Genomic DNA, 230,686 nt, shown 5'->3' with positions numbered 1-230,686 from the left:
CGGCGTCGACGTGGAACAGGATGCCCTTGGAACGGAGCAGTTCGCCGATCGCCGCGATGTCGTTGACGGTGCCGATTTCGTTGTTCACGTGCATGACCGAAACCAGGATGGTGTCGTCGCGCAGTTCGGCTTCGATCATCTCCGGGGTCACCAGGCCATCGGTACGAGGCTCGATGTAGGTCACTTCGAAGCCTTCACGCTCCAGTTGGCGCATGGTGTCCAGGACAGCCTTGTGCTCAATCTTGGTGGTGATCAGGTGCTTGCCCTTGGTGGCATAGAAATGTGCCGCACCCTTGATTGCCAGGTTGTCGGATTCGGTGGCACCGGAGGTCCAGACGATTTCACGCGGGTCGGCGTTGACCAGGTCAGCGACCTGACGACGAGCGTTTTCAACGGACTCTTCAGCTTTCCAGCCGAACACGTGGGAACGGGACGCCGGGTTACCGAAGTTTCCGTCGACCAGCAGGCATTCACTCATTTTTTGCGCAACACGCGGATCAACCGGGGTGGTCGCAGAGTAATCAAGGTAAATCGGCAATTTCATGGACTATCTCCTAAATCAGGCTGGCTGGCGTGCCGCTAGCTCTTTGGCTGTCATTCGACGGCGGACGCTTCAATCTTGTCCAGGCGTGGCGCCTTGCTGTTGCAACGGCGCTGGTCCTGACGCTGGGCTACTTCTTGCACCTCACGGCGAGTCACAAGGTCAGCCAAGCTGATACCGCTCAGAAATTCGTGAATTTGCAGGCTCAGATCACACCACAAGTGGTGGGTCAGACAGGTGTCGCCTTGATGGCAATCACCCTGGCCCTGGCATTTGGTTGCATCGACCGATTCGTTCACCGCATCGATCACCTGGGCGACCTGGATGCCCTGCATGTCGCGGGACAATTGGTAGCCACCACCCGGACCGCGCACGCTGGACACCAGATTGCTGCGGCGCAGCTTGGCGAAAAGCTGTTCGAGGTAGGACAGGGAGATGCCTTGGCGCTCGGAGATATCAGCCAGGGACACGGGCCCGTGCTGCGCGTGCAACGCCAGATCAAGCATGGCGGTCACGGCATATCGGCCTTTTGTAGTCAGTCGCATGGACAATTACCACGGAGTTCGGAATGAGGCGAGTATGCAATTCCCGAGTATTTAAGTCAACTATAAGACCTAGTACTTTAGTCAGGTTTACCCGCAAAAGAGCGGCAGCATCATAGCAAAGGCCGGCCATATACAGCCAGCAGTACCGCGTTATCGTTCATCGCGAGCAAGCTCGCTCCCACACTGGACCGCGTCAGCCTGTACAACTTGATCACCTGTGGGAGCGAGCTTGCTCGCGATGAGCTCGACTCGGTTTAGCTGGCCTGACTCTGATCCTTGTCCTTCACACAGGCGAAATCTTCTTCGCGCAGCTCAGGCAGATCTTTCGCACAGTAATTGCTGCCCAGATCCTTCAACGCCCCGCACATCCCCTCCAGACGACCATCGACCGCCTGCAGGTGATCGAGCAGCTGACCAATGGCACGCGCCACCGGGTCAGGCATGTCTTCGCTGAGGCCGTAGGCATCAAAACCGATCTTCTCGGCCATGGCCTTGCGCTTGGCGTCCTGCTCGACATCGGACTTGACGATGATCCGCCCCGGAATGCCCACCACAGTGGCACCCGGCGGCACTTCCTTGGTCACGACAGCGTTGGAACCCACCTTGGCACCGGCACCAACCGTGAACGGGCCGAGCACCTTCGCGCCCGCCCCGACCACGACGCCATCACCCAGCGTCGGGTGACGCTTGCCCTTGTTCCAGCTGGTGCCGCCCAGGGTCACGCCCTGATAAATAGTGACGTCATCGCCGATCTCGGCGGTTTCACCGATGACGATGCCCATGCCATGGTCAATGAAAAAACGACGACCGACCTTGGCCCCCGGATGGATCTCGATCCCGGTCAACCAGCGGCCGAAGTTCGACACCAGCCGCGCCAGCCATTTCAGGTCCGCGCGCCACAGCATCGCCGACAAACGGTGGATCCAGATGGCGTGCATGCCCGGATAGCAAGTCAGGACTTCAAAAGCGTTACGCGCCGCCGGGTCTCGGTGGAATACGCTCTGGATATCTTCACGCAAACGCTCGAACATCATTAATCCTTCCGCTTAAGGAGCTCACCACGGGCCGCTTTTTGGGTTTCCGTGAGGATGCCACGCAAAATATTCATTTCCGCCCGGCTGACCGAGCTGCGTCCGTACAACCGGCGCAGGCGCGCCATCAAGTGCCGTGGCTTTTCCGGATCGAGGAATTCGATGGCCACCAGGGTCTGCTCCAGGTGCTCATAGAATCGCTCCAGTTCGTCCATGGTCGCCAGCTCAGCGCTTTTGACCGAGGCCACTTCTTCCTTCTCGACCTTGCTCGGCTGACCTTGGGCCGCCAGCCAGGACATGCGCACTTCATAACCCAACACCTGCACCGCCGCCCCAAGGTTCAGCGAACTGAACTCAGGGTCTGATGGAATGTGCACGTGATAATGACATCGCTGCAGCTCTTCGTTGGTCAGGCCGGAATCTTCACGACCGAACACCAGAGCGATTTCCGCACCCTGCCCCGCTTCCTCGACCACCTTCGTTCCGCATTCGCGGGGATCGAGCAGCGGCCAGGGAATGCGCCGGTCGCGAGCACTGGTACCAAGCACCAGGTTGCAGCCGACCAAGGCATCTTCCAAGGTGGCGACGACTTGCGCGTTTTCAAGGATGTCCCCGGCACCGGAGGCACGGGCATCGGCCTCGTGATGCGGGAACACACGAGGCTCGACCAGCACCAGCCGCGACAGCCCCATGTTCTTCATGGCACGCGCAGCCCCGCCGATATTGCCCGGATGGCTGGTATTGACCAGGACGACACGAATGTTTTGCAGCAAGGGAGGCGCTCTCGAACACAATAATCGGGAGCCGAATCTTACAGCTGAACCTACCGTTAAGCCATGAAAGCGAACGTCGTCCTTCTCCTGTAGAAACTTTCTGATAGAATGCCCGGCTTTCTTTAACAACCTTAGGTGACACATCCATGCAGCCCATGCTGAATATCGCGCTGCGCGCCGCCCGCAGCGCCAGTGAATTGATCTTCCGCTCCATCGAGCGCCTGGATACCATCAAGGTCGACGAAAAAGACGCCAAGGATTACGTATCCGAGGTGGATCGCGCCGCCGAACAGAAAATCATCGACGCCCTGCGCAAGGCGTACCCGAATCACTCGATCCTGGGTGAAGAGACCGGCATGCACGCCGGCACCGGCATCGAAGGCGAAGAGTACCTGTGGATCATCGATCCGCTGGACGGCACCACCAACTTCCTGCGCGGCATTCCTCACTTCGCTGTCAGCATCGCCTGCAAATACCGCGGTCGTCTTGAGCATGCTGTTGTTCTGGACCCGGTTCGCCAGGAAGAATTCACCGCCAGCCGTGGTCGCGGCGCTCAACTGAACGGTCGTCGCCTGCGCGTCAGCGGTCGCACCAGCCTCGACGGCGCCCTGCTGGGTACCGGTTTCCCGTTCCGTGACGACCAGATGGACAACCTCGACAACTACCTGGGCATGTTCCGCGCCCTGGTTGGCCAGACCGCCGGCATCCGCCGCGCCGGCTCTGCAAGCCTGGACCTGGCCTACGTGGCCGCCGGCCGCTTCGACGCCTTCTGGGAGTCGGGCCTGTCCGAGTGGGACATGGCAGCAGGCGCCCTGCTGATCCAGGAAGCTGGCGGCCTGGTGAGCGACTTCACCGGCGGTCACGACTTCCTTGAAAAAGGCCACGTCGTTGCTGGTAACACCAAGTGCTTCAAGGCAGTCCTGACGGCCATCCAGCCGCACCTGCCAGCCTCGCTGAAGCGCTAAGCTTCCAGCGACAGAAAAAGCACCCTTCGGGGTGCTTTTTTTATGCCTGGAATTTGCCCCCCCCTCAAACACCGCAAATCCAAATGTGGGAGCGGGCTTGCTCGCGAAGAGGCCGTGTCAGTCAATTGAGATGGCGACTGACACACCGCCTTCGCGAGCAAGCCCGCTCCCACAAGGGATTGCGGTGGCGCATAGATCGCGGGCACAAAAAAAGCACCCCGCAGGGTGCTTCTTTTTTAATCCCGCGTCAGCAGATCAGTGAGCCGTCTGATTCTCCGACAAGATCAACTTGCCCTCTTTATCCACAGGGATCTGGTTCCCCGGATCACGATCCATGCGCACCTTGCCTTCCTTGCCGTCCAGCGAATAACGCACGTCGTAACCTACAACCTTGTCACTGATGTCGTTAACCGTGTTACAGCGGGTCTGGGTGGTGGTGTAGGTGTCACGCTCCTGCATGCCTTCCTGCACCTTGTTACCGGCGTAACCGCCACCGACAGCACCTGCGACCGTGGCGATCTTCTTACCGCTGCCGCCACCGATCTGGTTACCCAGCAAACCACCTGCCAATGCACCGACCACCGTACCGGCGATCTGATGTTGATCTTTCACCGGCGCCTGCCGGGTGACCGCTACATCCTTGCACACTTCACGTGGAGTCTTGATTTGTGTCTTGACCGGCTCAACGGCGAGTACTTGTGCGAACTCCGGGCCGCTTTTAACCAGGCTGTAGGTGGCCACAGCACCCCCGGCAGTCACACCGACAGCACCCAGTACAGCACCAACCAGCATCGACTTGTTCACATGAACCTCCTGGACCATCACATGCGGGATAAACCCGCGCTTCTCCCTGCCTTGGAGCACAAAAAAAGGCGCGAGTTCAACTCGCGCCTTTTTCGGACTACATCGCTGAAAGAAGCTTCCTTCAAGGACGGTCGTCGACTTCCTTCTCGGTATTGGCCGGAGGAATCAGGTCTTCCGTGCTCAGGTTCAGCCAGATCAGCACCACGTTCGCGATGTAGATCGACGAGTAAGTACCCGCCAGAACACCGATGAACAGGGCGATGGAGAAGCCGAACAGGTTGTCGCCACCGAAGAACAGCAGGGCCGCGATCGCCAGCAAGGTGGAAATCGAAGTCGCCATGGTCCGCAGCAGGGTTTGCGTGGTCGAGATGTTGATGTTCTCGATCAGGCTGGCCTTGCGCAGTACCCGGAAGTTCTCACGAACCCGGTCGAATACCACGATGGTGTCGTTGAGCGAGTAACCGATGATCGCCAGCACCGCCGCCAGCACCGTCAGGTCGAAGGTGATCTGGAAGAACGACAGGATACCGATGGTCACGATCACGTCGTGGATCAGGGACACGATCGCACCGACCGCAAACTTCCACTGAAAGCGGAACGCCAGGTAGATCAGGATGCCGCCCAGCGCCATCAGCATGCCGAGGCCGCCCTGGTCGCGCAGCTCTTCACCCACCTGTGGGCCGACGAACTCGACGCGCTTGACCGTCGCCGGGTTCTCGCCGCCCACCTTCTGCAAGGCTTCGGCCACCTGGTGACCCAGTTGCGGGTCTTCGCCTGGCATGCGCACCAGCAGGTCGGTGGTTGCACCGAAGTTCTGCACGATGGCTTCGTGATAACCCGCGGTCACCAGCTGCTCACGCACCTGGGTGACGTCGGCCGGACGCTCGTAGGTCAGCTCGATGAGCGTACCGCCGGTGAAGTCCAGGCCCCAGTTCATGCCCTTGGTGGCGACGCTGAACAAGGCCAGCACCGTAAGGAACAATGTGACGCCGAACGCAAAGTTGCGAACGCCCATGAAGTTGATTGTACGTAACATGGCAGCCCCTTAAATCCACAACTTCTTGAAGTCACGACCGCCGAAGATCAGGTTGACCATCGCGCGGGTCACCATGATGGCCGTGAACATCGAGGTAAAGATCCCGAGGGACATGGTCACTGCGAAGCCCTTGACCGGGCCGGTGCCCATGGCAAAGAGGATGCCGCCGACCAACAGTGTTGTCAGGTTGGCGTCGAGAATCGCGGTGAATGCCCGGCCGAAGCCTTCGTTGATTGCACGCTGCACGGTCATGCCGGCGGCGATCTCTTCACGGATCCGCGAGAAGATCAGCACGTTGGCGTCGACCGCCATACCCATGGTCAACACGATACCGGCGATACCCGGCAGGGTCAGCGTTGCACCCAGCAGAGACATCAAGGCCAGCAGCATCACCATGTTCACCGTCAGCGCGACAGTGGCGATGATGCCGAAGAAGCGGTAGATGGCGATGATGAACAGCGAGACGAACAGCATGCCCCACAGCGATGCATCGATACCCTTGGTGATGTTGTCGGCACCCAGGCTTGGACCGATGGTGCGTTCTTCAGCGAAGTACATCGGAGCGGCCAGACCACCGGCACGCAGCAGCAGCGCCAGTTCGGACGACTCGCCCTGGCCGTTCAGGCCAGTGATGCGGAACTGAGCACCCAGCGGCGACTGAATGGTCGCCAGGCTGATGATCTTCTTCTCTTCCTTGAAGGTCTGAACCGGCACGTCTTTCTCGACGCCGTTGACCACCTGCTTGGTGTAAGTGGTGACCGGACGCTGCTCGATGAAGATCACCGCCATGCTGCGACCGACGTTCGAACGGGTCGCACGGCTCATCAGCTCGCCGCCGTGGCCATCCAGACGGATATTCACTTCTGGCCTGCCGTGCTCGTCGAAGCCAGCCTTGGCGTCGGTTACCTGGTCACCGGTGATGATCAGGCCACGCTCGATCAGCGCAGGAGGACGGTTGCCCTCACGGAACTCGAAGGATTCGGAATTGGCTTTCGAAGCACCCGGCTCAGCCGCCAGACGGAACTCGAGGTTGGCCGTCTTGCCGAGGATACGCTTGGCTTCGGCAGTGTCCTGCACGCCCGGCAGCTCAACCACGATGCGGTTGGCGCCCTGACGCTGGACGATCGGTTCGGCAACACCCAGCTCGTTGACGCGGTTACGTACCGTGGTCAAGTTCTGCTTGATGGAGTATTCACGGATTTCCGCCAGCTTGGCCGGGGTCATCGCCAGACGCAGCACCGGTTGACCGTTGAGGTCGGCCGGAACAATGTCGAAATCGTTGAAGTTCTTGCGGATCAGCGTACGGGCCTGTTCGCGGGCTGCTTCATCAGTGAAGCCCAGCTGAATGGCACCGCCCAGTTGCGGCAGACTGCGATAGCGCAGCTTCTCTTTACGCAGCAGGCTCTTGACGTCGCCTTCGTAGACTTTCAGGCGCGCGTCGAGGGCTTTGTCCATGTCCACTTCCAGCAGGAAGTGCACACCACCGGACAAGTCCAGACCCAGCTTCATCGGGTGCGCAGCGAGGTTGCGCAGCCATTGCGGGGTGGTTTGTGCCAGGTTCAGCGCGACGACGTAGTCATCACCCAATGCCTTGCGCACGACGTCCTTGGCCGGCAGCTGGTCTTCAGCCTTGGTCAGGCGAATCAGACCGCCCTTGCCGCCCTCTGCCAGCGTGGCAGCCTTGACGTTGATCCCGGATTCCTTGAGCGCAGCGCTCACGCGATCCAGATCAGCCTGATTGACTTGCAGTGCAGTGCTTGCACCGCTGACCTGAATGGCCGGGTCATCAGGATAAAGATTGGGAGCGGAATAAATCAGACCGACCGCCAGCACCGCCAGGATCAGAATGTATTTCCACAGAGGATATTTGTTCAGCATCACGCCGCCCGTTTATGACGCGGGGCGCCTTGCGCGCCCCGTCGATTGAAAATGAAGTTGAAACTTAGATCGCTTTGAGCGTGCCTTTTGGCAGCGTGGCGGCGATGGCGCCTTTCTGGAACTTCATTTCGACGGTGTCGGAAACTTCCAGAACGACGAAATCGTCGGCCACTTTAGTGATCTTGCCGGCGATGCCGCCGGTGGTCACAACTTCGTCGCCTTTCTGCAGGCTGCTCAGCAGGTTTTTCTGCTCTTTGGCGCGTTTGGCCTGTGGACGCCAGATCATCAGGTAGAAGATGACCAGGAAGCCGACCAGGAAAATCCACTCGAAACCGCCGCCCATAGGGGCTGCCGCAGGTGCAGCAGCGTCTGCCATGGCATTAGAGATAAAAAAGCTCATTTAGCACTCCAGTTGCAAATGTTGAATCTTGGGGTCAGTAAACTCAGTCCAAAGGCGGAACAGGCAACCCGCGTTTGGCGTAGAAGGCATCGACAAAGGCGGCCAATGTACCCTGTTGAATAGCCTCGCGCAAACCAGCCATAAGCACTTGATAATGGCGCAAGTTATGGATGGTATTGAGCATGCTTCCCAGCATTTCGCCGCACTTGTCCAGGTGATGCAGATAAGCGCGGGAGAAGTTCTGGCAGGTATAGCAATCGCAGGTCGGATCGAGCGGCGAATCATCATGGCGATGGAACGCGTTACGGATCTTCAGCACGCCGGTATCAATGAACAGATGCCCATTGCGGGCATTACGGGTTGGCATCACGCAATCGAACATGTCCACACCGCGGCGCACACCCTCAACCAAGTCTTCCGGTTTGCCAACGCCCATAAGGTAACGAGGTTTGTCAGCCGGCATCATGCCCGGCAGGTAATCCAGCACCTTGATCATCTCGTGCTTGGGCTCGCCCACCGACAGACCGCCGATGGCCAGGCCGTCGAAGCCGATCTTGTCCAGGCCTTCCAGGGAGCGCATGCGCAGGTCCTGGTGCATGCCGCCCTGAACGATACCGAACAGCGCCGCCGTGTTGTCGCCATGGGCTTCTTTCGAACGCTTGGCCCAACGCAGGGACAATTCCATGGAAATTCGGGCAACGTCTTCGTCGGCCGGGTACGGCGTGCATTCGTCGAAAATCATCACGATGTCGGAGCCCAGATCACGCTGGACCTGCATCGACTCTTCCGGCCCCATGAACACCTTGGCGCCGTCGACCGGAGAAGCGAAGGTCACGCCCTCCTCCTTGATCTTGCGCATGGCGCCCAGGCTGAACACCTGGAAACCGCCGGAGTCGGTCAGAATCGGGCCTTTCCACTGCATGAAATCGTGCAGGTCGCCGTGCTTCTTGATCACTTCCGTGCCCGGGCGCAGCCACAGGTGGAAAGTGTTGCCCAGAATGATTTCAGCGCCAGTCGCCTCGATATCCCGTGGCAGCATGCCCTTGACCGTGCCGTAGGTGCCCACCGGCATGAAGGCCGGGGTCTCGACGGTACCGCGCGGGAAGGTCAAACGACCGCGACGAGCCTTGCCATCAGTGGCCAGCAGCTCGAAAGACATACGACAGGTGCGACTCATACAGTTTCCTCTGGGCCCGATTCTTTAGGGGCAGTCGGCGCAGGATTACGCGTGATGAACATCGCATCACCGTAGCTGAAAAAGCGGTAACCGTTGTCGACCGCGGCCTTGTAGGCAGCCATGGTCTCGGGATAACCGGCGAACGCCGAAACCAGCATCAACAGCGTGGATTCAGGCAAATGGAAGTTGGTGACCAGGGCATCGACCACATGAAACGGCCGGCCCGGGTAGATGAAAATGTCGGTGTCGCCGCTGAACGGCTTGAGCACGCCATCGCGAGCGGCGCTTTCCAGGGAACGCACGCTGGTGGTCCCCACGGCCACCACACGACCACCGCGAGCGCGACAGGCGGCAACGGCATCGACCACGTCCTGGCCGACTTCCAGCCATTCTGTGTGCATGTGGTGGTCTTCGAGCTTCTCCACCCGCACCGGCTGGAAAGTGCCGGCGCCAACGTGCAAGGTCACGAAGGCAGTCTCGACGCCCTTGGCGGCAATCGCCTCCATCAGCACCTGATCGAAATGCAGCCCCGCCGTCGGCGCCGCCACCGCGCCCAAACGCTCGGCGTAGACGGTCTGGTAACGCTCGCGGTCGGCGCCCTCATCCGGGCGGTCTATATAAGGAGGCAGCGGCATGTGCCCGACGCGGTCGAGCAGCGGCAACACCTCCTCAGCGAACCCCAGCTCGAACAACGCATCGTGCCGCGCCAGCATCTCGGCCTCGCCACCGCCATCGATCAGGATCTTCGACCCAGGCTTGGGCGACTTGCTGGAGCGCACATGGGCCAGCACGCGATGACTGTCGAGCACCCGCTCCACCAGGATTTCCAGCTTGCCGCCGGAAGCCTTCTGGCCAAACAGCCGCGCCGGAATCACCCGGGTATTGTTGAACACCATCAAGTCGCCGGGGCGCAAATGCTCCAGCAAATCAGTGAATTGACGGTGTGCCAGGGCGCCGCTGACCCCATCCAGGGTCAACAGGCGACTATTGCGCCGCTCGGCCAGCGGATGGCGGGCGATCAGCGAATCAGGGAGCTCGAAGGTAAAGTCAGCAACGCGCATGATGGGGTTCGTCTAGCAGGGCCGGGAAGTCTAGCGGAATTATCAAAAATTCTCCATGTACCTGATTGACCAGCGGTTATCTCATCTCTATACTTCGCCGCCATTGAGCCCTGATGGCGGAATTGGTAGACGCGGCGGATTCAAAATCCGTTTTCGAAAGGAGTGGGAGTTCGAGTCTCCCTCGGGGCACCAAAATTAAGAAAGGTCTTGCTTTGCAAGGCCTTTTTTTTCGTCTGTAGAAAAGCACCTGACACCCCACCGACAAACGCCCTGACAACGCGCTGACCTGTAGGAGCTGCCGAAGGCTGCGATCTTTTGATCTTGCTTCTCTTCTGCCCTTCTCGCCGGAAGAACATTTCACAAGGATTCCCCCCATGGAATTGCACCTGGAAACCGTCGCCCTCTTCTCCCTCAAGCTGGCTTATGAATCGGAAGATTCAAGCCCGATTTTGCGTGACGATCTAGTGATGGGGGATTACCAGCGGGATGTGTTTGAGTTGCTAGTGCGGCGGGGGGATGTTGAGGGGATTCAGGTGAAGGTGGATGAGTGTGTGGGCTTGGCGCTGGAGGCCATTGGGGGTGTGGATAAGCCGTTGGGGCGGGAATTGCAGCGGTTGGTGGCTGGTTTTGCCAGTGTTCAGACGATGGAGCAGCTTGATTCCCCTCTCGTTGCGCTCAAGGATTATCTGAAAGACATTCAGTGAATGGTGGTGGCGGCCAAAAAAGCGGGAACGCTGATTAGTCGAATCGACGCTACCTCCAGATCCAATAATCAATCCATCCCATTTTCCGCATTTTCCGGTCGTGCGTCACTGCGCGATCAACGATCAACTTAGGAATTGCTCCCATCCGGCAGGACAACGGCTGCGGTAGACAGATAGCCACCGATCCCGTAGCGTTCCTGCGGGTATGAGCGGTGTTCATTCTGTTATTGCGAGCAGTGCCCGCCTCGTCGCCTAAAATAGCAGGATCTCTTTGACTCAATTCAGCCAGCATACTTATCGGCTCAACATAACGGCTTTTATGGGGCCTGAATGAAACTGAAAGATTTGAAGGATCGCGTTCTTGAGTCGCCAGGCTGGAAGACTGTATTCGCTTTCGTGCTTCCTCTCTTGGCGGGGGTACTATCAGGGGTTTTTGTTACTGAGATCACTCAAAACTCCATAATTGTTTGGGCGCTCTTTTACAAAGCGAACAGCTTCTATGGCCTCTTATTCTTTGGGCTGTGCACATATTTTTACAATAGGGCGATATATCTACACGAGCGCGAAATCTCACGCTTTCTTGATACAGACTACTGTGTCGCCTACGTACGAAGTAAGTGCTTACCAGAGGCGGCGGACCGCTACAAAGAACTCATCCGCTCCGGCAATGTAGGCCAACTGGAGCAGGCGATGGAAGAATTAAAAAAGGTGCTTAAATGAAAGTCTTGGTCAGCCCGGATTTCAGCCAGAAACTGGCAACACTGAGCAAGGATGCTATAGGCAAACTTTCCAACTTCATCTCTGAAGCTGAAAATACCGACATGACAACCTTTGTCTCGAGCGACAATTATAATATTGCTATTCTTGATGAAGACATCTACAGCGCAAAGCTTGACACTGACGCTGGCAGAATATTTTTCACCGTAGGCACCGACTCGGAAGGTGATTTTCTATTGCTCCTAGATGTAGCCTCCATTTCCCAGCCAGCTAAAGCAGCTACTTTTTTTGCAAGCAACAACCCTCGCACGAATAGCGCATTCAACCCCAAGCTAAACTCGGCCATTAACCCAAACTTAAATTCCGCAATCAATCCCAGACTTAATTCCGCGATCAACCCAAAGCTGAATTCAGCCATCAGCCCGAGACTAAACCCAGCAATTAATCCAAAACTAAACTCAGCATTGAATTATAAGTTGAACTCCGCCATCAACCCAAAGTTAAACTCAGCAATAAATCCAAGACTAAATTCATCACTCAATCCACGAATCAACAAAAGTTACGGAGGCCCATACTTGTACGACACTGGGCTCAAGCAGCTTGCTTACCTAGTAAGAGTGAATGATAAAATAGATATTTTATTTGAGGCCGGCGGCGACTTCCGCGGCCTGCTTGTTAGTGCGAGAGACAATATCAAAATTGAATTCGACATAGAAAACTCATGGACCGGATTTTATGTAAAAGCCAATGAAAAGGTCTGGCTCCGCTTCTCGCTGAACAATGAGTGGCAAGGTTTGCTTGTCTAGTTAGATAATCAGCTGACCGGCCTTCAGATTCGTACAATGCCAGTCTGCGTGGCTGACTTTTGACTTCACTTTTCATGCGCCTAGAGCTGACTAGGCTTGAAAAGAGCACAACGAGGATGCCTAAGGAGTCGCTCAGCTCGGAGCTTGTTTTCGATATAGAAATTACCGCTTCTACTTCTGGGGCAGGACCGAACGCCTGATTCTGGTCGTTATCTGCCTGTCGCGACAGGCAGACAACGATCGACGCTGTGTAAAAACGACTCGTTGAGCAACGTTGGCTGGAAGGGAATGGACTCGCTGAACAAAATGGGACACCAAATGTGGACGGCTACATTTTTTGGATCAATCAATAATAAATATTTCCCATTTTTCGACCAACTTTTCTACCATTGGATAACATGACATTGAATATAGCCAGGCAACAGATTTTTCGATCAGTGATCTATAAAACATTTAGAGATGCGATGCAAAATAAATATAGTATTTTGCAAGCGCATCTATGCAGAATCATTCCCCTCCTAAAATAAAAAATTGCCACACTTTAGACCAATTATGATACGCCATCCAAGCTACTGAGCGACAACGCCTGCTGAATTACGCTCGTTCGAGCCTTTGATGCTTTGGTTACTGGAATTTCGAGGGCCAGAGGAGCCATGAGGGCAAACCTCTCCGAATCGAAAAGTGATGACTCTGCAATTTTCGCCTTCGCAAGAAGGCAAGCATATGTACTGTAACCATTTGGATGCCCCGTCAACATTATGTCTACTGTTCTCAACGGCAATGCGTTAAGCATTTTCAGGGGTACTTCAACCTCACCCAACTGATAGGCCACAGACGCGAAATTTGTCTTATATATGTATTGCTTTGGCACCATATCAATTGCAGTTTGATAACAAATCAGCGCCTCCTGCCTAAATCCTAGAGCACCGTTAATTAACCCACCAAGGTTGAATATTTCAGCATTTTCAACTCCCAAGCTCCTTAAACGCTCAAAGTCCGTGAGAGCCACTTCAAAAGAGCCAGCTTGGCGCAGCGACAGCAACACTTCCTTCGCAGTACGATATCCGAAGTGACGCACTCTCGACTCCGCCTTTCGACCATGATCAGACGCAGCAAATCGTGCAAACTCAATAGCATTACTTGGTTTGAGATTTTCTTCTATATCGGCAGCACAAAATACACCAGCAACGACCCCTAATTCTAGAAACTCAGAAGAAATTTGACTTACCAAATCACTTACCAAATTTTCAATATAGGCGTCTTCCCCTCCCGCAATACCAACAGAGCTTCGATCAAGGACCTCAATTGTTTTCGCTGCGTTGAACTTAATTCGCGCCTCACTATACAACCTCGCTAGAGCAATATTTAGTGCGGCAGTACCATATTTCTTCAAATAAGCACCATCACGAGAAAACCTTACAACCACCGCAAATGGCCTACCCCCACCTCCAGCATTATGTTGAATAAACTCACGCAAGGATTCAATGTTATTCTTCTGCAACACATCACTGGATGGATAATACTTGGATGAACTAGGTAGTAGATGCCCAATACTTCCGGCTGGGATGGCCTCCAAGTGAGAACCCGCTTCAATATTCACCGTTGCTTCGTTGCCAGAAGAGATAAACGCGAATGAAAGCTCAGGCTGCGAGTTAAAAACGGTAACTCTCGCACTTTCAACTCGCGGGTAAAACCCAAGAGTACGGGTTGTGCGACCATCATTAACATAAAACTTAGATTTTCCCGTGAAGGCAGGCGGAAAGACTTTAAACTCCTGCCCCATCCCAACCCCTACATTAGAACCTATGTCGATCGCTACGACTTTTGTATTCAGATCTAACTCTATCACCCTACCACAATTAGAAAGTATATTATCGTAGAATATTACCTGATTTCTTCCCGCAGCTTTTGCTCGATATAGTGCAGTATCCGCTGCTTCAAGCAAACTTGAGACTGGATCTATAGCTGCAGTGGAGCCGTCCACACCTGGAGCGTATAAAGCAACCCCTATACTCGTTGTTATGGTTCTATCTTGTATAGGGGGAGGAGAGAGCGCGGAGAGGTCTTCATTGCTGCTCAGCCATATCCACTCTTTCTCTGAAGGAAGAACCTCCTCAGATATCTGATTTTTAAATTCGTTTGCCCATTCTTCAACTTTTTCACGTAACGCAAAAGATTCAATTAAAATCAAAAACTCCTCACCTGATGGATGCCCAACAAATATGGATACATCCCCTCGTGATTCTTTACAAATTTTACTTGCAGCATCATCCAACCGCCGCCCAAAAATCTTTAGAACTTGATCTCCATATAGATGCCCCCACGTATCGTTTACCTGCTTAAAAAAGTCAATATCTAAGGCAAGCACCGCCAACGACTTTGGGGACTCGAGATCTTGCGTTTCGGCATCCTCTGATTGATCCCCATCAAAATGCTTTATCGAATCCAATAATTTCGTCTTAAAGGAATCCTTCGCAAGGAGGAATGTTAATGGGTTATGGGATACTCGATACGCATTAAAAGAACTTTCCTTTATTTTTTCTATCTTAGGACGGCACTCATTCTTTTTTGCGCTTCGGGGAACCTTAGCAAAAACCAACGAAACCACTATCTTTAAGTCTTCAAAAAACAGCCTAGCCGTTAGACTTTTTGACGCATGATACGTAACATTAGATAGAGAGGCTCCTACCAACTCAACTAAAACACCAGGATCCAACTCCTCCGCCCCATCAAGTTCAAACCATTTCGAGTCAAAAAAATAATGAATTAAAACCTCGACACCCTCACGACCAAACTCTTCTTTTAAGGCCGCCTCTAAGTAGTTCAGCTTCTCCAACTTCAATTCCAACCACCTCTTGATCGTGATATGTAGCGCCAAAAATTATATCGCTTCGATTTCAAAGCATGCTATTCAATTACGATTTCTTGCTTACAATCAGATGCGGCCCAGTATTTTTTTCCACCTTATTCCTAAAGCGCTCACAGGCGATAAGTAGAACAACATCATGACACTAGCAGTTTTCATGAAGCAAAAAAAACACACCTAAATTCAAGCCGTTATAAATCATTCCAACACCAAGAGAAACAATAATAACTACAAGCTAATACCTTAATATCTCTCCGCCCGACCTCAAACTCACCAACTCCACTCAATTTAATGACCACAAAATTATCGATTACAAATGTTTTACACATCCAATGCACGCGGCCAATTCCCGCATCTACATTCTGGCTTCACGACAAATACGTTAAACCTTTCGAAAGGACTACTCTTTACCTTCGGGCGAGTTGCTTTCAGCCGCTCGCTTTGATTTGGAATCGAATATTCCTTTAATTTTATCCAGTGAAGCGTGAACCGCACTCATAGATTCAATCATATAATTAAAATCGTTATTCATATTATCTTTATGCCCAGGCCACATCACATCCTCCTTGATCGCCTCAAGTACACGATTGAGTTTTTCCGACACTTCGCCCACCTCAGGCGCCATCTCTTTTACAGCATAATAAGACAACATATATCGATCATATACCGACTTAACCCTTAAACAAGCCAACGATGCATCTACATAGTGCCTGTATTGCTTAAGAAACCAAGCCGCCAGAAACTCACATACCAAAAACACAATGGAACTAGCAAACATACCGATATACATTACGCTTACTTCAGGCTCACCATACTTAGCCCACATCTGCCACCCAACAATAGCAGCAACATAAAACAATATACCACCAAACAAAAACAACAAGCCTCGATCAAGTAGATTTGACCCCTTTTCCTCAGTGAGGGAAATATGCTTGTCAAGGCTTTCAACCACACCACAGACATACACTTCAAATGCGGTGCCTAGTACCCGTTCACGCTCAGCAACCTTATAATCTCCAGATGCTTCCTGCATTTGCATAGGAGCTTTCGAAAACTCTAAACCCTCACTCTTCGAAGCTTTCAATTCTATGCCGCCCGGATACCGCACACCATCTGCAATGAGATTCACAATTGAACTGGTCGCAGCCTTACCGAATTTACTACCAACACCTCTTGACTCTCCTCTGGCTTTTCGATCAATTGCAACAAAAGAAGAGCCAGAGATATTTTCAACAATTTTTGTAATCGTACCAAAAAATACAAATCCGAGCGTCGAAACCCCAACCGTCCCTAGAAGATTATTATTTAGTACAGATAGAAGATCTGGCGATGTAAAGGATAAAACCCCATATAACCCAAACAAAAATACTACATAGCCGCCTAACAGCATACAACCTTCATAGAATCCAGGAACGCTCAATAGGTATCTCGATCCGCTTCGCCTATCTGGAACATTATTATCGCTATTGTTTTTCCCATCATTTAAAGAACCGTCAGTGAAAGCCTCACCACTTTCCTTTACACCCATACCTTCCTCGAAGTAATTATAAAAAGCATCTAATTTAAATTAAATACTTAGGAATTCGGATGGGACGCACAAGAGATCCCACGACATAACAGCGATCACTATTTCATAGACTCGCCACCTAATGGCTCAATGCTATCCTCCTTTAACAACTGTGTCTCGGAGAAAAGTGAGGTGGAAAACGGGGACAGAGCACTTTCTTCCTCTCTGAGAGTTCCGAATCGAAGCCTTCGAAGGTTGCAGGGAAATGGTCCACACGCTACCCTCCCCACCGTCGCTGCCAATTCAGCGACCGGGTGTGGAAACCCGTGTAATTCAAGGCGCAACAGCGCCCCCATCACGTCTGCCGGCGCTTTTTTTATGCCTGCGGCGTGAGTTATGGCGGCTGTGCGTGGGACGTCTTCGGGCGTGCCGGTTTCCTTGATTCCCGGTTTTCCACCCTGCGCACAGCTGTCACCCATTCGTGTGGAAACGAACGTGACGGCTCCTCATATCAAGGAGTTGGATAATGCGCAGTATCAATCCGTTTGAAATTTGGCTTTCCCCTCTACGCAATTCCCAATCGCGTAACGCCCTCCCCCATAGCCTCTCCACCCTCGGAGGTGGCCAATGACTGAACAACCTGAGCTCAAAACCATCGGCCTGACGCCCGCCATCTACTGTGCGGATCAAGCGCTGTTTCATGTCACTCGCGGGGTTCCTCTCGGCGATGCGTTGTCCATGGCCTCCGATTTTCTGTTCCTGGCCAAGACGCTCACTGAAGATGCTGCTTATGCCAGAGACACCGACCGTCACGCTTGGGCTGCGCATTATCTGACTTCGATGAGTAAGGCGTTGGTGGATGATGCGGTGAAGGTGCTGACGCGGGATCGGGATAATGAGCTGGCGTCTAAGCGGACGGGGGCTAAGGCTGAGGGGTAGTGGGCGAGGCGCCAGGATAGTTTTTGGTTTCAAAAGTCAGGCGTGACGCTGTGAGAGCGAGCTTGGTTGCGGTGGCCGGGGTATTCAGCGGGAAATGTGGATGCCTTGCGTTTTTCGCGAGCAGGCTCGCTCCTACAGGGTTTGGTGTGCATCTTCGGGATTGATAGTGGTTGGGCTGGCGCTATCGTCAGCAGGCTGGCTCCCACAGGGGGTTTGTGTGGTGGCTGGGATTTGGGGTTGGCCTCGAGGTTTTCGGGGCTTTTTCGTATTTGGGTCAGAGTGAAAGGCTTTCGGTTTGTAGCGGAATGGATCGGCGGATCTGCTCCGTAGAATGCCCATGGTTCTGATGCTTCTTCTCGCCTGTAATGCTTGCTATACATCAGCCATCGACAAGCCCTTCGGGCATTAGGCCGGTGTGTGAACGCCCCTTGCGGCACTCATCTAGACTTAATGGATAGTCGTAGGCAGAACCGAGCACGTCGCTTTGGTGCAGGTCGATCAACAGCAGCGTGGCAAGCTGCCCTTTATGCCCAGTAGAGGTGCGGCGAAGACCGTGCCGGGCACAACAAGATACCCGCTCAGGGTGCCCTGGCCAACGGCCTGAAAATGCCACGATACCGTGACGTGGTGTGAGTGCCGCAGCCGACACTTTCGGACGACCGACGACCATCTGGTTTGTCCGTGACCGTGAGGATTGCTGAATGCCTGATGAGATGTTGCACCTGCCTGTGGTCAACAGTCTGCTGGAGCGCCACAAGGGCTCTGCGGGTGCGCTGTTGCCCATTCTTCATGATATTCAGGAACGCATCGGTTACGTCCCCGATGTCGCCGTCCCCGAGATTGCCCATGCCCTCAATCTGAGCCAGGCCGAGGTTCGTGGGGTGATCAGTTTTTACCATGACTTCCGTACCGCGCCGCCGGCCAAACATATCCTGCGGCTGTGCCGGGCTGAGTCGTGCAAGAGTCGTGGCGCCGAGGAGCTTGCCGCACAGTTGCGTGAGCGTCTGCAACTGGACGATCACGGCAGTAGCGCCGACGGCAGCATCAGTTTGCGGCCGGTTTATTGCCTGGGTGCCTGCGCCTGTTCGCCTGCCCTGGAGCTGGATGGACGGGTACATGCACGGCTGAGCGCTGAGCGTCTGGATGCCTTGCTCGACGCTTGCCGGGAGGACGTTTGATGCCGACTCTCTATCTGCCCTGTGATTCTATTGCCCTTGCCGTGGGTGCCGATGAGGTATCCGTGGCCCTGATCACTCAGGCCAAGGCACTTAATCTGCCGCTGGAGCTACAGCGCACCAGTTCCCGAGGTCTCTACTGGCTGGAACCGCTGCTGGAAGTGGACAGCCCGCAAGGCCGTATCGGCTTCGGCCCGCTGACTGCTGCCGATGTGCCGTCGGTGCTCGATGCCCTGCAAGGCGAGCCATCCGCGCATCCACTGGCCTTGGGCCTGGTGGAAGAACTGCCTTATCTCAAGACTCAACAACGCCTGTTGTTCGCCCGTGCTGGTATTACCCGGCCGCTGTCACTGGAGGATTACCGCGCCCATGGCGGTTTCGAGGGCTTGACCCAGGCCATCGCCCTTGGCGGCGAGCAGACCGCGACGGCGGTGTTCGATTCAGGCCTGCGTGGCCGTGGCGGCGCGGCCTTCCCCGCCGGGATCAAGTGGCGCACGGTACGCGCTACCGAAGCGGCGCAGAAGTACATCGTGTGCAACGCCGACGAAGGCGATTCCGGCACTTTCGCCGACCGCATGTTGATGGAAGGCGACCCCTTCCTGCTGATCGAAGGCATGGCCATCGCCGGCATTACCGTCGGTGCCACTTACGGCTACATCTATGTTCGCTCGGAATATCCCGATGCTGTGGCCACGCTGCGTGCGGCGTTGAACATCGCCCGAGACGCCGGTTACCTCGGCGCCAATGTCGGCGGCAGCGGCCAAGCCTTCGATATGGAAGTGCGAGTCGGTGCCGGCGCGTACATCTGCGGTGAAGAAACCGCGTTGCTGGACTCCCTCGAAGGCAAGCGCGGGATCGTTCGCGCCAAGCCGCCAATTCCTGCCTTGAAGGGTCTGTTTGGCCTGCCGACGCTGGTGCACAACGTGCTGACTTTGGCTTCAGTGCCGTTGATTCTGGCCAAGGGTGCGCAGTTCTATCGTGATTACGGCATGGGCCGCTCCCTGGGCACCATGCCCTTCCAGTTGGCGGGCAATATTCGTCATGGCGGTCTGGTGGAACGGGCCTTTGGCCTGACCCTGCGGGAGCTGGTGGAAGACTACGGTGGTGGTACCGCCAGTGGCCGGCCGCTGAAGGCTGCGCAGGTGGGCGGCCCCCTTGGCGCCTGGGTGCCACCTTCGCAATTCGATACACCGCTGGATTACGAGGCCTTCACCGCCATCGGCGCGATGCTCGGTCACGGTGGTGTGGTGGTGGCTGACGACAGCCTGGACATGGCCCACATGGCGCGTTTCGCCATGCAGTTTTGCGCCGAGGAATCCTGTGGCAAATGCACGCCCTGCCGCATCGGTTCGACCCGTGGCGTTGAGGTGATCGACCGCCTGCTCGCCGCGCCAGACGCGAGCGGTCGCGATGAGCAGGTGATCATCCTCAAGGACCTGTGCGACACCCTGCAATACGGTTCGCTGTGCGCATTGGGCGGCATGGTTTCCTTCCCGGTCGCCAGCGCCCTCAAGCACTTCCCCGCCGACTTCGGCTTGCAGCCCTCGGAGGCCGAGCAATGATCACTCTCTTCGACCCGAAAACCGATATCGATCTGGGTACGCCAGCCCGCGACAGCCAGGTGCAAGTCACCCTGAACATCGATGGCCGCAGCATCAGCGTGCCCGAAGGCACCTCGGTGATGCGCGCCGCCGCGCTGCTGGGCACCACCATTCCCAAACTCTGTGCCACCGACAGCCTGGAAGCCTTTGGCTCCTGCCGCATGTGCCTGGTGGAGATCGACGGCATGCGCGGCTACCCCGCGTCCTGCACCACGCCGGTCACTGAAGGCATGACCGTGCATACCCAGACGCCAAAGCTCGCGACCCTGCGGCGCAATGTCATGGAGTTGTACATCTCCGATCACCCGCTGGACTGCCTGACCTGCTCGGCCAACGGCAACTGCGAACTGCAAACCGTCGCCGGCCAGGTTGGCCTGCGGGAAGTGCGTTATGGCTATGAAGGCGAGAACCATCTGGAGGACGTGAAAGACACCTCCAACCCCTACTTCGATTACGACCCGAGCAAGTGCATCGTCTGTAACCGTTGCGTGCGTGCCTGCGAAGAAACCCAGGGCACCTTTGCCCTGACCATTACCGGGCGTGGTTTTGAATCCCGCGTGGCTGCCGCCGGTGGCGAGAACTTCCTCGACTCGGAATGCGTGTCCTGCGGCGCCTGCGTGCAGGCCTGCCCTACCGCGACGCTGATGGAAAAAAGCGTGGTCGAACTGGGCCAGCCGGAACGTAGCGTGATCACTACCTGCGCCTATTGCGGCGTGGGCTGCTCGTTCCGCGCCGAGATGAAAGGCGACCAGTTGGTGCGTATGGTTCCGGACAAGAACGGCCAGGCCAACCATGGCCACTCTTGCGTCAAAGGGCGCTTTGCCTGGGGCTACGCCACCCACCCGGATCGCATCACCAAGCCGATGATCCGCAAAAACATCAGCGACCCTTGGCAGGAAGTGAGCTGGGATGAAGCGGTGACTTACGCCGCCAGCGAATTCCGCCGTCTGCAGCAAAAATATGGCCGCGATTCCATTGGTGGCATCACCTCCAGCCGTTGCACCAACGAAGAAACCTATCTGGTGCAGAAACTGGTGCGCGCCGCCTTCGGCAACAATAACGTCGACACCTGTGCGCGGGTCTGCCACTCGCCGACCGGCTATGGCCTGAAACAAACCCTGGGCGAGTCCGCCGGCACCCAGAGTTTCGACTCGGTGATGCAGGCCGATGTGATCCTGGTGATGGGCGCCAACCCCAGCGACGCCCACCCGGTGTTCGCTTCCCAGCTCAAGCGCCGCCTGCGTGAAGGCGCGCGGCTGATCGTCATCGATCCGCGACGCATCGATCTGGTGGACACGGTGCACGCCCGCGCCGAATATCACTTGGCGCTGCGCCCCGGCACCAACGTCGCCATGCTCAATGCCTTGGCCCACGTGATCATCACTGAAGGCCTGCAAAACCAGGCCTTTATCGACGCCCGTTGCGAGGGTAGCGATTTCGCGATCTGGAGTGAGTTTGTCAGCCGCGCGGAAAACTCGCCGGAAGCCCTTGGCCCGATCTGCGGTGTACCCGCTGCCGACATTCGTGCCGCTGCGCGCCTGTATGCCACCGGTGGCAACGCGGCGATCTACTACGGCCTGGGCGTTACCGAGCACAGCCAGGGCAGTACCTCGGTGATGGGCATTGCCAACCTGGCCATGGCCACGGGCAACATCGGCCGCGAAGGCGTGGGCGTGAACCCGCTGCGGGGGCAGAACAACGTGCAGGGCTCCTGCGACATGGGCTCCTTCCCCCACGAACTACCTGGCTACCGGCACATCTCCAACGAGGTGGTGCGGGCGCAGTTCGAACAGGCCTGGAACGTCACCCTGCAACCCGACCCGGGCCTGCGCATCCCCAACATGTTCGAGTCGGCCCTGGCCGGCAGTTTCAAGGGCCTGTATTGCCAGGGCGAAGACATCGCCCAGAGCGATCCGAATACCCAGCACGTCACCGCCGCTTTGTCGGCCATGGAGTGCGTGGTGGTGCAGGACATTTTCCTCAACGAAACCGCCAAGTTCGCCCATGTGTTCCTGCCGGGCAGTTCGTTCCTGGAAAAAGACGGCACCTTTACCAACGCCGAGCGACGTATCTCGCGAGTACGCAAAGTCATGGACCCGCTGGGCGGCAAGGCCGACTGGGAAGGCACGGTGGCCCTGGCCAATGCCTTGGGCTACCCGATGAACTACACGCACCCGTCGCAAATCATGGATGAGATCGCCAGCCTGACGCCGACGTTCACCAACGTCAGCTACGCCGCGCTGGATAGCCACGGCAGCCTGCAATGGCCGTGCAACGCCGAGGCACCGGACGGCACGCCGACCATGCACATCGAGGAGTTCGTGCGCGGCAAGGGGCGCTTCATGCTCACCGGTTACGTGCCCACCGAGGAAAAGGTCAACAGTCGCTATCCGCTGCTGCTGACCACCGGGCGCATCCTCAGCCAATACAACGTCGGTGCTCAAACCCGGCGTACCGACAACGTCGCCTGGCATGACGAAGACCGCCTGGAAATCCACCCGACCGACGCTGAAAGCCGTGGCATCAACGAAGGTGACTGGGTCGGTATCGGCAGCCGCGCCGGGCAAACCGTGCTGCGTGCGCGGATCACCGAACGGGTCGCCCCGGGCGTGGTGTACACCACCTTCCACTTCCCGGAATCGGGGGCCAACGTGATCACCACCGACAACTCGGACTGGGCCACCAACTGTCCGGAGTACAAGGTCACCGCCGTGGAAGTCAGCCGCGTTTATCACCCTTCTGAGTGGCAAAAACGCTTCCAGGAATTCAGCGATGAACAGCATCGTCTGCTCAAGGACCGGGGCCGTGGCGCCAAAGCGGAGGTACGCCGATGAGCACGAACAACCTGATCAAGATGGCCAACCAGATCGCCCAGTACTTTGCCAGCCAGCCCGACCAGCAACAGGCGGTGCTGAGCGTGCGCAATCATATGCAGATGTACTGGGCGCCCAGCATGCGCAAGGAGTTGCTGGCCTGGCAGACGGAGCATCAAGGGGCGGACTTGCACCCGCTGGTGCAGGCGGCGGTGACCGGGGCGGGTTGGGAGGCTTAGCCTGCTGGCTGCAAAAAACTGTGGGAGCGAGCTTGCTCGCGATGAGGGCTTAACATTCAGCATTTTTGCTGGCTGATACACCGCTATCGCGAGCAAGCTCGCTCCCACAGGGGTTTTGTGTTGGGGTTTGGCTTTGGGTTGAGCAGGCTACACCCTATTCCTCCTTCCTCGCCGCCGTCACCGTCACTTCAATGGCCCGGACACTGATCGCCGCGAATGTCGCGGTCATCAGCACGCCGTTGAAACCCAACAGGATCGCCAGCACCCGCGACACACCCAGTTTGGGCACCAGCTCTCCATAGCCGATGGTCAGGCCGGTCACGAAAGCGAAGTAGACACCGTCTAAAGGGCCCCAGCCTTCCAGGTGGGCGATGATGAGGCCGAACGCAATGATCACCAAAAGCAGTATCGAGAAGATCGGCCAGACCACTTTTAAATAGAACCAGACGGCTTTGTAGAACTCGTGGCGAACGTTTGATGCACGGGCGAGGTTCATGGCATGGGCTTCCTGGGGGTTGACTGGCCGACATTTGAATGCCCGGCGCTAATACCCCGTTCAGCTTGGCACAGGCGCTGAAAACTGCGACTAACGGGGCGTTATCTCTGACGAGGACTATGACAAAGATGACGCCAACCGGGCTATCCAGAAACCGCCTGCTGCTGGACTCGTTGTAGGAGCGAGCCTGCTCGCGATGGTCGTTAACGATAACGCGTGTTTACAGGATAAACGCGGCGCCCTTGAGTCCATCGCGAGCAAGCTCGCTCCTACAGTGTTCGGGTCAGTTCGCTTCAGTTTCCCGAATCAGCTTCTTGTTGATCTTGCCGACGCTGGTCTTGGGGATTTCGGCGATGAATTTGAACTGCTTGGGAATCGCCCATTTGTTGATGCGGCCGCCATCGACGAAGGCTTGCAAATGCACCTCCAGAATCTTGCGGTCGAGGTATTGCCCTGGTTCGCAAACGACCATGGCCATCGGGCGTTCGCCCCATTGTTCGTCGGCAATGCCCACCACGGCGACGGACATCACGCCCGGGTGTTCGCTGATCAGGCTTTCCAGTTCCAGGGAGCTGATCCACTCTCCGCCGGTCTTGATCACGTCCTTGATGCGGTCCTTGATTTCCACGCCGCCCAGCTTGTCGATCGAGGCCATGTCGCCGGTGTGCAGCCAGCCGTTGTGCCACAGCTCCGCGCCTTTGTCCGGGGCTTTCAGATAGCCCTGGGTCAGCCACGGCGCGCGCACCACGATCTCGCCCAGGGACTCGCCGTCATGGGGCACATCTTTGCCGTCGGCGTCGATGATCTTCAGGTCGACCAATGGCACCGGGGTGCCGGTCTTGATGCGGATCGGCAGTTGCGCTTCGCCGGACAGCTGGAGGTCTTCATCACGCAGGTACGTCAGGCACAGCAACGGGCAGGTCTCGGACATGCCATAGCCTGCGTGCACCACCATGCCTTTGGCATTGGCTTCGCTGGCCACGCCGAGGGTCAGCGCGCTGCCGCCCAGGAGCATTTTCCAGCCGTCGAAACGGGTCGCCTTGCCTTCCTCACAGTTGAGGATCATCTGCAGGATGGTCGGCACGCAGTGGGAGAAGGTCACCTTCTCTTCACGGTACAGCTTGACCAGGCTGTTGGGTTCGTAGCGGCCCGGGTAGACCTGCTTGATGCCCATCAGGGTCGCGACATACGGCACGCCCCAGGCATGCACATGGAACATCGGCGTGATGGGCATGTACACGTCGTCGGAGCGCAGCAGCGGCTGGCCCTGATAGACGCCCAGGGTGCCGACGGCGTTCAGGGTGTGCAGCACCAACTGGCGGTGGCTGAAGTACACGCCTTTCGGGTCGCCGGTGGTGCCGGTGGTGTAGAACAGCGTGGCGACCGAGTTCTCGTCGAAATCGGGGAAGTCGTACTGGTCCGAGGCCTGGGACAGCAGGTGCTCGTACTCGCCCAGCACCGGCAGCGAGGTCGTGGTCGCCTCGTCATCGGTGAGTTGCAGGTAGCCTTTTACGGTTTCCAGCCGACCGTGGATCTGCTCGACCAGGGGCAGGAAATCATCATGCACCAGCACCAGGTCATCCTCGGCGTGGTTCATGGTGAACAGCACCTGCTCCGGCGACAGGCGAATGTTCACCGTGTGCAGCACCGCGCCGATCATCGGCACGGCGAAGAAGCATTCCAGGTAGCGGTGGCTGTCCCAATCGAGCAGGGCCACGGTGTCACCGGCCTTGACCCCGGCCGCCGTCAGCGCATTGGCCAGGCGGCGAATACGCTTGTTGAGGGTCTCGTAGCTGTAGCGCAGCTTGTCGGCGTAGACGATTTCCCGGCCCGGCTCGTAGCGCACGCCGGACAGCAGCAATTGCTTGATCAGCAAGGGGTAGGCATAGGCGCCGTCGGCGGGCGGAATTATTTTTGTCGCCATCATGTTTAAGGTTCCTTGTCCTTTCGATCAGAACTGATCGGCTTGCAGCTCGTAGAGGCAGTCGCTGCCGGCCTTGGCCGATGCGCTCAACGAGTGGATACGCGGCAGCAACCGGGCGAAGTAGAAACGCGCGGTGGCCAGTTTGCTGGTGTAGAAATCGTCCTCGCCATCGCCGCTCATGACGGCCTTGGCCATGCGCGCCCACATGTAGGCGTAAGCGGTGTAGCCGAACACATGCAGGTACTCGACCGAAGCCGCGCCGATTTCGTTCGGGTTGTTTTGTGCCCGGTCCAGCAGCCACGCGGTCAGGTCGTCGAGAGTGTCGACGGCGGCGTTCAGCGGTTGGATGAACTCGGCAAGGTCAGCGCCAACGTTGGCGGTGAAGTTGCGGATTTCCGAAGCGAACAAGCGGTAGAGCGCCCCGCCGCTGCCGACGATCTTGCGCCCGGCCAGGTCCAGGGACTGGATGCCGTTGGTGCCTTCGTAGATCTGGGTGATGCGCACATCACGCACCAGTTGCTCCTGACCCCACTCACGGATGTAGCCGTGGCCGCCGAAGATCTGCTGGCCATGGAGGGTGGTTTCCAGGCCCATGTCGGTGAGGAAGGCCTTGGCTACCGGGGTCAGCAGCGATACCAGATCCTGCGCGCGCTGGCGTGTCGGTGCGTCTTCGCTGTACTTGGCGATGTCCAGTTGCAGGGCCACGTAGCTGGAGAACGCACGGCCGCCTTCGTTCAAGGCTTTCATGGTCAACAGCATGCGGCGCACGTCCGGGTGCACGATGATCGGGTCGGCGGCCTTGTCCTTGAATTGCGCACCGGTTGGCGCACGGCTTTGCAGACGGTCACGGGCGTATTCGACGGCGTTCTGGTACGAGCGCTCGCCTTGGGCCAAGCCCTGGATGCCCACGCCCAGACGCTCGTAGTTCATCATGGTGAACATCGCCGCCAGGCCTTTGTTCGGTGCGTCGACGATCCAGCCGGTGGCGCCATCGAAGTTCATCACGCAGGTGGCGGACGCCTTGATGCCCATCTTGTGTTCGATGGAGCCGCAGGACAGCGCGTTGTTTTCACCCAGCGAACCGTCGGCGTTGACCAGCACTTTCGGCACCAGGAACAGCGAGATGCCTTTCGGGCCGGCCGGTGCATCGGGCAGCCGCGCCAGTACCAGATGGATGATGTTTTCCGTCAGGTCGTGCTCGCCACCGGTGATGAAAATCTTGCTGCCGCTGACCTTGTAGCTGCCATCGGCCTGGGGTTCGGCCTTGGTGCGGATCAGGCCCAGGTCGGTGCCGGAATGGGCTTCGGTCAGGCACATCGAACCGGTCCAGGTGCCGGCGTACATGTTCGGCAAGTAAGCCGCTTTCAGTTCTTCGCTGGCGTGGGCCTTGATCGACAGGCAGGCACCGGCGGTCAGCATCGGGTACAGGCCGAACGACAGGCTGGCCGAGTTGACCATCTCTTCGACCTGGGCCGAAATCGCCTTGGGCATGCCCATGCCGCCGTACTGCGGATCACCGCCGACACCCACCCAACCGCCCTCGGCGAAGGCTTGATAGGCCTGGGCAAAACCGTCCGGGGCGGTGACCGCGCCGTCGTTCCAGGTGCAGCCCTGTTCGTCGCTGGCGCGGTTCAGTGGCGCGATCACTTCGCCGCTGATCTTGCCGGCCTCTTCGAGGATGGCGGCGGCTGTCTCTTCATCGATCACGTCGGCCAGGCCGGGCAATTGTGCCCAGAGCCGGGACACCTGGAAAACCTCGTTGAGTACGAAGCGCATGTCGCGCAGGGGAGCTTTGTAATCAGACATCTTGGCTTACTCGGAAGTGGTCACGGCATGGGGCATGCCGGGACGTTCAGTGGATTCGGTGTTTTCGGTTGCCGCGACAGAACCGGGCTTGGGTGCCCGTTCGCGCAGCAGGAAGTACGACAGAGCGGGAATCAGGATCAGCGCGCCGAGCATGTTCCACAGGAACATGAAGGTCAGCAGGATGCCCATGTCGGCCTGGAACTTGATCGGCGACCAGACCCAGCACACCACACCGGCGGCGAGGGTGATGCCCACCAGCCCGACCACTCTGCCTGTGAAGGACACGGCGTTGCGATAGGCCTGGGACAGCGGCAAGCCCTGGCGCTGGAAGTGCAACTGCACACTGAGCAGGTACAAGGCATAGTCGACGCCGATGCCCACCCCGAGGGCGATCACCGGCAAGGTTGCGACTTTTACGCCGATACCCATGGCCACCATCAAGGCTTCGCAAAGGATCGAGGTCAGCACCAGCGGCAACAGGGCCACCAGTGTGGCGCGCCAGCTGCGGAAGGTGATCAGGCAGAACAGCGTCACCGCCGCATACACGTACAGCAGCATGGTGCGGTTGGCTTCGCGCACCACGATGTTGGTCGCGGCCTCGATCCCGGCGGTACCGGCGGCGAGCAGGAACTGCCGATCCTCGCTGCTGTTTTCCTTGGCGAACTTGTCGGCAATCGCCACCACGGCATCGAGGGTTTCAGCCTTGTGATCCTTGAGGAAGGTGATCACCGGCATCAGCGAGCAGTCGGTATTGAACAGCTCCGGCGAGTTGACCGAGGCTTGCTGGGCGGCGTAGTTGAGCACGTCCTGGTTGCGCTGGATGCTGTTGAGCTTGGGGTTGCCCTCATAAGTACCGGCAGTGATCTGCCGTACCGCGTTGACCAAGGACGCGGTCGCCTGCACGCCCGGATACTGTTGCAGCTCCCAGGCCAGGCGGTCGGCGAGCACCAGGGTCTTGTAGTTCAGGCAGCCTTCCGGCGCGGTCTTGATCATCACCGCGAACAGGTCGCTGGACAGCGCGTAGTGGCTGGTGATGTAGGCGTTGTCGCGGTTGTAGCGCGAGTCGGCGCGCAGCTCCGGCGCCCCGCTTTCCAGGTCGCCGATCTTCAGGTTCAGGCTGACCATGAAACCGCCGATGCCCATCAACACTGCGACCAATACGGCACCGGTGGCCCACTTGCGCGTGGTGAAGCGGTCGAGCAGGTCCCACAGTTTGCCGAAGCCTTTGTGGTGTTCGGCGCGATTGTCGATTTTCAGCGCACGCTCGGCGGCTTTCGCGCCCACACCGACATAGGACAGCGCCACCGGCATCAGCAACAGCGAGGTGAAGATCAGCACGGCGACGCCGATGCTGGCGGTGATCGCCAGGTCCTGGATCACCGGAATATCGATCAGCATCAACACGGCGAAGCCCACGGCGTCGGCCAACAGCGCGGTGACACCGGCGATGAACAGACGGCGGAAGGTGTAACGCGCAGCGATCAGTTTGTGGGTGCCGCGGGCGATGTCCTGCATGATGCCGTTCATCTTCTGCGCCGCGTGGGACACACCGATGGCGAAGATCAGGAACGGCACCAGCACCGAGTACGGATCGATGGCGTAGCCGAGCCAGGCGACGATACCCAGTTGCCAGACCACCGCGACCAGCGAGCAGCCGACCACCAGCAGGGTGCTGCGCACGCAACGGGTGTAGGCGTAGATGATGATCAGCGACGTGACGACGGCCAGGCCGAAGAACATCATCACCTGGATCAGGCCGTCGATCAGGTCGCCCATGAGTTTGGCGAAGCCGATCACCCGCACTTTGTAATGGCCGGTGCCTTCGACCCCGGATTTACGCGCAGCGCTGTCACCGGCGTATTCGATCTTGTCGCGCAACTGCTCTTCGAGCATCTGCGAGAAGGCGTGGTAGTTGATGCGTTGACCGCCGGCGGCGGCTTTGTCCATCAGCGGCACGATCAGCATGCTCGACTTGAAATCACTGGCTACCAGGCTGCCCACCACACCGGCGCGGGAGATGTTCTGGCGCAACTGTTCGATTTGCTCAGGCTGCCCCGAATAGGTGTCGGGCATCACCGGGCCACCCTGGAAACCGTCCTCGGTGACTTCGGTCCAGCGCACGGCCGGGCTCCACAGCGACTTCATCCACGCGCGGTCGACGCCTTCGGTGAGGAACAGCTGGTCGTTGACCTGCTTGAGCACGTCGAGGTATTCGGGGTCGAAAATATCGCCCTGGGTGTTCTCGACCACCACGCGCACCGAGTTGCCCAGACCGCGCAGCGACTGACGGTTTTCCAGGAAGTTCTGGATGTACGGCTGGCTCTGGGGAATCATTTTTTCGAAGCTTGGGCGCAACTCCAGGCGAGTCACGGCCATGAAGCCCAGCACCACGGTGGCGAGCGCCATCAGCAGCATGAACAGCGGGCGGTAGTTGAACACCAGCCGCTCAAGGAGGTTGCCGGAGCGGTGGTCGAAATCCCGCAGTTCGCGGATCACCGGCATGGCGTCTTGTTTGATATTGCCCATGTCTGGGTTCTCGCTCTTAGGGTTCGAGGGCTGGATCGGCGGACAGCGTCCGGGCACCACGGCTGCCTGCCAGCACCAAGGCGCCATCGGCGGACTGGGTGGCGCCGGCGACCGGGGTCGGTGCCGGTTGCTGCTTCAGATGCAACTGGGCGCCCGTCCCTTGGCTGACCAGCATCTGCCCGCCCTGGGTGAACAAGCGATAATTGCCACGGGCATCGATCAGGCCTGCGGTGATGCTGACGTGCAGGCCCGTGTCCAGTGCGGTCCAGCTCTGGCCGCCGTCGGTGCTGCGCAGCACGTTGCCGCGCAGGCCATAGATCAGCACTTCGCCAGGCTTGCCGAGCACGCCGAAGAAGCTGCCTTGATAAGGCGTCGGTACCGCGTTGAAGCGTTGGGCGCTGTCGTCCCATTTGAGCAGCAGGCCTTGCTCGCCCGCGATGTACACACTGTCGCCGGTAGAGGCGATGGCGTTGAGATGGAAACCCTGGGGGTTGTCGGTGCGGTCCTGGAATGGCGTCCAGGTCAGGCCACCGTCGTCGGTGCGCAGAATCAGGTTGAATACCCCGACCACATAGCCGGTTTTGTCGTTGGCGAACCAGACGCCGAGCAGCGGTTTGTCCGCACCCTGATCGGCTAGTCGTTGGCCTTCCATGGCCAACTGGGGCCATTGCTCATTGCCCGGTTCGGCGCTGGCCAGCTCCGTGTAATGCTTGACCAGCAAGGCGCCGATCTGACGACCGTCGAGTTGCTTCTGCCAAGTCGCGCCGGCGTCGCTGCTGTGCAGCACCACGCCGTCATTACCCACCGCCCAGCCTTGGGTGGTGGTCGGAAAATTCACCGCAGTGAGGTCGGCACTGGCCGGTACGGCGGCCTGTTGCCAGTGGTTTCCCGAATCATCGGAAAACAGAATATGGCCACGCTGGCCGACGGCAATCACGCGCGCGCCGGCGCGGGTCATGCCGGACAACGGGCTGTTGATCGCCAAGGCACTGACCCTGGCGGGCAGGTCCAGAACATCGACATAATCGGCCGCATGGGCGATGCCCTGCGACAGGCCGAGCACAACGCCAAACGCCAGCTGCAGAATATTATTTTTATACGAACACATACTGCGTCCTCTTCGGAAAACCGCGCCGGGACACACATCCGTGTGCCTGACGTTCAAACCTTGCGCCGTGCAGGTCATGTGGGAGCGAGCTGTGGCGAGGGGGCTTGCCCCCGTTTGAGTGCGCAGCACTCACAAGATCTTCGATACATCGGAAATTTTGGAGCTGCTTCGCAGCCCAACGGGGGCAAGCCCCCTCGCCACAGCTCGCTCCCACAGTGGATCGTGCGAGCGTCTGCTTGCGGTTGGCTTAGCGAATACCGGCGCCGGCCAGGGATTCCGAAGACCACTGGGCCTTGGAGAGCGGCTCGATGTACTTGATGCCGCCGTAAGGGCCGACTACGCCGTTGATGTTGTAGGAACCACCGACCAGGTCGTAGATCATGAACGGCGTGGAGTCCGGAACCTGCTTGTCATAGCTCTGGCTCAGGAAGGCGAAGGAACCGCGATAGAGCTGACCACGGGCGTCATATTGATCCGAGGCCAAAGCGGTCCAGCTGTCTTCGTCGAGGTAGAAGCGGCGCTTCTGGTAGATGTGACGAGCACCGGCCTTGAGATTGCCTTCGACGACCCATACACGGTGTTTTTCCCAGCGTACGAAGTCAGGTGACAGGTGATTGGCGGTGGTCAGCGACTTCGGATCCTGCACGTAGGTCAGCTTGTAGGTGTTGTAGGGCACGATCATTTCCTGCTTGCCCACCAGCTTCCAGTCGTAGCGATCCAGCGCACCGTTGAAGACGAACACGTCATCGTAGGTGCCCGCACCGGCGGTACCCGGGTTTGGCGTGTCGTAAGCCAGGCTCGGAGCCAGTTTCACTCTACGCTGCCCCGGCAAGTACTGCCAGGCGCGACGAGGTTGCTGCAACGGGTTGGCGGCATCCTTGAGCATGATCGCCTCACCGGCGCGGCGCGCAGGGCCGGTGTATGCCAGCTTCATCTGGTAGTACACGTCGGCGCTGCTGATCGGCTGCGAGAGGTTTTCATAGATCGGGTAGGAGATGTTCGCTTGCCCGGTGGTCGCCAGGCTAGGAACGCCCGCGGAGTCAACGTTCCAGGAGTCGTACTTGGAACTGATGCTGACGCCTTGGTAGCGCAACAGGAAGTTCCACATCGCTTCGTTGCCCGACTGCGGAATCGGGAATGGAATACCCGGCAGCACGTTGTCGATGGCCAGGCCACCTTCCAGGGACTTGGCGCCGCTGGCGTTCTTCACGCCGTTATCCAGGATCGCTTGAGGCAGCGAAACGGTGCGGTGCGTCGGGAACACGTCGACACGGAACGTCGGGAAACGCTTGGCCAGTTCTACCGTGGTCGCCGTGAGCATGCCCTTGTACTGATCGACGTTCTTGCCGTCGATCACCAGTACCGGCTTTTCACTGGCAAACGGGTCCGGGCGCATGCTGTCGCCGGCCTTGAAGCTGGCCGGCGGGGTGGTCAGGCCACCGTTGTAGGCAGGAATGGAACCATCAGCGTTCCCGGCTTTTTCAGCCCCTACCTGTGTCAGGCTGGTGCCCAGCTTGGCAGCTTCCTGGGTTGAAACAGCAGCCTGTGCCTGAGCGGCGAAGACCATGGCCAGCGAAGCGGCCAACACGGTTTTTACAAATTTCATCTTGTTATTCTCCTGCTTGCATTGAGCAAATCAGTGGTGAATCAGAATGTTGTTTTCATCGTCAGGTACACGGCGCCACGGTCCTCAGTCGTGGCACCACCTCCAGAGAAGGACGAGTAGCCACCGGCGTAACAGGCGTAGTTTTCGTTGCCGCTAAAGGCGTTCGGGGTGGAGCCGTCACCGCCCTTGGAGCCGGTGCTCACACCGCTGACGTTGCACTTGTCGGTTTCGCCAAAGGAGTCCACGTACTTCAGGTCGACAAAGTATTTGTTGTAGACAATGGCACCCACGCCCACGGCATAGTTGCCGGTGTCCTTGGCACCGCCACCGGAGACCGGTGACACACCGTCGAGACCGACGTTGACGGACATCGGTGCGTTGAGATCGACACCCGGGAAGACCTGGTACCAGGTCGGTGTGAAGTTGACCGCCAGACCCCAGTTGTCACGGGTCGGCGCGTCGATGCCGCGATAGCTGTCCTTACCCTTGTAGAGCGCTTCGTTCTTGCTATCGAGCTTGAGCAGGTTGCTGTAGTACAGCTCGGCAAGCACAGTCGCCTGATCGAACACCGGGGTTTTCGGCAGGGTCATCAGACCGTTGAGCGTCCAGTGCAGTGTGTCGCCTGTGGCGCTCATGCTGTCGCCACGGCTCGGGGTGTCATAGACCACACCGGTGGCGTCCGTACGTGCAGGCAGCAGGCCAAGCCCTTGCCCCAGGCCCAGCGGGCTGCGGGTACTGACGATCGCCGGGATACTGGCCAGCGGCATGTTGTGACGAACGTTCAGGTCCGAACCCACGCTCACGCCACCCACGTCCTTGGACAAGCTCAAGCCAAGGATCTTGATGTTGTCGGCATAGGCCAGTTGATAGGTGGCGGTGTCCAGCGAATTGAGGGTGTTGATCACCGCAGGCACTTGCCCCGCCGGACGGGTGCCGTTCGGGTTGGCCGAGGTAATGCCCCTGGCGTCCAGGTAGGCTTGGGGCAGGATTTCCGAGGTTTCGCGGTAGTAAACGCCGAGGGTGCCATCCAGCCAGGCCGGCGACCATTTGGCCATGACACCCCAGTCACCGCTGTCATGCGGAGTCAGGTCTTTGCCACGACGCACATTGGTCAAGGCGTTGCACGGCGCCAGGCCACAACCTAGCGGGCTGCCCGGTACCACGGCATTGGTGTTGCCCAACAGGAACGATTGCGCGCCGAAGCCGACCAGGTCGGAACCACCGTAATAGGTGCCCGCTTCCGGCAGACGCGCGGCATCCCAATTCAGGAAATACTGGGCACCCACGGTCAGCTCGGGATTGACGGTGAACGACATCGACAACTGGTTACGCGGAACGAACAGTTCCTTGGCCTCGGTACCCGGCGACGCGGCAAGCTTGGCCAGGTCGAGGCCGGACTGGCCATAGCTGACCGAGTGCACCGGGTTGAGAATGGTCTCGCCCCAGAACACGTTGTGCTGACCGGCCTTGGCGCTGAACATCGACTCCTCGCCCACTTCGGTGCTGTAGAACACGAAGGCATCGAGGATTTCGCCCGAAAGACCGCTGTAGTAGCGCTGGGCATAATTGCTCAGGTGCGAGCTGCCGTTGCCGACGTTGTCACGGGTGACCCCGGCCAGGCGCGGGTCATTGGCGATCAGGCCCGAGGTCGATCCATTGCCGTTGACGAACGGGTTGGAGTTGGAGCCGGTGTTGTCATAGGCCTTGTCGTACCAGCTGGCGGCGCTGACGCGAAAGCCCATGGCGTTCTTGTAGACCACGTCCATTTCGGTCAACAGATCGATACGGTTGGTGATGTTGGTCCCGGCCTTGCGGAAGTTGTAGTCGCCGTCGTTATTGTTCGGCGTTCCCAACATGCGTTTGTCGGCGCTTTCGGTGCGCACGCCATAGTTGTACTTGATGGTGTTATCCACGCGGACGTTCCAGTCCGGATTCCCCGTCTCGATCTCGACCGCATGGGCCGCAGGTACCGTTGCCGCAAGAATGGCTGAGGCCAGCAAGGTGTAGCGTGGAGCGGTGAAGCCGTGACTCTTATTGTTGTGCATTGCGTTGTCTCCGCTTTTTTGTCTTTGTTTTAAGCGCAGCCGCCCTCGCGCAAACATTGATGGGTTTGCGTTTAAGGAATAAGGGCAAATGCCGGTTGGCGTACTGCCAGTCCAGCTCCTTGTACTAGCGATCCAGCTCCAGGATGAGTGCTTCAGCTTGCTGCCAGTGGCCAAATCCTGCGGCCGGATTGAGGTGGCCGACATCGCCCAGATTGAGCAATTCGGCGCCCCAGCCTTCTGCCATGCGGGTGACCGCAGGAAGGCTGGCCAAGTGATCGTTGGTGCTGCCGGCCACGATGCTGCGAAATGGCAGCGGGCCTTGCGGCAGAGGATTCCAGCCCTGGCTACGCAGGGTTTCGGAAGACGGATAGTTTGACGGCCAGACCGCATCGAGGTCCGGTGGCGCGGCCAGCAAAGCGCCCTTGATCGGACGGCTGTAGTGCGCAGCCCAGTGCGCGACCATCAGCACACCGGCGCTGTGGGCCACCAGAATCACGGGGCCGTCGATTTGTTCGAGTTCGTGTTGAATCGCCCGCACACGGGCCATGCAATCGAGTTTGTCGGTCTCCAGCGGCGCAACACTGCGCACGTTGCTCAGCCTGGCGGCAAGCAATGTTTGCCAATGTTCGGCCACGTGCTCGCGCAGACCCGGAACGATCAGAATGGTGGCGGCAGTTTGCAGTTTGTCCACGGTCAACACCTTCGCTTTCTCGATAACTCGACTGGCTGTTTTCGCCAGGGGCTTTTTGTAGTGTCGACATTAAAGAGCGCCCACCCGAAGCGCTTTACATTGGACGTCATGCACTTTTCTTTTGATGACAAATTGTCCGACAGCAGGACAGTGCGACCACTGGTCGAAAATCCCCGCAGGTTGGCGCAAGGTCACTGTAATCAACGGATGAGCGCTGATGGCTCCATGCAGCGTAGAAGATTGGTGACCGTATGGCATGAAATCCATCAACGACATGACAACTGTTCAACTGTTGATACGCTGGATATAGTCGCCACGCTCACGCCAACCGCCATCGGCACAGGGAAGACTTTCGCATGACCAAGCTTGTTCGCGCCGCTGTCTTGACCAACTACCTGGAGGTCACCCAGTACTTGGGTTTCAACCCGCGCGACGTGCTGGCCGGTGTCGGCTTGAGCAGGGCCCAACTGCAAGCCCCTGAACACCGCATCCATATCGATGCCGCCGTCCGTTTGCTGGAAGACTCGGCCGCCGCCAGCGGCTGCCAGACCTTCGGCCTGAGCATGGCCGAATCGCGCCAGCTCTCGGACTTCGGCGTGGTCAGCCTGCTGCTCAGCCACCAGCGCACGCTGCGCGATGCCTTGCAGGTCGTCGTGGATTACCGGCACCTGATGAACGACTCGCTGGCCATCTTCATTGAGGAGGCCGGCAAGATGGTGATCATTCGCGAAGAGGTGGTCACCGAAACGCCGATGCCCAGCCGCCAGGCCACGGAGCTGGCCATCGGTGTAATGTTCCGGCTGTGCTCGGCCCTGCTGGGCTCACACTGGCATCCCTACAGCGTCAACTTCATGCACCAGCCACCGGACAACCTGCACCTGCATCGCCGGCTGTTCGGCTGCAACCTGGAGTTCGGCAGCGAGTTCAACGGCATCGTCTGCCCTGACATCAGCCTCGACATGACCAACCCCAACGCTGACCCGGCCATGGCCCGCTATGCCCAGGGCTACCTCGACTCGCTGCAGAACCACGAAGGCGCCTCGATGCTGTTCGAGGTGCGCAAGGCCATCTACCTGCTGTTGCCCATGGGGCGCGCCACCATTGAGCAGGTGGCCCAGAGCCAGGGCATGAACGTGCGCACCCTGCAACGCCGCCTCAAGGACGACGGCTGCGCCTTCAACGACGTGATCAACGACGTGCGCCGCGACCTGGTGCTGCGTTATCTGGACAACCCCAACTACTCCCTCAGCCGCATTGCCGACATGCTCGGCTACTCGATGGCGAGCTCGTTTACCCGCTGGTTCATCAGCCAGTTCGGCATGCCGCCGGCGACGTGGCGTGCGCAGAAACAGGCTGGGGCGAAACCGTCCTGACAGCAGGGCAAAAAAAACGGCGACTGCTGGTACAGTCGCCGAAAGCGCGAGATTGGAACTGCAATCCCTGTGGGAGCGGGCTTGCTCGCGAAGGCGTCGTGTCAGCCAACATCAATTTCGACTGATACACCGCCTTCGCGAGCAAGCCCGCTCCCACAGGTTTCCGGCCAGGCCAATGATTAGAAGCCCCAGCGCAGCAACAACAGCACCAGCACGACCAGGAACACCGTCTCCCCCACCATCAGCAGAATCGGCTTGATCCCGACCGCTGCCAGCTCGCGCAAGCGGGTCTTCATGCCCAGGGCACTGATGGAAATCACCAGGCACCAGCGCGACAGTTCGTTGACCGATCCCTGCACCGCAGGCGCTATCCATCCGGTGCTGTTGATGCAGGCCAGAATCAGAAAACCGACGGCGAACCACGGCAACAGCGGCGGGCGCTTGCCGGTCGGATCGGCGCCTTGCATGCGGGTGATCATCGCTGCAGTGACGATCACCGGCAGCAGCATCGCAACGCGCATCAGCTTGACCACCGTGGCCGTGTCGCCGGTCTCGGTCGACATGCTGTAGCCGGCACCGACCACCTGGGCCACGTCGTGGATCGTGGCGCCGAGGAACACACCCGCCACCTGCGGCGACAACTGCAGCCAGTTGGCGATCATCGGATAGACAATCATCGCCAGAGTCGACAACGCCGAAACGCCGATGACGGTGAACAGGGTCGCCCGCTCTTTCTGCGGATGGTTCGGCAGCGCCGCTGCCAGCGCCAAGGCCGCCGAAGCGCCACAGATGGCCGTCGCGCCGCCGGTGAGCATGCCGAACAGGCGCTGGAAGCCCAGGGCCTTGGCGGCGATCACAGACACGCTGATGGTCACCACCACCAGGATCACCACCAGTGCAATCGGCTTCCAGCCCAGCGCGGCCATTTGCTCCAGGGTGATGCGCATGCCCAGCAGCGCCACGCCGATGCGCAGCACGGTGCGGGCGGTGAACTCGATACCGGCCTTGCAGGGACCGTCATCGGCGAGAAAATTCAGGGCCATGCCCAACAGCAAGGCAAACAGCATGACCGGCGCACCGTAGTGCTCGGACAAGAACGACGCGGCGGCCGCGACAATCAGACTGACGATTAACCCAGGTGCCAGTTCGCGCGTGCGAGTGTGGATACGGGTAAGAGCAATGGCGCTCATGGCGCGGACTCCTCGGATGCGATGACGATAAACGCCTGGCCGTCGATGATCTCGACCGGGTAGTTGGTGACTTTGACCTGCCGGGAGTTGAGCAGGTAGCCGCTGTGCAAATCGAAGCGCAAACCATGGGCGAGGCATTGAATCACCCGGCCTTCAAGACGCCCCCCGCATAGGGAAGAGCCCTGGTGCGGGCAGCTGTCGTCAATGGCAAACAACTGCCCGTCGACGTTGAACAGCGCCAGGCTTTTGTCTTCGAACTCGAACAGCGCCCGGCCTCCAGCCTGCGGGTGTTTGCCGGCTGGCACGGGAATGCGCCGGGTCATGCTGGCTGCCGCTCGCGATCACTTTCCCTGAGGGCTTCGGTCATGGCCGCGAGCAGCGCCTGAGCAGGTTGTGCGCCGATCACCGTCATGCGGTTGTCGAACTTGAAGCTCGGCACGCCACTGGTCGCGTCGGGGGATCCTTCAAACGGCGTGGCATCGCCCTTCAGGCAATCGAGCACCCCGTCCGGAGCGACGCCGCAGGAGCGGGCAATGGCAAGCAAGGTCTCACGGCAACCGAGGTTTTCACGTCTCAGGAAATAAGCGGCGAACAGTCGCTCGAGCAACATTTCACGCTGACTGGCATTGCCCAGTGCGCTGGCACGCTCGAACAAACGATGGGCGTCCGCGGTGTTGGGCATCGTCTCGATACGGCTGAGGTCGATGGCCAGTCCAACCGCCCCGGCAGCCTGCTGTACCTGATTCTGGCGCATGGTCATTGCGTCGGCATTGCCCAGGCGCTTGCGGTAGAAATCGGCGAAAGGTTCACCTTCTACCGGTATCTGGGGCAGCAACTGCACGCCATGCCACACCGTGGTGATCTGCACATCCGGGTGACGACTGCGAAACTGCACCTGCGCATGCTCCAGTTGGCGTTTGCCGATCAGGCACCAGGGGCAGATAAAATCGAAAAACACATCAATACGTAAACGACGACTCACAACTTCACCTCTATCCCGGCTGCACTGACAGGCTCAGGCACGCTCTGACCCTCAAGCCGGGCGATATCTTTTTGGTAATGACACTTGGCATAGAAAAACACCGCTGCCGCCGCGAGGCTGACCAGTGGCACTAATTGGAAAGCGGCATGCAGCCCGATGAGGTCGGACACACGGCCAGTCAGGAACGGCCCGGGTGCCAGCCCCAGCAGGTTATTGGCCAGGGTCAGCGTGGCGAACGCCGTACCGTGGACGGAGTAATGGGTCAGGTTGGCAACCATCGCACCGGCGGGGCCGGTGGTGCCGGTGGCAATCGCCATGCCCAGACAGACCAGCGCCAGTTGCACAGGCCCTGCCGACAATGCGAACGCTGCCGACAGCAACAGGCAACTGCCCAGGCAAAAACCAATGGCCAGGCTGACCTTGCGCTCCGGCGAGTTCCGACACAGGCGATCGCTGAGCATGCCGCACAGGATCATCCCCGCACCGCTGCACAACACGATGATTGCCGCCATGCCACCGGCCTTGTCGGTAGGCATGTCGTAGTAGCGGTTGAGGTAGCTGGGAATCCACACCATCACCGTACCGCCGACGAACAACTGCAAGCCGCTGGCGATGTAGGTCGACACCACCGAACGGCTGGACCACAGCGTGCGCAGCGGACGCTTGACCGCGGCAGCCGTCTTGTTCGCAATCTGCGCGGCACGTCGTGGCGCTATGCGCGCTTCCTTGACGATGAGCGGATAGAGCATCGCCAGCACCAGGCCAAACAGCGACATGCCGGCGAACGACCAGCGCCAGCCCAGCTTGGCGGCAATCGCACCGCCCAAAGCCATGCCCAACACCGAACCGAACATGCCGCCGGCCATGAAGGCACTGGCCAGGGTGGCCCGCATGTGTTTGGGGAACACCGAAATCACCACCGCGATGCCCACGCTGCCGTAGGCGGCTTCGCCGACGCCGACCATGAACCGCGCAATGAACATCTGCTGGTAGTCCTGAGCCAGCGCGCAACCCAGGGTCGCCACGCTCCACAGGAAAGCCATCAGCGCCAGGCTCTTGACCCGACCGAAGCGGTCGGCCATCAACGACAGGGGAAATGTCAGCAGGCCGACCATCAGGGCAACGATGCCGCTAAGCAGACCCAGTTGTCCGTCGCTCAACGCCCACTCAGTCTTGAGCAGGGGGAATACCGCGTTCAGTACCTGACGCGACATGTAATCGGAAATCAACAGACCGAACGTCAGGGCAAAGACGATCCAGGCATATTGGCGCGCAACGCCGACTCCGCAGGAGTCGTCATCGTCAGCGGCTATTGGGTGAAAGGCCATGCAGCCTCCTCAAGAGCTTTGTTTTATTTTTCTTATCAAGCGTGTAACGGTCAGGCGGACGAGAGGTCACGGCCTCTCGCCCCGACCCTAGGTCAACCGCGTTGCGGTACACCTTTCTGCCCAACCTTGCGGTTGGGGGCCATGCCGTTGGCCAACAGGGTTTCTTCGATGGTTTCGTACTGCACGCCGATGCGGTAGATCTCGCGGGCTTCTTTGCCGGTGGCGATTTCACGACCCAGTTCATGGGCAATGCGCACGGTTTGCTGGATCTGTGCAACCGAGCCGAAACGATCGCCCTTGTGATCAATGATAGTGTCTTCATTGCCCACGCGCGGGTGCATGCCCATGGCCATCGACATGGTGTTGAACGGCATGACGTTCTTGAGCAGCGATTCGGAGGTCAGGGTGCAACCGTCCGGCGCGCGGTGGATGAAGTTGAAAAAGTTGAACGGGTTCGGGCCGTCGAAACCGCCGCCGATGCCGATCCAGGTCAGGTTCAGCGGGCCCTTGTAGATGCCCCTGCGCACTAGGCGCTCGAGGGTTTCCATGGCGTGCATGCCGGTCAACTGGAAGTGTGGCTGGATGCCGTTCTCCATAAGGCGCTTGAGGTGCTCGGCCACCCAGGCCGGACCTGCCGGTACGGTCATTTCGCTGTAGGCGGCGTGGATCAACGGGTTGTCCAGGGAGGTGCCCTTCAGGTACTCCGGATACAACAGTTCCATGATGTTCATTTGCGTGGTGTTGATCGCGACCGTGACCTGATCCGGTTTCGGCGTCAGCTCGGCCAGCATGTGGCGAGTGTCGTCGGACAGCCACTTGGCCGCTTCGCCATCGCTTTCCGGAGCGAAGGAAATCGAGCCGCCGACCTGGATGATCATGTCTGGCACGGCTTCACGCACACCGGCGATCAGCTCGTTGAACTTCGACAGGCGCTTGGAGCCCTTGCCGTCCAGTTCGCGCACATGCAGGTGCAGCACGGTGGCGCCGGCTTCATAGCATTCGACCGCTTTCTGGACTTGCTCATCCATGGTCAACGGGATGTCTTCCGGGAAGTCTTCCGGCATCCACTCCGGGCCGTACGGGGCCACGGTAATGACTACCTTTTCCATGTTTTCCGGGTGCAGGGAATCGTCGAAGAATTGCATGGTTAACTCCAGTTCTTATGCCAGTTCTTATGATTGTTCCGCCCACCCGGGGTCGTGCCGGGCAGACGTGTTTACGAGTGCGAATGCTGCGAGTGCGGATGCAGGTGGCGTTCGATCAGAACGTCTTGTCGCCGATAATCCCGGCACGCTCCATCTTGCGATGGCACGGCGGGTAGTCCATGACGGCGTAATGCTGGGTACTGCGGTTGTCCCAGATGGCGATGCTGTTGGGCTTCCAGCGCCAGCGCACCTGATACTCAGGGATGTACGCCTGGCTGATCAGGTAACGCAGCAACTCGCCGGCGCCGGGGTTGGCGTCCTGGCCGAAGCGCACCCGCTCAGGGGTGTGGTAGTTGCTGAAGTGGGTGGTGAAAGCGTTGACGAACAGCACCTTCTCGCCGGTTTCCGGATGGGTGCGCACCACCGGGTGTTCGGCGTCCGGGTACATCGCCTTGAGCGCCAGGCGTTTTTCAATCGGCATGGCGGCACCGAAGCTCGCTTCGATGCTGTGGCGGGCACGCAGGTCGGCGATCTTGACCTTTACGTCTTCCGGCAAATTCGCATAGGCCTGGACCATGTTGGCCCACATGGTGTCGCCGCCCACTGGCGGGCATTCCACGCAACGCAGCACGCAGCCCATCGGCGGTGCTTCGCGCCAGGTGGCGTCGGTGTGCCAGGCGTTTTCATAGCGGTCCATCGGCTGGTCAGGATTCTTGTAGATCTGCACCAGCCCCGGATGCTCCGGATCACTGCCGGCCACCGGATGATCCTCCAGCTCGCCGAAGCGCCGGGCGAAGGCCACGTGCTCGGCGCGGGTGATGTCCTGATCACGCAGGAACACCACGCGGTGCTTGAGCAACTGGGCACGAATCTCGGCAAACAGACCATCGTCATGCACTGCGTCGGCCAGGTTGACGCCGATCAGTTCGGCGCCAATGCTGCAGGTCAATTGTTCGACTTTCATGGCTGGCCGCTCCTTAAACGACGAAAATCGATGAGCCGGTAGTCTTGCGCGATTCAAGGTCGCGATGGGCCTGCACGGCGTCCTGCAGGGCGTAGTGCTGGTTGATCTCGATCTTGATCCGGCCGCTGCCGACATGGTCGAACAACTCACCCGCCAGGGCGGCTTTTTCCGCAGGGTCGCTGATGTAGTTGGCCAGGGCAGGACGGGTCAGGTACAGCGAACCTTTCATCGCCAGCATCACCGGGTCGAACGCCGGGATCGGGCCGGACGCGGTACCCACGCAGACCATCAGGCCACGGGGTTTCAACGAATCCAGCGAACCCATGAAGGTGTTCTTGCCAACGCTGTCGAACACCACGTTGACGCCCACGCCATCGGTCAGTTCGCGAACGCGAGCGGCGACGTCTTCATGGCTGTAATTGATCGTATGGTCGCAACCGTGAGCCCGGGCGATTTCCGCTTTTTGCTCGGTCGAAACCGTGCCGATCACGTTCAGGCCCAGCAACTTGGCCCACTGCGAAACGATCAGACCGACACCGCCAGCGGCGGCATGCAACAGAATGCTGTCGCCCGGTTTGAAGTCGTAGATGCGGCGCATCAGGTACGAGGACGTCAGGCCACGCATGGTCATCGCGGCAGCGGTCTCGAAGCTGATGGTTTCCGGCAGCTTGATCAGCGGCGCGGCCGGGATCAGGCGCTCGGTGCTGTAGGCGCCGAGGGTGTTGAGGAAACCGGTGTAGGTGACGCGATCACCGACCTCGACGTCGGTGACCCCTTCACCAACGGCCTGGACTACGCCAGAGGCCTCGACGCCCATGCCGTTGGGCATCGGAATCGGGTAGGTACCGTTACGGAAATAGGTGTCGGCATAGTTCAGGCCAACCGCCACATGACGAAGGCGAACCTGGCCGGGACCGGGTTCGCCGACTTCGACGTCCTCATAACGTAGAACTTCGGGACCACCGGTTTCGTAGAAGCGTACGGCTTTGGCCATTTTTCTTATTCTCCAATCTGCATATGGGCGTGTTGCATCGAATTGCGCTGATTGGACTGTAGGACGAGGCCCTTTGAGACGCTTCTCATCAGACGACAATGGCTTTTCATTTGGTGACAGGCAGAAACGGGATCGTTCTAGCCGGTCCGGTCGTCACCTGCGCTATCATCGCCCGCCTCGATGCCCCAAGAGCCTTGACCCCGGATGTCCGAAGCACTGCCACTGTCCAACGATCACCCAGCCCTGCCGCCGGTCCTGGCCGGCCCGCTGTTGCGGCGTCTTGAGCCCATGCGGCTGGTGCTGTGGCTGGTGGGTTCCCGGGCGCTGGCGCTGACCTTGCGCTTGCAGGGCGTCGGCGATATCCGACTCGATGCCGGGCAATGCACGGTGATTGCGGTGGGGGCTCATGCCTTTGTGCACTTGATCGATGTGAAACTCGATTGCGCCCTGCCCCGGGATGAATCGATCGACTATGACCTGCTGATCGATGGCACAGAAAAAGGCATCGCCGACTGGGCACCGCACCTGCTGTATGGCGATGCCCATTGCCCGAACTTCGTCCTGCGCGCACGGGTCGACCAGTTGCTGCACGGTTCTTGCCGCAAACCTCATCACCCGGCGACAGACGGCTTGCTGTGCGTCGACCGGTTGCTGGCCCAGGAACACGAGGCAAAGGACCGCCCGGCACTGCTGATGATGACTGGCGATCAGGTCTACGCCGACGATGTCGCGGGGCCGATGTTGCGGGCGATTCACGCCTTGATCGCGCGTCTGGGGCTGTTCGGGGAGCACCTCGAAGGCGCGGTGGTCAGCGACAGCGCCAGGCTCTACGAGCATCCGGCCAGTTACTACCACCGCGCGGATCTGCTGCCGGCACTGCAAAGCAATGAAACCCTGCGCGAGCGATTTTTCGGTGGCGCGCGCAAGCCGATTTTCACCAGCAGCAGCGCCGACAATCACCTGGTGACCTTCGCCGAAGTCATGGCCATGTACTTGTTGGTCTGGTCGCCAGTGCCCTGGACCCTGATCGCGCCCCAGGCACCGACGCTGACGCCGCAAAGGCTCAAGCGCTACGCCCTTGAGCAGACGCGCATCGATGCCTTCAAGGCAGGCCTTGGCAACGTCGCGCGGGCACTGGCGCATCTGCCGACGCTGATGATTTTCGACGACCACGACATCACCGATGACTGGAACCTTTCCGCGCAATGGGAAGAAACGGCCTACGGCCATCCGTTCTCCCGGCGCATCATCGGCAACGCGCTGCTGGCGTACATGTTGTGCCAGGGCTGGGGCAACAACCCGGATGCGTTCACTACCCTGCTGGAAAAGTCCGGAGCCTTGAGCGACAGTGCACGCGACCTTCACCTCGACAGCACGGTTCAGGATGACTTGATCAGTGATCTGCTGAAGTTTCAGCACTGGCATTACGTGCTGCCGACCACCCCGGCCATGGTGGTGATCGACACCCGCACCCGGCGCTGGCGCAGCGAGATGAACCTCAAGCAGCCTTCCGGTTTGCTCGACTGGGAAGCCCTGAGCGAACTGCAACAGGAACTGCTGGACCACCCGAGTGCAATCATCGTTTCACCGGCACCGATCTTCGGCGTCAAACTGATTGAAACCGTGCAGCGGGTATTCAGCTGGTGCGGTTATCCACTGCTGGTGGACGCGGAAAACTGGATGGCCCATCGCGGCGCGGCACAGGTGATCCTGAACATTTTCCGCCACTCGCGCACCCCGGGTAACTATGTAGTGCTGTCGGGCGATGTGCACTATTCCTTCGTCTACGAAGTGCTGATCCGCCACCGCAAGGCCGGACCGCGCATCTGGCAGATCACCAGCAGCGGCATCAAAAATGAATTCCCGCCCAGCCTGCTCGAGTGGTTCGACCGCCTCAACCGCTGGCTGTACTCGCCACGCTCACCGTTGAACTGGCTGACCAAGCGTCGACGCATGCGCATCGTGCCCCACGTGCCCGAACACGCCGAAGCGGGTGAGCGGCTATGGAACTCGGCGGGGATCGGCCAGGTGTATTTCAATGACCTGGGACAGCCGCAGACCATCTATCAGCACAATTCGAACGGCTCACCGAAGACCCGGATGATTGCGCCGGCAAGCGATGATTGAGGCAGAGAAGACACCACAAAAAACTGTGGAAGCGACGGTGCGGCGATCTGACCTGCTCCGGGCGGCGTACCGACGAATGCTGTCTGTCAGACTCTACAATTGTGACTGTCATACCGCCTTCGCGAGCAGGCTCGCACACACTGGATTTCTGGCGTATACACTTCTTGTGCTATTTCCAGATCCTGTGGGCCTGCTCGCGAAGAGGCCAGTTAAATATTGGGGGAATCCATTCTGTAACCCGCCCCCGGCGTACCTTCATGGAGTGCCACCTGAATTTTCGAATACAAGGCATTCGCCTCAGCAGTGGTGATTGATCGCGAACAATCACGCAGTACAACACGTAGTAGCACATTCTCCTGCCCCGGCAGCAATCCGAGGCGATCAATGGCCTGCAGAGGCAGTTCTGTGAACGCCCAGCGCCCTTTGATCTGCATTTCCTCGATCCAATCTGAACAATCGCCAGCTGCCTGCAACATCCTTTCAGTCAACACCTCCTCGCTCAGCCCCGGCGTTACCGCTAACGAAATATCTCGAGTAATCGAAGGCAACCGAGAGACGGCGCTCCACAGATTCAGATCATGCATCTGTGCCTGTACTCGTTCGTTCTGATCACGTAGCAAACGAATATCCGGGATGCCTTTGCGCAGCATGGTCAAGCGATCCAATCCCATTCCCAGCGCCAGTCCTCCATGACGCAAAGGATCGATCTTCAGTCGCTCCAATAATGATTTGGCAATTCGACCGCACTCCAGAACCTCGACAGGGACGCCGTCATTCAACAGGTTTACTTCGATCCCGCCCTCAGTGTAGTGATGCGGACTATCACTGTAGATCCAAGGCATATCTGGCACGGCAGATTTAAGGATATCGCCGACCAAGCAAAGTAAATGCTCATGCGTCGACAAATCAGGATCACCGAGCACCCAGATATCCATCTGATGGGGTTCCGCACAATGCCAACGATCCCGGCTGTCGCGACGAAAAGTGATACCAGGCGCGGCCAATAATATTGACTGCCCCGGTTGCCGTAGCTGGGCAGCTCGCTGAAGCGCTGCTGGAATTTGACTGGTGGTTTGCGTTCGCAGCAACGAACACTCATCGACCCAGCGGGTGTGTGCACTTCCGAGGGTGATTTCTGCTGGGTCATAACCGAGCAATCCGTAGTTTTCTTCAGCGGAGACAATTCTCGGCCCCGTCTGCACTTGCGCTTGTGGCCAGCCTTTATCCGTTAATCCTTGAAGGACCTCCTTGAGTAATAATCGAATGGCGTGATCGGGTGCAGCGGGTTCTGTTAGATCAGCCAGTAACAAGGCTTGGTGTACGGACGTATCCGTCAGATATTTCTTTGATTCCTGCACTAAACAACCCCCTTACTAACAATTGAATGTAGCCCCCCGTAAAAAGAGTCCCGTAGACCAACCTAACGATTTCAGATCGTCCTTCACAACCAAATTCGGTGAAAAACTAAATTTTCAGAAGAGGACTACAGCCACTACTTACACAAATAACCAAGAGCCTCTCACAAAACACTTCAAAAGCATCATTAGTTCTAAAAAAACCTCAAGCAACCTATTTAATACATCAAAAAAAAACCTGTGTTAATTATTTCGCCCCCTCAGGACCACCAGGGAGCACAAAACCAACAAAATGAAAAAGGACGATCAAATGAAAAAGAAAAATGTCGTTAAAGAAAAGCTCACCCGCATAACTTCCGGCCCGGAAAATTTTGGCTGGGCGCCGTTAGCTTGGGCTCATACTGAAGAGTAAATGATGAAAATGGGCGTCAAGATCACTCTTGCCGCCCACCGACAAAAAAGGAGGTACCAATGTTATCCAGAACGATGATAACAACGCTCTTTGGTCAAGAAGAGCCTTCCATAATTGCGGACTTTGAGGAGTTCCTCCAAGAGTGCTCTAATTTAGGATTCAAGACACTCAACATTTCTGACATCGACAGACTCCCCAAAAACAGCATCATCTTTTCATTCACTAATGATGCAGCGAAAAAGACATTTGAAATTGCGAAAAATACCAAACACAAAAAAAGCATCTTTTGTGCAACACAAGTATTCGAGCCTACTTTAAAAGCAGCACTTTATAGTTTGAATCTGTTATTGATAAGCGACTTTCAACAAGCGCTAAGCACACAAAGACGTGTACTGAACATGCTCAATTCACACAACTCATTTTTCTTGACCGGAAATGACGCTGACGCGCAAATAACGATAGCCCCTCACGCTCAGCCTTATGCTTTGATTACCGAGGATATAGAAAACGATTTCATTCAGTCCGTGGCGGAGTTTTTTGAAGTCCATTATGCTCACATGAAGCCACAAGAGCCGAGTCCGTTTTCCTTTCACGGAACATTAAAAATATCCGGAACACTTACAGTTCTTAGAAGACCCAACCCAGCTTTACCAGAAGGCTTAAATACTTCTTTAAAATGGTTGAATGATCGCATATCTGAAGAAGGCGCACTATTGACCATTGAAGAAAACACAATCACCTCACTGAAAATAAATGGCAATGAACACATAAAACTATTGGATCTTGCAGCAGGACCTAGAGGCCTCAAGCTGACTGAGTTTGCTATTGGAGTAAACGAAACAATCGCAAATAGCATTGACTACAAAATCAACTCTCAATTAAACGAAGGAATTAATGGCGTTCATATAGCAATTGGGGACGGTTCCTCTGGCTATCACATAGATTTCCTGAGCCCAGCAGTAAAGGTAAGCCCAACTCACAACTGAGCCAACCTAATCGCTCTCACTACAACCACCCACATCACAGCGATGTCTAAAAACTGACACTATAAAAGGGCTTACAGAAATGATAAGCAGTGACGCACGGCAAGTTACCGATGGACCTCAAGGCGCACAGGCCGGCAGATTCTGGTGTACCTGCAGGCTTGCCCGCGATAAGACCAGCACATCCAGCATCAATGCTGACTGAAGCACCGCTTTCGCGAGCAGGTTCACACCCACAATTGATCGGTGTCTCTCATGAACCTCACCCGAACCTTGATCATCGGCAACTCCGGCTCGGGCAAGAGCTGGCTGGCGCAGCGGCTGGCCGAGCAACTGCGTGTGCCCTGGACCGATCTCGACCGGATTCACTGGCTGTCCGACGAACACAGCATCCCCCGCCCCCGAAATGAAGCGCTGGGAATGGCGCGGATCGCTGCCGATGAAGAGCGCTGGGTGATCGAAGGGGGTTACGGCTGGATCGTCAGTGAAATCCTCCACCGGGCCACGGCGTTGATCTGGCTGTGTATCGATGACGTCGATTGCGTTGCCAACATTCGCCGGCGGGAAGCCAACGATGACGAACGATTCATTGCAATGCTGGAGTGGGCTAGCAACTATCGCACCCGTGACGACTCAAGTGGATTTGCGGCGCATCAGCGGATGTTCGATGACTTTGGTGCCTCGAAGATCCGCCTGACCAATCGGGTTGAAATCACCGACTTCGCTTCAGAAGCAGGAATATTACCCATCGGTTAAAGCACAAAACCTGTGGGAGCGAGCTTGCTCGCGATGACGGCAACACATTCGACATCAATGGTGACTGACCCATCGCTATCGCGAGCAAGCTCGCTCCCACAGGTATTGCGGTGCCCAGGGAGCGTATTTCAAGCCACCTTCACCACACCACTCACCCCCCTGACAATCATCTCCACCTCCCGCTCATCAAGGGTCAGCGGCGGCAGCAGGCGAATGGTTTTCCCCCGCGTGACATTGATCAGCAAGCCTTGATCCCGGGCGGCGATCAGGCTCAGGTCGCGGATCGGTTGCTTGAGTTCGATGCCGATCATCAGGCCCTGGCCGCGTATTTGCGAGACGTTCGGGTTGCCCGCCAGTTCTGTGCGCAATCTTTCGAGCAGGCGCGCCCCCTGACGCCGGGCGTTTTCCAGCAGCCCTTGTTCTTCAACGATATCCAGCACGGTGCATCCGACTCGGCAGGCCAGCGGATTACCGCCGAACGTGCTGCCGTGGCTGCCCGGCGTGAAGAGTTCGGCCGCCTTGCCACGGGCCAGGCAAGCGCCGATGGGCACGCCGTTGCCCAGGCCTTTGGCCAGGGTCATGACGTCCGGGACGATGCCTTCGTGCTGGAACGCGAACCACTGGCCGGTGCGGCCGATGCCGGTCTGGATCTCATCGAGCATCATCAGCCATGAGCGCCGGTTGCACAGTTCCCGCACGGCCTTGAGATAACCCGGCGGCGCCAGTTGCACGCCGCTTTCGCCCTGGATCGGCTCCATCAGGATCGCCACGATCCGCGAGCCAAAGGCCTGTTGCACCTTGTCCAGCGCGCCGAGGTCGCCGAACGGCACTTTGACGAAATCCCCCGGCAGCTTGTTGAAACCCAGGCGCACCGCCGGGCCATCGCTGGCAGACAAGGTGCCTAGGGTGCGGCCATGGAACGCATTCTCCATGACCACCACCAGCGGCTGCTCGATGCCCTTGTGCCAGCCATGCAGCCGGGCGATTTTCAGTGCGGTTTCGTTGGCTTCGGCCCCGGAGTTGTTGAAAAACGCCCGGTCCATGCCCGCCAGCTGCGTCAGTTTCTGCGCCAGCCGTTGCTGCCAGTCGATGCTGTAGAGGTTGGAGGTGTGCAGCAGCAACCCGGCCTGCTCGGTAATGGCGGCAACGATTTTCGGATGGGAGTGGCCGACGTTGGTCACCGCCACACCGGCGACCGCATCCAGGTATTCGCGACCGGCCTGATCCCACAGGCGAGTGCCCAGGCCCTTGTTGAAACTCAAGGCCAGGGGTTGGTAAGTGCTCATCAGGCAGGCGGCGGTCATGACATCAAGCTCCAGCAAGGGTCGGTGTTTTTGCAGTATGGTTAGCCACCAGAGCTGGATAAACACCGTAAAACTTCAATCATTTAAAAGCAGAGCTTGATAATGGATTTATTCCAGGCAATGACCGTCTACGTGAAAGTGGTGGAGACCGGCAGCATGACCGCCGCCGCCTTGCAGTGTGAAATGTCCACGACCATGGTTGGCAATCACCTCAAGGCCCTGGAGCAACGGCTGGGTGTGCGCCTGCTCAACCGCACGACGCGGCGCCAGCGGCTGACCGAGTTCGGCGCCGCGTATTACCAGCGCTGCCTGGAGGTGCTGGGGTTGGTGGCCGATTCCGAGCGACTGGCCGAGCAGGCTCTGGACGAACCGAGCGGCACCTTGCGCATCACCGCGCCCCTGACCTTCGGGACCGAGCGCCTGGCCCCGGCATTGAGTGAGTTCAGCCGGCAAAACCCGCGGGTGAAACTCGACGTGGTGCTGACCAACCGACGCCCGGATCTGCTGGAAAACGGCCTCGATGTAGCGTTTCGCCTCGGGGCGCTGGAGCCCTCCAACCTGATCGCCCGCCCGCTGATCGACTACACCCTGACCATGTGTGCGTCACCGGACTACCTGGCCCGTCGCGGCACTCCGCAAACACCTGAAGACTTGCGCCATCACGACTGCCTGTCCTTTGCCTATCCGGCCGGAGATGACTGGCAATCGGTGCAAAAGGAATGGCGCCTGGCCGGTCCCGATGGCGAAGTCAGCGTGGGGGTCGGCGGGCCGATGCTGATCAACAGTTCCGCCGGACTGCATCAAGCGGCGCGCACCGGCATGGGCATCGTGATGATGCCCGACGCCTTGGTCGAGCAGGACCTCAAGGACGGAAAGCTGTTGGCCTTGATGCCCGATTACTGTCCGCCCAGCCGGCCGATGCACCTGGTCTATGCCCAGGATCGCCACCGTTTGCCGAAGTTGCGCCGTTTCGTCGAATTCGCCATGCAGCTGTGGGGCAAGCACTGATCCGCTGACCGACGATTCAGTGCCAGGGTCGTCGATTCCCCATTCACTACATCCCCGCCTTTACCAGCACCGGCTGTTCCTGATAACGAGCCGGGTACAGCTGTTTCAACTGCGCGACCTTCGGCAAATCGTTGATCACGATGTATGGATAGGTCGGATGCTCGGTCAGGAAATCCTGATGCTCCTCCTCCGCCGGGTAGAAACCGTTGAAGGTTTCAAGCTTGGTCACGATCGGCTTGTCGAAGACTTGCGCGGCGTCGAGCTGGGTGATGTAGGCCTGTGCGACCCGCTGCTGCTCAGCGTTTTTGGTAAAGATCGCCGAGCGGTACTGGGTGCCGCTGTCCGGGCCCTGGCGGTTGAGTTCGGTCGGGTTGTGCGCCACTGAAAAGTAGATCTGCAGCAAGGTGCCGTAACTGACCTGGGCTGGATCGAACGTGACTTCGACCGACTCCGCATGGCCGGTATTGCCGTTGCTGACGCGCTCGTATTGCGCGGTATTGGCCGCCCCGCCCGCGTAGCCGGAGACGGCGTTCTTCACGCCTTTGACATGCTGGAACACACCTTGAACACCCCAGAAGCAGCCACCGGCGAACACCGCAGTTTCGCTGCGGGCCTGGGTGCTTTCATCAAGGGCCGGCGGTGGAAGGATGACCGCCTTTTCGGCACCGCCGAAAGAGAAGGCCGAGCATTGGCTGATGATGCCGGCAGCCGCCAGCCCCAGCAGGGTACGGCGCCAGGTAAAGAGTGTTTTCATGGGGCGAACTCCTGAAGCGTTGAACAGTTATCAGCCGAAAGTGAAGGCGTAAGCCGACGCACCCGGATCAAGAAACTCGATACTGAAGGTCCGGTCGGTCACGCCGCCGCTCTGGCGTACCAGTTGATACAAACGCTGGTCCGTCACGGTGCCGCTGCCATCGGGTGCCACGTCCATGCCATGGGCATCGCCGGGGGCCTTGCCGTCGATCAGCACCTTGAAGCGCACCGGTTTTCCATCGGCGCCGGGGCCGAGCACCAAATGCAAATCACGGGCGTGGAAGCGATAGACGATGCGGCTGGCCGGGGCGCTGGCGGTGGCCCGCTCCGGGCCGACATGCCACTGGCCGCCCAGGCTCCAGTCGTTAAGGGCCAGTTGCGCCGGCGGGTTGTAGGCCGCGACCTTGTCCGGCACCAGCGCGGTTTCCGGCACGAAATGCTCAGCGCGCTGGTAGCCGACATAGGTTTCCGGCGACTGCACGGCGTCCTTGTCCGGGGCCATTTGCACGCCATCGGCCTTGGCACTGATCAGCCCGTCGGCGACCTTGGCCGCCCCCGCCTCGCGCAGCAATTGCTGGATGACCCGCTCCGATTCGGCGTACGCGCCTTCGCCGAAATGGTGATAACGAATGCGTCCCTGGGCGTCGGCAAAGTAATGCGCCGGCCAGTACTCGTTGTTGAAGGCGCGCCAGATCTTGAACTCGTTATCGATGGCCACCGGGTAGTTGATACCCAGGTCTTTCATGGCCTTGGTGACGTTGCTGACGTCGCGTTCGAAGGCAAACTCCGGCGCATGCACGCCGATCACCACCAGGCCTTGATCGCGATACTTCTCGGCCCAGGCTTTCACATAGGGCAGCGAGCGCAGGCAGTTGATGCAGGAGTAGGTCCAGAAATCCACCAGCACGACCTTGCCTTTCAAGGCCTGGGCATCGAGGGGTGGCGAGTTGAGCCATTGCACGGCGCCCTCCAGTGACGGCAGGTTGCCTTCGACCGGCAAGGAGCCCGGGGTTTTGTCAGTCACTTGCACCGCGCCGGCGGAGGTCGAGTTTTGCGCCATCATCGCCCCGCTGTTACGCGGTAACTTGCCGGACAGTTTCTCTACCAGCGCTTGCTCGATACCACTGGTCGACGCCGTGGAAAACCGCGCCAGAATCCCCGTATCCAGACCCAGGGCAATCGCTGCCACACCGGCCAGCATCGCCGCGCCAAGGCCGCGACGCAGCCATTCGCCCGCGCCAATCGAACGCTTCATCGCGGTGAAGACTTTGCCGCCCAGCAACAAAGCCAGCGCGAGGGAAGTGGCGGCACCGGCGGCGTACGCCAGCAGCAAAAAGGTGGTTTGAATGCTGGCGCCTTGCAGCGCCGCACCGGTCAGCAGCAGGCCCAGGATCGGCCCGGCGCACGGCGCCCACAGCAGGCCGGTGGCCACGCCGATCAGGAGCGAAGCACCAGGACGTGGCCGTGCATCGGCGCCCGCCGCCTCCGACAAACGACTGCCCGCCGCCACCAGTGGCCGGGTCAGACGCTCGGCCAGTTGCGGCAGCAACAGCGTCAGACCGAACAACGCCACGAACACCAGCGCCAGCCAACGCCCGTACTGATTGAGTTGCACCACCCAGCCACCGCCCACCGCCGCCAACGTGGCGACCAGCGCGAAGGTCAGCGCCATGCCCACCAGCAGCGGCAACCCGCTTTTGACGAAGGGTTGCCCGGTGCGGGCGAAGACAAACGGCAATACCGGCAGAATGCACGGGCTGACAATCGTCAGCACACCACCGAGATAAGCGAGGAACAGCAGCCACATGGCGATTACCTGCAAAAAGTGAGTGGAAGGGGATCACACCGTCATGGGCACGAATTTCATCGCCAGGCCGTTCATGCAGTAACGCAGACCGGTGGGTTTCGGGCCGTCGTCGAAGACATGCCCCAGATGCCCGCCACAGCGCCGGCAATGAACCTCTTCACGGACCATGCCGAACGCACGGTCCTGGCGGGTCGCCACGGCCTTGTCCAGCGGTGCCCAGAAACTTGGCCAACCGGTGCGGCTGTCGAATTTGGTCGCCGAGGAAAACAGCGGCAGCTCGCAACCGGCACAGACGAACGTGCCATCGCGGTGCTCGTTGTTCAGCGGGCTGCTGTAGGCTCGTTCGGTGCCCTCTTCGCGCAGGATGTCGTACTGCTCGTCACTGAGGATCGCGTGCCATTCGCTGTCGCTGTGGGTCACTTCGAATACCTCCGCTGCGCTGGCTTCACTGATCAAGGCCGAGCCTGTGGAAAACTTCGGCAACAGGCCGATCGCCAGGGCTGCCACCCCCAGCCCGCCGCTCGCTACAAGAAATTGCCGTCGTGAAAACATGTTCGTCTCCAAAAATCCAGGGGTGTTTCATAGAACACAGCCTAGGCTTTGGGTGATCGCCAAATCCTCACGGGAAGTTAAACAATTCGTGATAACTCGGGCGCCGAAAAACCCGCACAATGCATATGCCACAGCTGTAGGAGCGAGCTTGCTCGCGAAGAACCTGAGGGCGCCACGGGGTGTCAGGTGTCCCGCGTCATCGTTGGCCTCCATCGCGAGCAGGGCTCGCTCCTACAGTAGTGGCATTACGCACAATGCGCCGAAGGATTGAGCTGTATGGAACAGACCAAACGCGTCCTGGTGGTCGAGGACGATATGCATATCGCCGACCTGATCTGCCTGCATCTTCGCGACGAGCAGTTCGAGGTGGTGCACAGCGCCGATGGCAATGAAGGCATGCGCCTGCTGCAGCAAGGCAACTGGGATGCACTGGTCCTCGACCTGATGCTGCCCGGTGTCGACGGCCTGGAAATCTGCCGCCGCGCCCGCGCCATGGCCCGCTACACGCCGATCATCATCACCAGCGCGCGCTCCAGCGAAGTGCACCGGATTCTCGGCCTCGAACTGGGTGCCGACGACTATCTGGCCAAGCCCTTTTCCATGCTTGAACTGGTGGCCCGGGTCAAGGCGTTGCTGCGCCGGGTCGATGCCATGGCGCGCAACCTGAAGATGGACGCCGGCAGTCTGCTCACCGACGGCCTGGCCATCGACCCGATCACCCGCGAAGTGTCCCTCGATGGACGACGCCTGGACCTCACGCCCCGGGAGTTCGACTTGCTGTATTTCTTCGCCCGCCAGCCCGGCAAGGTGTTTTCGCGCATGGACCTGCTCAATGCCGTGTGGGGCTACAGCCACGAAGGCTACGAGCACACGGTCAACACCCACATCAACCGCCTGCGCGCCAAGATCGAGACCGACCCGGCGCAACCGGTGCGCATCCTCACGGTCTGGGGGCGCGGCTACAAATTTGCCACCGGGGAGGAACCACGGCCATGAGGCTGACCCTGACGCAACGCCTGTCCCTGGTGTTCGCCGTGCTGCTGCTGGTGTGCTGCGGCACGTCGGCGTGGATGCAGGTGCGCTCCAACCAGATGCATGAGCAGGAAGTGGTGCAAGGCTTGTCCCGGGACCTGGCGCAGCACATCGCCAGTGACACGGTGCTGATGGACACACAGGGCCTGATGCCCAATGCCGTGCGTGACCTGTTCAGCAAGCTGATGCAGGTCAACCCGAGCGTCGAGGTGTACCTGCTGGACACCGAGGGCAAGATTGTCGGCAGCGCCGCGCCCGAAGGCCGGATCCGTCGTGAGCGGATCGACCTGGCGCCGATCGAGCGCCTGTTGCGGGGCGATGCCCTGCCGATTCTCGGCGACGACCCGCGCAGCGTCGATGCGCGCAAGGTGTTCAGTGCTGCGCCGCTGAAGGTCGACGGCAAGCCGGCCGGTTATCTCTATGTGGTGTTGCTCGGCGAGGATCACGACCGCCTGGCCGAACGCGGTGCGACCAGTGCAGCGCTCAACACCGCGCTGTTGTCCATCGGGCTGGTGGCGTTGCTGTGCCTGATTGCCGGTCTCACCGCATTTGCCCTGATCACCCGGCCGTTGCGCCGCTTGACCGAAACCGTCAGCCAGTTCGACATCGATGGGGTGCCGGTCACACCGGCCCTGCCCGTCGCGGTGGAGAAAGCCGCGAGCCACGATGAAATCGCCGTACTCGATGCGGCGTTCAGACAGATGCAGACACGCTTGGGCGAGCAATGGCGCTCGTTGACCCGCCAGGATCAGGAGCGCCGCGAACTGGTGGCGAACATCTCCCACGACTTGCGCACGCCGCTGGCCTCGTTGCACGGTTATCTGGAAACCCTGTCGCTCAAGGACGCCACGCTGTCCCCTGCCGACCGTCGTCGTTATCTGGGCATCGCGCTGGACCAGAGCCGCAAGGTGGGTGGTCTGGCGCAGTCGCTGCTGGAACTGGTGCGGCTGGAACATGGCTTCGTACAGCCGGTGCTGGAACGCTTTTCCCTGACTGACCTGGCCCAGGACATCTTCCAGAAATTCGAACTCACCGCCGAAGCGCGTCAAGTCGAGTTGAAGGCCACTTTTGCCGCCAACGTCTCGGCGGCCTGCGCCGACCTTGGGCTAATCGAGCGTGTGCTGACCAACCTGTTCGACAACGCCCTGCGCCATACCCCGGCCGGTGGCGAGGTCGAACTGGGCCTGCGCCCGCAAGGCTCATTCATCGAAGTCACGGTCAGCGATACCGGCCCCGGCATCGCCCCGGAACTGCGCGAAGGGTTGTTCCTGCGGCCGTTCAATATCGGCGGCGCACGCCGTGATGGCGGGTTGGGGTTGCGGATCGTGCATCGCATCCTGCAATTGCACGGGCGCGAGATTCAGTTGATCGATGTGCCGGGGCGGGGTGCGACGTTCCGGTTTTCGCTGCCGATCGATGAGGAAACGGCGACTGCGTTGGCGGTGCGGTCGATGAACCTGAATACCCCGCGGCAGGCCTGAAAAGTTGTGGTGCCTGACAGGGCCCCATCGCGGGCAAGCCCGCTCCCACAGGGTGAGTGGGTGTACGCAAGATCTGCGAACAACCCAAACCACTGTGGGAGCGAGCTTGCTCGCGATGGTCTCAAGGGCACCGCGTACACCCGGAATGAACGCGTTATCGTTAACGTCCATCGCGAGCAGGCTCGCTCCTACAGGGGAGCAAAAACATGACCGGCCGCCTGTTGATCCGTGACAACGCCGCCCCGGTCCAATAGATTAGTCGGCCTGAAAAAGCCCCCGGGCTTTTTCGCCCCTATTCAAGTTCAAAGAAGTAGTGAAATTTCAATGTCCGATTCCAATACCGCTGAAACCGTTATCACCTTGTCGTCCAAAGCGGAATACGAAAACTCCATCAATCTTTCACAACACGTGCCTCAGGCCAAGACCATCAGCGAGATGGTGCTGGACGCGTTCCAGTCCACCCGCGAAAGCGACCAGATCCGCGAACTGCGCGCCGCGATCCGCCAGGCCCACGACAGCTTCGATGACGATAAAGCCTACGAACTGATGGGCCAGCTCAAGCAGCTCAAGGACGCCGAGGCCGCCGATATCGCCGCCCTCGAAGACCTGAGCGGCAAATTCCCGATCAGCCGCATCCTGTCCAGCTTCAAGGACGATCCGGCGTTCCAGGAAATCGTCTACGGCCTGGCCCTGAAGGTGCTGAACCAGACCCACCAGGCCATCAGCAACCCGAGCGGCGGCAAGAGCAAAGCCGCCAAGGCGAAGAAAGAAGTCGAAGTGTTCACCATCAGCAAGAACGGCATCAGCGTCACCCTGCCGATGCGCACCCCGCGCTCGCGCCTGAGCGTCGACCGTGAAGCCCTCGAATTCCTCGGCTTCACCTTCGTTGGCGAAGGCGAAGAGGCGGAACTGGAAAGCGAGACGTTCCTGGACAACAGCGGCGCCGAGCAAGCGGTCAACCGCAAGAACATCATCACCGCCCTGCAGCAGCAGACCGCGTTCGACGGGTACAGCATCGCCGCGCAGTAAGGCGCCCCTCGCCACAAGGTCCTCAGGGACTGCCCCATGAGCCCCGCCATCAGTGCGGGGCTTTTTATTGCCCGTGATTCGGGCAAAACCGCGATTACTCTTCCAGTATCGACGCAGAACACCACTTCCCTTCACCCATGAGCACCACGGGTCCGCCTGCGGGGAGCGTCAACTCACTTTCCAGCCCAGACCTCAGTGGTGCAACTGCCGAGGTCATCATGAACACGCCCCCCTTGTATCGCCAACTGGCCAACCACTACCTGGACGCTATCCGCAGCGGCACCCTGAAAACCGGTGAACGCCTGCCCTCGATTCGGTTGATGATGGAAAAACACGCCGTCAGCCTGTCGACCGCCGTGCAGGTGTGCCGGGAGCTGGAAGACTATGGCGTGCTGGAAGCCCGGCCACGCTCCGGCAACTACATTCGCCAGCCCGACACTGTGCCCAGGCCCATCCCGACGACCTCGGCGCCAGCGCTGGATACCCGCGCGTATGTCGGCATTCATGAACAGGTCTGCGCGGTGCTCAAGGCCAGTCAGCGCGCGACGATCAAGGTCAATTTCGCCAGCGCCTACTGCGCGCCGCAGCTTTACCCACTGAAGACCTTGCAAGACAACATGATCAAGGCGCTGCGCTACGACGCCTGCCTGCTCGGCACCGCGGGCGGCGCCTGCGGCAACAGCGCATTGCGCAACATCCTGGCCCGGCGGGCACTGGCCAGCAAGACCCACCTGGCCCCCGAGCGGATCGTGATCACCAACGGCGCCACCGAGGCGATCAATCTGGCCTTGCGTGCGGTCACCCGCCCCGGCGACACCGTGGCCGTGGAGTCGCCGACCTTCTACGGTCTGCTGCAAATTCTCGAAAGCCTGAACCTGCGCGTACTGGAAGTCCCGGCCTCGGCCCATACCGGGCTCAATCTGCAGGCCCTGCAACGGCTGCTGCAAGGCCCCGAACGGGTCAAGGCGCTGATCGTCATCCCCAACCTGCAAAACCCGTTGGGCAGCATCATGCCCGACGCCAACAAGGCACGGCTGGTGAAACTGTGCGCCGAGCACGACACCGTGCTGATCGAGGACGACACCTACGGCGACCTTGTGGACACTGAGCAGCCGCTGTCCACGCTCAAACATTGGGATAGCACCGACAACGTGATCTATTGCGCCTCGCTGAACAAAACCCTGGCACCGGGCATGCGCCTTGGCTGGATCAGCGCCGGCAAATGGCACGACCGCGTGGAGATGCTCAAGCATACGCAGTCGCGCGGGTGCGAGGCGTTATCGCAACTGGCGGCCAGTGCGTTCATGAAGACCCCGTCCTACGAACGTTACCTGCGGCGGTTGAGGAAAACCCTGACCGCACAACGCGAGCAGATGAGCGCAGCGATCACCCGCTATTTTCCCATCGGCACCAGCGTGACCCACCCGCAAGGCGGCACGCTGTTATGGGTGGAACTGCCTCGCCGGCATTCATCGATGACGTTTTTTCACGACGCGTTGAAGGCCGGCATCCAGATTTCACCTGGGGATATCTTTTCCAATGCCCGGCGTTTCGATCACTTTGTGCGCATTGGCTGTGGCGCGCCATATTCGCCGCGGATTGATGAGGCTTTGGCGACGTTGGGACAAATCCTGAAAAACCAAGGTTGAACACGAACCTGTGGGAGCGGGCTTGCTCGCGAAAGCGGTGTGTCAGGCACATCGTTGCTGGCTGTGCTGCCGCCTTCGCGAGCAAGCCCGCTCCCACAAGGGACTTTCGGTGGGCACAACATCGGTGAACGACAGCGACCAAATGTGGGAGCGGGCTTGCTCGCGAAAGCGGTGTGTCAGGCACATCGTTGCTGGCTGTGCTGCCGTCTTCGCGAGCAAGCCCGCTCCCACAAGGGACTTTCGGTGGGCACAACATCGGTGAACGACAGCGACCAAATGTGGGAGCGGGCTAGCTCGCGAAAGCGGTGTATCAGGCACATCGTTGCTGGATGTGCCGCCGTCTTCGCGAGCAAGCCCGCTCCCACAAGGGACTTTCGGTGGGCACAACATCGGTGAACGACAGCGACCAAATGTGGGAGCGGGCTTGCTCGCGAAAGCGGTGTGTCAGGCACATCGTTGCTGGCTGTGCTGCCGCCTTCGCGAGCAAGCCCGCTCCCACAAGGGACTTTCGGTGGGCACAACATCGGTGAACGACAGCGACCACATGTGGGAGCGGGCTTGCTCGCGAAAGCGGTGTATCAGGCACATCGTTGCTGGCTGTGCTGCCGCCTTCGCGAGCAAGCCCGCTCCCACAAGGGACTTTCGGTGGGCACAACATCGGTGAACGACAGCGACCACATGTGGGAGCGGGCTTGCTCGCGAAAGCGGTGTGTCAGGCACATCGTCGCTGGCTGTGCTGCCGTCTTCGCGAGCAAGCCCGCTCCCACAAGGGACTTTCGGTGGGCACAACATCGGTGAACGACAGCGACCACATGTGGGAGCGGGCTTGCTCGCGAAAGCGGTGTGTCAGGCACATCGTTGCTGGCTGTGCTGCCGTCTTCGCGAGCAAGCCCGCTCCCACAAGGGACTTTCGGTGGGCACAACATCGGTGAACGACAGCGACCAAATGTGGGAGCGGGCTAGCTCGCGAAAGCGGTGTATCAGGCACATCGTTGCTGGATGTGCCGCCGTCTTCGCGAGCAAGCTCGCTCCCACAGGGTTGTAGGTGATCTTCAGAGCGGATTCAGGTGCAGGCAAATGATATGCGGGTCATCATTCCAGTGCGGAAAACGCTCGGCAATCAGCGGGTCGTGGCCGGGGATGACATGGTCTTCGCTGTCGGCCAGACGGTCGATCTCAGTGAAGGCTTCAAGGGTTTGCGCCAGGTCATCGAGAATCGGAAACGGACTGCGCTCACGAATGTTGATCCACAAATGCGCGGCATCCGAGGCCAGCACGATCCAGCCGCGCTCAGTGTTCACCCGCACGACCTGACTGCCGGGCGTATGCCCGCCTACCGGATGCAGGGTCACGCCCGGAACGACCTCGACAACACCGTTGTGCAAACGCATCCGCCCTTCGAACAGCGGCGGCAACGCCGACATCACGTCCTCGACTTCGTAGGTTTTGTTCACCGTGCGATGGACCATTTTCGGCCCGGTGCAGAAACGCAACTCCGCGTCCTGCAAATGCACGGTCGCCTTGGGGAACAACCCGAGGTTGCCGGCATGATCCCAATGCAAATGGGTAAGGATCAGGTGCTCGACCCGGGCCGGATCGATATCCAGTTGCCGCAGGGATTCTTCCGGCAGGCGGTACATCTGACGATTGCGCCTGTGCGCCGTGGACGGTTGGAAACAGGTGTCGACCACGATCACCTGTTGTTCATTGCGGATGACCCAGAAGTAGTAGTCCAGCGGCATCGGCGCATTCGGATCACCGCAGCAGGCGTCGTAGAGAAAATTCTCCCTGGCGGTGCGCTGGGCGTTTGCACCGACACGGATGGCGAACACTTCGTACACAGGCGTGGACATAAGCACCTCCGGGTTCAGGCGACCGCCGTGGTTTTGAGGGTCGGACGAAAGTCGAAATCGATCTGGTCGCTGATACCCAGGTCATGGGCCAATTTATGCAGGCCACTGTAGTCACGCATGATGGTCGCATTCCTGTTGCTCTCGCGGGTGTCGGCAATGATCAGCGCCGCCTCCTCGACCCCGAGCTGCGTCAGAATCGCCTCCCACATGGAGTAGTCCTGAGCGATAAAAGCACTCAGCGCCACTGACAAGTTGCGTGCGAAAAATTCCCGTTGAGTGGGCTGCATGTTGGCGTACATGACCTTCGCCACTTCGGCCAGCACCTTGCTGTGGGCGTACTCGTCGCGGTTGTGCAGTTCGGCCACCCGGCGGTTCTGCGGCTGGATGGTCTGGTCGTCCGCCAGCAAGTCCAGATAGGCGTTGACGCTGATCTCGGCCACCACCGCAAACGTGATCGCCGCCAGATCCCGCTGCCATTGCTCGGGCAGTGCTTCACGCTGGGCTTTCAGGCGCAGGTAAGTGACGGAGGGTGGCAAGTCCAGATCCTGATCCAGCGCCCGGTCCAGTTTGGTCCGTTCGATGGCGCGCAGGTGCATCAGCGTGTGGTAGTGCTCGTCGATCAGGGTTTGTTGCATGGCCTCGCGAAAATGCCAGTCATCCTTGCCCAGGTACTGATTGGCGATGACACTGAGTGCCGGGTTGACCACGTGTTCTTCGGCGGTGACGGTGCGCAGGTTGTAGCCGATCCAGCCCCAGGTCACCACGCTGCTTTTGAGCTCGTCGCTCAAGGCCTGGAATTTCGGATGATGGAAGAACGGCACCATGCACTCCGGGTAGTCCGGCCGCGCGGGATCAAAAACTTCTTCCGCCTGGCCCCTGTCCGGCGAACACACTGTGGCGCGCTTGGTCCAGGCCTGGTTGAGCCGCACGATCAGTTGATGATCGACCTGGGCGATCTCGATTGCTGTTTGCATGACGCGATACCTGTAAGGCGCGTACCCGCCAGGGGGTACGCCAAAAGAATGTAGGGCGACGGAAAAATCAGGCCAGCCAATAGCGGGTCAGGTTGCGCGCCGGGTCAGTGTAACGACTGCGGGCGTGAATCATCCGCCAGTTGTCCCAAATCAGCAGGCATCCGTCGGGAATCAACACCGGAACGTTGTGCTCGACGAAGTACGCTTCGCCGAGCACGGCAAACCTGGCCAGCGGCGAGGTGTTGTTGGTCACCAGTGATTGCTGCAACGCTTCCTTGGACGGGTTCACGTCGCCGTAGTGAAACTGGTTGTAGCTGAAGCGGAAAATATCCCCGTCTTCCGTAGGCGTGAGGATGTATTCCTTGACCCGCCGCTGTCCCGGTTCACCCGGTTTGGCGGTGGCGACAAATTCTACCGGTGTGTCATCCAGCCACTCACGCAGTTGCGGTTCGCTGCGCTCCAGGGACTTGAGAAATTCATAACCGTCCACCAACCCGGTGTGCCCGCCTCCGCACCTGGCCTGTTTATGGCAATGCAACGCCAGATAGCGTGGCGGCGGCCCGTACACAGGCGCTTCAGTGTGCGGGCCGATGCCGTTCATGCTCTGGGAATATGGCAAGTCTTCGTAACCCGGCTTGCGGGTAATGGCAAAGGCCGTCTGGCCGTTGAACTGCGGAATGATCCGACCGAACTCGCACAAGGTGCCTACGACATCATCGGCAAATTCGTCCGGGATCAGCACCGTCCAGCCCAACGTCGACAGTTCTTCGTGACGATGGCCGAGCGAAATGCAAGGTTGAGACGCAACAATCCCTTGGTCTGACATGGTGAGATTCCTGGCGGGTTATCCGGCGTTGACGGTTGAGGTGTAAGCGGCGATGAAGTCGCGGCAGGCGTCACCCGGTCGATAATGCTGCTCATCGATGCTCTGCACCGGGGTGATTTCGGCGGCGGTGCCGGTGAGAAAACACTCATCGAAGTTGCCAAGCTCTGTAGGCAAAATCGTGCGTTCGACCACCTGGTAGTCCAGCGCTTTGGCCAGTTCGATCACGGTCTGGCGGGTGATGCCGTTGAGGAAACAATCCGGCAGCGGCGTATGCAACGTCCGGCCTTTGACGAAGAACACATTGGCGCTGGTGGCCTCGGCAACGTGGCCGCGCCAGTCGAGCATCAGCGCGTCGTGGTAACCCGTGTTCTCGGCGTCGTGCTTGCTCAGCGTGGCTATCTGGTAATGCCCGGAGGCCTTGGCCTCGAACGGGCTGCTGCTCGGTGGCGGGCGGCGCCAGCTCGCGGTCTTCAAGCGGATACCAGCCATGCGCGCCGCTGGGTCGAAATAGCTCGGCCACTGCCAGCACGCGATGGCCACATGCACACGGTTGAAACGTGCCGAGGTGGAGATCATCTCGCTGCCACGCCAGGCCACCGGGCGCAGGTAGCCGTCGACAACCTTGTTGCGTTGCAGCAGTTCATGGCTCGCCGCTTCCAGTTCAGCCATCTCATAGGGGATGGCAAAGTCCATCCATTGCGCCGAGCGATACAAGCGCTCGCTGTGTTCGCGCAGCTTGAAAATCCTGCCGTTGTAGACCCGCTCGCCTTCATACACGGTGCTCGCGTAATGCAGGCCATGGGTCAGCACATGCAACTGCGCCCGGGACCACTCGACGAACTCGCCGTCGAGCCAGATAACGCCCTCGCGCTGATCAAACGGGATACTGCTCATATCCATATCTCCCCATTGTTCATGAATTTTCCTACGCCGTTTCCAGCAACACGGGTATCAATTCCGGCACGGCGGTGAACTCGGTCTGAAAGAAGAACGCACGCTCGCCGAAGGCCGGTTGCAAGTCGTCGAACCAGGTCACTTGCGGATCGAAGCGCGCGTAGAACGTGCGCAACACCCATTGCGGATTGCGTGCCTGGAGGAACTGCAAGACGAAGACCTTTTCCCCGGCGACGGTCTCGATGCCATTGATCAACACCTTGCCGTAGAAGGTGCTCATGGATGGCCCGCGCACCGTTCGCGCCAGCCCCGATACCGTGCGGTACGCCGCCTGGAAGATCTCGAAGGCCCGGGCCAGCGGCATCGCGAAGTAGTGGCTGGGCCCGGTGTCACGCTCGACGAACATGTAATAAGGCACCGCCCCGAGCCGCACCCCTTCGGTCCACAGCGCCGCCCAGTCAGCGGGGTTTTCGTTGACGTGGCGGATCACCGGCGCCTGCATGCGCACCGTCGCGCCCGTCGAGCGAATACGCTCGATGGCCTGGCGGGCGATGGTCTGGCGGATCTCCACCGGGTGGTTGTAGTGGCCCATGATCGACAGGTTTTTCCCCGCCGCGACGATGCGCTGGAACAGCTCCAGCAGTTCAGGTGCATCTTTGTCGCTGACAAAACGCTGCGGCCAGTACGCCACGGACTTGGTGCCGATGCGGATATTCTTCAGGTGTGGCAAATCCAGCAGCGGCTTGATGTAACCGGCCAGGGAGCGGGTGTTCATGATCATCGGGTCGCCGCCGGTAAACAGCACGTCGGTCACTTCGGTGTGCACCCTCAGGTAACTGACCAGCTCCTGGGACTCACGGGCGTTGAACTTGAGTTCTTCCTCGCCGATGAACTGCGCCCAGCGGAAACAGAAGGTGCAGTACGCGTGACAGGTCTGACCGGCACCGGGGAAAAACAGCACGGTCTCGCGGTATTTGTGCTGGATGCCCGGCAGGACCTTGCCGTTGAGGGTGACTCCGTTGTGGGTCAACTGCCCGGCCGGATGCGGGTTCATGCGCCGCCAGATCGCCTCGATCCGACGCTTGATCGCCGCGCTGTCGTCCTGCTCGATCAGTTGTTTGAGCGAGGCATATTCCTCCGCCAGCAACATGTCCTTGTGGGGAAAAGTCATGCGGAAAACCGGATCGTCGGGGATGTTGCTCCAGTCGATCAGCGTGCCCAGCACGTATTCGTTGGTGCGAAACGGCATGACCCTGGCCACCACGGTCATGGCCTCCTGCAACGCCGGCGTCAGCTTGTGCCAGTACGGTGTGTCGCGGATGGTGCGTGAGTTATAGGGTTTGTAGCGTTCGTGCTCCGACAGTCCTTGCATGGCCGCGCTCCTGGTGATTGCCCTGTTGTTACGCGATGGCCGGCGCTTTGCGCTCTATGTCCATCCACGCCCGAACGCTGTCGCGATCCCACTGGCGACGCACATATGCCGCGAGCCGTGCCGGCACCGGATCGCCGTTGGCAACCAGGCGGTTGAGCATGATTGCCAGGTCGGTGTCGGCAATGCTCCAGTCACCGAACAGATGCTCGGCGCCCTCTTCCAGCAAATGCCCGGCGACGAAGAACAAGCGCTCGACGGCGGCTTGGGCCTCGTCGGACAGCACGGTGTTTTTCTTGCCGAAGTACACCAGGTCAAACGGGCGCTCCTTGCGCACCACCAACAAGTCACTGCGCAACCAGGCCTGCAATTGACGGGCACGGGCGCGCTGGCGGATGTCCTGCGGATAGAGTTTTTTATGCCCCGGGGAGAGTTCATCGAGGTATTCGGCAATCGCCGATGATTCCGACAAGGCAAAATCGTCGTGAACCAGCGTTGGAATCTTGCAGGTCAGCGAAAGTTTGCGATAAGTCGCCAGATAGTTTTCGCGTGCTTTTAGATCGACAGTAACAAGTTCAAATGAAAGTTTCTTTTCCTTGAGCGCCACAAAAGCCGACATCGCAAAAGCGCTGATATGATCGGCGCCGACATACAGTTTTAACTTCCTGTTATCCATAGAACACTCCATTCACTGACTGCAGGGATTAACGTGCATTGGAAGTGATCGTAGTTAGTTGGATGAAGGCTGAATAGATACAGAATTTGCCTGATTCAATCGATACAGAAAGTTGTTTTTCACCGACAGATACGCAGCCAAAATCCCGGCAATAGCGCTGCAAAAGGCGATACCGGCGGCAGGTCTGAAAAACAAAAAAGGGAGCCAACGATAGTTGGCTCCCTTGGCTGATGCGCTGGGAAATTACGGCTGGGTGGTGATCAGTCCATGGCTGTCGGCAAAGTTCGAAAGCAGTGCCATTTGTGGCATGTTGCTCATGTTCAGCATCGCCAGAGGCTCGTGTTTACTGGTGTTGACGAAGCCGTGTCTGGTCCACGCCGGTACCAGTAGCACATCGCCGTTGCTGACGTTGACCCCGTCGGCATCGCCGAGGGTCAACACGCCGCTGCCGCACTGGATGACAAACAGATGCCACCAGGAATGGGCATGACCGTTGAGCGTCACACCGGGGTTCAGCCATTGCATGGCGATCGCCATGCCAGGCGTAACTTCACAGCCTTCAATGCTCTTGTCGTGAGCCAACGCGACAATATCAACGTCGCTGGCTTCAAGGGCCTCACGCATACTCGCTAGTTCGGTGCCTTTCCATACCTTGGGACTTGGCGCTCGATGGTGCAGGCTTTGACGAAAGTCCTTATATGAAAAAAATGCACCTTGAAAGTTATCCATTCGCACATCCTTTCTTATTATCCCCCATACTTTAGCGCCGAACCTTAAATTAAGGATTCAGCGCTGTAAAGTCGGAAAACAACTTACACAACCGATGGGCGCAAGGCGGCAATCATGTCCACTTCTATCGCGGCATTCTTGGGTAACTGATAAACACCGACTGTGGTGCGCGTATGTTTGCCGGCATCGCCCAGTACATGGCTGAACACATCCGAGGCGCCGTTGGCCACTTCGCTCAAATCGACAAAGTCCGCCGTGGACCTCACATACACCGTTACCCGGATCAGTGACTTGATCTTGTCCAGCGAACCAATGGCATCGACGATCAACGCCAGCCCACGCATCGCACTGATGCTGGCGGCTGCCTGCGCATCAGCCATGGTGAGGTCCAGCCCGACGCGGCCGGGGTAATGGATCTTGCCGTTCATGCGTGGCACCAGGCCGCTGATGTACAGCTCATCGTGATGACGGATCAACGGCGCGTAATGCCCGCCTGCGGTGTTTTCGCCGTAAATGTCATAACCAAACTCTTTGGCCAGGGCGATGAAGCGTTCATCGCAGGTCATGTGCTGGATCATTGATCGAACCCTCTTGATCAGTAATGCAAAAAACGGGTGCTTGCTGGCTCAACACACGGCGCGAGTGACCGGTGCCAGGCAAGTCACCTCGATGCGTGACTCAATCACCTCGGCCAGACGCAACAGGTCGTTGCTCAGTTGCCCGTAGTGTTCGTTGAACAACACGATGTGGCCGATGAATGAGAAGTTGTCCTTGACCTGCGCGCTGACCGAGTCACCGATGCGCTTGGCGTACTGGCCTTCCACCAGTTCAATGCGCAGCGAACGGGCCACGGTGGCGATGTCGGGCGTCGCCCGCAGGATGCCGCCGGCCGGCGCCCTGAGCAGGCGAATGCCGCAGTAGCCGCGGGCCACTGGCTCATGCTGTTCGGTCTTGCCTTCCACCGCCCAGCGCACCCAGCGTTCCCACGGATCGAAATTGACGAAGGCGCGTTTGGCCAGGTCCCAGATGTGCATGCCGCCGGGGCGCATGTTGGTTTCCACGGCCGAGGTCAGGTTGTCGCTGCGCAGGAACACTTCGTTGTGCCAGGCACCGTTGTCCTGGGAGACCAGCGCCGACATGTGCCGGCCAGCCGCCATCAGCCGCGCCTGCACGTCCACCGACAACGGCGCAGGCACCACTTGCTGGATCTCGGCGCGGTAGGCGCCTTCGGTGGTGGTTTTTTCCGTCACCCAGGTGCTGCCGGCCACACAGTCCCAGCTGTATTCACGGGCGTTCTGCACCAGCGCTTCAAGGACGATGCCGCCTTCGCGGTAAGGCTTCAGGGCCAGCCAGGCGTCATCGCATTCCGAAGGGTGATGGATGACGCGACAGCCCCGGCTCGCACCTTCGCAGGCCGGTTTGATGAAGGCCTTGCCGCCCAGTTCGACGACGCGCTGGCGCAGTTCCGACAGGTTTTCGACCCGCGTGGAAAACACCGGCCGGTATTCTCCGGGGGAGGTGCTGGCCGCCGCTTCGAGCCGACGGAAGATCTGCTTGTCCAGGCCCGCCCCCGCTTCTTCCAGGGTAATGCCCGGCAGGCCGAAGTGAGTGGCCAACGCTGCACCGAGCAGCACGCCGCGATCGGAGAACGGAAGTACGCCGATCAGCTTCCAGCTGTCGGCATTCAGGCACCCCACCACCAGTTCAAGGGATGCCGCCACATCTTCTTCCGCCAGCGAAGTGCTGCAGACGTGATCGGCCACCTGGTCGTCATGGGGTTGAATTTGCTCGACCAGCAGGATGAGCCTGGCGTTGTAGAGCGACTTGCACAGCTCGCGCAGTTTCTGGATGTCGTGAACCCGATTGCCGTTGTAACCGACCACTACTACACAGGAAGTCGTATTCATAATGCCCCTGACCTGCAAAGTGAAAACCGCAACGGCGATGACTCAGTCATGCAACGACGCATTGGATTTACGGTTGAGCCAGTACCAGGCCAGGATCCCTGCGGCACCGATGGCGGCCAGCACCAGCGCGTTGTACGGCGCCGGCACCACACGCATGATCAACACGGTCAGCCCGGCCCCGACGCCCAGGGACACTTCCTTGACGAACATGTTGTTCTGTTTGACGGAGAAGTAATCGAGGTAGCTGAAGGCGCATTCGGCAATGGACAGCAGCGCCACCCAGACCAGCGCCCCGGCGAGGGTTTCGACGTGGAACGCGGCAGGCGAAGACAGCACCGCAAAACCGCCGACGATGATCCCGATCACCGCCACGACCTTGTAGCGCCCGGTGCGCTCGATCAGCTTCATCACCGGCACTTGGGCGAAGACCACCACGGCGCTGTTGAGGATCAGCATCAAGCCGTACCAGGCCGGCAACTCGCCGGTCTTGAGCAGGATTGCCTGTGGCAGGATCGAGAACACCCCGAACAGCTTGATGCCCATGATGATCCCGGCGATCACCCAGGGCAGTTTATTGCCCCAGTTGCTGCCGACCTGAGTGGCCGGGCGGGCTACCACCGGCTCGGTGGTGAAGGTCGCGCCGAGGGCGATCGGCAGGCACAGCAACACGAACGCCGCCGCGCCGAGGAAAAACATCGTCGGCGTGAGAAGCGGCGACAGCAGGATCAAACCGGCCACCAGGCTGCCCATGTTCATGGCTACGCGGTTGTAGGCCGCGCCTTCCTTGGTCTGGGCCGCTTCGCTCTTGATCAGGTAACCGGCAATGGCAATGCCGTAGGCAAACAACGCGGCAGCAAACATCACCATGCCTTGATTGCTGGTCAACGCCAGCAGTACCAGGCCAAGGCCGGCACACAGCAGCGTGACGCTCAGGGAACGACGGCCAAGTACCAGTAAAGTCAGGGGCAACAGCAGCAACAAGGCGCGATATCCAAGGGCCAGGATGCTGTTGGTGGCCGTGTCGAGCCAGACGTTGGCCTTGCCCAGTACCGCGAACAGCGAGACGGCGGTGATGATCCGGATCGTGAATAACCGCAGGTTAATGACCGGTTTTGCCACCGCGACCGTTGTTTCGACACTCATGCAGCACCTCAGGAACCGGGTGAACGCCCGCCGACAAAGGCTGACATTCAGAAAAGTCTGTAAGGGCATGGTAGAGAGAGAGGCTTGTCCTGATCAGGGCAAGTTCGTATAGAATCCAACGAACTTTACTGCCGGAGAGACCAGTAAAATGCAGGTTCAACGTGCAGTCATTGCCGCCATTGAATTCCAGCCCGGTGCGCCGCTGGTGCAGCAGATCGTCGATCAGCTGACGCATGCCATCAGCACCGGGGGCCTGCCCCACGGCGCCAAGCTGCCGCCGATTCGCGAACTCTCCGACTTGATGAACGTGGGCAAGTCCACGGTGGTCGATGCACTGGACCGCATGCGGGCCAAAGGGCTGGTGGTGTCGCGCCAGGGCTCCGGGCATTACGTGCATCGCTCCGAAGCGGCGCTGAAAAGCGGCACCGGCCCGGACCTGCAACCCCAGGACACCCTCAGCGTGATTCGTCGCGCCTTGCTGCTGGACAACGGCGCGCTGCGCCCCGGCTGCGGTTTTCTGCCGACCTCGTGGCTACCCGCCGAAGAATTGCAGAAAGCCGTGCGCAGTACCCTGCGAGCAACGTCGTTGCGCATGGGTGAGTACGGCGTGGCCGGCGGTTACTTGCCGTTGCGCCAGGCCCTGCGGGTGAAACTGGCGACCTTCGGCATCGAAGCGCCGGTGGACCAGATCATCACCACCGCCAACACCATGCAGGCCATCGACCTGCTGATGCGCCTGCTGGTCAAACCCGGCGACACCGTACTGCTCGACGACCCCTGCTACTTCAACATGCACGCCAATCTGGCGCTGCACGGGGCCAAGGTCATCACCATCGCACGGGATTGCGACGGCATGGACCTCGACGCCTTCGAGCAACTGCTGATCGCCCACAAACCCGTGCTGTACATGACCAACAGCACGCTGCATAACCCCACCGGCCACTCGTTCACCCCGGCCCAGGTTTACCGCTTGCTGGAACTGAGCCACCGCCATGGCTTCCACATTGTCGAAGACGACCTGTACTGCGACATCCAGCAACGCCGCACCCCGCGCCTGGCCGCCAGCGGGCTGGACAACGTGAGTTATGTCTCCGGCTTCTCCAAGACCCTGACCGCCAACAGCCGGGTCAGCTACACCGTGCTCTCGCCACAATTGGCGGCGCGGATGGTCGCGTTGAAAATGGCCTGCGGCGGGGTTACATCGGAACTGGCGGAGCAGATCACCTGCACCATGCTCAGCGACGGCAGCTATGCCAAGCATGCGCGGCGCACGGTGGATCGGCTGTATGAATCGAACAGTCGTGTGGCCAGTTGGTTGGCGGAGGCTGGGTGTTCGCTTTCCTCGCTACCCGGAGAAGGGGTGTTTATATGGGCGCGGTTGCCGGACGGCCTGCATGCCGAAAACCTGGCTCGCCAGGGGCTGGAGAACAATATGGTATTGGCGCCGGGCACCTTGCTGAGCAAAGGGCCGGATGCCAGCCAGTTCCTGCGCTTCAATGTGGCGCACAGCGATAGCTTGCAAGTGCGCGAGCGGTTTTTCCGGTTGCTTGAAAAATAAAGCAAGTAACCGACGACCACCGACCTTGTGGGAGCGAGCTTCCTCGCGATGAGGCCGTCACATTCAAAATTGATGTTGCCTGACACGCCGCCATCGCGAGCAAGCTCGCTCCCACAGGGGTCCGCGTCGTACTCGATATCAGCGATGACGTTAGTCCAATGTGGGAGCAGGCTTGCTCGCGAAGAGGCCGTCACATCCAGCATCAATATTGCCTGACACACCGCCTTCGCGAGCAAGCCCGCTCCCACAGGGGTCAGCGTCGTGCTCGATATCAGCGATGACGCTAGTCCAATGTGGGAGCGGGCTTGCTCGCGAAGAGGCCGTCACATCCAGCATCAATATTGCCTGACACACCGCCTTCGCGAGCAAGCCCGCTCCCACAGGGGGCCAGCGTCGTACTTAAAACTGGTGGCAGCACGGCCCACCAGAATTGCCCCAACAAAAAGCCCCGCTCTTCTCTCGAAGGCGGGGCTTTTCGTTACAGCATCTAAACCTTAAGGCGCGTACGTCAGCAACAACTCCGCCGGCACTTTGAAGTCCAGGGACATCATCACGCTCAACGCGGTAATGGTGAAGATCGAGAACACGAACAGCTTGCGTGCCCAGACCGTGTCATCCACTGCCTTGTAGCCGGTCCAGGCCATGTACAGCCAGTACATGCCCATGGCCGCGGCGACGGCGAGGTAGCTCATGCCGGCGTAGCCGCTGAAGGTCAACATCAAGGTCGCCACGAGGAACGCCAGGATGTAGAGCAGGATGTGCTTCTTGGCCACCTGGATGCCGCGCTTCACCGGCAGCACCGGAATCGATGCGGCCAGGTAATCGTTGAAGCGGAAGATCGCGATGGCGTAGGAATGCGGCATCTGCCACAAGCTGAACATCACCAGCAGGGTCAGCGCGGCCATGTCGAAGGTGTTGCTGACTGCGACGTAGCCAATCACCGGCGGCATGGCGCCCGACAGACTGCCCACCAGCGTGCCGTGAACCGACTTGCGCTTGAGGTACAGGCTGTAGAAGCCGACGTAGATCACGAAGCCGATGACTGCGAACAGTGCGGCCAACGGGTTGGCCACCTTGTACAACAGCGCAACGCCGGCGACACCCAGGACGGTCGCGTAGATCAGGGCCAGTTTCAGGGAGATCAAGCCCTGGACCAGCACCCGGTTCTTGGTGCGTTCCATCTTCAGGTCGATGTCGCGGTCGATGCAGTTGTTGAACACGCAACCGGAGGCAACCACCAGGGACGTGCCGATCATGGCGGCCAGGAAGATGGCCAGATCGACATGCCCTTTGGAGGCCAGGAAAAATCCGCCTGCCACAGAAAGCACGTTACCGAAAATGATCCCCGGTTTGGTGATTTGGATAAAGTGCTTGAGGGACATGCGGACTTACCTCACTTCGCCATCATGAACGTGTGGATGCTGAACATGATCCACAGCGACAGGCCAACCAGCAGGACAATCACGATCGCGGCGAAGACAAACGCAATCACGTTGTTTCGCTGCGCGGCCGAACGGTCCAGGTGCAGGAAGTACACCAGGTGCACCAGCACCTGGACGATCGCGAACGCCAGGACGATCAACAGGGTGATCGACTTCGGCAGTGTCGGGTACATCACCAGACCGAATGGAATGGCGGTCAGGATCACCGACAGGATGAAGCCGATGACGTACGACTTGTAGCTGCCGTGACCGGCGTCGTCGTGGCCATGGTGGGAATGAGCTGGGTTAGCCATTTACATAGTCCCCATCAGATAAACAACGGTGAATACGCAGATCCAGACGACGTCCAGGAAGTGCCAGAACAGGCTCAGGCAGCTCAGGCGAGTCTTGTTGGTCGAGGTCAGGCCATGCTTGTTGACCTGATACATCATGATCGCCATCCAGATCAGACCGCTGGTCACGTGCAGACCGTGGGTACCGACCAGGGTGAAGAACCCGGACAGGAAGCCGGAACGGCTAGGGCCGTAGCCTTCGGAGATCAAGATGTGGAACTCGTTGATCTCCATGCCGATGAAGCCCAGGCCGAACAGGAAGGTCATGGCCAACCAGCCCAGGACCTGCTTCTTGTTGCCCCGGTAGAACGCCAGCATGGCGAAGCCGTAGGTGATCGAACTGAACAACAGCAGAGCGGTTTCGCCCAGCACGTATGGCAGTTCGAAGATGTCGTGGCCCGACGGACCACCCGCTACGTTGTTAACCAGTACCGCGTACACAGCGAAGATCGACGCAAACAGAATGCAGTCGGTCATCAGGTAGAGCCAGAAACCGTATACGGTCATCTCGCCCGAGTCGTGGTGGTCATCGTGCCCATGGTCACCATGGGCGTGTCCAACATTGGTCACTAAATTCGACATGGTTTAAGCCTGTTCCAACGAGGTTTCAACACGGGTGGCGGTGGCCGGGATTTTCCCTGCCGCTACCAGGCGCTTGTGCTGCTCGGCTTCGATGCGCTCGATCACGTCGACCGGCACCATATAGCCTTGATCATCACGGGCCGCGTGGATCACGAAGTAGATCACGGTGCCGGCCAGGCTAGCGATTGCCAGCCACCAGATGTGCCAGATCATCGCGAAACCGAACACCGTCAACAGCGCGCCCATGACCACACCGGTGGCGGTGTTGTTAGGCATGTGGATCGGCTGGTACTTGGCCGGAGCCTTGTACGCGGTGCCGTTTTCCTTGGCTTCGGTGAACGGGTCGATGCAGTCGGCTTTCGGCAGCACGGCAAAGTTGTAGAACGGTGGTGGCGACGAGGTCGACCATTCCAGGGTGTGGGCATTCCACGGGTCGCCGTGTTCGCACATGTTTTCCGGCTTGTTGCGGTCACGCACGCTGACGTACAGCTGGATCAGCTGGCAAGCGATACCCACGGCGATCATCACCGCACCGAACATGGCGACGTACAGGTACGGCACCCACTCAGGGTTGGTGGTGGCGTTCAGACGACGGGTCATGCCCATGAAGCCCAGCGCGTAGAGCGGCATGAACGCGACGAAGAAGCCCGAGATCCAGAACCAGAACGCTGCCTTGCCCCAGCCTTCGTGCAGCTTGAAGCCGAACGCTTTAGGGAAGTAGAACGCGAAACCTGCGATGTAACCGAATACCGCACCGCCGATGATCACGTTATGGAAGTGCGCGATCACGAACAGGCTGTTGTGCAGAACGAAGTCAGCACCCGGGATGGCCAGCAGTACGCCGGTCATGCCGCCGATGGCGAAGGTCACCATGAAGCCCAGGGTCCACAGAACCTGGCTGGTGAAACGCAGACGGCCCTGGTAGATGGTGAATAGCCAGTTGAACAGCTTCACACCCGTCGGGATGGAAATCAGCATCGTCGCCAGACCGAAGAAGGCGTTGACGCTGGCACCCGAACCCATGGTGAAGAAGTGGTGCAGCCAAACCATGAAGCCCAGGATCGAGATCGCGCCCGATGCGTAGACCATCGAGTGGTGGCCGAACAGTTTCTTGCCGGTGAAGGTCGAGATGACTTCGGAGAAGATACCGAACGCTGGCAGGATCAGGATGTACACCTCAGGGTGACCCCATGCCCAGAACAGGTTCACGTACATCATCGGATTGCCACCAAGTTCATTGGTGAAAATGTGGAAATCCATGTAACGGTCAAGCGTCAGCAGTGCCAGGGTAGCGGTCAGGATCGGGAACGAGGCCACGATCAGGACGTTGGCCCAGGTGCAGGTCCAGGTGAAGATCGGCATGTCCATCAGCTTCATGCCAGGGGTACGCATTTTCAGCACGGTGGCCAGGAAGTTGACCCCCGTCAGCGTCGTACCCAGGCCGGATAGCTGTAGCGCCCAGATGTAGTAATCCATCCCCACGCCAGGGCTGTATTGCAGGCCCGACAGCGGCGGATAGGCAACCCAGCCGGTCTTGGCGAATTCGCCGACGCCCAGGGACAGGTTGATCAGCACCACGCCGGAAACCAGCAGCCAGAAGCTCAGGGAGTTCAGGAACGGGTAGGCAACGTCACGCGCGCCGATCTGCAGCGGCACTGCAAGGTTCATCAGGCCGGTGAAGAATGGCATCGCCATGAAGATGATCATGATCACACCGTGGGCGGTGAAGATCTGGTCATAGTGTTCAGGTGGCAGGTAGCCAGGCGAACCCTCGGTGGCCATGGCCAGCTGGGTACGCATCATGATGGCGTCGGCAAAGCCGCGCAGCAGCATGACCATGGCGACGATGATGTACATCACGCCGATTTTCTTGTGGTCGACCGACGTCAGCCACTCGGTCCACAGGTAGGTCCACTTCTTGAAGTAGGTGATTGCAGCGAACAGCGCCAGACCACCGAGCGCGATCATGGCGATGGTCACCATTACGATCGGCTCGTGGAACGGGACTGCTTCCCAACTTAATTTACCAAACATCGTTTACTCCTCTGCCCCGGCAGCTGAATGCGAGTTCATGTCCATTCCTTGCGTAGCGGCCACTTCTTTCTCTTCTTTCTCGTGCTTCACTTTCGGACCCGGTTTCATGCCTTCGTACTTGTCGACGATGGTCTGGAACAGGTTCGGCGTCACCGAGGAGTAGAGCTCGACTGGGTTGTTCTGGCTTTGCTTGGCAAGGGCTGCGTATTCAGCTTGTTCAAGCTGCTTAGGCGCCTTTTTGACTTCACTTACCCAGGCGTCGAAATCTTCCTGGGAAGTTGCGATCGCTTTGAATTTCATACCGGTGAAACCCGCGCCGCTGTAGTTGGCGGAGATACCGTCCATCTCGGCGTTCTCGTTGGCGATCAGGTGCAGCTTGGTCTGCATGCCCGCCATCGCGTAGATCTGGCCGCCCAGCGCAGGGATGAAGAACGAGTTCATCACGGCGTCGGAAGTGATCTTGAAGTTGATCGGGGTGTGCGCCGGGAACACGATCTTGTTGACCGTGGCGATGCCTTGTTCCGGGTAGATGAACAGCCACTTCCAGTCCAGCGCGACCACTTCGATGGTCACAGGCTTGACGTCGGATTCCAGCGGCTTGTACGGGTCAAGGGCGTGGGTCGACTTGTAGGTGACGTAACCCAGGGCAATGATGATCAGCACTGGAACAGCCCACACCGCGATCTCGATCTTGGTGGAGTGGTTCCATTTCGGGGTGTAGGTAGCGTTGGTGTTGGACGCGCGGTATTTCCAGGCGAACAGGAAGGTCATGATGATGACCGGAACCACGACCAACAGCATCAGCAGCGTTGCGGTGATGATCAGGTTTCGCTCATCCAGACCAACCTGGCCCTTGGGATTGAGCAAGGTCATGTTGCAGCCTGACAGCAGCAACGTGCCGATCAGCGGCAATAAGCCTAGTAGTCTGGGGTACCTGTTTTTACTCATCTCACGACCTCTAAAGCAGCTTGCGCAATGCAGTTGGGTTTTGATCGCCAACACTTCACCCTGCCAAGGGTTGGCATTTTTCTTGGATTGAATAAGGGCATGCCCGTCGTGCGTCAGACGCTGTACGACAAATCCCGGGCCTGCGGTGAGTTCTTATTCGAATACGTGGTCAAAGGCCTTGTTACAGACCAATTCCATTTGGTGCGGGTAGTTGGAGGCTCCGACACCTGGGAATCGCATGAAGCCACCAGACCTCTCGACACCCTGTTTCTGCTCACCCCTGGTTAAGATTTGAGCAGTGCCGGGAATTCAGTGCGGGCGATTGTAGATATGTAACGTTCTATAAACCATGTCTCATCCCGAAATAATTTTTATCCGAACCGGCAACAATCATTAACCGTTTTCGCAAAAGTGGCGCATCTTATCGAAATTAATTCTCAACAAAAACACCAAAATAAGTAGGTCTTCCACCCACGGTTCAGACAGTATCGTGTCCCTCTTCTCGGCCCTTGACCTTGCCCAAGGCCCGATATGACGGGGTCTCTGGCCATTCGCCAGAGCCTGTTAAAACTGCCTGTTCGTGCCCGCAATGGAAAAAACCGGAAGCCTGCAAAACAAGCCAATTTCGTTACGTTTCCATGCACCAATCCGGCCTTCTCGAACGCCCTGCGGCACTCGCTCTGTGACAACATGTCGCACACTTGTCGCACCCTTGATTGCCACCCGTCACAGTCTTTTTACCCAGCCTCTGAAATGTGCTCTGCAAGACAAAAAAAGCCCCGGCCCTCTCTTCGAGGACCGGGGCTTTTTTGTCCGACAATGGGAGGCGGCAGTTGACCTCAGCGCAGCGCTTTGCGGTTACGCGAGGTGAGCAACGGCACCAGCACCACAATCAGCACGAAGGCAACCAGCGCCCACTGTGCCAGCGACAGACCAAGGATCGGCGGGTATGGCGTGGAGCAGAAACCATCGACCTGGAAACCCAGCGGGAAGATCTTCGCCAGCGGCAAGTCATCGACAATCGGTTGCAGCACATCGATGCCGCAGCTGACCGCCGGATAGAACTGCGTATAGACGTGATGCCCGGCAACGCCTGCACCTGCCACTGCACAGATCACCACCAGGGTTTCAAACACCGTGATGCTGCGACGGCCGCGCATGGCCGCGCCGATGAAGGCAAAGATCGCGATCAGCAGCAACGCGTAACGTTGCAGGATGCACAGCGGGCAAGGGGCCTCGCCCAGAACAATTTGCATGTACAGCGCGCCGCCGATCAGCGCCAGGCAAATGATGCCCAAAAACACCAGGTAGCGCCGTTCACGCCCCAACTGCATGGATTCATCGCTCATTGCGTTTCCCTTCAATATTTCGATTGCCCGTCAGTCTACACGCTGGCCCGGACCTTTGAGAGTCTGGCGCATGTGAGGGGGATTCGGGGGGAATAGACGATAAGGCGGTTAAGAAGGGATTAACTTTCTGACTTTTTTCAGTTCAGGACCGAGGTGTGGCATTCGCGAGCAAGCCCGCTCCCACATTGGATCTGTGAACGACACGGACCAATGTGGGAGCGGCGGTGCGGCGATCCGACTTGCTCGCGAAGCAGGCGACTCGGTCCCCCGAGCCGCCGCAACCCCTTACTCCAGCGCCGCCGCCGGCCCGAAGAACTCATAACGGCTTTGCTTCTCCGGTACACCCAATGCCTTGAGGTGGCGTTTGATCGCGACCATGAAGCCTTTTGGCCCCAGGAAGTAGGCATCCAGATCGCGCTCTTGCGGCAGCCATTGATGCAACTGCTGCTGGCTCAACAACCCCATCTTGTGCGCCGCCGGGCTCACGCCGTCGTCCTCGGAATAGCAGTAAAAGCGTTTGAGTTGCGGATGACGCTCAGCCAGGCCATCGATCCAGTCGCGGAAGGCATGGACGCTGCCGTTGCGCGCGCAGTGGATGAAATGCACCGGCCGCTGGGTTTCCAGCGCTGCTTCGAGCATTGCCAGGGTCGGGGTGATGCCCACGCCACCGCTGATCAGTACCAGTGGCTTGTCGCTGGCGGTCAGGACGAACTCGCCCGATGGCGGGAACAACTGGATGCTGGCGCCGACATGCAACTGGTCGTGCAGGAAGTTGGAAGCGCGGCCACCGGCCTCGCGTTTGACGCTGATGCGGTACTGGCCTTTGTTTGCCAGCGCCGACAACGAGTAGTTACGACGGATCTCTTCACCGTCGAGGATCAGTTTCATGCCGATGTACTGGCCGGGTTCTGCCAGCAGGATCGGGCCTTTGTCCGCGGGTTCGAAGTAGAACGAAGTGATCTCGGCGCTCTCCTCGACCTTGTCTGCCACGATGAATTCCCGCGCCCCGCGCCAACCGCCCGGTGCCTGTTCCTTCTGGTCGTAGATGCTGGTTTCGGCACCGATCAGGATGTCCGCCAGTTGACCGTAGGCCGCGCCCCAGGCCGCGATCACTTCAGGAGTGGCGATCTCTTCGCCCAATACTTCGGCGATGGCCCGCAGCAGGCAGCTGCCGACAATCGGATAGTGTTCCGGCAAGATCTGCAGGGCCACGTGCTTGTTGATGATCTTGGCCACCAGGTCGCCCAACTGGTCGAGTTGGTCGATATGGCGCGCATACATCAATACGCCGTTGGCCAGGGCACGCGGCTGATCACCGCTGGCCTGGTGGGCCTGGTTGAACAGCGGGCGGACTTCCGGGTATTCGGAGAGCATCATGCGGTAGAAGTGCGTGATCAGCGCCTCACCACCGCTTTCGAGCAGCGGCACGGTGGATTTGACGATGGCACGGTCTTGAGCGCTCAGCATAAGGTGACTCCTGGTCTTCTTGGGTTGCTAACGGACTACCCTATGCTTATCAGCTTTCGTTCCAACTATTTAATCGTTATAAATCAATAACTTAATAACTAAATAGTCATTTAGACACTGCCTGATTTATAGTCATACCGACTACACGGAGTCACTATGACTGCAAAACCCCTGCTCACTGCTCTGCTGCCCCTGGTCGCCGACCTGTCCCGCGAACTGCCCGAGGGCGAACGTTATCGACGCCTGCTGGAAGCCATGCGCGCCCTGCTCCCGTGCGACGCCGCCGCCCTGCTGCGTCTTGATGGTGAATGGTTGGTGCCGCTGGCCGTCGACGGCTTGAGTACCGACACCCTCGGCCGGCGCTTCAAGGTCAGCGAGCACCCGCGTTTCGAAGCGCTGCTCAGCGGCCCCGGCCCGACCCGGTTCGCTGCCGACAGCGACTTGCCTGACCCCTATGACGGCTTGGTCGATGGCCTGGATGATCATCTGGAAGTCCACGACTGCATGGGTTGCCCGTTGTTCATCGACGAGCGCCCATGGGGCCTGCTGACCCTCGATGCCCTCGACCCGGAGCGCTTCGAACCGATCGAACTGGATGCCCTGCAAGCCTTCGCCAGCCTCGCGGCCGCTACGGTCAACGCCGCCGAGCGCATCGAGCGGTTGAACAACCGGGTCGAAGATGAGCATCAGCGCGCCGAGGTCTACCGCCAGGCCAGCGGCCAGCAGAATCGCGAGATGATTGGCCAGAGCAAGGCCCACAAGCGCCTGGTCGAAGAAATAAGCCTGGTGGGCGGCAGCGACCTGACCGTGTTGATCACCGGCGAAACCGGGGTCGGCAAGGAGTTGGTGGCCCAAGCCATCCATGCCGCCTCGCCCCGCGCCGACAAACCGATCATCAGCCTCAACTGCGCCGCGCTGCCCGACACCCTGGTGGAAAGCGAGTTGTTCGGCCATGTTCGCGGCGCCTTCACCGGGGCGATGAACGACCGCCGTGGCAAGTTTGAACTGGCCAATGGCGGCACGCTGTTCCTAGATGAAGTCGGCGAGTTGTCGCTGACCGTGCAGGCCAAGTTGCTGCGGGTGCTGCAAAGCGGTCAACTGCAGCGACTGGGTTCGGACCAGGAGCATCAGGTCGACGTGCGCCTGATCGCGGCGACCAACCGCGACCTCGCCGAAGAAGTACGCAGCGGCCGTTACCGCGCCGACTTCTACCATCGCCTCAGCGTGTATCCGCTGCTGGTGCCGGCCCTGCGCGATCGCGGGCGCGATGTGCTGCTGCTCAGCGGTTACTTCCTGGAGCAGAACCGCTCGCGCATGGGACTCAACAGCCTGCGCCTGAACAGCGACGCCCAGGCCGCGTTATTGGCCTACGACTGGCCCGGCAATGTGCGCGAGCTTGAACATTTGATCGGCCGCAGCGCCTTGAAAGCCCTGGGCAATTGCAAGGAGCGGCCAAAGATTCTCAGCTTGAGCGCAGCCGACCTCGACTTGCCCAGCGCCAGCGTTGAAACCGCTGCCGAGCAACCCGCCATCGCCGCTGTGGCGTTGGTAGCAGGTGATTTGCGCGAGGCGACCGAAAACTATCAGCGCCAGTTGATCGGTGCCTGCCTGGAGCGGCACAACAACAACTGGGCAAGCGCGGCCCGTGAGCTAGGCTTGGATCGGGCGAATCTGGGGCGGATGGCCAAAAGGCTCGGTATGAAGTGATGACCCCATCGCGAGCAAGCTCGCTCCCACAGGATGAGTGAACGACGACGATCTAATGTGGGGGCGAGCTTGCTCGCGATGGCGTCTTACTGTTCACCGCAATTGTTAAAGCCTGCCCCAAACAAGTCGATAACCCGGCATCGAAGTCATTGGCGATCCCTGGATTGCCCGTCACCTTTTTCCAGAGAAGGTTTATATGTCCTCCACCAAAGCCCGCGCAGACTCACTTTCGCTTCTGCTGTTTACCTTGCGCAGCGGCAAGCTGATGGCGATCAACCTGCTCAAGGTCAGTGAAATCATTCCCTGCCCGCCGCTGACCAGGCTGCCGGAGTCACATCCCCACGTCAAAGGCATCGCCACCCTGCGCGGTGCCTCGCTGTCGGTGATCGACCTCAGCCGAGCCATTGGCGAGCGTCCGCTGGAAGACCCGAACGGCGGCTGCCTGATCGTCACCGACGTCAGCCGCTCCAAGCAGGGCCTGCACGTACAGGCCGTGAGCAAGATCGTCCATTGCCTGACCACCGACATCCGCCCGCCGCCCTTCGGCTCCGGTGGTTCGCGTGCCTACATCACTGGCGTGACGTCGGTCGATGGCACCCTGGTACAAGTGCTGGACATCGAAAAAGTCATCCATGGCATCGCCCCGGCACATATCGAAATGGCGCCGACCGAACTGAGCATGGAAGACGCCGAACTGCTCGGCAACGCGCGCATCCTGGTGGTCGATGACAGTCAGGTCGCCTTGCAGCAATCGGTGCACACCCTGCGTAACCTCGGCCTGCAGTGCCATACGGCCCGCAGCGCCAAGGAAGCCATCGACTGCCTGCTGGACCTGCAAGGCACCGCGCAGCAGATCAACCTGATCGTCTCGGACATCGAGATGTCGGAGATGGACGGTTACGCCTTCACCCGCACCTTGCGGGAAACCCCGGATTTCGCGCATCTTTATGTGCTGCTGCACACCTCGCTGGACAGTGCGATGAACGCCGAGAAAGCACGACTGGCGGGGGCGAACGCTGTGCTGACCAAGTTTTCTTCGCCGGAATTGACCCAGTGTCTGATCACCGCGGCCAAGGCTGTCGCCGAACAGGGTTATTGAGTGTTGACCGAAGAATTCTGCTGGCTGATGCGGCGTGACCTCTCTGTCGTCGTGCCGCCCCCTGATTGGCCAACCGGCCTGCAACTGAGCGAATACCGCCCCGAACTGGGCGCCGCCGTGCACCGGTTGATGGAGTTCGGTTATCTCGACGGCGGTGGTCGCGTAGCCGCGCTGGACATGTGGCAACGGCAGTTCGAAACCGATCCGGAATATGACCCGGCCCTGTGCTTCATTGCCCTGGATGCCGAGGAAGTGGTCGGCGTTTGCCAGTGCTGGACCAGTGCCTATATCAAGAACCTGGTGGTGCACCCGCGGTTTCAGGGTCGGGGGTTGGGGCGTGCGCTGTTGTTGCAGGCGTTCAAGATGTTCCAGCAGCGGCATGAAGGTTTCGTGGACCTGAAGGTACGTGAAGACAACCTTCGGGCGCGGCGCTTGTATGAAAGCGTCGGGATGCGCGCGGTTCGCCGGGAGCCGGTTCCGCTCTGACACACCGCCATCGCGAGCAGGCTCGATCCCACAGTTGATGTGTATACACCGTCCAATGTGGGAGTGGGCTTGCTCGCGAAGAGGCCAGCAAAGTCTCCATCTAGCTTTCAGGCATACTCCTGCCTTGGCCACTCAGCCCAAGGAAGCCTGAACCATGAAAGCTGCGCCCCTGATTCTATTCTGCCTCACCGCCCTCACCTCCCAGGCCCACGCCTCCAGCCCCGACGCCTGGGCCACCTACGACAAAGCCGTACTCACCAGTTGCACCAAGGCCAGCGGCCTGAAGGACAGCAAACCGGTCGGCAACGCCGCGCAGTTCGATGACCGGGTCGGCTACACCGCGCTCCTGCTTCAGGGCCAGTACCCGCAAAAGCACATGAAAGGCGCACAAGGCACCGAGTTGTGCCTGTACAACAAAAAGAGCAAAACCGCATACGTCACCGAATGGGACTCCATCCGCCCGGCCGGCAAGGCACACTGAGTGGCGCATAATTTGCTTCGACAGCGGCCTTTGCGGCGGCATTCTGTCGCCGTTTCATGCCCTGTGACGCGAACGAACGCTCGATGAATACAACGTTTTCCTGTGTAGGCTGCGGCAAATGCTGTAACGACCACCATGTGCCCCTGACTCTGGGCGAAGCCCGGATGTGGGCAGCCGATGGCGGTCAGGTGATCGTGCTGGTGGAAGCGTTTCTGGGCAATGGCCTGGGTCTGCCGGTGCACCAACGGGAACACGCCGAACGCCGTTCGGCGGCAGTGCGCAGCGGTGAATCCGAGGCGTACGTGGCCATCACCTTCGCCGCCTACAATGTCGGCCCCTGCCGAAATCTTGACGAAGACAACCTCTGTCGCATCTACGAACGCCGGCCGCTGGTGTGCCGTATCTATCCGATGGAAATCAATCCGCACATACCTCTGAACGCCGCCATGAAGGAATGTCCGCCTGAGTCGTGGGAAAAAGGACCGGAGCTGATTGTCGGTGGTGAGCTGGTCGACCGGGGATTGTCGGAACTGATCCAGCGCTCCCGTCAGGCGGATCGTGATGACATTCTGATGAAGGATGCAATTTGTGCGTTGCTGGGGATTCGCACGACGGCCCTGAAGGGCGACGGGTTTACTGCTTATCTGCCGGATATGGCGGAATTTGCCGCGATCATCGACGACCTGGCCGGGCAAACGTTGCCGCAGTGGAGCAGCGAATGGCGGTTTCATGTGTCGGGGGATGATATTGCCGGGCAAGTGCTGGCCGTAGGTGCGCAAGTGACGGCGGATGCGCTGACGAATTACTCGTTTATTTCGTTGCGGGCGACTTGATTCGGGATTTGCAGTGTTTGTACCGGCCCCTTCGCGAGCAAGCCCGCTCCCACTGGAGGAATGCATTCCAAATGTGGGAGCGGGCTTGCTCGCGAAGACGGCAGATCAGTCACTGCAGACTTAAGAACTCAGCGCTTACCCATCGACCGGCGAGTCCCTGGCGGTGCCATGCCCGGCGTCTTGGTGTGGCCGTTCTTGGCGCCGTTCTTGTACCACGGCTGGTTGGAACCCTTGGCGGCCGCCAGCTCACCCGGCTTGAACGGGAATTTGAAGGCCGGGATCCCGGCTTTGGATTCGCTGTCGGCGCTGGAGTCGACGCTGTCTGGCAGCTCTGCCTGCACGTCGTTCAGGGCGTCGGCGACCGGCGGTTGTTTCGGGGAAGTCATGAAAGCTCCGGGTGGTGCATGAAATGTCGGGCCCGGTGAGCGGGCCGCATGCCACAGTATAAGAAGTGCGGCAGTATAACTGGATGGAGCACGACAAGCTGCAAGCTTGCATAGACCGCCTGACGACTCGCACAAATCCCGCGAAGAATGTTAGCGTGCTCATCATTCTTCACCGCCCGACGAGCCCGCCCGCCCATGAAAAAGACCGTCCTTGCATTCAGCCGCGTCACTCCACCAATGATCGAACGCCTGCAACAGGATTTCGACGTCATCGTGCCGAATCCGAAAAACGGCGACATCAACGCCCAATTCAACGAAGCCCTGCCCCACGCCCACGGCTTGATCGGCGTCGGTCGCAAACTCGGCCGCGCTCAATTGGAAAACGCCACCACGCTGGAAGTGGTATCCAGTGTCTCGGTGGGCTACGACAACTATGACCTGGCCTACTTCAACGAACGCGGGATCATGCTGACCAACACGCCGGATGTGCTCACCGAAAGCACCGCCGACCTGGCGTTTGCCCTGTTGATGAGCAGCGCGCGCCGCGTCGCCGAACTGGATGCCTGGACCAAGGCCGGGCAATGGCAGGCCACTGTCGGTGCGCAGCTGTTCGGTTGCGATGTGCATGGCAAGACCCTGGGCATTGTCGGCATGGGCAACATCGGTGCGGCCATCGCCCGACGCGGTCGCCTGGGGTTCAACATGCCGGTCATCTACAGCGGCAACAGCCGCAAGACCGAACTGGAACAGGAGCTCGGCGCGCAGTTCCGCAGCCTTGATCAACTGCTGGCCGAGGCCGATTTCGTGTGCCTGGTGGTGCCGCTCAGCGAGAAAACCAAACACTTGATCAGCCATCGCGAACTGGCGCTGATGAAACCAGGCGCCATCCTGGTGAACATTGCCCGCGGCCCGGTGGTGGATGAGCCGGCACTGATCGAAGCGCTGCAAAACAACCGCATTCGTGGTGCCGGGCTGGACGTATACGAAAAAGAACCGCTGGCCGAGTCCCCACTGTTCCAGTTGAAAAATGCCGTGACCTTGCCGCACATTGGCTCGGCCACCCATGAGACCCGCGATGCCATGGCCAACCGTGCCCTGGCCAACCTGCGCAGTGCGCTGTTGGGGGAACGCCCACAGGACCTGGTCAACCCGCAAGTCTGGAAGGGTTGAAAAAAGGGCAGGCGTTAAAAGCGCCTGCCCTTAAATACAAAAAATAAAAACAATATCACTCTAAACCTGTAAAAAAACTGTCTGAATACACACCCTGCAATTCAGTCAACAAACAAACAACAAAACCACCCACTAGACTCTCCTTACTTTTCCAGGCACAACGGAAACAATAAAGGAGATCACCACCTTGAATCAACTTACGACAAATAAAGTCATACGCTTCAGCAAAGCCACACTAATGTTATTCATAAGCATTTTTGGATTGCTGGTGATGTATAGCAACTTTACAGACTACGCAACCAACTACGAAAACATCAGTAACATCCTGAGCATGGAGAGCACGGGTGACGACGAGAAGTACAGATACAGGGCCATTACCTCGCACATACTCCATCACCGCATCTACTGGCTCATCATTACACTCGAGGTTATCTACACGCTCTTTTTCATGATCGGAACCTGTTATCTTTATAAAAACCTGAATAGCAGCGCAGAAGAATTCCATGAAGCCAAGAAGCCCGCGATTATTGGACTGCTCATTGCGCTCTTGCTTTACTATGTCGGCTTTCAAGTTATCGGCGTGGAATGGTTCAACATGGACCAGTCACAAGCCTGGAATTACAAAGACTGGACCCGGCATATTGTCGATTTCATACTACCGCTGCTGATTTATATTGCGATCAAAGTCGAGCACTGAGGACTTCAGCGCTCGATGAACGTCATCTCAAGCGAGCTTGCTACTCCCCTGTACCAAGCGTGGTTTGGGCTTGCGAAACACCAGTACGTTACCCGACATCACCAATACCAGCCCCAACAGCGCCGGCATCGTCCACTGATACCCCTCGGCGAACGCCGACACGTTGAGTGCCACCACTGGAAACAGCACTGTGCAGTACGCAGCCCGCTCTGGCCCCATGCGGCCGACCAGGGTCAGGTAGGCGGTGAAACCGATCACCGATCCCGGAATCACCAGGTACAACAGTGACCCGATGTAACGCGTGCTCATCTCCATGTCGAAGGGAATGCCTTTGACCAGGCACCACACGGTTAGCATCGCTGCCCCGTAAGCCATGCCCCAGGCATTGGTGGTCAGCGGTTTGAGACCGGCCTTCTGTTGCAGGCTCGAAAGCATGTTGCCCGCCGAGAAACACAAGGTGCCGCACAGGGCCAGACCAAGGCCGAGCAAGGTTTCCGGGCTGGCGGTATGCCCGGCCAGCTCCGGCCAGAACAGCAGCCCCAGCCCAAGCAGGCCCAACGCACCGCCCATCAGCACATTGCGGGCAATTCTCTGACCGAAGAACACCCGCGCGTTAAGGGCATTCCACAGAGTGGCGGTGGAAAACACCACGGCCACCAGACCGCTGGGGATCCACTGGCTCGCGGTGAGGAAGCACATGAAGTTGACGCAGAACAGGCACAAGCCTTGAGCCAGGCAGATCAGATGCCCGCGACGGTTCATCACTTGCAGGCGTCGGCTGAGCAGCAGGATCACGAACAGCACCAGTGCGGCGAGGCCGAAGCGATACACGATCGACACGGGAATGGCCACCACGCCCAGTTGCCATTTCAAGGCAATCCAGGTGGTACCCCAGATCAGCACGGTCAGCAGGTACAAAGAAAGGTTCATGACTAAGGCTCCTCGCTAGGTGCCCAGTGTCCGGCGCCACACCTGGGCGCACTTGCATAAACTTGCGCTTTTGTCTGGCGACAGGCTGGCAGGCGCACGTCTACGGAGTAGGATGCGAGGCGTTGGATGCAGGTGTTAGAGAGCAACGATCATGGCGGCACTGGATACCCTACAAGTCTTTCAAGCCCTCAACCGCTCGCCGAATGCTCGCCTTGAGCACAGCGCCGAGCTCGGTGACGGCTTGTCTGCAGCCTTGTGGAGCAATCACCATGACGCTCAGGAATACGAAGCGCCCAGCCACCACACGTTGTCCTGTTACCTTGCCGGCGGCACCGGCACCTTTCGCCGCGACCAGCCCGGCAACAAGGGTGGTCCGGACAAATTGTGCATCCTCCCCGCCGATCACCAGTCAGGCTGGGTGATCAATGGCGATATTCGCCTGGCACACCTGTATTTCAGCCCCGAACAATTTGCCCTTGGCTGCGTCACCCTGCTCGATCGCGAGCCCCGGGAAATGCAGCTGCGCGAGCAGACCTTTCTCGATGATCCGCAGCAGGCGCTGCGCTTTCGGCAGTTGGTCGCCTTGAACTGGGGCGAGCCGGGCGAGCGCCTGCTCACCAGCAGCCTGGCGCACGAACTGCTCAGCCATGCCCTGCTCAGCCAGGTCAACGTGCGTCAGGGCTTGCGCCTTAAAGGCGGGCTGGCCGCGCACCAGCGCCGGCATCTGGTGGAGTTCATCGACAGCCATCTGGACGAGGCCATCAGCCTCGGTCAATTGGCGGCGTTGTGCGCGTTGTCCGAATACCACTTCGCGCGGATGTTCCGCGAAAGCTTCGGCTTGCCACCCCATCAGTATGTGCTGGCGCGGCGCCTTGAACGGGCGCGGGAGTTGCTGCGCACGACCTCGCAACCATTGGGGGAGATTGCACTGGCTTGCGGTTTTGCCAGCGCCAGCCATTTCACCAACCGGTTTCGCCAGTCACTTGGCGGGACGCCCGGTGAATATCGACAGGCGTTTTTGCGCTAGGCCCGATTTTTTATCGCCTGTACTGCCACCTTCGCGAGCAAGCCCGCTCCCACAAGGTTTGGTGGTGCTTACCTGTTTTGTGGCTACCCTATTCCCCTGTGGGAGCGAGCTTGCTCGCGATGAACGATGACACGGTCTATCGTCAGAACTCCAAGGTGCTCGACAACGTCACCTGCCGCGAATCCCCCATCGACACAAAGAACCGACTCGCCGCCGAGGTGTAGTAGGTGCGATCGAACAGGTTCTTCACGTTGAGCTGGAACTTGACCTTCTGCCCTTCGACCCTGGTGTCGTAGGTGGCGAACGCATCGGCCACGGTGTAGCTCGGCAGGTCGAAATCGTTCACCGCGTTGCCCGCGCGCTCACCCACATAACGCGCCCCGGCGCCGACCCGCAGTTGATCACCGCCAATGACGCTGCCGAAGTCATAGACGGCCGACAACGAGCCGCTGTTCTTCGCCACGTTCTGCAACTGATTGCCTTTGTAATCCGGGTCTTCGGTGACTTCGGCATCGGTATAGGCGTAGCTACCGATCATGCTCCAGCGATCGGTGAGCCGACCGCTCAGGTCCACCTCCAGGCCACGGGAACGCACTTCACCGGCGGCACTGTAAATCGTGGTCGGACCTTCGGCGTTGGCCACCAGCACATTGCGCTTCTTGATGTCGAACAGTGCGATGTTGCCAGTAACGCGGCCCGGCAGATCAAGCTTGGCACCCAGCTCCCAGGACTTGGCTTCTTCCGGCGCGATACCGCCGTCAAGCACGGTACTGCTGCCGCTCAATGGCGCGATGGTCGAGTTGGGTTTGAACGACTCGGTGTAGCTGCCGTAGAACGACAAGGCATCGGTGTATTTGTACACAAGGCCCGCGCGCGGTACCCATTTCTGCCCGTTGCTGTCGGTGTTGGCGTGGAACGGTACGCCTTTGCCGGCGTACTGGTCGTACGCCTGGAAACGCGCGCCGGCCACCAGAATCCACTGGTCGGTGAGGTGGATGGAGTCCTGGAGGAAGACCGAATCGCTGCGCAGTTCATCGGTTTGTGCGCTGTCGGGCGCACTGACGGTGGTGCCCGGCACTTCACGACCATAGACAGGGTTCACGTAACTGAATGTGGTCAGGCTTTTCTGGCGGATCAGGTCTTCGCGGTAGATCTTGCGGTACTCATCGTCGATACCGAACAGCAGGTCATGCTGCATGCCGAGCACATTCACGTTGCCTTCGAGGCTGGCGGTGGTGAACCGGTCGGTGCTGATCGCATTCTGGGTGCCGTCCATGTTGCGGGTCAGGGTGCCCTTTTTGGTGTCGATGGCGGTCACGCGCACCTGGCTGGCATCGTAGGTTTCGCGGTTCCAGCTGTAGCCGAAATGGGCTTTCCAGTTGTCGTTGAGTTCGTGATCGGCCTCGAAGTGATAGAGGTCCGAGCGCCCTTCCATGTTGTTGAACGGTTCGTCGAGACGCTCGTTGCGCGAGATGTCCAGCGGATGGTTGGTCCGTGGATCGATCAGCGTGCCGCGGTCGAACGGTGTGAGGAATTCGCGGTGCTCATAGGAGAACAGCAGCTTGGTGCTTTCGCCGTACCAGGCCAGCGACGGCGCGATCAGGCTCTCGCGATGCACACCGAAGTTACGCCAGTAATCTTCGTCTTCGTAGTCCAGCACCATGCGGTAGGCCAGTCCGGAATCGCCGAGGGCCCCGGTGCTGTCGAGGCTGCCACCGCTGCCGTTCTTGCCGTCGTCATAGCTCGAACCGCGCGCGGTCAGCGCATTGTACCGCTCAAGCTCGGGCTTCTTGCTGACCATATTGACCACGCCACCCGGATCCTGGATGCCATAGAGCAACGAGGCCGGGCCCTTGAGCACTTCGACCCGGTCCACGCTGGCGTTGAGGCCACGCCCCTGCACGATCGGCATGCCGTCGCGCATGATCGAGCCGTTACGGTTGTCGCCAAAGCCACGGACCATCACCGAGTCCTGGGTGCTGCCCAGGGTGTTGGCCTGGGTGATGCCGCTGACATTGGCCAGCGCGTCATCGAGATTGCGCGGCACCTGGTCGCGGATGACCTGGGCCGGAACGACGTTGATCGTCTGCGGGATCTCCTGTACGGGGGCCGAGGAGCGCATCACTGACGTGATGGGTGGCGGTTGATAGCTCATGGAGTCATCCATCACCGAGGTGATGGTGGTCGCACCCAGGTTCAACGCCCCTTCAGTCGGCCGTGGTTCCAGTGCAATGGTGTGGCCGTCGGTGCGACGGAACGTCAAGCCCGAACCAGTCAGCAGACGTTGCAGAGCCTGTTCGGCGCTCATCTGGCCATTGATGGCCGGCGCATTGAGACCGTACGGCGCCTCATCGGTGTAGACGATGCTGATGCCGGTCACTCGGCTGAAATCGCTCAGGGCCTGGGGCAACGGTTTGGCGGCCAGCGCGAAATTGAATTGCCCACGCGGCTGACTGCTGCCTGCCTCTGCGGCCAGCGCTACGCTCAGCGGCAACAAGGCCAATGCCGAAAAGCTCAACGCAGACACACCCAACCATTGTTTGACCGAACCCGATTTTGCCCTGGACTTCATGACTCATGACCTGTGTAGAACCGCAACGGATGCGAATGACTCGCAGTTTCAGTCACTACACGGATGGCAATCGGGTTTACCTCAGCAAAAACTTTAAAATATTTTTACTTGAGTGGTTGGGTGTCTGATCTGCCGTCTTCGCGAGCAAGCTCGCTCCCACAGGTATTGAGTCGGCCACAATATTGGGGCAACACATAACCCCGTGGGAGCGAGCTTGCTCGCGATGAGGCCGGTCGCCTCAACGCAAAATAATCAGATGCCCCAAAACCTGATGCTGCTCAAACCCCAACACCCCCTGCAACGAACTCAACACCGCCTGCGGGTTCCTGCTCGGAAAGCTGCCACTGACCCGACGCCTCGCCAGTTCATCATTGAGCAACACGATCCGTCCGGGGTAATAGCGCGCCAAATCCTGTACCACATCGGCTAACGTCGCCTTGTAGTAATTGAGCCAGCCCTGGCGCCATGCCAACTGCGCTTCGCTGTCCACCGAGTGGAGTGTTTGCGCCGAGCCTTCGCCATAGGCCACTTGCTGGCCGGCGGTGAGCACTTGCTGATCGGCTTTCTGGTGCGCCGTCACGCCAACCCGTCCCGACAGCACCGTGACCTGTGCACCGTGGGGCTGCAACCGGACTTCGAACTGCGTGCCCAGGACCCGCGTCTGGCCTTTCTCGGCGTCCACCACAAACGGCTCGCCGGTGTGGGTAACGCTGAAAAAGCCGGCGCCGCGACGCAATTGCACATGCCGCTCACCGCGACTGAAATCCACGGCGATGGCGCTGTCGGCATCCAGTGTCACCTGCGACTGATCGGCCAGGGTAACGGTGCGAATTTCCCCCGGTGCCGAGACGTAATCCGCCCCCAGGTCATCAATCCAACGCATAGGCTGCCAGCCTGTACCGACACTGATCATCAACAGCAGACACGCGGCCATCGCCAGCGCACCGGACCAGCGCCCGAGCGTGCTGCGCCGCGGCTTGTCCATGGCGTTGAGATAGCCCTGCAAGGCAAAAGCGTCTTCATCGGCGAGTGTGCGCGCCGGTCCTTCGCTCAATTCCCACAGGACCTGCGCCCGGGCATAGGCCTCGGCATGGGCGGGGTCGGCCCGCAACCATTGGCTGAACGTCGCCTGGTCACCGCTGTTGGGCTGGTCATGCAACAGGCTCAGCCAGGCCAGCGCGGCCTGCTCCTGCGCCGGCGTCGGGGTGACGCGTTTGAAGTCGTTCACGGTGCTGTCCCTGGCGTACGCGGTTCGGGTTCCCGAAGGCTGGCCTTGCAGGCTTCGAGGGCGCGCATCATATGTTTTTCCACGGCACTTTGGGACAAGCCCATGGCCTTGGCGATCTCGGCGTATTTGCGGCCGTGAATGCGATTGAGCAAGAAGATCTGCCGCGTACGCTCCGGCAAGGCGCGCAACGCGGCTTCGACATGGCGCAGATCGTTGCCCGCCTCCAGCGCCGCTTGCGGTCCGCTGCCATGGCTGTCTGGTGATTCCACCATCAAACCTTCGCTGGCCCGGACCCGCGTGCCTTCACTGCGCAAGTGATCGATGGCGATGTTGCCGGCGCAGCGCAGCAGGTAGGTGCTGAGTTCCTCGACTTGCACCAACGGCCGCCGCCAGAATCGCAGGAACAAATCCTGTACCAGGTCAGCCGCCGTCGCCCGACAACCGACACGCCGGCTCACCAGTGCTTCCATTTGCGAACGCTGGGAGAGAAACACCTGGAGAAAATGCGCACGGTCCCCGCGCTGTGGATCGCGCTCGATATCGCGGGGTTCGGGAGCAGAGTGATCATCGTTCATGATTCGACCTGAAAACCGGGGAGGCCACGACAGCGTCAGGGGACCGGAAAGGCCGCAATATTAATGATAAATATTCTCATATGCAAAAGGATCGGGTGCAGCCCTTTATTACGCCCGTTGGTTGCACCGCAAACCTGGCTACCATGGCCATCGAATCCAAAAGCCACCGAAAACAAAACGGGCCTGCAATGCAGGCCCGTTTTCATGGGAAGGTAAAAAAGTGAATCAGGTGTCAGCCGTTAAGCGCTGCCTGTTCGTTCTCAAGAAACTCTTCTTCCAGCAGATGGTCGGCATGGGCGGCACTCTCGATGGGCACCACATTGGCTCGTTTTCCGCGTAATTTGCCGAACATATGCTCCAGCGCATGTTCAAGTTTGGTAGCCGCTCCGTCGATCGCCTGCTCCATGGTGGAGGCTTTATGGGTGACGGAAATCGGTTGATGGCCTTTTGGCCGCGCCTCCAGCTGGCAGCGCATGTCGTGGGGACCCGGCTTGTCGCCGTTCTCGTCCCGCAGGTGAACCTCGACTCGTGTCAGGTCCTCTTCGTAGCGTTCGAGCGTGCTCTCAATGGTCGTACGTACCCACTCCTCCAGTCGTTTACTGCCTTGAATATGGTTATCGCTATTGACTTGGATTTGCATAGTTCATCCCTTATTTCAGCTAGCTCGCGAGAGGCCGGTCAGCTAAGCCCTTGGGCGTCATCACCGTGACCTCTTGCTTACACAATCGGTCTGTACGCTGAACAATTCAACCCCCTAAAAAAGATAAATTTTCAATCGCAAAAAAAGCCGGACAACCGGTAAAAGCGCTGTTAAGGTCGGGAGTTGGGTCGCCCTGCTCTTACGTAATAATTGCTCACATTTGCCGCTCCCCCAACGGGTGCAGGCTGCGAAAAGCACCCGCCTCCTCCACCAACCAATCGTGCACCGCGCGCACACCCGGATGGCTCAACGCCCCGGGTGCGTAAAGCAGCATGTAGCGCTTGTGATTGGGCACCGCCAGACCGAACGGCACGATCAACGCCCCGCGCTCCAGCTCATCGTTGAGCAGTGTCCGTCGGGCAATCGCAACCCCCATCCCGGCGATGGCCGCTTCGATCGTCAGGTGATTGCGATTGAAGGTATGCCCGCGTCGCACATCCGCCCCTTCGAAGCCGATGGCATTGAGGTAAAACTCCCATTCCGCGTACTCGTAGCTGCCGCGCCAGGCGGTGATGTCGTGCAGCAAGGGAAAGTGCATCAGGTCCGCCGGACCATGCAGTGGTGGACGACCACGCAAGAGGCTCGGCGCGCACACCGGAAAAATCTGTTCATCAAGCAAGGCTGTGGATAACAGGCCCGGATAACTGCCGTCGTTCAGGTCGATCGCCAGGTCGAAGTCACCTTCATGCAACGGCACGCTGCTGTCCTCGGCCACCAGGCGCAACTGGATGTCCGGAAAACGCTGCTGCAAACGCGGCAGTCGCGGCGTCAGCCATTTGCTCAGGAACGACGGAATCGAACGCACCCGCAAAATCCCGCTGATCATGCCCGCGTCCAGTCGCCGCAATTCCGAGTCGATGCTGCCAAAGGCCTCGTTGACGGTAATGGCCAGGCGCTGGCCCTCTGCGCTCAGCTCCACTCCGCGGGCGCGGCGGTGAAACAGGCGAAAGCCCAGGCGCTCTTCCAACTGGCGGATCTGCTGGCTGACCGCCCCCGGTGTGATGTGCAGTTCTTCGGCGCAGCGGGTGAACGACAGGTGCCGCGCGGCACAGGCAAACACGTTCAGCCAGACATACGTCTGGGCGTGTAATTGACGGCTCATCGTTTAGTCCTGCTAAAGGATGTCTTAGGAATTTTCGTTGGTCACGCAGGCTCGTGACAGGCAGTATCGCCCAAATTGCGCTTGTCCTACAGAAATGGCAGCGATTTCCCTTCCATTACGTGTACAGGCTTTAGCATGGCTATCAGTGTTTTCGATCTCTTCAAAGTGGGTATCGGCCCGTCCAGTTCCCATACCGTCGGTCCGATGCGCGCTGCCGCAACCTTTGCCCAAGCGCTGGTCGATCACGGTTTTCTGGCCGACGTGCGACGCGTGGAAATCCGTCTCTATGGTTCTCTTTCAGCGACCGGCGTCGGCCACGCGACGGACCGCGCCTGCGTCATGGGCCTGATGGGCGAATGGCCCGACCGCATCGATCCAACCACCATCGACAGCCGCATTCACACCCTGCGCGAAACCGGCAAACTGTGCCTGGCAGGCGTTGCGCAAATTGCCTTCGACTGGCAACGCGATCTCCTGCTGCTGGACGAAAGCCTGCCCTACCACCCCAACGCCATGTCCCTGACAGCCTTCGGTGAAACCGGCGAGCTGTTCGAGCAGACCTACTACTCGGTGGGCGGTGGTTTTATCATCGAAGCAGCCGAAGCCGAATCCGGAATCGCGCCGGCCGGCGACGTGGTGCTGCCTTACGATTTCTCCAGCGCCGCCGAACTGCTCAAACTCTGCAACGAGCACGGGCTGCGGGTGGGCGAACTGATGATGGCCAACGAACGGGCATGGCGCAGTGACGCAGAAATCCGCCAGGGTCTGTTGCATATCTGGTCGGTGATGCGCGAATGCGTCGAGCAGGGTTTGCGCCACGAAGGCATCTTGCCCGGCGGCCTGAGTGTTCCGCGTCGAGCGGCGAAACTGCATCGCAGCCTGCAGGAAATCGGCAAGCCGAATGTCATTACGTCCACCTTGTCAGCGATGGAATGGGTCAACCTGTACGCCCTTGCCGTGAACGAAGAAAACGCGGCCGGCGGGCGCATGGTCACGGCGCCGACCAACGGCGCGGCGGGGATCATTCCGGCGGTGCTGCATTACTACATGAAATTCAATGCCGATGCGTCTGACGATGACGTGGTCGCATTTTTCCTGGGTGCAGCTGCCGTCGGCATCCTGTGCAAGAAAAACGCTTCGATCTCCGGGGCCGAAGTCGGCTGCCAGGGCGAAGTCGGCTCCGCTTGCGCCATGGCCGCCGCTGGCCTGGCAGAGGTGCTTGGCGCCACCCCGGAGCAGCTGGAAAACGCCGCCGAAATCGGCCTGGAACACAACCTCGGCCTCACCTGCGACCCGGTTGGCGGACTGGTGCAAGTGCCGTGTATCGAGCGCAACGCGATCGCCGCGGTCAAGGCCATCAATGCCACGCAAATGGCCCTGCGCGGCGACGGCAAACACTTCATTTCCCTGGACCGGGTGATCCGCACCATGCGCGACACCGGGGCCGACATGCACGACAAGTACAAAGAGACGTCGCGGGGCGGACTGGCGGTGAACTGGGTGGAATGTTGACCGTTTTGGAGGCACGTCGAGGTTAATTGCCCTGAAACGTGCAGAAAACGCGGCCCCCCGCAGGAGCGAGCTTGCTCGCGAAAAACCCTCAGGCGCCGCGAACCATCTGGTTTGACGCGTTATCGTTCACGACCATCGCGAGCAGGCTCGCTCCTACAGAACATGTTTTTTGTCCGACAATTTTCCGGCATGGGCCTTGCTACTTCCATGCTGGAACAATGATGGCGAGATGGCCGGTGGTCTGGCGTTGCGAACCAACCCGATCATGGCCGGTCAACAACTGCACGTTCAATCAGGCGGTGACGCATCATGGACAACCCTTTCCAGCTCATTACCGATGCCTTTGCAGCGGATTACCAGATCAACCTGAGCATTCAGGGCCTGGACGGCCGCATCATGCTGACCCTGTCCAACAGTGGCCGCGTGGTGGCCAAACGCATGATCAGCGCCGAACAACGCAATGACCCCGAGCGCCTGAAACGATTGGTGCAAAGCATTCAGTTCGGCATTGCCATCGAGCAGGGCCACTGCGCCGTGGCCATCCTCGAATCAATGACCGACGGCGGCACGCGCAGCCTGCCCCCACCAGCCAGTGACCGCCACCGACCCGCCATGGGGCTTTAAAGCTCGCCCTTTTCTACTTCCGGATGTTCACTGGAGCCCGTACCTGTTTTGCGGTGCGGGTTCTCAATCTTCACCGAAGGAAATTGCGACGAAGCGTAACGCACCACCAGAATCGCAAACGCCAACAGCAGAATCCCGCCGCACAGGTAGATGATCCCCAGGTCCGGCGGGTTGTGGTGCGATACGTTGGAAATCAGCAGCCGCGTCAGCGCGGTGATCGCCACGTAGATCAGGAAGCGCACGGGCATGTGGTTGGTCTTGAAGTAAATCCCGACCATCGCCCCCAGTTCCAGATAGATGAACAGCAGCAAGATGTCATCGATCTTGATGTGCCCCTCTTCGATCATCCCGAGAAATTCCATCACCGCCGCCCATGCGGTCACCGCACCAATGGCGAACAACGCCAGGTAGTGAAAGGTTTCGACAAACAGATTGCCCAGGGACTCGGCCAGTTCATGCACGTTCTGCCGCAGTTTTTCGGCCCAGTTGATTTTCACGATGATGCTTCCTTAGGTCGGCTCGACCGGATGATGCGGGTTGGACGTGACGGTTTTTCTGCATGCAGAAAAAAGGCCAGCCCATGATGGCGAGCCACTCGGGATTGTGCGCCGTGGCGTTTGGTCGCACCTGTGCAGCGCCTCGCCTGACAAATCCCGAATCCGGTCTACATTAAAAAGCCACTACCCAAAAGGCAGGGATTCGCTTATCCTTTAGCTGTATATAGATACAGTAGTCGAAATCGACAACCAATGTGAAGGCATGTGAGGTGGTGAATGGCCGTCGAAGTGGTATACCGCAGCAGCCGAGATCTGGAGCGCTTGTTCATGGATAAAGCCGAAGCTGACCGTCATGACAAAATGCTCGAACTGGCCGAATTGCTGGCTGAAGTGTTGCAAAAAGCCGTTCCGTCCCTGACCGAGCAGCAAGTGGAAGAAGCCGGGATCTACATGGCGAAAAATCGCGACGTGTTCGCCAAGGCGTTCAAGAGCCAGCCGGACGCCCTGTCCGAACTGCTCAGCGCACCGGTTGAAGTCGCACAACCTGTTGCGGCAACCGAGGTCGTTGAGGCCGCTGAGCCGGTCACCCCGGCCAAGCCTGCCAAGGCCCCAAAAGCCGCCAAATAGGCAAAGCCCGAATTGAACAGGCCCTGAGTCGAATGACCCAGGGCCTTTTTCATGCCTGTGGAAAACTCATGCCAGTTTCACCGGTACAACACCTTCTCCGCCAACTCGTCAGCCACCCGCGCGGGGGAGCGTTTTTCCGCCTGGGCGTGGGCGAACACTTCAGTCAGGCGCGAGCTGATTTTCGACAGGTGCGCGGTGATGGTCGACAGTTCTTCGCCGCGGTGCTTGAGCGACACGTAAATCAGTCCGCCGGCGTTGATCACGTAATCCGGTGCATACAGGATGCCGCGACGTTCCAGTTGGTCGGCAACATCCAGATGGGTCAGCTGATTGTTCGCCGAACCGGCCACTGCCGAGCAGCGCAGTTGCGTCACGCTGTGGCTGTTGAGCACCCCGCCCAATCCGCATGGCGCAAGAATATCGCAAGGCGTGCTGAGCAGTGCGTCGTTGGCGATGGGGTGAGCCCCGAGTTGCTCCATTGCCAGCTGCACCTTGCCGTGATCGATATCGCTGACCAGCAGTTCGGCCCCGGCAGCGTGCAACTGTTCTGCCAGGGCATAACCAACGTTGCCCAAGCCTTGAATGGCAACGCGCAGGCCTTCGAGGTTATCGCTGCCCAGTCGCGCCATCGCAGTGGCGCGAATGCCGGTGAATACGCCCATCGCCGCGTGTGGCGCAGGGTCACCCGCCGCGGTGGTGCTGGTGACATGCTGGGTCTGCTGGGCGATGCAATCCATGTCCGCCACTGAGGTGCCACTGTCGATGGCCGTGATGTAGCGCCCGTCGAGCTGATTGATACAGCGCCCGAAGGCTTCGAACAGCGCGGCGCGGTTGGCCACATGAACGGGGCGAATGATCACCGCCACGCCGCCGCCCTGGGCCAGGCCGGCCAGTGCCGCCTTGTAACTCATGCCTTGGGCAAGGCGCACCGCATCCTCGACCGCAGACTCGTCGCTGGGATAGGCAAGGTAACGACAACCACCCAGGGCAGGCCCCAGCCGGCTGTTATGAATGGCAATGACCGCCTTCAACCCGGTGACCGAGTCAACGCTCAGATGCAGCGATTCAAGGCGAGTGCTTTGCATGAGAGCGAACATCGTAGGGCTCCCGAATCACTTCTTGTAGTCGCCAGTATAGGCTTGCGCCCAAAAATTGCAGAAGCGCACCGGAATAAGCACGGCCCCGATGCAGGCTTTCGGAAATAACCCGTGGTCGCTCTTGTACGGTACTGGACGAATGCCGGAGAGGGGGCTAAAACGAGGCATTGCCCGGAGATTTTGATGACCCCGCGCCAATCGTTCTTCGCCTGCCTGCAACGTTCACCGCCCGCGCTGTTCGAGGCGGCACTGTGGATTGCGGCCGAGCACGACAGCGAGGTGGAGCCGCAAGCGCTGCTGGCCGATTTCCAGGCGTTGCAACAACGGGTCAGCGGTGGCTTGCCGATGCTGCCAGTCAGTGAACTGGCCCAGCCGCTGTTGCGGCGCATGAACGACCTTGGCTTCGCCCAGGACGACTTCACACCCTTGCGCCCGCAAGTGGCACTGATGGACAAAGTACTGGAACGCCGACGTGGACAACCCTTGACGCTGGGGCTGATTGCGCTGGAGTTGGCCAGGGGGCTGGAGATTCCCATGGTCGGGGTCAACTTCCCCGGGCATTTCCTGCTGCGGGTGCCGGGCGCCGATCATTTGCTCGATCCCTGCGGCGGCCGTCGCCTTTACCCCAACGATTGTCGGGAATTGTTGCACCGCCAGTACGGCCCTAACATCAAGCTCAGCGCCGAGCACCTGGAAACCGCCGAGCCGGTGCAGATGCTGCAACGGCTGTCGCGCAACCTGCGCCAGTTGTACCTGTCCCACGACGATGTCATCAATGCCTTGATCGACGCCGATCGCGTCCTGGAACTGGGCAACTCCAGTGCCACCGACTACCTGTCCCGGGCCAGCCTGTACCAGCGGCTGGACTGCCCGAACGCCGAGCGTTTTGACCTGGAGCATGCGCTGCTGCTCAGCGACGATCCGATCCAGCGGATTCGCCTGACGGAGCGGCTGGGGCATTTGCCGCCCAACTCCATCGTTCACTGATCACAAAACCTTGTGGGAGCGGGCTTGCTCGCGAAAGCGGACAGTCAGTCGACATCATTGTTGGCTGACACGACGCCTTCGCGAACAAGCCCGCTCCCACATGGGGCTGGTGCAGGGGCTTTAAGGAGTGTCTGGCTGGTTCGCCGGATGCGCCTTGATGAACGCCGGGTGAGTGGCCGCCAATGCCGCCACTCGCCGAATTCGCGGATAAGCCTCAAGAGAAACATTGAAACGCTCGGCCGCGTACAGCTGCGGGATCAGGTAGACGTCCGCCAGCCCGGGTTCGGAGCCGAAGCAGTAACCGTCATCACCGATCAACTGCTCCACCGTGGCCAGCCCTTGGCCGATCCAGTGACCGATCCACTCCACCACCTGCGGTTCGTCGTGGCCCGACTGGCGCAGCCGATTGAGCACGCTGACGTTGTGCAGCGGGTGCACATCGCAGCCGATCACTGCCGCCACGCCGCGCTCGTGAGCACGGGCAGCCAGGTCTTTGGACAGCAGCGGGACCTGTGGATAACGTTCCTCCAGGTACTCGATGATCGCGGGAGACTGGATCAGCAACTCGCCTTCATCGGTGCGCAAGGCCGGCACGCGGCCCTGCGGGTTGATGCCCAGATAAGGCGGCTGACGATGCTCGCCACCCTGCGGTGCAATCAGGTTGACTGGCAAGGATTGATAATCCAGGCCCTTGAGCGCCAACGCGATACGCACCCGGTACGAAGATGTCGAACGGTAGTAGGTATAGAGTTCCATGCCCCGCTCCTGTTAGCGCGCCGGCAGCACTTTGCCGCGGCATTCGCCGAAACCGATGGAAGCAAAACCGTCGCGGCGGCAACGGCCGCGCAGGATGATTTCGTCACCGTCCTCGAGGAATTTACGCACTTCGCCCGAGGCCAGTTCGATCGGCTTTTTACCGCCTTCGGTGATTTCCAGCAGGCTGCCGAACTGACCGCTCTGCGGCCCCGACAACGTGCCCGAGCCGAACAAGTCACCCGCCTGCAATTGGCAACCATTGACGCTGTGGTGCGCGACCATTTGTGCCACGGTCCAGTACATGTGCCCGGTGTTGCTCAGGGTCAGGCGATGGGCTGGCAGGTTCTGTTCACGCATGGCCTCGGTGAGCAGCAATACTTCCAGTTCGATGTCGAACGCGCCAGCGGCCTGGTCGCGCTTGTCGAGCAGGTACGGCAGCGGCTGCGGATCGCCTTGGGGACGTGCAGGCTGGGCACGACGGAACGGCTCCAGCGCTTCGGCGGTGACCACCCACGGCGAGATGCTGGTGATGAAGCTTTTCGACAGGAACGGCCCCAGCGGCTGGTATTCCCAGGCCTGGATGTCCCGTGCCGACCAGTCGTTGAGCAGGCAGAAACCGGCGATGTGATCGGCAGCGTCGCCAATGGCAATCGAGTCGCCCATGTCGTTACCCTGGCCGATCCAGATACCCAGTTCCAGTTCGTAGTCCAGGCGCGCGCAAGGGCCGAACGTCGGTTCGCTCTGACCGGCCGGCAGCGTCTGGCCTTTCGGGCGGCGCACATCGGTACCGGACGGGCGAATGGTCGACGCACGACCGTGGTAGCCGATTGGCACGTACTTGTAGTTCGGCAGCAACGGGTTGTCCGGGCGGAACAGTTTGCCGACGTTCTGCGCGTGTTCGATACCGACATAGAAGTCCGTGTAATCGTTGATTTTCGCCGGCAGGTGCATCTCGCAATCCGCCGCCAGTGGCAGCAGTTTTGCGCCCTGGGCTTCGATCTTGCCGTGCAGGGTGCTGCCCTCGGCGAACAGTTCCAGCAAACGCTCGCGCAACGCGACGCGAGCCTCGCGGCCCAGTTCGAAGAACGCATTCAACTGGCCGCCACAGGTGGCCTCGACGGCAGCCTTCGCGGCGCCATCGAACAATCCGGCCTCCAGGGCCGCTTGCAGATCAAAGATATGCTCGCCAATCGCCACGCCACTGCGCGGTGCCGAGCCGTTGAGGCTGAACACGCCCAGCGGCAGGTTTTGCAGGGGGAAGTCCGCGTGGCCGTTGGCGGATGCAACCCAGCTGCGAGTGATGAAAGTCTGCGTCATGGGTTATCTCCGGGTCGGGTCGAAAGTGGCGGGCAGCGTAGCCCAGCAGGCGTCGTAGGTGTTTTGCAGTTGCGGGCAATCAAGGGCGAAACTGCTTGGGCGCAACACCTGGCTGGTCTCGAACATGAACGCCATGGTGTTGTCGATTTTCGCCGGCTTTAGCTCAGCGTTGATCGCTTTGGTGCAGGTCTCGCCGTCCGGACCGTGGGCGCTCATGCAGCTGTGCAACGAAGCACCGCCGGGCACAAAGCCTTCGGCCTTGGCGTCGTATTCGCCCTGGATCAACCCCATGAATTCGTTCATCAGGTTGCGATGGAACCACGGCGGACGGAAGGTTTTCTCGGCCACCATCCAGCGCGGCGGGAAGATCACGAAGTCGAGGTTGGCCAGGCCGTGAACGCTGGTCGGCGACGTCAGCACGGTGAAGATCGACGGATCGGGGTGATCGAAACTGACGGTGCCGATAGTGTTGAATCGGCGCAGGTCATATTTGTACGGCACGTTGTTACCGTGCCAGGCGACCACGTTGAGCGGCGAATGATTGAGCTCGCAGGCCCACAACTGGCCGAGGAATTTCTGCACCAGCGTGGTGGGTTGTTGCAGGTTTTCGTAGGCCGCCACCGGGGTCAAAAAGTCCCTCGGATTGGCCAGGCCATTGCTGCCAATCGGTCCCAGGTCCGGCAGACGCAGCGGTGCGCCATGGTTTTCGGCGACGTAACCGCGGGCTTGCGGGTCGAGCAGTTCGATGCGGAATTTAAGGCCGCGAGGCAGTACGGCAATTTCCAGCGGCTCCAGTTCAAGCACGCCCAGTTCGGTGGCGATGCGCAGGCGCCCCAGTTCAGGCACCAGCAACATCTCGCCGTCAGCATTGAAGAACGCGCGCTCCATGGAACGGTTGGCGCGATAGTTGTAGATGCTGATCCCGGCCGGTTTTTCTGCGCCCGAGTTGGCGGCCATGCTCACCAGGCCGTCGATGAAATCGGTCGGCTCGGCGGGAATGTCCAGCGGGTTCCAGCGCAGGCGGTTGGGGGTCACCTCACCCAGCGGGCCGCCGGCCAGTTGCCGGTCCAGTTTGACGAATGCCGGGTGATTGGCCGACGGCTGAATGCGGTACATCCAGGTCCGCCGCGCTTCGCTGCGCGCCATGGTGAACGCCGTGCCGGAGAACAGTTCGGTGTAAAGGCCGTACGGGGCTTTTTGCGGGGAGTTCTGGCCGACAGGCAGTGCGCCGGGCAACGCTTCGCTGCTGAATTCGTTGCCGAAGCCTGACTGGTAGGCCAGCGCTGGCGTCGTTGAATCGGGGTTCATGGAGCCTCCTGAACAGGGAGTCGGCAGTGGCCGCTCGCTCTGTTGCAGAGGTCGAGGCACGCCTGGGTTGTTTTTATCGTAATTTGATTACGCATAACGTAATTTGATTGGTATTGACCGTCAAGCTATAAAGACGCCCATTCGTCCCGGGATCACAGCACCACCATGGAAAAGACCAGCGACAGCAACGGCAAACAGAAAGTCCGCTCGGCCGAGGTTGGCACCGACATCCTCAAGGCCCTGGCCGAGTTGTCGCCTTCGACTTCGCTGTCGCGCCTGGCCGAACACGTGCAGATGCCGGCGAGCAAGGTTCACCGCTATTTGCAGGCCTTGATCGCCAGCGGATTCGCCGAACAGAACGCCGCCACCAACCATTACGGCCTGGGCCGCGAAGCCCTGCGCGTAGGGTTGGCGGCACTCAACAGTATGGACGTGCTGAAAGTCGCCGCCCTGCCCCTGGCTGAACTGCGCGATGACTTGAACGAAACCTGTTTCCTGGCGGTGTGGGGCAATCAGGGCGCGACCGTGGTGCATATCGAACCGGCGGTGCGTGCGGTGACGGTGGTGACACAACTGGGCTCGGTGTTGCCCTTGCTCAGTTCCTCGACGGGACTGGTGTTTGGCGCCTACCTGCCTGCGCGTGAAACCGTGGATCTGCGTGAACAGGAACTGCAAAACGTTACCGCCCACGCCTTGGCGGATGATCAGGCCTACGCAACGATGTGCGATCAGATCCGCCATCGGGGCCTGCATCATGTGCATGGACTCTTGATGCCCGGAGTGGATGCCTTGTCGGCGCCGGTGTTCAACGCCATGGGCAGGATCACGGCAGTACTGACCGTGGTCGGGCCGACCTCACTGTTTCATGCCGATGAAAACGGCCCGGCGGCGCAGCGGTTACTGGCTGCGACGCGGGCCGTCAGTTGGAGAATGGGCTACGAAAGTCCCTGAGTATCAGATCAGAAAATCCGGAGCAATTTCGATTACAAGGTCACTGATGTCCTTGATCGTGAGTTGCGGATGCAAATCAGATTCCCGGGAACTGTAGGCGATCGAGTAAACACCCAGTCCTTCGCCGTGATAGTAAGGAATTTCATCATGTTGAAAATGAGCAAAGATATCTTCGGCCAGACTTCTGGACTGAAGTATCTTTCGCCCGTCCGACTCAGTCACAAAGCTGGTCAAGTACACATTATCAATATTGATTTCCGGGATCTGATACTTTAACGCTGCGTGGACCTGCTCGATACCAGAAACCTTGATCGAGCGTTTTGAAAGGTTGATTGAGGGCGCATCGGTCACCCAACGGACGATATCCATTACTATTTTTTCAAACTCTATCAGATCCAGCCCTTCAACCTTATGCTCCGGCTCGAAAGAATACCGCCGATTGAAGATTCCATTGATAGCCTGAACATAATTAGGCGGCGACTCTTTCTCAACCCACTCCAGCGTCTCATCGAATAACGTCCTGGACTCGCTGACATCAGTACCAAGAATATCAACCAGCGTATTCAGATAGGTCGTGAACGGGTTGATCCCGAGTTTCCCCAAGCGTTCAACCAACAGCACCTCGACGGCGAAATCCGCACGAATACGCTTCAATAGAACAATTTTACTGGTAGAAAAAAAACTGTCACTCATACAGACTTCCTGTCACGTTAAAGAACCGAGCATCCTGCTCGATCTGTCGTTCAACATACTGACATCGCAAGCACTTGCTTGTTTGTCAGCGCCGACGACCATACTAATCAACACAGTTATTTATGCACGCGACCATATGTTTTAATTCATTTCCCGACTAAAAACAAACAACTACCAGGCCTGCATTATCAATCCCAACTTCTTCGCCATGGCAACTGCCTGTGTACGCCGTTCCACACCCAACTTGCTGTGAATGCGCCGGGCATGGGTTTTCACCGTATGCAGCGAAATGAACAGCTGCTCGGCAATTTGCTGATTGGAATTACCTTGGGCAATCAGGCCGAGCACTTCCAGCTCCCGACAACTTAGCAGGCTGGCATCCAGGGCCAGCGCGGTCACCGTCTCCTCTCCTTGCAAACGACAGATCAGGTTCGGCTGTCGCAAGTTCAAATCACGCAATGCCTGTTGTCCCTGACAACGCTTGACCAACGCCAGCCCGGCCTCCAGTGCTGCGTGAGCCGTGTCCGGCTCACCCGTCAGGTCCGCCACTTCGCAGATTGCCAATTGCAGCTCCGTTTCCAGCGCCAGCATGGCGTGTTGTTGCGCGTGTTCGAGTAACGCCTTGAGTCGATCCAGTGGACGTTGCACCAGTTGCAGTTGAGTCTCGGCCAACACCAACTGGTATTCGATACGCGCAATCAGTTGCAGCGTGGCCGGCGGTGCCTGGCGCGCGTTGGCCCCACGATAATGACGCAAGACCCGGGTCAGTGCTTCCCGGGCCAACTCCGGGCGCCCTTGTTGCAGCCAGAAATGACTGCTGATTTGCAGCAGCACGCCGCGATAAACCGTGTCGGGGATCTGCCGTTGCTGCATCAACCGTTCGGCCTCGCGCAGACGATCAAATGCATGGGCGTAATCACGTTGGTTGGCCGCCAGTTGCGCCTGCCCGAGAAACCCGTACAGGACATGCTTGTCCTGACTGTGGAGGCAGTCATCAAGGCCCGCCTGGAAACATTCACCGGCCAATTCATCCTGGCCCTGGCACAAGGCCAAGCGCCCACGCCGCAGGGCGATTCGTCCCAGCAACGGCGTCGGTCGATCAGCCTGCCGTCCGAGCATTTCATGGATGTCGGCCAGCAACTGCCCTGCTCGCCGCGGTGCGCCACGCTGCTCCAGCAACTGCGCATGATCGAGTTCGAGCAAGCCTTCAAACAGCAACGAGCCTTGCGCCCGCGCCAGGCACAGGGCATCACGATTGAAGGCCTGGGCGGCATCGAGGTCGGCGTTGAGCAGCGCTTGCTGGGTCAGCCCGGACAGACACAACAACCGTGCGGGCCACGCCTCGGCCGCCAGTTCGTCCAGCGCCTCGATAAAATGCGCCCGTGCCGCCGGCAGGCGTCCCTGCAAATGCAGCAACCAACCCTGTTGCGCCTGCCAACGCGCCAGCAGTTGGCGTTGCAAGGATGCCGTCGGCTGCGGGGCAAATCGGGACAGTTGCCCAATGCAGGCAGCCGCCTGCTCGAAACGCCCGGCAAACAGCAACGCCGCGGTGATCAACCCCACCCGTTGCGGCGTGCCCAGGGTCAACTGTTCACCCAGCTGCTCGTGCAGTTTGAGTAACCAGCTGACGTTCTGACGCTTGAACAGATGCTCAAAACTGAAGTGTTGCAACAGGCTGACCGCGACCTCGTGCTCTTGCGCCAGCAACGCCTGCTCGAAGGCGCCCTGCCAGTCTTCTTCGGCGCTGAACCATTGGCACGCGCGGCGATGCCAGGACCGCCCGGCCGGGGTCGGTTCTTCACGCATCTCCCGGGCCAGTGGCTCGAAGACCCGCAACCACTCGACGGAGTCTTCCCAGGGTTCAATGAAGCAGCCCATGTCCTGCAACGCGTGCAACCACTGCGCGCCCTCACCCGTACCGAAAAGATGCTCGCACAAGCTGGCGTTGAAGCGTGGCAGATGAACCAACACCTTCCAGACCTCAACCAACTCCGACGGCAAGGTGTTGAACAACTCATGTTGCAGGTAATCGAGCAATGTCGCCGAACGCCCCTGCTCACCCGACCACGGACAACCATTGAGCAATGCGATCCGCACGCCAGCGCACCAGCCACCACTGCGCTGAGCCACCCTTTTGGCGGTTTGTGCCGCCAGGCTCGGCTCGACATGACCGAGCAACTGCCCGACCTCGGCCTCGGTAAACGCCAGCGTCCGGCCTTCGCACTCGTACAACTCATCATCGAGCAGCAGCCGCGGCCAGTTGCAGGGTGGTCGTCGACGGGAGCTCAGCCACCAGGTCAGCGCCGGGCTGTCGACGGCCAACAGGCGATCGAGCATCCGGTCGAGTTCTGGATTGGGTGCTCGACAGTAATCATCGATAAACAGCCAGGTCGGTGCCTGTAATCGGGCCAGATGTGCCAGCAGCCCGGGCTCATCCGTCGAAGGCAGACCCAGCGCTTGCGTCAGGCGCAATAGTAAATCGGCTGCACTCAACGACGCCCCCGCCAGCGGCAGCCAACAGATCCGAGCGTGCTCCGGCGCCCGCAGCAGGCATTCGGTGAGCAGCGCGCTCTTGCCACTACCGGCCGGTGCGCAAAGCAACTTCACCCGCGCGGTCGAAACCAGCATGGGCTCGATCAGTCGCTCGCGGGACAGATGATGGGACGACAGTCGGGGCAGGAAGCCAGGGCGGTCCAGACAGTGCGTCATTGCAGTCATTGTGGTGCGCCTTTTTTATAATTCTGGCGCCACCCTAGCCCCCTCCCGAGCGCTTGTTGAAGAAGTATTCAACACACTGATCGACCGCTATAAAAAAGGTGACCGCAAAGTCACCCTTTTGTGTAAGACCCTGTAGGAAACCTACCTGACTCCCGTGCTCCGCAAGGCTGCTGGCGTGTAGTCCCCCGCTTTTGCATCGATGTTGAATTCGAAGCTGCGCTTCTCTTCGTTCTTCATTCCCAGGGCGATATAGCGACCGGCGATCAGGTCATAGAGCGCTTCGACGGTGTAGGCCGGCACCTGGTGATCGTAGTAGAACTGGGCATGCCCTTCAGCGACGCGCCAGAGTTGCCCACGCCCGTCGTAGTGGTCGGCCAGCGCCACTTGCCAGCTGTCTTCGTCGATGTACATGTGGCGCTTGGCGTACACGTGACGCTCGCTCGGCTTGACCGTGGCGACGACTTCCCAGACACGGTGCAACTCGTAGCGGGTCAGGTCCTGATTGATGTGCCCGGCCTTGATCACATCGGTGTACTTGAGGTTGGGCGAGTCGAGCTTGTAGCTGTTGTAGGGAATGTACATCTCCTTCTTGCCGATCAGTTTCCAATCGTAGCGATCCGGCGCGCCGGAAAACATGTCGAAGTTATCGGTAGTGCGCAGGCCGTCGGATGAGGTGCCGACACCGTCATAAGCGACCTGCGGCGCACGCCGTACCCGGCGCTGGCCAGCGTTGTAGATCCAGGCCTTGCGCGGTTCCTTGACCTGGTCGAGGGTCTCGTGGACCAGCAACACGTTGCCCGCCAACCGAGCCGGCGCGGTCACTTCCTGCTTGAAGTAGTTGAGGACGTTATCGTCGCTGCCCGGTTTCAGATCGCTGAGCAACGATGGCACGGCGACTTCGTCCTTGAAGCGGATCACCGTGAAGTCGCCATTGGACTGCGGTGTTGCCTGGGTGATGGTGCGGCGCAGATTGCCGCCGTGGTAACGAGTGACATGGTTCCAGATCACTTCCACGCCATTCTTCGGAATCGGGAATGCGTAGTAGCGATTGCCAGTGAAGTTGGCCAGACCGTTACCCTCGTTGATCGGTGTTACGTTCAGCGCACTGCGCTTGGCCGACTCATAGATTTCTGCCGGTAACGCCACGGTGCGATGGCTCGGGTAGACCGGAATCTTGTAGGTCTCTGGGTAGCGCTTGAACATTGCGATCTGGCCGTCGGAGAGTTTGTCCTTGTACTTGTCGACAGTCGCCGCGGTGATCACGAACAACGGCTTTTCGTTGGCGAACGGGTCGGCCAGGAAACCTTTACTGTCCACCGCGCCAGCGTTTTTCGGGATGCCGCCGGTCCAGGCCGGAATCGAGCCATCGGCATTGCCGGCCTTCTCGGCACCGAGCGGTGTAAGGCTGGTACCGAGAAGGCCGGCTTCTTGCGGCGACACCGCCGCCATCACGTTGGCGGCCAGCAGACTCAGGGCCAGAACGGTGCCCAATTGCAGAATCATCTTGCGCATTGAATTCATCCTTTTCAGCCAGATCAGAAGTTCACACCAAAGCTCAACGCCACGAAGTCACGGTCGGTGAGGACGTTGTAGTCGCCGCCGAAAAAGTCGGTGTAACTGAGGCTGGCGGTATAGGTGTTGCGATAGTCCGCATCGACACCGAGGCTGATGGCCTTGGCGCCTTCGTTGAACAGACCGTTGGGACCAAAGCCTGCGACGTCGTGGGACCACGAGAGGTTGGGCCTGAAGTTGATCCCGGCCATGAGGTTGTTGTAGTCGAGGATGGCCCGGGCGCGATAACCCCATGAAGTCGAAGTCACAAAGCCGTCGGTATCGCCACCGAATCCATACTGGCCATACACCGAGTCGCGGCCGTAGCGCAGTTTGGTGCGTGCTTCCAGACCACCGACCCGAACCACCGCCGCCTCGCCTACCAGGGTCAGGCGATCTGCACCCGCGACCTGATCGATGAAGTGCGTCAGGGTGCTCTGGATCTGCGTCACCTCCTTGCGGCGGTAGCCTTTGTTGTCGGCCCCCGGTGACGTGGCAATGGGCGATGCTGCTCCGCCCGCGATAGGGTTGAGCAAGGCCAGGGTCAGGTCATTGGTGTTAACCTGCACCGGGGCGTTGGGACGGTAGCTGATTTCCCCGCTCCACGCGGTGCCGGTGGATAACGTGGTGGCGAAGCTGGCGCCGTAGAGGCGGATGTCCTCCGGGTATTCGAGGTAATACTGGCCGCGACCGAGCATCACACTTTGGGCCAGGCCTGAACCGGTGCCGGGCGCGATGCGGTTGGCGGTGGCAACGATTCCCGGAATGCTTGCCAGCGTACCGGGGCCGGCGGTGGTGGTCCCGACATTCGGTGAACGACTGTGGTAGTTCATGAAGTACAGGCCGTACTCGGTGTCGTCCCCCAGCCAGCGCAGCGCCGTACCCCACTGCCCGGAATCCCGGGCATCGCGGTCACCGCCACGGGGAACGATCACCCCCTCCTTGCTGACCTCGAAGCCCTGGCCAAAGGCAGCCGCAATCGGCTGCAAGGGTGCAATGGCCGGGTTGGCAACGGTGTAGCCCTTGTTGCAGCCGTCCGCCACCACGTCGACACCAAAGAAAGTGCCGCAATTATCGACGACCGTCTGGTCCCATTCCAGTTGATAGAAGCCTTCCACGGTCAGCTTTTCCGTCAGCCCCTGGGAGGCGAACAACATGTTGACCGGGATCAGGCCTTCCTTGATCTCGGCGCCAGGACGACGGAACGCGGACACGTCGACCGGATTGATGCTGTTGATCGAGTTGCCGATGAACGTGCTCTCCCCCCAACTGACCACCTGCTTGCCAGCGCGGACCGTGCCCGGCAAATCGGCGAGGGAGTAGTTGTGATAGACGAAAGCGTCGAGGATTTGTCCGCCTGAAGACTTGGCGCCCTCTTTGCGATTGTGATCGCTGATGTCCTTGAAGGGGCGGCTTTCATCCTTGAGTTCAAAGTCGTACCAGTACTTGCCACGCACAAACGCACCGGTGTCGCCGTACTTCAGTTCGAGGTCGTGAATACCCTTGAAGATCTTCGAGAAGGTTTCACCCTTCTTGAAATTCAATCGCCCGTCGTCACCGGTCGAAGACTGGCCGGAGCCGCCGTTGACGATGCCCACCAGGGATTTATCCGCATCACGCATGCCCCAGCTCGCGCCGACCGACAACGAGGAGTCGAACGTCCCCTCGATCTCCCCGATGTTGAATGAAAGGGCCTGCGCCTGGGCGCAACAGCCTAATGCGACCGCAACCGCCAGCGCCTGCGGTGTGAAGATGGCGCGCATTGTTGTTTTTGTCATGCGTCTTCCCCGGTGAGTGACAGAAGGCCACACCCTACTGCCGGGCACCGGGGTCGATAAGCGCACCAAGGAGGTATTCGTGGTGTACCTCTAAAGGATGACTGGCACAGACGACGAGCACCCGAATCCCGACTGTTGCCGGGGCTGCAACAGTGCATGTCGGGAATTGGTATTTTTCCTACAGCGCCGAGGGCTTACTCTTACCTCACTGTCACAGTAAACCACCGCAGGCACCCTGTACCGGCCTGCGCCGTGACTGAAAGATTTCAGATGAATCGAGGATTCGGTTCGTCACCCTGTGTTCACTGACGTTGATTTGTAGCTCCTGATCCAACGTCTTACTTTGGCCGCTGCGTTTGCAGCGGCCTTTTTTATGGGCGATGGTTTTTGATAATTAACAGCTGCCAGTCAGTGCCCCCCGGAGCATCCAGGTAAAACTTCGCATGCCTACATTTCTTTCAGAAAGTACCTACAAGCATAGGTAAACACCAAAAGCACTCGAGTCTTTAAGTTGAACAGCAAGTCGGCGAACGACTTTTTATCTTCGTCCGACTTCAAACCTACTTATTGCGAGTGCAACCATGAAACCCATCAACTACAACCGGTATCGCTCAACCAGAAGTTTCAACAGTCGAATACGCTTTCTGATTCTTCACTACACGGCCGCTGACTTTTCAAGTTCTGTCAGTGCCCTGACTGGCCCCAATGTCAGCGCGCATTATCTGGTTCCAGATATCACGGACCCCAGTTACCTGAAGGCCGGCCATACCGGGCAGGAAGTTTTCAGCCTGGTGGATGAAACCTATCGCGCGTGGCACGCAGGTGTCAGTCAGTGGGGTAGCCGCAGCAATCTGAACGATACGTCCATCGGCATTGAAATCGTCAACCTGGCGACCGACAACAAGGGCGAATTCACCTTTCCGCCGTATCACCCCGAGCAGATTGCTGCGATTGAACAACTGGCGCTGAATATCCTCATGCGCTACCCGGATATCACGCCGACGCAGGTTTTGGGCCACTCCGATGTTTCGATCGGCCGCAAAAGTGACCCGGGGCCAATGTTTCCCTGGCGGGAACTGTACTTGAAAGGCGTCGGCGCCTGGTTCGATGAAACCACTCGGGACGAGTATCTGCGCCAATACAACACATCGGGGGTTCCAGCCCGAAGCGAATTGCTGGGGCTGTTCAAATCCTATGGGTACGATGTTTCGGGAGCGTCTACGGAAGGCGGTTTTCAACAATTGGTGCGGGCATTCCAGATGCATTTTCGCCCGGAAAACTTCGATGGAAAAATGGACGCGCAAACAGCCGCCAACCTGAAGGCGCTGGTCGTCAAATACTTTCCCGGCTGACCATTGGCAAACCGCTTTGCAGCCGACAAATGCAACAACCGGCAAGGTCAGTCAATGTGACCTTGCCGGTGGTATCAAAGCGTATATTTCTGCAAATTCCCCATCATTTCCTTCAGCGCTTCGATGTTGTCCTTCGGATGCGCCGCACCCTCGAAGTCGCAGATCTGCTGCCAGTGCGCCGCCACGTCTTCCGGGGAGAAGCCGGCCCGTGGATCGAAACCGATGCCGAGGCTGCGCTCCCAACGGACCTTGCCCATCCAGCCGCCGCCGACTTCGAACAGACCGGAGGTTTCCTGACAGTTCTCGCTTGCCAGGTACACCACCAGCGGGCTGACCAGTTCGGGTTTGAGCTGTTCGAAGACTTGCGGCGGGATCAGGCCTTCGGTCATGCGCGTGCCGCCGGTGGGGGCGATGGCGTTGACCAGGATGTTGTTCTTGCGGCCTTCGATGGCCAGGGTGCGGGTCAGGCCATAGAGACCGAGCTTGGCCATGCCGTAGTTGGACTGGCCGAAGTTGCCATAGATGCCCGAGGTCGACGCGGTGAAAATCACCCGGCCGTAATTCTGCTCGCGCATGTGCGGCCAGGCGGCGCGGGTGACTTTGTAGGCACCTTCGACGTGGACGCGGTAAACCAGGTCCCAGTCGGCGTCATCCATTTTGTGGAAGGTCTTGTCCCGCAGGATCCCGGCATTGTTGACCACCACGTCGACGCGACCGAAGACGTCCAGGGCGTGCTGGACCAGTTTGTCACCGTCAGTGACCGAGTCGTGGTTGGCTTCGGCAATGCCACCGGCCTCGCGAATCTTCGCGACCACGCGGTCGGCGGCCGAGGCATTGGCGCCTTCGCCCTGGGCCGAGCCGCCAAGATCGTTGACCAGCACCCTGGCGCCCTGTTTGGCGAACAACAGTGCATGCGTCCGTCCCAGGCCGCCACCGGCTCCGGTGATGATCACGACTTTATCTTCGAAGCGCACAGACTCATTCATGGGGGGACTCCAGCAGGCCAAGGGACAGTGAGTCCGAGTTTCAGGCACGGCGCAGCAGGTCACAATGAACACGGGAGAGGCTGAATGGTGCGCGATAAGGCAGGGGGATGATTGAAAGCGAAACAGGCATGAACCCTGTGGCGAGGGGGCTTGTCGGATCGCCGCATCGCCCCGTTCGGCTGCGAAGCAGTCGTAAACCGGCTAAACGCGTTATACCTGAATCACTGCGCCGTATGGTTTGGGGCCGCTGCGCAGCCCAACGGGGGCAAGCCCCCTCGCCACAACAGTTCACCTTAAGGTTCAGGAACACGCCACCTTGCGCGGCGGCAAGAGCAATTGATCGCGAAACGCCAGGTAGTGCTTGAGCACCTCGCAGGGCGCCTCGATCTGCGGGTAGTGGCCAATGTCGGGCAACACTACCGTGTCCGCCTCCGGGATCAACTCCCGGTAACGCTCGACCATGTGCACTCCGGAGACCGGATCGACCCCGCCATCGATCACTCGCAGCGGCACTTCACCGCGTTGCATCGCGCTCACCCAGCGGTCGCGCCAGACGCGTCGCTCCGGGATGTAGCCGATCAATTTGTGCATGATCCTTGGCCCCTGATGGCTTTCGACCAGACTCCAGAAATCATCCATCTGGCTTTCACTGGGACGGGTTTGCGGACCGAAAATCTGCCGAAAGCTTCTTACCAGGCCATCACGGCTGAAGGCGCGGCCTATCATCCAGCCCAAAGGGCTGAGCAAGAGTTTTTGCATCAGTACCGGGCGGTGGGTTTCCGGAAACAACCCGCCATTGAGAAACACGCAACTGGCCAGCTCCACCCGCGATTCGTAATGCCGGGCCAGCAGTTCCTGAGCCACGCTGTCGCCGTAATCGTGGGCGAGCAGGTGCACTGGCTGCTCGACATTCAGGTGTTCAAGCAGTGCCTGTTGCAGATCCGCTTGCTCCAGCAGGCTGTATTCGTGATTCGCCGGTTTGGCCGAATCGCCGAAGCCCAGCATGTCGCAAGCGATCACGCGAAAGCGCTGGGCCAATGGCTGCCACAGGTAATGCCAGTCCCAACTGGCGGATGGAAAGCCGTGAATGAGCAACAGCGGCTCACCCTGGCCTGCTGCCCAGTAGCGGATGCTCTGGCCACGGAATACGAACGTCTGGCTGCGTTTGCGCCAGACACACAAGGGGATCTCGGCGAGCTCCATCAGAGTTTATAACCCGGGTCCAGTTTATCGAGTTTGCGCAGCAGTGCCGGCCAGGCCTGCGCTCCGCCCATTCCTTGAGCACTTCGGGTGACACCCGCGATCATGGCTTTGGCGCCGGCCAGAATCTGCGGTTCGATGGCGATCAGTTCAGCGGCACCGTTTTGCGCCATGACCTGAATGTCGCAGGCACGCTGAAAGGTGAACATCATCAGGAACGTATCGGCGATGGTGCTGCCGCAGGTCAGCAGACCGTGGTTATGCAACATCAGGAAATTGTTTTCACCGAGGTCGGCCTGTAGCCGCACTTTCTCTTCATGGTTGAGCGCCACGCCTTCATAGGCGTGGTAGGCCAGACTGGAAAGCACGAACAACGACTGTTGGCTGATCGGCAAAACACCCTGCTTCTGCGCCGACACCGCCACCCCCGAAGCCGTGTGGGTGTGGAGCACGCAGACGACATCGTGACGGGCTTCATGCACAGCACTGTGGATGGTGTAACCCGCCGGATTGATCTCGTGAGGACTGTCCATCAACTTGTTGCCGGCCTGATCCACCTTGACCAGGCTCGACGCGGTAATTTCGTGAAACATCAACCCGAACGGGTTGATCAGGAAATCTTCGGTGCCGGGCACCTTGGCGGAGATATGGGTGAAGATCAGGTCATCCCAGCCATGTTGGGCGACCAGGCGATAACAGGCTGCCAGGTCGATGCGGGTCTGCCACTCGGCAGCACTGACCTGGTCTTTGACACTGGGTGGCGATTGGACGGGAGCGACAGTCACGGCAAGGAGCCTCGGTGTTTTTATTATGGAGTGTTTCCTATGTTCACCGAGTCTAGTCAGCCCTTGAGGTTCGTGTAGTTGCATTGGCAGCCAGCTTGATGGCCCAGCGAGTCAGCCGCCCCGCTGTCCTGGATCCATTTCAAATGACCGGCGCCAGCAAGGGTCTGACAGGCATGGGGCCGGGGCAACGCTCAGCCGCGCAGTGCGCTGATCAGGTCCGCCAGCCAAGGCTCGGCGTCCGTCTCTGGGGTCACCGTTTCGCTGGCATCCAGGCGCAGCATCGGCAGCACTTCGCGAATGCCAAGTTCAGCGAACAATTCGCGCATCTGCTCGCCGCCGCCACAAAAAGTATCGCCATAACTCGCATCGCCCAATCCGATCACCGCGCCCGGCAAACCGCGCCAGGCTGCTGGCAATTGGTCACGAATGGTCGAATACAGCGGCTGCAGGTTGTCCGGCAGCTCACCCATGCCGGTGGTCGAGGTCACCGCCAGAAAGGCTTCAGGGCCAAACGCCTGGACGTCGGCGAGGGTCGCACGCGGGTTGTGCCAGGTTTCGAAACCGGCGGCGTTCAACAGGCTGGCGGCGTGGCGGGCAACTTCTTCGGCCGTGCCGTACACCGAGCCGGAAATGATGGCGACTTTCATCGATCTGATCCTGAATCCGAGTGAAAGACCCGGATATTAACACCACGGTTGTGATTATTCTTTTAGAATGCAATTGACAATCAATCAGGAAAGGATACTCCGATGATTAATGCACAACTGCTGCAAATGGTGATCAACGCCTCCAACGACGGTATCGTGATTGCCGAAAAGGAAGGCGATCAGGACAAGATCCTCATTTACGTCAACCCCGCGTTCGAACGCCTGACGGGGTACTCCAGTGAAGAAATCCTCTATCAGGATTGTCGCTTCCTGCAGTCGGGGGACCGCGATCAGCAAGCGCTGCCGCTGATTCGCGATGCATTGAACCGTGAAGGAACCTGCCGGGAAATACTGCGCAACTACCGCAAGGACGGCACGCCGTTCTGGAACGAGCTGTCCCTTTCAACGGTGAAAAATCCAGCGGACGGGCAGACCTATTTTGTCGGCGTGCAGAAAGACGTCACCGTGCAGGTCAAGGCGCAACAGCGCGTGGCACAGCTGGAGAGGCAGTTGGCTGAACTCCAGGCCGAGCTTGCTGCGCTCAAGGCGACGAACGGTGCAAACGAAACCCGGAATTAATGGTCAGTAATTACAATCACCAATGACTTTGTAACTACATCTTTCGAGCTGGCCATGCAACGCGACGCGCTCCTGACCCAGGATGAGCTGGATTTCATCCAGACCATGCAACACAACCCGCAACTCAATGTGCGGGACGCGACGTCGAGCCTGCTCGTCAACGGTGGGTCGCAAATCCGTGACCTGCTCACCCGCCTGGCGGCCCATGAGCAGGTCACCATTCAAGCCAGCTTCGAAAACCAGCAAATGACCTTCCCCCTGCACTTGGTGGAAGACGAGTTCCATGCGCTGCATTTGCGCCTCGGCGTGCCCAGCATCTATGAAGACGGGCCGATGGTCCGGCCTTGGCGCCTGGTACTGGACGAACCGGTAGCGCTGGAAAACGCCAAGGGTCAACCCGGCACCCTGTGGGTACACGAAGTGTCGTGCAAAGGGGTTTTGCTGGAAGCTCGCAACAAGACCAAACCACCGAAGCATTTCGCCTTGTGGTTCAGCCCCTCAGGCTACGAGCGGATTGCCTTGCGCGGTACTTTCGAGAAAGAAAACGAACGGGGCTTCTACGCCTATCAACTGAGCCTGAGCGATACCGATGAAGCCGAGCGTCTGCGCCAGTTCATCCTGCAACAGCATCGTTTGACTCATCCCGCGCTGCATCTCTGAACGTCAAGTATCCAGAGTACCCGCCAGGAACTGCTTCAGACGCTGGCTCATGACCTCCCCTTCATTGCCCAGGCAACCGATCGATGACCCGGCCAGGCTTTCCTGTGCCAGGTCAGAAGCATCGCCGACCAACAACAATCGGCACTCCAGACTCATGGCCAGGCGATTCAGACGCCGCGGCAACTCGGGAGCCGGCACATGATTGGAAAACAGCACCAGAGCCAGGGGCTTGATCCTTTCACACATCAGCGCCAGTTCCTCGAATGGCTGGCCCATGTTCAGTACGCGAACGGCCAATGGCCCGGAACTCAGGAACAGGGCGGCGACCAAGAGTTCCAGTTCCCGGCAATTGCCATCCAGGGCACAGATGACCACGCGACGCGGCTGTTTTTCGCGCATCAACAACAGACGCTGCAACACCCGGGAACGCAAAAAACCATCCAGGAACAGCCACTCGCTGGTGCCGCCGAACTGGTCCTGGCGTTGCAACAACCGCTTCCAGACGGGCATCAGAATGCCCTGGAACACCACCGGCAGGGAGTAGCTGGAAAAGATTTGCCCGTAGAGTTCCTCCAGCCGAAGCTCGTCAAACCCGTTGACCGCAACATGAATCTGCTGCCGCCACTGCGCGTAATCGGCTTCCACGAGGTTGTTGGGGATGATATGCGACAACGCCTGAAGTGGCTCGGTCCTGGCCAGGATCTTGCCGACCCTGCTGACGGCAACCCCGCGCTCGATCCAGCCGAGAATGCTATGGACACGCTCAATATCGGACATCGAATACAGTCGATGCCCACTGTCGGTGCGTGTTGGAACAATCAGGCCATATCGTCGCTCCCAGGCTCGAAGCGTGACCGGGTTGACACCTGTCAGTCGCGCCACCTCGCGAATGGGAAAGAGATCTTCCTGTTCGAGAGCGACGGCCAGCGTGGAGCCTGAAGCGGCGACTGTAAATATGGGCATCCTGTTGAAACATCCTTGTATCGTCCAAGGCGTATTCTAACGCCCCTGCCCCGTAAAGTTTCCGTAAAAAATTCCATGCCGCGAACGAGCGAAAAACGTCGCAGACGTGATTGACTGAATCAGGAATAATCCTTGCTTGTTTCGAGTCGCAGCCCACCACCCCGGCGCTGTGCCTGGCGAAGTTCCTATCCGGAGCGACGCAAATGCCTTACGGAGATACACAATGTCTACCCCTCCCGTCACGCTGATGGTTGCGCGCCGCGTTGCCAATGGACGCTACCAGGACCTGATCGCCTGGCTGCGCGAAGGCGAACAACTGGCCACCGATTTTCCCGGTTATCTCGGCTCCGGTGTGCTTGCTCCGCCGCCCGGCGATGACGAATTCCAGATCATTTTCCGCTTCGCCAACGAGCAGACCCTGCACGCCTGGGAACATTCCGCTTCGCGCAGCGCCTGGCTCGGACGTGGCGGCGACCTGTTCGCCCACCCGACAGAACACCGGGTCAGCGGCATCGAGGGCTGGTTCGGTGCCGTCGGTCAACGCCCGCCACGCTGGAAACAGGCCGTGGCGATCTGGCTGGCGTTCTTTCCGGTCTCGCTGCTGTTCAACTTTGTGCTGGGGCCGCTGTTGAGTGACATGAGCCTGCTGCCGCGGGTGTTCATCAGCACCCTGTGCCTGACGCCGCTGATGGTTTACCTGTTCATTCCATTGTCGACCCGTTTGCTGGCCGGCTGGCTGAACAGCACGCCGACACGCCCATTGCCCGTCGAACCCACCGTCCAAAATCGCTGATGATCTCCTGTGGGAGCGGGCTTGCTCGCGAAGGTGGCGTATCAGTCAACACTTGTACTGTCTGACACCACGCTTTCGCGAGCAAGCCCGCTCCCACACAGGCCCGTTTTGCACAATAGGTAGAGCGCTCCCGTCGCTGGTATAGTTTTGCTCTCACCGCGATGCGAGCCGTTCATGACTTCTTCCGCAGCCCCTGTCCTCATTACCGGCGCCGGCCAGCGTGTCGGCCTGCACTGCGCCCGACGATTGCTGGAAGATGGCCATCGGGTGATTTTCAGCTACCGCAGCGAGCGTCCCGGCGTACAAGCCCTGCGCGACCTGGGGGCCACCGCGGTGTTCGCGGACTTCGCCAGCGAGGCCGGGATCTTCGCCTTCATCAACGAGTTGAAAACCCATACCGACAGCCTGCGGGCAATCGTCCACAATGCCTCCGAATGGCTGGCTGAAACACCGGACACCGACGCCGCGGCATTCACCCGCATGTTCAGCGTGCACATGCTGGCGCCCTACCTGATCAACCTGCATTGCGCCGACCTGCTGCATCGCTCGAGCCCCGCCGACATCGTGCACATCAGTGATGACGTGACCCGCAAGGGCAGCAGCAGGCACATCGGTTATTGCGCCAGCAAAGCCGGGCTCGACAGCCTGACCCTGTCCTTCGCCGCCCGGTACGCGCCGGCCATCAAGGTCAACGGGATCGCGCCGGCCCTGCTACTGTTCAACCCTGAAGACGACGCGGCCTACCGCGCCAAGGCGCTGGCCAAGTCCGCGCTGGGCATCGAACCCGGTTGTGAAGTTATCTACCAGAGCCTGCGCTATCTGCTCGACAACCCTTATGTCACCGGCACCACCCTGACCGTCAATGGCGGAAGGCACATCAAATAGTGTCCCGCGAGGATTTTCCATGACGTTATCCCTGCCCCAGAATTATCGAGAGATCCTCATCGGTCTCGGTGAAAACCCCGACCGCGAGGGTTTGCTCGATACGCCGACGCGTGCAGCCAAAGCCATGCAGTACCTTTGCCATGGCTATGAGCAAAGTGTCGAAGAGATCGTCAATGGCGCGCTGTTCGCCTCCGACAATGATGAAATGGTCATCGTCGACAACATCGAGCTGTACTCGCTATGCGAACACCACATACTGCCCTTCATCGGCAAGGCGCATGTGGCTTATATTCCAACCGGCAAGGTGCTGGGCCTGTCGAAGATCGCGCGGCTGGTGGACATGTTCGCCCGGCGCCTGCAAATCCAGGAAAACCTCACCCGGCAAATCGCCGACGCGGTGCAGCAAGTGACCGGCGCGGCAGGCGTCGCAGTGGTCATCGAGGCGCAGCACATGTGCATGATGATGCGCGGCGTCGAGAAACAGAATTCGACCATGAACACCTCGGTGATGCTCGGTGCCTTCCGCGAGTCGAGCAATACCCGCCAGGAGTTCCTGCAATTGATTGGACGGAGCAAGTAGCAATGCCACAACTTCAGCCAGGTATGGCACGCATCCGGGTCAAAGACCTGTGCCTGCGTACCTTCATCGGCATCAACGAGGATGAAATCCTCAACAAGCAGGATGTGCTGATCAACCTCACCATTCTGTACGCAGCCCAGGAAGCGGTACGGGACAACGACATCGATCACGCGTTGAACTACCGGACCATTACCAAGGCAATCATCGCCCATGTGGAAGGCAACCGCTTTGCGCTGCTCGAACGCCTGACCCAGGAAATTCTCGACCTGGTGATGGCCAACGCATCGGTGCTGTACGCCGAGGTCGAGGTCGACAAGCCCCACGCGCTGCGATTCGCCGAGTCGGTGTCGATAACACTCGCGGCAAGCCGCTGAGCTTCAAGCTTCAAGCCGCAAGCGGTAGACTTCAAGCCACCGCCATCCAACTTGCAGCTTCAAGCGTGCCGCTTGAAGCTGTCTCGCAGAGACCGCCATGACCGATCAACAACGCCTGGAACTCGAAGCCGCCGCCTTTCGTCGGCTGGTGGCCCACCTGGACAGCCGCAAGGATGTGCAGAACATCGACCTGATGAACCTCTCGGGCTTTTGCCGCAACTGCCTGTCCAAGTGGTACAAGGCCGCGGCCGACGACCGCCAGATCGAGGTCAGCCTCGACGAAGCCCGCGAAGTGGTTTACGGCATGCCGTACGCCGAATGGAAAGCCCAATATCAGCAAGAAGCCAGCGCCGACCAGCAAGCGGCGTTCGCCAAAGGAAAACCCAATGAGTGATTTGAACACCCTGCGCGCCAGCCTCAAGACCGGCGAACACGCCTTCGCCGACACCCTTGCGTTCATTGCCGCCGGTTACGACTACCAGCCTCAGGCCTTCAACAACGGTGGTGTGGAAAACGCGGCCGGGCAGAACGAAGGCTCGTGCAAGACCCTGGGCCTGGCGCAGCTCGAAGGCTTGAGCGATGAAGAAGCCCTGCTGGCGTTCGGCGAGCATTACCGCTCGGTGCTGGCGACGCCTGAAGGCAGCGATCACGGCAATATCCGCGCGTTGATTGCCCATGGTCTGGCCGGGGTGAAGTTCGCTCAACAGCCGCTGACACGCCGCTGATTTGATTTGTAGGAGCGAGCCCGCTCGCGATGGACTGAAGAACGCCACGGGGTGTCAGGCTCCCAGCGTCATCGTTCACCACCATCGCGAGCAAGCTCGCTCCTACAGGTTTTGCGTTCATGGCGCGCAATTGATCACAAGCACAACCCGACTTTTAAGATTGACCCGGCAACTTTATTTCGTTTGCCCCGTACCACCGCTCACGGCTTAGATAAAAAGAAGTCCTTCTTCTTCCGAGCCGGTCATTCATGCGCAGCGAAACCATCAGCCAGTCGATCAACATCGTTCACCCTGTCACGCTCAGCCACGGCAAGAATGCCGAGGTCTGGGACACCGATGGCAAACGCTACATCGACTTTGTCGGCGGCATCGGTGTGTTGAACCTCGGCCATTGCCATCCGCGCATCGTCGAAGCCATTCGCGAACAAGCCACCCGTCTGACCCACTACGCGTTCAACGCTGCGCCCCATGAGCCTTACCTCGAACTGATGGATTGCCTCAGCGCATTCATGCCTGTGGGTTACCCGGTCAGCGGCATGCTCACCAACAGCGGCGCGGAAGCGGCGGAAAACGCCCTGAAGATCGTCCGTGGCGCCACCGGCCGCAGCGCGGTCATCGCCTTCGACGGCGCTTTCCACGGCCGCACACTGGCCACCCTCAACCTCAATGGCAAAGTCGCGCCGTACAAACAAAAAGTCGGCGTGTTGCCGGGGCCGGTGTTTCACCTGCCCTTCCCCAGCCAGGACAACGGCGTCACCTGTGCCGAGGCCCTCAAAGCCATGGAGCGCCTGTTCAGCGTCGAGATCGATGTCGAAGACGTCGCCTGCTTTATCGTCGAACCGGTGCAGGGTGAAGCGGGTTTCCTGGCCATGGACGTCGAGTTCGCCCAGGCGCTGCGCAAGTTCTGCGACGACAAGGGCATTGTGCTGATCGCCGATGAAATCCAGTCCGGTTTCGGCCGTACCGGGGAGCGTTTCGCCTTCTCGCGGTTGGGCATCGAGCCCGATCTGATCCTGCTCGGCAAAAGCATCGCCGGCGGCGTGCCGCTGGGTGCGGTGGTCGGGCGCAAGTCGCTGCTCGACAATTTGCCCAAGGGCGGACTCGGTGGCACTTACTCCGGCAATCCCATCGCCTGTGCAGCGGCACTGGCAACCCTGGACGAAATGACCGATGCCAACCTGCATGCCTGGGGCACCCAACAGGAAGAAGCGATTGTCGGTCGCCACGCGACCTGGCGCGCGAACAACCTGACGCCGTACCTGGGACGCCTGACCGGCGTCGGCGCCATGCGTGGTATCGAGCTGATCAACGCCGATGGCTCGCCCGCACCGACACAATTGACCCAACTGCTGGCACTGGCGCGCGACGCCGGTTTGCTGCTGATGCCCAGCGGCAAGTCGCGGCACATCATTCGCTTGCTGGCGCCGCTGACCATCGAGGCGACGGTGCTTGAAGAAGGTTTGGATATCCTGGAGGCGTGCCTGAAGAAATTGGCCTGAACCTACGCCCCCCCTGTGGGAGCGGGCTTGCTCGCGAAAGCGTAGTGTCAGTCGACATAAAAACTGAATGACACACCGCATTCGCGAGCAAGCCCGCTCCCACATTGGAATGTGTTCGGCATTAAATCGCGGGCACAAAAAAACCGGCCGAAGCCGGTTTTTTCATTTCGACGAAAACAGAATCAAGCGTTCTGCAGATTGTCGAGGTAACGCTCGGCATCCAGTGCCGCCATGCAACCTGCGCCAGCAGAGGTGATGGCCTGACGGTACACGTGGTCAGCCACGTCACCAGCGGCGAAGATACCTTCGAGGCTGGTGGCAGTGGCGTTGCCGTCACGGCCGCCCTGCACAACCAGGTAGCCGTCTTTGAGGGTCAACTGGCCTTCGAACAGCGAAGTGTTCGGGGTGTGGCCGATGGCGATGAACACGCCGTCGACTTTCACTTCGTCGAAGCTGCCGTCGTTGTTCTTCAGGCGGGCACCGGTCACGCCCATGTTGTCGCCCAGCACTTCGTCCAGGGTCGCGTTCAGCTTCAGCTCGATCTTGCCTTCGGCGACACGGGCGTTCAGCTTGTCGATCAGGATCTTCTCGGCGCGGAAGGTTTCACGACGGTGGATCAGGGTGACTTTGCTGGCGATGTTGGCCAGGTACAGGGCTTCCTCAACAGCGGTGTTGCCGCCGCCGACCACGGCCACCGGCTTGTTGCGATAGAAGAAACCGTCGCAGGTCGCACAGGCCGAAACGCCTTTGCCCATGAAGGTTTCTTCCGATGGCAGGCCCAGGTAACGAGCGCTGGCGCCGGTGGCGATGATCAGGGCGTCACAGGTGTAAGTCGCGCTGTCGCCGGTCAGGGTGTATGGCTTGGCGGCGAAGTCGACGGCATTGATGTGATCGAAAACGATCTCGGTTTCAAAGCGCTCGGCGTGCTCGCGCATCCGCTCCATCAGTGCCGGGCCGGTCAGGCCGTGGACGTCGCCCGGCCAGTTGTCGACTTCGGTGGTGGTGGTCAGTTGACCGCCGGCCTGCATGCCGGTGATCAGCAGTGGCTTGAGGTTGGCACGGGCGGCATAGACCGCAGCGCTGTAACCGGCAGGGCCGGAACCGAGAATAATCACTCGCGAATGACGGACTTCAGACATGACCTGCTCCTGTTGACCGGCCCGGAATACCTGGCACGGAACGCCGGATTGCCGGCTGGAATAAAAAAGAACGGTTGAAAGCACTTGGGGAAGGCTTGACCCGACCGTCCTGTAAAAAGATTGGGTGCAGCGTATCGAGGGGGCGAAGATTAAGGAAATACGGTTTAACAATCCAGCTCATAGGTGGTCTCTATGGCATCTGACCGACGATATCGACGTCTTTGTTACAGTGAATGTCGATACCGCCACCGCGCTTTCGTCTGCGAAGCAAAGCCGGTAAGGTCGGCGCGTTTTCCCTCTGCTCGGAGCACTTTATGCCCGCCCCTGTACTGTCCGGCCCGCAATACCTGCGCGAAGGCCTCAAGCTGGTGTTGAGCCCCAGCCTGCGTTTGTTTGTGCTGTTGCCGTTGGCAATCAACCTGGTGCTGTTCGTCGGATTGATCTACCTGGCCAGCCATCAATTCAGCCTGTGGGTCGACACCTTGATGCCATCGCTGCCCGACTGGCTGAGTTTTCTCAGCTACATCCTCTGGCCATTGTTCGTGGTGCTGGTGGTGTTGATGGTGTTCTTCTCCTTCACCATGCTCGCCAACGTCATTGCCGCGCCGTTCAACGGCTTCCTCGCGGAGAAAGTCGAAGTGGTGGTGCGCGGCACCGACGACTTCCCGGCCTTCAGTTGGGGCGAGTTGATCGCCATGATTCCGCGTACCCTGGCCCGGGAAATGCGCAAGCTCGGCTATTTTCTGCCCCGGGCGATCGGGCTGTTCATCCTCTCGTTCATCCCGGTGGTGAACATCATCGCCGCGCCGCTGTGGCTGTTGTTCGGGGTGTGGATGATGGCGATCCAGTACATCGACTACCCGGCGGACAACCACAAGCTGGGCTGGAACGAGATGCTCGCCTGGCTGCGCGAGAAGCGCTGGCAGAGCATGAGCTTCGGCGGCAGCGTGTACCTGGTGCTGCTGATCCCGGTGGTGAACATCCTGATGATGCCGGCGGCCGTGGCCGGGGCGACGCTGTTCTGGGTGCGTGAGCGCGGGGCAGAAAACCTGGTGACCCAGCGCTGAGTCACAAATCCATCATCCCGACGTCACACTGACGACATGGCCCCAGCCGACACTGGGGTCATGACGACAGCTCTGCATATCACCCTGATCACCGAAACCTTTCCACCGGAAATCAACGGCGTGGCCAATACCCTTGGTCGCTTGTGCGACGGTTTGCGCGCGCGCGGGCATCAAGTGGAGCTGGTGCGGCCGCGTCAGGGCTGCGACCAGCAACTGGGCAGCGACGATGAATTGCTGCTGTGCCGCGGCTGGCCACTGCCGGGCTATCCCGGCCTGCAATGGGGTCAGTCGTCGATGCACAAGCTGCTGCGGCGCTGGACGCGTCACCGCCCGGATGTGCTCTACATCGCCACCGAGGGCCCGCTGGGTCTCTCTGCGTTGCGTGCGGCACGGCGACTGGGAATTTCCGTGGTCAGCGGTTTCCACACCAATTTCCAACAGTACTCCAACCAGTACGGGCTTGGTTTGCTCACGCGCCTGCTGACTCACTACCTGCGCTGGTTCCACAACCGCTCGACCATGACCCTGGTGCCCAGCGTCAGCCAACGCATGGAACTGGAGCGGCGGCATTTCGAGCGCCTGGCGTTGCTGTCCCGTGGGGTCGACAGCGAATTGTTTCACCCGGCCAAACGCTTGAATGCCCTGCGCGAGCAATGGGGGCTGGCCGAGGCAGACATCGCCGTCATACATGTCGGACGCCTGGCCCCGGAAAAAAACCTTGGCCTGCTCAAGCGCACCTTCAATACCCTCAAGGCGAGTTATCCCCAGCGCACGCTGAAACTGATCGTGGTCGGCGATGGCCCGCAGCGCCAGGAACTGGAAAACGAAATGCCCGAGGCGATTTTCTGCGGCACCCAACGGGGTGAAGCCCTGGCGTGTCATTACGCGTCGGGCGACGTGTTTCTGTTCCCCAGTCTGACCGAAACCTTTGGCAATGTGGTGCTTGAAGCACTTGCCTCCGGGCTCGGCGTGGTGGCCTACGACCAGGCGGCGGCCGCCCAGCATATTCGTCATGGCTACAACGGCGTATTGGCGATGCCGGGGGATGAAGAAGCGTTCTGCGATGCAGCGGCATGGCTGCTGGAGGAAAGGGAAGCCTTGCGCAATGTCAGGCTCAATGCGCGCCAGCATGCCAGTCGCCAGGGTTGGGCGACGATTATCGAGCAGTTCGAGGGACAGTTGCGCGGGGCCTGTGCCGGGGAGATGGTGGTGCCGAATGCGCCGACTGTTCCCTGATTTTGCAGTGCTCTTTAGTCAGTCTTCGCGAGCAAGCCCGCTCCCACAGGTGACCGAGTTATCTCAGAGAGATGAGGTCAAATGTGGGAGCGGGCTTGCTCGCGAAAGCATCAGTCCAGTCGCCGCTTAAACCAGCGTCATCAACGCCTCACGGCTGAACGGCAGAATGTCTTCCTCGCGGCCGTCACGCACTTTCTGCGCCCAGTCCGGGTCCACCAGCAAGGCACGACCGACCGCCACCAGGTCGAACTCATCGTTGTTCAGGCGCTCCAGCAGTTTTTCCAGGCTGGCAGGCTGCGCGACTTTGTCGGTATTGACCATGAACTGCAGGAACTCGCCGTCCAGGCCGACGCTGCCCACGGTGATGGTCGGCTTGCCGGTGAGTTGGCGGGTCCAGCCAGCCAGGTTCAGCTCGGAACCGTCGAACTCCGGCTCCCAGAAGCGGCGGGTCGAACAGTGGAAAATGTCCACGCCCGCGTCGGCCAACGGCTTGAGGAACTCGCCCAAGGCTTCAGGGGTTTGCACCAGACGTGCGGTGTAGTCCTGCTGCTTCCACTGGGAGAAACGGAAGATGATCGGGAAACCTTCACCGACCGCGGCACGCACGGCCTGAATCAATTCAATGGCGAAGCGCGAACGGTTGGCCAGGCTGCCGCCGTATTCGTCGGTACGCTGGTTGCTGCCTTCCCAGAAGAACTGGTCCACCAGATAACCGTGGGCACCGTGGATTTCCACGCCGTCCATACCGATGCTCTGGGCATCCCTGGCAGCCTGGGCGAACGCGGCGATCACGTCCTGGATATCCTGTTTGGTCATGCCGTGAACCACGACCTGGCCTTCCTTCACTTTTTCAGACGGACCATAACCCGGCACGCTGGCGTCCGGCTCGGTGCCGATACGACGTACGCTGCCCACGTGCCACAACTGCGGAACAATCTTGCCGCCTTCGGCGTGAACGGCGTCGACGACTTTCTTCCAGCCGGCCAGGGCTGCTTCACCATAGAAATGCGGAACGTTCGGGTAGCCGTTGGAAGCCTTGTGACCGACGGTGGTGCCTTCGGTGATGATCAGGCCGACGCCGGCTGCGGCGCGGCGACGGTAGTATTCGATCACTTTGGAATTAGGCACGCCGCCTGGGGAAAAGGAGCGGGTCATCGGCGCCATGACGACGCGGGTCGGCAGTTCGAGGGTGCCGAGGTGGAACGGTTTGAACAGGGCTTTGACGGGCATGGGACGCTCCACAGAAATGACTTTATGACGGCGATAATATGGAGGTTCGCGCGTACTGAACAGCACTATTGATTTGGGTGATGTAGGAGCGAGCTTGCTCGCGATGGTGGTCAACGATAACGCTGGCGGCCCGATGCCCCGCGGTGTTCCTACAACCATCGCGAGCGAGCTCGCTCCTACAGGGGGGATATCAGCTCAGCGCTTTTTCAATCGCGTGAACGATGGTCGGATCATCCGGCGCCGTACGTGGCGAGAACCGAGCCAGTACACGACCGTCCTTGCCCAGCAGGAACTTCTCGAAGTTCCAGGTGATGTCGCCGGGAAATTCCGCGCCCTCTCCCGCCAACAGGCGATACAACTGATGACGCTCATGCCCGTTGACTTCCAGCTTGCTGGACAACGGAAAGGTCACGCCATAGTTGAGGCTGCAGAAATCCTTGATTTCCTGCTCGGTCCCCGGTTCCTGCCCGGCAAACTGGTTGCACGGCAAGCCCAGGACGCTGAAGCCCTTGGCCTTGAATTGCTGATAGAGGTTTTCCAGCGCCGCGTACTGCGGGGTCAGGCCGCATTTGGAGGCGACGTTGACCACCAGTACGACTTGGCCTTTGAAAGGCGCCAGAGGTAGCTCCTGTCCATCCAGGGCTGTCAATTTAAGGTCGTGAAAAGCACTCATGGCGTACTCCAGATTCCCGTGTTCTTCTCGAAACAGCCACTTGGCGGTGTCATCAGGGACGGCCGCAGACTAAAAAGGCGCCCACAAGGCGCCTCTCCAGTTATCTGAGCTTAGCGCAGAAATCAGTGGTGATGGCCACCTTCGCCATGGACGTGACCATGAGCGATTTCTTCCTGGCTGGCGTCACGGATGGCAACGATCTTGACCTGGAAATTCAGGCGCTGACCGGCCAACGGGTGGTTGCCGTCAACGGTGACGTCGTCGCCGTCCAGATCACGGATGGTCACGATCTGCATCTGGCCGTCCGGAGCGGAAGCGTGGAACTGCATGCCCACTTCCAGCTCGTCGACGCCTTCGAACATGCTGCGGCTCAGGGTGCTGACCAGTTCGGCGGCGTATTCGCCGTAAGCGTCTTCCGGTTCAACGGCTACGGTCAGCTCGTCGCCGACAGCCTTGCCTTCCAGAGCCTTTTCCAGGCCCGGGATGATGTTGCCTGCACCTTGCAGGTAGACCAGCGGCGCGCCGCCGGCGGAGCTGTCGATGACCTCACCAGCGTCGTTGGTCAGGGTATAGTCGATGGAGACAGCCTTATTGGCGGCGATCAGCATGGGGCGAGACCTTTTGCATAGGAAAATTGAAAGGCCAAGTTTAGCGAAGCAATCGTCCGAAAGCGAACACAACCCGGACAGACGGGATTCGACGATCACAGGCTTCCATCAGGACGAGGACGGACACTGGGTGGCCGAGCTTTCCTGCGGCCACACCCAGCACCTGCGGCACCAGCCCCCCTGGCAATCCCGCGCCTGGGTCATGGACCCTGTGCAACGCCTTGAAAAAATAGGCCAGCCCTTTGCTTGCGGTTGGTGCGCACAGGGCTCGGTTAGCGATAACCTTGGCGACTGAATTTCGGTAGATCGTCAGATATAGATGATCACCTTTGCCATGCTCCTTCAGAGAATCCGCATGCAAACTTTTTTTATCGCACCCACCGATTTTGGTGTGGGTCTGACCTCCATCAGCCTCGGGCTGGTGCGCACCCTTGAGCGGGCCGGGCTCAAGGTCGGTTTTTTCAAACCGATTGCCCAGCCGCATCCGGGCGACACGGGCCCGGAACGCTCCACCGAACTGGTGGCGCGTACCCACGGCTTGAAACCGCCGCAGCCTCTGGGCCTGGCCCATGTCGAGCGCATGCTCGGCGACGGCCAGCTCGATGAGTTGCTCGAAGAAATCATCACCCTTTATCAGCAGGCTGCCATCGGCAAGGACGTGCTGATCGTCGAAGGCATGGTGCCGACCCGCAGCGCCAGTTATGCCGCGCGGGTCAACCTGCACCTGGCCAAGAGCCTCGATGCCGAGGTGATCCTGGTCTCGGCACCGGAAAACGAAGTGCTGATCGAGCTCTCCGGTCGCGTCGAGTTGCAGGCGCAGTTGTTCGGCGGCCCGAAAGACCCGAAAGTCCTCGGTGTGATCCTCAACAAGGTCAAGACCGAAGAAAGCATGGAGGCCTTCGCCACGCGCCTGAAAGAGCATTCGCCGTTGCTGCGCAGCGGTGATTTCCGCTTGCTCGGCTGCATTCCGTTCCAGCCGGAACTGAACGCCCCGCGCACCCGCGACGTCGCCGACCTGATGGGCGCGCAAGTGCTCAACGCCGGTGATTACGAAACCCGGCGCATGACCAAGATCATCATTTGCGCCCGCACCATGCGCAACACCGTGGAGTTGCTCAAGCCCGGCGTGCTGGTGGTGACCCCCGGCGACCGCGACGACATCATCCTCGCCGTCAGCCTCGCGGCCTTGAACGGCGTGCCGCTCGCCGGCCTGCTGCTGACCAGCGACACCCTGCCCGACCCACGCATCATGGACCTGTGCCGTGGCGCCCTGCAGGCTGGTTTGCCGGTGCTGTCGGTGAGTACCGGCTCCTACGACACCGCCAACCTGCTCAATGGCCTGAACAAGGAAATCCCCATCGATGACCGCGAGCGCGCCGAGATCATCACCGATTTCATCGCCGGCCATCTCGATGCCAACTGGCTGCACCAGCGCTGCGGTACGCCACGGGAAATGCGCCTGTCGCCAGCGGTTTTCCGCTATCAATTGATCCAGCGCGCCCAGGCGGCCAACAAGCGCATCGTACTGCCCGAAGGCAGCGAGCCGCTGACCGTGCAGGCCGCCGCGATCTGCCAGGCCCGTGGCATCGCTCGCTGTGTGTTGCTGGCCAAGCCCGAGGACGTGCAGGCCGTCGCCCGTGCCCAGGGCATCGAGTTGCCACCGGGCCTGGAAATCATTGATCCGGACTCGATCCGCGAACGCTATGTCGAGCCGATGGTCGCGCTGCGCAAAAGCAAAAGCCTCAATGCGCCAATGGCCGAGCAACAACTGGAAGACACCGTGGTGATCGGCACCATGATGCTGGCCCTGGATGAAGTCGACGGCCTCGTATCGGGCGTGATCAACACCACCGCCAACACCATCCGCCCGGCCCTGCAGCTGATTAAAACCGCGCCAGGCTGCACCCTGGTGTCGTCGGTGTTCTTCATGCTGTTTCCGGAAGAGGTTCTGGTCTACGGCGACTGCGTGATGAACCCGCACCCGAGCGCCAGTGAACTGGCCGAGATCGCCCTGCAAAGCGCTGATTCGGCCGCCGCGTTCGGCATCACGCCACGGGTGGCGATGATCAGCTACTCCAGCGGCGAGTCGGCCAGCGGTGAAGAAGTAGAGAAGGTCCGCGAGGCAACCCTGCTCGCCCACGAACAACAGCACTCGCTGCTGATCGACGGCCCCTTGCAGTACGACGCCGCCGCCAACGAAAGCGTGGCCCGGCAACTGGCGCCGAACAGTCAGGTGGCCGGTCGTGCCACGGTTTACGTATTCCCCGACCTCAACACCGGCAATACCACGCACAAGGCCGTACAGCGCAGCGCCGACTGCGTCAGCCTCGGGCCGATGCTGCAAGGCCTGCGCAAACCGGTGAACGATTTGCCGCGCGGCGCGCAGGTCGATGACATCGTCTACACCATCGCCCTGACCGCGATTCAAGCCGCCAACCGACCTATGGATGTGTAAATGCTGGATTTCTTACCTGCTGCGCTGCGGGGCGTGATCGCCTCGCTGCTGTTGGCATTGAACACGATTCTGCTCTGCTCGTTCCTGTTCTGCGTGGCACTCGTCAAGGTATTGCCGTTCGCCCTCACCCAGCGCCTCGCGGGCTGGCTGATGAGCCATACCCACGAAGCCTGGATCAGCATCAACAAAGGCTGGATGAACCTGGTGCGCCGCACACGCTGGCACGTCAGCGGCCTGCAAGGCCTCGACTATCAGCATTCGTACCTGATCACCAGCAACCACCAGAGCTGGGTCGACATCCTGGTGCTGCAATACGTGCTAAACCGGCGCATTCAGCCGCTGAAGTTCTTTCTCAAGCAGGAGCTGATCTGGGTTCCGGTGATCGGTCTGGCCTGGTGGGCGCTGGGCTTTCCGTTCATGAAGCGTTACTCCAAGGCCTATCTGGAAAAGCACCCGGAGAAGAAAGGCAAGGACCTGGAAACCACCCGTAAGACCTGTGCGAAATTCCGCGACAACCCGGTGGGCATTTTCAACTTCGTCGAAGGCACGCGCTTCACCGAGGGCAAGCACAAGCAACAGCAGTCACCCTTCAAGTACCTGCTCAAGGCCAAGGCCGGCGGCATTGCCTTTGTGCTGGATGCGATGGGTGAGCAGCTTGAATCCCTCGTCAACGTGACCATCCACTACCCCGCCGGGCGCCCGGGTTTCTGGGATTTGCTGTGCGGGAACGTTGCGGACGTGGTGGTGCACTTTGAAGAGCTGAAGATCCCGCCGCAGTTCATCGGCAAGAACTATGACCAGGATGGTGAGTACCGCCTGCAGTTTCAGGGCTGGATCAATCAGTTGTGGCAGGACAAGGATGCGTTGCTGGACCAGATGCACCACGAATTCCCAGACCGCCGCTGAACCAATGTGGGAGCGGGCTTGCTCGCGAATACGGACTGACATTTAACATGGATGCTGACTGATCCACCGCTTTCGCGAGCAAGCCCGCTCCCACATTTGAATATCACAGGGCACAAAAAACCGCCGAAGATTACTCATCGGCGGGTTTCTCATTTCAGGCTAAGGCTTAGATTGCGCCACATTTGCGCAGCAACTCCAGCACTTGATTAACGCCTACTTCCAGCGACACCGGCCGGACCGTTATTGCACCTCAGCTTCACGAAGTCAGACTGACGATTACCCACACGCAGGCGCTATCTTAAATTCAGCCTGACTCTGGCCTAGCTCTTAAGAGTGTCAAATAGCTCGTTAATTTGTATTAAGCATCGGAGGTCAAAAATGAGGAGCAGAAAATCTAAATATGCGAGCCGCTACACATAACCATCACTTCCTCCTGTACAGCAACCATACTCATCACCGCTGTCATCAGAGCCGTCATTAATGTCAAGTGGCCCGATAGTTACAACTGGGATAATATCAGGAAGGGGAGCCGGCAAAACAGGAGATACTGGTATATACGCCCCTCCACCGCCAATATTTTCATCGAAAACAGGTACCGCTGAGGGCTGTAGCTCTCCGGTTTCAGATATCCAATTACAGGAAAGCATCTGATTGCCGTAGACACCCCTCAAGGTGTTTTTATGGACAATTTTCATATCGGGTGCACATACATAGTCAAGGTAGTTCTCCAACCCTTTATCGCTGAAGAAATTTTTGGCATTTGTCGCAATAGCACCAAGCACTTCTGAGTTATAAATCGAATATATACCGGTGCCGATAGCTACAATACTTAACGTAGCAACAACCGAAAATGGCGCAGCTAGCAAAACAGCCATAGTTGCAATCACCCCCGCAACATTACCAACCAGACTGATAACGTCACCCGCCTTGATTTCGCTCCCCTCTCTGAAGTCGATCCCGATTTTTAGAAAAGTTATCGTACCGGCAACTATATTGGCCGGCATATTTACAATCGGAACATAAGGACCTGCTAATTTCGTCACCGAGGTAACACTCGCTATCACAGCTCCGGTTTGCACCGACTGATTCAACAACACCATCCCAGTTCCGTTGACTAAAAATTGATCTGATACTGCAGTCGCCCCCGAGCCAATAGTTACACCATCATTGACGACAGCTACAAATATTTCAGCTTTCCCGGCCATATATTACTCCTTGATCACAGTTTTGAACGCAAGCGTCATCCTTACCTGATCACACTTTACTGAAGGCGATCTCGCCGCATGTGGAACTCGCCCGTCAAAAATCACCACACGCCGCGATTTTGGAAGTACAGATTTAATAATATTTTCTTTTTTGTCATCGTAGAATACGAGTTCACCTCCCCAGGACGTTGGCCAGTGTTCATTACAGAATACGATCACTGTCATCCCTGGATGCGTCTTGTTATCCCGATGTATAATTGTGTCCTGTCCAAATGTTTGCCCATTTGCATAAACACCTAACAACGTGACTTTGAAATCATGTAATGTTGATAACCTTTCCCAGAACCCGACAAGAAAACGCCAAGATTCACTTCCATCTAACTCGTCTAAACATGATTTCCGATCCGGCCGACCTTTACCTGCAATAAAAACATGCCAACAAGGTCTAACAAATGGAAGCTCCTCATAATTTGGCCAGTTGTATCTCCAAACTGCGCCCTTGAGTTGAACATTTATGCACTCCTCTTCCCCTTGAGTTAAGAAATCGTCAATTACAAATATCTCATCAGCAATCTTATTTATTTTCACGAGCAATCCTTTTCGCTGTACACCTATTCCAAATACCGGTCAAAAAAATAATATAAAGGAAATATAATGACGAAATAAACATCAAAGAAAGCATAAAATAATTATCAACATTGACAGAACTGGCCCAGCGCAATATGTCTTGACGACTTATCAACAACCCATAATTATCATCATATACTCCCCAAACAAATTTTTTACTTTGATCAGAATCTACCGCCACCCACAGCTTTCGTGGCTTATCAAAATCCGTATACATAACATCACGATTCGAAGCCTCAATGACATATTTGTAAGCAGCGTCATCAGCTCCAACCCTCAGATACAAAAAAGATGTTGTCTTTGAAGCTTGCGAAAGCCCCCTATATACAAAAGCATCTTTCATAACTAATTTATCAGGAACCGAAGGAACATCTATCAATCTACTATAAATATAAAGAGAAAAAACAAGGTACAACAACAAAACAATTACACAAAAAACGATCTCAAAAACACTAGAAACATAACCAGCTGGAACTGGAAAAAATTTATTTCGCACACCTTGACCCTCGAGCGCAAGCTTATTTTTTAAGCAACAACCGATTCCCTTACAGTTGCTTGACTTGATACAAGTTGCGAAAAAACACATCTACCTGTTGCAAACACTATTCTCATTTACAAAACAATAAAACCTCATAATTTCCGACTTTCTTGTAGTCCATTTCCGATCAAGGGTTCTGGCTATTCCTTCTGACTTTAGATTTTCAGAGGCGTCCTGATTCTGGGTTCTGCTATGTGGATACGTGAAAGACGCGGTGGTGCATTTTCAGCAGCTGAACATTCCGCCGCAGTTCATCGGCAAGAACTATGACCAGGACGGCGAATACCGCCTGCAGTTTCAGGGCTGGATCAATCAGTTGTGGCTGGACAAGGATGCGTTGCTGGACCAGATGCACCACGAATTCCCAGGCAAACACTAATCCCCTGTGGGAGCGAGCTTGCTCGCGATTTCGGACTGACATTCAACATTGATGTCGACTGATCCGCCGCTATCGCGAGCAAGCTCGCTCCCACAGGTTTAGTGTTTGTTTTGACTGATTACCAGACATAAAAAAACCCGCCGATGATCACTCATCGGCGGGTTTTTCATTTCCGGCTAAGGCTTAGATCGCGCCACGCTCACGCAGCAGCCCCAGCACTTGCTTGACGCCTTCCTCCAGCGATACGGACTGGGTGTCGATCACCAGGTCGGCATCCAGCGGCACGTCGTACGGGAAGGATTCGCCCGGAATGTTATCCCCAGCCGCCGCGTACAGGCCTTGCGGATCACGCTCGGCGCAGACCGTTGGCGAAGCCTGGACGTAGACCGTCAGCAGACGCTCCTTGCCGATCAGTTCCCGGGCCTGTTCGCGCCCTTCGGCACTAGGGGCAACGAACGCAGCGAGGGTCAGCAGGCCAGCCTCGTTGAACTGACGCGCCACGTGCGCGGCACGACGCCAGTTCTCGGTACGCCCGGCGCGATCCTGTGGCAGACCTTTGTTCAGGTCGTGACGCAGGTTCTGGCCATCGAGTACGAACACCGCGCGCCCCAGGTCGAACAGCTTGCGTTCAACCGCATACGCCAGTGTGCTTTTGCCTGCGCCCGACAAGCCGCTGAACAACACGGTGGCCGGTTGCTGGCCGAAGCGCTGTGCGCGTTCTTCGGTGGCAACGTGGGCCAGTTTGCCGTGGTGCGTGCTGGTGCCATGGGCCAATGGCTGGGCGACGATCATGCCCGCGCCAACGGTGCCGTTGGTCAAACGGTCGATGATGATGAACGCGCCGGTCGTGCGGTTGCTGTCGTAACCGTCGAGGGCAATCGGCGCGTCGAGCGCGATCTTGACCTTGCCGATTTCGTTCAGCTGCAACGCGCTGGCCGGACCTTCTTCCAGGGTGTTCACGTCGACCTTGTTGACGATGCTGGCGATGGAGCCCGGCACGTAACTGGTGGCGCGTTTGATGTCGTACTTCTTGCCCGGCAGCATCGGTTCCTCAGCCATCCACACCAGCATCGCTTCGAAGCTGTCGGTGACTGGTGGCACGTTGTCGGCATGCACCAACAGGTCGCCACGGGAAATATCGATTTCGTCTTCCATGGTCAGCGTTACAGCCTGACCAGGACCTGCGTGCTCCAGCTCACCTTCGAAGGTGACGATGGATTTCACGCGGCTGCTCTTGCCCGACGGCAGGACCACGACTTCGTCGCCTTTCTTGACGATGCCGCTGGCCAGGGTGCCGGCGAAGCCACGGAAGTTCAGGTTCGGACGGTTGACGTACTGCACCGGGAAACGCAGGTCGGTGAAGTTGCGATCACCCGCCACTTCCACGGTCTCGAGGATCTCCATCAGCGACTGGCCGGTGTACCACGGCGAGCGCTCGGACTTGTTCACCACGTTGTCGCCTTTCAGCGCAGACATCGGCACGAAGTGCATCGTGGTGGGCTTCATCTTCAAGCCTTCGGCGAACTGCAGGTAGTCGGCCTTGATCGACTCGAACACACCCTGGTCGAAGTCCTTGAGGTCCATCTTGTTGATGGCCACGACTATGTGCTTGATGCCCAGCAACGAGGCGATGAAGCTGTGGCGACGGGTCTGGGTCTGCACGCCGTAACGGGCGTCGACCAGGATGATCGCCAGGTCACAGGTGGAGGCACCGGTGGCCATGTTGCGGGTGTACTGCTCGTGGCCTGGGGTGTCGGCGATGATGAATTTGCGCTTGGCGGTGGAGAAGTAGCGGTACGCGACATCGATGGTGATGCCTTGTTCACGCTCGGCCTGCAGGCCGTCGACCAGCAGCGCCAGGTCGATGTCTTCGCCGGTGGTGCCGACTTTTTTCGAATCGCGGGTAATGGCTTCCAGGTGATCTTCGTAGATCATCTTGGAGTCGTGCAGCAGGCGCCCGATCAGGGTGCTCTTGCCGTCGTCGACGTTACCGCAGGTCAGAAAGCGCAGCAGCTCTTTACGTTCGTGCTGGCCCAGGTAGGCGAGGATGTCCTCGCTGATCAAATCAGATGCGTGCGACATGACAACCCCTTAGAAATAACCCTGACGTTTTTTGTCTTCCATCGAGCCTGCGCCATCGTGGTCGATGACACGGCCCTGGCGCTCGGAAGTTCGCGTCAGGAGCATTTCCTGAATGATGTCCGTGAGGCTTTCGGCCTCGGACTCCACCGCGCCCGTCAACGGGTAGCAACCAAGGGTACGGAAACGCACTTTCTTTTTGACGATGCGCGCTTTGTCTTCGTCGCTCAGGTGTTCGAGGATGCGCTCGTCGTCGATCATGATCAGCGTGCCGTTCTTCTCGATGACTTCACGCTCGGCGGCGAAGTACAGCGGAACGATCGGGATGCCTTCAAGGTAGATGTACTGCCAGATGTCCAGCTCGGTCCAGTTCGACAGCGGGAAGACGCGGATCGACTCGCCCTTGTTGACCTTGCCGTTGTAGACGTTCCACAGCTCGGGGCGCTGGTTTTTCGGATCCCAGCGGTGCTTGCTGTCGCGGAACGAGTACACGCGCTCTTTGGCGCGGGATTTCTCTTCATCGCGACGGGCGCCGCCGAATGCTGCGTCGAAACCATACTTGTCGAGTGCCTGTTTGAGGCCCTCGGTCTTCATGATGTCGGTGTGCTTGGCGCTGCCGTGGGTGAACGGATTGATGTCCTGCGCCACGCCGTCCGGGTTGACGTGGGTGATCAGGTCGAGGCCCAGCTCGGCGACCATCTTGTCGCGGAAGCTGTACATCTCCTTGAATTTCCAGCGAGTGTCGACGTGCATCACCGGAAACGGCAGCTTGCCCGGGAAGAACGCCTTGCGTGCCAGATGCAGCATCACGGCGGAGTCTTTACCGATGGAGTACAGCATCACCGGGTTATCGAACTCGGCGGCCACCTCGCGGATGATGTGGATGCTTTCCGCCTCCAGCTGTTTCAGATGCGTCAGTTTGTCGACCATGGCTACTCACGAAAACTTTCTTATGAACGGCCACCGGGCCGTGTTCGAGCGGGGATCCTAGCACAGCGCCCCCTTCTAATCAGGACGCCAACTAGATCGAAAGAGCATATGAATATGCCTGCCCGTTTGGGCAGAACGGCGCTCTGTAGGAGCGAGCCTGCTCGCGATGGTCGTCAACGATAACGCTGGGAGCCTGACACCCCGCGGTGTTCTCGGGTACATCGCGAGCAAGGCTCGCTCCTACAGGGATAGCGTTTCGTCAGATCGGATTCGGGCAATCGATAAAGATGTGCTCCAGCGCAAACCGACGGGCCAGATAATCCCCCAGCGCCTGAACGCCGTAGCGCTCGGTCGCATGGTGACCGGCGGCGATGAAGCTGATGTCGTTTTCCCTGGCGCTGTGGAAGGTTTGCTCGGAAGCCTCACCGCTGAGGTACAGATCGACACCCGCCAGAATGGCTTGATCGATGTAACCCTGGCCACCACCGGTGCACCAGCCGACGCGGCGGATCATGGCGCTGCCTTCGATCAACAGTGGCTCACGCCCCATCACTTCCTGGACGCGACGGGCGAAATCCCGGGGCATCATTGGCTCGTTCAGCGAGCCGACCAGGCCGACAATCTTCAGGTTGTCCGGATCCAGCGGTCCTTCGACGGTGATGTCGAGCTGTCGCGCGAGCTGCGCGTTATTACCGACGTCCGGGTGCAGGTCCAGCGGCAGGTGATAGGACAACAGGCTGATATCGTGCTTGAGCAGGGTCTTCAAGCGACGCTGCTTCATGCCGGTGATGCACGGGTTTTCACCCTTCCAGAAGTAGCCATGATGCACCAGCACCAGGTCTGCGTTGGCCTCAACGGCCGCATCGAGCAGGGCCTGGCTGGCGGTGACGCCACTGACAATGCGCATCACTTGTGGCCGCCCCTCGACCTGCAGGCCGTTGGGGCAATAATCGGCGGTTTTTGCGCTGTTGAGGTAGCGGTCGGCTTCTTCGACCAGGGTGCTCAGGGCGACGGCCATAAAAGACTCCTAAATATCCCGTTCAGAGGCGCGCGCGGCCTCGTATAATGCGCGTCATTATGAGCGGTCTCAGACCGCCTGCAACTCTCTCAGGAACTGCTTAATGCTCAAGGCGCTGCGTTTTTCCGGCTGGCCGCTGTTGGCCGGCGTGCTTGTCGCTCTTTTGATAATCCAGCGTTACCCGCAGTGGGTCGGGCTCCCGAGCCTCGACGTCAATCTGCAACAAGCGCCGCAAACCACCAGCATGCAGCAGGGTCCGGTGTCTTATGCCGAAGCGGTATCCACCGCCGCGCCATCGGTGGTGAACCTGTACACCACCAAAGTCATCAACAAACCCAACCATCCGCTGTTCGAAGATCCGCAGTTTCGTCGCTTCTTCGGCGATAACTCGCCCAAGCAGAAACGCATGGAGTCGAGCCTCGGTTCCGGCGTGATCATGAGCCCGGAAGGCTACATCCTGACCAACAACCACGTGACCAGCGGTGCCGACCAGATCGTGGTGGCGCTCAAGGACGGCCGGGAAACCCTGGCGCGAGTGATCGGCAGCGACCCGGAGACTGACCTCGCGGTTCTGAAAATCGACTTGAAAAACTTGCCGGCGATCACCGTGGGGCGTTCCGACAACATCCGCATCGGCGATGTCGCGCTGGCCATCGGCAACCCGTTCGGCGTCGGCCAGACCGTAACCATGGGCATCATCAGCGCCACCGGGCGCAATCAATTGGGCCTGAACAACTACGAAGACTTCATCCAGACAGATGCGGCGATCAACCCGGGCAACTCAGGCGGTGCGCTGGTGGATGCCATCGGCAACCTGACCGGTATCAACACGGCGATCTTTTCCAAGTCCGGGGGCTCCCAGGGCATTGGGTTCGCAATCCCCGTGAAGCTGGCGATGGAAGTGATGAAGTCGATCATCGAGCACGGCCAGGTGATTCGTGGCTGGCTGGGTATCGAGGTGCAGCCGCTGACCCAGGAACTGGCCGAGTCGTTCGGCTTGTCCGGTCGCCCAGGCATTGTCGTGGCGGGAATTTTCCGCGATGGCCCGGCACAGAAGGCCGGTCTGCAACTGGGTGATGTGATTCTTGCCATCGATGGCGAACCGGCCGGTGATGGCCGTCGCTCGATGAATCAGGTAGCGCGGATCAAGCCGACCGACAAGGTCGCGATCGAGGTGATGCGCAACGGCAAGGAGCTCAAGCTGATGGCTGAAATCGGCCTGCGTCCGCCGCCGGCTCCGATCAAGGAAAAAGAAGAAGAGTAAGCGGACAACCCAAAAACCTGTGGGAGCGAGCTTGCTCCGGGCGGCGCTCCGACGATGAGGCAATAACATTCAACATACTCGTTGACTGTAAATCCGCTATCGCGAGCAAGCTCGCTCCCACAGGTTCGGGGGTTGGTTTAGAGATCGCCTAAACCGTCGATCAGCGCCTGATTCTGCTCTGGCGTGCCAATGGAGATCCGCAGGAACTGGGCAATCCGCTCCTGCTTGAAGTGCCGAACGATCACGCCTTGCTCGCGCAGCTTCGCCGCAAGCCCCGCCGCATCGTGCCGGGGGTGACGGGCAAAAATGAAGTTCGCCGCCGATGGCAGCACTTCAAAACCCTTCTCCTCCAGCTGTGCAACGACCTTCTCGCGATTCTCGATCACCAACCGGCAGGTCTTGTCGAAATACTCGCGATCCTCGAACGCGGCGGCAGCGCCGACATTCGCCATGCGATCCAGCGGATAGGAGTTGAAGCTGTTCTTGATCCGCTCCAGCGCCTCGATCAGGTCCGGATGGCCGACCGCCAATCCAACCCGCAGACCCGCCAGGGAACGGGACTTGGACAGGGTCTGGGTCACCAGCAGGTTCGGATAACGGTCCACCAGGGTGATTGCCGTCTCGCCACCGAAGTCGATGTAGGCCTCGTCGACCACCACCACCGAATCCGGACTTGCCTTGAGAATCTGCTCCACCGCTTCCAGCGCCAACAGGCAGCCAGTCGGCGCGTTCGGGTTGGGGAAGATGATCCCGCCGTTCGGCCTGGCATAGTCCGCCGGGTTGATCTGGAACTGCTCGTCCAGCGGCACCGCGTCGAACTTGATGCCATACAAACCGCAGTAGACCGGGTAGAAGCTGTAGCTGATGTCCGGGAACAACAGCGGCTGATCGTGCTGCAGCAAACCGTGGAAGATGTGCGCCAGCACTTCATCGGAACCGTTGCCGAGGAACACTTGATTGCTTTGCACACCGTAGTACCTGGCGACCGCGTTCTTCAGCAGATCGCTGTTCGGGTCCGGGTACAGACGCAGGTTGTCGTTCAGTTCGGTTTGCATCGCGGCCAAGGCTTTGGGCGATGGACCGTACGGATTTTCATTGGTGTTGAGCTTCACCAGTTTTGCCAGCTTCGGCTGCTCGCCCGGGACGTAAGGCACCAGATTCTTGACGAACGGGCTCCAGAATTTACTCATGTTCAGTTCCCCTGCCCTTGTGGAAAGTCTTCGTCGACGATGCGGTACTCGGCGCTACGCGCGTGGGCGGTCAGCGATTCGCCACGGGCCAGCACGGAAGCGGTTTTGCCCAACTCGGAAGCGCCCTGCTCGGAACAGAAGATGATCGACGAGCGTTTCTGGAAGTCGTACACACCCAGCGGCGAGGAGAAACGCGCAGTGCCGGAGGTCGGCAACACGTGGTTGGGACCTGCGCAGTAGTCGCCCAAGGCTTCAGAGGTGTGGCGCCCCATGAAGATCGCGCCGGCGTGGCGGATCTGCGGCAGCCAGGCTTGTGGATCGGCAACGGACAATTCGAGGTGCTCCGGCGCGATGCGGTTGGCCACTTCGATGGCTTGCTCCATGTCGCGCACCTTGATCAGTGCACCACGGCCATTGATCGAGGTTTCGATGATCGCGGCGCGCTCCATGGTCGGCATCAGCTTGGCGATGCTGGCGGCGACCTTGTCGAGGAATTCGGCGTCGGGGCTGACCAGAATCGCCTGGGCGTCTTCGTCGTGCTCGGCCTGGGAGAACAGGTCCATGGCGATCCAGTCCGGATCGGTCTGGCCGTCGCACACCACGAGGATCTCGGAGGGACCGGCGATCATGTCGATTCCGACCTGGCCGAACACGTGGCGCTTGGCGGTGGCGACATAGATGTTGCCCGGGCCGACCACTTTATCGACCTTCGGCACGCTTTCGGTGCCGTAAGCCAATGCGGCAACGGCTTGAGCACCACCGATGGTGAACACACGGTCGACGCCGGCGATGCAGGCAGCGGCCAGCACCAGTTCATTGATTTCACCGCGCGGGGTCGGTACGACCATGACCACTTCGGTGACTCCGGCGACCTTGGCCGGAATCGCGTTCATCAACACCGACGACGGGTACGACGCCTTACCACCGGGTACGTACAGGCCGGCACGGTCCAGCGGCGTGACTTTCTGGCCCAGCACGGTGCCGTCGGCCTCGGTGTAGCTCCAGGAGTCCTGCTTCTGTTTTTCGTGGTAGCTGCGCACACGGGCGGCGGCGACTTCCAGCGCTTCGCGCTGAGCCACGGTAATGCGCGTCAGTGCCAATTCCAGACGCTCACGCGGCAGGATCAGGTCGGCCATGGACTTCACGTCCAGGCCGTCGAACTGGCGGGTAAAGTCCACCAGTGCCGCGTCACCACGTTCACGCACAGCCTTGATGATGTCCAGCACCCGCTGATTGACCGAGTCGTCAGACACACTTTCCCAGCTCAGCAGATGATCCAGATGATGCGCGAAATCCGGGTCAGCAGCGTTGAGTCGGCGAATTGCAGTCGGTGCGGTCATAGCGAGAGCCTCATAGGAATGGCAAAAACTCAGGCGCCCTAACTTAGCAGTCGTTTCCGCTTGGGCACCTGAGAATTCTGGCTATGAGGCGGATAGACGGGCGCGACTTAACGTCGCGCAGGTGAATCAGCCGCGGTGTCGAGACTCCACTGCCTTGCGCAGGGTGTCGATCAACGCCTGGATACGGGCGTGCTGCATCTTCATCGAAGCTTTGTTGACGATCAGCCGGGAGCTGATGGCAGCAATGAAATCCTGTGGCTCCAGACCGTTGGCCCGCAGCGTGTTACCCGTGTCGACCACGTCGATGATCTTGTCCGCCAGGCCGATCAGCGGCGCCAGCTCCATCGAACCGTAGAGCTTGATGATGTCGACCTGACGGCCCTGCTCGGCGTAGTAGCGCTTGGCAACGTTGACGAACTTGGTGGCGATACGCAGGCGGCCCTTGGGCTCGACCGCGCCGACCTTGCCGGCGGTCATCAGCTTGCACTGGGCAATTTGCAGGTCCAGCGGCTCGTACAGGCCCTGGCCGCCGTACTCCATCAGCACATCTTTACCGGCGACACCGAGGTCGGCGGCACCATGCTCGACGTAAGTCGGCACATCGGTGGCACGCACGATCAGCAGGCGTACATCTTCCTGGGTCGTGGGAATGATCAGCTTGCGGCTCTTGTCCGGATTCTCGGTCGGCACGATGCCCGCTTCAGCCAGAAGCGGCAGGGTGTCGTCAAGGATGCGGCCCTTGGACAGTGCGATGGTCAACATGGGAAACGTCAGTCCTTATCAAGGTACTCATGCCCGGTCGCAAATGGCGCCGGACACACATCGAGCCGAAAACGGCTCGACTTCAACAAATCAACGGGCATGTCCTTATGCCCATACAGCAGGGACTAGCCCGGAACGCGACGGATCTTGGCGCCCAGCATCTGCAGTTTTTCTTCGATGCACTCGTAGCCACGGTCTATGTGGTAGATGCGGTCGATCAGCGTGTCGCCTTCGGCGATCAGGGCCGAGATCACCAGGCTGGCCGAAGCACGCAGGTCGGTCGCCATTACTGGCGCGCCCTTGAGCTTTTCGGTGCCGGTGACGATGGCGGTGTTGCCTTCGACCTGGATCTTGGCGCCCATGCGGTGCAGCTCGTAGACGTGCATGAAGCGGTTTTCGAAGATCGTCTCGATCACAGCGCCGGTGCCTTCGGCAATGGCGTTGAGGGAGATGAACTGCGCCTGCATGTCGGTCGGGAACGCCGGGTACGGAGCGGTCCGCACGTTGACGGCTTTCGGACGCTTACCGTGCATGTTCAGCTCGATCCAGTCTTCGCCACAGGTGATTTCGGCACCGGACTCACGGAGTTTTTCCAGAACGGCTTCGAGGATGGTCGGATCCGTATCCTTGACCTTCACACGACCACCGGTCACCGCCGCCGCCACCAGATAGGTGCCGGTTTCGATGCGGTCAGGCATTACTTTATAAGTGGTGGTGTGCAGACGCTCGACGCCATCGATGGTGATGGTATCGGTACCGGCGCCGGAAACCTTGGCGCCCATGGCGTTCAGGAAGTTCGCCAGGTCGACCACTTCAGGCTCGCGAGCGGCGTTTTGCAGGACGCTACGGCCCTTGGCCAAGGCCGCGGCCATCATGATGTTTTCGGTACCGGTCACACTGACGGTATCGAAGAAGAAGTGCGCACCGCGCAGGCCGCCTTCAGGCGCCTTGGCCTTGATGTAGCCGCCTTCGACGTCGATGACGGCGCCCATGGCTTCCAGGCCACGGATGTGCAGGTCAACCGGACGCGAACCGATGGCGCAACCGCCAGGCAAGGCGACTTCGGCTTCACCGAAACGAGCAACCATCGGACCGAGCACCAGAATCGACGCACGCATGGTTTTAACCAGTTCGTAAGGTGCGACCAGGGTCTTGATGGTGCGCGGGTCGATTTCGACGGCCAGTTTCTCGTCGATCACAGGTTCGATACCCATGCGCCCGAACAGCTCGATCATGGTGGTGATGTCGTGCAGGTGCGGCAGGTTGGCCACAGTCACCGGGCCATCGCACAGCAGGGTAGCCGCCAGGATCGGCAGGGCAGAGTTCTTTGCCCCGGAGATGCGGATCTCGCCGTCAAGACGAGCACCGCCAGTAATAATCAATTTATCCATAAGAATCTCGACGCCCTTGGGCTCAGGTGCGCTCGGCCCAGGCCGCGCTGCTGAAAAATTTCATAGTGACCGCATGGATGCTGCCATCGGTGATCCATGGGTTCAAATGGGCATAGACCTGCTGCTGACGCTTGACCGGGCTCAACGCCGCCAGTTCATCGCTAATCACGTTCAGCTGGAAATTGCAGCCTTCGCCCTCGACTTCTACTTTCGTTCCGGGCAGCTTTCCTTCAAGAAAGCTCTTAACTTCGTTGGCCTGCATGCTCAACCTCAATCGGCGCCCTGTGCGCGCGGGTCGGACATCATACAAAAAAGCCCCGCGCCTGCGAACCCCGCCAAGCAGGACTCAGACGGGGGGCTTCTTCATAGATGCGGGTTAGGGACGCGCCAACAGCTCGGTCAGCTCGCTGACCTGAGCGATTTCACGCATGTCTTCCGGCATCCCTCGGATGCTCAGGGCCTTGCCGGCCTCCTGCGCATCACGGATAAAGCACAGCAGCAACGACAAACCGACACTGCTGGACTTGGTTACCGCTGAGCAATCGACCACCAGCGCTGCAGCGTTGCTGGCCTTGATCAGCGCCTTGCCCTGCTCGCGCAGGCCAGGGCCGGTGCGGTAATCCAGCACGCCACTGAGTCGCAGCTCGCCCGCTTCGTCCATCTGGACTGCCGACTCACTCATTGGGCTGACTGCTCTGGTTTCTTGTCGGTGGCTTCCTTGGCCTTGGCGACTTCCCCGGCCCAACTATTGATGGTCTTGTCCAGGTCGTTGCCATTGCGCTGCATCGCATCGGCGAACTGATCGCGGAACAGCTTGCCGATATTGATGCCATTGATGATGACGTTGCGCAGTTTCCACTCGCCGTTGATCTTTTCCAGCGTGTAGGACACTGGATAGATCGAGCCGCTGCTGCCTTTGACAGTCATGCCTACACTGGTACGGTCGCCCGACTCGTCTTTGGCCGGTTCAACGGTGATGCCCTGGTTGTTGTACTCCAGCAAGGCATTGCCATAGAACTGGAACAGACCCTTCTTGAAGTTTTCTTCGAAGGTCTTCATCTGTGCAGGCGTAGCTTTACGCGAGTACTTGACCGTCATGATGCTCTTGGAAATACCCTCGGCATCCACGACCGGCCCGACGATGGTGTTCAGCGCCGCATAAAAGTCTTGCGGATCCTGCTTGTACTTCTCTTTGTTTGCCGCCAGGTCCGCGAGCATACGGTTGGTTGTGTCCTGCACCAGATCGTGCGCCGAAGTCGCCGCTACGGCGTGGGACACCAACGGAAACACCGCGAGCATTACCAACAGGCCACGTCGCAAGATAGAGATCATTTAACAGTTCCTCATTTAGCTTCTTTGCTAACGGTATTGAGCAGGAATTTACCGATCAGGTCTTCGAGCACCAGCGATGACTGCGTGTCATGGATGGTTCCACCATCCTTGAGCAGGGTGTCTTCCCCGCCCACGCTGATACCGATGTACTTCTCGCCCAACAGGCCAGCAGTCAGGATAGATGCAGTGGAGTCCGCCGGCAGATTATCGATGCGTTTTTCCAGCTGCATGGTCACCCGACCGGTGAAACTGTCGCGATCCAGATCGATGGCCGTGACCTTGCCGATGGTCACACCGGCCATGGTCACCTTTGCTCTGACCGTCAAACCGGCGATATTGTCGAAGTAGGCGTAAAGTTTATACGTGTCGGTGCTCGGAGTCGGGGACAGGCCACTGACCCGCAACGCCAACAAGAGCAAAGCCAGGATGCCAGCCAGCAAGAAAAGGCCGACACCGATTTCCAGGGTGCGGTTTTGCATCAGAAATCTCCAAACATCAAGGCGGTCAGAATAAAGTCCAGGCCGAGTACTGCCAACGAGGCATATACAACGGTCTTGGTAGTGGCACGACTGATCCCCTCGGAAGTGGGTTCGCAGTCATAGCCTTGGAATACGGCGATCCAGGTCACGACAAAGGCAAAGACGATACTTTTGATGATCCCGTTGAGCACATCGTCGGCGAACGTCACGCTGTTCTGCATGTTCGACCAGTAGGAGCCCTCATAGACCCCCAGCCAGTCGACCGCTACCCACGAGCCGCCCCAGATACCCACCACGCTGAAAATCATCGCCAGCACCGGCAGGGAGATGAAACCGGCCCACAGGCGTGGCGCGATGATGTACTTGAGCGGGTCGACCCCAATCATTTCCAGGCTGGACAACTGCTCGGTGGACTTCATGTTGCCGATTTCGGCGGTCAACGCCGAACCTGCGCGCCCGGCGAACAGCAAGGCGGTCACCACCGGCCCCAGTTCACGCAGCAGCGTCAGCGCCACCATCTGCCCGACAGCCTGCTCTGAACCATAGCTGGAAAGAATGTTGAAGCCCTGCAGCGCCAGCACCATGCCGATGAACACCCCGGAGACCACGATGATCACCAGGGACATCACGCCCACCGAATGCAACTGCTTGACCAGCAGCCCGAAGCCGCCACCGATACCGCCCCGGCCGAGCAAGGCATGGAACAGGAACAGGCTCGAACGCCCGAACACCGCCAGCACATCGATGCCGGCCTGGCCGAAGCGGCGAACGCGCTCCATCAATGAAATTCTGCGCATCAGCGCTTCCCCAGAAGATCTGCGCGGTAATCCGTCGCTGGAAAGTGGTACGGAACCGGGCCATCGGGTTCGCCGGTCATGAACTGACGAATGCGCGGTTCATCCGAACTCATCAACTCGTCCGGCGTCCCCTGCCCCAACACCTGACCATCGCCCACCACATAAATGTAATCGGCAATGCTCGCGGTCTCGGCCAGGTCGTGGGATACCACGATGCTGGTGATGCCCAGCGCATCGTTGAGCAACCGGATGAGGCGCACCAGAACGCCCATTGCGATGGGGTCCTGGCCGACAAAGGGCTCGTCGTACATGAGGATCTGCGGGTCGAGCGCAATCGCCCGGGCCAGCGCAACACGGCGCTTCATGCCGCCGGAAAGCTCATCGGGCATCAGCTCGATGGCACCGCGCAAGCCCACGGCCTGCAATTTGAGCAGGACAATGTCGCGGATCATTTCATCCGGCAGTTGAGTATGAACACGCAACGGAAAAGCGACGTTCTCGAAGACATCGAGGTCGGTAAACAGTGCGCCGCTCTGAAACAGCACGCCCATATGCTTGCGCGCGTCGAACAGGTCGCTGCGCGACAGTTTTGGCAGGTTCTGACCGTTGACCCAGACTTCGCCCTTGGTGGGCCGCAACTGGGCGCCCATCAGACGCAAGAGCGTGGTCTTGCCACACCCGGAAGGCCCCATGATGCCGGTGACCTTGCCGCGCGGGATACGGATATCGACATTATTGAAAATGCTGCGCGCACCGCGCTTGAAGGACAGTCCCTTCAGCTCGACCGCGTAGGCGTTATCGGCACTCATCTAAACTCCTTGCGATGCAGCCTCTCACTCGGACGCCTGGCTTTCTGACAAAAGCACATACCTCCCGGGCAGGCCGAACTGGCGGCGAACTATATCACTGCAACGGCTGCGCGCCCAAGGCCAAAGCCAGGTCATGTTCAACTGCATGACAGGTTGAAGGCCCCGTTTAGAAGGTTTCCGGCAACAAGGATGGCAATGCGCGACGAACTAGCGTGAGGGTTTCGATCATAACCGTTATAATCGCCGCCTTTTCATCAGGCTATACGATTTCTGACATGAGCCAATCCAGCGACCTGATTCAATCTGCACAACGCACCATCCGCCTCGAGGTAGAAGCCGTGCAAGGCCTGCTACCCCATATCGACGCAGATTTCGTACGCGCTTGCGAGATGATTCTGGCCAGCAAAGGCCGCGTGGTCGTGGTCGGCATGGGCAAGTCGGGACACATCGGCAACAAGATTGCCGCGACCTTGGCCAGCACCGGCACCACGGCGTTTTTTGTGCACCCGGCTGAAGCCAGCCACGGTGACATGGGCATGATTACCCGCGACGACATCATTCTGGCGCTCTCGAATTCCGGCTCCACCAATGAAATCGTGACCCTGCTGCCACTGATCAAGCGCCTGGGCATTCAGTTGATCAGCGTGACCGGCAAGCCTGACTCGCCGCTAGCCAAGGCCGCCGAGGTCAACCTGAATGTTCACGTCGAGCACGAAGCCTGTCCGTTGAACCTGGCCCCCACCTCGTCGACCACCGCCGCCCTGGTCATGGGCGATGCCTTGGCAGTCGCGCTGCTGGAAGCCCGTGGCTTTACCGCCGAAGACTTCGCCTTTTCCCATCCCGGCGGCGCCCTGGGCCGACGCCTGCTGCTGAAAGTGGAAAATGTCATGCACGCCGGGCAAGAGTTACCGCAAGTACAGCGCGGCACCCTGCTGAAGGACGCGCTAATGGAAATGACCCGCAAAGGCCTGGGCATGACCGTGATTCTGGAAGCCGACGGAAAGCTGGCCGGGATCTTTACTGACGGTGACTTGCGTCGCACGCTGGACCGTAGCATCGACATCCATAGCGCTACCATCGACCAGGTCATGACAGCACACGGCAAGACTGCCCGCGCCGAGATGCTCGCCGCCGAAGCGCTGAAAATCATGGAAGACCATAAAATCAACGCGCTGGTCGTAGTCGACAGTGAAGACCGCCCGGTCGGCGCCTTGAACATGCACGACTTGCTGCGTGCAGGAGTAATGTGATGAGTGCGGACCTGCTGCAACGCGGCAAACAGATCAAGCTGGCAGTGTTCGATGTCGATGGCGTGCTGACCGATGGGCGCCTGTACTTCCTCGAAGACGGCAGCGAGTTCAAGACGTTCAACACCCTCGACGGCCAGGGCATCAAGATGCTGATGGCCGCCGGCGTGCAGACCGCCATCATCAGTGGCCGCAAGACCCCGGTGGTCGAGCGGCGGGCCAAAAACCTCGGTATCCCGCACCTCTATCAGGGTCGCGAGGATAAACTGGTGGTACTCGACGAACTGCTGGCCCAACTCAACCTGAGCTATGAACAGGTGGCCTACCTCGGCGACGACCTGCCGGACCTGCCGGTGATTCGCCGCGTCGGCCTGGGCATGGCGGTGGCCAATGCCGCCAGCTTCGTACGTGAACACGCCCACGGCATCACCCTCGCCCGTGGCGGCGAAGGTGCCGCTCGCGAATTCTGCGAATTGATCCTGCGCGCCCAGGACCGCCTCGACGCGGCCAATGCGGCGTACCTGTGAGCCCACTATGCTGAGCAAAAAATTTCGCAACACCCTGATGTTCAGTTGCATCGCGGCGATATTCGCTGCGGTTGGCTACTGGAACATCAGCCCGGAACGCTTCCTCGACAAGCCGGTAACGCCGGTCGATGAAAGCGCGATCGACTATTACGCCATCAACGCCCACAGCGTGCAGTACCTGCCCGACGGCAAGCTGCAATATGATCTGGTGTCCGACAAGGTCGAGCACGTGAAAGCGACCGAGGTGACATTGCTGACCAACCCCGACCTGAATGTGTTCCGCGGCACTGAATTCCCGTGGCACGTCCAGAGCCTGCGCGGCGAGGTCAACCCTGATGGCACACAGGTCGAACTGATCGATGACGTGCGCATCACGCGCTTCGACGAGAAAAACCGTAGAACCCTGATCACCAGCACCCGCATGACCGTGTTCCCGCAGCAGCAATATGCGCAGACCGAGCAAGACGTTAGAATCGACGGCGCTGGCGGTGTATCGACTGGCAAGGGAATGAAAGCGTATTTGAAAGAAAGCAGGATACACCTGCTATCGAACGTAAGAGGACAGTATGAGGCTCGTTAAAACCCTCCCGATTTTGCTCAGTCTGGGCGCAGCACTGGGAAGCGTGAGCGCCTGGGCTCTGCCGGAAGACCAACAGCAGCCTATCCGTATTCAGGCCGACGATGCCCAACTGGACGACAAGCAAGGTATTGCCACCTATAAAGGTGACGTGATCATCACCCAAGGCTCGATGAAGGTGACAGGCAACACCGTTACCATCACCCGCACGCCGGCTGGCGACATTGACGTAGTGACCTCGGTGGGCAACCTGGCGTACTTCGAGCAATTGCAAACGGCTGGCGATACCAAGCCAGTTCAGGGTTGGGGCGTGACGATCCAGTATCACGCTTCGCAAAATCGCGTCGTACTGATCGACAAGGCCAAAGTTGTCGACAAGGACAACAACGTCACCCAAGGCGAGAAAATTGTCTACGACACGGACAAGAAACTCGCCAGCGCCGGTCGAGCCACAGGCAGCAAGATCACCGAGGCGCGTCCGCGTATCGACATGGTGATCCAGCCGAAGAAGAAAACCGACGAGAAAAAGGCCCAGTAATGGCAACTCTGAAAGCTCAGCATCTGGCCAAGAGCTACAAGAGCCGCCAGGTCGTGCGTGACGTCAGCCTGTCCATCGACAGCGGCCAGATCGTCGGCCTGCTTGGCCCGAACGGCGCCGGCAAGACCACCTGCTTCTACATGATCGTCGGCCTGGTGCAAGCCGACCAGGGCCGCGTCCTGATCGATGACCTGGACGTCAGCCACCAACCGATGCACGGCCGCGCAAAGGCTGGTATCGGCTACTTGCCGCAAGAAGCATCGATCTTCCGCAAACTGTCGGTGGCCGACAACATCATGGCCATCCTCGAGACCCGCAAGGAACTCGACAAGGCCGGTCGTCGCAAGGAGCTGGAAAGCCTGCTGCAGGAATTCCACATCAGCCACATCCGCGACAACCTGGGCATGAGCCTGTCCGGTGGTGAGCGCCGTCGCGTGGAAATCGCCCGCGCCCTGGCCACCAACCCGAAATTCATCCTCCTCGACGAGCCCTTCGCCGGCGTGGACCCGATTTCGGTCGGCGACATCAAGCAGATCATTCACCACCTCAAGGCCAAGGGCATTGGCGTGCTGATCACGGACCACAACGTTCGTGAAACCCTGGATATCTGTGAAACCGCCTATATCGTCAATGACGGCCAACTGATTGCCGAAGGCGACGCAGAGACCATCCTGGCCAACGACCTGGTCAAGGAAGTGTATCTGGGCCATGAGTTCCGCCTGTAAGCGCTGAGCCGTGCCCAGGCAGTTGCCCGGGCACCTGAGCAGCCACTCACCAGCGCCTCCGTGCCGACAAGCGTGGTCAGCCCTCGACAAGGGCAGCGCAGCAACACCGCTTTATAGTTTTTTATTGTTACAGCGCTCTAGGCAAACCCTTTAGTTTCAGGCATATAATTTGCTTAAGTTTGGCGCCCCGGCGCCCTGTAGTGGATGGCGCATGTGCGCCGGCGAATAAGGTGTTAAGCCCCTGCCATGAAACCATCGCTAGTCTTGAGAATGGGCCAGCAGCTGACGATGACACCGCAGCTGCAACAGGCCATCCGCCTGCTCCAATTGTCGACCCTGGACCTGCAACAGGAAATCCAGGAGGCCCTGGAGTCCAATCCGATGCTCGAACGCCAGGAAGAAGGCGACGACTTCGACAATTCCGACCCCCTGGCCGATAACGCCGAACAAAAGCCCAACACCGACATCCAGGAGCCCTCCTACCAGGAAAGCGCCCCGACGGTTGATAACCTCGATGAGGGTGACTGGAACGAGCGTATCCCCAACGAACTCCCCGTCGACACCGCGTGGGAAGACGTTTACCAGACCAGCGCCAGCAGCCTGCCCAGCAATGATGATGACGAGTGGGACTTCACCACCCGCACCTCGGCCGGCGAAAGCCTGCAGAGCCACTTGCTGTGGCAACTGAACCTGGCCCCGATGTCCGACACCGATCGCCTGATCGCCGTGACCCTGATCGACTGCATCAACAATCAGGGCTACCTGGACGAAACCCTCGAGGAAATCCTCGAAGCGTTCGACCCGGAACTGGACATCGAACTGGACGAAATCGAAGCCGTCCTGCACCGCATCCAGCAATTCGAGCCCGCCGGCATCGGCGCCCGCAACCTGGGCGAATGCCTGCTGCTGCAATTGCGCCAGCTGCCTGCCAAGACCCCTTGGCTGGCCGAGGCCAAGCGCCTGGTCACCGATTACATCGACCTGCTTGGCAGCCGCGACTACAGCCAGTTGATGCGTCGCATGAAGCTCAAGGAAGATGAGCTGCGCCAGGTCATCGAGCTGGTCCAGAGCCTCAACCCGCGCCCGGGCTCGCAGATCGAGTCCACCGAAGCCGAGTACGTCGTCCCTGACGTCATCGTACGCAAGGACAACGAGCGCTGGCTGGTGGAGCTCAATCAGGAGTCGGTGCCACGGCTGCGGGTCAATGCCCAGTACGCCGGTTTCGTGCGCCGCGCCGACACCAGCGCCGACAATACCTTCATGCGCAATCAGTTGCAGGAGGCCCGCTGGTTCATCAAGAGCCTGCAAAGCCGCAATGAAACCCTGATGAAGGTTGCCACCCAGATCGTCGAGCATCAGCGCGGCTTTCTGGAGTACGGCGACGAAGCCATGAAGCCGCTGGTCCTGCATGACATCGCCGAAGCGGTCGGCATGCATGAATCGACGATTTCACGGGTGACCACCCAGAAGTTCATGCACACCCCCCGGGGCATTTATGAACTGAAGTACTTTTTTTCCAGTCACGTAAGCACCTCCGAAGGCGGCGAATGCTCATCCACGGCGATCCGGGCGATCATCAAAAAACTGGTTGCAGCGGAAAATCAGAAAAAGCCGTTGAGTGACAGCAAGATCGCTGGTTTACTGGAGGCACAAGGCATTCAGGTGGCTCGCCGCACCGTCGCCAAGTACCGCGAATCCCTCGGGATCGCGCCTTCGAGCGAACGCAAGCGGTTGATGTAGGGCCACGCCACAGCGTTCCAGTGGTAGATCATCTGATCTACCGCTTTATGCACTGGCAACGAAGGAGAAGCTGTATGCAAGTCAACATCAGTGGACACCAACTGGAAGTGACCGAACCTCTTCGCACCTACATCGGCGAAAAACTCGAACGATTGGAGCGACATTTCGACAAGATCACTAATGTGCAGGTCACGATGACCGTCGAAAAACTGAAGCAGAAAATCGAAGCCACGCTGCATATTCCCGGGAATGAAGTGGTCGCCAACGCGGAACATACCGATATGTATGCCGCGATCGACGCACTCACCGACAAGCTGGATAAACAACTCAAAAAGCATAAGGAAAAGACCCAGAGCCTCCTCCAGGGCGCAACCGGTCGTTAACACTCCCAACCCATGATCCGACTTGAAAGTATCCTGACCCCCGGCCGTTCCCTGGTGAACGTGCCGGGAGGCAGTAAAAAGAAAGCCCTCGAACAAATTGCCAATCTTATCGCCCGCGAAGTGCCGGCCCTGGAGATGCAAGATGTCTTCGAGGCGCTGATCGCCCGTGAAAAACTCGGCTCCACCGGGTTTGGCAATGGCATCGCTATTCCACATTGCCGTCTCAAGGGCTGTGTTTCGCCCATCAGTGCATTGATGCACCTGGACGCCCCTATCGATTTCGACGCCATCGACGGCGCGCCGGTTGACCTGCTGTTCGTGCTGTTGGTCCCGGAAGCCGCCACCGATGCGCACCTTGAGCTGCTGCGACAGATCGCCAGCATGCTCGACCGCAAGGAAGTTCGCGAAAAGCTACGTAGTGCTGCAAGCAACGAAGCCCTGTATCAGGTTGTCCTTGACGAGCAAAACGGTCAGTAATCATGCGCTTGATCATCGTCAGTGGCCGTTCCGGCTCAGGTAAAAGTACCGCCCTCGACGTTCTTGAGGACAGCGGCTACTACTGCATCGACAACCTGCCAGCCGGTCTGCTGCCGGAGCTGGCCGAACGCGCCCTGGTTCATACCGAGATGTTGCAGCCGCTGGTCGCCGTTTCCATTGACGCGCGCAATCTGCCCAGCCACCTGTCACGCTTCCCCGACCTGCTCGAGGAAGTCCGTGCCCGCCACATCCAGTGCGATGTGCTGTACCTGGACGCCGACGAAGAAACCCTGCTCAAGCGTTTCTCGGAAACCCGCCGACGTCACCCCCTGACCAACGCCAACCGCTCGCTGGCCGAAGCCATCAGCGTCGAGAGCGTCCTGCTCGGGCCGATTGCCGACCTCGCCGATCTCAAGATCAACACTACCAGCCTGAACCTGTATCAACTGCGCGATGCCATCAAACTGCGTCTGTTGAATCAGCCGGAGCCGGGGACTGCGTTCCTGGTGGAATCCTTCGGCTTCAAGCGCGGCATGCCGGTGGACGCCGACCTGGTGTTCGATGTGCGCTGCCTGCCCAACCCTTACTGGAAACCGGAGTTGCGCGAACAGTCCGGGCTCGATCAACCGGTTGCCGAATACCTGGCGGCCCAGCCGGATGTCGAAGAGATGTTCCAGGACATTTCCACATACCTGCTAAAGTGGCTGCCTCGTTTTGCCGCCAGCAACCGCGCCTACGTCACCATTGCCATTGGCTGCACTGGCGGACATCACCGTTCCGTCTACCTGACCGAGCGTCTGGGGCAAACGCTGCAACAATCCCTGAAGAACGTCCAGGTCCGCCACCGCGACCTCAGCTAAAGGATTCACATCGCGATGCCTGCTCTGGAAATCGAAATCATCAATAAACTGGGTCTGCACGCTCGCGCTTCTGCAAAATTCGTTGGGGTAGCAGGTCAGTTCCCATGCCAGATCAGGGCCGGACGTACACCACAGTCCATGGTCGATGGCAAAAGCATCATGGCAATGATGATGCTGGCCGCCGGCAAAGGCACCACGATCCACTTGAGCACAGAAGGCGAGCAGGAACAGGAAGCGCTGGATGCTCTGGTGGCGTTGATCAACAACTTCTTCGACGAAGGCGAGTAATACAACCACAAAAGCCCCTCACCACAAATCAAGCGAGGGCTGTATCCATCACCATCATCAAACAAAACCCCATCAGCAGCCCGAGGCTGGCAAGCTTGTCATGACCATTGCGGCGCGACTCGGGAATGACTTCGTGGGTCACCACCAGCAGCATCGCCCCCGCCGCCAGCGCCAATCCCAAAGGCAGCAGCAATTCGGCCAGGCTCACCAGCCACGCACATAGCAGTGCGAACACCGGTTCTACCAAACCTGACGCCGCACCGATCAGGAACGCCTTGCCCCGGGACATCCCTGCCCCGACCAGCACCAAAGCGATGACCAATCCCTCCGGTACATCCTGCAAGGCAATGCCCATGGCCAGGCTGTCGGCGTCAGGCATTGCGCCACCGGCCGAAACACCTACCGCCATGCCTTCCGGGATGTTGTGGGCGATGATGGCAAATACGAACAGCCAGATCCGCGGAGCAATGCCCGGTCGTTCCAGCGTGCCGACCAGCATGTCCGGGCTGGCGCCAGAGACCTTCCGATCCACCAGGAACAACAGGAAGGCGCCGAGCATAATGCCGAAGCTGATCAACCCACTGGACGCCCAAGGTGACAGTCCAAGCCCTTCGGCGGCAGAGATGCCCGGAACGATCAGCGAAAATGCCGTCGCAGCCAGCATCACGCCAGCGCCAAAGCCAAGCAAAGTGTCGCTGAGCCTCTGCGGCATCCGCCGAATCACCAACACCGGCACCGCGCCCAGCGCGGTACCCAAGGCGCAGATCGCACCGCCCTGCAGTGCGCGCAGCAACTTCGGCTCAAGGTCGAGCCATGCCAGCCCATGGGCAACCAAAAGGCTCATTCCCGCCAGCAGTAACAGCGATCCAAACGCGTAACGAAACATCCGTCCATTTCCGATCGCCAGTGTTTCAGTGCCCATAGTCCAGCCTTGGATTGTTTTTATGGAAGACTTAAACCAGTGCGGCCTGATAGCGCGCAGAGACTTGCGGCCAATTGATCACGCGGTAGAACGCGCTGATGTATTCCGGACGACGGTTCTGATAACGCAGGTAATAGGCGTGCTCCCAGACGTCGAGGCCCAGAATCGGGGTATTGCCGTTCATCAACGGGCTGTCCTGGTTACCGCTGCTTTCCACCACCAAGGTCTTTTGGGGGGTCACGCTCAGCCAGGCCCAGCCGCTGCCGAAGCGGGTCAACGCGGCCTTGGTAAAGGCTTCCTTGAAGCTGTCGAGACCGCCCAGTTGTTCATCGATGGCCTTGGCCAGCACGCCTTCGGGCTCGCCACCACCGTCGGGCGCCATGACTTCCCAGAACAACGAGTGATTGGCGTGGCCGCCGCCTTGGTTGATCACCGCCGTCCGCAGTTTTTCCGGCAGTTGCTGAACGGCGGACACCAGCTTCTCCACGGGCCACTCGGCATACTCGGTGCCTTCAACAGCCACGTTCAGGTTATTGATGTAGGTCTGGTGATGCTTGGTGTAGTGGATCTCCATGGTCTGCGCATCGATGTGCGGTTCCAGGGCATCGTAGGCGTACGGCAAGGCAGGCAAGGTAAAAGCCATGTTCAATGGACTCCATGATGATGAGGCGCAGGCGAAGCGACATCGATGTGCAGCAGCCGATGGGTACGCGGATACTCGCCGTGCTCACTGATGAAATTCAGCAGCTCGACGTAGGTCTTGCTGCTCTGGCGCAACGCGGCTTCTCGCAATGTTTGAGGTAGCCGCGGGTCCTGCATGGTCTGCAGCAGCCGTTGGTGGATGGCACACAAGTATTCGGCGCTCTCCTCCGGCTGATTCAGACGCAAGTGCAGGTCCGCCAGGTTGTGATGGGAAATCACGCAGGCCGCTACCGCTTCGTCGGCATCCGCCCAGCGCTCGAACAACACCTGGGCCAGAGCCAATGCCTGCAGGTACGCCTCGCGGGCATCGACCAGTTCACCCAGCATGAAAAAGCGATTGGCTCTTTCGATCGTGCGTTTCCAGTGCTCCATGGTGCGCCTCCAAAGCGGTAACGGGGCTTAGACGCCGCCCGCTGTGAGTTTTTCCGGGTTGAGCAATTCTTCCAGCTGGCTGCGCGACAGGTCGGTGTGTTCCAGCGCGACGTCAATCACCGGCCGACCTTGCTGATAGGCCTTCTTGGCAATCTCGGCCGCTTTCTGGTAACCGATGATCGGGTTGAGCGCGGTGACCAGAATCGGGTTGCGTGACAGTGCTTCCTTGATCCGGCCTTCGTTGACCTTGAAGCTGGCGATGGCCTTGTCTGCCAGCAGACGACTGGAATTGGCCAGCAACTCGATACTGCTCAGCAGGTTCTGGGCGATGATCGGCAGCATCACGTTCAGTTCGAAATTGCCCGACTGACCGGCGATGGTGATAACACTGTCGTTGCCGATGACCTGAGCCGCGACCATCGCGGTGGCCTCTGGAATGACCGGGTTGACCTTGCCCGGCATGATCGAAGAGCCCGGCTGCAAGGCTTGCAGTTCGATCTCGCCAAGGCCGGCCAGTGGGCCGGAGTTCATCCAGCGCAGATCGTTGGCGATTTTCATCAGCGATACGGCGGTGGCCTTTAGCTGTCCGGAGACGGCAACAGCAGTGTCCTGGGAGCCGATCAGCGCGAACAGGTCCTTGCCTGGCTGGAACTCGACCCGGGTCAATTTGCTTAGCTGCTGGCTGAAACGCGTCGCGAATTCGGGGTGGGCGTTGACACCCGTGCCCACCGCCGTGCCGCCTTGAGCCAGGGATTGCAGGCTTGGCTGCAAGTCCTGCAGATGGCCGATGTTGGCCTTGAGCTGCTGCGCCCAACCGTTGAGCACTTGGCTCATGCGCACCGGCATGGCGTCCATCAGGTGCGTACGCCCGGTTTTGACGTGGTGATGAACCTGCTCGGCCTTGCGCTCGATGACCTGCACCAGATGCGTCAGCGCCGGCAGCAGTTGTTCATGGAGCGCCAGTGCTGCGCTGACGTGAATGGTGGTCGGGATGATGTCGTTGCTGCTCTGCCCGCAGTTGACGTGATCGTTGGGGTTCACCGCCTCGCCCAGCAAGCGGCTGGCCAGCGTGGCGATCACTTCGTTGGCGTTCATGTTCGAGCTGGTACCGGAACCGGTCTGGAACACATCCACCGGGAAGTGCTGCATGAAATCGCCTTCGAGCAAGCCTTGGGCTGCGTCGACGATGGCTTTGCCCTGGGCTTCGCCGATCTGCTTGAGCTCAACGTTGGCGCGGGCGGCCGCGGCCTTGGCCAGGATCAACGCGCGGATGAACTGAACCGGCATCGGTTTGCCGCTGATCGGGAAGTTATCCACCGCACGCTGGGTCTGTGCGCCGTAGAGGGCGTCTTCCGGGACCTGAAGCTCGCCCATACTGTCGCGTTCGATACGGGTATTACTCATCGGGAGATCCTTGCATCAGTTCTATGAGAGGAATCGAGGGTTGCAACTCACAGGTAGCGAGTTGCCAGGTGTAGCTCTGCCAGCGCTTGAGGCGGCATTTGCACAACGAGAGGCGTTCCAGTTCGCGCAGCGGGCGCCAGGCCTGGTCGAGACAGTAAGTGCGCCAGTGCCACGGCAGCGCGACATCGGCGGCGGTATCGAGCAACAATCGGAAGGAAGTTTCGGCGACGGTCCAGGGTGAGGTGGCCGTGCAACAAGCCAGGTACCGGCCTTCGGCCAGGTAGTGGTCGATCAGGCGAGGCTCGTCGGGGTTCATCGCGCAACGGATCTGGCGACTCATCCAGCGCCAGCTTTCGAGGTAAGGCTGCTCGTGCAAGGCAGAACTCATGATCCGGGGCTCATTCGATAATGAGATTTATTATTATATGATAATGAGAACCAAAACAAGCTCAGGGCTTTGGTACACACTCAATGTGGGAGCGGGCTTGCTCGCGAATGCGGAGTGTCAGCCACCCTAAGCATCGACTGACACACCGCATTCGCGAGCAAGCCCGCTCCCACAGGGGGCGCGTGCAAGTCAAAAAAAAGGCGCGCCACCCAATGGGTGGCGCGCCTTTTGGTGAAGCGGCCGAGGCTTAGCTACCCGCCACCGTCATCCGCTCGATCAACACCGAGCCGGTGCGAATGTTGCTGCGCAGCTCCAGATCATTACCCACGGCAACGATCTGCTTGAACATGTCGCGCATGTTGCCGGCGATGGTCACTTCCTGGACCGCGAACTGGATTTCACCGTTCTCGACCCAATAACCCGCTGCACCACGGGAGTAATCGCCGGTCACCATGTTGAGGCCCTGCCCCATCAATTCAGTCACCAGCAAGCCACGCCCCATGCGCCGCAGCAACGCCGCCTGGTCTTCGTCGCCATGGGTGACGAACAGGTTGTGCACGCCGCCGGCGTTGGCCGTGCTCGGCATACCGAGCTTGCGGCCGGAATAGGTGCCAAGGATGTAAGACACCAACTCGCCCTTTTCGACGAACGGTTTGGCGTAGGTTGCCAAACCATCACCGTCGAACGCTGCACTGCCCATGGCACGCATCAGATGCGGACGTTCGTCGATGGTCAGCCACTCCGGAAACAGCTTCTGCCCGAGGGTACCCTCGAGGAAGGACGACTTGCGATACAGGCTGCCGCCGGAAATCGCCGACAGGAAACTGCCGAACAGCCCCCCAGCCAACTCTGCGGAAAACAGCACCGGCACCTCGCAAGTCGGCACCGGACGCGCGCCCAGACGACTCGCCGCCCGTTGCGCAGCGCGCTGACCGATGCTTACCGGGTCGGCGAGCAGATTGCCCTGGCGGTTTACGTCGTACCAGTAATCTCGCTGCATCTGGCCATCGGCCTCGGCGATCATCACGCAGCTCAGGCTGTGCCGAGTCGATGCGTAACCGCCGATAAAGCCGTGGCTATTGCCATAAACACGGCAGCCCTGATGGGTACTGAGGGTGGTGCCGTCGGCGTTCTTGATCCGGCTGTCGGCGGCAAACGCCGCGGCTTCGCAGGCCAGGGCCTGTTCGATGGCTTGTTCCGGAGTGATGTCCCATTGGTGGAACAGGTCGAAATCCGGAATATCGCGCGCCATCAGCGCGGCATCCGCAAGGCCCGAGGCTTCGTCTTCCGAAGTGTGTTTGGCAATGGCCAGTGCAGCGGCGACGGTTTCGCGAATCGCATCAGGACCGCTGGCCGAGGTGCTGGCAGAGCCTTTGCGCTGCCCCACGTACAAGGTGATGCCAAACCCCTGGTCGCGGTTGAACTCAACGGTTTCGACTTCACGCTGGCGCACCGTAGTCGACAACCCCTGCTCCAGCGACACCGCCACTTCACAGGCGCTGGCCCCCTGGCGCTTGGCTTCAGCGATGATCTGCTCGACTTGTTCCTGCAGTGCCGGCAACGCTTGTGGGCCGACGCTTTCAACTGCACTCATGCTGTTCTCCACTCAAATTCTGCTTTCGGTAACGGTCATCGAGCGACCGGGCCGGACAAGCGGCCCCCGACTGGTTATCATGGCGGCGTTTCTTTGCGGACGGCCACCATGGTTGATTCTTACGACGACTCCCTCGATACGGGAGAAAAAAGCAAATCCCAGGTCAAACGCGAGCTGCATGCTCTGGTTGACCTTGGCGAGCGCCTTACAACACTCAAGCCTGACTTGCTGGCAAAACTGCCCTTGACCGACGGAATGCGTCGGGCTCTGGCCGATGCGCCCAAGCACACCGCGAACATCGCGCGAAAACGGCACCTTCAGTTCATCGGCAAACTGATGCGCGATCAGGACACTACCGCCATTCTGGTTCTGCTCGATCAACTCGATGCCTCCACCCGTCAATACAACGAACGCTTCCATAACCTGGAACGCTGGCGCGATCGTCTGATTGCCGGCGACGATGCCGTACTGGAAAAATTCGTCGTCGACTACCCGGACGCGGACCGCCAGCAATTGCGCTCCCTGATCCGTCAGGCCCAGCATGAGGTTGCGCAAAACAAACCTCCTGCTTCCAGCCGTAAAATCTTCAAGTACATCCGTGAGCTGGACGAGACTCAACGCGGTCTGCGTTAATTCTCGAAGCGGGTGAGCTGCCTCGCAGCTCACCCGCAGCCTCACTTCTTACGACCCCGTGCCACCCACGGTGATCGCATCAATCTTCAGCGTTGGCTGGCCGACACCCACCGGCACCGACTGCCCATCCTTGCCACACGTACCCACGCCGCTGTCCAGCGACAGATCATTACCGACCATCGACACCTTGCTCATGGCTTCCGGCCCGTTGCCGATCAGGGTCGCGCCCTTGACCGGAGCGGTAATCTTGCCGTCCTCGATCAGGTACGCCTCACTGGTGGAGAACACGAACTTGCCGCTGGTGATGTCCACCTGACCGCCACCCAGGTTGGCGCAGTAAATGCCGCGCTTCACCGAAGCGATGATTTCCGCCGGGTCGCTTTCGCCGGCGAGCATGTAGGTGTTGGTCATGCGCGGCATCGGCAGGTGCGCGTAGGATTCGCGACGGCCGTTACCGGTGCGTGCCACGCCCATCAGGCGGGCGTTGAGCTTGTCCTGCATGTAGCCCTTGAGTACGCCGTTTTCGATCAGCGTGGTGCACTCGGTCGGCGTGCCTTCGTCGTCGACACTCAACGAGCCACGGCGACCGGCCAGCGTGCCGTCGTCGACAATGGTGCACAGCTTCGACGCAACCATCTCGCCCATGCGACCGCTGTAGGCCGAACTGCCCTTGCGGTTGAAGTCGCCTTCCAGACCATGACCGACCGCTTCGTGCAGCAACACGCCCGACCAGCCGGAACCGAGCACCACCGGCAAGGTACCGGCCGGTGCCGGAATGGCTTCGAGGTTGACCAGCGCCTGGCGCAACGCTTCACGGGCATAGCCCATGGCGCGGTCTTCGCCGAGGAAATAACGGTAATCGGTCCGACCACCACCGCCATGACCACCTCGTTCGCGGCGACCGTTCTGCTCGACGATCACGCTGACGTTGAAGCGCACCAGCGGCCGTACATCCGCCGCCAGACCGCCGTCGGTGGAAGCCACCAGAATCCGCTCCCAGACACCGGCCATGCTCACGGTGACTTGCTGGATGCGTGGGTCGAGGGCGCGGGTCGCGGCATCGATTCGCTTGAGCAAATCGACTTTCTCGGCACGGGTCAGCACTTCCAGGGGATTGTCCGGCGCATACAACTGCGCGACATCCTGGCTGGTGAATGCCTGCACGGTGCCATTCTGGCCAGCGCGGGAAATCGAACGGGCGGCCCGCGCCGCCGCGCCAAGGGCTTCCAGGGTGATGGCATTGCTGTAGGCAAAACCGGTTTTTTCACCCGATTGCGCGCGCACGCCCACACCTTGGTCAAGGTTGAAGCTGCCTTCCTTGACGATGCCGTCTTCCAGCGCCCAGGACTCGGAGATCTGCCCCTGGAAATACAGGTCGGCCGCATCGATGCCCGGCCCGGCCAGGTCGCCGAGCACGCCTTGCAGGCTCTCGATCGTGACGCCACCGGGCGCCAGCAGGTGTTCACTGACTGAGGACAACAACTCGCTCATATGCTTTACGCCTTAAATTCGTCGTTCTGATGCAGGTCGCTGGGCGCCCTGCGAGAAAAAGCGCCGGTGACTGGACACCGGCATGCGCGCCCGGATGGACGCCTGTTCGCTGCTGTCGCGTTCGGCCAGCAGCACGGCCTCGCCTTGATCCTTTTGTGCCAGCACACGCCCCCACGGGTCGATGATGGCAGCATGACCGAAAGTTTCCCGCGGCCCCGGATGCGTCCCACCCTGGGCAGCCGCGAGCACATAACATTGTGTCTCGATGGCCCGTGCGCGAATCAGCACATCCCAATGCGCCGCGCCGGTCACCGCCGTGAAGGCCGAAGGGGCGGTAATCAGTTCCGCGCCGGCCGCGCGCAATTCGCTGTACAGCTCCGGGAAGCGCAAGTCGTAACAGACCGTCAGGCCAACCCGCCCAACCGGTGTGTCCGCCACCACGACCCCACTGCCATAAGCATAGTCATCGGATTCACGATAACGGCCGCGATTGTCGGCCACGTCGACGTCGAACAGGTGCAGCTTGTCGTAGCGCGCCACCGTTTCACCCTGGTCATCGACCAGCAACGAACAGGCATGCACCTTGGCCGCCGGTTGATCCACCGGCGGCAACGGCAACGTGCCGGCCACAATCCATAACTTGAGGTCGCGTGCGGTCTGTTTCAACCAGGGCAGGATCGGGCCTTCGCCCAGTGCTTCGGCGCGCCCGATGTCGGCAATGTCGCGCCGGCCCATGGCGGCGAAGTTTTCCGGCAATACCGCGAGCTTCGCGCCACCGGCGGCCGCTTGCTCGAGCAGCCGACGGGCCTGGGCCAGATTGGCCAGCACATCGCTCTGGCTGACCATTTGAATCACCGCTAGAGACATGGCCTTTTCCTTATTGATACCAACACAGACCTTGTAGGAGCGAGCTTGCTCGCGATGAGTTTGAATGCGACGCGTTTTTTCAGACAGCCTGCGTCATCGTTCTCGTCCATCGCGAGCGGGCTCGCTCCTACAGGGGGCGAGCCGCAATGGCCATGCTACTCCATAGGCCCGAAGGATGGCGTTTCAAAAAGCCTTGTCGAAGGCAATCTTCGGTTCTTTCCAAGGCCCTTTGACGGTGTACTTCACACTGGCGAAACGGGCGACCCGGTCTCCGATCAGCTTATCGATCAGGAACAGCGCCCCGCCGACCGCGGGTGCACCGACGATCAATGCGGCAATCGGCAGGTTATTGGTCACCGGCAAGGTCACCATCAGTTTCGCATCGATCTGATCGGCCACCATGTTCAGGGTGCCGTCGAGTTCAATGGTGCTCGACGGGCCCGTCAGCTGGATCGGCTTACGGGTGACATACACACCATTGGTCCCGACCAGCAGCCCCTTGACCCGGTCATAACTCAGGCCTTTGCCGAACAGGTCGGAGAAGTCCAGGCGCAGGCGTCGGCCGATGGAGTTGAAGTTGAGCAAGCCAAATACCCTTAGCGCCTGGGCACTGCCCTCAACCTCGACGAACTGACCCTGATTGAGGGTCGCATCAAGCGTGCCGGAGAAACGCTTGGTCGCCACCCAGGCCGGTGAGCCAGGCCAGCGGCCATCGACATCCATATAGAAGTCCTGGCTGGTGACGCTCGGCGCAAACCCCCAGCCCTTGAGCACATCGGCGAGGTTCTTGCCGCTGATACGACCCTTGTACCAGCTGTTGCTGGCGCCAGGCACGCCTTCCCAACCACCGCTGCCCACCAACAGCATGCCCTTGAGGCCCAGGTCCAGGGAGTTGAACTCTATGCCCTTGGGCGTCGGACGAATTTTCAGCGACCAGCCCCCCACCAGATCCTGCCCCTGGAATAGCTGATTGATGGTGATGTCCATCGCGGGGATTTTTGTCGGGTCCACCGACGCCAGCGGATCCGGCGAATTTTCATCGGCCAGCACGGTCGGGTCCGGTGCGGGCAGGCGCACAGTTTGCAGATTGATCGTGATCGGCGTGGCTTTCGCATCGGGAAGGCTGGCGCTGCCATTGATCTGCTGGCTGTCCAGTTGTAGCGCCCAGGCGGAAGGCTTGCGCGCCAGCTGGATCGAGGCCTGATCGAGGGTGGTGCCGATACCGCTGAGTTTGCCCACCTTGAAATCCGCGCCGCTGAGCAGTTGCCTGGCGCTGCCACCGGGGTCTTGTCCGGCGTATCTGTCCACCAGATCCTTCCACGGGCCAACGTCCAGCTCCGACAGCACGCCCCGTATCCGCAGGCCTTTGGTGCCAGGCAAGACGGACTCGCCGCCACCGAGGAACAACTCCCCGCGACCGTCGGCGAAACTACTGGCCGGGGCCGCGAACGTGAAACTCGCCAAGTCCCCGTAGTTGACCCAATAACGCCGCTCGTCACCCTGCAAGGTCATGCGGAACGTGGTGTCGCGCCCGGCCTCGGAGGTTATGCCGAACGGTGCAGGCAAATCGACGGCCACGCCCTTGAGGCTGGAATTGACCATCAACTGGCTGTCGGCGCCGTCCAGGGTCAGTTGCAGTTGATACGGGATCACACCGCTCACCGGTAGAGGCTGGGTGACCTTCAGCCAGTCAATCAGTTTCTTGACCTCGACCTGCCCTGACGCAGCCACCCGGGTACTGTGCTTGCCTGAGCTGCCATCGGCAAATATCTGTGCGGTGACCGGTTTGTCGAACGCCCGGGCGCTGATGTTCTGCCCGGTCAGGCCTTTGCCGCTGTCAAAACGGAAATCACCTTTGAGTTGGGTCAGTTCCAGCGCAGGTTCGGCCAGTTTCAAGCGCGCCTTGGCGGTCTTGAAATCGACGAGGATCTTCGGCTCCTCGCCTTTTGCCAGGGGAATATCGAGCTTCAACTTGCCTTGCAGGTCGCCCTCGCCTTCCCAGCCGGCAAAGGTTGCTCCGGTGCCGATCGGTGCTTCCTGGAGGATTTTCAGGCCATCGCCCAAACCGCCGGCAAATCCGCCATCGAGGAACAAATGAACGTTCTGTCCGGCCGGCACATGGGGAATGTCGACGTAGATATCGTTGACCTGGGTGTCGAGCAATTGGCCCGTGCTGGCCAGAATCCGCACGCCGCTGTCTTCGACAAACACATCGCCGCTGACCTTGCTGACATGGGGCCAGCCCGGCTGGAAGGCCAGTTCGGCATCGTGAACCTTGAAGTACAGGCTGATGCTGCGATCGACGTCCGCGGCACCGTGGCTGAGCGACCCTTGATACAGGAAGAAGCCTTGATCCACCGCGCCCTTGAGAATCGCCGTGCGCAGCCATTCGTCCAGTGCCGGGCTGAGGACCGTCGGCAAGTACTTGGCGGTGTAGCGACCGTCACCGTCCACCAGGCCGACCCGCAGGTCCATGTAGTCTTCCCGGGTGTGATCGAAATACAGGCGAATCAGGAAGTCGCCGGCGATCTTGCCTTCCTCGCCCAGCACTTTCAGATACGGCGCGATCAGGGTGAAACCTTCTTTATCGAGTTTCCAGGTCAGCCGTGCATTGGCCTGAATGTACTGCCATGGCTTGGCGAAAATCGGGTCCAGGTGCAGCATGAAATCCTTGCTGTCCATGCGCAGTTCGCCGTGCCCCAGGTCACCGCTGATGCTGCCGCTGACATTTCGCGCCGCCGGCGCACCGTGATAGGCGTCGAAGCCCACCTGGTCGAGGTTGGCGGCAAACCCGAACTTGTTGTCGTCAGTGGCATTGGGGCGGAAGTCGACCAGCACGTTACGCAGGCCACCCGTGACCTTGAGCCGCTCGACGACCGTGGCAAAACCCTCTGGTAACGGCGCCAGGGCGTTGAGCAGCGGGGTCAGCGGCGTGAGATCAACCCGGTCGGCTTGCAGGTGCCAGAGTTCTTCGGTTTTATCGGTGGCGGCGTTTTGCGTGAGCTGCAGATGCGTTTCCCAGCGGGCCTCGCCGAAGTTCATCGCCAGGGAGTCGAGAGTCACGGACGCACCTTTGGCACTGCGCTGGAAGTAACCATTGAGCGCCAGGTTATTGATCTGGATCGGCTTGCGCTCGGCGTAGGCGCCCTTGAGTTGTGGCGCGTTCACGCGCACCGCAGCGCTTTGCAAGGTGCCTTTGCCCCAGGTCACCCACAGCTCGCCGCCGGCCTTGATCTCGGAAAAATTCCACTGTTGGGTCAGACGTTCAGGCAACCACTTCGACCAGTCGCTTTGCGGCAGGCTCAGGTAGACCTCGGCTTCACCGTCCTTCCATTGGCTGGCTCGAATACGGGTACGCAGGCTCATGGCCACCGGTTGCCCGTCAGGCAGGGTCAGCCGTGCGTCGAGCCGCTGCCGTGACGCCCCGGTTTTCAGATTCAGGCCGACATAAGTCAGGGTCAGCGGCGATTCGCCAAACGGCTGCAAGGTCACCTGGCTGTCGAGCACCGACAGTTGCTGGATCATCTGCATCTGATTGAGCAGTTGCTCTGGATCGGTGGGCTGGTCCTGACGCATCGGCAGACCTTCCAGAGCCCACTGACCGTCCTCACCTTGCCTGAGGTTGATCTTGAGGCCGCTGAACTCCAGATGAGCGATGCGTACCTGGCGGGCCATCAAGCTGGCCCAAAGGTCCGGCACCGCGCGCACCTGATCCAGGTGCAAGGCATTGGCGCCGTCGCCGACCGTCACGTCGCGGGCCATCAATATAGGGGCGAATCCACTCCAGTTGCCTTCGAGCTCGCCGATCTGCAACGGCATGCCCAAGGCATCGCTGGCTTTGGTTTCGATGTCGGGGCGGTACTCGGCGACTAACGGCGTCAGCTCCCGGCCAAGGCTGACGTAGAGCGCCATCAACACCAAAACCAACGCGCACAGGCCCAGACCCCAGCGGGTCAGTGCGGCCAATATGCGTGTCAGACGGTCCATGTCAGGTGGCCCCCATGGCAAAAGTTTTGCAAAAAGCTGAGGCCAGCCATTCTCGAACAATCAAAACAAAACGCTTCAGAGCAGCACCACGTCGTATTGTTCCTGGGAATACATGGTTTCGACCTGAAAGCGGATGGTGCGCCCGATAAACCCTTCCAGTTCGGCAACGTTGCCCGACTCTTCGTCGAGCAGGCGGTCCACCACTTTCTGGTTTGCCAATACACGATAGCCTTCCGCCTGATAGGCGCGAGCCTCGCGCAGGATTTCACGGAAGATTTCGTAGCAAACGGTTTCCGGGGTCTTGAGCTTGCCCCGTCCCTGACAGGCATTGCACGGCTCGCACAACACCTGTTCAAGGCTTTCGCGGGTGCGCTTGCGGGTCATCTGCACCAGGCCCAGCTCGGTGATACCGATGATGTTGGTCTTGGCGTGATCGCGCTCCAGTTGCTTTTCGAGCGTGCGCAACACCTGGCGCTGGTGCTCTTCATCTTCCATGTCGATGAAGTCGATGATGATGATTCCGCCCAGATTACGCAGGCGCAATTGACGGGCGATGGCCGTCGCGGCTTCGAGGTTGGTCTTGAAGATGGTCTCTTCGAGATTGCGGTGGCCGACAAACGCCCCGGTATTGACGTCGATGGTGCTCATGGCTTCCGCCGGATCGACCACCAGATAACCGCCGGACTTGAGCGGGACCTTGCGTTCAAGTGCCTTCTGGATTTCGTCTTCGACGCCATACAGGTCGAAAATCGGCCGCTCGCCCGGGTAGTGCTCCAGGCGGTCAGCGATCTCGGGCATCAGTTCGGCGACGAATTGCGTGGTTTTCTGAAAGGTTTCCCGGGAGTCGATGCGGATCTTCTCGATTTTCGGGCTCACCAGGTCACGCAGGGTGCGCAGCGCCAGACCGAGGTCTTCGTAGATTACGCTAGGCGCACTGATGGTTTTGATCTGGGCGTTGATCTGATCCCAGAGACGGCGCAGATAACGGATGTCCATGAGGATTTCATCCGCGCCGGCACCTTCGGCTGCCGTGCGCAGGATGAAACCGCCAGCTTCCTTGATACCTTCCTTGGCCACGCAATCAGTGACCACCTGTTTGAGGCGTTCGCGCTCGGCTTCGTCTTCGATCTTCAGAGAAATACCGACATGGGCCGTGCGCGGCATGTACACCAGATAACGTGAAGGAATCGAAAGCTGGGTAGTCAGGCGTGCGCCTTTGGAACCGATCGGATCCTTGGTCACCTGCACCACCAGGCTCTGGCCCTCGTGCACCAGTGCACTGATGCTCTCGACCGCCGGGCCTTCTCGCACGGAAATTTCCGACGCATGAATGAACGCGGCACGGTCCAGGCCGATATCGACGAATGCCGCCTGCATTCCAGGCAATACCCGCACGACTTTGCCTTTATAGATGTTGCCGACGATCCCGCGCTTTTGCGTACGCTCGACGTGGACCTCTTGCAGGACACCGTTTTCGACCACCGCCACGCGCGACTCCATCGGCGTGATGTTGATCAGAATCTCTTCACTCATGGCAGGGTCTCGTTCAGGCATGTTCACGATAATGGCCGCATCTGTTCAGAACGTTGCTTGGTGTGCGTTCCGGGGTTGCCAACAGGGTATGCCGAAATGGCCGAGCAGTTCCGCGGTTTCGCAAAGCGGTAGTCCGACCACCGCTGAATAACTTCCATCGAGCCCGGCGACAAACACCGCACCCAGTCCTTGAATGCCATAACCGCCCGCCTTGTCCCGTGGTTCGCCGCTGGCCCAGTAAGCTGCGGCTTCCTCACGACTGATATCTCGAAAACGCACCCGGCTGGTGACAACCCGGGATTCGCAACGTTCGCCATCGAGCACGGCAATCGCGGTCAGGACTTCATGTTCACACCCAGACAGCATCGTCAGCATGGCGCACGCATCCGCTTGATCAACCGGTTTGCCGAGAATTTTCCCATCGAGCACCACGGCGGTATCGGCACCGAGCACACAAAATGGTTCATCAGACACGACGCCGCCGCGCCCGGCCTCGGCCTTGCCGCGTGCCAGACGCTCGACGTAGGCCGATGGGGATTCTTGAGCTAAAGGAGTTTCATCGATGTCCGCACTGACGGCGCAGAACGCAACGCCGATCTGCGTGAGCAATTCACGTCGACGCGGCGAACCAGAGGCGAGGTACAACCGTTTCATCAAGACCTCTCCCTGTCCAATGCCTGAACGAATTAATTGATTTTGTAGCGTCGACGCAGTCCGCGCAAACCGAAACTGATCCAGGGCCAGAGCAGCGCACTGACCAGTGCCGGCAGCACCAGCGCCAACGTCGGCTGACGATTGCCGGTCAAGGCACTGAGCCATAGCTGTACTAGCTGGGCGAGGCCGAAGATCACCAGGATCACCAGGCTCTGCTGCCACATCGGGAACATCCGCAGGCGTTGCTGCAGCGCCAGCACCAGATAGGTGATGAGCGTCAGGATCAAGGCATTCTGACCCAGCAAGGTACCGTAGAGCACGTCTTCAGCCAGCCCCAGGCAAAACGCCGTCACCATCCCGACGGTCTGCGGCAGGTTCAACGCCCAGAATGCCAGCAACAAGGCCAGCCACAGCGGGCGCAGGATTTCCATGAATTGCGGCAGAGGCGAAACGCTCAACAGCAGACCGACGGCGAACGTCAGCCAGACTATCCAGCCGTTTCGGGATGCTTTCACACCGCCCATTATTCTCTCCCCACTGGAGTGGCCGGCGCGGACACTGGCGGTTTGGCGGCAGGCTTCGCGGCAGCGGGTTGCGCCGTCGCCGGTTTAGCCGCCGCAGGCTTGGCTGGCGTGGTGGTTGGCTTGGCTGGCGTGGTGGCCGCAGGCGCCGCCGTCGCAGGAATCGCCGGTGCGGCGGCCGGTGCAGCGGGGACCGCGGGGCTGACCGGTTTCGGAACCGTCGACGGAATGATCGGCCCACCGCCCTGCGCATCCAGACTTTCCTGGGCCTGGGCGGCAGCGTTGACGCGCTCTTCGGCAGTCCGGTTGTCGCTGAACACCAGCAACAGGTAACGGCTACGGTTCAAGGCGGCGGTCGGAACGGCGCGGACAATGGCAAACGGCTGGCCGGAATCGTGAATCACTTCCTTGACCGTCGCCACCGGATAACCCGCCGGGAAACGCTGACCGAGGCCGGAGCTGACCAGCAGGTCGCCCTCCTTGATGTCGGCGGTATCGGCCACATGCCGCAACTCGAGACGTTCCGGGTTACCGGTGCCGCTGGCAATCGCCCGCAAACCGTTACGGTTCACCTGCACTGGAATGCTGTGGGTGGTATCGGTCAGCAGCAAGACGCGGGAGGTGTAGGGCATCAACTCGACCACCTGCCCCATCAGGCCACGGGCATCGAGTACCGGCTGACCGAGGACCACGCCATCGCGCTCACCTTTATTGATGATGATGCGATGGGTGAAGGGGTTGGGGTCCATGCCGATCAACTCGGCCACTTCGACCTTCTCGTTGACCAGGGCCGAAGAGTTGAGCAACTCGCGCAACCGGACGTTCTGCTCGGTCAGGGCGGCAAGCTTCTGCATGCGCCCCTGCAACAGCAGGTTCTCGGTCTTGAGTTTTTCGTTTTCGGCGACGAGTTCGGTCCGGCTGCCAAACTGACTGGCAACGCCTTCCCACAGCCGTCCGGGCAGGTCGGTGATCCAGTAGGCGTCCATCAGCACCAGCGACATCTGGCTGCGTGCAGGCTTGAGCAGACTGAAACGGGCATCGACCACCATCAGCGCGACCGATAGCACGACCAGCACCAACAGGCGCACGCCAAGTGAAGGGCCCTTGGTGAAAAGCGGTTTAATAAGCCGCTCCTCCCAGGCAAATGTTCTGTTTATTCATACGGCAGCAATCCGGCCTGGATGCAGACTGACAGAAGATAAACGCGAACAGGCAGCACTGCAAAGTGCCGCCTGCGCGCTCAACAGCATAGAGGCAACCCGGCGACTTATTCGCTGGAAAGCAGGTCCATGGTGTGTTTATCCATCATTTCCAATGCACGGCCACCGCCGCGAGCAACGCAGGTCAGCGGGTCTTCGGCAACGATCACCGGCAGACCGGTTTCCTGGGCCAGCAATTTGTCCAGGTCACGCAGCAAGGCGCCACCACCGGTCAGTACCAGGCCACGTTCGGCGATATCGGAAGCCAGCTCCGGAGGCGATTGCTCCAGGGCGCTTTTCACGGCCTGAACGATGGTTGCCAGGGACTCTTGCAGAGCTTCCAGCACTTCGTTGGAGTTCAGGGTGAATGCGCGTGGAACGCCTTCGGCCAGGTTACGCCCGCGAACGTCGACTTCGCGAACTTCGCCGCCCGGATACGCGGTACCGATTTCCTGCTTGATGCGCTCGGCGGTGGATTCACCGATCAGGCTGCCGTAGTTGCGACGTACGTAGGTGATGATCGCTTCGTCGAAGCGGTCGCCGCCCACACGTACGGATTCGGCGTAAACCACACCGTTCAGGGAGATCAGCGCGATTTCAGTGGTACCGCCACCGATATCCACGACCATCGAACCGCGAGCTTCTTCAACCGGCAGACCGGCACCGATCGCAGCGGCCATTGGCTCTTCGATCAGGAACACTTCACGGGCACCGGCGCCAAGGGCCGATTCACGGATGGCACGACGCTCAACCTGGGTGGATTTGCATGGAACGCAGATCAACACGCGTGGGCTAGGCTGCAGGAAGCTGTTTTCGTGAACCTTGTTGATGAAGTACTGCAGCATTTTTTCGCACACGCTGAAGTCGGCGATCACACCGTCTTTCATCGGACGAATGGCAGCAATGTTGCCCGGCGTACGACCCAGCATGCGCTTGGCTTCGGTGCCGACAGCAACGACACTTTTCTGGTTACCGTGTGTCCGAATGGCCACAACGGAGGGCTCATTCAGGACGATACCGCGCTCGCGCACGTAAATAAGGGTGTTGGCAGTGCCCAGGTCAATGGAAAGATCGCTGGAAAACATGCCACGCAGTTTCTTGAACATGGGAAAGGGACCCTAGGCAACGCGTGGGTAAAAAAGTGCGGCAAACTCTAACAACGACAGGGATTTTGGGCAAGGCGCCAATATGTTAAATTGGCCGCTTTTCTGTGCACCAAGCCCCACAATCGCGGCCTTATGACCGTAGAAGTGCGGTAGTGTTCCGACAATCTAACACACGGACGCCGTCCGTTTTGTTTTCCACTGGAGAATCCCAATGGCGCTTGAACGCTCCGACGTGGAAAAAATCGCTCATCTGGCCTGCCTTGGCCTTAATGATGCCGATCTTCCACACATCACTTCGGCCCTTAACAGCATTCTCGGGCTGGTCGACGAAATGCAGGCGGTCGATACCGATGGTATCGAACCGCTGGCCCACCCGCTGGAAGCCAGCCAGCGCCTGCGCGCAGACGTCGTGACCGAGACCAATAACCGCGAGGCCTACCAGTCCATCGCACCAGCGGTCGAAAACGGCCTGTACCTGGTTCCGAAAGTCATCGACTAAAGGGAAAGAGCCTGCAATGCATCAATTGACTCTGGCCGAGATCGCCCGCGGACTCGCCGATAAAAAGTTTTCCTCCGAAGAGCTGACCAAGGTCCTGCTGGCGCGCATCGCCCAGCTTGATCCGCAGCTCAACAGTTTCATCAGCCTCACCGAGGACCTGGCGCTCACGCAGGCGAAAGCCGCTGATGCACGCCGCGCCAATGGTGAGAGCGGCGCCCTGCTCGGCGCGCCGATCGCCCACAAGGACCTGTTCTGCACCCAGGGCATTCGCACCAGCTGCGGCTCGAAGATGCTCGACAACTTCAAGGCGCCGTACGACGCCACTGTCGTCGCCAAGCTGGCCGCTGCCGGCGCCGTGACCCTGGGCAAGACCAACATGGACGAATTCGCCATGGGTTCGGCCAACGAGTCGAGCTACTACGGCGCGGTGAAGAACCCGTGGAACCTGGAACACGTACCGGGCGGTTCGTCCGGCGGTTCGGCGGCGGCGGTTGCCGCTCGTCTGTTGCCTGCGGCCACCGGCACCGACACTGGCGGCTCCATTCGTCAGCCGGCCGCATTGACCAACCTCACTGGCCTGAAACCGACGTACGGTCGCGTATCGCGCTGGGGCATGATTGCCTACGCCTCCAGCCTCGATCAGGGTGGCCCGTTGGCGCGCACTGCCGAAGACTGCGCAATATTGTTGCAAGGTATGGCCGGCTTCGATCCGAATGACTCCACCAGCATCGACGAACCCGTGCCGGACTACAGCGCCAGCCTGAACGGTTCGCTGCAAGGCCTGCGTATCGGCGTGCCGAAAGAGTACTTCAGCGCCGGTCTCGACCCGCGCATTGCCGACCTGGTCATGGCCAGCGTCGAAGAGCTGAAAAAGCTCGGCGCCGTGGTCAAGGAAATCAGCCTGCCGAACATGCAGCACGCGATTCCTGCGTACTACGTGATCGCCCCGGCGGAAGCGTCCTCCAACCTGTCGCGTTTCGACGGCGTACGTTTCGGCTACCGTTGCGCAGACCCGAAAAACCTGGAAGACCTGTACAAGCGCTCCCGTGGCGAAGGTTTCGGGACAGAAGTGCAGCGCCGGATCATGGTCGGTGCCTACGCCCTGTCCGCCGGTTACTACGACGCCTACTACCTGAAGGCGCAGAAGATTCGTCGCTTGATCAAGAACGACTTCATGGCCGCCTTCAATGAGGTCGACATCATCCTCGGCCCAACCACGCCGAACCCGGCCTGGAAGCTTGGCGCCAAGAACAGCGACCCGGTCGCTGCGTACCTGGAAGACGTCTACACCATCACCGCCAACCTCGCAGGCCTGCCCGGCCTGTCGATGCCGGCCGGTTTTGTCGACGGCCTGCCGGTCGGCGTGCAATTGCTCGCTCCGTATTTCCAGGAAGGTCGCCTGTTGAACGTTGCCCACCAGTATCAGTTGAACACTGACTGGCACACCCGCACCCCAACCGGCTTCTGAGGAGACACACATGCAATGGGAAGTCGTGATCGGGCTGGAGATTCATACCCAGCTCACCACCCGGTCGAAAATCTTTTCCGGTAGTTCCACTACCTTCGGTTCCGAGCCGAACACCCAGGCCAGCCTGGTAGACCTGGGCATGCCGGGCGTATTGCCGGTGCTGAACCAGGAAGCGGTACGCATGGCGGTGATGTTCGGTCTGGCGATTGACGCCGAGATCGGCCAGCACAACGTGTTCGCCCGTAAAAACTACTTCTACCCGGATTTGCCCAAGGGCTACCAGATCAGCCAGATGGAGCTGCCGATCGTCGGCAAGGGCCACCTGGACATCGCCCTCGAGGACGGCACGGTCAAACGCGTCGGCATCACCCGCGCGCACCTGGAAGAAGACGCCGGCAAGAGCCTGCACGAAGAATTCAGCGGCGCCACCGGCATCGACCTGAACCGTGCCGGCACACCGCTGCTGGAAATCGTTTCCGAGCCGGACATGCGCAGTGCCAAGGAAGCCGTGGCTTATGTCAAGGCGATCCACGCCCTGGTGCGTTACTTAGGGATTTGCGACGGCAACATGGCCGAAGGTTCGCTGCGTTGCGACTGCAACGTGTCGATCCGTCCGAAAGGCCAGGCCGAGTTCGGCACCCGCTGCGAGATCAAGAACGTCAACTCGTTCCGCTTCATCGAGAAGGCGATCAACAGCGAAATCCAGCGTCAGATCGAATTGATCGAAGACGGCGGCAAGGTGATCCAGCAGACCCGCCTGTACGACCCGAACAAGGACGAGACCCGTCCAATGCGCAGCAAAGAGGAAGCCAACGACTACCGTTACTTCCCCGATCCGGACCTGTTGCCGGTGGTCATCGAAAACTCGTTCCTCGACGACGTGCGCGCCACCCTGCCGGAATTGCCACCGCAAAAGCGCGAGCGCTTCCAGGAGCAGTTCGGTCTGTCGGTCTACGACGCCAGCGTACTGGCCACCAGCCGCGAGCAAGCCGATTACTTCGAGAAAGTCGCGAGCATCGGCGGCGACGCCAAACTGGCGGCGAACTGGGTGATGGTCGAGTTGGGCAGCCTGCTCAACAAGCAAGGCCTGGACATCGAAGAGTCGCCGGTTTCCGCCGAGCTTCTGGGCGGCATGCTGCTGCGCATCAAGGACAACACTATCTCCGGCAAGATCGCCAAAGTGGTGTTTGAAGCGATGGCCAACGGCGAAGGCAGCGCAGACGAGATCATCGACAAGCGCGGCCTCAAGCAAGTGACCGACACCGGCGCCATCTCGGCGGTGCTGGACGAAATGCTCGCGGCCAACGCCGAGCAGGTCGAACAATACCGCGCGGCAGACGAAGCCAAGCGCGGCAAGATGTTCGGCTTCTTCGTCGGTCAGGCCATGAAAGCCTCCAAAGGCAAGGCCAACCCGCAACAGGTCAACGAACTGCTCAAAAGCAAGCTCGAAGGCTGATGAGAATGGAGCCAGCCCGACTCACTGGCTCCATTCCCCTGTGGGAGCGGGCTTGCTCGCGAATGCGGTTCGGCACTCAATTCAATGTTGACTGTCAGAATGCATTCGCGAGCAAGCCCGCTCCCACATTTGTTTTTTGGAACACCCAAATGAAACGTCTGCTCGGCGCCTGCGCCCTCCTCTCGTTCCTGGCCGGTTGCGCCAGCACCGACACCGTCGATCCGCATGGCTACGACAAAACCGGCGTGGCTTCGTACTACGGCGCCAAACACCAAGGCAAACGCACCGCCAACGGCGAGCGTTTCAACATGAATTCCATGACCGCCGCCCATCGCCAGCTACCCTTCGGTACACGGGTGAAGGTCACCAATCTGAATAACGACAAATCCTGCGTGGTGCGCATCAATGATCGCGGGCCGCACACCCGGGGCCGCCTGATCGACCTGTCCAAGGAAGCCGCCGAGCGCCTGGGCATGCTGCGCAGCGGCACCGCGCGGGTTCGCGTGCAAGCCCTCGACGACTGACCGATGGAGCCCCGACCATTTTCGGATTAGCCGATTTACCCCTGATCAGCGTGATCGAATTGCTCAGCGGATTGCTCCTGCTGATTGTCGGCGCCGAATTGATGGTGCGCGCCGCCGTACGCATCGCCGCGCGGTTGCACGTACGACCGCTGATCATCGGCCTGACCATCGTCGCCCTCGGCAGCAGCGCACCGCAGATGGCGGTCAGCCTGCAAGCGACCCTGGCGCACAATGCCGACATCGCCGTCGGCAGTGTGATCGGCAGCAGCATTTTCAACATCCTCGTCACCCTCGGGTTGTCTGCGCTGATCATTCCGCTGCGGGTTTCCCGACAATTGGTGCGCCTGGATATTCCGTTGATGATCGGCGCCAGCCTGTTGGTGTTCGTACTCGCCTGGAATGAAGAACTGACCCGGGCCGACGGCGTGATGTTGCTGACGGCGCTGGCGATTTACCTGGGCTTGTTACTGCGTCAGTCGCGACACTCGGCACGCCCGGTATCGAGCCATGATCACAACGGCCAGGCGTCATGGCTGAGCAGCCTGCTGATGATCGTCGCCGGACTGGCGATGCTGGTGTACGCCGGACACTTGCTGCTGGGGGCAGCCGTTGCGGTCGCTACCGACCTTGGGCTGTCGGAGCGGATCATCGGCCTGACCATCGTCGCCGTCAGCACCTCACTGCCTGAGCTCGCCACTTCGTTGATCGCGGCTATACGCGGCGAACGCGATATTGCCGTGGGCAACGTGATTGGCAGCAACCTGTTCAACCTCCTGGGCGTGCTCGGCTTTACCGCGCTCGTGGCACCGTCACCGCTGTCGGTGTCGCCCAACGCCCTGGATTTCGACCTGCCGGTGATGCTCGGCATCGCGGCGCTGTGCCTGCCGGTGTTCTACTCCGGCTATCGGGTGACCCGCGCCGAAGGTCTGCTGTTTCTGGGTTTGTACCTGGCGTATGGGCTGCACGTGGTGTCGTTCACCACCGGCATGCCACTGGCCGGCAAGCTGGAACACTTGATGCTGTTATTCGTCCTGCCAGCGCTGGTAGCGTTTTTGCTGTTCACGTCACTACGCGCCTGGCGTCGCCAACACCATAAGAAGGAAGCCCCATGACCGAGAATAAAAAACCCGGCGTTGAAGTCCGCCGCCAAGTAATGGGCGACGCCTTCGTCGACCGCGCACTGGGCAACGCCACCGAGTTCACCCAGCCGCTGCAGGACTTCGTCAATGAACACGCCTGGGGCGGCGTGTGGAATCGCGAAGGCCTGCCGCTGAAAACCCGCAGCCTGATCACCCTTGCCGCCCTGACCGCACTCAAGTGCCCGCAGGAGCTGAAAGGTCACGTGCGCGGTGCGCTGAACAACGGCTGCACTGTGGATGAAATTCGCGAAGCGCTGCTGCATTGCGCGGTGTATGCCGGTGTGCCGGCGGCGATCGATGCGTTTCGGGCGGCGCAGGAAGTGATCGACAGTTACCAGAAGCCAGAGTGAATCAAAGAAATTCAGGCTGCCTGATCTGGCGCCATCGCGAGCAAGCTCGCTCCCACAGGGGGTCTTCGGTGTGAATAGAATTTGATCAACAACAAAGAAACCTGTGGGAGCGAGCTTGCTCGCGATGAAGCCCTAAAGCGCAGCGACAATCCGGAAGCTAAATCCACCCACCCCACTGCAACAAAAAGATCCCGATATTGGTGGTCACCGCCGCCATCAACGTGGTGATCACGATAATCGCCGCCGCCAGCTCGTGATTGCCATCCGCCGCCCGGGCCATGACGAAACTGGCCGCCGCTGTCGGGCTGCCGAAGTACAAAAACAGAATCCCCAGCTCCGCACCACGGAAGCCCCAGAGCCACGCACCGAGTGTCGCCAGGATCGGCAGACCGAGCATTTTCACCAGGCTCGAACTGAACGCCATCGAACCGCTTTTTCGCAGCGCCGCCAGCGACAGCGTGCCGCCGATGCAGATCAGCGCCAGCGGCAACGTGGTTTGCGCCAGGTACTGGCCGGAGGTTTCCAGCCAGCCGGGCAAGCCGATCTTGAAATAGGCGAATGGTGCAGCCGCAATCACGCTGATGATCAGCGGATTGCTGAACACGCTTTTGCAGATGCTCCACGGATCGGACTTGATCACCGGGCTGTACACCGCCAGCACAATGGTCGAAAGGGTGTTGTAGAACAGGATCACCAGCGCCGCCAGGATCGCTCCGAGGGAAATCCCGTAGTCGCCGTACATGCTTGCCGCCAGCGCCAGGCCAATGACCCCGTTGTTACCGCGAAAGGCACCTTGGGTGTAGATCCCCCGATCTTCCCGCGGGCACTTCCAGATCGCCCAAACCCAGGCGATGGCAAAACACACCAGGGTCGCAAGGGAAAAATAGATCAGCAGCGCAGGCTGCAACGCCGCGTGCAAGTCGGCATGCAGGATGCCCAAAAACAGCAACGCCGGCATGGTGACGTTGAACACCAATGCTGACGCGGTGTGGATGAAATTGTCGTTGATCCAGTCGATGCGCTTGAGCAGCACCCCCAGAAACAGCATGACGAACACCGGCGCAGTGATGTTCAGGGTTTCGAGGAAAATTGCCAGCATGCCGGGAGGACCTTGGGGTGGGCGTCGTTAGGGGGCTAATGATAAGCCACTGAAGACTTCGGCGCCTGCTGGATCGCCTTCGCGAGCAAGCCCGCTCCCACATTTGATCAGTGTCGAACACAAAACCTGTGCACGGCGAAAATCCAGTGTGGGAGCGGGCTTGCTCGCGAAGCAGGCGACTCGGTCTTAAGTGATCGGCGCCGGATTGAACAGGGTGATGTCGTTATGCAGTTTGTGCTGCTCGGCCCACGTCTGCTTCTTGCCGCTCGCCACGTCCAGATAGTAGTGGAACAACTCCCAGCCAAGATCTTCGATGGACGCGCGGCCGGTGGCAATGCGCCCTGCGTCGATGTCGATCAGGTCCGGCCAGCGTTGCGCCAGTTCGGTCCGGGTAGAGACCTTCACCACCGGCGCCATGGCCAGACCGTAAGGCGTGCCACGACCGGTGGTGAACACGTGCAGGTTCATCCCCGCCGCCAACTGCAAGGTCCCGCAGACAAAGTCGCTGGCCGGGGTCGCGCAGAAGATCAGGCCTTTGCGCTTGAATCGCTCGCCAGGGCCAAGCACGCCGTTGATCGCGCTGCTGCCGGACTTGACGATCGATCCCAGGGATTTCTCGACAATGTTCGACAACCCGCCCTTCTTGTTGCCCGGCGTGGTGTTGGCGCTGCGATCCGCCTCGCCCTTGGCCAGGTAGCGGTCGTACCAGTCCATTTCCCGCACCAGTTCCTGAGCGACGTCCTGGTTTTCCGCGCGGGAGGTCAGCAGATAAATCGCATCGCGCACTTCGGTGACTTCGGAGAACATCACCGTCGCACCGGCCCGCAGCAGCAGGTCCGAGGCATATCCGAGCGCCGGGTTGGCGGTGATGCCGGAGAACGCATCACTGCCACCGCATTGCATGCCCAGGATCAACTCGGATGCCGGCACGGTTTCCCGACGACGTTGATCGAGCTTCTTCAAGCGCGTCTCGGCCAGTTCCATGATCTGCTCGATCATCTCGGTGAAGCCGTGACTGGAATCCTGCAAGCGGTACAGCCATGGCTCGCTCAAATCCACCGAGCTGTCGTTCTCGTGCATCACTTGCCCGGCCTGCAATTTCTCGCAGCCCAGGCTGATCACCAAGGCTTCGCCACCCAGGTTCGGGTTGCGTGCCAGGTTGCGCACGGTGCGGATCGGGATGTACGCGTCGGTGGCGGTGATGGCCACGCCACAGCCGTAGCTGTGGGTCAGCGCCACCACATCATCGACGTGCGGGTACTTGGGCAGCAACTCGTCCTTGATGCGCTTGACCGCATGATCCAGTACTCCGGTCACGCACTGCACGGTGGTAGTGATGCCGAGAATGTTGCGCGTGCCGACGGTGCCGTCGGCGTTGCGATAACCCTCGAAAGTGAAGCCCTCCAGCGGTGCCTGCGCGGCCGGCACGTCGGTGGACAGCGGCAGGCTGTCCAGCGGTGGCGCGGTCGGCATGCGCAGTTGATCTTCCTTGACCCAACTGCCGCGGGGAATCGGCTGCAAGGCATAACCAATGACCTGGCCATAACGAATCACCTGGCCACCTTCGGGAATGTCTTCCAGGGTGACCTTGTGGCTCTGCGGCACGAAATCCACGGTAACCAGACCGTCCGCAAACTCGGTGCCGGCCGGTACGCCCTGATCATTGACCACAATCACTACGTTGTCCCGCTCGTGCAGGCGGATGTAGCGCGGCGAGTCGGAATGTTCAATCAACTGCATGACGCCGCTCCTCAGGAATGCGCTTGAGACAATTTGCCTGGGGCTTCAGTACCGTTCGCTGGTGGCTCTTTGAGCACCACGCGCTTGATCGGGCCCACGATCACCAGGTAGCTGAACACCGCAACCAGTGCGTTGCAACCGACGAACACCAACGCCCACTTGAATGAACCGGTGGAGCTGATGATGTAACCGATCACGATTGGAGTGGTGATCGAAGCAATGTTACCGAAGGTGTTGAACAGGCCGCCGCTCAGACCGGCGATCTGCTTCGGCGACGTGTCGGACACCACGGCCCAGCCCAGTGCACCGACGCCTTTGCCGAAGAACGCCAGGGCCATGAAGCCGACGACCATCCATTCTACGTCCACGTAGTTGCACGCCACGATGCTGCTGGAAACCAGCAGGCCAGCGATGATCGGCGCCTTGCGGGCGAAGGTCAGGGAATGGCCCTTGCGCAACAGGTAATCGGAAATCACCCCGCCGAGCACACCACCGATGAAGCCGCAGATTGCCGGCAAGGACGCGATGAAACCGGCCTTGAGGATGGTCATGCCGCGCTCCTGCACCAGGTACACCGGGAACCAGGTCAGGAAGAAGTAAGTGATGCCATTGATGCAGTACTGGCCCAGGTACACGCCGAGCATCATGCGGTTGGTCAGTAACTGGCGGATGTAATCCCACTTCGGACCGTCGGACTTCTTGCCCTTCTGGTCCATGTCGACCATGCCGCCGTTTTCGGAGATGTGCTTGAACTCAGCATCGTTGATCCGTGGGTGTTCGCGCGGGCTGTAGATCACTTTCAGCCAGACCAGCGAGAAGATGATGCCCAGGATACCCATGACGATGAACACGTGCTCCCAGCCGAAGGAGTAGACGATCCAGCCCATCAGCGGAGCGAACAGCACGGTGGCGAAGTATTGCGCCGAGTTGAAGATCGCCGAGGCCGTACCGCGTTCAGCAGTCGGGAACCACGCCGCAACGATTCGGGCGTTACCAGGGAAGGACGGCGCTTCAGCCAGGCCCACCAGGAAGCGCAGCATGAACAGCGCAACCACCGCCGTGGACATGCCGAATTCACCGACGAAGCCTTGCAGCACGGTGAACAGCGACCAGGTGAAGATGCTCAATGCGTAGATTTTTTTCGAGCCAAAACGGTCCAGTAGCCAGCCGCCGGGGATTTGCCCGGCCACATAGGCCCAACCGAATGCGGAGAAGATGTAGCCGAGGGTCACGGCGTCGATGCCGAGGTCTTTTTGCAGGCTGGAGCCAGCGATTGCGATGGTAGCCCGGTCGGCGTAGTTGATTGTGGTCACCAGAAACAGCATGAGCAGGATCAAATAGCGGACGTGAGTCGGCTTCTGGGTCGGTTGCATGTAGATGTACTCCCACTGATTATTTTTATGCGGGTAATAACGGTGTTCTGTAGGAGCGAGCTTGCTCGCGATGGTCGTCAACGATGACGCTGGGCATCAGGCTGAACTTCGCGATCTCGAGACCATCGCGAGCAGAGCTCGCTCCTACAGGGGGCGCGGTATCGTTGCCAATGCCGCGGTGTTTCTTGTTACGAACCGATGTAGCTGGTCTTCACGACCGTGTAGAACTCTTGCGCATAGCGACCTTGCTCACGTGATCCATAGGATGAACCTTTACGCCCACCGAACGGAACGTGGTAATCCACACCGGCGGTCGGCAGGTTGACCATCACCATCCCGGCCTGGGAGTGGCGTTTGAAGTGGTTGGCGTACTTCAGCGAGGTGGTGGCAATGCCCGCCGACAGCCCGAACTCGGTGTCGTTGGCCATGGCCAGCGCGGCTTCGTAATCGGCGACGCGGACGATGTTGGCCACCGGGCCGAAGATCTCTTCCTGGCTGATGCGCATCGAAGCTTCGCTGTCGGCAAACAGGGTTGGCGCGAGGAAGTAACCCTCGGTGTCGCACGTCACCAGACCACCGCCGCTGACCAGACGCGCACCTTCGGACTGGCCGATGTCGATGTACTTCATGTCCTGCTCGAGTTGCGCTTGCGAGACCACCGGACCGATATCGGTACCCGCCTTCAATGCATGGCCGACCTTGATCGACTTCATGCGCTCGGCCATGGCTTCGACGAACCGGTCGTGAATCCCGGCGGTGACGATAAAGCGGCTGGAAGCGGTGCAACGCTGGCCGGTGGAGTAGAACGCGCTCTGCACTGACAACTCGACCGCTTGCTTGAGGTCGGCGTCGTCGAGAATGATCTGCGGGTTCTTGCCGCCCATTTCCAACTGGACTTTGGCCTGGCGCGATACACAGCTGACAGCGATCTGACGACCCACGCCCACGGAGCCTGTGAAGCTGATGCCGTCGACTTTCGGGCTGTGGACCAGTGCATCGCCCACCACGCGACCGCTGCCCATCACCAGGTTGAACACACCGGCCGGGAAGCCTGCGCGGGAGATGATTTCGGCCAGGGCCCAGGCGCAACCTGGAACCAGGTCTGCGGGTTTCAGCACGACGCAGTTGCCGTAGGCCAGGGCCGGGGCGATTTTCCATGCCGGGATGGCGATCGGGAAGTTCCACGGGGTGATCAGACCGACCACTCCCAAGGCTTCGCGAGTGACTTCAACGTTGACGCCCGGACGCACCGACGGCAGGTAGTCGCCGGACAGGCGCAGGCACTCGCCGGCGAAGAACTTGAAGATATTGCCGGCGCGGGTCACTTCGCCGATGGCTTCAGGCAGGGTCTTGCCCTCTTCCCGGGCCAGCAAGGTGCCGAGCTCTTCGCGACGGGCGAGGATTTCAGTACCGACTTTGTCCAGGGAATCGTGACGCGCCTGAATGCCGGAAGTGGACCAGGCCGGGAACGCGGCACGGGCGGCGTCGATGGCGGCGTGGACCTGAGCCAGATCAGCCTTGGCGTAGTCGCCGATGGCGTCGCTCAGTTCGGACGGGTTGATGTTGGTCGAATAATCGCCACCGGCAACCCATTCGCCGTTGATGTAGTTATCGAAACGCTTTGCATCTGCCACTTTGAGATCTCCTCACGCAAAAGGCCGCTGATTGCTCAGCGGCCTTACTTAAACGGATGTGTTACTGCGCACCCTGCTTGTCGATCAGCGCGGCGAGCATTTCGTACTCTTCGCCGGTCAGATCGGTCAGCGGTGCACGCACAGGACCTGCGTCGTAGCCGGCAATTTTTGCCCCGGCCTTGACGATGCTTACGGCATAACCGGCTTTGCGGTTACGGATGTCCAGGTACGGCAGGAAGAAGTCGTCGATGATCTTGCCGACGGTGGCGTGATCTTCGCGAGCGATCGCGTGGTAGAAGTCCATCGCGGTTTTCGGAATGAAGTTGAACACCGCCGAGGAGTAGACCGGCACGCCCAGTGCCTTGTAGGCCGCGGCGTAGACTTCGGCGGTCGGCAAGCCACCCAGGTAGCTGAAGCGATCACCGAGGCGGCGACGGATCGACACCATCAACTCGATATCACCCAGGCCATCCTTGTAGCCGATCAGGTTCGGGCAGCGCTCGGCCAGACGTTCCAGCAGCGGCGCGGTCAGGCGGCAGACGTTACGGTTGTAGACCACCACGCCGATGTTGACCGACTTGCACACGGCTTCAACGTGGGCGGCAACGCCGTCCTGGCTGGCTTCGGTCAGGTAGTGCGGCAGCAGCAGCAGACCTTTGGCGCCCAGACGCTCGGCTTCCTGTGCGTATTCGATAGCCTGGCGGGTCGAACCGCCGACACCGGCCAGGATTGGCACGCTGGTGGCGCAAGTGTCGACCGCAGTCTTGATGATTTGCGAATATTCGCTGGCCGCCAGAGAGAAGAACTCACCGGTGCCGCCTGCGGCGAACAGAGCCGAGGCGCCGTATGGGGCCAGCCATTCCAGGCGCTTGATGTAACCCGCGCGATTGAAGTCGCCCTGAGCATTGAAATCGGTAACCGGGAAAGACAGCAGACCGGAAGAGAGGATGGACTTCAGTTCTTGTGGATTCATTATTCGAACACCCTGGATTGCGACGTTGTGTGAGAAAACCGTTCAGCCTGCGCTGAAGTTGTAGGTCATCGTACAACTTAAAATACAACCGTCAACTGCATTTCATCGCTGGGGGTGAAAATTGTTGGACAAGAATGTGTTTAGCCCTTGTTTGATTGAGTTTCCGTGGAGGAGAACAGGGAGGATCACACCTCGAAAAACAGGTGCTCAGGAGATACGTTGTCGGAAGATATAAGCGGGTGGGGGGGGATAAGTAAAAGAGAGGCTAACTGAAGGTTTTGTGGAACGGCTTGCGGCCCCTTCGCGAGCAAGCCCGCTCCCACATTCGAATTTCTGCGAACTCACTATTTGTGAACGACGCAGATCAATTGTGGGAGCGGGCTTGCTCGCGAAGGCAATCTGTCAGCCAATACAGGACTGGAATCAGAACACTCAGCCCCGCTGCGCCTCAGCCTCTTCATGGGCATGACGCAACCGCTCACGGCTGTTGGTCAGGTGCAAACGCATGGCGGCCCGCGCCGCATCGGAATCCTGACGGGCAATGGCGTCGTAGATTTCTTCGTGCTCACGGCTCAGGCGACTCATGTAGTGCTGCTGGTCGTCATGGGCCAGGCGCGCGGAGTTCAGCCGTGTGCGCGGAATGATGCTGGTACCCAGGTGGGTCATGATGTCGGTGAAGTAGCGGTTGCCGGTGGACAGCGCTATTTCGAGGTGGAAGGCGAAGTCCGAAGCCACGGCGTCACTGGCGTGAGCGGCACTTTCATTCAACGCATCGAGGGCGGCGCGCATGTTGGCCAGTTGTTCCGGACTGCGACGTTGCGCCGCCAGCCCGGCAGACTCCACTTCCAGACTGATGCGCAGTTCCAGGATCGCCAGCACATCTCGCAGGGTTACCACAGTCGCCGGGTCGATACGGAAACCGCTCGGGCTCGGCGTGTCGAGCACGAAGGTGCCGATACCGTGGCGGGTTTCCACTTGCCCTGCCGCCTGCAAACGGGAAATCGCCTCGCGCACCACCGTGCGGCTGACACCATGGGCATCCATGATGGCCGACTCGGTGGGCAACTTGTCGCCACGCTTGAGATGGCCGTCGCGGATCTGCTCCGACAGCACCGTCACCAGTTCCTGAGCGAGGCTGCGGCGCTTGCGTGGGAGGCGTGGTACGTCGTTCGGGTTTTCCATGGTGAACATCTGTCTCGAAAAAATCGGCGGCTGAAAGCGCATCATAGCGCAACGCGGTTGTACGATCACCTTACCCTGTAGGAGCGAGCCTGCTCGCGATGGAGGTTAACGATAACGCGTGCTTCCTGGATCAACGCGGCGTTTTCAAGTCCATCGCGAGCGAGCTCGCTCCTACAAGGAATCAGGGTGTTCAGGCAGTCACGGTCTGGTCCACCAGATGGCCATTCTCGATACGAATGTGCCGAGGGTGGAAGCGCTTCAGGCTGCTGCGATGACCGACACTGACGATGCTCAGCCCCGGCAACTCGTCGATCAGCGCCTGATAAAGCGTGGCCTCGTCTTCTTCGTCCATCGCCGAGGTGGCCTCATCCATGTACAGCCATTGCGGTGCATAAAGCAGCGCACGGGCGAAGGCCAGGCGCTGCTGCTCACCCGGCGACAACATGCGCTGCCAGTGGTTGGCTTCGTCGAGACGGGCAATCAGGTGCGGCAAGCGGCAGGTTTCCAGTACCTGCGCGTAGCGCTCGTTCGGATAAGTATCGCCGGGCTGTGGATAACTGAGGACATCACGCAGGGTGCCAATCGGCAAATACGGTTTTTGCGGCAGGAACAGGTAGCGCGCCGATGGCAGGCGAATACTGCCGTGGCCGGTCGGCCACAGATGCCCCATCGCCCGCAGCAGGGTCGATTTGCCGCTGCCGGAACGACCGCTGAGCATCACACGCTCGCCCTCCTTCACGGTCATGTCGGCATTGGTCAGCAGGTGACGACCTTCAGCCAGGTCGAGGCCGAGGTTGTGCACCTTCAGCACCGACCCCGAATTCTGGACGTCGATGGCCGGCGCACGTTCTTCGTTGTCACGCATGGCCTGGTGGAAGCTCAACAGACGATCGCAGGTGGCGCGCCAGGAAGCGAGGCTCTGGTAGGCACTGATAAACCAGCTGAAACTTTCCTGCACATTGCCGAACGCCGAGCTGATTTGCATCAGTTCGCCCAGTTCGATCTTGCCGGAAAGGTAACGCGGGGCGGCAACCATGAAGGGGAAGATGATCGCGGCCTGGCTGTAACCAGCGGTGAAGAACGTCAGGCGCTTGGACACCTTCATGATGTCCCAGAAGTTATGCCAGACCATCCCGAAGCGGCTGCTCAACCGGCGGTTTTCGTTCGGCTCTCCGTTGTACAACGCGATGCTTTCGGCGTTCTCGCGAATTCGCACCATGGAGAAACGCAGGTCAGCTTCGAAGCGTTGTTGCTGATTGTTCAGGCCGATCAGGCGACGACCGATCAAATGCGTCAACCAGCTGCCGACCACCGCGTAAACCAGCACGCACCAGAACATGTAGCCGGGAATGGTGATGCCGAAGACTTCAATACTGCCCGACACACCCCACAGGATGATCGAGAACGACACCAGGCTGACGATATTGCGCAGCAGCCCGATACCCAGCTCAAGGGTGTTGGAGGTGAAGTTGTTGAGGTCTTCGGAAATCCGCTGGTCCGGGTTATCGGTGTAACCGCCCTGCTCCAGCTGGTAGTAGTTTTTGTCACCCAGCCAGCGGGTGAAATGCTTTTCGGTGAGCCATGCCCGCCAGCGGATCGTCAGCATCTGCGTCAGGTACAGCCGATACACCGCGCCGACGATCGCCACCGCAGCAATCCCGCAGAAATACAGGATCAGCCGCCAGAATGCCTCCTCGTCCTTTTGTTGCAGCGCGTTGTAGAAATCCTTGTACCAGGTGTTGAACCACACCGAGATCCCTACGCTGATCAGCGACAGCGCAATCACGGCGATCAGCAGAGTCCAGGCTTTGACCTTCTCTTCACTGCGCCAGTAAGGCGTGATCATCGCCCACACTTTGCGAAAAAACTGCCCGCGCACAGCGTCGTTGACCGCGGAATACTCAGCGTTCTGATTCATGGATAAGGCTCAATAGAAAAAAGTACACACACGAACCGATCATAGATGATCGGTCCGGTTTTTCGCGAGATACGGCCCGCATTCGTTCAGCGCAGGTTCAGCGGCGAACGGGACGCTTCTGCAGTTTGCGCTGCAGGGTGCGGCGGTGCATGCCCAGGGCACGGGCGGTGGCGGAGATGTTGCCTTCGTGTTCGGTCAGCACGCGCTGGATGTGCTCCCACTGCAGGCGGTCCACGGACATCGGGTTTTCCGGCACCAGGCTGTCGAGGTCGGCGTGCTCGGACAGCAGCGCCGCCAGCACGTCGTCGGCGTCCGCCGGCTTGCACAGGTAGTTGCAGGCACCGCGCTTGATCGCCTCGACGGCAGTGGCGATGCTCGAGTAACCGGTGAGGATCACCACGCGCATTTCCGGGTCCATTTCCAGCAACTTGGGCAGCAGCACCAAGCCGGAATCGCCGTCCATCTTCAGGTCAAGGGCAGCGTAATCCGGCAGATCGGCCTTGGCCAGCTCCAGGCCTTCCTCGGCGGAACCGGCAGTGCTGACGCGAAAACCGCGGCGAGCCATGGCACGGGCCATGACGCGGGTGAATGTGGCGTCGTCATCGACCAGCAACAAATGCGGCAGTTCTTCGCCTTCGACTTGGATCTCTTCACTCATGTTCGTCTCCTCGGGCGACACGGGGCAGGCGCAGCTCGGTGAGCGTGCCACCTTCCTCATGACTGTAGAGTTTCACTGAGCCGCCGGCGCGTGTCACGCTGGCCTTGCTCAAAAACAGGCCCAGGCCGAAGCCTTTGCCCTTGGTGGTAAAAAACGGCTTGCCGATTTGCTCGGCAATGGCCAGCGGCACACCGGCGCCATGGTCACGAATGCTGATGGTGAGGTTTTCCCAATCCCAGTCCAGCGTCACTTGCAGCCCTTCGGGGCAGGCATCGGCAGCGTTGTTCAACAGATTCAGCAAAGCCTGGGTCAGGTCCGGCGGCGGCGCCATCCGGGGGACCGGGCCCTGGCCGAGGCGCTGGAAGCGATAACTGGCTTCCGGGCGCATCAGGTGCCAGCGATTGAGGGCTTCATCAAGCCAATCGGTGACGTCCTGCATCTCCACCGCCAACCGGCGATTGGCCTCGGCGGCGCGTACCAGATGCTGCAAAGTCTCTTTACACAGCTTGACCTGATCCTGCAGCACGCTCAGGTCGTCCTGCAACATCGGATCATGATGATCTTGGCGCATTTCCTTGAGTAGCACACTCATGGTCGCCAACGGCGTGCCCAGTTCATGGGCCGCACCGGCGGCCTGGGTGGCGACGGCCAGCAGTTGCTGATCGCGCAGGCCTTCTTCGCGGCGAATGGCGCGCAGCTCTTCCTGACGACGCAGCTCTTCGGCCATGCGCGCGGCGAAAAACGTGATCACCGCTGCAGCCAGGGCGAAGCTCAGCCACATTCCGTACACCTGCAGGTTTTCCCGGGCGATCGGGAAGGTTTGCAGCGGATAGAACTGCGCCAGCAACAGCGTGTACATCGTCAACGCGATACCCGACAGGATCACCGAGTAACGCCACGGCAAGGTCACGGCGGCAATGGTCAGCGGAACCAGGTAATAGGAGACGAAGGGGTTGGTCGAGCCACCGGAGAAATACAGCAATGCGCTGTGGATAAACAGATCGCAGGCCAGTTGCACGGCGTATTCGAGCTCGGTCACCGGCCACGAGGTACGCAGGCGAATGGCCGTGAACACGCACAGCAGCATTGAACATGCGAGCGTCGCCGCCAATTGAAACCAGGGCAGTGGCAGCAATTCGAGCCAGTAGGCCAGGCCAACGGAACCGGCCTGGGCGGCCAGCACCAACGTGCGGATGAACGTCAGCCGCCAGAGGTTCTGGCGAGTGGCGGAAGTGATTTGAACGGGGGCGAGCATGAGCTCTCCTGATGAGCGCTCCAGGCGGATCGCAGGGAGTATAACCAAGCGCGGGGGCTGACAGGCAAAAGTGCGGCAAACGGCCACAGTGCTACCCATAATTTTCGCGGGCGATGACAACTGCGGCGAGGGGGCTTGCCCCCGTTCGGCTGCGAAGCAGTCGCAAATAGGTCGATGCGGTCTAACTGTCATTACGCGGTGCAGGTTTTGGGACTGCTGCGCAGTCCAACGGGGGCAAGCCCCCTCGCCACAGGGCCACCTGAGTTCCATCTGTATAGAAGTTGTAACTGTGCGAACCGGAACTTAAAAGCTAGAGTCTGATGGTTTCACGCAGGTCCGGACCATACCCCTGCGCACCTTTCAAGGAGCCTTCATGCACACATTCCGCCGCAGCGCCGCCCTCCTCGCCCTGAGCGTTGGCACCGTCGCCAGCCTCCCGGCCCTGGCCGCCGACGAGCTTCATTACAACCAGATTTCCCTGCGCGCCGAAGTCAGTCAGGAAGTGGCCCGCGACCTGATGATCGTGACCCTCTACACCGAAGAACAGAACACCGACCCGGCCAAACTCGCCGCCGATGTCAGCACCACCATGAACAAGGCGCTGGCCAAGGCCAAGCAAGTCAAGGACATCACTCTGCGCCAGGGCAGCCGCAACAGCTACCCGATCTATGGCACCAAGGGCCAGAAAATCACCGGCTGGCGCGAGCGCGCCGAATTGCGCCTGGAAAGCCCGGACTTCGCTGCGCTGTCGAAGCTGACCGGCGAACTGCTCACCGACCTGAAAATGGGCGGCATGGACTTCGCTATCGCCACCCCGACCCGCAAGGCCAGCGAAGACGCCTTGCTCAAGGACGCCGTGACCGCCTTCAAGGCCCGCGCCCAACTGGCCACCGACGCCCTTGGCGGCAAGAGCTACAAAATCGTCAACCTGAACCTCAACAGCAACGGTTATCCACAGCCTTACATGCGCGCGCCGATGATGATGAAAGCCGCCGCCATGGACAGCGCACCGGTGACGCCGGATGTCGAGGCCGGCACCAGCCAGGTCAGCATGACCGCCGATGGCTCGATTGAAGTACTGATGCCTTGAATCGGTAGCCCGTAAACAAAAACGGCGATCATGAAAATGATCGCCGTTTTTTTTTGGCAGTTTTCAGGCATGAGCTATAACTGGATAGGTCCCCCCGAGAAAAGCCGTCGATTGGCCACTATCGGTACAACAATAACCACTCTTATTCACGCCATGCCCACCCCACAATCCGGGGTATGAATAAGTAACACCCCGCCCCACGCGGGAGCAACCCTAGTCAAGAGCGCACTGTAAAAGTGCGTCATTTGCACCGTAAAAACGCCGCGCAAACGGTCAAATGCGTCAGGAATTATACAAATGCGACATTAAGGTACGTTCGTGCCACTGTTTAAGGCTTGTAGTCACTCTGGATCTTGCATTGGGTATGGCCCCTGCATAAGTATCCGCAGGCACGACTCACGAGGTCGTCCTCTAATTCCAAAAATGACAACAAATCATGAGGCCACCATGCTTAAACACGCGGTCATTCCGTTCTTAGTTGGCGCAAGCTTGTTAGCCAGCGCACCGTTCGCCCAAGCAGCGACTAACCTGGTGTTCTGCTCCGAAGGGAGCCCGGCCGGTTTCGATCCAGGTCAATACACCACCGGAACCGACTTCGACGCCTCTGCAGAAACCATGTTCAACCGCCTCACCCAGTTCGAACGTGGCGGCACCGCCGTGGTTCCTGGGCTGGCGACCAAGTGGGACGTTTCCGATGACGGCCTGACCTACACCTTCCACCTGCGTGAAGGCGTCAAGTTCCACACTACCCCGTATTTCAAACCGACTCGTGAGTTCAACGCCGACGACGTGCTGTTCACCTTTAATCGCATGATTAACAAGGATGATCCGTTCCGCAAAGCGTACCCGACCGAATTCCCGTACTTCACCGACATGGGGATGGATACCAACATCACCAAGATCGATAAAGTCGACGACCACACGGTCAAGTTCACCCTCAAGGACGTTGATGCCGCGTTCATCCAGAACATGGCCATGAGCTTCGCCTCGATCCAGTCCGCCGAGTACGCTGCCCAGCTGCTCAAGGAAGGCAAGGCAGCCGACATCAACCAGAAACCGGTCGGCACCGGCCCGTTCGTGTTCAAGAGCTACCAGAAAGACTCCAACATCCGCTACACAGGGAACAAGGACTACTGGAAGCCTGACGACGTCAAGATCGACAACCTGATCTTCGCCATCACCACCGACCCGTCGGTACGCATCCAGAAGCTGAAGAAGAACGAGTGCCAGGTCACCCTGTTCCCTCGTCCGGCCGACCTGAAGGCGCTCAAGGAAGACAAGTCCTTGAAGATGCCTGAGCAGGCCGGGTTCAACCTGGGCTACATCGCCTACAACGTGATGGACAAGATCAAGGGCGACGACAAGCCAAACCCGATGTCGCAGTTGAAAGTGCGCCAGGCCATGGACATGGCCGTCAACAAGCAGCAGATCATCGACTCCGTGTACCAGGGCGCCGGCCAACTGGCGGTCAACGCCATGCCGCCGACCCAGTGGTCCTATGACACCACCATCAAGGACGCCAAGTACGATCCAGAGAAAGCCAAGGAGCTGCTCAAGGAAGCCGGCGTCAAGGAAGGTACCGAGATCGTCCTGTGGGCGATGCCGGTTCAGCGTCCGTACAACCCGAACGCCAAGCTGATGGCAGAAATGCTGCAGTCCGACTGGGCCAAGATCGGCCTCAAGGTCAAGATCCAGAGCTACGAGTGGGGCGAGTACATCAAGCGCTCCAAGGGCGGCGAGAACGGCGCGATGCTGATTGGCTGGAGCGGCGACAACGGTGACCCGGACAACTGGCTGAACGTGCTGTTCGGCTGCGACTCGCTGGAAGGCAACAACTTCTCCAAATGGTGCGACAAGAAGTTTGACGACATCGTCAAGCAAGCCAAGCGCACTTCGGACCAAGGCAAACGCACCGAACTGTACAAACAGGCGCAACACGTCCTCAAGGATGCTGTGCCTATGACACCTATCGCTCACTCGACGGTGTTCCAACCCATGCGCGCCAACGTGCAGGACTTCAAGATCAGCCCATTTGGCTTGAACTCCTTCTACGGCGTCAGCGTCAGCAAATAAGGTTTTGCAACGGCGACGTTCCTGACGTCGCCGTTGCTTTATCTTCCGAGAAAGCAGGAATTCGCCTACATCCTAATCCGCAGCTGACTACAGCATCGGGCGAGGACGCGTTGCCATTTCCTACGAGTCTTTAGGACTCTACGCATTTACTGCCGGACCCGTGGCTCATACCGTCGGGATCTGACCAGTGCACGCGTGGGTCATCGGTTAATGCTGCGCGCATGGCTTGAAATCAGTGATGCCTCTACGTCCGCGGACGGGACGGCGACTCATTGAAAACATTTTGAGAGTAAAGGGAGCGTTATGCGCCATACCTTGGTTTTATCCGCATTGCTGGGCACCGGCCTGTTGGCCGCCACTTCCATCAGCCAGGCCGCCAACAACAGCCTGGTGTTCTGCTCCGAAGGCAGCCCCGCCGGTTTCGACACGGCGCAGTACACCACTGCGACCGACAACGACGCCGCCGAGCCGCTGTACAACCGGTTGGCTGAGTTCGAAAAAGGCGCGACCAACGTCGTACCGGGCCTGGCCACGAGCTGGGATATTTCCGAGGACGGCCTCAAATACACGTTTCACCTGCGCGAAGGGGTGAAGTTTCATACCACCAAATACTTCACGCCGACCCGAGACTTCAATGCCGATGACGTGCTGTTCACGTTCAATCGCATGCTCGACCCGCAGCAACCTTTCCGTAAGGCTTATCCGACAGAGTTTCCGTACTTCAACGGCATGAGCCTGAACAAGAACATCGCCAAGGTCGAAAAGACCGGGCCACTGACCGTGGTCTTTACGCTCAACAGCGTGGACGCCGCGTTCATCCAGAACATCGCCATGAGCTTCGCCGCCATCCTTTCGGCCGAATACGCCGACAAGCTGCTGGCCGAAGGCAAGCCGAGCGACATCAACCAGAAGCCGATCGGCACCGGGCCGTTCGTGTTCAAGAGCTACCAGAAAGACTCGAACATCCGTTACACCGGCAACAAGCATTACTGGGCCCCTGACCGGGTCAAGCTCGATAACCTGATTTTCGCCATCAACACCGACGCCTCGGTGCGCGTGCAGAAACTCAAGGCCGGCGAGTGCCAGATCACCCTGCACCCGCGCCCTGCCGATGTGCCCGCACTGAAGAACGACACGGCCCTGCAACTGATCGAGAAGCCCGGTTTCAACCTCGGTTACATCGCCTACAACGTGCGCCACAAACCATTCGACCAGCTTGAAGTACGCCAGGCGCTGGACATGGCGGTGAACAAGCAAGGCATTCTCAATGCCGTCTACCAGGGCGCGGGGCAACTGGCGGTCAACGCCATGCCGCCGACCCAATGGTCCTACGACGAGACTATCAAGGACGCCGCCTACAACCCGGAAAAAGCCAAGGAGCTGCTCAAGGCTGCCGGCGTCAAGGAAGGCACCGAAATCACCCTCTGGGCCATGCCGGTCCAGCGTCCGTACAACCCCAACGCCAAGTTGATGGCCGAGATGCTCCAGGCTGACTGGGCGAAGATCGGCCTCAAGGTCAAGATTGTCAGTTATGAGTGGGGCGAGTACATCAAGCGCACCAAGAATGGCGAACACGACATCAGCCTGATCGGCTGGACCGGCGACAACGGTGACCCGGACAACTGGCTGGGCACGCTCTACAGCTGTGACGCCATTGGCGGCAACAACTACTCGATGTGGTGTGACCCGGCTTACGACAAGCTGATCAAGCAGGCCAAGGTCGTCACCGACCGCGACCAGCGCACCCTGCTCTACAAACAGGCGCAGCAATTGCTCAAGCAGCAAGTGCCGATGACGCCAGTCGCACACTCGACGGTCAACCAGCCGCTGAGCGCCAAAATCGAAGGGTTCAAGGTGAGCCCGTTCGGTCGCAATGTTTTCTCGGGTGTCAGCATAGAAAAATAACCGATTAGCCAGAAATGCCGGGGGGCGGATGTTCCGCCCTCACGCAGACGCTTTGCCGTCTTTTGCCAATTTGGCTGGCGGCAAACGTTTGCGATGCCGTGAATGAGTTCTAAACCAATAGCCGGATCACAAAAAAAGACCGGCATAAAAAAAAGAAAGTAAGGAGCTTTACCCATGAAACTGAGCAGCACCGCGTTATTGGCCATGGCCATCAGCAGCGTAACCGCCACGGCTTACGCAGAAACCCAAAGCCAGGCTTTCACCCCGGTTACCGTGAACGAGAAAAGCGCTCAAAGCGAAGCCACCGGTTTTATCGAAGGCCAGTCGATCACAGGCACCACGCGCAACTGGTACGCCAACGAACAACTGCAACGCGGCGCCAAGTTCGCCTACAAGAAAGACGGCGTTTCGACCCCGACCGATCGCCGGATCAACTGGGTCCAGGGCACCATCCTCAAGTACAACTCCGGCTTCACCGAAGGCACCGTAGGCTTCAGCACTGAGGTGGCGGCGTACAACGCCATCGCACTGGACCAGGACCGCAAAGACCTGGCGTCCAACAACGGTGGCGCACCGGGCACTCGTCCAGGCGCGGGCAACAACCGTACCCTGACCAAAGAGGGCGGCGACGCTCAAGGCCAGTGGAGCAAACTGGGCCTGGCCAACGTCAAGGCTCGTGTCTCCAACAGCACCCTGACCGCCGGCCGCATGAACTTCAGCAGCCCGATGGTCGACGTGATCGGTAACCGTGCACTGCCTTCGAGCTTCCAGGGCGTGGCCCTCCACAGCGAAGAGCTGAACAACCTGGCCTTCGACCTGGCCACCTTCGACCGCAACTCACCGCGTACCGAAGAAAGCCAGCGCAAATTCCGCACCGAATACGCAAACGGCATCGTCGAAACCGACCACGTCTACACCGGCGGTATCACCTACAACCCGTTCGCCAGCCTGACCACCAGTCTCTGGGCGACCCAGGCTGAAGATATCTGGAACCAGTACTACTTCGGCGCCTCTCACGTACTGGGCGACAGCCAGGTACTGAGCCTGACCACCGGCCTGAACTACTACAAAACCAAGGAAACCGGTAAAGCCCTGATCGGCGACATCGACAACGACACCTACTCGCTGTCGTTCGGCCTGACCCACCAGGCCCACACCCTGACCTTCTCGTACCAGGAAGTGAACGGTAACGAGTACTTCGACTACCTGCACGAAACCAACGGCATCTACCTGGCCAACTCTCTGTTGTCGGACTTCAACGGCCCGAACGAAAAATCGTTCCAGGTTGCCTACGGTCTGAACATGGCCGAATACGGCGTGCCGGGCCTGAAGTTCAACATCTACCAGGCTCGCGGCTGGGGTATCGACGGCACCCACTACACCGGCAACGGCGGCGTGGCAGGCAAGGGTTACGACGGCATCCAGTCCCAGGATGGCGAACACCATTATGAATATGGCATCGGCGCGACCTACGCCGTGCAGAGCGGCCCGCTCAAGGCCACCACGATTCGCGGCACCTACACCGCTCACCGTGCCAGCGAAAACCAGGCTGACGGCAGCATCAACGAGTTCCGCCTCGTGACCACGGTTCCGTTCAACATCCTGTAATGCCCGTGCCGAACGGCTGATTCAGTGACGAATCGGCCGTTCGGCTTTTGTCCTTCAACTGATTGCAGAGGGTTCTTGATGAAAATGCTTCCCCTACGTGCGGCCATCGCGGCTGCCTTGCTGAGTGTCGCGGTGGGTGTATCGGCCAAGCCGCTGGTGGTCTGCACCGAAAACAGCCCCGAAGGCTTCGACATGGTCCAGTACACGACTGCAGTCACAGCCGATGCGGTGGCCGAAACCATCTTCAATCGCCTGGCGGACTTCAAGCCCGGCACCACCGACGTGATTCCGGCACTGGCAGAGTCCTGGGACATCAGCGAAGACGGCCTGAGCTACACGTTCCATCTGCGTAAAGGCGTCAAGTTCCACACCACCGAATACTTCAAGCCGACCCGCGACATGAATGCCGACGACGTGGTCTGGAGCTTCCAGCGCCAGCTGGACCCGAATCATCCGTGGCACAAACTGTCGAGCGTGGGCTTCCCGTACTTTGAAAGCATGGGCTTCAAGGAACTGCTCAAGAGCGTCGAGAAAGTCGACGACAACACGGTCAAGTTCACCCTGACCCGCCGTGAAGCGCCGTTCCTGGCCGACATCGCCATGGCCTTCTCGTCGATCTACTCCGCCGAGTACGCCGACCAGCTGCTCAAGACCAACAAGACCGGCGACCTGAACAACAAGCCAGTCGGCACCGGCCCGTTCGTCTTCCAGCGCTACAACAAGGACGCCCAGGTTCGTTTCAAGGCCAACCCGGATTATTTCCGTGGCAAGCCACCGGCTGATGCGCTGATCCTGGCCATCGCCACCGACAACAACGTGCGCCTGCAGAAGCTCAAGGCCAACGAGTGCCAGGTCGCGCTGTATCCAAAACCGGATGACATCCCGAGCATCAAGAAAGACTCGAACCTGAAGGTCGATGAAATGAATGCGATGACCGTCGCCTACATCGCCATCAATACCACCCACAAGTACTTGAGCGATGTGCGCGTGCGCAAAGCCATCGACATCGCTTTCGACAAGGAAGCCGCGGTCAACGCGCTGTTCGGCAAGGGCAATGCCACCGTGGCGGTCAACCCGTTCCCGGATACCCTGCTGGGCTACAACCACACGCTGAAGAATCCTGCCCGCGACCTGGACAAGGCACGCGCCCTGCTCAAGGAAGCCGGCGTACCGGAAGGCACCACCTTCACCCTGTTCACCCGCAACGGAGGCGGCGCGACCAACCCGAACCCGATGCTCGGTGCGCAGATGATGCAGGCCGACCTGGCCAAGGTCGGGATCAAGATCGACATCCGCGTGATGGAATGGGGCGAGATGCTCAAGCGCGCGAAAAACGGCGAGCACGACATGGTTTCCGCCGGATGGGCGGGCGATAACGGCGACCCGGATAACTTCCTGACGCCTATGCTCAGTTGTGAAGCTGCGCAGAACGGCGAAAACTATGCACGCTGGTGCAATGACAGGTTCCAGGCACTCATCGACCAGGCCCGCGCAAAAGTCGACCCGGCTGAGCGTGCAGCGCTTTACGAACAGGCTCAGGTGATTTTCAACCAGGATCAACCATGGATCAGCCTCGCACACACTAGAATGTTCACCGCAACGCGCAACAACGTAGAGGGCTATCACATTAGCCCCCTCACCACGAATAACTTCGCCACCACCCAGGTGAAGTAATAAGAAAACTCCCGGCATTCCTGACCCAGGCATGCCGGGCACGCCTAACCGGCTGATGAGGTACAACACACGATGTTTAGTTTTATTGCCCGCCGACTGGGGTTACTGATCCCCACGTTCTTCGGCATCACCTTGCTGACTTTCGCGTTGATTCGCATGATCCCGGGCGACCCCGTAGAAGTCATGATGGGAGAACGTAGGGTCGACCCCGAAATGCACGCTCAGGCAATGGAACGCCTAGGTCTGAACAAACCCCTGTATGCCCAGTACCTGGATTACATCGGCAAGCTGGCCCACGGCGATCTCGGGGAATCCCTGCGTACCCGTGAAAGCGTGTGGAGCGAATTCACCTCCCTGTTCCCCGCGACCCTGGAACTGTCCATGGCCGCCCTGTTGTTCGCCGGCATCCTGGGCCTTCTGGCCGGGGTGATCGCGGCACTCAAGCGAGGATCCCTGTTCGACCATGGAGTGATGGGTGTCTCCCTGGCGGGATATTCGATGCCGATCTTCTGGTGGGGCCTGATCCTGATCATGTTCTTCTCGGTAAGTCTGGGCTGGACCCCGGTATCCGGGCGGATCGACCTGCTGTATGACATCGAGCCACGCACCGGCTTCATGCTGATCGATACGCTGCTGGCCGACGAGCCGGATGCCTTCTTCGACGCCCTGCACCACCTGATCCTGCCGGCCATTGTGCTCGGCACCATTCCGCTGGCAGTGATCGCGCGGATGACCCGTTCGTCGATGCTCGAAGTGCTGCGTGAAGACTACATCCGCACCGCCAAGGCCAAAGGCCTGTCGCCGGCACGCGTGGTGTTCGTACACGGCCTGCGCAACGCGCTGATCCCGGTACTCACCGTGGTCGGCCTGCAAGTCGGCACCCTGCTGGCCGGTGCGGTCCTGACCGAAACCATCTTCTCGTGGCCCGGCATCGGCAAATGGCTGATCGAAGCCATTGGCGCCCGAGATTATCCCGTTGTGCAAAACGGCATCCTGTTAATCGCCTGCCTGGTGATTGTGGTCAACTTCGTAGTGGACATCCTCTACGGCTTTGCCAACCCACGCATCCGTCATCAGCGCTGAGATCATGACCATGACCACTCCAATTCCATCGGTAGCAGTCGATCAAAGCCTGCTGTACCCGTCTCCGTACAAAGAATTCTGGCAAGCGTTTTCCAAGAACAAAGGTGCCGTCGCCGGCCTGATGTTCATGCTGCTGGTGATTTTCTGCGCCATCTTCGCCCCGTGGGTTGCCCCTCACGACCCGAGCGAGCAATACCGTGATTTCCTGCTGACCCCGCCGGCCTGGCTGGAGGGTGGACAGATGCAGTTCCTGCTCGGCACCGACGAACTGGGTCGCGACCTGCTGTCGCGCCTGATCCAGGGCTCGCGCCTGTCCTTGCTGATCGGTTTGTCGTCGGTGGTGATGTCGCTGATCCCGGGGATCCTGCTGGGTCTGTTCGCCGGGTTCTTCCCGCGCATACTTGGCCCGAGCATCATGCGTCTGATGGACATCATGCTGGCCCTGCCGTCCCTGCTGCTGGCCGTGGCGATCGTCGCCATCCTCGGCCCTGGCCTGATCAATACCGTGATCGCCATCGCCGTGGTGTCCCTGCCGTCCTACGTTCGTCTGACCCGCGCTGCGGTGATGGGCGAACTGAACCGCGACTACGTGACCGCCGCGCGCCTGGCCGGTGCCGGTCTGCCGCGCCTGATGTTCGTCACCGTGCTGCCTAATTGCATGGCGCCGCTGATCGTTCAGGCCACCCTGAGCTTCTCCTCGGCGATCCTCGATGCCGCCGCACTGGGCTTCCTCGGCCTTGGCGTACAACCGCCAACCCCTGAGTGGGGCACCATGCTGGCTTCGGCCCGCGACTACATCGAACGCGCCTGGTGGGTAGTGAGCCTGCCCGGTCTGACCATTTTGCTCAGCGTGCTGGCAATCAACCTGATGGGCGACGGCCTGCGCGATGCGCTGGACCCGAAACTCAAGAACGCCGCCTGAGGAGATTCCCATGTCACTGCTAGAAATCAAGAATCTCAACGTTCGCTTCGGCGACAAAAACGCCACGCCAGTCGTCGATGGTCTCGACCTGCAAGTGGACAAGGGCGAAGTGCTGGCCATCGTTGGCGAGTCCGGTTCCGGCAAGTCCGTGACCATGATGGCGCTGATGGGCCTGATCGAGCATCCGGGGATCGTCACCGCTGACGCCCTGAATTTCGACGGCAAGAACATGCTCAAGCTCAACAATCGCCAGCGTCGCCAGATCGTGGGTAAAGACCTGTCCATGGTCTTCCAGGATCCGATGACTGCCCTGAACCCGAGCTACACCGTCGGTTTCCAGATTGAAGAAGTGCTGCGCCTGCACCTGAAAATGTCCGGCAAGGCTGCCCGCAAGCGCGCCATCGAACTGCTGGAAAAAGTTGAAATCCCGGGTGCCGCCAGCCGTATGGACGCCTACCCGCATCAACTGTCCGGGGGCATGAGCCAGCGTGTCGCGATTGCCATGGCGATTGCCGGCGAACCGAAACTGCTGATCGCCGACGAACCGACCACGGCGCTGGACGTAACCATCCAGGCGCAAATCATGGACCTGCTGCTGGCGTTGCAGAAAGAGCAGAACATGGGCCTGGTGCTGATCACCCACGACCTCGCCGTCGTGGCCGAAACCGCCCAGCGCGTGTGCGTGATGTACGCCGGCCAGGCGGTCGAAGTCGGCCAGGTGCCGCAACTGTTCGACATTCCGGCACACCCGTACAGCGAAGCGTTGCTCAAGGCAATTCCGGAACACAGCCTGGGTGCCTCACGCCTGTCGACCCTGCCGGGCATCGTTCCCGGTCGCTACGACCGCCCGCAAGGTTGCCTGCTGTCGCCACGCTGCCCGTACGTGAAAGACAACTGCCGTCAACAACGTCCGGCCCTTGACCAGAAAAGCAACAGCCTCGCTCGCTGCTTCTACCCGCTGAACCAGGAGGTGGCGTAATGGCCGTCGTTCTTACCGCCCGCGACCTGACCCGTCACTACGAGGTGTCCCGAGGCCTGTTCAAGGGGCACGCCACCGTGCGCGCCCTCAACGGCGTATCGTTCGAACTGGAAGCCGGCAAGACCCTCGCTGTCGTGGGTGAGTCGGGCTGCGGCAAATCCACCCTGGCCCGTGCCCTGACCCTGATCGAAGAGCCGTCCTCCGGCTCCTTGAAAATTGCCGGGCAGGAAGTCGCCGGTGCCGACAAGGCCCAGCGCAAGCAACTGCGCAAAGACGTGCAGATGGTATTCCAGAGCCCGTACGCCTCGTTGAACCCTCGGCAGAAAGTCGGTGATCAGCTTGCAGAGCCGTTATTGATCAACACCAACCTGAGCGCCGCGGAACGTCGCGAGAAAGTCCAGGCGATGATGAAACAGGTGGGCTTGCGTCCCGAGCACTATCAGCGTTATCCGCACATGTTCTCCGGTGGTCAGCGCCAGCGGATCGCCCTGGCCCGCGCGATGATGCTGCAACCGAAAGTGCTGGTGGCGGACGAACCAACCTCGGCACTGGACGTGTCGATTCAGGCACAGGTACTCAACCTGTTCATGGATTTGCAGCAAGAGTTCAACACCGCCTATGTGTTCATCTCCCACAACCTGGCAGTGGTACGCCACGTTGCCGACCATGTGATGGTGATGTACCTCGGTCGCCCGGTGGAAATGGGCACGAAAGAGGACATTTACTCCCGACCTCTGCACCCTTACACCCAGGCGCTGTTGTCGGCGACGCCGGCCATCCACCCGGATCCGGACAAGCCGAAAATCAAGATCGTAGGTGAATTGCCCAACCCGCTGAACCCGCCGTCCGGCTGCGCCTTCCACAAGCGCTGCCCGTACGCCACCGAGCGTTGCAGCACTGAAGAGCCGGCCCTGCGCCTGATCGCCGGCCGCCAGGTGGCTTGCCACTACGCCGAGCAATTCCTCGACGGCGCGGCATGAAAATGTGGGAGCGGGCTTGCTCGCGAAGGCGTCATTCCAGTCAACCTCAATGTCGACTGACAGATCGCTTTCGCGAGCAAGCCCGCTCCCACAGGGATTGAGTAGCTCAAGTAATTACGCGTTAACCAAACCCCTTCTGCCTCGAATGCGCATCACTCAGGTAGAAGGGGTTTTCTTTTGCCTGCAATAGAGCGACTACGTCTGGCTGTCGCCCTCTTCCTCATCGGAGTCCGGTTCGTCGGTGGTCGAGTCATCGTCGTTGTCCGCACCGCCCTGCCCCTGATCTCCCGGTTCCGATTCGGACTTGGCGATCATCAACCCCGCATAACCCGCCTGCCCGCTCGAAGCCTGCTCCCCGTGATCGATACACTCGGCCCACGCCGTCGAAGCTCCGAGCGAGAGCATCACCATCACCTTCAACAGCAGTAAAACGCGAAACAACCTGTTCATAGCCGATTCCTTCCTTTCGTTGAGTGCCTGTCTGGTGCTGAGTCAAATCTAGTTCCGATCAGCCGGGTTCTCCAGATTGGACGCTATCTGGCGGGGGAAAATGCAGCGGGTTTGGAGACTGGTTTGGAATAGGGGTTATTCACAACTCAACTAACACCGAAGCCCCCTGTTGGAGCGAGCCTGCTCGCGATGGAGGCTAACGATGACGCGCTCTGTCTGGATAAATGCAGCGCGGCTGGAATCATCGCGAGCAGGCTCGCCCCTACAGGCAATTGCGCCAGACAATAAAAAGCCCCGCAGCTTTCGCAACGGGGCTTTTGGATTTTGCAACTCAGCGCTTAGTGATGCTCACGGGTCGCACGGAATTTCACGTCCGGCCAGCGCTCTTCCATCAATGCCAGGTTGACCCGCGTCGGTGCGAGGTAGGTCAGGTGACCACCGCCGTCCAGCGCCAGGTTTTCCACAGCCTTGTTGGAGAATTCCTCAAGCTTCTTCTTGTCGCTGCATTCGATCCAGCGCGCAGAGTAAACAGTGATCGGTTCGTAGGAGCACTCGACCTTGTATTCCTCTTTCAAACGGCTGGCGACCACATCGAACTGCAGCACACCGACGGCGCCGAGGATGATGTCGTTGCTGCGTTCCGGGAAGAACACCTGGGTCGCGCCTTCTTCGGCCAGTTGTTGCAGGCCCTGGCGCAGTTGCTTGGATTTCAGCGGATCTTTCAGGCGTACGCGACGGAACAGTTCCGGGGCGAAGTGTGGAATGCCGGTGAAACCCAGCACTTCGCCTTCGCTGAAGGTGTCGCCGATCTGGATGGTGCCGTGGTTGTGCAAGCCGATGATGTCGCCGGCAAACGCCTCTTCCAGTTGCTCACGCTCGGAGGAGAAGAAGGTCAGCGCGTCGCCGATCCGCACGTCCTTGCCGGTGCGCACGTGGCGCATCTTCATGCCTTTTTCGTACTTGCCGGAGCAGATACGCATGAAGGCGATGCGGTCGCGGTGTTTCGGGTCCATGTTCGCCTGGATCTTGAAGATGAAACCCGAGAACTTCTCTTCCACCGGCTCCACGGTGCGCTCGTTGGCCACGCGTGCCAGTGGGCGCGGCGCCCAATCAACGACGGCGTCGAGGACGTGGTCGACACCGAAGTTGCCCAGTGCCGTACCGAAGAACACCGGAGTCAGTTGACCGTCGAGGAACTCCTGCTGGTTGAACTCGTGGCAGGCGCCCTGCACCAGTTCCAGCTGCTCGATGAAACGTTCGTACTCGTCACCCAGGTGGGCGCGGGCTTCATCGGAGTCGAGCTTCTCGATGATCCTGGTTTCGGTGCGTTCGTGGCCGTGACCGGCGGTGTACACGATGATGTAGTCATCGGCGAGGTGATACACGCCTTTGAAGTCACGGTAGCAACCAATCGGCCAGGTGATCGGCGCAGCCTTGATCTTGAGGACGGCTTCGATTTCGTCGAGCAGTTCGATCGGGTCGCGGATGTCACGGTCGAGTTTGTTGATGAAGCTGACGATCGGCGTGTCACGCAGACGGCAGACGTCCATCAGGGCGATGGTCCGAGGCTCTACACCTTTACCGCCGTCGAGAACCATCAACGCCGAGTCCACCGCCGTCAGGGTGCGATAGGTATCTTCGGAGAAGTCTTCGTGGCCCGGAGTGTCGAGCAGGTTGATCATGTGTTCGCGATACGGGAACTGCATGACCGACGTGGTAATGGAGATACCCCGCTGCTTTTCCATTTCCATCCAGTCGGAGGTGGCATGGCGATCGGATTTACGAGATTTCACCGTACCGGCTACCGCAATCGCCTTGCCCATCAGCAGGAGCTTCTCGGTGATGGTGGTCTTACCGGCATCGGGGTGGGAAATAATGGCGAAAGTGCGGCGTTTCGCGACTTCGGCGGCCTGTTTGGTCATGGGAAATCGCCTGGCAGGTGATTCAAAAAAGGGCGCAGATTATAGCCCAAGTTGATCGAAGAACCGAACCGTTGAGCACATTAGGGGTGGCCAAATGCTGCTTCAGATGGGAACCTTTTAAAGCACGGAGACGTCCACTCCCCCGTAACGACCACTCGTCGGAGGCCTGAAACACCTGCAATTCGGCCTGACGAGGCTGTGCTCATGGCTCGATTGCCGTGCGTTTCCCCCTGTAGGAGCGAGCCTGCTCGCGATGGACGTCAACGATAATGCTGGGTACCTGAAGGTACGCATTGTCTTGAAGTTTTTCGCGAGCAAGCTCGCTCCTACAGTGAAACGCGCTCGGCATGAGCTGCTTATCGCGATCATTTTTTCGGCAGCCAGGAATGGCGTTGCCACACGAGAAAGTGTTCGCCGACTGAAAAAAGGAGTCCGCCTGTGGCTATCCACTATGGCAAAGGGCTGATAGGAGGCGCGCTGGTATTCGCCCTTCTGGCCCTGCTGATCCAATGGATCGGCATCAACACGATCGAACACTACCGCGACGATTTGTTGTTTTACCTGCAAGCTCATCTGGTTCTCGTCCTCGCTTCCATGCTGGCCGCCCTTGTCGTGGGCATTCCTGCCGGCATCCTCCTCAGCCGCCCGTCCATGATCGGCCGTGCCGAACGCTTCATGCAGTTCTTCAACATTGGCAACACCATTCCGCCCCTGGCCGTCCTGGCCATCGCCTTGGGCATCCTCGGCATCGGCAGCGGTCCTGCCATCTTCGCCCTGTTCCTCGCCTCTTTGCTGCCCATCGTGCGCAACACCTACGAAGGCCTGAAAAACGTTCAGGGTTCGCTCAAGGAAGCCGCCGTCGGCATCGGCATGACCCCGCGCCAGGTGCTGTGGAAAGTCGAATTGCCAAACGCGGTGCCGATCATCATCGGTGGTGTGCGTGTGGCATTGGCGATCAATGTCGGGACGGCGCCGCTGGCGTTCCTGATCGGCGCCAACAGTCTCGGCAGCCTGATCTTCCCCGGCATCGCCCTGAACAATCAGCCGCAATTGCTGCTCGGCGCGGCCTGCACCGCCCTGCTGGCCTTGTTGCTCGACGGCCTGGTGACACTCGCCAGCCGCCTCTGGCTCGAACGCGGCTTGCGCCCGTCTTAAGCCTCGGCAAAGGAATCGTCATGAAAACTTCAAGCTTTTTACTAGGCTGCGTCCTGCTGTTCGCAGGATTTGCCCAAGCCACGGAAAAACCGTTGATCCGCATCGGCGCCCGGGTGTTCACCGAACAGACCCTGCTGGCGGAAATCACCTCGCAATACCTGCGCACCAAGGGTTACGAGGTGCAGGTGACCGGCGGCCTGGGCAGCAATCTGGCCCGCAGCGCCCATGAAAGTGGTCAACTGGACATGCTCTGGGAATACACCGGCGTTTCGCTGGTGGCCTACAACCATGTCACTGAAAAACTCGACAGCGAACAGTCCTACGCACGAGTAAAAGAACTCGACGCGAAAAAAGGCCTGGTCTGGCTGACACCGTCGAAATTCAGCAACACCTATGCCCTGGCACTGCCGAAAAACGTTGCTGACCAATACCCGCAGATCAACACCATCAGCGAGCTGAACTCGGTGCTGCGCAAGGAAGCCGAGACCAACAATCTGGTGGCGCTGGATACCGAGTTCGCCAACCGCTCGGACGGTCTTGATGGCATGGTCAAGCTCTACGACATGAACCTGACCCGCAAGAACATCCGCCAGATGGACGCCGGTCTGGTCTACACCGCGCTGCGTAACGGCCAGGTGTTTGCCGGTCTGGTCTACACCACCGACGGTCGCCTCAACGCCTTCAAGCTGAAACTGCTGGAAGACGACAAGCATTACTTCCCCGACTACACCGCCGCACCGGTGGTGCGTCAGGCCTACCTCGATGCGCATCCGCAATTGGCCGAACAACTCAAGCCTCTGGCTGAGCTGTTCGACGACGACACCATGCGCGAGCTCAATGCGCGGGTCGATGTCGATCACCAAAGCCCTTCGTCCGTTGCCGCAGATTTCCTGCGCCAGCATCCAATCAAATAGGGAGGAAAAGCCATGGAATTTCTCAACGCCTTTTCCCACCTCGACTGGCAGCAGGTGATACAGCTGACCGGCCAACACATCACCCTGGTCGGCATCGCCGTGACCCTGGCGATTGTGGTTGGCGTGCCGCTGGGCATCCTGATGACACGCTTCCCGAGCCTCGCCGGGCCTTTGCAAGCCAGCGCCACGGTGCTGCTGACCGTGCCGTCGATTGCCCTGTTTGGCCTGCTGCTGCCGTTCTACTCCAAGTTCGGCCAGGGCCTGGGCCCGATGCCGGCCATCACCGCGGTGTTTCTGTATTCGCTGCTGCCGATCATGCGTAACACCTACCTGGCCCTGACCAACGTCGAACCGGGCATCCGTGAAGCCGCGCGCGGCATCGGCATGACCTTCGGTCAGCGCCTGCGCATGGTCGAATTACCCATTGCCGTGCCGGTGATCCTCGCTGGTGTGCGCACTGCCGTGGTCATGAACATCGGCGTCATGACCATCGCCGCGACCATCGGCGCCGGTGGCCTGGGCGTACTCATCCTCGCTGCCATCAGCCGCAGCGACATGTCGATGCTGATTGTCGGCGCTGTACTGGTCAGTGTGCTGGCGATCATCGCCGACCTGATCCTGCAAGTGCTGCAACGTTCGCTGACTCCAAAAGGACTGCTCAAATGATCGAACTTCAAAACCTCAGCAAGACCTTCCAAAGCAACGGCAAAGACGTGAAAGCCGTGGACTCGGTGAGCCTGACCGTCAACGAAGGCGAGATCTGCGTGTTCCTCGGGCCATCCGGTTGCGGCAAAAGCACCACGCTGAAAATGATCAATCGCCTGATCAAACCGACCTCGGGCAAGATCCTGATCAACGGTGAAGACACCACGGGCCTCGACGAAGTGACGCTGCGCCGCAACATCGGCTACGTCATCCAGCAAATCGGTTTGTTCCCGAACATGACCATCGAGGAGAACATTGTCGTGGTGCCGAAACTGCTCGGCTGGGACAAGCAGAAATGCCACGACCGCGCCCGCGAGTTGATGAGCATGATCAAGCTTGAACCCAAGCAATATCTGCATCGTTATCCACGAGAACTGTCCGGTGGCCAGCAACAGCGGATCGGCGTGATTCGCGCACTGGCCGCCGATGCACCACTGCTATTAATGGACGAGCCGTTCGGGGCAGTCGACCCGATCAACCGCGAGATGATCCAGAACGAGTTCTTCGACATGCAGCGGGCGCTGAACAAGACCGTGATCATGGTCAGCCACGACATCGACGAGGCGATCAAGCTCGGCGACAAGATCGCGATTTTCCGCGCTGGCAAGCTGCTGCAGATCGATCACCCGGACACTTTGCTCGCGCATCCGGCGGATGAGTTTGTCAGCAACTTCGTCGGCCAGGACAGCACACTGAAACGCCTGCTGCTGGTGAAAGCCGAAGATGCGGCGGACAACGCGCCTTCCGTCAGCCCGCATACCCCGGTGGCAGACGCTCTGGAGTTGATGGACGAGCATGACCGACGCTATGTGGTAGTCACTTGTGCCGAGAACAAAGCCCTGGGTTATGTACGACGTCGCGACTTGCACCGTCAGACCGGCACCTGCGCGCAGTACCAACGCGAGTTCAACGCCACGGCGGCGTACGACGAACATTTGCGCATTCTGCTGTCGCGCATGTACGAGTTCAATCGGGCGTGGTTGCCGGTGATGGATGCCGAGCGGGTGTTTTTGGGCGAGGTGACGCAGGAGTCGATAGCGGCTTATTTGAGCTCCGGTCGCTCCCGTGGAATGAAGACCAATATCGTCTCGCCAGCCGAGGCGGTGGTCGCCTGACAGCTCACATAACCAGGTAAAAACACAAAACCTGTGGGAGCGAGCTTGCTCGCGATGGCGTCATTTCAGGCAACTACGATGCTGGCTGTGAAAATGTCATCGCGAGCAAGCTCTCTCCCACAGGTTCTATGCGATTTTCCAGTGATTCGCAGGCCGGAAAAAAATATCAACAGCAGCGTCTGTAAAAGCTATCCGAAAACACGCTCCTGAATAGTCAAATCCCCTCTCAGCCCACCTTTTAGCAGCTAACGTCGCCGATGTTGACGCTATCGTAGTTACTAGCGACTTTGCACACAAAAGCGTCGAACGTGCAGGTATTTTTAACACTCCATAAATCCTCGGGAACATCCGACTGTCATCTGTGTCGGTTACAAAGAGTGATGCCTGCAACGCGCGTCAGAAGAGTGCAAAAACGCGACATTTTTTGTTGATCTCAAGCCCCTCACGCCCTAAAGTTCGCGCCGAACGTCCATGCTGGAAACGATCCATCCGGCTCAAGTACTGACGACGAGACAGCAAGGCCAAGGGAAAGCTGCACTTCCCATGGCCTTTTTGCTTTCGGCGACATGCCTTGGGAAGTAGGCGAACCAAAGTGGGGATACGGAGGACGTTCATTTGCACCCATTGATTAACAACGTTTGCCTTTAGGAGCTCCCAGGTATGTCGATCCAGGTCGAAGACTATTTCGCGCGTGAAACCTTTCAGAAAATGAAGGCGTTCGCCGACAAACAGGAAACCCCGTTCGTGGTGATCGACACCGCGATGATCAGCCAGGCCTATGACGACCTGCGCGCCGGTTTCGAATTCGCCAAGGTCTACTACGCGGTCAAGGCCAACCCGGCCGTCGAGATCATCGACTTGCTCAAAGAGAAAGGCTCGAGCTTCGACATCGCCTCGATCTACGAGCTGGACAAAGTGCTTGGTCGCGGCGTCAGCGCCGACCAGATCAGCTACGGCAACACCATCAAGAAATCCAAGGATATCCGCTACTTCTACGAGAAGGGCGTGCGCCTGTTCGCCACCGACTCCGAAGCCGACCTGCGCAACATCGCCAAGGCCGCACCGGGCTCGAAAGTCTACGTGCGTATCCTGACCGAAGGCTCGACCACCGCCGACTGGCCGTTGTCGCGCAAATTCGGCTGCCAGACCGACATGGCCATGGACCTGCTGATCCTCGCCCGCGACCTGGGCCTGGTGCCTTACGGCATCTCGTTCCACGTCGGCTCGCAGCAGCGCGACATCAGCGTCTGGGACGCGGCGATCGCCAAGGTCAAAGTGATCTTCGAGCGCCTGAAGGAAGAAGACGGTATCCACCTGAAGCTGATCAACATGGGTGGCGGCTTCCCGGCCAACTACATCACCCGCACCAACAGCCTGGAAACCTACGCCGAGGAAATCATCCGCTTCCTGAAGGAAGACTTCGGTGATGACTTGCCGGAAATCATCCTGGAGCCAGGCCGCTCGCTGATCGCCAACGCCGGCATCCTGGTTAGCGAAGTGGTACTGGTTGCACGTAAATCCCGTACCGCGGTAGAGCGTTGGGTGTACACGGATGTGGGCAAGTTCTCCGGCCTGATCGAAACCATGGACGAAGCCATCAAGTTCCCGATCTGGACCGAGAAGAAAGGCGAAATGGAAGAAGTGGTCATCGCCGGTCCAACCTGCGACAGCGCCGACATCATGTACGAAAACTACAAGTACGGCCTGCCGCTGAACCTGGCCATCGGTGATCGCCTGTACTGGCTGTCGACCGGTGCGTACACCACCAGTTACAGCGCCGTCGAGTTCAATGGCTTCCCGCCGCTGAAGTCGTTCTACGTGTAAATACTGCGTAGAAAACAAAAAGCCCATGACCTGTCATGGGCTTTTTCATTTACGCCACCCTCTGTGGGAGCGAGCTTGCTCGCGATGGCGATAGCTCAATCAACATTGATGCTGAATGTCATGACGTCATGACGTCATCGCGAGCAAGCTCGCTCCCACAAAGGCTCAAGAGACTGGGGTTAATTCTTCGGCACGATGATGGAATTCGTGGGCCAGTGCCTGGATCCTCGGATCGACCGCGCCCATCAGCGCCTGACTCGCCACTCGCAGAAAATTCAGGTTGCCACCGGCCAACGCCTTGCGCAGCCAGACCAACGCATCCTCGATATTCCCTTCGTCGGTCAAGACTGCAGCAAAGCTGAACTGCCCGCGAAAATCCCCGCCCTCGGCCGAACGTCGATACCAGTCACGCGCCGCTGCCGGATTCACCGGACAGAACCGCCCTTCTTCCAGATACCGCCCCAACAGATTCATCGATTTTGCATGGCCCAACTCAGCCGCACGGCGATAGAGACTCAGTGCCTGAAGCTGATCCTCAACCACCCCGCGACCGGTCGCCAGCAGATTGGCGTAGTTGTACATCGCCCAATCCAGCCCTGCAGTGGCGGCAAGTCGGTAATGCCTGGCCGCTAGCGATGCATCGGCAGCGCAGCCCCAACCATGCTCATGGCAACGACCGAGCATGTTGCGCGCCATGAGGTGCCCCTGGCGCGCTGCGATGCCGAACCAGCTCAGCGCCAGCGGTTGGTCCTGCGCGATCCCCTGGCCGTCGAGCAGAATCTGCCCGAGCAAGGCCTGGGCTTCGACCTCTCCTTCTCGTGCGGCAATCAGGATGGCCTGGGCCGCACGGGCCGGACTTTCGTCGAGCATCGCGCGCAGGCGCTCACCGTCGAGCATTTCCTCGCGGCGTAAACGAAAATCCGCCACTTAGACCTCGACCCAGCGACGCAACAGGTTGTGATACGTCCCGGTCAGGCGGATCAGCGATGGATGATCGGGCACATCGCGGGTCAGTTGCTGGATTGCCCCGTCCATCTCGAACAACAGGGCGCGCTGGCTGTCTTCACGCACCAGGCTTTGCGTCCAGAAAAACGAGGCGAGTCGCGCTCCGCGTGTCACCGCATTGACCTTGTGCAGACTGGTGCCGGGATACAGCACCATGTCGCCGGCAGGCAGCTTCACCCGTTGGGTGCCGAAGGTGTCCTGGATCTCCAGCTCGCCGCCGTCGTAATCCTCCGGCTCGCTGAAGAACAGCGTGGCGGACAAATCCGTTCGCACCCGCTCGATGCTGCCTTTTGGCTGACGTACCGCGTTGTCGATATGGAAGTCGAAACTGCCACCGGCTGTGTAACAGTTCACTAACGGAGGGAAGACTTTGTGCGGTAACGCTGCTGACATGAACAGCGGATTTTTCCACAGCCGCTCCAGCATCGCCGCGCCGATCTCCTTGGCCAGCGGGTGACCTTCCGGCAACTGCAAATTGTGTTTGGCCTTCGCCGACTGGTAGCCGGCGGTGATCTTGCCATCGGCCCAATCGGCTTGCTCCAGAGCCTCGCGAATGCGCTGCACCTCGTCTTTTTCAAACAGGCCGGGAATGTGCAGCAGCATGACAAAAGCACCTGAAACCAAAGGGATGCCAATGGTATTGATTCTTATTGCCTGTGTAAAACACATCTGACGAATGAGTCAGCAGAAACCGTAAGGGTAAATTGTAAAGAATGTAAATTCAGTGCGAATAGTAATGTTTCGCAATTGATACGAATACGTGTTTACCCTATATTCCGCGGCCTCAAATCCTTGGGGAGGGGAACTCAAATGTCGCGTCAACAACCACAAGTACCGGTCAGTTCACCACGTCTGCTCGCATCGGCCATCGGCATGGCGATTACTGCCGGCTCTGCGGGCCACATGGTTTTCGCGGCGGAAAAAGCCGACGAAAAAGCACCGGGCAATGTGATTTCGCTGGGCGCCACCGCCATCACCGGCGAAGCCCAGGACGAGACGACCTACAACGTAGAGAAAGCCTCCTCGCCCAAGTACACCGCGCCGCTGGTGGACACACCGCGCTCGATCACCGTCATTCCGCAACAAGTGTTGAAAGACACGGGCGCCATGAACATGCAGGACGCCCTGCGCACCATTCCAGGCATCACCTTCGGTGCCGGTGAAGGCGGCAACCCACAGGGCGACCGTCCGTTCATTCGCGGCTTTGACGCCCAGGGCGATACCTACCTGGACGGCGTTCGCGATACCGGTTCCCAGAGCCGCGAGATCTTCGCCGTGGAATCGATCGAAGTCAGCAAAGGCCCGAACTCTGCCATCGGCGGTCGCGGCGCTGCAGGCGGCAGCATCAACCTGGTCAGCAAGAAAGCTCACCTGGGCAATTCGTTCGATGGTGGTTTCACCTGGGGCTCCGACCAGACCCAGCGCTACACCATGGACGGCAACTATCAGTTCACCGACACTGCCGCTGGCCGTCTGAACCTGATGAGCCATGAGAGCAACGTCGCCGGACGTGACAGCGTCGACTACGACCGCTGGGGTGTCGCACCGTCCCTGGCTTTCGGCCTGGGTACAGACACTCGCGTCAACCTCGACTACTACCACCTCGAAAGCAACGACACGCCGGATTCGGGCATTCCGTACTCGATCCCGACCACTCTCGCGGCTGGACGCACCAAGTCCAACCCGGACAAGCCGAATGACGGCGGCGACAGCAGCAATTTCTATGGTCTGACCGACCGCGACTTCCGCAAGACCCGCACCGACACCGCGACCTTCGCCATCGAGCACGACCTGAGCGACTCGCTGACCATCAAGAACACCCTGCGTCACGGCACCAGCATGCAGGATTACATCCTGACCCAGCCGGACGACAGTAAAGGCAACGTCAACAACGGCAGCGTCTGGCGCCGGGCGAACACCCGCGTGAGCAACACCGAGACCACCACCAACCAGACCGACCTGTTTGGTGATATCTACATCGCCGGGTTCAAGAACAGCTTCTCCACCGGTGTCGAATACACCCACGAGGAAAGTGAAAAGTCCTCGTACAACGTCAACACGGACACCACCCCGGGAACGGCAGCGGTAACCAACAACTGCTCGCCGGCACTGATCGGCGCGCCAAGCGGTTACAACTGCACCTCGCTGTCCAACCCGACGCCGAATGATCCGTGGAGCGGTGCCATCTCCCGCAACTACGCAGGCACCGATACCAAGGCCAACACCTACGCACTGTATGTATTCGACACCCTGACGTTGTCCGAGCAGTGGCTGGTGAACATGGGCCTGCGCTACGACCATTTCGACACCGACTACAAAACCTTCAACGGTTCCAGCGTGACCACGTCCAAGGGCGATGACACCAGCGAGTTCGTTACCGGTCAGTTCGGTGTGGTGTACAAACCAGCGGAAAACGGCAGCATCTATGCCTCCTATGCGACGTCTGCCACTCCACCAGGCAACACCCTTGGCGATGGCGCGGAAGGCAACCCGTTGGGTGGCACGCCGGATCGCAACGGCAACCTGCTCAAAAGCGACATGGAGCCGGAAACCACCAAGAACTACGAAATCGGTACCAAGTGGGATCTGCTGAACGATCGTTTGTCCCTGACTGCCGACATCTTCCGCACCGAGAAAGAAAACGCTCGTGTGCAAACCAACACCACTACGTTTGAAAACGTCGGCAAAACCCGCGTTCAAGGTATCGAACTGTCGGCCACCGGCAAGCTCACCGACAAATGGCAGGTCTTCGCCGGTTACGCCTACATGGACAGCGAGCAAGTCGATGGCGGCGACCTGCCGGCAAACAAAGCCAACAACGGCAACGAACTGCCTAACACGCCGAAAAACAGCGCCAGCCTGTGGACGACCTATCAGGTCACGCCAAGGCTGACCATCGGTGGCGGTGCGTTCTATGTCGATGATGTGTTCGGCAGTGCCGCCAACACCACCATGGTCGATTCCTACGTTCGTTACGACGCAATGGCGGCCTACAAGCTGACCAAGAACGTCGACCTGCAACTGAACGTACAGAACCTGACCGACGAAACCTACTACGACAAGGCGTTCTCGACTCACTTCGCCAACCAGGCGGCCGGTCGTACCGCTTTGCTGAGCACCAACTTCCACTTCTGATTGCCACTCACACTGCAATCCCTGTGGGAGCGAGCTTGCTCGCGATGACGTCGCCACATTCAACATTTATGTTGGCCGACACACCGCTATCGCGAACAAGCTCGCTCCCACAGGAGAGGGTGAAATCAGACCCGGCCCCGTTCATCCACATGAACGGGGCCTTTGTGCGTAAAAAAGAATGCTTCTCGACAACCCCACGGCATAATGCGCGCCGTGATGAATCAACTTGAACGAACAAGGCGAGCGACGTGTTGAAGAAAACCCTGTTCCAGTTGCACTGGTTTTTCGGCATCAGCGCCGGGCTGGTCCTGGCCCTGATGGGCATCACCGGGGCGGCGGTGTCGTTTCAGGATGAAATCCTGAGCACACTCAATCCTTCTGTGTTGCAGGTCGAGAAACAGGTCGCCGGTGTGCTGCCGCCCGTCGAACTGGTGGAGCGAATCGAAGCCGCATCGGGCAAAAAAGTCTCGATGCTCACGGTGGAAACCGACAGCGGCAGCGCCGCCAAAGTGTGGTTCACCCCGCCGCCGGGTGAACGCCGTGGCGAGATGCGCTACTTCGACCCGTACACCGCCGAGTTCCTCGGCGACGCCACTGGCCAGGGCTTTTTCGGCCTGATGCTGCAACTGCACCGTTTCCTCGCCATGGGCGACACGGGTCGGCAGATCACCGGCGCGTGCACGCTGATCCTGGTGTTCTTCTGCCTGTCCGGCCTGTACCTGCGCTGGCCTCGCCAGTGGAAAAGCTGGCGGACCTGGCTGACCCTGGACTGGAAGAAAAAGGGCCGCAGCTTCAACTGGGACCTGCACTCGGTGGCCGGCACTTGGTGCCTGGTGTTTTACCTCTTGGCGGCGCTGACCGGGTTGTCCTGGTCCTACGAGTGGTACAACAAAGGCCTGACCCGGTTGCTCTCCGACTCACCACAGAGCGAACGCGTGCGCGGCGGACGCGGCCCTGCGCCAAGCGGTCCGGCACCGACGGCCGATTACGCGGCGATGTGGAGCAGCATCTACAGTGCGGCCGGTCCGCAACTCAGCTCCTATAACGTGCGCATGCCGCCCGTGGCCGGCCAACCGGCGACCGTTTACTTCCTGCTGAAAACTTCGCCTCACGACCGCGCCCTGAACCAGATCACCCTTGACCCGGCCACCGGCGTGGTCAAACGGGTTGATCGCTACAGCGACAAGAGCCTCAAGGCGCAACTGCTGACCAGCATCTATGCGCTGCACGTCGGTAGTTACTTCGGCATCATCGGGCGCATTATCCTGACCATCGCCTCGCTGACCATGCCGCTGTTCTTCATCACCGGCTGGATGCTGTACCTGGATCGTCGGCGCAAAAAGCGCCAGATCAAGGATGCACGCAAAGATCTCGTGCAAACCGCCAGCGACGCGCCGGCGTGGCTGATCGGCTTCGCCAGCCAAAGTGGTTTTGCCGAACAGCTGGCATGGCAAACCGCCGGACAATTGCAGGCCGCAGGCTTGCCGGTCAAAGTGCAGCCATTGGCAGACGTCAGCGAGCAGGACTTGCATGAATCGAACAATGCCTTGTTCGTCGTCAGCACCTTCGGCGACGGCGAAGCACCGGACAGCGCCCGCAGTTTCGAGCGCAAGGTACTGGGCCGGACACCGAGCCTGGGACGCCTGAATTACGCCGTCCTGGGGTTGGGCGACCGGCAGTATCAACACTTCTGCGGTTTCGCCAAACGCCTGCACGCCTGGTTGGGCGAACAGGGCGCAAAGACCCTGTTCGCCCCGGTGGAGGTCGACAGCGGTGACCCTTACGCCTTGCGCCACTGGCAACAGCAACTGGGCCTGTTGACCGGCCAGGCCCCCGTGGATACCTGGCAAGCGCCCAGCTACGACAACTGGACCCTGCTGCATCGTGAACTGCTCAATCCGGACAGCAGTGGCTCGCCGGTGTACTTGTTGGGCCTCAAGCCTCCTTCCACCAGCAGCTGGCTGGCGGGCGACCTGGTGGAAGTGATGCCGCGCAACTGCACGTGGGCCATCGAGCACTTCCTCGATGGCATGGGGATTCACGGTGAAACCAAGGTGCAACTCAACGGCCTGGAAGAAACCCTCGAACAGGCCCTGGCCAGCCGCCAGTTGCCGGAGAACCGCGCCCACCTGGTCGGCCTGCACGCCCAAGCGTTGGCAGAGGCCCTCGTGCCGCTGGCCATGCGCGAGTATTCCATTGCGTCGATCCCGGCCGATGGCGTGCTGGAATTGATCGTGCGTCAGGAAGTGCATGCCGACGGCAACCTCGGTGTCGGTTCCGGCTGGCTGACCGAACACGCGCCGGTGGGCAGTTCCATCAGCCTGCGCGTGCGGCGCAACAGTGGTTTCCATCTGCCGGCCCAACCGGTGCCGATGATCCTGCTGGGCAATGGTACGGGCCTGGCCGGGTTGCGCAGCCTGCTCAAGGCCCGGATTGCCGATGGTCAGCAACGCCAGTGGCTGCTGTTTGGCGAGCGCCACCGCGAGCACGATTACCTGTGCCGAAAGGAGCTGGAGGAGTGGCTGATCAATGGTGATCTGGCGCGCCTCGACCTGGCATTTTCCCGCGACCAGGCCGAAAAGATTTACGTACAGGATCGCCTGCGTGAATCGGCGGCCGAGCTCAAGAAGTGGCTGGCGGACGATGCGGTGATCTACATCTGCGGCAGCCTTCAAGGCATGGCTTCGGGCGTGGATCAGGTGCTCAACGAAGTGTTGGGTAGTGCCGAAGTGGAGCGTCTGATCGAACAGGGCCGCTACCGCCGCGACGTGTACTGATTCACCCTGAACCAATGTGGGAGCGGGCTTGCTCGCGAAAGTGGAGTGTCAGCAAAGATGATTTCGACTGACACGACGCCTTCGCGAGCAAGCCCGCTCCCACAGTGGCTCGGGTGTGAGTCAAACCGGCTGCAACTTCCGCTCGAATACAGACACCCCGTCCAGATCCCGCAACACCACGCTCAACTCCCCGCTCTGCCCATCGATGTTCACCTCGCCAAAAAACTGAAACCCGGCAAACGGCGAGACGTTCTGCGCGGGCGGCGCCTTCTCGAACACCACTTCAGGACCAAAGGTTTTATCCAGCGAGTTCGGTCCAAAGCTACCGGCATTCAGCGGTCCGGCGACGAACTCCCAGAACGGTTCGAAATCCTGAAACGCCGCCCGATCCGGATGGTAATGATGGGCCGCGCAGTAATGCACATCCGCGGTCAGGAACAGGAAATTGCGCACCTGTTGCGCCCGCAGAAAGCCAAGCAATTCTGCGATTTCCAGTTCACGCCCCTGTGCCGGGCCGGGGTCACCGTTGGCCACGGCCTCCCAGCGCGCGACACCAGGGCTGACCTCGCCGTCGGGCACGCCGAGGCCAATGGGCATGTCGGCGGCGATCACTTTCCATTGCGCGTTCGAGGCCTGCATTTCGCGCTTGAGCCAGTCCAGTTGCTCACGCCCGAGGAAAGGTTTTTCAGCGCCCTGATTGTCATCGTTGGGCCCGCGATAACTGCGCATGTCCAGTACAAAAACATCGAGCAGCGGCCCGTAACCAAGCTTGCGATAGATCCGCCCACCGCCATCGGCACTCTGCAAACGCATCGGCGCATATTCAAGCCAGGCCTGGCGTGCGCGGCCCACCAGGCTGTGGATATCTTTGTCCTGGTAACGCGCATCCAGCTGCTTGCCCGGCGACCAGTTGTTCACCACTTCGTGGTCGTCCCACTGCCAGATCTGCGGGACCTCGGCATTGAAACGACGGATGTTTTCGTCCATCAGGTTGTAGCGGTAATTGCCGCGGTACTCATCGAGGGTCTCGGCGACTTTGCTCTTGGCCTCGGTGGTGATGTTGCGCCACACCCGGCCGCCTTCCGTGGTGAGCTCAGCCGGGATCGGGCCGTCGGCGTAAATGGTGTCGCCGCTGTGGATAAAAAAGTCTGGGAAACGCAGGCGCATTGCTTCGTAGATGCGCATGCCGCCAATGTCCGGGTTGATGCCGAAGCCCTGGCCGACGGTGTCGCCGCTCCAGACAAAACGGATGTCACGGCGGGTCTGCGGCACGCTGCGCAAGTGGCCGAACCAGGGCTCGCTGGCGATACCGCTCTGGGCGTCTTCAAACTGCACGCGATAGAAAATCGCCTGACCGGCGGGCAGCCCGGTGAGTTCGACCCGGGCAGTGAAATCGGTGCGCGCATCGGCCAGGGACGAGACGAATCGCCGGGGGTTGGGAAACAGGCTGCGGGTGTCCCACTCCACCACCATCCGCGCAGGGCGGTCGCAGCGGCTCCAGATGATCGCCCGGTCGCCCAACAGGTCGCCGGACTGTACGCCGTCGGTGAGTTGCGGCCGATCCTTGACCGAAGCGATCACCGCCGGCGCCAGCCCCGGCAACAACAGCCCAGCGCCGACCGCTTGCATGACACGACGGCGCCCGAGGTTGAAATCGCTCATGGTGTTCTCCCTGGAAAAGGAAAAACTAAAGCATGACCCTATGACCCTGGCATGACACAAATCTTCCCGACACCACAGATCCCTTGTGGGAGCGGGCTTGCTCGCGAAGGCGTCGTGTCAGCCGAAATACTCATTGCTGACACTCCGCTTTCGCGAGCAAGCCCGCTCCCACAGGGGCAGGTGTCAGGCGGTGACGGGTTCTACCGCCAACTCCACCACCTCCGGCCGTTTCACCAGCGCATACGCCACCGCCGTCAACAGACTCCCCGCCACAATCGCCAACAGGTAGAGCAGCGCATGGTTGATCGCATTCGGGATCGCCAGGACGAACAACCCACCATGGGGCGCCATCAATTTGCAGCCGAAATACATCGACAACGCACCCGTCAGCGCACCGCCGGCGATGCTCGCCGGAATCACCCGTAGCGGATCTTTCGCCGCAAAAGGAATCGCCCCTTCAGAGATAAAGCACAGCCCCAGCACCAGCGCTGCTTTGCCGGCCTCGCGCTCGGTCTGGGCGAACTTGCGTCGGGCAATGAACGTGGCGATGCCCAGGCCGATCGGCGGCACCATGCCCGCGGCCATGGTCGCCGCCATCGGCGCGTAGCTCTGCGACGCCAGCAACCCCACCGAAAACGCATAGGCCGCCTTGTTGATCGGCCCGCCGAGGTCGACGCACATCATGCCGCCCAGCAACACACCGAGCAGAATCGCGTTGGTGGTGCCCATGCTGTCGAGAAAGTTCGTGAGCCCGGCAAGCATCCCGGCGACCGGTTTGCCGACCACGTAGATCATCACCAGACCGGTGAACAGACTCGCCAGCAGCGGGATGATCAGGATCGGCTTGAGCGCCTCAAGACTTTGCGGCAATCGCGCATAACGGTTAATCGCCCTGGCCGCATAACCGGCAAGAAAGCCGGCAATGATCCCGCCGATGAAACCGGCGCCCAAGGTGCTCGCCAGCAGTCCGCCGATCATCCCCGGCGCGAGGCCCGGACGGTCGGCGATGGAATAGGCGATATAGCCTGCCAGCAGCGGCACCATCAGCTTGAACGCGCTGTCGCCACCGATCTGCATCAACGCCGCCGCCAGCGTGCCCTCCTCCTTGAACGCGGTGATGCCGAACACGAACGACAAGGCGATCATCAAGCCGCCGGCCACCACCATCGGCAACATGAAGGACACGCCGGTCAGCAGGTGTTTATAGACGCCCGTCTTCTCCTGTTTGGCCGTTGTTTTGGCAGCGCTCGATGCGCTTTCCTGTTGGCCTTCGGCCAAGGCCTTTTCCAACGTCGCTTCGGCTTGCTTGAGGGCAATGCCGGTGCCGCAGCGATAGATTTTCTTGCCGGCAAAACGCTCGGTGGCGACTTCGATATCGGCCGCCAGCAGCACCACATCGGCCTCGGCAATCGCTTGCGCGCTCAATGGATTGCGCGCGCCGACCGAGCCCTGGGTTTCCACCTGCAGCTCATAGCCCAGGCGCTTGGCCGCTTGCTGCAAGGCTTCGGCGGCCATGAACGTGTGAGCGACACCCGTCGGGCACGCGGTAACGGCCACCAGTCGCGGCGCGTTCTGGACAACCGCCACAGGTTCGATGACGGCCTCTTCGGCGGCGTAAACCTGAGCGTCCTGCGCTCCACGGCGCAGCACGGCTTCCACGTCTTGCAGGGCCTGGGCCGGGGTGCTCTGGAACACCCGCTTGCCGACAAAGCGCGACATTTCCACCGGCGCGCTGGTCACCAGCAGCACCCACTCAGCCGCCTCGAGGGTGGCCGCCGACAGTTGCTTTTCGGGATGCGCGGCATCGGTGACTTCGACACTGGTGCTCCAGCCCTGGCGCTGGGCCGCGGCATCGAGCAGCCGGGCACACAGCACACTGGTGACCATGCCGTTCGGGCAGGCCGTAACGATGGCTAACTTCATGACAATCCCTCTTATTGTTCTGTCAGGGGACGCACGCGCACACCCTGTTCGAGCTGCGCCAGTTGCGCTGCATCGCCAATGCCGAATCCGATCTGGGTCACTGCCATCGCGGCAATCGCCGTGGCGGTGCGCAAGGTCTGCTCCGGCGTATCGGCACTGAGCAAACCGTGGAGCATCCCCGCCAGCAACGAATCACCCGCGCCCACCGTGCTGGCGACGTTGACCCTGGGTGGCGTGGCATGCAGCGCCGAGCCGACGCTGAACCAGTTCACGCCATCGACGCCATGGGAAATCACCACATGCTCGATGCCCTGGGCATGCAAACGCTCCGCCGCCAAGGCCTGGGCACTGACCGACACGACCTCGCAGCCCAGCACCTCGGCCAGCTCTTCAGTGTTGGGTTTGATCAGCCACGGCCCCGCTTTCAGCGCTGCGCGCAATGCCTCGCCGCTGGTGTCGAGAGCGACATTCAGCCCCAGGTTCTTCAAGCGCAAGATCAACGCCTGCAACCATTGCGCACTGACGCCCAACGGCAAGCTTCCGGCGACAACCACCGCATCGTGCCCCGGAGCAATCTGCTCCAGTCGATCCATCAAGGCCTGCTGCGCCGCCTCGCTGACCTGCGGCCCCGGCCCGTTGATGTCGGTGATGCGGCCGTCGCTTTCCGCCAGTTTGATATTGCTGCGGGTTTCGCCCGGAACACGGATGAAGGCATCGACAAAACCGCGTTTGGCGAACAATGTTTCGAACGCTTGCAGGTTGTCTTCGCCAAGAAAGCCACTGACGGTCAGTTGATGCCCGAGGTCCGCCAGCACCTGTGCCACGTTCACGCCTTTGCCCGCCGCGTGGGTGTGCATCACATCGCTACGGTTGACCTGGCCGGCGTCAAGGCGCGGCAACTGGACGGTCAGGTCCAGCGCCGGGTTGAGGGTCAAGGTAAGAATCCGGGACATTACAAGTCCTCCACTAATGCGCGCACTTCATTGGCACTGCCCACGGCCAGCGCCTGTCGGGCAAGGGTTTGAGTCTGAGTGAAGCCCAGTTCGCGAATCCGCGCCTTGACCTCGGCAATGCTGCGCGCCCCGACGCTGAGCTCATCCACTCCGAGGCCGACCAGCACCGGCACCGCCAGCGGGTCGGCCGCCAGCTCGCCGCACACACCGACCCATTTACCGTGAGCATGGGCCGCACGCACGGTGATGTCGATCAGTTGCAGCACCGCCGGATGCAAGCCATCGGCCTGGGCCGACAGCGTCGGATGGCCACGGTCGATGGCCAGGGTGTACTGGGTCAGGTCGTTGGTGCCGACGCTGAAGAAATCGACTTCCTTGGCCAGGACCGGTGCCAGCAATGCCGCCGACGGCACTTCGATCATGATCCCCAGTTGCAGGTCGGCGACCGGGATCTCCTGGCGCAGGCGTTCTGTCATGTCACGGGCCTGGCGCCACTCGTCGACGCTGCCCACCATCGGGAACATGATCCGCAGCGGCCGGTTGTCGGCAGCCCGCAGCAAGGCACGCAGTTGCGCTTCCATGATCTGCGGACGCTGCAAGGTCAGGCGAATGCCGCGCACGCCGAGGAACGGGTTCTCTTCCTTCGCAATCGGCCAGTACGGCAGCGGTTTGTCGCCACCGACATCGAGGGTGCGCACCACCAGCGGCCGCCCGGCCAGACCGTCGAGGACGCGGCGGTACTCGATTTCCTGGGTCGCCTCGTCGGGCGCTTGCGGGTGGGCCATGAAAATCAGTTCGGTGCGCAACAGGCCAATGCCTTCGGCGCCCTGCTCCACCGCACTGGTGACGCCGGCGCTTTCACCAATGTTGGCGAACACTTCGACGGCGTGGCCATCGATGGTCAATGCCGGTTGATGACGCAGTTCAGCAGCCGCCTTCAAGCGTTGCTCGCGGGTATCGCGTTCGGCCGTGGCGCGCTGCAAGGTCGCCGCGTCAGCGTCCACATGCAGACGACCACGCTGGCCATCGAGCAGCAAAGCCGTACCCGGTGCCAGCAGCAACACGCCGGGACCGGCGCCGACCAAGGCCGGAATACCCAGCGCCCGGGCAACAATCGCACTGTGCGCCGTAGCACCACCCCGAGCGGTGAGAATCCCCGCCACGCGAGCCGGGTCGAGACGCGCGACGTCGGACGGGCCGACCTCGTCCATCACCAGAATGTACGGTTGATCCGGTTCGCTCGGGGTTTCGATGCCGCTGAGCTGCATCAACACCCGACGCCCGATGTCGCGCAAGTCGGCCGCACGCTCGGCGAGCAAGGCATCCTGCAACGCTTCCTGTTGCCGAGCCGCCGCTTCAATCACGGCCATCCACGCCGCCTCGGCGCTTTCGCCCTGCTTGAGGCGCGTATCGACCTCATCGGTCAGTTCCGGGTCGTCGAGCATCTCTTGGTGGGTGATGAAGATTTCGCGAATGGCTTTGCTCTTGCTGCGCTCGATCAGGCCCTGGATGTCACGGCGTACCTGCGCGAGGGCGTGCTGGAGGCGCTCGCGCTCGATGCCGGCGGACTCGCCGCGCAACGGGTAATCGATGGTTTGCAGCACCTGAATATGCGCCGGGCCGATGGCGATCCCCGGAGCCGCGGCAATCGCCTGAACCACGCTGCCAGATGACGGGGCGAGGATCACTTCGGCCATATCGGCAACGACTTCACGCGCCTGACTTACCGGCGGCAGCGGTTCGACTTCCTCACCGAGGCCTTCTTCGATGGCGGCCAACAAGGCCGGCAACGCATCCGCCGCAATGCCCGGTTCGGCGATGATTTCCAGGACCTGTCCCCGACGGGCGCCGAGGCTGAGCAACTTGCTCAAGCTCTTTACCGACACCGCACTGTCATGGCCATCGACGATGCGTACGCGGATGTCACCTTCAAAACTCTTTGCCAGTTGCGCGAGGATTTTCGCCGGGCGCGCATGCAAACCGTGGGCGTTGGCCAATGCAATTCGCGCGCTGGGCCAGTCGGCGGGCACTTCACCACCGAGCACTTCGAGGACCTTGCGGCTGCTGGTGGCGCGCCCCAACTCTTGGCCACGCCCTTCGATCAACAACGCGCACAGGCGTTCGAGCAGGGCTTGATGGGCCTCACCGAGGCTGGCCAGGCAGAACAGTCCAGTGAGTGGCTGGCCGAGATAACGCAGCGGTCTGTCCGGGGTGACGAAGGCCAGGCCCGGACGCTTCACCGTCTGTTCGCTGTGCAGCCACCACAGGCCATCGCCCAAGGGCAGCGCTTCAACCTGCTGCAGCACGGCGGAGAAACCGTTGCTCACGCAGTCGGCCTGCCGCAGCAAACGTGCACCACGCCAGACCAGCTCTTCGAAATCTTCGGCCGCCACACCGAGACCGATCATCTGTGCATCCAGCGCCAACTCCTGCGGCGCGCCTTGCAGCAACTTCAGCAAGGCTTCGGCGGAACCGGCGCGACGCAGGGCCTGGCCCAGGTCAGTCTCGCCGAGGGCGCGGGTGAGCAATTGCAACAGGCGCAGATGTTCATCGGATTTGGCGGCGATGCCGATCGCCAGGTAAACGATATGACCATCGCCCCAGTCCACGCCATCGGGGAACTGCATCAGGCGCACACCGGTGGTGAACACCAGGTCGCGGGTTTCGGGCGTACCGTGGGGGATGGCAATACCTTGACCGAGAAAGGTCGAGCCCTGAGCCTCCCGCGTCTGCAAGCCGGCGAGATAACCCTCGGCAACCAGGCCGTCGGCGACCAGATGCCCGGCCAGCAATTGCAGCGCTGCGGACTTATCCACAGCCGATTGGCCCATCGAAATCTGCTCTACAGTGAGCTCGAGCATGCTTTCTCCTTTTTGGCACCTTGGGGCACCAGGTATTGTTTTGAATGAGTCAGCTTAGGCGCTTGGTCATCGCTTTTGGCGGTTTCACGGCAGAACCGGCCAAAGGCGCCTAAAACGTAGAAAATACGCTTGCTGAAACGTTTAATCTATATCGATTGGCACGTTACTCGAAATTGGCCCATCCTTGAAGTCCAACTTGTCGGATGCGTTGCGACAATGGTCGCCTGCCTTAATCGGTTAGGATTGACGAAAATGTCGAGGCAATCTCGAAAAAACAAGGAAACAGCGGGTTGAAACTCAGTGATATCGCCCAGTTGGCCGGTGTGTCCGTCACCACCGCCAGCTATGTCATCAATGGCAAGGCCGAACAACAGCGCATCAGCAGCGCTACCGTCGAACGCGTGCGCGCGGTCGTCGAACAACATGGCTTCACGCCTAACCCACAGGCCGCCGGTTTGCGCAGCCGACACACCCGCACATTGGGGTTCATTCTGCCGGATCTGGAAAACCCCAGTTACGCGCGAATCGCCAAATTGCTGGAACAAGGTGCGCGGGCCCGGGGTTATCAGTTGCTGATCGCCAGTTCCGACGATGCGCCGGACAGCGAACGGCAATTGCTGCAGTTGTTCCGCGCCCGGCGCTGCGACGCACTGATCGTTGCCAGCTGCCTGCCGCCCGGCGACGACAGCTATCGCCAATTGCAGGCCAAGGGCATTCCGATCATCGCCATCGACCGGGTCATGGAACCCGAGCATTTCTGCTCGGTGATCAGTGACGACCGCGAGGCCAGCCTGCAACTGACCCGCAGCCTGCTCGATCCCTTGCCCAAACAGATCGCGCTGATCGGCGCCCGCCCGGAGCTGAGCATCAGCCAGGAACGTTGCGCCGGCTTCAAAGAGGCGCTCGTCGGGTTCAACGGTGAGGTGCTGATTGAAGAAGGCGAATCCTTCAGCCGCGAGTGCGGCAAACAATTGATGGAAGAATTGCTGCAGCGCCTGGGTCATTTGCCCGATGCCCTGGTGACCACATCCTACGTGCTGCTTCAAGGCGTGTTCGATGCGCTGCACGACTTCCCGCTGAAAAACCGCCCGCTGCGCCTCGGCACGTTCGGCGACACTCAGTTGCTGGACTTCCTGCCGCTGCCGGTCAACGCCATGGCCCAGCAGCACCAGCTGATTGCCGACAAAGCCCTCGCGCTGGCCCTGGCAGCCATCGAGCAGTCGGATTACCGGCCCGGTGTGCAAGCCATTGCGCGCACGTTCAAGCAGCGTATTCGCCAGGACTGAACCGTGGAGCTGATCGACACCCACACCCATCTGGATTTTCCGGACTTCGACGCCGACCGTCAGGCGCTGCTGGCCGAAAGCCGCGCCCTCGGGGTGCGGCGGATCGTGGTGCTGGGGGTTTATCAGGCCAATTGGCAGCGGGTCTGGGAGCTGGTGCAAAACGATCCCGACCAGCATGCGGCGTTCGGATTGCACCCGGTGTATCTGGACGATCATCGCCCTGAAGACTTGAGCGAACTCGGCGATTGGCTGACCCGCCTGGCTGGCCATCGGCAACTGTGTGCCGTCGGCGAGATCGGCCTGGACTACTTCATCGAAAACCTGGACCGCGACCGCCAGCAGGCGTTGTTCGAGGCGCAATTGCAACTGGCGGCGGACTTCAATCTTCCAGCACTGATCCATGTGCGGCGTAGCCATGCGGCGGTGATTGCCACGCTCAAACGGTTTCGCCTGAAACGGGCCGGCATCATCCACGCCTTTGCTGGCAGCCAGGAAGAAGCCCGGGAATACATCAAGCTGGGTTTCAAACTCGGCCTGGGCGGCGCCGCGACCTGGCCTCAAGCACTGCGCATGCACCGAGTGCTGGCCAAGCTACCGCTGGATTCTGTGGTGCTGGAAACCGACTCCCCGGACATGGCGCCCGTCATGTTCCCCGGCCAACGCAACAGCCCCGCGCATCTGCCCGCGATCTGCGCGGCACTGGCCGACATCATGGCGATCAGCCCCGAGCAATTGGCTGCGGCCAGTACGGCCAATGCCTGCGAGTTGTTCAACTGGTGAATCAAATCCTGTGGTATCAGGCGACCGCTACACCCGAAACGCGCTGATCAACTGTTTCAACTCCACGACCTGGGCCGACAACGCCCGGCTGGCATCTTCGGTCTGATGCGCACCTTCAGCGGTGCGCTCGCCGGCGCGATTGATCTCGACGATGTTCTGGTCGATGTCGTGGGCCACGGCGGTTTGTTGCTCCACTGCGGCGGCAATCTGCTGGTTCTGGTCGACGATCATGCCGACCGCTCCCAAGATGTTTTCCAGCGCCCGCTGGACCTTTTCCGACTGCCCGACCGTGCCATTGGCCATTTCATGGCTGGTGCCCATGGCCTTGACCGCCGCACCGACACCGCCATGGAGCTTGGCGATCATCTGCTCGATTTCTTCGGTCGACTGCTGGGTTCGTTTGGCCAGGGTCCGGACTTCGTCGGCTACCACGGCGAAACCACGGCCCTGCTCACCGGCCCGTGCCGCCTCGATGGCGGCATTGAGCGCCAGCAGGTTGGTCTGCTCGGCGATGCTCTTGATCACTTCGAGCACACGGCTGATGGACTGGCTGTCGCTGGCCAGTTGGTTGATCACCAGTACCGATTGATCGATCTCGCTGGCCAGCGCGGCAATGCTGCCTTGCTGCGACTCCACCAGGCCACGACCACTGATGGTCTCATCGTTGACACTGTGGGCACTGCTCACCGCCGCGGCGGCACTGCGCGCCACTTCCTGGGAAGTGGCCGACATCTGGTTCATCGCCGTGGCCACTTGTTCGATCTGCGTGCGCTGCCCGGCGACGGCCTGGTTGCTTTGCGCGGAAACGCTTTCCACCTGGCCGGCCTGACGCTCGACTTCGCTGACGGTCTGCCCCACCCGCTCGATCAGGTCATGGATCTTTTTCACCGTGCCGTTGAACACTTCGCCCAGCTCCCCCAGCTCATCGCGGCTGTGGGCGCTGAAGGTCACGGTCATGTCGCCGGCCGCCACCTTGTCCATCACCGCGCCCAGGCGCTTGAGCGTGGTGCGGGTCGAGGCATAGAAAGCGCCGTAGAGATAAAAGATCAACACAAAGACGACTGACAGCGCCACGGCCTGCAAGACCATGTGCGTGCGATTCTGCTCAAGTCGCTGCTGCAATTGCGGGCCGAGATACTTCAGGACCGCTTCGTTGAGTTGGTAGGTCTGGTCCATCAGGACGCTGACCTGATCGTAAAAGCCCTGCCACGGCGCGTCGAGGGTATCAGCCATGACCACTTGTTCTTCGAACAGCTCGCTGGCTTTCTTCAAGGATGCCCGGCTGCTATCGGCCTGAGTGGCCAGGGTCTCACGCGCAGCGTTGCTGGAACCCAGGGCATCCTGCAACTTCAGGCCATACTCGGCCTGGAGCTTTTCAATCTGCGCCAGCAATTCATCGAAACGGGTACTCGAAGCCGAGTTGATGAACCCCTGTCCCAACGAATAAGACCCCATTGCCCGACCTTCGCCCAGGATCTGGGTGACCCGTGGCGTGACGAGGGTGACGAGCTCGCTCAACTGGCGCATGTCGCTCTGGTTGTCGCGACTGAGGCCGGACTGGCTGGTGATGAGCTGGCTGAAAATCTGCGCGCTGCCCACCAGCTTGCCGATCAAGGCACTTTTGCTTTGCAGGGAATTTTCCGTTTGCTGGGCCTTGAACGCGGCGATCATTTCATCGCGTTTGCCATCAAACACCGCAACCTGCTCCGGGTCGCTGGTCATCGCCGTCAGCCCTTGCAGGCGAGTCAGAATATTCTGCTCAAGGGCGCTGATTTTCGACTCGACGTTGCCGGCCTTGCCGGATTGGCCGAGGCTGACATTGATCTGCACCAGGTTGTTCAGGGTTTCCAGATCGCGCCGCAACGTCAGGCTGCTGCCCAACAGGTCGAGACTTTGCAGTTCGATGCGCGTGCCCTGGAATTCGCGGTAGGAGTCACGCACCAGATAGAAGTTGGTCACCAGCATCGGCACCAGGAACAGTACGCTGATCAGGCTGAACTTCATACCGAAGCTCAGACGGTTCATCAGTGCGACAGCGGGATAGAGCAAGCTCTTCACTGGATGTCTCCCTTCAGTTTCTTATTTTTTTTATTGGCAGGCGCAGACAGAAAGCAGATAGCCACTATTCGACGCTATCTCTGTATAACTTAAATCGGCAGGAGGTTTTGTAACTTAAGGTTAACGACAGAAGTCCGCGAGCGATACGAAGCGAACTCGATGTGGCGAGGGGCTTGCCCCCTCGCCACAATGGCTCAGACAGCCGGGTTAATGCAGGACCGTCCACAACGCAAACCCGGCATACCAGAGCACCGCCGCACGCAGCAGCAGCGCCCAGATGCGGTCCAGATTGTTGATACCTTCCGCGCCGGTCACCGGCGCCGGAATTTCACCGGCCACCAGCCCGACTTTCACGATCAATTGCGCGGCGCTGATGTTCCAGTTCAGCAGCTCATGCAGCATCACCCGACTGACCGCGACAAAATTGCCGACCAACGCCAGGCTCGCGGCCAGCAGACGCACCGGCAACCAGTCGAAGGCGTGACGCAGTTGCCCGGCGCGCTCGACCACTGCAGGGTTTTTCCCGTGCTCTTCGGCCAGCGCCAGCAACCGATAACTCAGCGCCGCAACCGGACCCAACAGGAAGTACCAGAAAATCACCGCGAAAAAGCTCTGGTAGGCCTCCCACAGCAAATGCCCTTCGACCTGCTCCAGCAGCTGCTCGCCATTGTCTGCGCAGATATCCAGATCGCGCTGGGCGACATGGGCCGCCGCTTGCAGGTCCTCCCGACGCCAGGCATCGCGGAACGGCCCGAGATCGCCCAGTAGATCACCGCGCCCCAGGCTGTAGATGACTACCAGCATATGGATCGGCAACGCCAGCAAGCCGTAGGCCACTGGCTCGATGACGACCAGCAGCAACCCCA

The 230,686-nt window shown here is 59.6% G+C and carries 206 protein-coding genes, 1 tRNA gene and 5 pseudogenes (2 of these 212 only partly in view); 87 read left to right on the top strand and 125 right to left on the bottom strand.

Annotated features, from left to right (window positions below; translation table 11 throughout):
- The 4 genes from PspS34_RS04740 to trmJ form a co-directional block, all read right to left on the bottom strand.
- Window positions 1–544 carry the 5' portion of an IscS subfamily cysteine desulfurase gene (locus PspS34_RS04740; protein ID WP_057716303.1) on the bottom strand. 671 nt of this gene lie to the left of the window's left edge, so only the first 544 of its 1,215 coding nucleotides appear in the window; its start codon is at window positions 542–544; the stop codon falls past the left edge of the window.
- A 50-nt stretch (window positions 545–594) separates the two neighbouring features.
- Complete coding sequence (gene iscR, locus PspS34_RS04735) at window positions 595–1,086, bottom strand: Fe-S cluster assembly transcriptional regulator IscR (protein WP_007903581.1); 492 nt, start codon at window positions 1,084–1,086, stop codon at window positions 595–597.
- A gap of 254 nt (window positions 1,087–1,340) precedes the next feature.
- Window positions 1,341–2,117 carry a serine O-acetyltransferase gene (cysE, locus tag PspS34_RS04730; RefSeq protein WP_102670196.1) on the bottom strand — a complete coding sequence of 259 codons (777 nt, stop codon included), beginning with the start codon at window positions 2,115–2,117 and terminating at the stop codon, window positions 1,341–1,343.
- A gap of 2 nt (window positions 2,118–2,119) precedes the next feature.
- Window positions 2,120–2,890 (bottom strand): tRNA (cytosine(32)/uridine(32)-2'-O)-methyltransferase TrmJ, encoded by a 771-nt coding sequence (gene trmJ / locus PspS34_RS04725; protein WP_008053257.1) that lies wholly within the window; start codon window positions 2,888–2,890, stop codon window positions 2,120–2,122.
- A 146-nt stretch (window positions 2,891–3,036) separates the two neighbouring features.
- Here trmJ and suhB point away from each other — a divergent pair, with 146 nt between their 5' ends.
- Complete coding sequence (gene suhB, locus PspS34_RS04720; protein WP_008053258.1) at window positions 3,037–3,855, top strand: inositol-phosphate phosphatase; 819 nt, start codon at window positions 3,037–3,039, stop codon at window positions 3,853–3,855.
- A 255-nt stretch (window positions 3,856–4,110) separates the two neighbouring features.
- Here the strand turns inward: suhB and PspS34_RS04715 are convergent, their stop codons facing one another.
- From PspS34_RS04715 to queA, 6 genes are all read right to left on the bottom strand, one after another.
- The gene (locus PspS34_RS04715) at window positions 4,111–4,659 is read right to left on the bottom strand and encodes a glycine zipper 2TM domain-containing protein (RefSeq protein WP_057716304.1); all 549 of its coding nucleotides are present in this window, start codon (window positions 4,657–4,659) and stop codon (window positions 4,111–4,113) included.
- A gap of 121 nt (window positions 4,660–4,780) precedes the next feature.
- A complete protein-coding gene (gene secF, locus PspS34_RS04710) occupies window positions 4,781–5,695 on the bottom strand; it encodes a protein translocase subunit SecF (protein WP_154861686.1) in 915 nt (304 codons plus the stop codon).
- A 9-nt stretch (window positions 5,696–5,704) separates the two neighbouring features.
- Complete coding sequence (gene secD, locus PspS34_RS04705; RefSeq protein WP_154861685.1) at window positions 5,705–7,573, bottom strand: protein translocase subunit SecD; 1,869 nt, start codon at window positions 7,571–7,573, stop codon at window positions 5,705–5,707.
- A gap of 64 nt (window positions 7,574–7,637) precedes the next feature.
- On the bottom strand, window positions 7,638–7,973 hold the full coding sequence (yajC, locus tag PspS34_RS04700; protein WP_007956696.1) for a preprotein translocase subunit YajC: 336 nt from the start codon (window positions 7,971–7,973) through the stop codon (window positions 7,638–7,640).
- Window positions 7,974–8,016: 43 nt separating this feature from the next.
- A complete protein-coding gene (gene tgt, locus PspS34_RS04695) occupies window positions 8,017–9,132 on the bottom strand; it encodes a tRNA guanosine(34) transglycosylase Tgt (RefSeq protein ID WP_162130301.1) in 1,116 nt (371 codons plus the stop codon).
- Between the two features lie 14 nt (window positions 9,133–9,146).
- Window positions 9,147–10,211: a tRNA preQ1(34) S-adenosylmethionine ribosyltransferase-isomerase QueA gene (gene queA / locus PspS34_RS04690; protein WP_150718723.1), complete on the bottom strand. Its 1,065-nt coding sequence runs from the start codon at window positions 10,209–10,211 to the stop codon at window positions 9,147–9,149.
- Window positions 10,212–10,318: 107 nt separating this feature from the next.
- On the opposite strand from queA, the gene PspS34_RS04685 reads away from it, so the two are divergent.
- The 4 genes from PspS34_RS04685 (at window position 10,319) to PspS34_RS04670 (ending at window position 12,438) form a co-directional block, all read left to right on the top strand.
- A tRNA-Leu gene (locus PspS34_RS04685) sits at window positions 10,319–10,403 on the top strand.
- A gap of 182 nt (window positions 10,404–10,585) precedes the next feature.
- Window positions 10,586–10,915: a hypothetical protein gene (locus PspS34_RS04680; RefSeq protein WP_154861682.1), complete on the top strand. Its 330-nt coding sequence runs from the start codon at window positions 10,586–10,588 to the stop codon at window positions 10,913–10,915.
- Window positions 10,916–11,245: 330 nt separating this feature from the next.
- Entirely contained in the window at window positions 11,246–11,635 is a 390-nt protein-coding gene (locus tag PspS34_RS04675) for a hypothetical protein (protein ID WP_154861680.1), read from the top strand.
- Entirely contained in the window at window positions 11,632–12,438 is an 807-nt protein-coding gene (locus PspS34_RS04670) for a hypothetical protein (protein WP_154861678.1), read from the top strand. Before PspS34_RS04675 ends, PspS34_RS04670 begins: the two co-directional genes overlap by 4 nt.
- A 550-nt stretch (window positions 12,439–12,988) precedes the next feature.
- Here PspS34_RS04670 and PspS34_RS04665 read toward each other — a convergent pair.
- Both PspS34_RS04665 and PspS34_RS04660 read right to left on the bottom strand, forming a co-directional pair.
- The gene (locus PspS34_RS04665; protein WP_159389525.1) at window positions 12,989–15,280 is read right to left on the bottom strand and encodes a GGDEF domain-containing protein; all 2,292 of its coding nucleotides are present in this window, start codon (window positions 15,278–15,280) and stop codon (window positions 12,989–12,991) included.
- Between the two features lie 424 nt (window positions 15,281–15,704).
- A complete protein-coding gene (locus tag PspS34_RS04660) occupies window positions 15,705–16,832 on the bottom strand; it encodes a hypothetical protein (RefSeq protein ID WP_154861675.1) in 1,128 nt (375 codons plus the stop codon).
- 606 nt (window positions 16,833–17,438) lie between these two features.
- On the opposite strand from PspS34_RS04660, the gene PspS34_RS04655 reads away from it, so the two are divergent.
- The 5 genes from PspS34_RS04655 (at window position 17,439) to PspS34_RS04635 (ending at window position 23,578) form a co-directional block, all read left to right on the top strand.
- Window positions 17,439–17,750: a DUF3077 domain-containing protein gene (locus tag PspS34_RS04655; RefSeq protein ID WP_150813618.1), complete on the top strand. Its 312-nt coding sequence runs from the start codon at window positions 17,439–17,441 to the stop codon at window positions 17,748–17,750.
- 701 nt (window positions 17,751–18,451) lie between these two features.
- The gene (locus PspS34_RS04650) at window positions 18,452–18,928 is read left to right on the top strand and encodes a formate dehydrogenase subunit gamma (protein ID WP_154861673.1); all 477 of its coding nucleotides are present in this window, start codon (window positions 18,452–18,454) and stop codon (window positions 18,926–18,928) included.
- Window positions 18,928–20,487 carry a formate dehydrogenase beta subunit gene (locus PspS34_RS04645; protein ID WP_154861672.1) on the top strand — a complete coding sequence of 520 codons (1,560 nt, stop codon included), beginning with the start codon at window positions 18,928–18,930 and terminating at the stop codon, window positions 20,485–20,487. The genes PspS34_RS04650 and PspS34_RS04645 overlap by 1 nt, the downstream gene beginning before the upstream one ends.
- Window positions 20,484–23,360, top strand: coding sequence for a formate dehydrogenase subunit alpha (fdhF, locus tag PspS34_RS04640; RefSeq protein ID WP_154861670.1), 2,877 nt, complete (start codon window positions 20,484–20,486; stop codon window positions 23,358–23,360). Before PspS34_RS04645 ends, fdhF begins: the two co-directional genes overlap by 4 nt.
- Window positions 23,357–23,578 (top strand): formate dehydrogenase subunit delta, encoded by a 222-nt coding sequence (locus PspS34_RS04635; protein WP_057716316.1) that lies wholly within the window; start codon window positions 23,357–23,359, stop codon window positions 23,576–23,578. Before fdhF ends, PspS34_RS04635 begins: the two co-directional genes overlap by 4 nt.
- Window positions 23,579–23,732: 154 nt before the next feature.
- Here PspS34_RS04635 and PspS34_RS04630 read toward each other — a convergent pair whose 3' ends face one another.
- The 8 genes from PspS34_RS04630 to PspS34_RS04595 all read right to left on the bottom strand — a co-directional run bounded on the left by PspS34_RS04630 (window position 23,733) and on the right by PspS34_RS04595 (window position 35,780).
- On the bottom strand, window positions 23,733–24,074 hold the full coding sequence (locus tag PspS34_RS04630) for a potassium channel family protein (protein ID WP_154861668.1): 342 nt from the start codon (window positions 24,072–24,074) through the stop codon (window positions 23,733–23,735).
- 283 nt (window positions 24,075–24,357) lie between these two features.
- Window positions 24,358–26,001 carry a fatty acid--CoA ligase gene (locus PspS34_RS04625; RefSeq protein ID WP_154861666.1) on the bottom strand — a complete coding sequence of 548 codons (1,644 nt, stop codon included), beginning with the start codon at window positions 25,999–26,001 and terminating at the stop codon, window positions 24,358–24,360.
- A 24-nt stretch (window positions 26,002–26,025) separates the two neighbouring features.
- Entirely contained in the window at window positions 26,026–27,804 is a 1,779-nt protein-coding gene (locus tag PspS34_RS04620; protein ID WP_154861664.1) for an acyl-CoA dehydrogenase C-terminal domain-containing protein, read from the bottom strand.
- A gap of 6 nt (window positions 27,805–27,810) precedes the next feature.
- Window positions 27,811–30,330, bottom strand: coding sequence for an MMPL family transporter (locus tag PspS34_RS04615; RefSeq protein ID WP_154861662.1), 2,520 nt, complete (start codon window positions 30,328–30,330; stop codon window positions 27,811–27,813).
- Window positions 30,331–30,346: 16 nt separating this feature from the next.
- On the bottom strand, window positions 30,347–31,438 hold the full coding sequence (locus tag PspS34_RS04610) for a YCF48-related protein (RefSeq protein WP_154861660.1): 1,092 nt from the start codon (window positions 31,436–31,438) through the stop codon (window positions 30,347–30,349).
- A gap of 247 nt (window positions 31,439–31,685) precedes the next feature.
- A complete protein-coding gene (locus PspS34_RS04605) occupies window positions 31,686–33,044 on the bottom strand; it encodes a DUF1329 domain-containing protein (protein WP_057716322.1) in 1,359 nt (452 codons plus the stop codon).
- Window positions 33,045–33,085: 41 nt separating this feature from the next.
- Window positions 33,086–35,089 (bottom strand): DUF1302 domain-containing protein, encoded by a 2,004-nt coding sequence (locus tag PspS34_RS04600; protein ID WP_057716323.1) that lies wholly within the window; start codon window positions 35,087–35,089, stop codon window positions 33,086–33,088.
- A gap of 124 nt (window positions 35,090–35,213) precedes the next feature.
- Complete coding sequence (locus tag PspS34_RS04595) at window positions 35,214–35,780, bottom strand: alpha/beta hydrolase (RefSeq protein ID WP_057716669.1); 567 nt, start codon at window positions 35,778–35,780, stop codon at window positions 35,214–35,216.
- Between the two features lie 356 nt (window positions 35,781–36,136).
- Here PspS34_RS04595 and PspS34_RS04590 point away from each other — a divergent pair, with 356 nt between their 5' ends.
- The gene (locus tag PspS34_RS04590) at window positions 36,137–37,153 is read left to right on the top strand and encodes an AraC family transcriptional regulator (RefSeq protein ID WP_150815013.1); all 1,017 of its coding nucleotides are present in this window, start codon (window positions 36,137–36,139) and stop codon (window positions 37,151–37,153) included.
- 51 nt (window positions 37,154–37,204) lie between these two features.
- Window positions 37,205–37,321 (top strand): annotated as a pseudogene (locus PspS34_RS28445) (metal ABC transporter ATP-binding protein); the annotation flags it as partial.
- An 11-nt stretch (window positions 37,322–37,332) separates the two neighbouring features.
- On the opposite strand, the gene PspS34_RS04585 reads toward PspS34_RS28445, so the two are convergent.
- From PspS34_RS04585 to PspS34_RS04555, 7 genes are all read right to left on the bottom strand, one after another.
- Window positions 37,333–38,343, bottom strand: a complete 1,011-nt coding sequence (locus PspS34_RS04585) for a putative sulfate exporter family transporter (RefSeq protein WP_150815014.1) — start codon at window positions 38,341–38,343, stop codon at window positions 37,333–37,335.
- Window positions 38,340–38,666: a Rieske 2Fe-2S domain-containing protein gene (locus tag PspS34_RS04580; protein ID WP_057716326.1), complete on the bottom strand. Its 327-nt coding sequence runs from the start codon at window positions 38,664–38,666 to the stop codon at window positions 38,340–38,342. The genes PspS34_RS04585 and PspS34_RS04580 overlap by 4 nt, the downstream gene beginning before the upstream one ends.
- Window positions 38,663–39,325: a DsbA family oxidoreductase gene (locus PspS34_RS04575; protein WP_090453204.1), complete on the bottom strand. Its 663-nt coding sequence runs from the start codon at window positions 39,323–39,325 to the stop codon at window positions 38,663–38,665. The genes PspS34_RS04580 and PspS34_RS04575 overlap by 4 nt, the downstream gene beginning before the upstream one ends.
- Window positions 39,322–40,653 (bottom strand): MFS transporter, encoded by a 1,332-nt coding sequence (locus PspS34_RS04570; RefSeq protein WP_154861659.1) that lies wholly within the window; start codon window positions 40,651–40,653, stop codon window positions 39,322–39,324. The genes PspS34_RS04575 and PspS34_RS04570 overlap by 4 nt, the downstream gene beginning before the upstream one ends.
- A 92-nt stretch (window positions 40,654–40,745) precedes the next feature.
- Window positions 40,746–41,798, bottom strand: a complete 1,053-nt coding sequence (locus PspS34_RS04565; protein WP_150815015.1) for a 3-keto-5-aminohexanoate cleavage protein — start codon at window positions 41,796–41,798, stop codon at window positions 40,746–40,748.
- A gap of 115 nt (window positions 41,799–41,913) precedes the next feature.
- Window positions 41,914–42,762, bottom strand: a complete 849-nt coding sequence (locus PspS34_RS04560; RefSeq protein ID WP_057716330.1) for a TauD/TfdA family dioxygenase — start codon at window positions 42,760–42,762, stop codon at window positions 41,914–41,916.
- A gap of 13 nt (window positions 42,763–42,775) precedes the next feature.
- Window positions 42,776–43,756 carry a quinone oxidoreductase gene (locus PspS34_RS04555; RefSeq protein ID WP_154861658.1) on the bottom strand — a complete coding sequence of 327 codons (981 nt, stop codon included), beginning with the start codon at window positions 43,754–43,756 and terminating at the stop codon, window positions 42,776–42,778.
- Between the two features lie 204 nt (window positions 43,757–43,960).
- Between PspS34_RS04555 and PspS34_RS04550 the strand changes: the two genes are divergently transcribed.
- The gene (locus tag PspS34_RS04550; protein ID WP_154861656.1) at window positions 43,961–45,883 is read left to right on the top strand and encodes an alkaline phosphatase D family protein; all 1,923 of its coding nucleotides are present in this window, start codon (window positions 43,961–43,963) and stop codon (window positions 45,881–45,883) included.
- A 209-nt stretch (window positions 45,884–46,092) separates the two neighbouring features.
- Here the strand turns inward: PspS34_RS04550 and PspS34_RS04545 are convergent, their stop codons facing one another.
- A complete protein-coding gene (locus tag PspS34_RS04545) occupies window positions 46,093–47,241 on the bottom strand; it encodes a hypothetical protein (RefSeq protein ID WP_057716332.1) in 1,149 nt (382 codons plus the stop codon).
- A 468-nt stretch (window positions 47,242–47,709) separates the two neighbouring features.
- Between PspS34_RS04545 and PspS34_RS04540 the strand changes: the two genes are divergently transcribed.
- Both PspS34_RS04540 and PspS34_RS04535 read left to right on the top strand, forming a co-directional pair.
- The gene (locus PspS34_RS04540) at window positions 47,710–48,636 is read left to right on the top strand and encodes a hypothetical protein (protein WP_154861654.1); all 927 of its coding nucleotides are present in this window, start codon (window positions 47,710–47,712) and stop codon (window positions 48,634–48,636) included.
- 252 nt (window positions 48,637–48,888) lie between these two features.
- Window positions 48,889–49,389 (top strand): adenylate kinase, encoded by a 501-nt coding sequence (locus PspS34_RS04535; RefSeq protein WP_154861653.1) that lies wholly within the window; start codon window positions 48,889–48,891, stop codon window positions 49,387–49,389.
- A gap of 128 nt (window positions 49,390–49,517) precedes the next feature.
- On the opposite strand, the gene PspS34_RS04530 is transcribed toward PspS34_RS04535, so the two are convergent.
- Complete coding sequence (locus PspS34_RS04530; RefSeq protein WP_150815019.1) at window positions 49,518–50,693, bottom strand: aspartate aminotransferase family protein; 1,176 nt, start codon at window positions 50,691–50,693, stop codon at window positions 49,518–49,520.
- 102 nt (window positions 50,694–50,795) lie between these two features.
- On the opposite strand from PspS34_RS04530, the gene PspS34_RS04525 reads away from it, so the two are divergent.
- The gene (locus tag PspS34_RS04525; protein ID WP_154861652.1) at window positions 50,796–51,701 is read left to right on the top strand and encodes a LysR family transcriptional regulator; all 906 of its coding nucleotides are present in this window, start codon (window positions 50,796–50,798) and stop codon (window positions 51,699–51,701) included.
- 46 nt (window positions 51,702–51,747) lie between these two features.
- On the opposite strand, the gene msrA is transcribed toward PspS34_RS04525, so the two are convergent.
- The 4 genes and pseudogenes from msrA to PspS34_RS28440 all read right to left on the bottom strand — a co-directional run.
- Entirely contained in the window at window positions 51,748–52,455 is a 708-nt protein-coding gene (gene msrA / locus PspS34_RS04520; protein WP_154861650.1) for a peptide-methionine (S)-S-oxide reductase MsrA, read from the bottom strand.
- A 30-nt stretch (window positions 52,456–52,485) separates the two neighbouring features.
- Window positions 52,486–54,261, bottom strand: a complete 1,776-nt coding sequence (locus PspS34_RS04515; protein ID WP_154861648.1) for a cytochrome c biogenesis protein DipZ — start codon at window positions 54,259–54,261, stop codon at window positions 52,486–52,488.
- Window positions 54,262–54,294: 33 nt separating this feature from the next.
- The gene (msrB, locus tag PspS34_RS04510) at window positions 54,295–54,813 is read right to left on the bottom strand and encodes a peptide-methionine (R)-S-oxide reductase MsrB (RefSeq protein ID WP_154861646.1); all 519 of its coding nucleotides are present in this window, start codon (window positions 54,811–54,813) and stop codon (window positions 54,295–54,297) included.
- Window positions 54,814–54,948: 135 nt separating this feature from the next.
- A pseudogene (locus tag PspS34_RS28440) lies at window positions 54,949–55,026 on the bottom strand (outer membrane lipoprotein carrier protein LolA); the annotation flags it as partial.
- Between the two features lie 63 nt (window positions 55,027–55,089).
- Between PspS34_RS28440 and PspS34_RS04505 the strand changes: the two are divergent.
- The 4 genes from PspS34_RS04505 to PspS34_RS04490 all read left to right on the top strand — a co-directional run bounded on the left by PspS34_RS04505 (window position 55,090) and on the right by PspS34_RS04490 (window position 60,004).
- The gene (locus PspS34_RS04505; protein WP_154910417.1) at window positions 55,090–55,809 is read left to right on the top strand and encodes a response regulator transcription factor; all 720 of its coding nucleotides are present in this window, start codon (window positions 55,090–55,092) and stop codon (window positions 55,807–55,809) included.
- On the top strand, window positions 55,806–57,326 hold the full coding sequence (locus PspS34_RS04500; RefSeq protein ID WP_154861644.1) for a HAMP domain-containing sensor histidine kinase: 1,521 nt from the start codon (window positions 55,806–55,808) through the stop codon (window positions 57,324–57,326). The genes PspS34_RS04505 and PspS34_RS04500 overlap by 4 nt, the downstream gene beginning before the upstream one ends.
- Before the next feature lie 324 nt (window positions 57,327–57,650).
- Complete coding sequence (locus PspS34_RS04495) at window positions 57,651–58,355, top strand: hypothetical protein (protein WP_150815026.1); 705 nt, start codon at window positions 57,651–57,653, stop codon at window positions 58,353–58,355.
- A gap of 218 nt (window positions 58,356–58,573) precedes the next feature.
- Window positions 58,574–60,004 (top strand): PLP-dependent aminotransferase family protein, encoded by a 1,431-nt coding sequence (locus tag PspS34_RS04490; RefSeq protein ID WP_154861643.1) that lies wholly within the window; start codon window positions 58,574–58,576, stop codon window positions 60,002–60,004.
- Window positions 60,005–61,056: 1,052 nt separating this feature from the next.
- On the opposite strand, the gene PspS34_RS04485 is transcribed toward PspS34_RS04490, so the two are convergent.
- The 10 genes from PspS34_RS04485 to PspS34_RS04440 form a co-directional block, all read right to left on the bottom strand.
- Window positions 61,057–61,857 (bottom strand): N-acyl homoserine lactonase family protein, encoded by an 801-nt coding sequence (locus tag PspS34_RS04485; RefSeq protein ID WP_154861641.1) that lies wholly within the window; start codon window positions 61,855–61,857, stop codon window positions 61,057–61,059.
- 14 nt (window positions 61,858–61,871) lie between these two features.
- Window positions 61,872–62,831, bottom strand: coding sequence for a diiron oxygenase (locus tag PspS34_RS04480; protein WP_154861639.1), 960 nt, complete (start codon window positions 62,829–62,831; stop codon window positions 61,872–61,874).
- Window positions 62,832–62,898: 67 nt separating this feature from the next.
- A complete protein-coding gene (locus PspS34_RS04475; protein ID WP_102669145.1) occupies window positions 62,899–63,657 on the bottom strand; it encodes a TauD/TfdA family dioxygenase in 759 nt (252 codons plus the stop codon).
- An 18-nt stretch (window positions 63,658–63,675) separates the two neighbouring features.
- Entirely contained in the window at window positions 63,676–64,551 is an 876-nt protein-coding gene (locus PspS34_RS04470) for a branched-chain amino acid aminotransferase (protein ID WP_154861638.1), read from the bottom strand.
- Window positions 64,552–64,582: 31 nt separating this feature from the next.
- Window positions 64,583–65,923 (bottom strand): lysine 2,3-aminomutase, encoded by a 1,341-nt coding sequence (locus PspS34_RS04465; protein WP_154861636.1) that lies wholly within the window; start codon window positions 65,921–65,923, stop codon window positions 64,583–64,585.
- Between the two features lie 28 nt (window positions 65,924–65,951).
- On the bottom strand, window positions 65,952–66,596 hold the full coding sequence (gene yfcF / locus PspS34_RS04460) for a glutathione transferase (RefSeq protein WP_154861635.1): 645 nt from the start codon (window positions 66,594–66,596) through the stop codon (window positions 65,952–65,954).
- A 243-nt stretch (window positions 66,597–66,839) separates the two neighbouring features.
- Complete coding sequence (locus PspS34_RS04455; RefSeq protein WP_154861634.1) at window positions 66,840–67,325, bottom strand: cupin domain-containing protein; 486 nt, start codon at window positions 67,323–67,325, stop codon at window positions 66,840–66,842.
- 83 nt (window positions 67,326–67,408) lie between these two features.
- Window positions 67,409–67,903: a RidA family protein gene (locus PspS34_RS04450; RefSeq protein ID WP_102669141.1), complete on the bottom strand. Its 495-nt coding sequence runs from the start codon at window positions 67,901–67,903 to the stop codon at window positions 67,409–67,411.
- A 48-nt stretch (window positions 67,904–67,951) separates the two neighbouring features.
- Window positions 67,952–69,232 carry a biotin carboxylase gene (locus tag PspS34_RS04445; protein ID WP_154861632.1) on the bottom strand — a complete coding sequence of 427 codons (1,281 nt, stop codon included), beginning with the start codon at window positions 69,230–69,232 and terminating at the stop codon, window positions 67,952–67,954.
- Between the two features lie 42 nt (window positions 69,233–69,274).
- Window positions 69,275–70,375, bottom strand: coding sequence for a hypothetical protein (locus PspS34_RS04440; RefSeq protein WP_057716353.1), 1,101 nt, complete (start codon window positions 70,373–70,375; stop codon window positions 69,275–69,277).
- A 148-nt stretch (window positions 70,376–70,523) separates the two neighbouring features.
- On the opposite strand from PspS34_RS04440, the gene PspS34_RS04435 reads away from it, so the two are divergent.
- Window positions 70,524–71,933 (top strand): PLP-dependent aminotransferase family protein, encoded by a 1,410-nt coding sequence (locus PspS34_RS04435; protein ID WP_150815162.1) that lies wholly within the window; start codon window positions 70,524–70,526, stop codon window positions 71,931–71,933.
- 494 nt (window positions 71,934–72,427) lie between these two features.
- Here PspS34_RS04435 and cyoE read toward each other — a convergent pair whose 3' ends face one another.
- Genes cyoE through cyoA form a run of 5 tightly spaced genes read right to left on the bottom strand, consistent with a single transcriptional unit; the run spans window position 72,428 to window position 77,271 of the window.
- A complete protein-coding gene (gene cyoE, locus PspS34_RS04430; RefSeq protein WP_057716357.1) occupies window positions 72,428–73,315 on the bottom strand; it encodes a heme o synthase in 888 nt (295 codons plus the stop codon).
- An 11-nt stretch (window positions 73,316–73,326) separates the two neighbouring features.
- Complete coding sequence (gene cyoD / locus PspS34_RS04425; protein ID WP_090453161.1) at window positions 73,327–73,668, bottom strand: cytochrome o ubiquinol oxidase subunit IV; 342 nt, start codon at window positions 73,666–73,668, stop codon at window positions 73,327–73,329.
- Window positions 73,669–74,289, bottom strand: a complete 621-nt coding sequence (locus tag PspS34_RS04420) for a cytochrome o ubiquinol oxidase subunit III (protein ID WP_030128695.1) — start codon at window positions 74,287–74,289, stop codon at window positions 73,669–73,671.
- Window positions 74,290–74,292: 3 nt separating this feature from the next.
- On the bottom strand, window positions 74,293–76,323 hold the full coding sequence (cyoB, locus tag PspS34_RS04415; RefSeq protein WP_015093557.1) for a cytochrome o ubiquinol oxidase subunit I: 2,031 nt from the start codon (window positions 76,321–76,323) through the stop codon (window positions 74,293–74,295).
- A 3-nt stretch (window positions 76,324–76,326) separates the two neighbouring features.
- A complete protein-coding gene (gene cyoA / locus PspS34_RS04410) occupies window positions 76,327–77,271 on the bottom strand; it encodes a ubiquinol oxidase subunit II (protein ID WP_057716359.1) in 945 nt (314 codons plus the stop codon).
- 27 nt (window positions 77,272–77,298) lie between these two features.
- Here cyoA and PspS34_RS04405 point away from each other — a divergent pair, with 27 nt between their 5' ends.
- Window positions 77,299–77,559: a hypothetical protein gene (locus PspS34_RS04405; RefSeq protein ID WP_102669135.1), complete on the top strand. Its 261-nt coding sequence runs from the start codon at window positions 77,299–77,301 to the stop codon at window positions 77,557–77,559.
- Window positions 77,560–78,110: 551 nt separating this feature from the next.
- Here the strand turns inward: PspS34_RS04405 and PspS34_RS04400 are convergent.
- Together PspS34_RS04400 and hmpA are read right to left on the bottom strand one after the other, a co-directional pair.
- Entirely contained in the window at window positions 78,111–78,620 is a 510-nt protein-coding gene (locus PspS34_RS04400; protein WP_154861630.1) for a disulfide bond formation protein B, read from the bottom strand.
- 285 nt (window positions 78,621–78,905) lie between these two features.
- The gene (gene hmpA, locus PspS34_RS04395) at window positions 78,906–80,087 is read right to left on the bottom strand and encodes an NO-inducible flavohemoprotein (RefSeq protein ID WP_154861628.1); all 1,182 of its coding nucleotides are present in this window, start codon (window positions 80,085–80,087) and stop codon (window positions 78,906–78,908) included.
- 156 nt (window positions 80,088–80,243) lie between these two features.
- Between hmpA and norR the strand changes: the two genes are divergently transcribed.
- From norR to PspS34_RS04370, 5 genes are all read left to right on the top strand, one after another.
- The gene (gene norR / locus PspS34_RS04390; protein WP_150815167.1) at window positions 80,244–81,794 is read left to right on the top strand and encodes a nitric oxide reductase transcriptional regulator NorR; all 1,551 of its coding nucleotides are present in this window, start codon (window positions 80,244–80,246) and stop codon (window positions 81,792–81,794) included.
- 196 nt (window positions 81,795–81,990) lie between these two features.
- Window positions 81,991–82,893, top strand: a complete 903-nt coding sequence (locus PspS34_RS04385) for a chemotaxis protein (RefSeq protein ID WP_154861626.1) — start codon at window positions 81,991–81,993, stop codon at window positions 82,891–82,893.
- Between the two features lie 27 nt (window positions 82,894–82,920).
- Window positions 82,921–83,379 (top strand): N-acetyltransferase, encoded by a 459-nt coding sequence (locus tag PspS34_RS04380; protein ID WP_174245533.1) that lies wholly within the window; start codon window positions 82,921–82,923, stop codon window positions 83,377–83,379.
- 154 nt (window positions 83,380–83,533) lie between these two features.
- Entirely contained in the window at window positions 83,534–83,860 is a 327-nt protein-coding gene (locus PspS34_RS04375; RefSeq protein ID WP_150815344.1) for a hypothetical protein, read from the top strand.
- Window positions 83,861–83,943: 83 nt separating this feature from the next.
- Window positions 83,944–84,693, top strand: coding sequence for a YkgJ family cysteine cluster protein (locus PspS34_RS04370; protein WP_154861624.1), 750 nt, complete (start codon window positions 83,944–83,946; stop codon window positions 84,691–84,693).
- A 128-nt stretch (window positions 84,694–84,821) separates the two neighbouring features.
- Here PspS34_RS04370 and PspS34_RS04365 read toward each other — a convergent pair whose 3' ends face one another.
- Window positions 84,822–85,079 (bottom strand): hypothetical protein, encoded by a 258-nt coding sequence (locus PspS34_RS04365; RefSeq protein ID WP_090453154.1) that lies wholly within the window; start codon window positions 85,077–85,079, stop codon window positions 84,822–84,824.
- A 195-nt stretch (window positions 85,080–85,274) separates the two neighbouring features.
- On the opposite strand from PspS34_RS04365, the gene PspS34_RS04360 reads away from it, so the two are divergent.
- Both PspS34_RS04360 and PspS34_RS04355 read left to right on the top strand, forming a co-directional pair.
- The gene (locus PspS34_RS04360) at window positions 85,275–86,249 is read left to right on the top strand and encodes a D-glycerate dehydrogenase (protein WP_102669128.1); all 975 of its coding nucleotides are present in this window, start codon (window positions 85,275–85,277) and stop codon (window positions 86,247–86,249) included.
- A 187-nt stretch (window positions 86,250–86,436) separates the two neighbouring features.
- Complete coding sequence (locus PspS34_RS04355; protein WP_154861622.1) at window positions 86,437–86,946, top strand: DUF2165 domain-containing protein; 510 nt, start codon at window positions 86,437–86,439, stop codon at window positions 86,944–86,946.
- Between the two features lie 27 nt (window positions 86,947–86,973).
- On the opposite strand, the gene PspS34_RS04350 is transcribed toward PspS34_RS04355, so the two are convergent.
- Window positions 86,974–87,876, bottom strand: coding sequence for a DMT family transporter (locus PspS34_RS04350; RefSeq protein ID WP_057716370.1), 903 nt, complete (start codon window positions 87,874–87,876; stop codon window positions 86,974–86,976).
- A 151-nt stretch (window positions 87,877–88,027) separates the two neighbouring features.
- On the opposite strand from PspS34_RS04350, the gene PspS34_RS04345 reads away from it, so the two are divergent.
- Entirely contained in the window at window positions 88,028–88,903 is an 876-nt protein-coding gene (locus PspS34_RS04345; RefSeq protein ID WP_154861621.1) for an AraC family transcriptional regulator, read from the top strand.
- 142 nt (window positions 88,904–89,045) lie between these two features.
- On the opposite strand, the gene PspS34_RS04340 is transcribed toward PspS34_RS04345, so the two are convergent.
- The 5 genes from PspS34_RS04340 to PspS34_RS04320 all read right to left on the bottom strand — a co-directional run bounded on the left by PspS34_RS04340 (window position 89,046) and on the right by PspS34_RS04320 (window position 95,080).
- A complete protein-coding gene (locus PspS34_RS04340; protein WP_154861619.1) occupies window positions 89,046–91,475 on the bottom strand; it encodes a TonB-dependent receptor in 2,430 nt (809 codons plus the stop codon).
- Window positions 91,476–91,713: 238 nt separating this feature from the next.
- A complete protein-coding gene (locus PspS34_RS04335; RefSeq protein WP_154861617.1) occupies window positions 91,714–92,703 on the bottom strand; it encodes a FecR family protein in 990 nt (329 codons plus the stop codon).
- Complete coding sequence (locus PspS34_RS04330) at window positions 92,700–93,278, bottom strand: RNA polymerase sigma factor (protein WP_154861615.1); 579 nt, start codon at window positions 93,276–93,278, stop codon at window positions 92,700–92,702. Before PspS34_RS04330 ends, PspS34_RS04335 begins: the two co-directional genes overlap by 4 nt.
- 232 nt (window positions 93,279–93,510) lie before the next feature.
- Window positions 93,511–93,918, bottom strand: coding sequence for an HPF/RaiA family ribosome-associated protein (locus tag PspS34_RS04325; RefSeq protein ID WP_057716375.1), 408 nt, complete (start codon window positions 93,916–93,918; stop codon window positions 93,511–93,513).
- A gap of 214 nt (window positions 93,919–94,132) precedes the next feature.
- The gene (locus PspS34_RS04320) at window positions 94,133–95,080 is read right to left on the bottom strand and encodes a LysR substrate-binding domain-containing protein (RefSeq protein ID WP_057716376.1); all 948 of its coding nucleotides are present in this window, start codon (window positions 95,078–95,080) and stop codon (window positions 94,133–94,135) included.
- 135 nt (window positions 95,081–95,215) lie between these two features.
- On the opposite strand from PspS34_RS04320, the gene PspS34_RS04315 reads away from it, so the two are divergent.
- A complete protein-coding gene (locus PspS34_RS04315) occupies window positions 95,216–96,592 on the top strand; it encodes an L-serine ammonia-lyase (protein ID WP_057716377.1) in 1,377 nt (458 codons plus the stop codon).
- 309 nt (window positions 96,593–96,901) lie between these two features.
- Window positions 96,902–97,216 carry a DUF3509 domain-containing protein gene (locus tag PspS34_RS04310; protein WP_102669120.1) on the top strand — a complete coding sequence of 105 codons (315 nt, stop codon included), beginning with the start codon at window positions 96,902–96,904 and terminating at the stop codon, window positions 97,214–97,216.
- Here the strand turns inward: PspS34_RS04310 and PspS34_RS04305 are convergent.
- Window positions 97,213–97,713, bottom strand: coding sequence for a phosphate-starvation-inducible PsiE family protein (locus tag PspS34_RS04305; protein WP_150812780.1), 501 nt, complete (start codon window positions 97,711–97,713; stop codon window positions 97,213–97,215). The two genes, PspS34_RS04310 and PspS34_RS04305, sit on opposite strands and share 4 nt — an antisense overlap.
- A gap of 276 nt (window positions 97,714–97,989) precedes the next feature.
- Between PspS34_RS04305 and PspS34_RS04300 the strand changes: the two are divergent.
- A pseudogene (locus PspS34_RS04300) lies at window positions 97,990–98,229 on the top strand (YebG family protein); the annotation flags it as partial.
- A 188-nt stretch (window positions 98,230–98,417) separates the two neighbouring features.
- Here PspS34_RS04300 and PspS34_RS04295 read toward each other — a convergent pair.
- On the bottom strand, window positions 98,418–99,437 hold the full coding sequence (locus tag PspS34_RS04295) for a Glu/Leu/Phe/Val dehydrogenase dimerization domain-containing protein (RefSeq protein ID WP_057716381.1): 1,020 nt from the start codon (window positions 99,435–99,437) through the stop codon (window positions 98,418–98,420).
- Window positions 99,438–99,620: 183 nt separating this feature from the next.
- Between PspS34_RS04295 and PspS34_RS04290 the strand changes: the two genes are divergently transcribed.
- Entirely contained in the window at window positions 99,621–100,424 is an 804-nt protein-coding gene (locus PspS34_RS04290; RefSeq protein ID WP_150812781.1) for a transglutaminase family protein, read from the top strand.
- A gap of 120 nt (window positions 100,425–100,544) precedes the next feature.
- Here PspS34_RS04290 and maiA read toward each other — a convergent pair whose 3' ends face one another.
- Genes maiA through hmgA form a run of 3 tightly spaced genes read right to left on the bottom strand, consistent with a single transcriptional unit; the run spans window position 100,545 to window position 103,805 of the window.
- On the bottom strand, window positions 100,545–101,180 hold the full coding sequence (gene maiA, locus PspS34_RS04285; RefSeq protein ID WP_150812782.1) for a maleylacetoacetate isomerase: 636 nt from the start codon (window positions 101,178–101,180) through the stop codon (window positions 100,545–100,547).
- A 12-nt stretch (window positions 101,181–101,192) separates the two neighbouring features.
- Window positions 101,193–102,497 (bottom strand): fumarylacetoacetase, encoded by a 1,305-nt coding sequence (gene fahA / locus PspS34_RS04280; protein WP_154861614.1) that lies wholly within the window; start codon window positions 102,495–102,497, stop codon window positions 101,193–101,195.
- Window positions 102,498–102,500: 3 nt separating this feature from the next.
- The gene (gene hmgA / locus PspS34_RS04275; protein ID WP_150812784.1) at window positions 102,501–103,805 is read right to left on the bottom strand and encodes a homogentisate 1,2-dioxygenase; all 1,305 of its coding nucleotides are present in this window, start codon (window positions 103,803–103,805) and stop codon (window positions 102,501–102,503) included.
- A gap of 165 nt (window positions 103,806–103,970) precedes the next feature.
- Between hmgA and PspS34_RS04270 the strand changes: the two genes are divergently transcribed.
- Window positions 103,971–104,756: an IclR family transcriptional regulator gene (locus PspS34_RS04270; RefSeq protein WP_090453134.1), complete on the top strand. Its 786-nt coding sequence runs from the start codon at window positions 103,971–103,973 to the stop codon at window positions 104,754–104,756.
- Between the two features lie 3 nt (window positions 104,757–104,759).
- Here PspS34_RS04270 and PspS34_RS04265 read toward each other — a convergent pair whose 3' ends face one another.
- From PspS34_RS04265 to PspS34_RS04250, 4 genes are all read right to left on the bottom strand, one after another.
- Window positions 104,760–105,449 carry a hypothetical protein gene (locus tag PspS34_RS04265; protein ID WP_154861612.1) on the bottom strand — a complete coding sequence of 230 codons (690 nt, stop codon included), beginning with the start codon at window positions 105,447–105,449 and terminating at the stop codon, window positions 104,760–104,762.
- A gap of 171 nt (window positions 105,450–105,620) precedes the next feature.
- Entirely contained in the window at window positions 105,621–108,167 is a 2,547-nt protein-coding gene (locus tag PspS34_RS04260) for a LuxR C-terminal-related transcriptional regulator (protein WP_154861611.1), read from the bottom strand.
- 141 nt (window positions 108,168–108,308) lie between these two features.
- Window positions 108,309–109,679: a DUF1329 domain-containing protein gene (locus tag PspS34_RS04255; protein WP_150812787.1), complete on the bottom strand. Its 1,371-nt coding sequence runs from the start codon at window positions 109,677–109,679 to the stop codon at window positions 108,309–108,311.
- A gap of 23 nt (window positions 109,680–109,702) precedes the next feature.
- Window positions 109,703–111,496 carry a DUF1302 domain-containing protein gene (locus tag PspS34_RS04250; RefSeq protein ID WP_102669112.1) on the bottom strand — a complete coding sequence of 598 codons (1,794 nt, stop codon included), beginning with the start codon at window positions 111,494–111,496 and terminating at the stop codon, window positions 109,703–109,705.
- A 581-nt stretch (window positions 111,497–112,077) separates the two neighbouring features.
- On the opposite strand from PspS34_RS04250, the gene PspS34_RS04245 reads away from it, so the two are divergent.
- Window positions 112,078–112,848, top strand: coding sequence for an N-acetylmuramoyl-L-alanine amidase (locus tag PspS34_RS04245; RefSeq protein WP_102669111.1), 771 nt, complete (start codon window positions 112,078–112,080; stop codon window positions 112,846–112,848).
- 74 nt (window positions 112,849–112,922) lie between these two features.
- Here the strand turns inward: PspS34_RS04245 and PspS34_RS04240 are convergent, their stop codons facing one another.
- From PspS34_RS04240 to PspS34_RS04225, 4 genes are all read right to left on the bottom strand, one after another.
- Window positions 112,923–113,834, bottom strand: coding sequence for an SDR family oxidoreductase (locus PspS34_RS04240; protein ID WP_154861610.1), 912 nt, complete (start codon window positions 113,832–113,834; stop codon window positions 112,923–112,925).
- 300 nt (window positions 113,835–114,134) lie between these two features.
- A complete protein-coding gene (locus PspS34_RS04235; RefSeq protein ID WP_057716393.1) occupies window positions 114,135–115,037 on the bottom strand; it encodes an alpha/beta hydrolase in 903 nt (300 codons plus the stop codon).
- A complete protein-coding gene (locus tag PspS34_RS04230; protein WP_159389524.1) occupies window positions 115,037–115,819 on the bottom strand; it encodes a class II aldolase/adducin family protein in 783 nt (260 codons plus the stop codon). The genes PspS34_RS04235 and PspS34_RS04230 overlap by 1 nt, the downstream gene beginning before the upstream one ends.
- A gap of 191 nt (window positions 115,820–116,010) precedes the next feature.
- A complete protein-coding gene (locus tag PspS34_RS04225; RefSeq protein WP_154861608.1) occupies window positions 116,011–116,466 on the bottom strand; it encodes a flavodoxin in 456 nt (151 codons plus the stop codon).
- Between the two features lie 102 nt (window positions 116,467–116,568).
- On the opposite strand from PspS34_RS04225, the gene PspS34_RS04220 reads away from it, so the two are divergent.
- The gene (locus tag PspS34_RS04220; RefSeq protein WP_150812790.1) at window positions 116,569–117,045 is read left to right on the top strand and encodes a PAS domain S-box protein; all 477 of its coding nucleotides are present in this window, start codon (window positions 116,569–116,571) and stop codon (window positions 117,043–117,045) included.
- A gap of 54 nt (window positions 117,046–117,099) precedes the next feature.
- The gene (locus tag PspS34_RS04215; protein WP_154861606.1) at window positions 117,100–117,705 is read left to right on the top strand and encodes a hypothetical protein; all 606 of its coding nucleotides are present in this window, start codon (window positions 117,100–117,102) and stop codon (window positions 117,703–117,705) included.
- 3 nt (window positions 117,706–117,708) lie between these two features.
- On the opposite strand, the gene PspS34_RS04210 is transcribed toward PspS34_RS04215, so the two are convergent.
- Window positions 117,709–118,668, bottom strand: coding sequence for a MerR family transcriptional regulator (locus PspS34_RS04210; RefSeq protein WP_154861605.1), 960 nt, complete (start codon window positions 118,666–118,668; stop codon window positions 117,709–117,711).
- A 223-nt stretch (window positions 118,669–118,891) separates the two neighbouring features.
- Between PspS34_RS04210 and PspS34_RS04205 the strand changes: the two genes are divergently transcribed.
- The 6 genes from PspS34_RS04205 (at window position 118,892) to PspS34_RS04180 (ending at window position 122,025) form a co-directional block, all read left to right on the top strand.
- Window positions 118,892–119,461 carry an antibiotic biosynthesis monooxygenase gene (locus PspS34_RS04205; protein ID WP_150812793.1) on the top strand — a complete coding sequence of 190 codons (570 nt, stop codon included), beginning with the start codon at window positions 118,892–118,894 and terminating at the stop codon, window positions 119,459–119,461.
- Between the two features lie 174 nt (window positions 119,462–119,635).
- Complete coding sequence (gene folM / locus PspS34_RS04200) at window positions 119,636–120,346, top strand: dihydromonapterin reductase (protein ID WP_154861603.1); 711 nt, start codon at window positions 119,636–119,638, stop codon at window positions 120,344–120,346.
- Between the two features lie 19 nt (window positions 120,347–120,365).
- Window positions 120,366–120,926, top strand: coding sequence for a GTP cyclohydrolase I FolE (gene folE, locus PspS34_RS04195; protein WP_008046221.1), 561 nt, complete (start codon window positions 120,366–120,368; stop codon window positions 120,924–120,926).
- A 2-nt stretch (window positions 120,927–120,928) separates the two neighbouring features.
- Entirely contained in the window at window positions 120,929–121,300 is a 372-nt protein-coding gene (gene folX, locus PspS34_RS04190; protein ID WP_007970304.1) for a dihydroneopterin triphosphate 2'-epimerase, read from the top strand.
- 97 nt (window positions 121,301–121,397) lie between these two features.
- Window positions 121,398–121,694: a DUF1244 domain-containing protein gene (locus tag PspS34_RS04185; RefSeq protein ID WP_046040093.1), complete on the top strand. Its 297-nt coding sequence runs from the start codon at window positions 121,398–121,400 to the stop codon at window positions 121,692–121,694.
- Window positions 121,687–122,025: a HopJ type III effector protein gene (locus PspS34_RS04180; protein WP_150812796.1), complete on the top strand. Its 339-nt coding sequence runs from the start codon at window positions 121,687–121,689 to the stop codon at window positions 122,023–122,025. The genes PspS34_RS04185 and PspS34_RS04180 overlap by 8 nt, the downstream gene beginning before the upstream one ends.
- A gap of 7 nt (window positions 122,026–122,032) precedes the next feature.
- Here the strand turns inward: PspS34_RS04180 and PspS34_RS28435 are convergent.
- Window positions 122,033–122,146, bottom strand: a pseudogene (locus PspS34_RS28435) (outer membrane lipoprotein carrier protein LolA); the annotation flags it as partial.
- 127 nt (window positions 122,147–122,273) lie between these two features.
- Here PspS34_RS28435 and PspS34_RS04175 point away from each other — a divergent pair.
- Window positions 122,274–123,524, top strand: a complete 1,251-nt coding sequence (locus PspS34_RS04175) for an aspartate aminotransferase family protein (protein ID WP_154861602.1) — start codon at window positions 122,274–122,276, stop codon at window positions 123,522–123,524.
- 182 nt (window positions 123,525–123,706) lie between these two features.
- Here the strand turns inward: PspS34_RS04175 and trxB are convergent, their stop codons facing one another.
- Complete coding sequence (gene trxB / locus PspS34_RS04170; protein ID WP_057716403.1) at window positions 123,707–124,663, bottom strand: thioredoxin-disulfide reductase; 957 nt, start codon at window positions 124,661–124,663, stop codon at window positions 123,707–123,709.
- 314 nt (window positions 124,664–124,977) lie between these two features.
- Here trxB and cysZ point away from each other — a divergent pair, with 314 nt between their 5' ends.
- Window positions 124,978–125,730, top strand: a complete 753-nt coding sequence (cysZ, locus tag PspS34_RS04165; protein ID WP_102669099.1) for a sulfate transporter CysZ — start codon at window positions 124,978–124,980, stop codon at window positions 125,728–125,730.
- A gap of 36 nt (window positions 125,731–125,766) precedes the next feature.
- Window positions 125,767–126,966, top strand: a complete 1,200-nt coding sequence (locus PspS34_RS04160; protein ID WP_154861600.1) for a glycosyltransferase family 1 protein — start codon at window positions 125,767–125,769, stop codon at window positions 126,964–126,966.
- Window positions 126,967–127,092: 126 nt separating this feature from the next.
- Here the strand turns inward: PspS34_RS04160 and PspS34_RS04155 are convergent, their stop codons facing one another.
- The 3 genes from PspS34_RS04155 to PspS34_RS04145 all read right to left on the bottom strand — a co-directional run bounded on the left by PspS34_RS04155 (window position 127,093) and on the right by PspS34_RS04145 (window position 129,477).
- Entirely contained in the window at window positions 127,093–128,196 is a 1,104-nt protein-coding gene (locus PspS34_RS04155; RefSeq protein WP_154861598.1) for an NADH:flavin oxidoreductase, read from the bottom strand.
- A gap of 190 nt (window positions 128,197–128,386) precedes the next feature.
- On the bottom strand, window positions 128,387–128,869 hold the full coding sequence (locus PspS34_RS04150; protein WP_056728393.1) for a glutathione peroxidase: 483 nt from the start codon (window positions 128,867–128,869) through the stop codon (window positions 128,387–128,389).
- Between the two features lie 122 nt (window positions 128,870–128,991).
- Window positions 128,992–129,477, bottom strand: coding sequence for a peptidylprolyl isomerase (locus PspS34_RS04145; protein ID WP_007942189.1), 486 nt, complete (start codon window positions 129,475–129,477; stop codon window positions 128,992–128,994).
- Here PspS34_RS04145 and PspS34_RS04140 point away from each other — a divergent pair.
- The 3 genes from PspS34_RS04140 to PspS34_RS04130 are packed head-to-tail and all read left to right on the top strand — an operon-like array spanning window position 129,446 to window position 132,838.
- Window positions 129,446–129,772, top strand: a complete 327-nt coding sequence (locus PspS34_RS04140; RefSeq protein WP_057716672.1) for a DUF3565 domain-containing protein — start codon at window positions 129,446–129,448, stop codon at window positions 129,770–129,772. The two genes, PspS34_RS04145 and PspS34_RS04140, sit on opposite strands and share 32 nt — an antisense overlap.
- A 60-nt stretch (window positions 129,773–129,832) precedes the next feature.
- Window positions 129,833–131,932 carry a phosphate acetyltransferase gene (gene pta, locus PspS34_RS04135; RefSeq protein WP_154861596.1) on the top strand — a complete coding sequence of 700 codons (2,100 nt, stop codon included), beginning with the start codon at window positions 129,833–129,835 and terminating at the stop codon, window positions 131,930–131,932.
- Complete coding sequence (locus PspS34_RS04130; protein ID WP_150812802.1) at window positions 131,933–132,838, top strand: acyltransferase; 906 nt, start codon at window positions 131,933–131,935, stop codon at window positions 132,836–132,838.
- Between the two features lie 410 nt (window positions 132,839–133,248).
- Here PspS34_RS04130 and PspS34_RS04125 read toward each other — a convergent pair whose 3' ends face one another.
- Genes PspS34_RS04125 through PspS34_RS04115 form a run of 3 tightly spaced genes read right to left on the bottom strand, consistent with a single transcriptional unit; the run spans window position 133,249 to window position 135,166 of the window.
- Window positions 133,249–134,043, bottom strand: coding sequence for a hypothetical protein (locus tag PspS34_RS04125; RefSeq protein ID WP_154861594.1), 795 nt, complete (start codon window positions 134,041–134,043; stop codon window positions 133,249–133,251).
- Between the two features lie 3 nt (window positions 134,044–134,046).
- The gene (locus PspS34_RS04120; RefSeq protein ID WP_154861593.1) at window positions 134,047–134,631 is read right to left on the bottom strand and encodes a 2OG-Fe(II) oxygenase; all 585 of its coding nucleotides are present in this window, start codon (window positions 134,629–134,631) and stop codon (window positions 134,047–134,049) included.
- A complete protein-coding gene (locus PspS34_RS04115) occupies window positions 134,618–135,166 on the bottom strand; it encodes a hypothetical protein (protein ID WP_154861591.1) in 549 nt (182 codons plus the stop codon). Before PspS34_RS04115 ends, PspS34_RS04120 begins: the two co-directional genes overlap by 14 nt.
- 220 nt (window positions 135,167–135,386) lie before the next feature.
- Here PspS34_RS04115 and PspS34_RS04110 point away from each other — a divergent pair.
- A pseudogene (locus PspS34_RS04110) lies at window positions 135,387–135,587 on the top strand (acyltransferase); the annotation flags it as partial.
- A gap of 183 nt (window positions 135,588–135,770) precedes the next feature.
- Here the strand turns inward: PspS34_RS04110 and cysN are convergent.
- From cysN to PspS34_RS04095, 3 genes are all read right to left on the bottom strand, one after another.
- The gene (gene cysN, locus PspS34_RS04105) at window positions 135,771–137,669 is read right to left on the bottom strand and encodes a sulfate adenylyltransferase subunit CysN (RefSeq protein ID WP_154861590.1); all 1,899 of its coding nucleotides are present in this window, start codon (window positions 137,667–137,669) and stop codon (window positions 135,771–135,773) included.
- Window positions 137,670–137,678: 9 nt separating this feature from the next.
- Window positions 137,679–138,596 (bottom strand): sulfate adenylyltransferase subunit CysD, encoded by a 918-nt coding sequence (gene cysD, locus PspS34_RS04100; protein WP_008046199.1) that lies wholly within the window; start codon window positions 138,594–138,596, stop codon window positions 137,679–137,681.
- Window positions 138,597–138,855: 259 nt separating this feature from the next.
- Complete coding sequence (locus PspS34_RS04095) at window positions 138,856–139,614, bottom strand: Nif3-like dinuclear metal center hexameric protein (protein WP_154861589.1); 759 nt, start codon at window positions 139,612–139,614, stop codon at window positions 138,856–138,858.
- Between the two features lie 103 nt (window positions 139,615–139,717).
- Here PspS34_RS04095 and algW point away from each other — a divergent pair, with 103 nt between their 5' ends.
- Window positions 139,718–140,878: a Do family serine endopeptidase AlgW gene (gene algW, locus PspS34_RS04090; RefSeq protein ID WP_150812803.1), complete on the top strand. Its 1,161-nt coding sequence runs from the start codon at window positions 139,718–139,720 to the stop codon at window positions 140,876–140,878.
- Window positions 140,879–141,015: 137 nt separating this feature from the next.
- Here algW and hisC read toward each other — a convergent pair whose 3' ends face one another.
- The 10 genes from hisC to PspS34_RS04040 form a co-directional block, all read right to left on the bottom strand.
- The gene (hisC, locus tag PspS34_RS04085) at window positions 141,016–142,068 is read right to left on the bottom strand and encodes a histidinol-phosphate transaminase (protein ID WP_154861588.1); all 1,053 of its coding nucleotides are present in this window, start codon (window positions 142,066–142,068) and stop codon (window positions 141,016–141,018) included.
- A 2-nt stretch (window positions 142,069–142,070) separates the two neighbouring features.
- Window positions 142,071–143,408: a histidinol dehydrogenase gene (hisD, locus tag PspS34_RS04080; protein ID WP_057716412.1), complete on the bottom strand. Its 1,338-nt coding sequence runs from the start codon at window positions 143,406–143,408 to the stop codon at window positions 142,071–142,073.
- A 126-nt stretch (window positions 143,409–143,534) separates the two neighbouring features.
- Window positions 143,535–144,170, bottom strand: coding sequence for an ATP phosphoribosyltransferase (gene hisG / locus PspS34_RS04075; protein WP_008018703.1), 636 nt, complete (start codon window positions 144,168–144,170; stop codon window positions 143,535–143,537).
- Window positions 144,171–144,295: 125 nt separating this feature from the next.
- On the bottom strand, window positions 144,296–145,561 hold the full coding sequence (gene murA / locus PspS34_RS04070) for a UDP-N-acetylglucosamine 1-carboxyvinyltransferase (RefSeq protein WP_056728381.1): 1,266 nt from the start codon (window positions 145,559–145,561) through the stop codon (window positions 144,296–144,298).
- A 22-nt stretch (window positions 145,562–145,583) separates the two neighbouring features.
- The gene (locus tag PspS34_RS04065; protein WP_020796650.1) at window positions 145,584–145,823 is read right to left on the bottom strand and encodes a BolA family protein; all 240 of its coding nucleotides are present in this window, start codon (window positions 145,821–145,823) and stop codon (window positions 145,584–145,586) included.
- Window positions 145,824–145,937: 114 nt separating this feature from the next.
- Window positions 145,938–146,243, bottom strand: a complete 306-nt coding sequence (locus PspS34_RS04060; RefSeq protein ID WP_057716413.1) for an STAS domain-containing protein — start codon at window positions 146,241–146,243, stop codon at window positions 145,938–145,940.
- On the bottom strand, window positions 146,240–146,893 hold the full coding sequence (locus PspS34_RS04055; protein ID WP_150812804.1) for an ABC transporter substrate-binding protein: 654 nt from the start codon (window positions 146,891–146,893) through the stop codon (window positions 146,240–146,242). Before PspS34_RS04055 ends, PspS34_RS04060 begins: the two co-directional genes overlap by 4 nt.
- Window positions 146,894–146,904: 11 nt before the next feature.
- Entirely contained in the window at window positions 146,905–147,372 is a 468-nt protein-coding gene (gene mlaD, locus PspS34_RS04050; RefSeq protein WP_007970271.1) for an outer membrane lipid asymmetry maintenance protein MlaD, read from the bottom strand.
- Window positions 147,372–148,169: a lipid asymmetry maintenance ABC transporter permease subunit MlaE gene (gene mlaE, locus PspS34_RS04045; RefSeq protein ID WP_057716415.1), complete on the bottom strand. Its 798-nt coding sequence runs from the start codon at window positions 148,167–148,169 to the stop codon at window positions 147,372–147,374. The genes mlaD and mlaE overlap by 1 nt, the downstream gene beginning before the upstream one ends.
- Entirely contained in the window at window positions 148,169–148,978 is an 810-nt protein-coding gene (locus tag PspS34_RS04040; protein ID WP_154861587.1) for an ATP-binding cassette domain-containing protein, read from the bottom strand. The genes mlaE and PspS34_RS04040 overlap by 1 nt, the downstream gene beginning before the upstream one ends.
- Before the next feature lie 275 nt (window positions 148,979–149,253).
- Here PspS34_RS04040 and PspS34_RS04035 point away from each other — a divergent pair, with 275 nt between their 5' ends.
- The 10 genes from PspS34_RS04035 to PspS34_RS03990 all read left to right on the top strand — a co-directional run bounded on the left by PspS34_RS04035 (window position 149,254) and on the right by PspS34_RS03990 (window position 156,340).
- Window positions 149,254–150,228 carry a KpsF/GutQ family sugar-phosphate isomerase gene (locus tag PspS34_RS04035; RefSeq protein WP_057716416.1) on the top strand — a complete coding sequence of 325 codons (975 nt, stop codon included), beginning with the start codon at window positions 149,254–149,256 and terminating at the stop codon, window positions 150,226–150,228.
- The gene (locus tag PspS34_RS04030) at window positions 150,228–150,752 is read left to right on the top strand and encodes an HAD family hydrolase (protein ID WP_008018712.1); all 525 of its coding nucleotides are present in this window, start codon (window positions 150,228–150,230) and stop codon (window positions 150,750–150,752) included. Before PspS34_RS04035 ends, PspS34_RS04030 begins: the two co-directional genes overlap by 1 nt.
- A gap of 7 nt (window positions 150,753–150,759) precedes the next feature.
- Window positions 150,760–151,332 (top strand): LPS export ABC transporter periplasmic protein LptC, encoded by a 573-nt coding sequence (gene lptC, locus PspS34_RS04025; RefSeq protein WP_057716417.1) that lies wholly within the window; start codon window positions 150,760–150,762, stop codon window positions 151,330–151,332.
- Window positions 151,319–151,867 (top strand): lipopolysaccharide transport periplasmic protein LptA, encoded by a 549-nt coding sequence (lptA, locus tag PspS34_RS04020; RefSeq protein WP_102669085.1) that lies wholly within the window; start codon window positions 151,319–151,321, stop codon window positions 151,865–151,867. The genes lptC and lptA overlap by 14 nt, the downstream gene beginning before the upstream one ends.
- Entirely contained in the window at window positions 151,867–152,592 is a 726-nt protein-coding gene (gene lptB / locus PspS34_RS04015; RefSeq protein WP_008054366.1) for an LPS export ABC transporter ATP-binding protein, read from the top strand. Before lptA ends, lptB begins: the two co-directional genes overlap by 1 nt.
- 246 nt (window positions 152,593–152,838) lie before the next feature.
- Window positions 152,839–154,332 (top strand): RNA polymerase factor sigma-54, encoded by a 1,494-nt coding sequence (locus tag PspS34_RS04010; RefSeq protein WP_015093497.1) that lies wholly within the window; start codon window positions 152,839–152,841, stop codon window positions 154,330–154,332.
- A 74-nt stretch (window positions 154,333–154,406) separates the two neighbouring features.
- Window positions 154,407–154,715: a ribosome-associated translation inhibitor RaiA gene (gene raiA, locus PspS34_RS04005; RefSeq protein ID WP_007941242.1), complete on the top strand. Its 309-nt coding sequence runs from the start codon at window positions 154,407–154,409 to the stop codon at window positions 154,713–154,715.
- A 12-nt stretch (window positions 154,716–154,727) separates the two neighbouring features.
- On the top strand, window positions 154,728–155,192 hold the full coding sequence (gene ptsN / locus PspS34_RS04000) for a PTS IIA-like nitrogen regulatory protein PtsN (RefSeq protein WP_008046148.1): 465 nt from the start codon (window positions 154,728–154,730) through the stop codon (window positions 155,190–155,192).
- 2 nt (window positions 155,193–155,194) lie between these two features.
- The gene (gene rapZ / locus PspS34_RS03995) at window positions 155,195–156,052 is read left to right on the top strand and encodes an RNase adapter RapZ (RefSeq protein WP_057716419.1); all 858 of its coding nucleotides are present in this window, start codon (window positions 155,195–155,197) and stop codon (window positions 156,050–156,052) included.
- A gap of 15 nt (window positions 156,053–156,067) precedes the next feature.
- The gene (locus PspS34_RS03990; protein ID WP_057716420.1) at window positions 156,068–156,340 is read left to right on the top strand and encodes an HPr family phosphocarrier protein; all 273 of its coding nucleotides are present in this window, start codon (window positions 156,068–156,070) and stop codon (window positions 156,338–156,340) included.
- Window positions 156,341–156,368: 28 nt separating this feature from the next.
- On the opposite strand, the gene PspS34_RS03985 is transcribed toward PspS34_RS03990, so the two are convergent.
- From PspS34_RS03985 to pmbA, 6 genes are all read right to left on the bottom strand, one after another.
- A complete protein-coding gene (locus PspS34_RS03985; RefSeq protein WP_154861586.1) occupies window positions 156,369–157,262 on the bottom strand; it encodes a ZIP family metal transporter in 894 nt (297 codons plus the stop codon).
- 31 nt (window positions 157,263–157,293) lie between these two features.
- A complete protein-coding gene (locus PspS34_RS03980) occupies window positions 157,294–157,905 on the bottom strand; it encodes a superoxide dismutase (RefSeq protein WP_154861585.1) in 612 nt (203 codons plus the stop codon).
- Window positions 157,906–157,907: 2 nt separating this feature from the next.
- Window positions 157,908–158,336, bottom strand: coding sequence for a hypothetical protein (locus PspS34_RS03975; protein ID WP_154861584.1), 429 nt, complete (start codon window positions 158,334–158,336; stop codon window positions 157,908–157,910).
- A 27-nt stretch (window positions 158,337–158,363) separates the two neighbouring features.
- Entirely contained in the window at window positions 158,364–159,740 is a 1,377-nt protein-coding gene (locus tag PspS34_RS03970) for a class II fumarate hydratase (RefSeq protein ID WP_154861583.1), read from the bottom strand.
- The gene (locus PspS34_RS03965; RefSeq protein ID WP_090453084.1) at window positions 159,733–160,128 is read right to left on the bottom strand and encodes a FagA protein; all 396 of its coding nucleotides are present in this window, start codon (window positions 160,126–160,128) and stop codon (window positions 159,733–159,735) included. The genes PspS34_RS03970 and PspS34_RS03965 overlap by 8 nt, the downstream gene beginning before the upstream one ends.
- A 247-nt stretch (window positions 160,129–160,375) precedes the next feature.
- Complete coding sequence (pmbA, locus tag PspS34_RS03960; RefSeq protein ID WP_154861582.1) at window positions 160,376–161,722, bottom strand: metalloprotease PmbA; 1,347 nt, start codon at window positions 161,720–161,722, stop codon at window positions 160,376–160,378.
- Window positions 161,723–161,830: 108 nt separating this feature from the next.
- Here pmbA and yjgA point away from each other — a divergent pair, with 108 nt between their 5' ends.
- Window positions 161,831–162,355, top strand: a complete 525-nt coding sequence (yjgA, locus tag PspS34_RS03955) for a ribosome biogenesis factor YjgA (RefSeq protein WP_057716427.1) — start codon at window positions 161,831–161,833, stop codon at window positions 162,353–162,355.
- A 48-nt stretch (window positions 162,356–162,403) separates the two neighbouring features.
- On the opposite strand, the gene tldD is transcribed toward yjgA, so the two are convergent.
- From tldD to mreB, 8 genes are all read right to left on the bottom strand, one after another.
- Complete coding sequence (gene tldD, locus PspS34_RS03950; RefSeq protein WP_057716428.1) at window positions 162,404–163,846, bottom strand: metalloprotease TldD; 1,443 nt, start codon at window positions 163,844–163,846, stop codon at window positions 162,404–162,406.
- A 12-nt stretch (window positions 163,847–163,858) separates the two neighbouring features.
- A complete protein-coding gene (locus PspS34_RS03945) occupies window positions 163,859–164,713 on the bottom strand; it encodes a carbon-nitrogen hydrolase family protein (protein ID WP_150812810.1) in 855 nt (284 codons plus the stop codon).
- Window positions 164,714–164,896: 183 nt separating this feature from the next.
- A complete protein-coding gene (locus PspS34_RS03940; protein WP_159389523.1) occupies window positions 164,897–168,700 on the bottom strand; it encodes a YhdP family protein in 3,804 nt (1,267 codons plus the stop codon).
- A 75-nt stretch (window positions 168,701–168,775) separates the two neighbouring features.
- Complete coding sequence (gene rng, locus PspS34_RS03935) at window positions 168,776–170,233, bottom strand: ribonuclease G (RefSeq protein ID WP_090453080.1); 1,458 nt, start codon at window positions 170,231–170,233, stop codon at window positions 168,776–168,778.
- 45 nt (window positions 170,234–170,278) lie between these two features.
- Window positions 170,279–170,887 carry a Maf family protein gene (locus tag PspS34_RS03930; protein ID WP_154861580.1) on the bottom strand — a complete coding sequence of 203 codons (609 nt, stop codon included), beginning with the start codon at window positions 170,885–170,887 and terminating at the stop codon, window positions 170,279–170,281.
- A gap of 32 nt (window positions 170,888–170,919) precedes the next feature.
- On the bottom strand, window positions 170,920–171,411 hold the full coding sequence (mreD, locus tag PspS34_RS03925; protein ID WP_007970244.1) for a rod shape-determining protein MreD: 492 nt from the start codon (window positions 171,409–171,411) through the stop codon (window positions 170,920–170,922).
- Window positions 171,411–172,532 carry a rod shape-determining protein MreC gene (gene mreC, locus PspS34_RS03920; protein ID WP_150812813.1) on the bottom strand — a complete coding sequence of 374 codons (1,122 nt, stop codon included), beginning with the start codon at window positions 172,530–172,532 and terminating at the stop codon, window positions 171,411–171,413. Before mreC ends, mreD begins: the two co-directional genes overlap by 1 nt.
- Before the next feature lie 143 nt (window positions 172,533–172,675).
- Complete coding sequence (gene mreB, locus PspS34_RS03915) at window positions 172,676–173,713, bottom strand: rod shape-determining protein MreB (RefSeq protein WP_002555108.1); 1,038 nt, start codon at window positions 173,711–173,713, stop codon at window positions 172,676–172,678.
- A 211-nt stretch (window positions 173,714–173,924) separates the two neighbouring features.
- Between mreB and gatC the strand changes: the two genes are divergently transcribed.
- The 6 genes from gatC to PspS34_RS03885 all read left to right on the top strand — a co-directional run bounded on the left by gatC (window position 173,925) and on the right by PspS34_RS03885 (window position 179,149).
- On the top strand, window positions 173,925–174,212 hold the full coding sequence (gene gatC / locus PspS34_RS03910; protein WP_024011606.1) for an Asp-tRNA(Asn)/Glu-tRNA(Gln) amidotransferase subunit GatC: 288 nt from the start codon (window positions 173,925–173,927) through the stop codon (window positions 174,210–174,212).
- Between the two features lie 16 nt (window positions 174,213–174,228).
- A complete protein-coding gene (gene gatA, locus PspS34_RS03905; protein ID WP_057398872.1) occupies window positions 174,229–175,680 on the top strand; it encodes an Asp-tRNA(Asn)/Glu-tRNA(Gln) amidotransferase subunit GatA in 1,452 nt (483 codons plus the stop codon).
- A gap of 10 nt (window positions 175,681–175,690) precedes the next feature.
- A complete protein-coding gene (gene gatB, locus PspS34_RS03900) occupies window positions 175,691–177,136 on the top strand; it encodes an Asp-tRNA(Asn)/Glu-tRNA(Gln) amidotransferase subunit GatB (RefSeq protein WP_090453075.1) in 1,446 nt (481 codons plus the stop codon).
- A gap of 149 nt (window positions 177,137–177,285) precedes the next feature.
- A complete protein-coding gene (locus tag PspS34_RS03895; protein WP_154861579.1) occupies window positions 177,286–177,660 on the top strand; it encodes a septal ring lytic transglycosylase RlpA family protein in 375 nt (124 codons plus the stop codon).
- 50 nt (window positions 177,661–177,710) lie between these two features.
- Window positions 177,711–178,772: a calcium/sodium antiporter gene (locus PspS34_RS03890; RefSeq protein WP_150812816.1), complete on the top strand. Its 1,062-nt coding sequence runs from the start codon at window positions 177,711–177,713 to the stop codon at window positions 178,770–178,772.
- Window positions 178,769–179,149 (top strand): carboxymuconolactone decarboxylase family protein, encoded by a 381-nt coding sequence (locus tag PspS34_RS03885; RefSeq protein ID WP_046040018.1) that lies wholly within the window; start codon window positions 178,769–178,771, stop codon window positions 179,147–179,149. The genes PspS34_RS03890 and PspS34_RS03885 overlap by 4 nt, the downstream gene beginning before the upstream one ends.
- A 157-nt stretch (window positions 179,150–179,306) precedes the next feature.
- On the opposite strand, the gene PspS34_RS03880 is transcribed toward PspS34_RS03885, so the two are convergent.
- The 9 genes from PspS34_RS03880 to PspS34_RS03840 form a co-directional block, all read right to left on the bottom strand.
- Window positions 179,307–180,248 carry an AEC family transporter gene (locus tag PspS34_RS03880; protein ID WP_150812817.1) on the bottom strand — a complete coding sequence of 314 codons (942 nt, stop codon included), beginning with the start codon at window positions 180,246–180,248 and terminating at the stop codon, window positions 179,307–179,309.
- Between the two features lie 186 nt (window positions 180,249–180,434).
- Complete coding sequence (gene garD, locus PspS34_RS03875) at window positions 180,435–181,988, bottom strand: galactarate dehydratase (RefSeq protein WP_057716438.1); 1,554 nt, start codon at window positions 181,986–181,988, stop codon at window positions 180,435–180,437.
- 11 nt (window positions 181,989–181,999) lie between these two features.
- Window positions 182,000–183,361, bottom strand: a complete 1,362-nt coding sequence (locus PspS34_RS03870) for an MFS transporter (protein WP_102669068.1) — start codon at window positions 183,359–183,361, stop codon at window positions 182,000–182,002.
- Between the two features lie 188 nt (window positions 183,362–183,549).
- Complete coding sequence (locus PspS34_RS03865; protein ID WP_154861578.1) at window positions 183,550–184,995, bottom strand: aldehyde dehydrogenase family protein; 1,446 nt, start codon at window positions 184,993–184,995, stop codon at window positions 183,550–183,552.
- A gap of 61 nt (window positions 184,996–185,056) precedes the next feature.
- The gene (gene kdgD / locus PspS34_RS03860; RefSeq protein WP_057716441.1) at window positions 185,057–185,968 is read right to left on the bottom strand and encodes a 5-dehydro-4-deoxyglucarate dehydratase; all 912 of its coding nucleotides are present in this window, start codon (window positions 185,966–185,968) and stop codon (window positions 185,057–185,059) included.
- 432 nt (window positions 185,969–186,400) lie between these two features.
- Window positions 186,401–187,150: a FadR/GntR family transcriptional regulator gene (locus PspS34_RS03855; RefSeq protein ID WP_178081865.1), complete on the bottom strand. Its 750-nt coding sequence runs from the start codon at window positions 187,148–187,150 to the stop codon at window positions 186,401–186,403.
- A 190-nt stretch (window positions 187,151–187,340) separates the two neighbouring features.
- The gene (locus PspS34_RS03850) at window positions 187,341–189,068 is read right to left on the bottom strand and encodes an ABC transporter ATP-binding protein/permease (RefSeq protein ID WP_150812820.1); all 1,728 of its coding nucleotides are present in this window, start codon (window positions 189,066–189,068) and stop codon (window positions 187,341–187,343) included.
- Between the two features lie 97 nt (window positions 189,069–189,165).
- Window positions 189,166–189,726 carry a response regulator transcription factor gene (locus tag PspS34_RS03845; protein ID WP_007973041.1) on the bottom strand — a complete coding sequence of 187 codons (561 nt, stop codon included), beginning with the start codon at window positions 189,724–189,726 and terminating at the stop codon, window positions 189,166–189,168.
- Window positions 189,719–190,981 (bottom strand): ATP-binding protein, encoded by a 1,263-nt coding sequence (locus PspS34_RS03840; protein WP_057716443.1) that lies wholly within the window; start codon window positions 190,979–190,981, stop codon window positions 189,719–189,721. The genes PspS34_RS03845 and PspS34_RS03840 overlap by 8 nt, the downstream gene beginning before the upstream one ends.
- Before the next feature lie 373 nt (window positions 190,982–191,354).
- Here PspS34_RS03840 and PspS34_RS03835 point away from each other — a divergent pair, with 373 nt between their 5' ends.
- The 9 genes from PspS34_RS03835 (at window position 191,355) to PspS34_RS03795 (ending at window position 203,295) form a co-directional block, all read left to right on the top strand.
- Complete coding sequence (locus PspS34_RS03835; RefSeq protein WP_159389522.1) at window positions 191,355–192,071, top strand: SIMPL domain-containing protein; 717 nt, start codon at window positions 191,355–191,357, stop codon at window positions 192,069–192,071.
- Between the two features lie 447 nt (window positions 192,072–192,518).
- Window positions 192,519–194,144, top strand: a complete 1,626-nt coding sequence (locus PspS34_RS03830) for an ABC transporter substrate-binding protein (RefSeq protein WP_057716445.1) — start codon at window positions 192,519–192,521, stop codon at window positions 194,142–194,144.
- Window positions 194,145–194,447: 303 nt separating this feature from the next.
- Window positions 194,448–196,049: an ABC transporter substrate-binding protein gene (locus tag PspS34_RS03825; protein WP_057716446.1), complete on the top strand. Its 1,602-nt coding sequence runs from the start codon at window positions 194,448–194,450 to the stop codon at window positions 196,047–196,049.
- A gap of 174 nt (window positions 196,050–196,223) precedes the next feature.
- Entirely contained in the window at window positions 196,224–197,657 is a 1,434-nt protein-coding gene (locus PspS34_RS03820; protein WP_057716447.1) for an OprD family porin, read from the top strand.
- A gap of 78 nt (window positions 197,658–197,735) precedes the next feature.
- Window positions 197,736–199,331, top strand: a complete 1,596-nt coding sequence (locus PspS34_RS03815) for an ABC transporter substrate-binding protein (RefSeq protein WP_102669063.1) — start codon at window positions 197,736–197,738, stop codon at window positions 199,329–199,331.
- 72 nt (window positions 199,332–199,403) lie between these two features.
- A complete protein-coding gene (locus PspS34_RS03810; protein ID WP_008051717.1) occupies window positions 199,404–200,414 on the top strand; it encodes an ABC transporter permease subunit in 1,011 nt (336 codons plus the stop codon).
- A 10-nt stretch (window positions 200,415–200,424) separates the two neighbouring features.
- Complete coding sequence (locus PspS34_RS03805) at window positions 200,425–201,336, top strand: ABC transporter permease subunit (RefSeq protein ID WP_057716449.1); 912 nt, start codon at window positions 200,425–200,427, stop codon at window positions 201,334–201,336.
- A gap of 10 nt (window positions 201,337–201,346) precedes the next feature.
- Window positions 201,347–202,315, top strand: a complete 969-nt coding sequence (locus PspS34_RS03800; RefSeq protein WP_057716450.1) for an oligopeptide/dipeptide ABC transporter ATP-binding protein — start codon at window positions 201,347–201,349, stop codon at window positions 202,313–202,315.
- The gene (locus PspS34_RS03795; protein WP_057716451.1) at window positions 202,315–203,295 is read left to right on the top strand and encodes a peptide ABC transporter ATP-binding protein; all 981 of its coding nucleotides are present in this window, start codon (window positions 202,315–202,317) and stop codon (window positions 203,293–203,295) included. The genes PspS34_RS03800 and PspS34_RS03795 overlap by 1 nt, the downstream gene beginning before the upstream one ends.
- Before the next feature lie 195 nt (window positions 203,296–203,490).
- Here PspS34_RS03795 and PspS34_RS03790 read toward each other — a convergent pair whose 3' ends face one another.
- Window positions 203,491–203,745 carry a hypothetical protein gene (locus PspS34_RS03790; RefSeq protein ID WP_057716452.1) on the bottom strand — a complete coding sequence of 85 codons (255 nt, stop codon included), beginning with the start codon at window positions 203,743–203,745 and terminating at the stop codon, window positions 203,491–203,493.
- A 338-nt stretch (window positions 203,746–204,083) separates the two neighbouring features.
- A complete protein-coding gene (locus tag PspS34_RS03785) occupies window positions 204,084–205,667 on the bottom strand; it encodes a peptide chain release factor 3 (RefSeq protein WP_057716453.1) in 1,584 nt (527 codons plus the stop codon).
- A 438-nt stretch (window positions 205,668–206,105) separates the two neighbouring features.
- Here PspS34_RS03785 and PspS34_RS03780 point away from each other — a divergent pair, with 438 nt between their 5' ends.
- The 5 genes from PspS34_RS03780 to PspS34_RS03760 all read left to right on the top strand — a co-directional run bounded on the left by PspS34_RS03780 (window position 206,106) and on the right by PspS34_RS03760 (window position 211,380).
- Entirely contained in the window at window positions 206,106–206,822 is a 717-nt protein-coding gene (locus PspS34_RS03780; RefSeq protein ID WP_057716454.1) for an ABC transporter permease, read from the top strand.
- A gap of 20 nt (window positions 206,823–206,842) precedes the next feature.
- Window positions 206,843–207,736: a glycine betaine ABC transporter substrate-binding protein gene (locus PspS34_RS03775; RefSeq protein ID WP_154861577.1), complete on the top strand. Its 894-nt coding sequence runs from the start codon at window positions 206,843–206,845 to the stop codon at window positions 207,734–207,736.
- A gap of 12 nt (window positions 207,737–207,748) precedes the next feature.
- The gene (locus tag PspS34_RS03770) at window positions 207,749–208,402 is read left to right on the top strand and encodes an ABC transporter permease (protein ID WP_057716456.1); all 654 of its coding nucleotides are present in this window, start codon (window positions 207,749–207,751) and stop codon (window positions 208,400–208,402) included.
- The gene (locus PspS34_RS03765) at window positions 208,399–209,556 is read left to right on the top strand and encodes an ABC transporter ATP-binding protein (protein ID WP_154861576.1); all 1,158 of its coding nucleotides are present in this window, start codon (window positions 208,399–208,401) and stop codon (window positions 209,554–209,556) included. The genes PspS34_RS03770 and PspS34_RS03765 overlap by 4 nt, the downstream gene beginning before the upstream one ends.
- 660 nt (window positions 209,557–210,216) lie before the next feature.
- Window positions 210,217–211,380, top strand: a complete 1,164-nt coding sequence (locus tag PspS34_RS03760; protein WP_056728269.1) for a type III PLP-dependent enzyme — start codon at window positions 210,217–210,219, stop codon at window positions 211,378–211,380.
- Between the two features lie 165 nt (window positions 211,381–211,545).
- On the opposite strand, the gene PspS34_RS03755 is transcribed toward PspS34_RS03760, so the two are convergent.
- Both PspS34_RS03755 and PspS34_RS03750 read right to left on the bottom strand, forming a co-directional pair.
- Complete coding sequence (locus PspS34_RS03755) at window positions 211,546–212,277, bottom strand: tetratricopeptide repeat protein (protein WP_154861739.1); 732 nt, start codon at window positions 212,275–212,277, stop codon at window positions 211,546–211,548.
- 30 nt (window positions 212,278–212,307) lie between these two features.
- Window positions 212,308–212,988, bottom strand: a complete 681-nt coding sequence (locus tag PspS34_RS03750; protein WP_090453057.1) for a Fe2+-dependent dioxygenase — start codon at window positions 212,986–212,988, stop codon at window positions 212,308–212,310.
- 207 nt (window positions 212,989–213,195) lie between these two features.
- Between PspS34_RS03750 and PspS34_RS03745 the strand changes: the two genes are divergently transcribed.
- Both PspS34_RS03745 and PspS34_RS03740 read left to right on the top strand, forming a co-directional pair.
- Entirely contained in the window at window positions 213,196–215,520 is a 2,325-nt protein-coding gene (locus PspS34_RS03745) for a TonB-dependent siderophore receptor (protein ID WP_057716460.1), read from the top strand.
- Window positions 215,521–215,768: 248 nt separating this feature from the next.
- Complete coding sequence (locus PspS34_RS03740; RefSeq protein ID WP_154861575.1) at window positions 215,769–218,297, top strand: sulfite reductase flavoprotein subunit alpha; 2,529 nt, start codon at window positions 215,769–215,771, stop codon at window positions 218,295–218,297.
- 120 nt (window positions 218,298–218,417) lie between these two features.
- Here the strand turns inward: PspS34_RS03740 and PspS34_RS03735 are convergent, their stop codons facing one another.
- From PspS34_RS03735 to ptsP, 4 genes are all read right to left on the bottom strand, one after another.
- Window positions 218,418–219,959 carry an alkaline phosphatase D family protein gene (locus PspS34_RS03735; RefSeq protein WP_154861574.1) on the bottom strand — a complete coding sequence of 514 codons (1,542 nt, stop codon included), beginning with the start codon at window positions 219,957–219,959 and terminating at the stop codon, window positions 218,418–218,420.
- 183 nt (window positions 219,960–220,142) lie between these two features.
- Entirely contained in the window at window positions 220,143–221,882 is a 1,740-nt protein-coding gene (locus PspS34_RS03730; RefSeq protein WP_154861573.1) for a PTS fructose-like transporter subunit IIB, read from the bottom strand.
- A gap of 11 nt (window positions 221,883–221,893) precedes the next feature.
- Entirely contained in the window at window positions 221,894–222,835 is a 942-nt protein-coding gene (pfkB, locus tag PspS34_RS03725) for a 1-phosphofructokinase (RefSeq protein ID WP_154861572.1), read from the bottom strand.
- Window positions 222,835–225,696 carry a phosphoenolpyruvate--protein phosphotransferase gene (gene ptsP, locus PspS34_RS03720; protein WP_154861571.1) on the bottom strand — a complete coding sequence of 954 codons (2,862 nt, stop codon included), beginning with the start codon at window positions 225,694–225,696 and terminating at the stop codon, window positions 222,835–222,837. The genes pfkB and ptsP overlap by 1 nt, the downstream gene beginning before the upstream one ends.
- A 290-nt stretch (window positions 225,697–225,986) precedes the next feature.
- Between ptsP and cra the strand changes: the two genes are divergently transcribed.
- Both cra and PspS34_RS03710 read left to right on the top strand, forming a co-directional pair.
- Entirely contained in the window at window positions 225,987–226,982 is a 996-nt protein-coding gene (gene cra, locus PspS34_RS03715) for a catabolite repressor/activator (protein WP_150812831.1), read from the top strand.
- A 3-nt stretch (window positions 226,983–226,985) separates the two neighbouring features.
- Complete coding sequence (locus PspS34_RS03710) at window positions 226,986–227,762, top strand: TatD family hydrolase (protein ID WP_154861570.1); 777 nt, start codon at window positions 226,986–226,988, stop codon at window positions 227,760–227,762.
- Window positions 227,763–227,789: 27 nt separating this feature from the next.
- Here the strand turns inward: PspS34_RS03710 and PspS34_RS03705 are convergent, their stop codons facing one another.
- The gene (locus PspS34_RS03705) at window positions 227,790–229,820 is read right to left on the bottom strand and encodes a methyl-accepting chemotaxis protein (protein WP_154861569.1); all 2,031 of its coding nucleotides are present in this window, start codon (window positions 229,818–229,820) and stop codon (window positions 227,790–227,792) included.
- Window positions 229,821–230,027: 207 nt separating this feature from the next.
- Window positions 230,028–230,686: the 3' portion of a regulatory signaling modulator protein AmpE gene (ampE, locus tag PspS34_RS03700; protein WP_057716469.1), read on the bottom strand. The gene runs 178 nt beyond the window's last position; only the last 659 of its 837 coding nucleotides appear in the window; the start codon falls outside the window, past its right edge; the stop codon is at window positions 230,028–230,030.

Origin of the sequence: Pseudomonas sp. S34, assembly GCF_009866745.1 — a bacterium.
In the GTDB taxonomy this organism is placed as follows: Bacteria; Pseudomonadota; Gammaproteobacteria; order Pseudomonadales; family Pseudomonadaceae; genus Aquipseudomonas; species Aquipseudomonas jessenii.
Note: the sequence above shows the minus strand (reverse complement) of the source record. Positions and strands in the feature narration are given on the sequence as shown.

Bases quoted from the DNA above. Each gene is read 5' to 3' on its own strand.
- PspS34_RS04370 (WP_154861624.1), top strand. From the start codon at position 83,944: ATGAATACAACGTTTTCCTGTGTAGGCTGCGGCAAATGCTGTAACGAC.
- PspS34_RS04505 (WP_154910417.1), top strand. From the start codon at position 55,090: ATGGAACAGACCAAACGCGTCCTGGTGGTCGAGGACGATATGCATATC.
- PspS34_RS04630 (WP_154861668.1), bottom strand. From the start codon at position 24,074: ATGAACCTCGCCCGTGCATCAAACGTTCGCCACGAGTTCTACAAAGCC.
- PspS34_RS03755 (WP_154861739.1), bottom strand. From the start codon at position 212,277: ATGCTCGACGGTGAGCGCCTGCGCGCGATGCTCGACGAAAGTCCGGCC.
- PspS34_RS04055 (WP_150812804.1), bottom strand. From the start codon at position 146,893: ATGATCTCTATCTTGCGACGTGGCCTGTTGGTAATGCTCGCGGTGTTT.
- PspS34_RS04580 (WP_057716326.1), bottom strand. From the start codon at position 38,666: ATGACCCGGCGCATTCCCGTGCCAGCCGGCAAACACCCGCAGGCTGGA.
- cysD (WP_008046199.1), bottom strand. From the start codon at position 138,596: ATGGTCGACAAACTGACGCATCTGAAACAGCTGGAGGCGGAAAGCATC.
- hmgA (WP_150812784.1), bottom strand. From the start codon at position 103,805: ATGAACCCCGATTCAACGACGCCAGCGCTGGCCTACCAGTCAGGCTTC.
- PspS34_RS03815 (WP_102669063.1), top strand. From the start codon at position 197,736: ATGAAAATGCTTCCCCTACGTGCGGCCATCGCGGCTGCCTTGCTGAGT.
- PspS34_RS04010 (WP_015093497.1), top strand. From the start codon at position 152,839: ATGAAACCATCGCTAGTCTTGAGAATGGGCCAGCAGCTGACGATGACA.
- PspS34_RS04145 (WP_007942189.1), bottom strand. From the start codon at position 129,477: ATGCTGATCGCCGCCAATAAGGCTGTCTCCATCGACTATACCCTGACC.
- PspS34_RS04265 (WP_154861612.1), bottom strand. From the start codon at position 105,449: ATGAGTGACAGTTTTTTTTCTACCAGTAAAATTGTTCTATTGAAGCGT.
- PspS34_RS04270 (WP_090453134.1), top strand. From the start codon at position 103,971: ATGGAAAAGACCAGCGACAGCAACGGCAAACAGAAAGTCCGCTCGGCC.
- PspS34_RS04540 (WP_154861654.1), top strand. From the start codon at position 47,710: ATGTTATCCAGAACGATGATAACAACGCTCTTTGGTCAAGAAGAGCCT.
- PspS34_RS04245 (WP_102669111.1), top strand. From the start codon at position 112,078: ATGAAACCCATCAACTACAACCGGTATCGCTCAACCAGAAGTTTCAAC.
- PspS34_RS04650 (WP_154861673.1), top strand. From the start codon at position 18,452: ATGCCTGATGAGATGTTGCACCTGCCTGTGGTCAACAGTCTGCTGGAG.
- algW (WP_150812803.1), top strand. From the start codon at position 139,718: ATGCTCAAGGCGCTGCGTTTTTCCGGCTGGCCGCTGTTGGCCGGCGTG.
- gatA (WP_057398872.1), top strand. From the start codon at position 174,229: ATGCATCAATTGACTCTGGCCGAGATCGCCCGCGGACTCGCCGATAAA.
- tgt (WP_162130301.1), bottom strand. From the start codon at position 9,132: ATGTCTTTCGAGCTGCTGGCCACTGATGGCAAGGCTCGTCGCGGTCGT.
- PspS34_RS04385 (WP_154861626.1), top strand. From the start codon at position 81,991: ATGTCCTCCACCAAAGCCCGCGCAGACTCACTTTCGCTTCTGCTGTTT.
- msrB (WP_154861646.1), bottom strand. From the start codon at position 54,813: ATGTTTTCACGACGGCAATTTCTTGTAGCGAGCGGCGGGCTGGGGGTG.
- PspS34_RS04220 (WP_150812790.1), top strand. From the start codon at position 116,569: ATGATTAATGCACAACTGCTGCAAATGGTGATCAACGCCTCCAACGAC.
- PspS34_RS04380 (WP_174245533.1), top strand. From the start codon at position 82,921: ATGCGGCGTGACCTCTCTGTCGTCGTGCCGCCCCCTGATTGGCCAACC.
- hmpA (WP_154861628.1), bottom strand. From the start codon at position 80,087: ATGCTGAGCGCTCAAGACCGTGCCATCGTCAAATCCACCGTGCCGCTG.
- mreD (WP_007970244.1), bottom strand. From the start codon at position 171,411: ATGGGCGGTGTGAAAGCATCCCGAAACGGCTGGATAGTCTGGCTGACG.
- PspS34_RS03825 (WP_057716446.1), top strand. From the start codon at position 194,448: ATGCGCCATACCTTGGTTTTATCCGCATTGCTGGGCACCGGCCTGTTG.
- PspS34_RS04625 (WP_154861666.1), bottom strand. From the start codon at position 26,001: ATGATGGCGACAAAAATAATTCCGCCCGCCGACGGCGCCTATGCCTAC.
- PspS34_RS03940 (WP_159389523.1), bottom strand. From the start codon at position 168,700: ATGGACCGTCTGACACGCATATTGGCCGCACTGACCCGCTGGGGTCTG.
- PspS34_RS03795 (WP_057716451.1), top strand. From the start codon at position 202,315: ATGGCCGTCGTTCTTACCGCCCGCGACCTGACCCGTCACTACGAGGTG.
- PspS34_RS03870 (WP_102669068.1), bottom strand. From the start codon at position 183,361: ATGCAACCGACCCAGAAGCCGACTCACGTCCGCTATTTGATCCTGCTC.
- hisD (WP_057716412.1), bottom strand. From the start codon at position 143,408: ATGACCGCACCGACTGCAATTCGCCGACTCAACGCTGCTGACCCGGAT.
- cyoA (WP_057716359.1), bottom strand. From the start codon at position 77,271: ATGAGTAAAAACAGGTACCCCAGACTACTAGGCTTATTGCCGCTGATC.
- PspS34_RS04295 (WP_057716381.1), bottom strand. From the start codon at position 99,437: ATGTTCGCTCTCATGCAAAGCACTCGCCTTGAATCGCTGCATCTGAGC.
- rng (WP_090453080.1), bottom strand. From the start codon at position 170,233: ATGAGTGAAGAGATTCTGATCAACATCACGCCGATGGAGTCGCGCGTG.
- PspS34_RS04535 (WP_154861653.1), top strand. From the start codon at position 48,889: ATGAACCTCACCCGAACCTTGATCATCGGCAACTCCGGCTCGGGCAAG.
- PspS34_RS04225 (WP_154861608.1), bottom strand. From the start codon at position 116,466: ATGAAAGTCGCCATCATTTCCGGCTCGGTGTACGGCACGGCCGAAGAA.
- PspS34_RS03930 (WP_154861580.1), bottom strand. From the start codon at position 170,887: ATGAAACGGTTGTACCTCGCCTCTGGTTCGCCGCGTCGACGTGAATTG.
- PspS34_RS03800 (WP_057716450.1), top strand. From the start codon at position 201,347: ATGTCACTGCTAGAAATCAAGAATCTCAACGTTCGCTTCGGCGACAAA.
- PspS34_RS04035 (WP_057716416.1), top strand. From the start codon at position 149,254: ATGAGCCAATCCAGCGACCTGATTCAATCTGCACAACGCACCATCCGC.
- PspS34_RS04610 (WP_154861660.1), bottom strand. From the start codon at position 31,438: ATGTGTTCGTATAAAAATAATATTCTGCAGCTGGCGTTTGGCGTTGTG.
- PspS34_RS03835 (WP_159389522.1), top strand. From the start codon at position 191,355: ATGCACACATTCCGCCGCAGCGCCGCCCTCCTCGCCCTGAGCGTTGGC.
- PspS34_RS03975 (WP_154861584.1), bottom strand. From the start codon at position 158,336: ATGGAGCACTGGAAACGCACGATCGAAAGAGCCAATCGCTTTTTCATG.
- PspS34_RS04570 (WP_154861659.1), bottom strand. From the start codon at position 40,653: ATGGCCTTTCACCCAATAGCCGCTGACGATGACGACTCCTGCGGAGTC.
- PspS34_RS03850 (WP_150812820.1), bottom strand. From the start codon at position 189,068: ATGAATCAGAACGCTGAGTATTCCGCGGTCAACGACGCTGTGCGCGGG.
- PspS34_RS03845 (WP_007973041.1), bottom strand. From the start codon at position 189,726: ATGAGTGAAGAGATCCAAGTCGAAGGCGAAGAACTGCCGCATTTGTTG.
- PspS34_RS03805 (WP_057716449.1), top strand. From the start codon at position 200,425: ATGACCACTCCAATTCCATCGGTAGCAGTCGATCAAAGCCTGCTGTAC.
- cyoE (WP_057716357.1), bottom strand. From the start codon at position 73,315: ATGTCCCTCAAGCACTTTATCCAAATCACCAAACCGGGGATCATTTTC.
- PspS34_RS03810 (WP_008051717.1), top strand. From the start codon at position 199,404: ATGTTTAGTTTTATTGCCCGCCGACTGGGGTTACTGATCCCCACGTTC.
- rapZ (WP_057716419.1), top strand. From the start codon at position 155,195: ATGCGCTTGATCATCGTCAGTGGCCGTTCCGGCTCAGGTAAAAGTACC.
- cyoD (WP_090453161.1), bottom strand. From the start codon at position 73,668: ATGGCTAACCCAGCTCATTCCCACCATGGCCACGACGACGCCGGTCAC.
- maiA (WP_150812782.1), bottom strand. From the start codon at position 101,180: ATGGAACTCTATACCTACTACCGTTCGACATCTTCGTACCGGGTGCGT.
- yajC (WP_007956696.1), bottom strand. From the start codon at position 7,973: ATGAGCTTTTTTATCTCTAATGCCATGGCAGACGCTGCTGCACCTGCG.
- PspS34_RS04645 (WP_154861672.1), top strand. From the start codon at position 18,928: ATGCCGACTCTCTATCTGCCCTGTGATTCTATTGCCCTTGCCGTGGGT.
- PspS34_RS04455 (WP_154861634.1), bottom strand. From the start codon at position 67,325: ATGGATAACTTTCAAGGTGCATTTTTTTCATATAAGGACTTTCGTCAA.
- tldD (WP_057716428.1), bottom strand. From the start codon at position 163,846: ATGAGCGAGTTGTTGTCCTCAGTCAGTGAACACCTGCTGGCGCCCGGT.
- pta (WP_154861596.1), top strand. From the start codon at position 129,833: ATGCAAACTTTTTTTATCGCACCCACCGATTTTGGTGTGGGTCTGACC.
- PspS34_RS04470 (WP_154861638.1), bottom strand. From the start codon at position 64,551: ATGAGCAGTATCCCGTTTGATCAGCGCGAGGGCGTTATCTGGCTCGAC.
- PspS34_RS04585 (WP_150815014.1), bottom strand. From the start codon at position 38,343: ATGAGCGCCATTGCTCTTACCCGTATCCACACTCGCACGCGCGAACTG.
- cysE (WP_102670196.1), bottom strand. From the start codon at position 2,117: ATGTTCGAGCGTTTGCGTGAAGATATCCAGAGCGTATTCCACCGAGAC.
- PspS34_RS04560 (WP_057716330.1), bottom strand. From the start codon at position 42,762: ATGAAAGTCGAACAATTGACCTGCAGCATTGGCGCCGAACTGATCGGC.
- PspS34_RS04590 (WP_150815013.1), top strand. From the start codon at position 36,137: ATGACCAAGCTTGTTCGCGCCGCTGTCTTGACCAACTACCTGGAGGTC.
- PspS34_RS03775 (WP_154861577.1), top strand. From the start codon at position 206,843: ATGAAAACTTCAAGCTTTTTACTAGGCTGCGTCCTGCTGTTCGCAGGA.
- PspS34_RS04250 (WP_102669112.1), bottom strand. From the start codon at position 111,496: ATGACAAAAACAACAATGCGCGCCATCTTCACACCGCAGGCGCTGGCG.
- PspS34_RS04550 (WP_154861656.1), top strand. From the start codon at position 43,961: ATGTCCGAAGCACTGCCACTGTCCAACGATCACCCAGCCCTGCCGCCG.
- PspS34_RS04500 (WP_154861644.1), top strand. From the start codon at position 55,806: ATGAGGCTGACCCTGACGCAACGCCTGTCCCTGGTGTTCGCCGTGCTG.
- norR (WP_150815167.1), top strand. From the start codon at position 80,244: ATGACTGCAAAACCCCTGCTCACTGCTCTGCTGCCCCTGGTCGCCGAC.
- murA (WP_056728381.1), bottom strand. From the start codon at position 145,561: ATGGATAAATTGATTATTACTGGCGGTGCTCGTCTTGACGGCGAGATC.
- PspS34_RS04400 (WP_154861630.1), bottom strand. From the start codon at position 78,620: ATGAGCGATGAATCCATGCAGTTGGGGCGTGAACGGCGCTACCTGGTG.
- PspS34_RS03785 (WP_057716453.1), bottom strand. From the start codon at position 205,667: ATGACCAAACAGGCCGCCGAAGTCGCGAAACGCCGCACTTTCGCCATT.
- PspS34_RS04360 (WP_102669128.1), top strand. From the start codon at position 85,275: ATGAAAAAGACCGTCCTTGCATTCAGCCGCGTCACTCCACCAATGATC.
- PspS34_RS04465 (WP_154861636.1), bottom strand. From the start codon at position 65,923: ATGCAAGGACTGTCGGAGCACGAACGCTACAAACCCTATAACTCACGC.
- PspS34_RS03770 (WP_057716456.1), top strand. From the start codon at position 207,749: ATGGAATTTCTCAACGCCTTTTCCCACCTCGACTGGCAGCAGGTGATA.
- cyoB (WP_015093557.1), bottom strand. From the start codon at position 76,323: ATGTTTGGTAAATTAAGTTGGGAAGCAGTCCCGTTCCACGAGCCGATC.
- PspS34_RS03895 (WP_154861579.1), top strand. From the start codon at position 177,286: ATGAAACGTCTGCTCGGCGCCTGCGCCCTCCTCTCGTTCCTGGCCGGT.
- folM (WP_154861603.1), top strand. From the start codon at position 119,636: ATGACTTCTTCCGCAGCCCCTGTCCTCATTACCGGCGCCGGCCAGCGT.
- PspS34_RS03730 (WP_154861573.1), bottom strand. From the start codon at position 221,882: ATGAAGTTAGCCATCGTTACGGCCTGCCCGAACGGCATGGTCACCAGT.
- PspS34_RS04180 (WP_150812796.1), top strand. From the start codon at position 121,687: ATGAGTGATTTGAACACCCTGCGCGCCAGCCTCAAGACCGGCGAACAC.
- folX (WP_007970304.1), top strand. From the start codon at position 120,929: ATGCCACAACTTCAGCCAGGTATGGCACGCATCCGGGTCAAAGACCTG.
- PspS34_RS04555 (WP_154861658.1), bottom strand. From the start codon at position 43,756: ATGGCCAAAGCCGTACGCTTCTACGAAACCGGTGGTCCCGAAGTTCTA.
- PspS34_RS04600 (WP_057716323.1), bottom strand. From the start codon at position 35,089: ATGCACAACAATAAGAGTCACGGCTTCACCGCTCCACGCTACACCTTG.
- PspS34_RS03830 (WP_057716445.1), top strand. From the start codon at position 192,519: ATGCTTAAACACGCGGTCATTCCGTTCTTAGTTGGCGCAAGCTTGTTA.
- PspS34_RS04475 (WP_102669145.1), bottom strand. From the start codon at position 63,657: ATGTCAGACCAAGGGATTGTTGCGTCTCAACCTTGCATTTCGCTCGGC.
- PspS34_RS03760 (WP_056728269.1), top strand. From the start codon at position 210,217: ATGTCGATCCAGGTCGAAGACTATTTCGCGCGTGAAACCTTTCAGAAA.
- PspS34_RS03880 (WP_150812817.1), bottom strand. From the start codon at position 180,248: ATGCTGGCAATTTTCCTCGAAACCCTGAACATCACTGCGCCGGTGTTC.
- PspS34_RS03980 (WP_154861585.1), bottom strand. From the start codon at position 157,905: ATGGCTTTTACCTTGCCTGCCTTGCCGTACGCCTACGATGCCCTGGAA.
- PspS34_RS04680 (WP_154861682.1), top strand. From the start codon at position 10,586: ATGGAATTGCACCTGGAAACCGTCGCCCTCTTCTCCCTCAAGCTGGCT.
- PspS34_RS04255 (WP_150812787.1), bottom strand. From the start codon at position 109,679: ATGCGCAAGATGATTCTGCAATTGGGCACCGTTCTGGCCCTGAGTCTG.
- PspS34_RS04095 (WP_154861589.1), bottom strand. From the start codon at position 139,614: ATGGCCGTCGCCCTGAGCACCCTGGTCGAAGAAGCCGACCGCTACCTC.
- PspS34_RS04490 (WP_154861643.1), top strand. From the start codon at position 58,574: ATGAACACGCCCCCCTTGTATCGCCAACTGGCCAACCACTACCTGGAC.
- PspS34_RS03735 (WP_154861574.1), bottom strand. From the start codon at position 219,959: ATGAGCGATTTCAACCTCGGGCGCCGTCGTGTCATGCAAGCGGTCGGC.
- ptsN (WP_008046148.1), top strand. From the start codon at position 154,728: ATGATCCGACTTGAAAGTATCCTGACCCCCGGCCGTTCCCTGGTGAAC.
- PspS34_RS04240 (WP_154861610.1), bottom strand. From the start codon at position 113,834: ATGAATGAGTCTGTGCGCTTCGAAGATAAAGTCGTGATCATCACCGGA.
- PspS34_RS04375 (WP_150815344.1), top strand. From the start codon at position 83,534: ATGAAAGCTGCGCCCCTGATTCTATTCTGCCTCACCGCCCTCACCTCC.
- ptsP (WP_154861571.1), bottom strand. From the start codon at position 225,696: ATGCTCGAGCTCACTGTAGAGCAGATTTCGATGGGCCAATCGGCTGTG.
- PspS34_RS04160 (WP_154861600.1), top strand. From the start codon at position 125,767: ATGGCCCCAGCCGACACTGGGGTCATGACGACAGCTCTGCATATCACC.
- PspS34_RS04495 (WP_150815026.1), top strand. From the start codon at position 57,651: ATGTCCGATTCCAATACCGCTGAAACCGTTATCACCTTGTCGTCCAAA.
- PspS34_RS03965 (WP_090453084.1), bottom strand. From the start codon at position 160,128: ATGAGTTCTGCCTTGCACGAGCAGCCTTACCTCGAAAGCTGGCGCTGG.
- queA (WP_150718723.1), bottom strand. From the start codon at position 10,211: ATGCGCGTTGCTGACTTTACCTTCGAGCTCCCTGATTCGCTGATCGCC.
- garD (WP_057716438.1), bottom strand. From the start codon at position 181,988: ATGCAGTTGATTGAACATTCCGACTCGCCGCGCTACATCCGCCTGCAC.
- PspS34_RS04485 (WP_154861641.1), bottom strand. From the start codon at position 61,857: ATGTCCACGCCTGTGTACGAAGTGTTCGCCATCCGTGTCGGTGCAAAC.
- PspS34_RS03985 (WP_154861586.1), bottom strand. From the start codon at position 157,262: ATGGGCACTGAAACACTGGCGATCGGAAATGGACGGATGTTTCGTTAC.
- PspS34_RS04320 (WP_057716376.1), bottom strand. From the start codon at position 95,080: ATGAGCCGTCAATTACACGCCCAGACGTATGTCTGGCTGAACGTGTTT.
- lptC (WP_057716417.1), top strand. From the start codon at position 150,760: ATGCTGAGCAAAAAATTTCGCAACACCCTGATGTTCAGTTGCATCGCG.
- PspS34_RS04290 (WP_150812781.1), top strand. From the start codon at position 99,621: ATGACCCCGCGCCAATCGTTCTTCGCCTGCCTGCAACGTTCACCGCCC.
- PspS34_RS04260 (WP_154861611.1), bottom strand. From the start codon at position 108,167: ATGACTGCAATGACGCACTGTCTGGACCGCCCTGGCTTCCTGCCCCGA.
- PspS34_RS04615 (WP_154861662.1), bottom strand. From the start codon at position 30,330: ATGGGCAATATCAAACAAGACGCCATGCCGGTGATCCGCGAACTGCGG.
- PspS34_RS04205 (WP_150812793.1), top strand. From the start codon at position 118,892: ATGTCTACCCCTCCCGTCACGCTGATGGTTGCGCGCCGCGTTGCCAAT.
- PspS34_RS04445 (WP_154861632.1), bottom strand. From the start codon at position 69,232: ATGAATACGACTTCCTGTGTAGTAGTGGTCGGTTACAACGGCAATCGG.
- PspS34_RS04405 (WP_102669135.1), top strand. From the start codon at position 77,299: ATGCAGTTGGGTTTTGATCGCCAACACTTCACCCTGCCAAGGGTTGGC.
- mlaD (WP_007970271.1), bottom strand. From the start codon at position 147,372: ATGCAAAACCGCACCCTGGAAATCGGTGTCGGCCTTTTCTTGCTGGCT.
- PspS34_RS04325 (WP_057716375.1), bottom strand. From the start codon at position 93,918: ATGCAAATCCAAGTCAATAGCGATAACCATATTCAAGGCAGTAAACGA.
- PspS34_RS03765 (WP_154861576.1), top strand. From the start codon at position 208,399: ATGATCGAACTTCAAAACCTCAGCAAGACCTTCCAAAGCAACGGCAAA.
- PspS34_RS04330 (WP_154861615.1), bottom strand. From the start codon at position 93,278: ATGAACGATGATCACTCTGCTCCCGAACCCCGCGATATCGAGCGCGAT.
- PspS34_RS04345 (WP_154861621.1), top strand. From the start codon at position 88,028: ATGGCGGCACTGGATACCCTACAAGTCTTTCAAGCCCTCAACCGCTCG.
- PspS34_RS04635 (WP_057716316.1), top strand. From the start codon at position 23,357: ATGAGCACGAACAACCTGATCAAGATGGCCAACCAGATCGCCCAGTAC.
- PspS34_RS03790 (WP_057716452.1), bottom strand. From the start codon at position 203,745: ATGAACAGGTTGTTTCGCGTTTTACTGCTGTTGAAGGTGATGGTGATG.
- PspS34_RS04525 (WP_154861652.1), top strand. From the start codon at position 50,796: ATGGATTTATTCCAGGCAATGACCGTCTACGTGAAAGTGGTGGAGACC.
- PspS34_RS04310 (WP_102669120.1), top strand. From the start codon at position 96,902: ATGGACAACCCTTTCCAGCTCATTACCGATGCCTTTGCAGCGGATTAC.
- PspS34_RS04175 (WP_154861602.1), top strand. From the start codon at position 122,274: ATGCGCAGCGAAACCATCAGCCAGTCGATCAACATCGTTCACCCTGTC.
- trxB (WP_057716403.1), bottom strand. From the start codon at position 124,663: ATGTCTGAAGTCCGTCATTCGCGAGTGATTATTCTCGGTTCCGGCCCT.
- PspS34_RS04185 (WP_046040093.1), top strand. From the start codon at position 121,398: ATGACCGATCAACAACGCCTGGAACTCGAAGCCGCCGCCTTTCGTCGG.
- PspS34_RS04675 (WP_154861680.1), top strand. From the start codon at position 11,246: ATGAAACTGAAAGATTTGAAGGATCGCGTTCTTGAGTCGCCAGGCTGG.
- PspS34_RS04655 (WP_150813618.1), top strand. From the start codon at position 17,439: ATGACTGAACAACCTGAGCTCAAAACCATCGGCCTGACGCCCGCCATC.
- suhB (WP_008053258.1), top strand. From the start codon at position 3,037: ATGCAGCCCATGCTGAATATCGCGCTGCGCGCCGCCCGCAGCGCCAGT.
- iscR (WP_007903581.1), bottom strand. From the start codon at position 1,086: ATGCGACTGACTACAAAAGGCCGATATGCCGTGACCGCCATGCTTGAT.
- PspS34_RS04620 (WP_154861664.1), bottom strand. From the start codon at position 27,804: ATGTCTGATTACAAAGCTCCCCTGCGCGACATGCGCTTCGTACTCAAC.
- pmbA (WP_154861582.1), bottom strand. From the start codon at position 161,722: ATGAGTGCAGTTGAAAGCGTCGGCCCACAAGCGTTGCCGGCACTGCAG.
- PspS34_RS04530 (WP_150815019.1), bottom strand. From the start codon at position 50,693: ATGACCGCCGCCTGCCTGATGAGCACTTACCAACCCCTGGCCTTGAGT.
- secF (WP_154861686.1), bottom strand. From the start codon at position 5,695: ATGTTACGTACAATCAACTTCATGGGCGTTCGCAACTTTGCGTTCGGC.
- hisG (WP_008018703.1), bottom strand. From the start codon at position 144,170: ATGTTGACCATCGCACTGTCCAAGGGCCGCATCCTTGACGACACCCTG.
- PspS34_RS04565 (WP_150815015.1), bottom strand. From the start codon at position 41,798: ATGCAATTCTTCGACGATTCCCTGCACCCGGAAAACATGGAAAAGGTA.
- PspS34_RS04480 (WP_154861639.1), bottom strand. From the start codon at position 62,831: ATGCAAACAGCAATCGAGATCGCCCAGGTCGATCATCAACTGATCGTG.
- PspS34_RS04140 (WP_057716672.1), top strand. From the start codon at position 129,446: ATGGAGACAGCCTTATTGGCGGCGATCAGCATGGGGCGAGACCTTTTG.
- PspS34_RS04210 (WP_154861605.1), bottom strand. From the start codon at position 118,668: ATGCCCATATTTACAGTCGCCGCTTCAGGCTCCACGCTGGCCGTCGCT.
- PspS34_RS04605 (WP_057716322.1), bottom strand. From the start codon at position 33,044: ATGAAATTTGTAAAAACCGTGTTGGCCGCTTCGCTGGCCATGGTCTTC.
- hisC (WP_154861588.1), bottom strand. From the start codon at position 142,068: ATGAGTAAATTCTGGAGCCCGTTCGTCAAGAATCTGGTGCCTTACGTC.
- PspS34_RS04235 (WP_057716393.1), bottom strand. From the start codon at position 115,037: ATGGAGCTCGCCGAGATCCCCTTGTGTGTCTGGCGCAAACGCAGCCAG.
- PspS34_RS04670 (WP_154861678.1), top strand. From the start codon at position 11,632: ATGAAAGTCTTGGTCAGCCCGGATTTCAGCCAGAAACTGGCAACACTG.
- mreB (WP_002555108.1), bottom strand. From the start codon at position 173,713: ATGTTCAAGAAACTGCGTGGCATGTTTTCCAGCGATCTTTCCATTGAC.
- gatC (WP_024011606.1), top strand. From the start codon at position 173,925: ATGGCGCTTGAACGCTCCGACGTGGAAAAAATCGCTCATCTGGCCTGC.
- fahA (WP_154861614.1), bottom strand. From the start codon at position 102,497: ATGACGCAGACTTTCATCACTCGCAGCTGGGTTGCATCCGCCAACGGC.
- PspS34_RS04155 (WP_154861598.1), bottom strand. From the start codon at position 128,196: ATGCCCGTCAAAGCCCTGTTCAAACCGTTCCACCTCGGCACCCTCGAA.
- PspS34_RS03970 (WP_154861583.1), bottom strand. From the start codon at position 159,740: ATGAGTAATACCCGTATCGAACGCGACAGTATGGGCGAGCTTCAGGTC.
- PspS34_RS04125 (WP_154861594.1), bottom strand. From the start codon at position 134,043: ATGGCCGGGAAAGCTGAAATATTTGTAGCTGTCGTCAATGATGGTGTA.
- secD (WP_154861685.1), bottom strand. From the start codon at position 7,573: ATGCTGAACAAATATCCTCTGTGGAAATACATTCTGATCCTGGCGGTG.
- PspS34_RS04440 (WP_057716353.1), bottom strand. From the start codon at position 70,375: ATGAGTGTCGAAACAACGGTCGCGGTGGCAAAACCGGTCATTAACCTG.
- PspS34_RS04315 (WP_057716377.1), top strand. From the start codon at position 95,216: ATGGCTATCAGTGTTTTCGATCTCTTCAAAGTGGGTATCGGCCCGTCC.
- PspS34_RS04060 (WP_057716413.1), bottom strand. From the start codon at position 146,243: ATGAGTGAGTCGGCAGTCCAGATGGACGAAGCGGGCGAGCTGCGACTC.
- PspS34_RS04365 (WP_090453154.1), bottom strand. From the start codon at position 85,079: ATGACTTCCCCGAAACAACCGCCGGTCGCCGACGCCCTGAACGACGTG.
- yjgA (WP_057716427.1), top strand. From the start codon at position 161,831: ATGGTTGATTCTTACGACGACTCCCTCGATACGGGAGAAAAAAGCAAA.
- raiA (WP_007941242.1), top strand. From the start codon at position 154,407: ATGCAAGTCAACATCAGTGGACACCAACTGGAAGTGACCGAACCTCTT.
- lptB (WP_008054366.1), top strand. From the start codon at position 151,867: ATGGCAACTCTGAAAGCTCAGCATCTGGCCAAGAGCTACAAGAGCCGC.
- cysZ (WP_102669099.1), top strand. From the start codon at position 124,978: ATGCCCGCCCCTGTACTGTCCGGCCCGCAATACCTGCGCGAAGGCCTC.
- PspS34_RS03990 (WP_057716420.1), top strand. From the start codon at position 156,068: ATGCCTGCTCTGGAAATCGAAATCATCAATAAACTGGGTCTGCACGCT.
- kdgD (WP_057716441.1), bottom strand. From the start codon at position 185,968: ATGAATCCACAAGAACTGAAGTCCATCCTCTCTTCCGGTCTGCTGTCT.
- mlaE (WP_057716415.1), bottom strand. From the start codon at position 148,169: ATGCGCAGAATTTCATTGATGGAGCGCGTTCGCCGCTTCGGCCAGGCC.
- PspS34_RS04215 (WP_154861606.1), top strand. From the start codon at position 117,100: ATGCAACGCGACGCGCTCCTGACCCAGGATGAGCTGGATTTCATCCAG.
- PspS34_RS04030 (WP_008018712.1), top strand. From the start codon at position 150,228: ATGAGTGCGGACCTGCTGCAACGCGGCAAACAGATCAAGCTGGCAGTG.
- PspS34_RS03885 (WP_046040018.1), top strand. From the start codon at position 178,769: ATGACCGAGAATAAAAAACCCGGCGTTGAAGTCCGCCGCCAAGTAATG.
- PspS34_RS03945 (WP_150812810.1), bottom strand. From the start codon at position 164,713: ATGTCTCTAGCGGTGATTCAAATGGTCAGCCAGAGCGATGTGCTGGCC.
- PspS34_RS04350 (WP_057716370.1), bottom strand. From the start codon at position 87,876: ATGAACCTTTCTTTGTACCTGCTGACCGTGCTGATCTGGGGTACCACC.
- PspS34_RS04150 (WP_056728393.1), bottom strand. From the start codon at position 128,869: ATGAGTGCTTTTCACGACCTTAAATTGACAGCCCTGGATGGACAGGAG.
- PspS34_RS04435 (WP_150815162.1), top strand. From the start codon at position 70,524: ATGCAGGTTCAACGTGCAGTCATTGCCGCCATTGAATTCCAGCCCGGT.
- PspS34_RS03855 (WP_178081865.1), bottom strand. From the start codon at position 187,150: ATGGAAAACCCGAACGACGTACCACGCCTCCCACGCAAGCGCCGCAGC.
- PspS34_RS03840 (WP_057716443.1), bottom strand. From the start codon at position 190,981: ATGCTCGCCCCCGTTCAAATCACTTCCGCCACTCGCCAGAACCTCTGG.
- PspS34_RS04450 (WP_102669141.1), bottom strand. From the start codon at position 67,903: ATGATCCAGCACATGACCTGCGATGAACGCTTCATCGCCCTGGCCAAA.
- PspS34_RS03750 (WP_090453057.1), bottom strand. From the start codon at position 212,988: ATGCTGCTGCACATTCCCGGCCTGTTTGAAAAAGACGAGGTGCAGCGC.
- gatB (WP_090453075.1), top strand. From the start codon at position 175,691: ATGCAATGGGAAGTCGTGATCGGGCTGGAGATTCATACCCAGCTCACC.
- pfkB (WP_154861572.1), bottom strand. From the start codon at position 222,835: ATGTCCCGGATTCTTACCTTGACCCTCAACCCGGCGCTGGACCTGACC.
- cysN (WP_154861590.1), bottom strand. From the start codon at position 137,669: ATGTCGCACGCATCTGATTTGATCAGCGAGGACATCCTCGCCTACCTG.
- PspS34_RS04515 (WP_154861648.1), bottom strand. From the start codon at position 54,261: ATGTGGCTGCTGTTCCTCGCTTATCTCGGTGGTGTGCTGACGATTGTC.
- PspS34_RS04420 (WP_030128695.1), bottom strand. From the start codon at position 74,289: ATGTCGAATTTAGTGACCAATGTTGGACACGCCCATGGTGACCATGGG.
- folE (WP_008046221.1), top strand. From the start codon at position 120,366: ATGACGTTATCCCTGCCCCAGAATTATCGAGAGATCCTCATCGGTCTC.
- msrA (WP_154861650.1), bottom strand. From the start codon at position 52,455: ATGAAAACACTCTTTACCTGGCGCCGTACCCTGCTGGGGCTGGCGGCT.
- PspS34_RS04130 (WP_150812802.1), top strand. From the start codon at position 131,933: ATGCTGGATTTCTTACCTGCTGCGCTGCGGGGCGTGATCGCCTCGCTG.
- lptA (WP_102669085.1), top strand. From the start codon at position 151,319: ATGAGGCTCGTTAAAACCCTCCCGATTTTGCTCAGTCTGGGCGCAGCA.
- yfcF (WP_154861635.1), bottom strand. From the start codon at position 66,596: ATGGATAACAGGAAGTTAAAACTGTATGTCGGCGCCGATCATATCAGC.
- PspS34_RS04660 (WP_154861675.1), bottom strand. From the start codon at position 16,832: ATGGGTGTAAAGGAAAGTGGTGAGGCTTTCACTGACGGTTCTTTAAAT.
- fdhF (WP_154861670.1), top strand. From the start codon at position 20,484: ATGATCACTCTCTTCGACCCGAAAACCGATATCGATCTGGGTACGCCA.
- PspS34_RS03820 (WP_057716447.1), top strand. From the start codon at position 196,224: ATGAAACTGAGCAGCACCGCGTTATTGGCCATGGCCATCAGCAGCGTA.
- PspS34_RS04040 (WP_154861587.1), bottom strand. From the start codon at position 148,978: ATGAGTGCCGATAACGCCTACGCGGTCGAGCTGAAGGGACTGTCCTTC.
- PspS34_RS03745 (WP_057716460.1), top strand. From the start codon at position 213,196: ATGTCGCGTCAACAACCACAAGTACCGGTCAGTTCACCACGTCTGCTC.
- PspS34_RS04065 (WP_020796650.1), bottom strand. From the start codon at position 145,823: ATGCAGGCCAACGAAGTTAAGAGCTTTCTTGAAGGAAAGCTGCCCGGA.
- PspS34_RS04340 (WP_154861619.1), bottom strand. From the start codon at position 91,475: ATGAAGTCCAGGGCAAAATCGGGTTCGGTCAAACAATGGTTGGGTGTG.